The following is a 224646-nucleotide window of genomic DNA, read 5'->3' on the forward strand; positions in this document are numbered from 1 at the left end:
GACTGGAGCGACGCCCCCACCCCCGCCCCTCCCTTTGAAGCTGGCTGGCAGGAGCTTGATGGCGAGGTCCGGCACACGTTCACCCATTTTCATCTGATTCTGCGTGTCATGACTGCTGAACTCCCCGCTGGGTTCAATCAAAACACGGATCAGGAACTGATCACGCGCCACCATTTCCGCCCTTCCAGCCTGCCAACGGTGATGCGCAAAGCCTTCGATCTTTACAAAGGCCGCTAGGTTACCCTGCGCCCCTATTGGGTTTTCAAATGTCTGGGCATAGGGTTGCCCCAAACGCGCGCTGACTGATTTGGGAGACTTGGCATGATTGCCCCCGAAACTCTTTCCCGCTGGCAAAGCGCCCTGCCGTTCTGGATGTCTTTCCTGCTGCTGCCGCTGGTCTGGATCGCGGCGCTGCAGGGCGGCTGGGCGCTACTGCTGCCGCCACTCGTGACCTGGCACCTGTTTGCGGTGCTGGATGGGATGTTCGGGCTCAATCTGGAAAACGCCGACCCGGAAACACCGGACAGCGACCTCAAGTGGTACAAGGCACTGACTGCGGCCTGGGCGCCGCTTCAGTTCCTCACACTGTTCGGCCTGATCTGGTACGTCAGCGGTGCAGAGCATCTGAGCGCGTTCGAAAAATTCGCCGCGTTCTTTGGTGTTGGCGTCGTCACCGGCGCGGTTGGCATCAACTACAGCCACGAGCTGATGCACCAGTCCAGCCGGGTGGAACGCTGGCTGGGGGACATTCTGCTGGCGATGGTGCTGTACTCGCATTTCCGCTCCGAACATCTGCTGGTGCACCACCGCTATGTCGGCACACCGCGCGATCCTGTCACAGCGCGATACAACGAAGGCTTCCACCGCTTCTATCCGCGGGTTCTGCAGCAATGCTGGCATTCCGCCTTCCGCGCCGAGAAAGAAAAGCTTTCCAAGAAAAACCGCCCTTGGACCGACCTTTCCAACCCGTTTTTCCGCTACTGGGCCCTGCAAGCGGCCATGCTTCTGCTGGCTCTGCTACTGGGCGGGCTGACCGGCGTGCTCTTGTTCCTGGTGCAGGCGGGCACCGCCATCTGGCAGCTGGAGGTGGTCAACTATGTCGAGCATTACGGGCTGACCCGCAAACACCTGGGCGACGGCAAATACGAACCGGTCCAGCCGCGGCACTCCTGGAATGCGGCGCACAAGGCGTCGAACTGGCTGCTGATCAATCTGCAGCGCCATTCGGACCACCATTACAAGCCGAACCGCCGCTTTCCGCTGCTTCAGAACTATACAGAGGCCGACGCGCCGCAACTGCCCTACGGCTATCCGGTAATGACCATTGCCGCAATGATTCCGCCCTTGTGGCGGCGGGTGATGAACCCGAGGGTGCGCCGCTGGCGGCAGACCTACTATCCTGAAATCACCGATTGGCACGCATATAACAAGGCGCAGAACCCGATGCCGCGTTAGAGGTCAGGCCCAAACCAAGACCGTCATCGGCTGATCCAGCCCGCGCACTTCCTGATCCGGATGGCGGGCTGCGCCGTCCAGCAGGTCCAACCCGGCTAGTTCAACCTTGACCTGCGCGGCCATCGTTTCGCTGACAACAATACTGGCCTGCAGCCTGCGCGTCAGGTTCTCCAGCCGCGCAGCGATGTTCACCGTCATGCCCAGAACCGCGTATTCCAGCCGGTTGGCACCGATATCGCCCAGCAGCGCCTCGCCATAATGAATACCGATCCCGGCCCGGATCTCAGGCTTCCCCTGTTTGGCGCGGTCCCGGTTCCATCTTGCAAGCGACACCCGCATCGCGTGGGCGCAGGCCAGCGCATTCGTGGCGTCCTGCTTGCCGGCCACCGGCGTGCCAAAGGTCGCCATCAGCCCGTCTCCCAGATACTTGTCCAATGTGCCGTGATGGCGGAACACCTCGCGCTCCATCCGGCCGTGGAATTCACGCAGCAAGTCAATCACCGCCCGCGGGTCCATCCCCGCCGACAACCGGGTAAAGCCGACGATATCGATGAACAGCACCGCCACGTTCTCGCTGCGGACCTGTTTCAGCGGCTCGTCGTTCTGCGACAGCTGCTCCACCACATTGGGCGAGAAGTAGCGCGACAGGTTGGCCCGCTCCCGTGTCAGGCTGGCATTGCTCCGCAGCAGCCCGTTGAACCGGCGCACCGAGAAGCCCAGCGTCACCGCCACCAGCACAAAAACCACCGCCTCCTGCACCCGCAGCCGCACGACAAAACTGTTAGGATCGAAAAACTCCGCCAGCTCCGGGCTAAAGTTCAGGGCCGCGTTCACCGCTTCCGTTAGTCCCGGAACCGGGCGGGAGAACCACCAGACAAGGGCCAGCGCGCTCAGCCACATCATTGCCGTCCAGGTGCCGATGGCAATCACCGTGCGCCAGGAATAGGCCATGGTGCCAGCCGCAAGGATGATAAAGAAATACTGAAAGTTATCGAACCGGTAATACATGGCCGCCGGTATGACACGGCTGTCGAACGGGTTGGGCACGATCAGGCCATAAGTCATGATGAGGAGGTCGAGGAAGATCAGGAACAGCTCCAGACGCGACCTGCCGACCTTGCCCGCCCGGCTGATGAACCAGCCATTGAGACACAAGAGCGCAAGAATGCCGTGGTAATACAGCACGCTCCAGACCGGGTTCAGGAAGGCGATGAAGACCGCGATGATGGGCAGCGCGATCCAGCGCGCCCGCACCGCAAGCTGCAGCCCGCGCCGCTTGTGTTCGTCCAGCGCCGCCTCTGCGAATCGGCTTTCCGCAGGCGAGGCCTGCTGCAAGCTGCCGGTTTCCGCCGCCTTGGCGGCGCTGGTTCCAGACGCAAACGCGGTATCGGTCATTGGCTTTCCCTTCTGCCCGCTGGCTGCTGCGGTGCCGGAACTTCAGATAATTGCCCCGCAATTCACAGGGAATAGCGCATCGGGCCGCACAGAAGCAAAAAACCCCGCCTTCGGCGGGCGGGGCAAGGTGTGCGCCTGCGCAAAAGCACAGGCGCCTGCAATAGACTGTAGTGTTCTGAAATGGCGGTCGTCAGTTCTGCATCTCAGCCCGGATCTGCTGGCGCAGCACGTCGATCGGCACCGTCTTGCCATCGCGCTTGAAGCACCAGTAAGTCCAGCCGTTGCAGGACGGCGCGTTCTCCAGATGCGCGCCCACCTGATGGATCGACCCCTTGACGTTGTCGCCGACCAGCGTGCCGTCAGCCCGCACTTTGGCCTTGTGGCGGCGGTTCATCGAATAAAGCTCCTCGCCCGGGCGCAGCATGCCGCGCTCGACCAGCTGGCCGAAGGGCACCCGCGGCGCCGCGCGCTTGCTGGCGGAAACCTCCAGCGCCTCGCGGTCAAACTTGCGCACCGCCTTGATCCGCTTCTCCGCCACCTTGCGGTAGGCTTCCTCGCGCTCGATGCCGATGAACTCGCGGCCCAGCATCTTTGCCACCGCGCCGGTTGTTCCGGTGCCGAAAAACGGGTCCAGCACCACGTCGCCCGGGTTGGTCGCGCCAACCAGGATCCGGTGCAGCAGCGATTCCGGCTTCTGGGTCGGATGCGCCTTGTCGCCGTTTTCGTCCTTCAGCCGCTCATGGCCGGTGCAGATCGGCAGCACCCAGTCGCTGCGCATCTGAATGCCTTCGTTCAGCGCCTTCAGCGCTTCGTAGTTGAAGGTGTACTTCGCGCCCTCGGACTTGGACGCCCAGATCATGGTCTCATGCGCGTTGGTGAAGCGTTTGCCACGAAAATTCGGCATCGGGTTCGACTTGCGCCAGATGACATCGTTCAGCACCCAGTAGCCTTCGTCCTGCAGCACGGCACCGACGCGGAAGATGTTGTGGTAGGAACCGATCACCCATATCGAGCCGTTCGGCTTCAACACCCGGCGCGCCGCCTTCAGCCAATCGCGGGTGAAGTTGTCATATGCCTGAAAGCTGGAAAATTGATCCCAATGGTCATCAACGGCATCGACTTTGGAGTTGTCCGGGCGGTGCAGCTGGCCTTTCAGCTGAAGGTTATACGGCGGATCCGCAAAGATCAGATCAACCGAATTGGCCGGCAGACTGTTCATCGCTTCGACGCAGTCCCCGCCAATAATCGTGTTTAAAGGGAGCGCTGCCGCGCCCTTTGTCATGGTTTTATTCATTGCTCTGCCTCATAACCGCGGCGCATTTTTGCGCTCATTAGGTTGTCCACAGGATGAGTCATCGCGGATTCGAGGTCAATTTGTTTATTACAACAACGCCTTACGGTTCACTCTTGATACAAGATATTGTGTACCGGCTTAAAGGAGCGCCGATGATGTGGGGTTACGCCCAGCTGAACTAGCGCATCCCGGTGCTGTTTCGAGGGATAGCCTGCGTTTTTCTCCCACCCATAACCGGGGAACTGTTGCGCCAAATCCACCATGATCCGGTCGCGTGCCAGTTTGGCGATGATCGAGGCCGCAGCAATCGACAGGGATTTGGCATCGCCTTTGACAACCGCTTCGTTGGGCAAAACCAGCCCCTTGGGGATCAGGTTGCCGTCAATCAGCAGGTAATCCGGCGCCGGGTCCAGCGCCGCGACCGCGCGCTCCATCGCCAGATGGGAGGCGCGCAAAATATTCAGGGAATCAATCTCTTCCACCGTTGCGTGGGCAATGGCCGCCTGCGCGGAGGACAGGATCTTGCCTTCCAGCGCCTCGCGCTTTTTCAGGCTCAGTTTCTTGGAGTCGTTCAGGCCTTCGGGGATTGCGGCCGCATCCAGGACAACAGCCGCGGCCGTCACCGGCCCGGCCAGCGGCCCGCGGCCCACCTCATCCACTCCGGCAATCCTCAGGTGCCCTTGCGCAAGGGCGGCGGCTTCAAGGCTGTAATCGGGCTGTGTCATCCTTCCGTCAAAGCCAATGCCTGCCGGTTATGCAAGGGCAGCCGCAAAAAAAGGGGGGCCGAAGCCCCGCAGTTTGCTGCTGCTCGAATCTGAATTCAAGCTCAGCGCCGAACCAGCCGGTAGCCGTGGCTGTTGAGGCAGCCCGGCTTGTAGCCGGTGCGATGGCGCTTGCCGTTCCAGAACGTCAACCGGCAGGACTGCGGCAGGGCCTTGGTGTGGCCATAGCTGCGCTCCAGGCAGTCTTTGCCGACCAGCGGGTGGTTGCGGCTGTAGCGCGGGAAATACTTCAGGCAACGGGACGGCAGGTCATAGCGGCGCACCCGCGGCGGCAGCGGTTTCACATACCTGTCATCGCGGCTGTAGCCCCGGTAATTGTGGCCGCCAAGGGAATGGTTGTGCGGCGGCGGCGAGTAGTTATGCGTCACTGCATGGCCATCCTTATCCCTCGAATGCTTGATGGCGGCGCCGAGGATTCCCAGCAGCGCCAGGCCGCCGAGGATTTTTGCGACGTCTTCATCGGCGCGGGCTGGGGCCGCCGAGAAGCCGGTGATGGCGATGGATACAGCTACGATCAAAGCAATGAATTTGCGGTGCGGTTGCGGGCGGGGTGTCCGGGTCATATCAGGACCTTTCTCAGAAATAGATTGTCGCGCAGCCAATGCGCCTTGATGACCCCAGCCTGCTCCCGCCCCTTCCGGACAAGCAATATCGGCGGCTTGTTATCGGATATCAGCCGCTCCAACCCCCTGCTGTTATTGAATTTCAAGCAGACCGGACGCAGGATGCAAACATGAAACAGCCCCTTCTGATCCCCGCCCTTGCGGCCTTCCTTCTGGCGCTTTCCGCGCCGGCCCAGGCCGCTGACTGCTATGCCGACTACAAGGCCAAGCAGGACAACCCGCTGCGCCTGCACTACGGTGTGATTCGGCTGTCCGGCGCCTGCCAGAAGCAAGCCGCCCGCGGTGAAATCCAGGCCCGCATCGCTCCGGCCGGGTGGACGCTATTGAATGTCCTCTCCGTCTTCGGCGCCGAAGGCCTGCAGCAAAGGAAGGCAGATGCCGGACCCTACTATCTCCGTTTTTGAAACCCGCGCTGCCGGCAGCAGGGTCATCGCAATCGGCATCGCCGCCATCGTCGCCCTTCTGGCCATTGCCGGCACGATTCTGCTGCTGGCCCTGCCTGACGCCAATGCCTTCAACGCCCGGGTTGAGCAATTGTTCGTGGAAAACGACCTGACCACCCAGGCTGAAATCAAGCTGCTGGAAATTCTGGCCCAGTCCGGCACCGCTTTTGCCGACACTTTGACCAGCTACCGGATGGTGATCTTTGTGCTGCTGGTCTTTGCCACCGCCATGATGGTCGCAGCGCTGGCGGTGCTGGGCATGCTGGTGATGCTGAACCGCCGCATGGCCCAGATCGAACGCTCCGGCATTCAGGTGAACGAGCTGCTGATCAGCCGCGATGAGAACACCGTCTACCTCAACAGCATGGGGTTCAAGCTGACACCCGCCGCGATGGAAACCCTCTCGGTTCTGGCCGAGGCGCGGCTGGACGACGAGGTCCTGTCCGGTGCCGAGATCGAGGCCGTGATTTCCGGCCGCACGTCCGCAGATTGCGAGGAGGCCGCCGGCGCCACCCGGATCAAGCGCCTGAGGGACACCTTGGGCAATCAGATGGTCAGCGAGCTCTTGGTCAAGAACATCGCCAAACGCGGCTATGTCCTGGCGATCAGCAAGGACGTGATCCGCATGGTCTGACCCACCGCTCCGTTCCGCTCAATATCGTGTGTCCACCACTGGAAAATCTGCACGAAACCCCCAAATAGTCCAGAACCGGCCTGCGCCGGCCGGTCCTGTTTTTGCCGTTTCACCGGCTCAAGGGACAAGGAATCTAGGGATGGATACACAGGTGCAGACCCGCAACCGGGGCTACGGCATTGTTGTCGAACCGCTGCAAGGCGTGGTCGCCGCCCGCCGCGATGGTACTGTTCTGGCGCAAAGCACCCGGGCCAAGGTGATGTACGAAACCCGGCTCCCTCCGGCGGTCTACTTCCCGGCGGAAGATGTGACAGTACCCCTTTCTTCCCGTACTCCCCTGCAAACATTCTGCCCCTTCAAGGGCACCGCCAGTTACCGCGACATCCTGTTCCCCGGCGGCGCTGTGCATAACGGCGTCTGGGCCTATGAGGATGCCATGCCGGAGGCCGCCGCCATTTCCGGCCACATCGGTTTCATGCCCGGAGCAGAAGTCGAATTCGATTTTGGCAGCAACACCGTGGAGATGCCGGATTACGGCAATATCTCAGGTCCGGTGATCGACTGGCTGCTGCGCGATGCCTCAATGGTTCCGACCCCCGAAGCGCTGACCGCCGCTTTGGCGGAAAAATTCGTGGAGCAGGGTATCTACCTGTCCCGCCTCTCGGTCATGGCCTGGTCTCTGCACCCTCTGATCGCCGGCAAGAACTACATCTGGCAAAAAAAGACAGGCGAGGTCACAACCTATGCCCCGTCATACGAAATCCACGACCACCCCGCCTACCGGAACAGCCCGTTGCGGCATGTCTCCAACGGGCTGGGCGGCGTGCGCCACCGGCTGGACAGCTGCTGCACCGACGATGCCTTCCCGATCCTCGAAGACCTCCGCAAGGAAGGCGCCACCGACTATGTCGCGATGCCGCTGCGGTTCTCGGATGGGCGGATCAATGTGCTGACCCTGACCAGCGACCATCCGAACGGCTTCTCCACCGCCAACCTGGGGCTGATCTTCGAATGCTCCGACGTGATCGCCCGATACTACGAAATTTTCATGCAGCGCGAAAACGCCCAGTCGCTGCTGGAAACCTACGTCGGCAAGCGCACCGGCGCCCGGGTGCTCGGCGGAGAGATCCGCCGCGGCGACGGCGACGAGATCAACGCCGCCATCATGTTCTGCGACCTGCGCGGCTCCACCAGGCTGGAGGAAGAGCTGGGCCGCCAGGACTATATCGCGCTTCTGAACCAGTTCTTCGAGACCGCCTCGACCATCGTGCATGACCACGGCGGCGAGGTGCTCAAGTTCATCGGCGACGCTGTGCTGGCGGTGTTCCCGGCGGGCAGCGACCCGGAACGGGCGCGCACTCAGGCGCTGGACAGCGCCTGCGCCATCGTGGCCCGGCTGGAGGAAATCGCGGGCGAAGAGAACGGCCACCGCTGCGAAGCCGCCATCGGCATCGCCTATGGCCGGGTGACCTATGGAAACGTCGGCTCGCGGGAGCGGCTGGACTTCACGGTGATCGGCCAGGCCGCCAATATCGCGGCCCGGCTGGGCGACTATGGCAAGACGGTCGATTATCCGGTCGTCGTCAGCTGCGACATCCTGAAAGATCCCTCGCAGGGCATCCCTCTGGGCGCGGTCAGCCTGCACAATGTCTCCCAGCCGGTGACCTGCTATGCCATCCCAGCGAGAACGGAACCGCAGGCCGCGGCCGAATAACCCCCCATCCGCCTGTTCAACCCCGGGTCAAGGGCGGCGCAGCCGCCGCGCTTTGGCGCGGTTTACCCTTGAGGCGGGGCTGAACATACACACTGGATAAGGGCTTTCAGGGCAAACCCGCCCCTGAAGGCCTTCTCAGCAAATACCCTTCCGCCCTGCCCGCAGGGCAGGGCCACGCCCAAGGCTGCTTTGCTGGCATCTTCGATGCAGGCAACAGGCGCGGGAGCTTTCCGCCACCCTTCACTCAGCCGCTTGCAATTCCGCGCTGCGCCTGATCCCCCATGGAGACCAGCAGCGGATCCTTCGACTGGCGTGTCTTGAAGGCCTCCTTGCCAGTCATCCCCTGCCAGCCGCATTGCACCAGAGATTGCGCCACCGCGCCGCCCAGCGTGGTACCGGGGCCGGTCACGATGAACAGGTCCGGCGCAAACTCGCAGGCCGCATTCTGCACCGCACGGGTGAAGTCATAGGACTCCACCACCTGATGCCCCAAGGTGTAATCCCAAAGAGCCCGAGTGTCCGTCGCACCCGGCCACCAGATATGCCCGCGCCCGTCGATCAGCGGCACCTCCGGCTGGGTGAACATCTCCGCCCCCAGCCGCTTGCGCCCCTCTGCCGCCACCGGCGCCTGCAGCGCGGTATGGAACGCTGCGTGGTTGGCCAGCCGCATCGGAAAACGCTCTTCCACCACCGGCACTGCCGCCTCAAACGCCGTCAGCCCGGCCTCGTTCCCGGCCAGCACCAGCAACCCGCCCAGATCGATCGAGAGCGCCAGATCATGCCCCTCGCGCGCATTGATCTCTGCCGCCAGCGTCAGCAGCTCCGCCTTGCGCGCGGAATCATCCTGCCAATCCGGCCCAGCAAAGGGATAGACCAGCTGGCCGCCGATCAGCTGCTCCTGCATCAGCGTGCCCATGGTGTTCACCACCTTGAACCCGTCCGCCGCACTCAGCGCCCCGGCCGCCGCCAGCGCGATGTACCAGCCCATAGAGTTGCCGGTGACGGCAACCACCTCGATATCCTCTGCCAGCGACTGTGCATCCGCCAGTGCCGAGGCATAGATCAGCGGCGAGGCAATATCCCCCCGGGAATACTTCGACACCGAATACCGGGTGGCGCCATCCAGCGCCGTGACCTCTTCCTGCCCAGCCTCCCGCCGCTGCGCGTCAAAGCCCGCAAACAGGGCCGCCTTGTCCGCGTGGTGGCGGTGCAGATACCCCAGCTCCGCCTTGTTGTAGGTGCCCCTTCCCGGGCAGATCAGAACAGCGGTGCGGGTCATTTCTTGTCTCCTGCCAGCTTCATTGCAGCCTCAAAGATACTGTCCTTCGACGGCAGCGTCGCGCCATAGGCAGGCCCGGTTGCGATAAAGCAATCGCTGGCGGCGATCCGCGCAGTGGGGATATCGCTTTGCTCAGAAAACAGCGCCATCAGCGCCTCCGACTGGCTGCCGGTGACACGGCACTCGTCAACGATCAGCACGTTCTTGCAGCCTTTGACGGCTTCCAGCAGCGCCGCCTCCGGCAAGGGCGCCAGCCAGCGCAGATCCACGACCCGGGCGTTCACACCCTGCGCCGCCAGCTCTGCCTGCGCCTGGGCAGAGAGATACCGCCCGTTGCCATAGGTCACGATCGCCAGATCCGCGCCGTCGCCATGCACGCCAACCTCGCCCAAGCCAATCCGCCGGTCCGGCGACGGGTAGGTCCGCATCCAGCCGCCATCCTTCGCCTCATGCAGGTCCCGCATCGGATACAACGCGATGGGCTCGAGGAAAACCACCACCCGCTGCTCCTCGCGCGCCAGCCGCACTGCTTCGCGCATCATCATCGCCGCCTCGGCCCCGTCCGACGGGCAGGCAATCACGATCCCCGGAATATCCCGCAGCACCGCCAGCGAGTTGTCATTGTGGAAATGGCCGCCAAAGCCCTTCTGGTACCCCAGCCCGGCAATCCGCAGAACCATCGGGTTTGAAAACTGCCCGTTGGAGAAAAACGGCAGCGTCGCCGCCTCGCCGCGCAGCTGGTCCTCGGCGTTGTGCAGATAGGCAAGGAACTGGATTTCCGGGATGGGAAGGAACCCGTTGTGCCCCATGCCGATTGCCAGCCCCAGGATCGACTGCTCATCCAGCAGCGTGTCGATCACACGGTCCGGCCCGAACCGCTGCTGCAGCTTCTGGCTGACGCCATAGACCCCGCCCTTGCGGCCCACATCCTCGCCCATCATGACGATCTCGCCATGCTCCAGCATCAGATCGGTCAGCGCCCAGTTGATCAGCCGCGACATCGGCTGCGGCTCTTCCATCGCCCGCATGTCGCTGCCAAAGGCCGCGGCGCGCGCTTCGGCACTCGGGCCGTTGGTGGGCGCACACGCCCGCTTCGGCGGGATCAGACTGGCCGCGACATCCGCCGCGGTTTTCAAATGCGGCCGTGTTACTGCTTCGGCCCGGATCCGCTCCACCCGCGCGCAGGTGTCCGTGTAGATGTTCAGCGCGTCCTCGGGATGCAGCGCGCCAGCCTCGCTCAGCAACCGCACCGAATGCAGCAGCGGATCATTGGCCTCATCCGCCTCCACCTCGGCCTTGGCCATATAGGTGGTCGGCACATCCGCCCCGGCATGGCCATACAGACGCACGGTGCGCAGATGCAGGAATGCCGGCTTCTTGCGCGTCCGCACATACTCCGCCGCCTCTTGCGCCACCGCATAAGCGTTGTAGATATCCAGCCCGTCCGCCTTGAAATACCGGATGCCCGGCCGCCCAGCCATCGAGGCCTCGATCCACCCTTTCGGCGTCTTTGTCGAAATCCCGATACCGTTGTCCTCGCAGACGAACAGCAAGGGCAGCGGCACCGACTGAACCGAGGTCCAGCCCGCGGTGTTAATCGCCCCTTGTGCCGTCGAGTGGTTGGCAGACGCATCCCCGAAGGAACACATGACGATGGCATCCTCCGGCAGCAGCTGATGCTCCGGCTGGTGCCGCTTGGCAGCACAGATGGAATAGGCTGCGCCCACCGCCTTGGGCAGATGCGAGGCAATGGTCGAGGTCTGCGGCGGGATCATTAACGCCTTGGAGCCCAGCACCTTGTGCCGCCCGCCCGAGGTCGGGTCTTCGCTGGAACAGGCAAAGGACAGCAGCATGTCCCAGGCAATCCGCTGCCCCGGCACCTGATCGGCACGGGCGATCTGGAACGCCGCATCCCGGTAGTGCAGGAACGCCATATCGGCCGGACGCAAGGCGCGCGCCACCGCCGCCATCCCCTCATGCCCGGAAGAGCCGATGGTATAGAATCCCTGCCCCGCTTTCTGCATGTCGCGGCTGGTCAGGTCCAACGCCCGGCTCAGGACCTGCGCGCGGAAGGCCGAAACCGCTTCCGCCGTGGCCAGCGGCCCTGCTGGTGCAGCGCCTGCAGGCAGATTCCCGGCCTTGACCCGGTCCAGGAAATTCTGGTGCACGATCTGAGCGCGGTCCATGAGGCCTCCTTACGCTGACTGACCGCGCCTTTATCCGCGAATCCAGGGCATGACGCCAATGAGTTTGCGTTCTGCAAGCATTCCAAACCGGAATGCCATGCCCGGAAATCAGTCCGGATTGTCACAAGCGCAATGGAGTTGCCGCGCTTGCGGCTGCGGCCCGAAATTCAAGACACCCGCTGCCGGAAGTTTTGGCAGCCATTTCCGTTTGACGGCCCTGGGAAACCATCTTATACGCCGGTCCACGACACCTGCCCAGGTGGCGGAATTGGTAGACGCGCTAGCTTCAGGTGCTAGTGTCCGTATGGACGTGGAGGTTCGAGTCCTCTCCTGGGCACCATTCCCCTTCAGAAACATTTCGTTTCCGGAATCGCGGCAGTGCATTCTGGGACCGTTTTTCTTGTGATTTCATGCCGCTATCCTGACCTGACGTCAGCGCTGCGCCTGGAAAGCCAGGCTTTAAAGAGCCGCAACAATTGATTAAATACTCCTTCAGATTGTGCCGCCGGTGCAGATTTTCCCGCGGCGCCGACACATTTCCGCATACCCCGGCCACCCGGATGATTTGAAAGGACAGATTTCATGACCCTTGTGCAAAATGAATTGCCGGGAAGCTTTTCTTCCAGCGGACAGGAATTTGCCAGCATTTTTGAAACCTCGGACGCCGCAAACGGCACTTCGACACAATACAGCATGTCAGCCGGCGACACGTTCCAGGGCAATCTTTCCAGCAGCGGCGACCGGGACTGGGTCGCCATCAACCTTGAGGCAGGCCAGACTTATGAGATCGATCTGGCTGGCAGCACCAGCGGCGGCGGCACACTGAGCGACCCATACCTGCGGCTCCATGATTCCAGCGGATCGATCATCACTCTGAACGACGACAGTGGCGGAACACTGGATTCTTTTCTTACATTCACCGCCATCACAACTGGCACTTACTACATCAATGCCGGCGCCTTTGCGGACAACAAAACCGGAACCTACACAATTTCGGTTGAGCAGGTTCCCACACCTGAACCAGCCACGCTGGACGAGCTGGCAAACTACCTGACTGACGGCTACTGGGAAGACACGGGCCGCGCGGGCAGAAGCTTTGACACCACCAGCGACAACGTCATAACCGTCAATCTGACCGGCCTAACCGCCGAAGGCCGCCAACTGGCACGCTGGGCCTTGGATGCGTGGGAAACCGTCACGAATCTGGAGTTTGCCGAAACCGTCGGCACCGCCGACATCCTCTTCGACGACGCGGACTCCGGTGCCTATTCCACCTCGGACACATCCGGATCGGTGATCACCTCATCATTTGTCAATGTATCGACAAACTGGCTGAACACATATGGCACCAGCATCGACAGCTACTCTTACCAGACCTATGTTCACGAAATCGGCCACGCGCTGGGACTAGGGCACCAAAGCAACTACAACGGCAGCGCAACTTACGGCGTAGACAATGATTTTGTGAACGACAGCTGGCAGCTGTCCATCATGTCCTACTTCAGCCAGACTGAAAACACGTATGTAAACGCGAGCTATTCCACGCTTTTGACGCCGATGATGGCGGATATTATCGCCATTCAGAATTTGTACGGCGCACCGGGGCAAAGCAGTGCAACCGCGGGCGATACGGTCTGGGGACCTGGCTCCAACTTGGCCGGCGCCTTGGGAGAGTTTTTCAGCGGAGACTTAACCCATTACACAGGCAATAATTTCTCCTTTACCATCTATGACCAGGGCGGCACCGACACGCTGGACGCAAGCCGCTTTGACGCCGGAGACCGCATTGACATGCGTGCATCCCATTTTTCGGATGTCGCAGGCCTGATTGGCAACGTCGGGATTGCCGAGGGGACGATCGTTGAAAATCTGATCACCGGCGACGGGAACGATACTGTAAGGGGAAATCATGTCGCGAATGACATCCGCACAAACGGGGGCCATGACGAGATCCAGGGCGGCGGCGGTTCAGATGTGTTGAACGGAGGCGGGGGCCAGGACACTCTGTTCGGCGGTGGCGGGCACGACCAGCTCCTTGGAGGGCACGGCAGAGACCGGACTTTCGGAGGTGCTGGCAATGACAGGCTGTACGGCAGGCAGGGGAATGACCGCCTGGTCGGCAACGATGGCAACGACCGGCTGTTCGGCGGCGCCGGCAACGACACACTGCTGGGTGGCCGGGGCAACGACCGCCTGACTGGCAATGGGGGAGATGACCTGTTCACCGGTGGTGCTGGCGCCGATGTATTCATCTTCGCCAGCAACCACGGGAACGACCGCATCACTGATTTTTCTACAAGTAGAGCCGGTGAATGCATCAAGCTCTCCGGACTGTCCGCGCTGGAGAACTTCGACGATATTCTAACAGCATCCACCCAGACCGCTGATGGTGTGCTGATCTACACAGGCAACAACAGCTCAATCCTGCTTGAAAATGTGCAGCTAAGCAGCCTTTCTGCAGACGACTTCATCTTCTGACCTGTGTCAAAAGCGCTGCCCCGCGAAGGACTTGTTCGCAGGGCAGCGCTCTTCAGCATTTCTTGGCAGCAAATCCCTTCTTATGGCGCAGTTGAGTTTATGGGCCAAAGTGCCTATTTCGTCTGCAGCACAGCCCGGTGCGGTGAACATCAAAAGGGAATCCCAGTGGCCAATTACCTGTACAAGAACGACCTGCCCGGCGGGCTGGACCTCGGTCCCGTTGTTGCCATCGATTGCGAGACAATGGGGCTGAACCCGCACCGCGACCGGCTTTGCGTGATCCAGATGTCCGGCGGCGACGGCAATGCCCATATTGTGCAGGTGGAAAAAGGCCAGACTGTAGCGCCCAACCTGTGCCGGATGCTGGAAGATCCCAACGTGCTGAAACTCTTCCATTTCGGCCGCTTCGACATCGCCGCGATGTACCACGCTTTCGGCGCTCTGGCAGCACCGGTCTACTGCACCAAGATCGCCAGCCGCCTGGTGCGCACCTACACCGACCGCCACGGCCTCAAGAACCTGACACAGGAGCTGCTGGGGTTCGACATCTCCAAACAGCAGCAGATGAGCGACTGGGGCGCAAAAGAGCTGACCGAGGCACAGCTCGACTATGCGGCTTCTGACGTCTTGCATCTGCACAAGCTGCGCGAAGCGCTGGACAAGCGCCTGGCCCGCGAAGGCCGCACCGAAATGGCTCAGGCCTGTTTCGATTTCCTCCCAACACGCGCCAAGCTGGACCTGGCTGGCTGGCCCGAAATCGACATCTTTGCCCACTCATGACAGATACTGAAAAATTCCTCGTCACCGCCCGGCAGGTGATCACCGATGAGGCAAAGGCGCTGGAAGCTCTGGCCGACGGCCTGGATGAGCGTTTTGCCGAAGCCGTGCAGCTGATCCTGCAGGCCAAGGGCCGCATCATCGTCAGCGGCATAGGCAAGTCCGGCCACATCGGCCACAAGATCGCCGCGACGCTGGCCTCCACCGGCACGCCGGCCTATTTCGTGCACCCAGCTGAGGCCAGCCACGGCGATCTCGGCATGCTGTCCGAAGGCGATGTCGTTCTGGCGATCTCAAACTCCGGCGAGGCGCCGGAACTGGCCAACCTGCTGGCCTTCACCCGCCGCTTCGCCATTCCGCTGATCGGCCTGTCCAGCAAGATGGACAGCACCCTGATGAAACAGGCCGACGTGCACTTGCAAATCCCCTCGCTCGGGGAAGCCTGCGGCTTTGGCATGGTGCCCTCGATCTCCACCACGCTGACCCTGGCGATGGGTGACGCGCTGGCAATCGCACTGATGAAGCACCGCGATTTCCGCCCGGAAAACTTCCGCGACTTCCACCCCGGCGGCAAGCTCGGCGCGCAGCTCAGCAAAGTGCGCGACCTGATGCACGCGGACGGCGCGCTGCCGCTGGTCTCCGAAACCACCCCGATGGCCGACGCGCTGATTGAAATCAGCCAAAAGGGGTTCGGCGTCGCCGGCGTCGCCGCCGCCGATGGCTCGCTGGCCGGCATCATCACCGACGGCGACCTGCGCCGCCATATGGACGGGCTGCTGAACAAGACCGCAGCTGAGGTGATGACGGCAGATCCGGCCACCATTGCTCCCGGCGCCATGGCGCAGGAGGCGGTTGCGGTGATGAACCAGCGCAAAATCACCTGCCTGTTTGTCGTGGACCCGGAGAACGGGAAAAAAGCCGAAGGCCTGCTGCACATCCACGACTGCCTGCGGGCAGGGCTGGGCTGACAGAGGCCGGGAGCGGAGCATGGACAGCCATTCAAGAGCCGTCGCATATCTCAAGGTGCTGCTGCCGATGGCGGCACTGGTTCTGCTGTCGACCTTGTTCCTGATCTCGCGCGGGGTGAATACCGATGCGGTGATCCCTTTTGCCCAAAAAGAAATCGAGGACAGGATGAAGGGCCAGCTTATCACCGCTCCCTTCTTTTCCGGCACTACCGCAAACGGCGACGAGATCCTGGTCACCGCCTCTGCGGCACGCCCAGGGCGTGACGGGGCGCCCGCGATAGCCAGCGATATGTCCGCGGAAATCATTCTGGCCGAGGGCGGCAAGATCACGCTGGCCTCCGAAACCGGAGCCATCAATCCGGCCCGGGACACCGCCCGCTTTACCGGAAATGTGATCATCACCTCGGCCGACGGCCTGGTGGTCGAGACAGAGGAACTGAATTCAATTCTCAGCGGATTGTCGGCCCGCAGCCCGGGTCCGGTCCGCGCAACCGGCGACATCGGCGTGCTGACGGCAGGCAACATGCAGATTGAGGCAAAAACCGACGGCGGGCCGGTCCATATGCTGTTCAAAAACGGGGTGAAGCTGCTATATCAACCCCAGCAACCGGAAAGATAGCCTGTGTCTTATTTGCGCGCATTGATTTTCTGCCTGCCTCTCGCGGTATTTCCCGGCATCGCACAGGCACAAACGGCCTCGGTTGCCTTCGGCGCGGTCAAGGCCGACCCCAGCCTGCCGGTTGAAGTCACCGCCGACAACCTTGCCGTGAACCAGGCCGACGGGTCGGCTGAATTCACCGGCAATGTTCTGATCGTGCAGGGCGTCATGCGGCTGTCCGCCGACACGGTGCTCGTCATCTACAAGACGGCAGAGGAAGGCGGCGGCGAGGCCGGCATCGAACGGCTGGAGGCCACCGGCAACGTGGTGCTGGTCAGCGGCCCCGACGCTGCCGAATCGCAGTACGCAGAGTACACCATCGACCGGGGAACCGTCGTGATGACCGGCAACGTGCTGCTCAATCAGGAAAACGGGACTCTTGCTTCGAACCGGCTGGAGGTGAATCTCACCTCGGGCACCGCGCAGATGGCCGGCCGCGTGAAAACCATCCTCAACCCGAACGGCGGCAGCAACTGATGGCGAAACCGGATCTGAAAGTGACCGAAGGCTCCTCCGGGCTGCGCATCGAACGGCTGCGTAAATCCTACCGCAAGAAGGTGGTGATCCGGGACGTGTCGCTGTCTTTGAACCGGGGCGAGGTGGTGGCCCTGCTTGGCCCCAACGGCTCTGGCAAGACCACCAGCTTCTACACGATTGCCGGTCTGGTGTTTCCCGAAGCGGGCACCGTCACCATTGATGGCCAGAACGTGACCGGCCTGCCGATGTACCGCCGCGCGCGCCTGGGCATCGGCTACCTGCCGCAGGAAATGTCGATCTTCCGCGGGCTGTCGGTGGAGGACAACATCTCCGCCGTTCTGGACATCTCGCAGAAGCACGAGCACAAGCGCCGCGAGCGGCTGGAAGAACTGCTGTCTGACTTCTCGATCGAGCACCTGCGCCGCGCGCCGGCACTGGCGCTTTCGGGCGGTGAGCGCCGCCGGGTCGAGATCGCCCGCTGCCTGGCCGCCAACCCGAAATACCTGCTGCTCGATGAACCTTTTGCAGGCGTCGACCCGATTTCCGTCGGCGATATCCGGCACCTGGTGGCCGACCTCAAGAAACGCGGAATCGGGGTGCTGATCACCGATCACAACGTGCGGGAAACACTGGAGATCGTGGACCGCGCCTATATCCTGCACGACGGTCAGGTGCTGATGTCCGGCAGCCCCGAGGAGGTGGTGGAAAACGAGAATGTCCGCCGTGTCTACCTGGGCGACAACTTCCGCATTTCCTGACCGTTTTCGCAGCTCCGCGGCAGCAAAAAGCCGCCGCCAACCCGGGCTTCTTTTTTCGCGTTATCCATTGACTCTCCCGCTGTCTTGCCGTCGAATTGACCCATGGCATACGCGCAGTCCGATGCAGTCCGAACAACAGCCTTGGCGACAAGGCCCGGACCGATGCAACCGGACGGCTGGCCTGCCCCCCGGTTCCGGACCTGACGTGACACCGCCAAGGATTGCCTTGGCGGCGGGCCCGGCCGCAATAAATTGTGAAGGAGATCACATGCGTTACAAAATCAGCGGCAAACAGATCGACATCGGCGACGCTCTGCAGGTTCATGTGCAGAATGAGCTGGGTTCGGCCGTACAAAAATACGCCGAGCGCCCAACCGACGCGACTGTGGTCTTTTCCCGTTCAGCGCATGAATATGTGTGTGAAGCCACCGTCCACCTGTCGACCGGGCTGAGCGCGCAGGCAAAAGCCCACGAAACCGAAATCTATGCTGCCTTCGACGCCTGCTGCGAAAAAATGGAAAAGCAGCTGCGCCGCTACAAGCGCCGGCTCAAGGATCACCACAAGGACCGCAGCGAGCCGGTTGAACATCTGGGCGCCAACTCGTATATCCTCGCCTCTGAGGAAGCGGATTCCGAACCGGACTCGCTGCAGCCGATCATCGTCGCCGAAATGGAGACCCGCATCCCCTCCCTGTCAGTCGGGGAAGCGGTGATGCAGATGGAGCTGGCAGGCGCCCCGGTGCTGGTCTTCCGCAATGAAGGCAAGGACGGGTTGAATGTGGTCTACCGCCGCGACGACGGCAACATCGGCTGGATCGATCCGTAAACACACCTAAGGCATCGGCGCCCCGAACGGGGCGCCGGAACGGAGCAGACACATGCAGATTTCCAGCATCCTCAAGCCAGAGGCCGTCCGGGTTATCGGTGCGGCCTCCAGCAAGAAGCGCTTGTTCCAGGAAATCGCGGATGTCGCCCAGGCGGCCTACGGGCTGGACGCCCAGTCCACGGTCGAGGCGTTGCTGGACCGCGAAAGCCTCGGCCCCACCGGGGTCGGCCATGGCGTCGCCCTGCCGCATGCCCGTCTTGATACCATCAGCGAGGTCTGCGGCACTTTCCTGATCCTGGAAAAACCGCTGGAGTTCGGCGCGGTGGACCGCCAGCCGGTGGATATCGCCTTTGCCCTGTTCGCGCCCGAAGATGCCGGGGTCGAGCATCTGAAAGCGCTGGCGCTGGTGTCGCGCACCCTGCGCGAGCAGAGCTTCTGCACCAAGCTGCGCGCCAACCACGACCCGGCCACGCTCTATACCATCCTGACCGAAGGCCAGTCCGTCCAGGCTGCCTGAAGCGCCGGGCAGCGGCTGCTGGGCCGCACCGCCCCCCCCGGCGCACCGGATTTCCGCAACAGCGGCAGGGCTCCCGCCCGTCATCGGCTGCCTGCCGGCAGCGCTCTTCCCGTTGGGCCGTGCCCGGACCGCGGCCTGCGGCCCCGGCCGGGCGGCTGCTCTCTCCTGCACATGCCTTGCTGAGAAACGGCACGCGGCGCCCGGCCCAAGCCCGTTCCGGCTGTTCGGCCCGCGGAACATCCGGCGGGCGCGGGGGCACTCCTGTTTGCCGCCGTTGCGCAGGATCAGCCCTGCCGCCAGGGACCGAATCCGAAGGCAAGGTAGTCGCGCTGGTAAACTGAGGCGATCAGCGACTCCAGATCCGCATCATAGATATCCGCCAGCGCAAACGGCGTCTCCGGTTCAGCTAGCGGAACCGCCCCCGGCTCCATCCGGCCCAGCTTGCGGGCCAGCGCAGGCAGATCCTCGCCCATTTCGTCCTCGCGGACCAGCAGATCCGGCGGGCCAAGTTCGGTGAACCCGGACAGTGCCTGGGCTTGTGTCGCCCATTCCGCATCCAGCCGGACCGGGGTCTGCCCGGCCAGGCTGGCGCGCACAAACTCCAGAAACCCGGCGAAGGCGTCGCGGTGCCGGGCACGCGAATATCCGGCGTCCGGCCCTGCCTTCGGAATAGGCAGTTTGAACTGCCGCCGCAGCGTGCTGCGGATTTGCCCGTAGCTGCCCGCGCCGGCGTTCAGGATCCGCCGGCAGAATACCGCATGTGCCCGCGCTGCAGGGTGGCGAAGCACGGTAAAGCTGCGAAACCCCTTGTTAAGGCGTTTCCACTGGCGCAGCTGCTTCTGATTCATGCCCTGGATCAGCCCGTCCGTTGCCCCATGGTCCAGCCCGGCCATCCATTGCACCACCTCTGCCTCCGGCCCGCCCTTCACGGGCAGATACAAAAGCGGCGTCGCAGCCCCCGCCACGTAGCCCGGCACCGCCGGGCCGCGGCGCGGTTCGAAATTCGGGGTCCGTGTCAGGTTGAACCGGTCCATGCCGGCCAGCGCTTCCTGCATTTCTTCAGGATTGGCCACCTTGGCCAGCACCGGCGCCGGGTTCTGCCGCTTGAGACTGCCGTCGAGCGCCTCCAGCTGCTGCGCAACCCCCAGCCAGCGGGCCAGCCCGTTCATCACCTCAACGCTTTGCAGGTCCTCGTAGGCCACATAGAAAGCCGTTTGCCCCAAGGCCTGCAGCCGGTTCAGAAGGCTAACCTGAAATTCCTGCAGCGCCCCCACATGGGCCGTGAACTCCGCCGCATCAAATCGAGCCTTGGCATCCTTGCGACGTTTCACGTCGGTCAGTTTCCACTGGCCGGTTTCCTGGGCAATCTTCCAGGACACGTAGCTGTCGAGCGGGTTGCGGGTCAGGATGATCTTGGCGCAGCGCGGATCCTCCAGCATCAGGTCCAGCACCCGCGGATCGTGATCGTGGAAGTAGCGGAAGCCCCCCAGGCCGCCCGGCTCCGCCTTGATCCGCTGGATCAAGCGCGCCGGATCCGCGTCCCGCATCGCCTGGGTCACGCCCAGGATTTCGGTGCTGTCCGGGTAGCCGATGAAGTGCGGATTGAAGGCCTCTCCGTGGCAGGTCAGCCGGTCAAAGGCATTCAGGTTGGTTTCCAGAAAATTAGAGCCGGTCCGCATTTCGGCAAAGACGGCAAAGTAATCAAAGCAGGAATCAGGCATATTGGATTATCGCACCAGATAAGGTTTGCGCCGCGGCTTGGACGGGCTGGCAGGGCTGTGTTCGACCGGGAAATCCCCCATCAGATAGGGGTGCATGCCCTGGTTCTTCAAATTCTGCAGAAACTGCCCGAAACCTTCAAGATCCACCATTCTCGGGGCTTCGCTCAAATGCCGTGCCGACAGCGGGCCGATCTCGTCAACAATGGTCTGCAAGGGCTCCATCGGCGCCTCGACAAACTCCGCCATGGTCCAGATACGGACCCGCGCCTTGGCCCATTGGGAGCGCAGGATCTGCAACTGCTCCGCCTCTCTCTGCTGCAGCCTGGCCGCCTCCTGGCGCAGCTCCGCGAAACTGCGGCTGGACTTGAACAGCGGAATCGCCCAGGCGCCGCTGATGACTGAGACCTGCGCATTGGTATCCCGCGCCACCAGCCAGTTCACCGCCTGGTTGCTGCGCGGTCCGAACTGAAAACACTGCCGCTCGCCGCGGGTGTTCCAGATCAGGCTGGTCAAAAAGCTTTCCGGGTTATAGTCGCGCAATCCGGCGCTGCCGTTCAGGCAGCCGTTGATCAGGCTCTGCCTCTCACAGAATTCAGCGCCTTCCGGCGCGAAGATATGCCCGTGCACCTTGCTGCCGGTCGTGCGCGCCAGCCAGGCCTCGAAATCCTCGAACAATTCGGAAAACCCCTGAAACACCGAATACGGGCCGGAGGTGACCCCGTTCTCGGAGCCATGACCGGGAAACCGGCTCTGCATGTACAGGCCGGGCCGCCCGCGGGTGCGCCGCTCCACCGCCTTGGCAAAGATCCGGTCGATCTTGCCGGGGTTCGGTTCCGTCCGCCTCATCGCCCCGGCCTGATCGCTCAGGAACGCCTGATAAAGCCGCTCGGCGTGCGGCCAGATCTTGCGCGCAACAAAACAGTCCGAGCGGCGCAAGAGCTGCAGATGGTCGTCGTAGAAAATATGCGGCTTGCCCTGGAAATCGAACTTGCTCAGCGTCAGGGAGCGGCTTTCGATGTTGCTGGAATACTGCCGCGCCAGGGTCTGGAAATAGCTTTCGTCCGGGATCCAGACTTTGCGGAAATAGGCATCATAGACCGGGCGTTCCGGGTCCTGCAGGATCGCCGCCAGGGTCTTGCGGGTCAGGCACCACCATTGGCTGCCCATATGCGGCACCAGCCCTGGCGGGATCCGCCGCCTGATCCGCAGCTTGCGCTGCAGGCTGACATAGCGGTCGAACAGGTAGCGGTGCCTTTTCCAGGAGAACGGGAACCGCAGCGTGAACCGCTCCTGGCTGAGGCCGCCGACGATCCAGGGCACATCCGCGGTGGTGGCGCTTTCGATGAAATCGGTATCCGGGCGTGCAGCCAGGTAATCGGCCAGTTCCTGCACCGGCCTCAGCGGCAGGCAGGAGCCAGAGGCAAGATAGACGTGGCGCACATCCGGAAACTCCGCCAGCATCACCTCCGACGCCGCCTGCGAGGCCGCCACGATGCCCCAAGTGCCCCATTCGCAGCGGTGGCGGGCGGAGAACCGCACCAGCGGGCTGCCCTCCAGCGATTGGCGGAAGCGGTCAAACACCGCACGGCTGACATTGCGGTCCACATGCAGCACCACCGGGCAGCCCGCCGCGGTCCAGTGGCGCACCACCTGCGCCGCCCGGTCCAGCGCCGTGTGCACCAGCATGACCACCCCGACCCTATTCATGCCCAGTTCCCCTTGGACATCAGCCCCAGGATCTCAAGCTGGCGCCAATTGATGTATTTCTCGCTCCATTTGCACCACAGTTCCGGCTGCTCCGCCAGTTTTGCGGCATAGGCCTTGTATTCCGCCGAACCGCCGTAATGCTGGCCGCGCACCAGTTCCTCCTCCGCCTTGGCGGTGAACGTATCCAGGAACTTGGTGTGCAGCAGCATGCCGCTGGCCTTTTCACCGCCATCGGTTTCATAGACCTGGTTCAATCCGCGCGGCAGCAGGGAATGGGTGGAACTGGCATAGGCATAGCGGCGGTGCCATTTGACCAGCGGGATCTTGTTCAGCGCAGGCGCCTTCTTGGGCTCGTCGGCAAAGAACACCCGCGCCCGCGGCCCGCCCTGGATCCACAGGTTGCCGTATTCCGGGTTGCGGCTGATGGTGTAATTGCCGCTGTCAAACCAATGGGCGATCTCCAGCGGGTTCTGTCCGGGCTGATACGGCACCTCACCGATCCGCCCCTTGGGATACACATCCAAGAGCATCGCCGAGAAGCTGCGGATCGCCGAATTGTCCAGCCAGTCGGTCAGCGCCCGGATCGGCCGCGTGTCGCAGAACGGGTAGATGAAAAACTCATCCGGATCGACCACCAGCACCCAATGGCCGTGCGCGTACTTGCGCTTCAGATAATTCATCCAGTCGATGCCGTACCCTGCGCGCTTGTAGCTGGCGGTCGTGCGCCACAGCGAGACATCTTCCATCCCGCGCAGGTAATCGGCGGTACCATCGGCTGAGTCATTGTCCACGAACAGGAAATGATCAATTCCCATGCTGCGGTAGTACTGCAGGAAATAGGGCAGCCGGATCTGCTCGTTGCGCATGGTGCAGACCAGCAGGATATCCCTCGGCCGGATCGCCCCGGTGTGGTCCTGCAGCGCCGTCAGCTCACCGGATTTGCGCACTGCGCGGACCAGCCGCCGTTTGCGCCGCAACCGCATCCGGTAAGAATCCCAAAGCCCCACGTTTACTCCAAACCATTTTCCAAGGAGCGCGCCCGCCCCAGCCTTCTGGCCAGCGGCAAGTTTCCGCGCAATATGTCACGCGCTCAGTGTATTAACAACGGATTTAGAAACGGTTACGCGGGCGCACGGCGCAGTTGCAACAGTCAGGAAATCCCGCCCCTTACGCGTCACCACTCAATCGGCGCCATCAATCCCAGCGCGGCCAGCTGGTCCGGCCCCTGATACTGCACCGCCCCGGCGTGCCACATGTCCGGAGCCTCGGTGATACGGTCATAGTAGCCGTCAAACAGCTGCGGCGTATGGAAATGCTGCTGCCGCTGCTTTTCCGCTGCCGATTTGGAAACAATTTCCGGCAGGAACTTCGTGTGCAGCAGCACCCCGGAGGGCGCCGTGCCGCCCGGCCCGTCATACAGCGCATTCATCTGCGGCGGCAGCATGGAATGGGTGGAGTTGACGTATGCGTAGCGCCGGTTCCAGCGCACCAGCGGCAGCTTGTTTAGCGTGGGCGAGTGTTCCGGCCGGTCCTGGAAAAACACCCTTTCACGCGCACCGCCCTGCACCCACAAATTGCCCTTCGGCTGCTGCCGCACCGCCCGGTAAGGTCCGTCGTCGAACCATTGCAGTACCTCGCAGGGGTCCTGACCCGGCGCATAGGCCTGGCTGTCCAGCGGCCCCATGGGGTACAGGTCCAGCATCAAAGCGCCGAAACCCTCACGGCCGTCCTGCTCCAGCCGCTGCGTCAGGCCACCCAGCCCGTGCGCTTCCATCCCGCAATAGACCAGCAGTTCATCCGCATCCACGGTCAGGCACCAGCGCCGGTGGCCGTGGCGGATCAGCAGCCAGCCCAGCCAGTCAAGGCCAAAGCGCGTGTGCCGGTAGCTGGCCTCTGTTTGCCACAAGGAGACATCCGGCTGCGCGGCAAGCAGTGACGCACTGCCGTCGGTGCTGCCATTGTCCACGACAAGAAAATGCGCGGCGCCCAGCCGCCGGTAGTGCTCCAGGAAATAGGGCAGCCGGGTGATCTCGTTGCGCAGCACGGTAAAGACCAGAACACCGTGTCCGGGGATTTGCCGGGTGCGGTCCGCCACCTTCTGCAGCTGATGGCGCGCGCGCAGGGCCCGCCACAGCAAACGCCGCCGCTTCCACCGCAGCTTGTAGGCCCCGGTGAGGCCCAGCGGCGGCAGATCAGGGGCGGCGGCCTGTGCCATTCTCAGCGCTCGTAGTGGCCCGTCTGGTGCCATTTCCAGGCGTCGGCAATCATCGTTTCCAAGGTAGAGCGGCGCGGCTCCCAACCCAGATCGGTCACCGCCCGGGTGGACCCGGACACCAGCTTGGTGCAGTCGCCCGCCCGGCGCGGTCCGGTTGTGCAGGGCACGGCCTGACCTGTTACCGCTTCGGCCTTGTCCATCACCTCGCGCACCGAAAACCCGCTGCCGGTGCCCAGGTTGAACACCTGGCTGCCCTTGCCGTCCTCCAGCCACTTCAGGCCCAGCACATGCGCGTCCACCAGGTCGCAGACATGCACGTAATCGCGGATGCAGGTGCCGTCCGGGGTATCGTAGTCGGTGCCGAAGATGGTCAGCGCATCGCGCTTGCCCGCAATCGCATCCAGCACCAGCGGCACCAGATGGGTCTCGGGGCGGTGGAATTCGCCCACCTCCGCCGCAGGGTCGGCGCCCGCCACGTTGAAATAGCGGAAGATCACCGACCGCAGCCCATGCGCGGCACCGAAATCCTTCAGGATATCCTCCACCGCGCGCTTGGAGGCGCCATAGGCATTCAGCGGCAGCTGCGGGCTGTTTTCATCCAGCACCACGTTGTCGTGCTCGCCATAGGTGGCACAGGTGGAGGAGAACACGAAGTCCAGGCAGCCCGCCGCCACCGCGGCCTCGATCAGGGTCAGCGACCCGCCGGTGTTGTTGGCCCAGTAACGGCCCGGCTCGCTCATCGCCTCGCCCACCTGGCTCAGCGCCGCGAAATGCATCACCGCGGCCGGCTGGTGCTTGGCAAACACCTCATCCAGCCGGGCGCGGTCGCTCAGGTCGCCCTTCTCGAAGGGGCCGAACCTGACCGCATCCTGCCAGCCGGTCACCAGGTTGTCATAGGTTACTGGAGTATAGCCCGCCGCCTTGAGTGCCTTGCAGGCATGCGAACCGATGTATCCGGCACCGCCGGTCACGAGGATATTGGTCACTGTCTCTGCCCCATGCTGGGCCGCCCCCGGAGGGGCGGCCAGAGTGGTTACTGCGCGGCCTTTCCGACCTGCGCGATTTCGGTGATGTAGTTCATCAGGTCGTCCCGCAGCTCATCGCGCGCCAGCGCAAAGGCCACGGTGGCCTGCAGGAAGCCTGCCTTGGAGCCGCAGTCGAACCGCTGGCCGCGGAAGCGGTAGCCGTAGACCGGCACGTCCTTGGCGATGTCCTCGGCAATGGCATCGGTCAGCTGGATCTCGCCGCCTGCGCCCTGCTTCATCTTATTCAGGTTCTTCAGAACCGACGGCGCCAGGATGTAGCGGCCGATCACCGCCAGGTTCGACGGCGCATCTTCCATCTTGGGCTTCTCGACCATGCCGTTGGCGGCAACCACCTGGCCCATGTCGTCCTTCACGTCGAGCACCCCGTAGGACGAGGTCTTCTCCGGCGGAACTTCCATCGCCGCAACCATGTTGCCGCCGGTTTCCTCATAGGCCTCGACCATCTGCTGCAGGCAGGGTTTCTCCGCCGCGATCACATCATCCGGCAGGATCACCGCAAAGGGCTCATTGGCGATCAGGCGGCGGGCGCACCAGACCGCATGGCCCAGGCCCAGCGCCTTGTGCTGGCGGATATAGGCGATCGCACCGGATTCCATATCGGTGCTCTTGAGGATTTCCAGCAGATCATCCTTGCCCTTCCTGCGCAGCTCCTGTTCCAGAACCGGCGAGTGGTCAAAGTAGTCTTCCAGCGCCCCCTTGCCGCGCGAGGTGACAAAGATGAACTCCTTGATCCCGGCGGCGCGCGCCTCGTCGATGGCGTATTGCACCAGCGGCCGGTCGACCAGGGTCATGATTTCCTTGGGCACGGATTTGGTTGCCGGCAGGAATCTGGTGCCGAGGCCCGCAACCGGAAAAATCGCCTTGGTTACTTTTTTGCGCATGCTGTTCTCTCTGTACTCAAATTCCGGGCTGAACGCTGGCACCTGCACGTGACGCTGCGAAGCAATCACGCATCATACCCGGCTGTCTCCAATAAAATGTAAAGCAACTGCCCGCTGCCCGCTGCTGCCATTCCTTGGCAGCATCCCGTTTGCTCTGTTTCTCATCACTGTACTGCACTCACTCGTGCCCCATCTTATTCATCATGGCTTCCAGCCGCGGCACGTCCTCCGGGTTGTTCAGCTCCCAGAATTCGCGGCCGCGCGCCTCCACCTCAACACACAGCACCTTGCGCCCGTTCTCCAGGAACCGCAGCTGCTCCAGCCCTTCGAGCCGTTCCAGCGGCCCTGTATCCCAGTCAGGATACGCTGCCAATGCATCCGGGCGGTAGGCATAGACGCCGACATGATGAAAGACCGGCGTATTTTCGCCATCACCGTAAGCCTGGCCGCAATAAGGCACCACTTCCTTGGAGAAATAGAGCGCACTATGGTCCGCGGCAAATACTGCGGTGGTGCCGCCGACCCGGCCGGCCTTGCGGTCCGCCAGAAGGCTGTTCAGCGTCTCGCCGTTGCAGCGCAGCACCGGTGTTGCCAGCCCCATGCCGGGCGCAGCCCTCAGCCCGGCCACCAGATCCTCGACGAACCAATGCGGGGTCAGCGGCGCATCCCCCTGCAGGTTCACCACGATCTCGTAACCGCTGCCCAGCGCCGCATGCGCCTCCGCACAGCGCTCGGTGCCATTGGCGCACTCTTCCGAGGTCATCACCACCTCAGCGCCAAAACCCTCCGCGGCCTGTTTGATGCGTTCGTCATCCGTGGCCACGACCACCCGGTCGGCGCCCTGAACCGAGCAGGCCGCCCGCCAGGAGCGCTCCACCAGCGAGCGTTTTTCGCCGCTGGCCCCGGTCAGCGGCACCAGCGGTTTGCCGGGATAGCGGGTAGATGCATAGCGGGCGGGGATGACGATCAGAACGGACATCAGGCTTCCTTCAGTTCCACAGCCGGTGCATAGGCGATGAAGAACGGATTGGCATAGCCCTCCTTACCGTATTTCAGCGGGGAATGATCGTCAAAACGCACCACTTTGCCGCCGGCACCGGCCAGCACCGCATGGCCCGCGGCGGTATCCCACTCCATGGTGCGGCCGACGCGCGGATAGAGATCCGCCTCGCCGGTGGCCACCAGGCAGAACTTCAGCGAAGAACCGGCGCTCTTGCTGTCCTTCACGCTGTATTTGCTGATGTAGTCATCAGTGGCCTGATCGCGGTGCGATTTCGACGCCACAACCATCAGCGCCGAGTTGTCGCTGTCGGCCACCCGGATGGGGCGGGTCTCGCCGATGGTCTCCGGATCGAAGCTGCCGGTCTCCTCGACCGCGCTGCCATCCGCCAGGGTGAAGAACATCCGCTGCCGCGCCGGCGCATACACTACGCCCCGGGTCGGCACGCCCTTTTCCACCAGCGCGATGTTGACGGTGAAATCGCCGCGGCGGTGGATGAATTCCTTGGTGCCGTCCAGCGGATCGACGATCAGGAAGGTATCGCCGCGCTCCTTGTGCGAGGCCGCCTGCTCCTCGGTGACCAGCATCATGTCCGGAAACGCAGCCCGCAGCCCCGCCGAAATCAGCGCATCCGCCGCCTCATCCGCTGCGGTTACCGGGCTGTCATCGGATTTCACCTTCACGTCGAAATCGTCGGAATTGTAGATCTCCATGATCTTCGCGCCGGCCTCGATGGCCAGCTTGCGGATCACGGGCACCAGGTTTTCATAGGTCACGCGGGTCTCCCTGACACGGGTTTAATTGAAAATTTTCCTCTTGCCCCTTATGATCCGCAGACAGCAGAACGGCAAGCAGCCGCATCATATTCGAGCAGAGAACGCAGGTTCATGTTTCAGCAGCGCACACAGCCTTCGTGGATGTCCGGTTTCTTCGCCTTGTGCGAGGTGGTGTTCCATTCCATCGTGCGCAGCGTCCGCTCCAAACACAACAATGCTTTCCTCGCGCTTGGCCTGAACCTGCTGCAGACGATTTTGTTCGTGCTGGCCTTCTATGTCATGTTTGCGGTCCTGGGCCTGCGGGGCGCGGCCATCCGCGGCGACTTCCTGCTCTATGTGATGTCCGGCGTTTACCTGTTCATGGTGCACACCAAGACCGTCAGCGCTGTTGCCGGCGCCGAGGGTCCCAGCAGCCCGATGATGCAGCACGCGCCGATGAACACGATGGTCGCCCTGCTGTCCGCCGCCATCGGCGCGCTCTATATTCAGGTTCTGTCGCTGTTCATCATCCTGTTTGCCTACCACGTCGCCTACACGCCCGTGCACATCGAGGAACCCATTCCAGCATTCGGCATGGTGCTGCTGGCCTGGATCACCGGGTTTGGCGTGGGGCTAGTGTTTCTGGTGCTGAAGCCCTGGGCGCCGAGTTTTGTCAGCATCCTGATGATGATCTATCAGCGGGCCAACATGATTGCCTCGGGCAAGATGTTCCTGGCCAACACCCTGCCCAGCTTCATGCTGGCGATGTTCGACTGGAACCCGCTGTTTCACTGCATTGATCAGGCCCGCGGCTTCGTCTTCATAAACTACAACCCGCATTTCAGTTCCTGGCAGTATGCGGCCTGGGTGGCGCTGGTGCTGATCGTGATCGGCCTGATGGGCGAATTCTACACCCGCCGCCATGTCTCCCTCAGCTGGAACGCCCGGCGGTGAAGGGGCTGCGCGCAGCCGCCGTTCTCTGGCTGGCCGTCCTGGCCCTGCCAGCCGCAGCGCAGGAGTTTCCCGCGCTTCACAGTGTCACCGGTGTTGCATCGGACGATGTGCTGAACATCCGCAGCGCCCCCTCCGCCGGCTCTGAAATCATCGGCACCCTGGCACCGGACCAAACCGGGGTGGAAGTGGTTCTGGCGGATGACAGCGGCAAATGGGGCCTGGTCAACAGCGGCGAGCAATCCGGCTGGGCTGCTCTGCGGTATCTGGACCGGGCTTCTTCCAGCAATTGGCACGAGCAACCGGAACAGGCTCTGGATTGCTTCGGCACCGAGCCCTTCTGGTCTCTGACACTGGATAAAGCTGCCATTTTCAGCACTCCGGACAGTCCGGGCACCCCCGTCACACTGCTGGCACGGGAACCGGCCGCAGGCCGCAGCGGCAAATCCGGCTTCCTCGCTGCACGCCAGAGCAGCAGCGAAACGTCCGCCCCCGAAGCGATCAGCCTGTCCGGCACCCTGACGGCAGAGCATTGCTCCGACGGCATGTCTGACCGGACCTATGGCATTTCGATCGACCTGCTGCGCCTGCGCAGCACAGGCCAGCTGCACGTCCTGACCGACTGCTGCTCGCTGGTGCCCTAGCCGCCGGCCCCAAGACTTTTCAGCAAAAGTCATGGCAAAAGTTTTCCGTAAAACTTTTGCGCCCCGCCGGCGTCATGTCACAACACGCAGGGTCAAGTTGATCCGCCCGCCCTTGGACAGCAGCCGCGAGGATTTGAACCGGATCCGGTCCACCCCGTGATAGGTCAGCCGCGCTTCGCCCCCCATCACAACCACGTCGCCCGAGCTCAGCCAGAGCGATTCCGTCTTGCCGCCGCGGGTCGGGTTTCCGATCCGGAACAGCCCGTCATCTCCCAGCGAAATGGAAACCACCGGATAGGAGAAATCCGCTTCATCCTTGTCCTGATGCAGCCCCATCCGGGCGCCCTCGCCATAGTAGTTCAGCAGGCAGCATTCCGGCTGCCGCTCCAGCCCGGTCAGCTCCGTCCAGATCGCCAGCACCTCTGCCGGGATCGCAGGCCAGACCCGCCCGGAGGGGTGCGCCTCCGCATAGCGGTACCCCTTGGCATCCGAGTACCAGCCGAACTGCCCGGCAGAGGTCATCCGCACCGACATCTGCCCGCCGCCCGGCACCCTGGGCGAGTACAGGGGCGCCGCCTTCAGCACCGGCCGCAGGCTCTCGATCAGCGCGGCCTGTCTGCCCGGGTCCAGATACCCCTTGTGAACATCGAATCCGCGCACCCGCAGCAGGGTCATTGCCGTTCATCCATCCTTAACCATGACCCTTGCAAAAAAGCGCATTGATTCACGCCTCCGGGCGTGCCTGAGCGCTTGCAGGGCCGTTTTCACGTCCCTATATACGCCGGGACGCGGCAAGGTGCAGACCAAACCGCAAATCAATCGGGGCCAGGATGCCGCAACGGGTTCAGGCCTCGGGTAATCGCCTTGAGTAGTAAAAAGGGATCGAAAAATGAGCAAAGTTATCGGCATCGACCTGGGTACCACCAACTCCTGCGTGGCCATCATGGACGGCTCCCAGCCCCGCGTGATCGAAAACGCCGAGGGCGCGCGCACCACCCCGTCGATCGTTGCCTTCACCGACGATGAGCGCCTGGTCGGCCAGCCGGCCAAACGCCAGGCCGTGACCAACCCCGACAACACCATCTTCGGCGTCAAGCGCCTGATCGGCCGCCGGTTCGACGACGCGGCCGTCGCCAAGGACAAGAAAATGGTGCCGTTCTCCATCGTGAACGGCGGCAACGGCGACGCATGGGTCGAAGCCAAGGGCGAGAAATACTCCCCGTCGCAGATCTCCGCCTTCACCCTGGGCAAGATGAAGGAAACCGCGGAATCCTACCTGGGCGAGGAAGTCACCCAGGCGGTGATCACCGTGCCCGCTTACTTCAACGACGCCCAGCGTCAGGCCACCAAGGACGCCGGCAAGATCGCCGGCCTCGAAGTGCTGCGCATCATCAACGAGCCGACCGCGGCTGCGCTGGCCTATGGCCTGGACAAGGAAAACACCCAGACCATCGCCGTCTATGACCTCGGCGGCGGCACCTTCGACGTCACCATTCTGGAAATCGACGACGGCCTGTTCGAAGTGAAGTCGACCAACGGCGACACCTTCCTGGGCGGCGAAGACTTCGACATGCGCATCGTCAACTACCTGGCGGATGAGTTCAAAAAAGAGAACGGCGTCGATCTGTCCAAGGACAAGATGGCCCTGCAGCGCCTGAAAGAAGCCGCTGAAAAAGCCAAGATCGAACTGTCCTCCACCTCGCAGACCGAGATCAACCAGCCGTTCATCTCGATGGATCCGTCCTCGGGCCAGCCGCTGCACCTGGTGATGAAGCTGACCCGTGCCAAGCTGGAAAGCCTGGTCTCCGACCTGATCAAGCGCTCGATGGACCCGTGCAAGGCAGCTCTCAAGGACGCAGGCCTGTCCGCCTCCGACATTGACGAGGTGGTTCTGGTCGGCGGTATGACCCGGATGCCGAAAGTCATCGAAGAGGTGACCAAGTTCTTCGGCAAGGAGCCGCACAAGGGTGTGAACCCGGATGAAGTGGTTGCCATGGGCGCCGCCATCCAGGCCGGCGTTCTGCAGGGCGACGTCAAGGACGTGGTGCTGCTCGACGTGACCCCGCTGTCCCTGGGCATCGAAACCCTGGGCGGTGTCTTCACCCGCCTGATCGACCGCAACACCACCATCCCGACCAAGAAGTCGCAGGTGTTCTCGACCGCGGAAGACAACCAGAACGCCGTGACCATCCGCGTGTTCCAGGGCGAGCGTGAAATGGCTGCCGACAACAAGATGCTCGGCCAGTTCAACCTCGAGGAAATCCCGCCGGCACCGCGCGGCATGCCGCAGATCGAAGTGACCTTCGACATCGACGCCAACGGCATCGTGTCGGTCGGCGCCAAGGACAAGGCGACCGGCAAGGAACAGCAGATCACCATCCAGGCCTCCGGCGGTCTGTCCGACGACGACATCGAAAAGATGGTCAAGGACGCCGAAGCCAACGCCGAGGCGGACAAGGAACGCCGCGAGCTGGTCGAAGCCAAGAACCAGGCCGAATCGCTGATCCACTCGACCGAGAAATCGGTGGAAGAGCATGGCGACAAGGTCGACCCGTCCACCGTCGAGGTGATCGAGCTGGCCGTGGCTGCGCTGAAGGACGATCTGGAAAACGAGAAATCGACCGCCGACAAGATCAAGTCCGGCATCCAGAACGTCACCGAAGCCGCGATGAAACTGGGCGAAGCGATCTACAAGGCGCAGGCCGAAGAAGGCGGCGACGACGAGCCGGCAGCAGCTGACGAAGCCGCAGGCCCCGGTGACGACGACATCGTCGATGCCGAATTCGAAGACCTGGACAACGACAAGCGCTAACGCCTGACCACTCAGGCCAAGGCGGGCCGGTCCGACCCCGGACCGGCCCATTTTCGTTGAGGCAGATGGGGTAACCGATGTCAAAACGTGACTATTACGACGTTCTGGGTGTGGCCAAAGGCGCCTCCGCAGACGAAATCAAAAAAGGCTTCCGCAAGAAAGCCAAGGAACTGCACCCTGACCGGAACAAGGACAATCCGGACGCAGAGGCGCAGTTCAAGGAAGCCAATGAGGCTTATGACGTCCTCAAGGACGCCGAGAAAAAGGCGGCCTACGACCGCTTCGGGCATGCTGCCTTTGAAAACGGCATGGGCGGCGGCCAGCGCGGCGGAGCACAGGGCTTTGGCGGCGGCGATTTCTCTTCCGCATTCTCCGACGTGTTCGACGACCTGTTCGGCGACTTCATGGGCGGCCAGCGCGGCGGTGCCGGCGGACGTCAGCGGGCGTCGCGCGGTGCCGACCTGCGCTACAACCTGCGCGTCTCGCTCGAGGACGCCTTTGGCGGGTTGCACAAGACCATTAAGGTCCCGGCCTCGGTCTCCTGCACCGCGTGTGAAGGCACCGGCGCCGAAGGCGGTGTGGAACCCACCACCTGCCCGACCTGCTCCGGCATGGGCAAGGTCCGCGCGCAGCAGGGCTTCTTCACCGTTGAACGCACCTGCCCGACCTGCTCGGGCCTGGGCCAGATCATCAAGAACCCGTGCAAATCCTGCCACGGCCACGGCCGGGTGGAAAAAGACCGCTCGCTGTCGGTGAACATCCCGGCAGGGGTTGAAACCGGCACCCGCATCCGCCTCGCGGGCGAAGGCGAAGCCGGCCTGCGCGGCGGCCCTCCGGGCGATCTCTACATCTTTGTCGAGGTCTCGCCGCACAAGCTGTTCGAGCGCGACGGCAACAACCTCTACTGCCGGGTGCCAGTCAGCATGGCCAAGGCAGCGCTTGGCGGCTCCATCGAAGTGCCGACCATCGACGGCGGCCGCGGCCGGGTGCAGATCCCCGAGGGCAGCCAGTCCGGCCGCCAGATGCGCCTGCGCGGCAAGGGCATGCCGGCGCTGCGCGGCGGCGCCACCGGCGACATGTTCATCGAACTGGCGGTGGAAACCCCGATGAACCTCACCGCCCGCCAGAAGGAGCTTCTGCGCGAGTTCGAGGACATCTCCGAGGAAAACACCAACCCCGAATCCCGCAGCTTCTTCTCTTCGGTGAAAAGCTTCTGGGACGGGATGAAGGGGTGAGCAAGCTCCCCGGAAACGCTCCGGGGGAGCGTTTCGCTTGCGAACGGGCGGAGCCCAGGCCACTAGCCTAAAACGGCACGTTCAAAAGCGCCCCAGCCCGGGGCGCTTTTCTTTTGTGCATCCTTAACGCAGCCCCAAGCACAAGCGCCCTACACCGCGCTGCGGCGGTGCACAGGGAGTGTACGGAGGGTGCACGCCTGTCACCCCCCATCTGCCTTCCTGCAGCCGCGCCGCTTGGGCGCGCATTAACACTTCCTCAACCATGATGTCGGCACCATGGCGCCATGGCACAGGACCCCGCATTCGAGGACGTCTCCCTGCCGCTGTTTCCCGGCAGCGAGGAGGCCCCTGCGGCCCCGCTTTCCCCCGGCCGCCTGCCCTCCTACATCAAGGACCACCGCGCCCGCCTGCGCGAGCGTTTCATGGCCGGCGGCGCCGCTGCGATGCCCGATTACGAGCTGCTGGAACTGGTCCTGTTCCGCTCCATCCCGCGCCGCGACGTGAAACCCTTGGCGCGGCAACTGCTTGATACCTTTGGGGATTTCAACCGCGTTGTGACAGCCCCGCCGGAACGTCTGGCGCAAGTGAAGGGCATCGGCGACACAGTCATCACCGACCTCAAGGTGCTGGAGGCCGCCGCCCACCGCATGGCCCGCGCCCGGGTGATGCAGCGCCAGGTGATCTCCAGCTGGGACGCGCTCCTGGACTATTGCCACACCACCATGGCCCACCGTGAAACCGAACAGTTCCGCATCCTGTTCCTGGACCGCAAGAACGTCCTGATCGCCGACGAAGAACAGGCCCGCGGCACCGTCGACCACGTCCCCGTCTACCCTCGAGAAGTCGCCAAGCGCGCCCTGGAACTCAACGCCAGCGCCTTGATTCTGGTGCATAATCACCCGTCCGGAGACCCCACGCCCTCGGACAGCGACATCGGTATGACGGATCAGATCCAGGCCGCCCTCAGCGCCTTGGGAATCACCCTGCACGACCATCTGATCATCGGAAAATCCGCCGAACTCAGCTTCCGCGCCCAGAGCTACCTGTAGCGGCTTCGCGTCTCATCATCAGCGGTTTTTTTGGAGGAAGTGGTGAGCCGTGCAGGATTCGAACCTGCGACCCACTGATTAAAAGTCAGTTGCTCTACCAACTGAGCTAACGGCCCACTTCTTCGTCGCGGTCTAAGTGTTTTTCCCAGAAGGTTCAAGCACTTATTTCGCTTTGGTCCGGCGCGGCGGTGTGTGTCACGCTGTCCCGATAGGCGGCGTATCTAGGGCCAGTGCGGCGGGGGGTCAACCCCTTTTTTCAACTTTTCTCACCGAAGGCTGGATTCATCTCCGCGCCGGGTCTATATGCCCGCCATGAGCACCTCGGCAGACATAAAAATCCCCTTCATGAAGATGCACGGGCTGGGCAACGACTTCGTCGTTGTCGACGCGCGCGCGCAGGACATTGCCATCACCCCGGCGATGGCCAAAGGAATCGCCCACCGCCAGTTCGGCGTCGGCTTCGACCAGCTGACGGTGATCTCGAACGGCAAGGGCGACGCGCATCTGACCTTCTACAATGCCGATGGCTCCACCTCTGCAGCTTGCGGCAATGCCACCCGCTGCATTGCCCGCCACCTGATCGTGGAAACCGGAAAATCAGAACTGCACCTGACCACCGACCGCGGCGACCTTTATGCCCGCGACGCCGGCAACGGGCTCACCTCTGTCAACATGGGCGCGCCGCAGCTGGACTGGCAGGACATTCCCCTGGCCGAGGAAGCGGACACGCTGGAACTGCCGATCGAGGGCGGCCCCACTGCCACCGGCATGGGCAATCCCCATTGCACCTTCTTTGTCGAGGACGCCGAGGTCATCCCGCTGGAAGAATTCGGCCAGCGTTATGAGCACCACCCGCTCTACCCGCAGCGCACCAACGTGCAGGTCGCCCAGGTGACCGGGCCCGACCGCATCCGCATGCGCGTGTGGGAGCGCGGTGTGGGTGTGACACTGGCCTCCGGCTCCTCCTCCTGCGCCACAGCCGTTGCAGCCGCCCGGCGCGGGCTGACAGGCCGCAAGGTGCAGATCGACCTGGACGGCGGCACCCTGTGGATCGACTGGGCCGAGGACGGCGTCTGGATGACCGGCCCGACCATGCATGTGTTCGACGGCAACTTCACCCGCGAATTCCTGGAGTCGCTGGCATGAGCGTGCCCAAGTTCACTACCCTGGGCTGCCGCCTCAACGCCTATGAGACAGAGGCGATGAAAGAGCTGAGCCAGCAGGCGGGCCTGGAAAACGCCGTTGTAGTGAACACCTGCGCTGTGACCGCCGAGGCTGTGCGCAAAGCCCGCCAGGAGATCCGCAAGCTGCGCCGGGAAAACCCCGAAGCGCCGATCATCGTGACCGGCTGCGCCGCGCAGACCGAGCCGGAGACCTTTGCCGCAATGGAAGAGGTCACCCGCGTCATTGGCAACACCGAGAAAATGCAGCCGGAAACCTGGCAGCAGATCGCCAAGGGCCCGGATTTCATCGGCACCACCGAGAAGGTCCAGGTCGACGACATCATGTCGGTGACCGAGACCGCAGGCCATCTGATCGACGGTTTCGGCACCCGCAGCCGCGCCTATGTGCAGGTTCAGAACGGCTGCGACCACCGCTGCACCTTCTGCATCATTCCTTACGGCCGCGGCAACTCCCGCTCGGTCCCCGCGGGCGTGGTGATCGACCAGATCAAGCGGCTGGTGGACAGGGGCTACAACGAGGTGGTTCTGACCGGCGTGGACCTCACCTCCTGGGGCGCCGATCTACCCGCACAGCCCCGCCTGGGTGATCTGGTGATGCGGATCCTGAAGCTGGTGCCGGACCTGTCGCGGCTGCGCATCTCCTCCATCGATTCGATCGAGGCGGACGAGAACCTGATGCAGGCGATTGCTACCGAACCGCGGCTGATGCCGCATCTGCATCTGTCGCTGCAGCACGGCGACGATTTGATTCTGAAACGCATGGCCCGCCGCCACCTGCGCGACGACGCCATCGCGTTTTGCGAAGAGGCCCGCCGCCTGCGCCCCGAGATGACCTTTGGCGCCGACATCATCGCGGGCTTCCCGACCGAGACGGACGCCCATTTCGAGAATTCGCTGAAACTGGTCACCGACTGCGACCTGACATGGCTGCACGTCTTCCCCTATTCCAAGCGCGAGGGCACCCCGGCTGCAAAGATCCCGAACCAGGTGAACGGCAACGTGATCAAGGAGCGCGCCGCCCGCCTGCGCGCGGCCGGCGATGCGCAGGTGGAACGCCACCTGGCAGAGCAGGTCGGCAAGACCCACCGCATCCTGATGGAAAACCCGCATATGGGCCGCACCGAGCAGTTCACCGAGGTGGCGTTTGCGGCACCGCAGGAGGAAGGCCGGATCGTCACCGCCGCCATTACCGGCGTGGAGGGCAGCCAGCTGACAGCCTGACCTGCTCCCCAGGCCAGCTAGCAGGTTGAGGCGGCGACCGACGCAGAATCGTAGAATTCATGCAGTTCGCAGATGCGCCCGCCACGGAACCGGCAGACAAGAACAATGGGAGTTTCCACGCGCTTGCCAGTGGCCTTGCAGGTCCAGGCCGTCGTGCCCAGGCCGACGACCCGGTCGCCTTCAGAGACTGTCTCCTCTAGGGTCCAATGCTCCATTTCAAAGGCATTGGTCAATTCGGCCAGGTAGCTGTGCATCTGCTCCCGGCCGTTGCGCGCCGAACTGAAATTGATGCCATGCTGCCCCTCCCCCATGGACCGCAGGCACATATCCTCGCTGGTGTACTCGTCCCACATAGCCAGATCTCCGGCCTTGCAGTCGTTCCAGCGCGCCATCGCTTCGCGCAAGATATCCGCATTCGATTGTCCGGTCATTGCAACTCTCCCCACTCACAAAATACAACTCATAAATGTTGCGATGCTGCTGCCGGGTCCGTCAAGCGTGTCAAAGGCGTGCCGCGCGGGGTACCAAACAGCACACTGAAACGGAGTGGCACAGGCGCCACTGCCTTGCCAGCCCCGGGCTTGAAGGATTTGCGCCCCAGCTCTTGCTGCGTTATGACCATACCAAGGTCCCGGATACCTGCCGCTCGCGGCCGCTGGCCATGGTGAAATCCGGACAAAGTATATCCTGACGCCTGGGTGCACGCCCGGACAGCAATGCGAGCCCTGTCTGCAACGGCATTTGCACCCTTTTCGCGAAAGGTACATCCATGCAGACAAACTCTGTCCTTCCAAGCATGCCGCAGCTCAAGGCCGAAGCGCGGCTGCTGCGCAAGCATTCCAAGGCCCAGCGCCAGCCCATCAGCCACAGCACGGCCCTGGAGCGTGTCGCCCAGTATTACGGTTTCCGCGACTGGAACACGCTTAGCGCCCGCGCCTCCAACGCGCCGGAACTGCAGGTGGGGATGCGGGTCGAGGGGCGCTATCTGGGGCAGCCCTTCACTGGCTATGTGCACGGGCTGGCCGCCTGCGGCGGCAATGGCCACCGGCGGATCACGCTGCAGTTCGATACGCCGGTGGACGTGGTCCAGTTCGACAGCTTCTCGTCCTGGCGCCACCGGGTGTCCGCGGTCATCAATACCGAGGACCGCTCACCGCAGAAGACCTCCAACGGCCTGCCGCATCTGACGGTCAGCCCGCTGGCGTAGGTTGCCGGGCCGCGCCCTCATGCAACGAAAAACCCCCGCAAGAAGCTCTTGCGGGGGTTTCTTGTTTCAGCGCTGTGTCAGCCGCCAGGGATCAGTGCTTGCCCTTATGCGGCGCCCACAGGCGCTTGTTGGTCAGGTACAGCATCACCGACAGCAGGGTCAGGAACAGCACGCCGACAAAACCGGCTTGCTTGCGGGCCATCATCTTGGGTTCGGCGGTCCACATCAGGAAGGCCGCGACGTCCTGCGACATGGCGTCCACGTCGTTGGCGTGGCCGTCAGCGAATTCCACCTGCTCATCCGACAGCGGCGGCGCCATCGAGATCCAGCCGCCCGGGAAGGCAGTGTTTTCATAGAAGGTGGTGCCTGCTTCTTCCTTGGTCTCACCGGTGTAGCCAGCCAGCAGCGAGGCGATGTATTCGGCACCGCCCATGCCTTTGAACAGCTGGTTCAGACCCAGGCCGTAGGGGCCGTGGAAGCCCGCGCGCGCCTTGGCCATCATGCTGAGGTCCGGGGCGCCGGCGTTGTTGTTCTCCGGGAAGTGGTCGACCGGCTTGGCCGGGCGGTCCTCATCCAGTTCCGGATCGTAGACGCTGAAGTTGTCAGCCGCGTAGGCACGCACCTGATCTTCCGGCATCTGCGGGCCGCCCTCGTCGGACAGGGTGCGGATCGGCACCAGCTTCAGCCCGTGGCAGGCTGCGCAGACTTCGGTGTAGATCTGCAGGCCGCGCTGCAGCTGGTTGCGGTCGTAGGTGCCGAAGGGACCCTCAAAGGAGAAGTCGTAATCTTCGACATGGCCCGCCCCGCCTGCTGCGTAGGACGCAGCAGGGATCATGGCCAGAGCGAAGGCGGCACCGGTTGCCAGTTTCTTGAACATTGCTAGGTGTTCCTTCTTCTTACTCGGCAGGAGTGGCGTCTGCGGAAGACTTCTTGCCGTAGTGGGCGTCGAAATCCTCTTCGATGGTGGCAGGCTGAGCCAGCGGCTTCTCGATCACGCCCAGCAGCGGCAGGATCACGAAGAAGTAGCCGAACCAGTAGGCCGATGCGATCAGCGAGAACGATGCATAGGGCTCTTCCGCCGGCATCGCGCCCAGCCACATCAGCGCAAAGAAGTCGACGACCAGCAGCGCGAACCACCATTTGAACATCGGACGGTAGCGGCCCGAACGCACGTTGGAGGTGTCCAGCCAGGGCGCCAGCGCCATGGCCAGGATCGCGCCGAACATGGCGATCACGCCGAAGAACTTCGCATCCACGATGCCGCCGGTCACGAAGGACGCGAACTGCACCACCCAAACTTCGGAGGTGAAGGCGCGCAGGATCGCGTAGAACGGCAGGAAGTACCATTCCGGAACGATGTGCGCGGGCGTCACCAGCGGGTTGGCTTCGATGTAGTTGTCCGGGTGGCCCAGGTAGTTCGGCATGAAGCCGACGATGGCCCAGAAGATCACCAGCACAATGGCCAGGCCCAGGAAGTCCTTGATCACGAAGTACGGCCAGAACGGCAGTGTGTCTTTCTTGGCTTCTTCCTTGGAGCCGCGGCGCACGTCAACACCGGTGGGGTTGTTGTTGCCGGTGGTGTGGAAGGCCCAGATGTGCACGATCACCAGCGCTGCGATCACGAAGGGCAGCAGGTAGTGCAGCGAGAAGAAGCGGTTCAGAGTGGCGTTGTCCACCGCCGGTCCGCCCAGCAGCCAGGTCTGGATCGCTTCGCCGATGAACGGGATTGCGCCGAACAGGCCGGTGATCACGGTTGCACCCCAGAAGGACATCTGGCCCCAGGGCAGCACGTAGCCCATGAAGGCGGTGCCCATCATCAGCAGGTAGATCAGCATGCCGACGATCCAGGTGATCTCGCGGGGCGCCTTGTAGGAGCCGTAGTACAGGCCGCGGAAGATGTGGATGTAGACGGCAACAAAGAACAGCGAGGCGCCGTTCATGTGCAGGTAGCGCAGCATGTGGCCGCCGTTCACGTTGCGCATGATATGCTCAACGGATGCAAAGGCCATGTCGACATGCGGGGTGTAGTGCATCACCAGGACGATGCCGGTGACGATTTGCAGCGCCAGGCAGAAGGCCAGGACGATGCCCCAGATCCACCACCAGTTCAGGTTCTTGGGGGTGGGGATCATGATGGTGTCATAGATCAGGCCGACGATGGGCAGGCGGCTGTGCAGCCACTTCTCTGCGCCTGTCTTCGGCTCGTAATGGTCGTGCGGAATACCGGACATGAGCGCGTTTCCTTATCCCAGCTTGATGGTGTTGGCGTCGGTGAACTCAGCCACCGGCACGTGCAGGTTCTCCGGCGCCGGGCCTTTGCGGATGCGGCCTGCGGTGTCGTAGTGCGAGCCGTGGCAGGGGCAGAACCAGCCGTTGAATTCGCCGGCGCCGTCGCCCAGCGGCACACAGCCCAGGTGGGTGCAGACACCCATCATCACCAGCCATTCGCCGGCGTCGTCCATGGTGCGGTTCACGTCCGCCGCGTCGGTGCCCGGCTTGTTCGGGTTTTCCGACCGCGGGTCGATCAGCTCGGACAGCTCCACGGCACGGGCCTCGTCGATCTCTTCCTGGGTGCGGCGGCGGATGAACACCGGCTTGCCCAGGAACATGACCGAGATCTGCGTGCCAACTTCCACGCCGCTGACATCGACCAGGATCGAGGACAGCGCTTTCACGTCGGCGGAGGGGTTCATCTGGTTGACCAGGGGCCATACGGCGGCACCCGCGGTCACTGCCCCGGCGCCGGCAGTGGCGTAGTAGAGGAAATCTCTCCGGGTTCCTTCGTGGTCTTCTGCGTGGGACACGAGGTTTTCTCCAATTCCAGCGCCCGTTTAGGGCAAACATGCGCATGCACCGCGATTGCTCGCAGTGACTCAGGCGCGTGTCTAGCGGGGAGAAAGCCGTTCGTCCAGCGGTCATGGGCGCGCAGAAAGCCGCAGACGGCAATTCTGTCACGCCTGTGTGACAGTGCCGCACCCATATCGGCGCGGCACATGCAGGTTTCAAGGGGCCGCGCTCAGGCCGCGGGCGGTTTTGTCGCCTGCATCGCGGGGCGCGATTCGAATTCGGCGAACCAGTCTGCCAGTGCCTCGTTACCCTGGCGCCAGTTTGTTTCCGGGTGCCGGAAGTCCACATAGGCCAGCGCACAAGCCACCGCGATCTGGCCGATGTCCAGCGGCCCCTGCAGATGGCTCATCCAGCGGGCATTGAGCGCCGCGCAGCCGCCCAGCACCTTGCTGCGCTGTGCGTCCAGCCAGCTGTCCCACTGTTTTTCCTCGGGACGCAGCCGTTTTTCGTAGGACATCAGCACCGCCGCATCCATGATCCCGTCGGCGGTGGCCTCCAGCACCTTGCTGTCCCAGCCGCCATAGAGCCTGCCGCCCGCGCGCTCATCCAGGTAAGCGCAGATCACCCGGCTGTCATACAGCGCCGGCCCGTCGTTGCGCTCCAGTGCCGGGATCTTGGCCAGCGGGTTGCTGGATTTCACATCCGGGCTGGGGTCGAGCGGGGTGGTGGTCACGTTCTGGATCTCAACATCCTCCAGCTGCCCGGTTTCATGCAGCACGACCACAACCTTGCGGGCAAAGGGGGACGAGGGTGAATAAATGAGCTTCATTGAAAATCCTCCGTTGTTTGGCCGCAGCCTACTGCAAGCTGGGCCAGGGGAAAGGGGCATTTTCCAAACTGTGCTATGCTGGACTGAAGTAACCAGTGTCAGGAGGGACGCCGATGATCATGCGGATATTCCAGGTTACAGTCCGGCCCGGTAAGGAAGCCGAGTTCAGCAGGTTCTTTCATGAAACCGCGATTCCTTTGATGAAGGGCACAGACGGCATCGTTTCGGTGCTGCCCGGCGCGCCGCGCGCCGAAACCCCTCGGGAGTTCAGCTTTGTCATGGTGTGGAAGGATCTGGCCTCGCTGAAGGCGTTTGTAGGCGAGGATTACACCAGCCCGCACATCGACCCGGCCGAGGCCGAACTGGTCGAGTCGCGCACCATCAAGCATTATGATCTGGTCGGGAACTGATCCCGCACCGCATTTCCTGCTTGCAGGAATCTCCGCTGCTTGCCAAAGTCCGGCCGTTCTCAGGGCGGGGCGGAATTCCCCACCGGCGGTAAGCGGGCGCGTCCCGTAAGCCCGCGAGCGGCTTCCAAAGTTTTGGAAGTGTCAGCAGATCTGGTGCGACTCCAGAGCCGACGGTCACAGTCCGGATGGAAGAGAACGTGCGTCAGGACCGTTCCGGGCTGTGCAGCCCTGCGTGCGCCTGCCGTTCGTGATCGCCTTGGGTGACGTGTCAGAGCCACAAGGAGATTACGAGATGACACACACCCGCTATGCCTTCATCAAGGCGCAATGGCATGCTGATATTGTTGACCGGGCGCTGGAAGGCTTCCTGCAGCTGATCCCGGCGGAGCAGATCGACGTGTTCGACGTGCCCGGCGCCTTTGAAATGCCGCTGCTGGCGCAGGAGCTGGCGAAAACAGGGAAATACGCCGCGGTGGCCTGCGCTGCGCTGGTCGTTGATGGCGGCATCTACCGGCATGACTTTGTCGCCCAGGCAGTGGTCGACGGGCTGATGCGCGCCGGCATGGACACCGGGGTGCCGGTGCTGTCGGTCTCGCTGACCCCGCACCATTTCCAGGAGACCGATCACCACAAGGCGATTTATCGCGATCATTTCGTGGAAAAAGGCCGCGAGGCCGCCAATGCAGCGCTGATGATTACGAAAACACGGGAATCGGGGCTGGCCGCGTAAAACTGAGGCCTGCGCCTGCCGGGGGGCAGGCAGGCGCAGGCCGGGCTGCAAGCGACCCGGCCATGGGTCATCCCAAATACGCCTTCAAGGCAGGCGGCGGGTTGTCCAGCAGCTCCGCCGACGGCTCCGGCGGATGCGCCCTGCCCTCCGCCACCAGCACCACCTGGTCCGCGATCCGGCGCGCGTCATTCGGGTCATGGCTGACCATCAGCACCGTGGCGCCGCTTTCGCGGGCCAGCTCCGCCACCAGATCCAGCATTTCTGCCTTCAGCGCCGGGCCAAGCGCTGCAAAGGGTTCATCCAGCAGCAGGATGTCCCGCCCCTGAACCAGCACCCGCGCCAGCGCCACCCGGCTTTGCTGCCCGCCGGACAGCGCCGCAGGCTTGCGCCCGCCCATGCCGCCAAGTCCAACCCGCGCCAATGCCGCGCCGACCCTATCCCACTCCAACTGGTTCAGCCGCAGGTTTGCATGCAGCCCCAAACCAACGTTCTGCGCCACGGTCAGGTGCGGAAACAGGTTACCGTCCTGAAACAGCATCGCCACCGGCCGCTTGCCAGGCGGCTGGCGGGTCAGGTCGGCTCCGTTCCACAAGACTCGCCCGCGGGTGACGGGCAGAAAACCGGCGATCGCCTCCACCAGCGTGGATTTCCCGGCGCCAGACGGGCCGATCACCGCCACGCAGGCACCGGACGCGATCTCCAGGTCCGCCTCCACCGTGTAATCGCCGTTCATGATCCGGCAATTCTCAAGCCTCAGCATGCCAGCGCCCCCCGCGGTCCAAAATCCAAAACGCCCCCATCGACAGCATCAGCAAGAGCAGCGCCGCACCCGCCGCCGCCTCCATCCGGTAGGCCCCCATCAGCCGGTAGATCTGCAAGGGCAGCGTTGCGAAATCCGGATCGGCGAACAGCGCCACCACGCCGAGGTCGCCCATCGACAGGGCGGCCGCCAGCCCTGCGGCAAACCCCGTCTGCGCCCGCATCCGCGGCAGGTAGACCCGGCGCACAAAGGCCCAGCCCTGCATGTCCAGCGACAGCGACAGGCGGCCATAGCGCCCCAGCACCTCCCGCGCCCGCGGCACCAGAATGCGCATGGCAAAAGGCAGCGCCATCACCGCATTGACCAGCGCCGTCACCGGCAGCGCCAGCGCAAAAGGATCTGCGACAGGGTAAATTAGGATAAACAGCCCCGTGCCGATCACCAGCGGCGAGGCCGCAAGCCCCAGGATGCCCGACAGCTCGGTCAAGCCGTTCCGCCCCGCCGCGACGGCGGCGGCCATCGGCAAGGCCAGCGCCAGCAGGATCACGGTGCTGAGCGTCGCCACCAGAATAGAATTCCCCGCGGCCTGCCAGACCGTGCCCTTCAAGCCCATGAGCCCCGGCAGCCCGGCCAGCACGATCGCAGCCAGCGGCAGCAGCAGGAACGCCGCCGACAGCACAATCCAAAAGCCATCCAGGCCGCGCGCCAAGGCGCTTTGCCCGTCCCAGCGCCGCACCACGCGGTCCAGCCCGGCGCCAAAACCCTCTCCCGCCGACACGCGCAGCGCCACCAGTGCGGCGGCGCCTGTCAGCACCAGCTGCATGCCCGACAGCAGCGCCGCCCGGCCCAAGTCAAAATCAAACCGGAACGCCTGATAGATCGCGAGTTCAATTGTGGTGGCCCTGGGGCCGCCGCCCAAAGTCAGCGCCACGGCAAAGCTTGACAGGCAAATGGCAAAGACCACCGTCAGCGCGCCCGGCGCCACCCGCCGCAGCATCGGCCCTTCCAGCAGCCGCCACATCGCCAGCGGCCCGGCATCCAGCTGCGCCGCCAGGCGGAAGCGTTCGGCAGGGATCTCCTGCCAGCCCTGCAGGATCAGCCGGGTCGCCAGCGGCAGGTTGAAAAAGACATGCGCCAGCACCACTCCGTGCAGCCCGTAGATCTGAACAGGCTCCAGCCCGAGGAAAATCAGCCCCTGACTCAACCATCCAGCCCGGCCGAAGACGGCCAGAAGACCCAGAATGGCAACAATGACAGGCAGGATGAAGGGCGCGCCCAAAAGGGCAATCAGCAGGCTCCGCCCCGGAAACCGCCGCCGCGCCAGCGCGCGGGCGACGGGAATGGCAAGCCCAACGCTCAAGAGCGCCGACAGGCTCGCCTGGGTCAGCGTAAACCGCAGCGCAGCCCAGTCGCTGGCGGCAAACCCGGTGCCGGCCTCAGCCCTGTAGGCAACCGCCCCAAGGGTTCCCAATATCAGCGCAGCCACCAGAAGGGCCGCGCTGATACCGGGAAAGGCGCTTACTGGCTGAGCGCGTCCAGCCATTCGCCCAGCGCCGCATCGCGCACCTCTGCCGCTTCCGTCTCGCTCAGCAGCAGCGATTTCTCCGGTGCGATCAGGGTGCCGAACCCTTCCGGCAGGCCCGCCGCCGGGGTCACCGCCGGATACATCCAGTTGGTGGTCGGGATGATCGACTGGAACGCATCCGATACCATGAAGGCCAGGAACTGGTCGGCCAGCTCCGGCTGGTCGGCATTTGCCAGTTTGCCGGCAACCTCCACCTGCATGTAATGCCCCTCGTTAAAGGCCGCCGCCGCCTTGGAGCCGTCTTCCTCGGCAATCAGATGGTAGGCGGGCGAGGTGGTGTAGGAGAGCACCATGTCGGCCTCGCCTTCCAGGAACATGCCGTAAGCCTCGGACCAGCCCTTGGTCACGGTCACCACATTGTCAGAGAGGCCCTTCCAGATTTCCGGCGCCTCATCGCCATAGGCAGCTTTCACCCACAGCAGCAGGCCCAGCCCGGGGGTCGAGGAGCGCGGGTCCTGGATCACGATCTTCTTGTCGCTGGCGGCCAGCGCCTTGAAATCCGCGGGCGCCGCCGCGTCAGCGTTGTGGACAAAGGCAAAGTAGCCCCAGTCATAGGGCACAAAGGTCGCGTCGTTCCACTCCACCGGCAGCGCAAACTCGGCGCTGACCGAATGATCCGCAAACAGGCCGGTCTCCTTGGCCGCCGCGGTCAGGTTGGTGTCGAGGCCCAGAACTACATCGGCATCGGAGCGTTCACCCTCCAGCTTGACCCGCGCCAGCAGCGCTGCGCCGTCGCCTGCGCCGACCAGTTTCAGGTCGCAGCCGCAGACCTCCTCGAACGCCTTTTCCACCGCCGGGCCGGGGCCCCAGTCGGAAACAAAGCTGTCATAGGTGTAAACGGTGAGTTCGGGCGTATCGGCAAAGGCTGCCGAGGCGCCAAGCAGTCCCGCTGCAAATGCAAGATGTTTCATGCCATCCTCCTTTGCGGCTTTGGGCAAGGGTGGAGGCTGTCCAGTACCTTCCCTCCGCCGGTGTGATCCGGTTCAGGTTCAACGGGTGTCATCTCAGCGCTGCCGCGCACCCCGAGGTGGCGCGGACATTAGGCCCGGGGCGCGGCAATGACAAGCCAAAGCCCCGACAGGACCTATGGTTCAGGCAAACTGGACCGCTGCCAGTGCCCATCCCTTGCTCATCCGGCTGAAAACATCCCGGGGGAGCCGCCCCATGCGGCGGGGGCAGCGCTCCCGTGCCCTTTGCCGCAGAGGAATCCGCTTGAGGCACAGGCCCCTGCCCGCTAAGCACAGCGCAAAGGAGACCGCGCATGTCGATGAACAGCTTTGGACACCTCTTCCGCGTCACCACCTGGGGCGAAAGCCACGGGCCTGCACTTGGCGCCACCGTCGACGGCTGCCCGCCGAACGTGCCGCTGGAGCCGGAAATGCTGCAGCAATGGCTCGACAAGCGCCGCCCCGGCCAGAACAAGAACACCACCCAGCGCAACGAGCCGGACGCGGTAAAGATCCTGTCCGGCGTGTTTGACGGCATGTCCACCGGAACCCCGATCCAGCTGATGATCGAAAACACCGATCAGCGGTCCAAGGATTACGGCGAGATTTCCCAGACCTTCCGTCCGGGCCACGCCGACATCACCTATTTCCAGAAATACGGCAACCGCGACTACCGCGGCGGCGGCCGGTCCTCGGCGCGCGAGACCGCGGCGCGGGTTGCCGCCGGCGGTGTTGCACGTGAAGCAATCAAGGCGCTGGCGCCGGGGCTGGAGATCAAGGGCTACATGACCCGAATGGGTGAACTGGAGATCGACCGCAGCCGCTTTGACTGGGACGCGATCGAGCAAAATGATTTCTGGATTCCCGACGCAGGCGCGGTACAGGAGTGGGAAGACTACCTGCAGGGCCTGCGCAAGGCGCATGACTCGGTTGGCGCCGTTGTCGAAGTTGTCGCCCGCAATGTCCCCGCCGGCATCGGCGCGCCGGTCTATGGCAAGCTCGACACCGATCTGGCGGCCGCGATGATGTCGATCAACGCGGTGAAAGGCGTCGAGATTGGTGAGGGCATGAATGCCGCGCGCCTCAAGGGCTCGGAAAACGCCGATGAGATATTCATGGGCGCAAACGGGCCGGAGTATTCCTCCAACCACGCCGGCGGCATCCTGGGCGGCATTTCCACCGGCCAGGACGTGGTGGTGCGCTTTGCAGTGAAGCCGACCTCCTCAATCCTCACCCCGCGCAAGTCGATCCGCAAGGACGGCTCTGCCACCGAGGTGATCACCAAGGGCCGCCACGACCCCTGCGTCGGCATCCGCGCGGTGCCGGTGGCGGAGGCGATGATGGCCTGCGTGATCCTGGACCACCTGCTGCTGCACCGCGGCCAGATCGGCGAAAACCAGGGCCGCATCGGCTGAGAAACAGGCTCTAACAAAGGAGTTTGCCCTGATATGGTTCGGGCAACTCCTCTCAGCCTGCGCCCTCAATCATGTTCGCTTGCGCATTGGCTATGGTCGCCCAGCGCGGTCAGCACCTTGCAGCAGCCGCCGCCACTGCCGCCGTCGCACAGGTGGCTGATCCGCTCCAGCTCCGCGGCCAGGCGCTCCAGCCTGGCAATCCGTGCGCGCACGTTCTGCAACTGGCTGCGGGCGATCCGGTCGGCCTCCGCGCAATCATCGCCCAGCTGCCCGTCCAGCCCCATCAGCGCCTTGATGTCCTCCAGCGAAAAGCCAAGGTCCCGGGCGTGCTTGATAAAGCCCAGCGCCTCCATGCCGTCCTGTCCGTAGCGGCGCTGGTTGCCGGCATTGCGACCCGGTTCCGGCAGCAGGCCGATCTCCTCGTAGTAGCGGATGGTTGGTACCTTCACGCCGGTGGCCTTGGACAGCTGGCCGATGGAAAACATCGCAATGACCTCTTGATGCTCTAGTGACTAGAGGCCCTACATTGATCCCGAATCAGGAATGAGGACAAGAGCAATGGCAGGCTGCTGCAATCACGAGGCCCGGTTTGACGGGGTATCGGCGGACTACAAACGCAGGCTTTGGCTGGTGATCGCCATCAACGCCGGCATGTTCGCGGTGGAAATGGGCGCAGGCCAGCTGTCCGGCAGCCAGGCGCTGAAGGCGGACGCGCTGGACTTTCTGGGGGACGCGCTGACCTATGGCATCTCCTTGGCAGTGATCGGCGCCACCCTGCGCACCCGGGCGCTGGCAGCACTGGGCAAGGGCATCAGCCTGTTGCTCATGGGGCTGTGGGTGTTCGGCTCAACTGTCTATCAGGTGTTCTACGTCGGTGTGCCGCAGGCCCATATCATGGGGGTGATCGGTTTCATGGCGCTGGCGGCCAACCTGATCTCGGTGCTGCTCTTGGCGCGCTACAAGGACGGCGACGCCAATGTCCGCTCGGTCTGGCTGTGCTCGCGCAATGACGCTATCGGCAATGTGGCGGTGATGATCGCGGCGCTTGGCGTCTGGGGCACCGCTACCGGCTGGCCGGACCTCATTGTGGCCGGGATCATGGGCGGGCTGTTCCTGAACTCCGCCTTCCAGATCCTGGTGCAGGCCGTGCGGGAATGGCGCGAGGAAGAGGCGCACGCGGCGGTGCATTGATCCTAATCGCCTGTGCCGCTTACGGCACGGGCTGCGCCCTTTATCTCTTACGAAAACAGCCCTGCGTATTCCTCGCGCAGGGCTTTTTTCTGCACCTTGCCCATCGTGTTGCGCGGCAAGGCCTCCAGCAGGATAATCTCTTTGGGCTGCTTGAACTTGGCCAAATGCCCGGACAACGCCGTCTTGATCGCCTCAGCACTGGTGCCCTCGCCCTCCGGCACCACCACAGCCACCACGCCCTCGCCGAAATCCGGGTGCGGCACGCCGATCACCGCGCTTTCCAGCACGCCGGGCAGGTCGTCGATCAGGCTCTCGACCTCCTTGGGATAGACATTGAATCCGCCGGTGATGATCAGATCCTTCTCGCGCCCGACGATGGTGACATAGCCATCGGCGTCGATCCTGGCCATGTCGCCGGTGATGAACCAGCCGTCCGGCTTCAGTTCCTCCGCCGTCTTCTCCGGCATCTGCCAATAGCCCTGGAACACATTCGGCCCGCGCACCTCCAGCACGCCGATCTCGCCGGCGGGCACCTCAGTCCCGTCCTTGATGACCCGCGCCTCCACACCCGGCAGCGGGAAACCGACGGTGCCGGCCCGGCGCTCTCCGTCATAGGGGTTCGACGTGCTCATATTGGTTTCGGTCATCCCGTAGCGTTCCAGGATGCGGTGGCCAGTGCGGGCTTCCCACTGCTCATGGGTATCGACCAGCAAGGGCGCGGAGCCAGAGATGAAAAGCCGCATATTTGCCGCGCGCTCCCGCGTCAGCCGCGCATCTGCCAGCAGCCGGGTATAGAACGTCGGCACCCCCATCAGCGCGGTCGCCGTTGGCATCGCCTCCAGGATTGCATCCGCATCGAACCCAGGCAGAAACACCACCTGGGCGCCCGCAAACAGCGCCACATTGGTTGCCACAAACAGCCCGTGGGTGTGGAAGATCGGCAGCGCATGGATCAGCACGTCGTCCTTGGTGAACCGCCAGTAGTCCCGCAAGGTCAGCGAGTTGGAAGCCAGGTTGTCATGGCTCAGCATCGCGCCCTTGGAGCGGCCGGTGGTGCCGGAAGTATAAAGGATCGCTGCCAGATCTTCTGCCTGCCGGGCAACGGGCTCAAACTGCGACTGCCCGTCCGCCAGATCCCGCAAGGTCCCCTGCCCGGCAGCATCCAGGGTCAACACCTCTGCCTCCCCGGAAACCGCGCTGATCTCCTCCAGCCGCGCCGGGTCGCAGACCACCACCCGGGGTGTTGCGTCGCCAACGAAATAGGCAACTTCCGGCCCGGTATAGGCAGTGTTCAAGGGCAGGAAAATACCGCCGGCCATCACCGTGCCAAGGTACAGCTCAATCGCCTGGATGGTCTTCTGAACCTGCACCGCCACCCGGTCCCCCGGCTGAACACCCTGGCCCGCCAGCGCCGCCGCCATCCGCTCCGCCCCGGCAAACAGCGCACCAAATGTGACCTTGCCGCCACCGGGAAGCCGGGCAAAAACATCCTCCTCGCGCCCCAGCGAGGACTCACGCAGCTGGCGGATCAGGTGGTTGGCGTCATACATCGGCGGCTCCTTCATCTGGCGGCGCCATTTGCGCGCCTTGACCCGCCGAAATCAAGCCATTGATCTTTGCGGCGCTTGGGCGCAGGGTCGCGCCATGGCAGAATCCTTAACATCGCATCGGCCTGTGCTGGCGGTCCTGCTGAAAGTGACCGCGATTGCGCTGTTCACCGCGCTGTCAGGGATCATCAAGGCCACCTCAGAGACCGTGCCGGCAGGCGAGGCGGTGTTTTTCCGCTCCTTCTTTGCGATTCCGGTGATTGTGGTCTGGCTGGCGGCGCGGGGTCAGCTGCGCCAGGGGCTGATCACCAGGAAACCGATGTTTCACGTGTGGCGCGGGCTGGTCGGCACTTCGGCAATGGGGATGACCTTCATGGGGCTGGCGCTGCTGCCGCTGCCGGAGGTCACCGCCATCGGCTATGCCACCCCGATCTTCACCCTGATCCTGGCGGCGCTGTTCCTGGGCGAGACCATCCGCCTGGTGCGGATCAGTGCGGTGGCCATCGGCCTGTTGGGCGTACTCATCATGATCTGGCCGCGCCTGGGCGGCGACCTGGGCGATGGCGCCCTGCTGGGGGTGCTGCTGGTGGTCGGCGCCACGGTGGCCCGCGGCTTTGTACAGATCCACATCCGCCGCATGGTGCAGTCAGAGCATACCGCGGCCATCGTGTTCTATTTCTCGCTGACTGCCTCGGGCCTCGCACTGCTGACCGCGCCTTTCGGCTGGGTGATGCCGGATGCGCAAACCGCCGCGCTGCTGGTCAGCGCCGGGCTGGTCGGCGGGGTGGCGCAGATCCTGGTCACCTCCTCCTACCGCTTTGCGCCGGCCTCCATGCTGGCGCCTTATGACTATGCCTCGATGATCTTTGCCATCGTCATTGGCTATGTCTGGTTCGACGAATGGCCGACGCTGGTGATGCTGGCAGGTGCTGCGCTGGTGATTGCCGGCAATGTGCTGGTGATCTGGCGCGAGCACCGGCTGGGCCTGCGGCGCGGCAAGGCCAAGCCGCTGATCGACCCGAAGGGCGGGTAACAGGCTCTAATAACGGCAAATAGCAAGAATTGAGCCTGCACCCCGCACCGGCCGGTTCAGATCGCGCGGGTCAGCCCCCCGTCGACACGAATGTTCTGCCCGGTGGTATAACCCGCATCATCCGAGGCCAGATAGGCCACCAGCGCTGAGATCTCGCGCGCTGTGCCATAGCGGCCCATCGGGATCCGCGCCTTGCGGTCTTCGGTTTCCGGCAGGCTGTCGATGAAGCCCGGGAGCACGTTGTTCATCCGCACGCCCTGGGCCGCGAACTTGTCGGCAAACAGTTTGGTGAAGCTTGCAAGCCCGGCCCGGAACACGCCGGAGGTCGGGAACAGCGGATCCGGCTCAAACACCGCAAAGGTGGAGATGTTGATGATCGATCCCTTGCCCTGCGCCGCCATGATCGGCGCCACCAGCCGCGAAGGGCGGATCACGTTCATCAGGTAGTATTCCATCCCCAGATGCCAGTCGTCGTCGCTGATCTCCAGGATATCGCCCTTGGGCCCGTGGCCCGCGGAATTGACCAGGACGTCGATGCGGCCCCAGCGGTCCATCGCCTTGTCCACCAAAGCCTGCAGATCGCTTTGCTCCAGGTTGGAGCCTGTATGCCCCACCCCGCCCAGCTCCTGCGCCAGAGCCTCGCCCCTGCCGGAGGAGGAGAGGATCGCGACCTCATACCCCTGCTCATGAAGGTGACGGGCGGCATCCGCGCCCATGCCGCTGCCCGCGGCGGTGAAGAGAGCAACTTTGGTCATGTCCATACTCCTTTGCTTGCCCCCAAAATGGCGGTGAAGGGCGCGCTTGACCAATCATGTCTCATCGCGCCAGACTGTAGCAAAACTACTGGCTGAGACCTCATGCGCCTTCCCAACCTCAATGCCCTGCGGATGTTTGACGCCGCCGCCCGCCACCTGAACTTCGGCCGCGCGGCGGAGGAGCTGCACCTGACTCAAGGAGCCGTGGCGCAGCAGGTGCGGCGGCTGGAGGCGGATCTGGGGCACAAGCTGTTCCACCGCCACGCCCGCGGGCTGACGCTGACCGACACCGGGCGCAGCTACCACGCGCCGGTGCAACAGGCCCTGGCGCTGATTCGCGAGGCAACCGACAAGCTGGCCCCGGCAGTACAACGGGTGACACTGTCGGTGCCGCCCTCCTTTGCCGCCAAATGGCTGGTGCCCCGGCTGCCGGAGTTCGAGGCGCGGCACCCGGACATCGACCTGCGGGTGGTCGCCGAGGAAAACCTGACGAATTTCAAGCGCGACGGCATCGACATTGCCATCCGCCAGGGCAGCAAACCGCAGGAAAGCAGTTTGAACTCCGCCCTCCTGTCGCTGGTGGATCTGGTGGCCGTGGCCAGGCCGGATTCGGCTCTAATACAGGAAGAATCCTTGGAGTTGGCTGATCTCGCCCAGCACACGCTGATCCAGGACGGGCACCGGCACTGGGACCATCTGCTGCGGCAGGAGGGGCTCACCGCCAAGGGCCGGGTGCTGCAATTCAACCAGACCGCACTGGCGATGGATGCTGCGATGAACGGCCAGGGGATTGCCCTGGTGCCGCGCATTTTCCTCGGCGGCCAGCCGCTGGAGATCCTGTGGCAGGCACCGCGCCTGGGCGATCAGGGGTTCTACGTGCTCTGGCCCAGCGCTCAGGGCCGGGCCAAGACAGTGGTGGACTGGCTCTTGCGCCAATAACGGTCAGGCAGAGGCTGCCTTGGCCTCTTCCGGCGCGCTGAGCGAGATCACCGCAACCACCGCAGCCCCGTTCAGCAAATAGAAGGCCGAATCAAGCCCGGCAAAGCCGAAGAGGAAAGGGGCTGCCAGAAAGGTGATCCCGACAATCAGGTCAACGGTCAGGTGCAGCTTGTAGGGCAGCACCCGGATCAGGCCGAGGTGATGGTCGGTCAGCACCGTCAGCACCAAGGCGGCGATGCCGGTTGCCACCGACAGCCACAGCGCCAGCGGGTTGCTTTCGCCGAGGCCCAGCAGAAACGGCAGCCCCATCAGGGCGGCGGCCACGGGATAGTCAAGATAGGCATGGATGGTACGGGTCACGAAACGCAGGGGCATGGGTCAGGTCCTTGTTACTGAGGTGTCTTGGCCGCTGAAACGGCTCTGACGCCAGATTGGCCCAGTCATCCCGGACGGTGAATTTCAGATCCTCCCGCAAATTGTGCAGATCGTCCAAACTGCTGACGCCTCAGCAAGTCAGGCCGCTGCATGCTGCTGCCGGTAGGCCGCGGGCGACATGCCCACCTGTTTTCGGAACACGCGCGAGAACGCCGCCTCGGAGGCATAGCCGGCAATCTCCGCCGCATCCGCCACATTCAGCCCCTGCTCCGCCAGCCCCTGGCAGGCAATCTGCATCCGCCAGCCGGTCAGGTACTGCATCGGCGTCACTGCCATCTTGGCGGTGAACTCCTGGGCAAAGGCGGTGCGCGACATGCCGGCCTCCCGCGCCAGACCCTCCACACTCCACTCCTGCGCCGGCGCCCGGTGAAACGCCGTCAGCGCCCGCGAAATGCGCGGGTCGGCAAACCCCGCCAGCGCCGAGCCGCTGGGGCTCTGATGCTCCAGATAGGCGCGGATCGCCTGAGCAAACAGCACCTCGGACAGTTTCAGCGCAATCAGGTCGCCGCCGATACGGGCGCCCTGCACCTCGGAGCCGATCATCCGCAGCGTGGCCTCGATCCAGGCGCCGGCTTCCTCACCGTAATTCTCGATCACGATATAGGGCGGCAGCCGGTCGATCAGCATATGGCCGGCGCCGCGCCGCCCCGGCATGGCGGCAAAGGAGAAATGGCCGCAGATCAGCTGGGTGTCCCGGTCCTCTTCGGCGCCGCCGTAGACCAGCACCCCGCCGCCGTCATACCCCGCCTCCTGCAGCACCTGCTCCAGCGGCAGCGCCTCCAGCGGCTGCACCTCGTTGCAGAGCAGCATATGCGCCGCACCATGCGGGATCAGCACCAGGTCGCCCTGCTTCAGCCGCAGGGTCTCTCCGGTGGCGGGCACATGCACCTTCAGTTCGCCGCGCTGCACGAAGTGGAACCGCGCCACATTCTCAAACGGCGGCACCTGGATCCCGAACGGCGGGGTGAATGAGGTGCGGAAATAGAGCGTCCCCTTCAGGGACAGCCGGGTGAGAATATCGCTTAGCAGATCCAACATGCCCTGAATGTTAGGCGGCAGGCATCCCGCGTCCATGGCGCCGGACGATCTGCAAGGAAATGTGAACGCTCAGGCAGCCGGACCCAGAGACCTCAGGACACCCTGACCGGGTGGCGTCACTCGCTGATATCCGGCCGGTCCTTGCTGCCGCGGCTGCTCATCAGGCGGCTCATCGAGAGGATTGCCGCAGCCACCGCGGCCAGCAGTACCGCATGAACATAATAGCCCAGCCCGGACGCCATGCCGACTCCGCCGGCCACCCACAGGCTGGCCGCGGTTGCCATGCCGCCGACCCGCTCGTCGCCCTGAATAATCGCACCGGCGCCCAGAAAACCGATCGCGCCGACAAGCCCCTGCATGATGCGGGTCGGATCGGCCCCCATTTCAAGGCTCAGCGCCTCCATCGACATCTCCATGGTGATGAGCGTAAAGCCCGCCGCCCCAAGCGAGACAATCATGTAGGTCCGCATGCCCACCTTGCGGTGCCGCAGCTCCCGATCCAGACCCAGCAGCGCCCCGGCGGCCACAGCGCAGATCAGCCGCAGACCCAGTTCAAGATAACTAATATAGGCAATGCTCAGGTCCATCGTGTTCCTGCTCCTCCTGGGTGGGCAGCAGCACGCAGCCTGCCCCGGAATGGCTTTTCAGCAATATGCCCGACTATGGCACAGTGCTGAAAAAATTGCAGGAAATCGGCATCGGCGGCCAGATGCTGCCGCATGCAGGCCGCCGATATAACAGCCGCAAAGCAAAACCCCCGCACGATGGCGGGGGTTTTCATCTGTCGTCCGCCGGGCGCTTAAGCGCGGACCAGCTTCTCGTAGTCTTCGGCGATCTCGCGGGTCAGGGCGCCGACTTCGAACTTGTAGGGGCCGATCTCGCCCACCGGGGTGACCTCGGCAGCGGTGCCGGTCAGCCAGCACTGCTCGAAGCCTTCCATCTCTTCCGGCTTGATGTGGCGCTCGTGCACGGTGATGCCCTTGTCCTTCAGCATCTGGATCACGGTCTGCCGGGTCAGCCCGTTGAGGAAGCAGTCCGGCAGCGGCGTGTGCACTTCGCCGTCCTTCACGAAGAAGACGTTGGCGCCGGTCGCCTCGGCCACATAGCCGCGGTAGTCCATGAACAGCGCATCCGAGCAGCCCTTGGCCTCCGCCTTGTGCTTGGAAATGGTGCAGATCATGTAGAGGCCCGCCGCCTTGGCGTGGACCGGAATGGTTTCCGGGCTCGGACGCTTCCATTCGGCGATGTCGAGCTTGGCGCCCTTCATCTTGGCGTCGCCATAATAGGCGCCCCAGCCCCAGACGGCGACAGCCATCCGCACCGGGTTGCGGGCCGAGGCAACGCCCATGTCCTCGCCTGCGCCGCGCCACACCAGCGCCCGCACATAGGCGTCCTGCAGGCCGGAGGCTTTCAGCGCCTCTTCCTTGGCCGCCTCGATCTGGTCGACGGTATAGGGCATCGGCATGTCCAGCGCCTCGGCCGAGGCGATCAGCCGCTCGGAATGCTCCCGGCTCTTGAAGATCTTGCCGTTATAGGCGCGCTCGCCCTCGAACACGGAGGAGGCATAATGCATCGCATGGGTCAGGATATGCACCTTGGCATCCCGCCAGTCGACCAGCTCCCCATCCATCCAGATCACACCGTCGCGGTCGTCGTAACCAGCCATGCCGCACCCTCCTGATTTCTGCGGTGATTTTCATTTGTTGCGCAAGTTGAGGCCGAAGCGGACACAATCTTGCGCCAAAGCTGCGATTCGATACATCTTCACCCTTGGAATGTCAACAACACTGACATAAACTGACCGCAAGACAGACGAGGGGGCACCACATGCCTGAGGGCCGGACAGGGCAGGGATACAGCGGCGAAAGCCTGCTGTTTCTGACAGATGAGCAGCTGCGCCAGGGGATCGAGGCAATGTTCTTTGCCTACCGCGGCTTTACCGCCGATCCGGACCGGATCCTGGCCGAAATGTCCTATGGCCGGGCGCATCACCGCGCCATCCACTTCATCAACCGCTCGCCGGGCACCACGGTGAACAATCTCCTCAGCATCCTCGGCGTCACCAAGCAATCGCTGAACCGGGTGCTGCGCACGCTGATTGGCGACGGGCTGGTGATCTCCAAGGTGGGGGAGCTCGACAAGCGCGAACGCCACCTGTACCTGACCGATCAGGGCGCGGCGCTAGAGGCGACGCTGTCCGACGCCCAGCGCGCCCGGATGCGTGCCGCATATAAGGACGCAGGCCCCGAAGCGGTGCAGGGCTTCAAAAAAGTGCTTGAGGCAATGATGGACGCTGACATGCGCCGCGCCTACGCCAAGCTGCGGGACTGATCGGGCATGAGCACGCACGACGCCCATCTGCTGATCGTCGATGACGACGAACGCATCCGCGGCCTCTTGAAGAAATTCCTGATGCGCTCCGGTTTTCTGGTCACCGCTGCACGTGATGCCGCCCATGCGCGCCGGGTGCTGGCGGGCCTCGATTTCGACCTGATCGTCATGGACGTGATGATGCCGGGCGAGGACGGCGTGTCGCTGACGCGGTCGCTGCGCGAAACCATGACCACCCCGATCCTGCTGCTGACCGCCAAAGGCGAGACCGAGGACCGGATCGCCGGGTTCGAGGCCGGGGCGGATGACTATCTGCCGAAACCCTTCGAGCCCAAGGAACTGCTGCTGCGCGTCAACGCGATCCTGCGGCGGATGCCGGACACGGTGGCGCAGGAGGCCGCGCCCAAGGTGCTGCATCTGGGCACCATCCGCTATGACATCGAGCGCGGCGAGATGTGGCAGGGCGACGAGCTGATCCGCCTCACCGGCACTGAAAGCCAGCTGATGAAAATCTTCTCGGCCCAGCCCGGCGAGCCGGTGTCCCGCACCAAACTGGTCGAGGATCTGGGCCGCGACCGCGGCCAGGCGCAGGAACGCGCGGTGGACGTGCAGATCACCCGGCTGCGCCGCAAGATCGAGCCGAACCCGAAACAGCCGCAATACCTGCAAACCGTGCGCGGCGCGGGCTATATGCTGGCGCCGGACTAAGTTCGTCCCGCTATCTTCCTGCCTGAAGTATCCGCGGCAGTGCCCTCATCTGTTCCGGCCGCGCCGGTGCACAGGGGGTGCACGCATGGCACCCCCGGTTTTCCCTTGCAGCCAGACACCGCCCGCTCCTAGTGTCGCGCCAAGCCCCGCAGCCGGAGGAACGCGCCCATGACCACCGCCCTGATCACCCACGCGGATTGCCTCAATCACGTCACACCTGAGGGCCACCCCGAACGCGTGGCGCGGCTGGAGCACATCCTGCACGCGCTGGAGCCGCTGGACCTGAAACGGGTCACCGCCCCGATGGCCGCCGAGGACGACATCCTGCGCATCCACCCGGCTTCCTATCTCTCGGACCTGCGCAAGGCCTCCCCGGCAGAGGGCTGGGCGCAGATCGACGGCGACACCTTCCTGTCCCCCGGCTCGCTGGATGCCGCCTTCCGCGCGGCCGGCGCAGTGGTGCGCGGCGTCGATATGGTGCTGGGCGGCGAGGTGCAGAACGCCTTTGCCGCGGTGCGCCCGCCGGGGCATCACGCGGAAACAGACACTGCAATGGGTTTCTGCCTGTTCGGCAATGCGGCCCTGGCCGCCAAACACGCGCTGGACCACCACGGGCTCAGCCGCGTCGCGGTGGTGGATTTCGACGTGCACCACGGCAACGGCACCCAGGACCTCTTGTGGGACGAGCCGCGCGCGCTGGTGATCACCAGCCAGCAGATGCCGCTCTGGCCCGGCTCCGGCCGCCCGGACGAGGACGGCGCCCACGGCCAGATCCTCAACATGCCGCTGGCGCCGGGCTCCGGCCGGACAGAGATGCAGGCCGCTTATGAAACTCAGGCCTTCCCCCGCCTGCGCGCCTTCAAGCCGGAACTGATCATCATCTCCGCAGGCTTTGACGCCCATCAGGACGACCCGCTTGCCAATCTGAACTGGGCGACCGCAGATTTTGCCTGGCTCACCGCCGAACTCTGCAAACTTGCCAGTGAGCTTTGCGGGGCCCGTATCGTCTCGACTTTGGAAGGCGGATATGATCTGAACGCGCTCGCAGCCGCAACCCGCGCGCATGTGGAAGAATTGACAAAGGCACCGGCATGACTGAGACCCCCGTAGACCAGATGAGCTTTGAACAGGCGATGCGCGAGCTGGAAGGCGTGGTGGACCAGCTGGAGCGCGGCGACGTGGCGCTGGATGCGTCGATCGCTCTGTACGAACGCGGCGCGGCGCTGAAGAAACGCTGCGAGGATGAGCTGAAACGCGCCGAGGAAAAGGTCGCCGCGATCACCCTGGACGCCAACGGCACCCCCAAGGGCACCCAGCCGCTGGACGCCGGCTGAACCATGACCGCCGCAGACACCCAAACACGCCCCTTCGCGGAGGCGCTGAAAGACGCGCAGGGCCAGATCACCGCGCATATGGAACTGCGGCTGGCGGGCAGTGACGAGCTGCACGCCGCGATGCGCTATGCCATCACCGGCGGCAAGATGCTGCGCGGCTTCCTGGTGCTGGAAAGCGCTCGTCTGCACGGCGTGCCGCAAGCGGCCGCCGTCGAGGCGGCGTTGGCGATTGAATGCATCCACGCCTACTCCCTGGTGCATGACGACCTGCCCTGCATGGACGACGACGACCTGCGCCGCGGCCAGCCCACTGTGCATAAGAAATGGGATGAGGCGATGGCGGTTCTGGCCGGTGACAGCCTGCAGACCTTTGCCTTTGAACTGCTGGCAAGTCCGACCGTTGGCCGCCACGCGCTGGAGCTGATCCGCGGGCTGGCGCAGTCCTCCGGCAAGGACGGCATGGTCTCGGGCCAGATGCTGGACATCGCAGCGGAAAGTGCTGCCGAGCCGCTCAATCTCGAACAAATCACCAAACTGCAAGGCCGCAAGACCGGCTGCCTGATCGAATGGTCCGCCACTGCCGGCGCGGTGCTGGCAGGCGCAAACCCGGACCCGCTGCGGCAATACGCACGCGCCCTGGGCCTTGCTTTCCAGATCGCCGACGACATCCTGGATGTGGAAGGCGATGCCGCCAAGGTCGGCAAGGCCGTGCGCAAGGATGCCGATGCCGGCAAGGCGACCTTTGTCTCGCTGTTGGGACTGGCGGAGGCAAAAGCCCGCGCACAGGCACTTTGCAATGAGGCCTGCGCCGCGCTGTCACCCTATGGTGAAGACGCCGCAACCTTGAAGGAAGCCGCGCGTTTCGTTATTGCGCGCGACAGCTAACCCCGCGCGCCACGCCCCGCACCCTGCCCGGCGCAGCCCAAGGAGACACCATGCCCGACCGGCCCAAGACCCCGCTTCTGGACCAGATCACGCGCCCCGCGGATCTGAAGGGGCTGACGGATGCGCAACTGGTGCAGGTCGCCCACGAGCTGCGGCAGGAAACGATTTCCGCCGTCTCGGTCACCGGCGGCCACCTCGGCGCAGGCCTTGGTGTGGTGGAACTGACCACCGCCCTGCACGCCGTGTTCGACACCCCGCGCGACAAGGTGATCTGGGACGTCTCCCACCAGTGCTACCCGCACAAGATCCTGACCGGGCGCCGCGACCGCATCCGCACCCTGCGGATGAAGGACGGCCTCAGCGGCTTCACCAAACGCTCCGAGTCGCCTTATGACCCGTTCGGCGCCGCCCACAGCTCCACCTCGATCAGCGCAGCCCTTGGCTTTGCCGTGGCCCGCGACCTGGGCGGCGTGATCCCCGAGGGCAACGGCGACGCCATCGCGGTGATCGGCGACGGCTCGATGTCGGCCGGCATGGCCTTTGAGGCGATGAACAACGCGGGCCACCTGGGCAAGCGGCTGTTTGTGATCCTGAACGACAATGAAATGTCGATCGCCCCGCCGGTCGGCGCGCTGTCCTCCTACCTCTCCCGCCTTTATGCAGGTGAGCCGTTCCAGGAATTGAAAGCCGCCGCCAAGGGCGCGGTCTCGCTGCTGCCGGAACCCTTCCGCGAAGGCGCCAAGCGCGCCAAAGATATGATTAAGGGCATGGCCGTCGGCGGCACCCTGTTCGAGGCGCTTGGTTTCTCTTACCTCGGCCCCATCGACGGCCACGACATGGACCAGCTGCTGCCGGTCCTGCGCACGGTCAAGGCCCGCGCCACCGGCCCGATTCTGATCCACGTCCTGACCAAGAAGGGCAAGGGCTACGGCCCCGCCGAGCGCGCCCGCGACAAGGGCCACGCCACCGCCAAGTTCGACATGGTGACCGGCGAGCAGAAGAAAGCGCCCAGCAACGCGCCGTCCTACACTTCGGTCTTCGGCAACGAGTTGGTGAAACTGGCCGCCAAGGACGACAAGATCTGCGCCGTCACCGCCGCGATGCCGGATGGCACCGGCCTCAGCCTGATGGCCGAGCGCTACCCCTCGCGCACCTTCGACGTCGGGATTGCCGAACAGCACGGCGTCACCTTCGCCGCGGCGCTGGCGGCGGGCGGCATGAAGCCCTTCTGCGCGATGTACTCCACCTTCCTGCAGCGCGGCTACGACCAGGTCGTGCATGACGTGGCGATCCAGCGCCTGCCGGTGCGCTTTGCCATCGACCGCGCCGGGCTGGTCGGCGCCGATGGCGCCACCCACGCCGGCTCTTTCGACATCGGCTTCATGTCCAACCTGCCCGGCATGGTGGTGATGGCCGCGGCGGACGAGGCTGAGCTGGTTCACATGGTCGCCACCGCTGCCGCCCATGACGACGGCCCCATCGCCTTCCGCTACCCCCGCGGCGAGGGCGAAGGCGTCGAGATGCCGGAGACCCCGGAGGTGCTGGAAATCGGCAAGGGCCGGATGATCCAACAAGGCAAGCGCGTGGCGCTGCTGTCCTTCGGCACCCGGCTGGGTGAGGTCAAAAAGGCTGCCGAGGCGCTCTCTGCCAAGGGCATCACCCCGACCATCGCCGACGCCCGCTTTGCCAAGCCGCTGGACCGCGACCTGATCCTGCAGCTGGCAGCAGACCACGAGGCGCTGATCACAATCGAGGAAGGCGCGGTGGGCGGTTTCGGCTCCCACGTGGCGCAGCTGCTGGCCGAAGAAGGCGTGTTCGACCGCGGCCTCAAGTACCGCTCGATGGTGCTGCCCGACACGTTCATCGATCAGGCCAGCCCGGCGGATATGTACGAGACCGCAGCCATGAACGCGCCGCAGATCGAGGCCAAGGTGCTGGACGTGCTGGGCGTGGCGACGATTGGCGAGAAGCGTGCGTAAGATTGGCCGGGAGGAGAACCGCGATTATGCGATCACTCTTCCCGCTTCATTCAATCCTGACCGCTCCCGGATCATGTATATTGAAGACAAATCCGAAGGGCTGGATGGGCCCGCCAGGATCGGCCGCGTCTATTTCTCGAAATCGGGCAAATCGCTTTATTACCAAGGCAGAATTTCAAGAGCCTCAAGGGTTCAGGCTTCAAGGCAAACTACTTTGACGTAGGTACCGGGGATCACTTTTGGATTTCAGGTCCTCGCCAAGACCAGAACGACAGGCTGTACGGCGGCTTCCGGGACGTGGTCATTGACGAAGATGTTTAAGACGAATACGCCAAACTAATTCAAGCAAGCTGACAGAACCAAATTGGGGCGTTGCGCTGCAAGAGCTCCTGGCAGCTACACCCCCGGCGGCTCCGCAGGCGGCACAAAGCTCTCCATGTCCTCGGCCTGCAGAACCGCCAGCAGCCCCTCGCGGTAGGTGGGATACAGCAGCTCCACCCCCAGCTCCTCCTTGATGCGGCGGTTGCGGACGCGTTTGTTCTCGCCATAAAAACTGCGCGCCATCGGCGTCATGCCGGCCTCGTCAAAGGGCACCTCGGCCGGCACCGGCAGGCCCAGCAGCTCTGCCGCATGGCCCAGTACATCCTGCGGCGGGGCCGGGTCGTCATCGCAAACGTTGTAGACCGCCCCTGGCCGGGGCTGCGCAATCGAGGCTGCCAGCACCTGGGCGATGTCATCGACGTGAATGCGGGAAAACACCTGGCCCGGCTTCACGATCCGCCGCGCCCGGCCCGCCATCAGCTTGGCAAAGGGACCGCGGCCGGGGCCGTAGATACCGGCCAGGCGGAAGATGTGCAGCGGCAGGCCAGGGATGGCCTGCCATTGCGCCTCGGCCAGGGCGCGCCAGTCGCCGCGCTCGCTGGAAGGGGTGACCGGCGTGTCCTCATCCACCCAGGCGCCGTCGTGGTGGCCGTAGACGGCGGTGGTCGACAGATATCCCACCCATTCCAAGCCTTGGGCCTTGGCGATCCTGCCGCCCATCGCCGCCAGCACAGGGTCGCCCTCTGCATTGGGGCCGATCGAGTTCAGGATATGCGTCACCCCGTCCAGCGGCACCTCCTGCCCGGGCCAGGCGAACATCTCCACACCGTCAGCCTCGACCGGTTCCCGCGAGGTGCCGATGACACGCCAGCCCGCCGCCAGCAGGCGCGGGGCAAGCGCCCGGGCGGTATAGCCAAATCCAAGACAAAGCAGCGTTTTTCTCATGCCTCCTAGATGCGTTGGCGGCGGCCGGGGCGCAAGGGTTGATTCGAATCCCCCGCGCGGCTTTGATGGCCCGATGAAAAAGCAGACACCCGGATTGTCCAATGCCTATGCGCTAAGCACGCCTGAAGATTCGCGGCGGCTTTATGCGGATTGGGCCGGCAGCTACGATCAGGATTTCGCAGCCGGGCAGGACTACTTGCTGCCCGGGTTGACAGCCAAGGCCTTTGCCGCCGCCGGGGGAACGGGCCCGGTGCTGGACGCGGGCGCGGGCACCGGTCTCTGCGGCCAGGCGCTGCGGGCGCTTGGGATTGAGCCAATCGACGCCACCGACATCAGCGCCGCCATGCTGGCCGAGGCGCTGCGCAAAGACGCCTACCGCGACGTGATCGAGGCCGACCTGCTGCAAGGCATCCCGGTGCCGCGCGGCTCTTACCGCGGGGTGGTATCATCCGGCACCTTCACCCACGGCCACCTCGGCCCCGAAGTCCTGCCGGCCCTGCTGCGGGTGGCAGCGCCCGGCGCCTGGTTTGCCCTGTCGGTGAATACAAAGTTCTATGAGAAAGCCGGATTTGCTGACGCCCTTGACCGGCTGCTGCAGGGGCAATGGATCAAGAGCCTGACCCTGCCGGAACTGCGCATTTATGGCCCACGGGCCACCGGCGCGCACAAGGACGACACCGCCCTGATCGCCTTGTTTCAAAAAGTTTAGGGTGCCCCGTCGGCACAGGGTCAAGGGAGGCACAGCCTCCGCGCGGCAGGCGCGGCTTGCCCTTGAGGCGGCGAGCCGGGTCATACACTCGAACTGGCTGCTTGAGAAGCAAACCTGCCCCTCAAGAGCTTCTCAGCGTAAAGAAAACGCCGCGCGAAGCGCGGCGCTTGGCCCAACTGTGCAGGGGCATCTTCAGATGTCCCGCAGCGGGCGGGAGTGGCGCGTTACCGCCCCTTCCAGACCGGATCGCGTTTCTCGGCAAAGGCGCGGGCGCCTTCCAGGTTGTCCTCGGAGCCATAGAGCACATCCACCGTCTTGAGCTGGCGCTGGGTGATGCGGTTCATCGCATCCTGGAACTTGCTGTCCTCGGCGTCGCGCACGATCTCCTTGATCGCCGCATAGACTAGCGGCGGTCCGGAAGCGAGCAGACGCGCCAGCTCCCAGGCCCGGTCCATCAGCTGATCCGCCGCCACGATCTCATTCACCAGGCCCCAGCGGTTGGCCTCTTCGGCATCAAACCAGCGCCCGGTGAGCAACAGCTCCATGGCGATGTGATAGGGGATACGCTTGGGCAGCTTCACGCTGGCCGCGTCCGCCACGGTGCCGGAGCGGATTTCCGGCAGCGCAAAGGTGGCGTGACCGGCGGCGATGATCATGTCCGCCGACAGCGCCAGCTCCAGACCGCCGCCACAGGCAATACCGTTCACGGCAGCAATCACCGGCTTGTTCATGTCGCGCAGCTCCTGCAGCCCGCCAAAGCCGCCGACGCCGTAATCGCCATCCACCGCATCGCCGTCTGCGGCGGCCTTCAGGTCCCAACCCGGGCAAAAGAACTTCTCGCCGCCGCCAGTCAGGATCGCAACCCGCAGTTCCGGATCATCGCGGAAATCACGGAACACTTCGCCCATCACCCGGCTGGTGGCCAGGTCGATGGCGTTGGCCTTGGGCCGGTCCAGCGTCACTTCCAGAATGGCGCCGTCGCGGCGGGTTTTCACAGGGCTGTTCTCTGGGCTTTCACTCATGTCGTCTCCTCCTGGCATGGGTCATGCCGTTCCTTGTCCAGGCCGAAGCCTCAGTATTTCCGGCGCATCAGCGCATCCGCCGCCACCGCATCCGAAGGCGTGCAAAGCAGCGGGTTGATCTCGATCTCTTCCAGGCCGAGCGCGTTTTCCATCACGTAGGCTTCCACCGCGCGGATGGCGCGCAGGATCGCCTCACGGTCCGCAGCCGGGGCGCCGCGGTACCCCTCCAGCAGCTTCGTCATGCGCAGGGATTTCAGAGCATTCTCAATCTCCGCGTCCGAAGCGGGCAGCAGGAAAGAGGCGCTGTCCTGCATCAGCTCGGTCAGGGTGCCGCCCGCTGCCAGGGTCATGACAAAGCCATGCGCCGGATCCTTGACCACGCCGATCAGCAGCTCTGCGACCGCACCGGTGACCATTTCCTCGACCAGAAAATGCGAGGCGGGCATGTTGAAGGCAGCATCGCTCACCTCCTGGCCTGAGTTCAGGTTCAAAGCCACAGCGCCTGCCTCGGTCTTGTGGGCCACACCTTCCCCTTTCAGCACCACAGGGAAGCCGACATCCACCGCCACCGCGCGGGCGTTGGTGGCGGAGGCCGCCCGTTTGGAGCGCGGAACGCGCAGACCGTAGCTTGAAAGCTGCCACTTGGCTTCGGCCTCCGGCACCAGATCGGGCTCCACCGCCGGCGTCGGCAGCAACAGCGGCGCAGGCGCTTCCGGCAGCGGCAGGCTGGCGGCCTCGCAGGCCGTGATGGCTTCGCTCAGGCCGCAGAAAGGAACGACACCGGCCTGCATCAGCCGGGCCGCCACATCCTCCGGCAGCAATTCGGGCAAAGTCGCCACCAGACCGACGTTGGCCCCGGTCCGCTCGTGCGAGCCGATGGCGGCCTGGATCGCGCATTCCCAGTCCGACGCATCGCAGCGGTCACCGCGCGGGAAATCGACGATCAGCATGGTCATCGCCAGCTGCGGGTCCATCATCGCCGCAAACGCCCGGGTCATCGCCTCGGCATCGCGCCAGATGTAAGTGTGGTAGTCGAGCGGGTTGGCCAACGCCACCATCGGGCCCAGCGCCTCCCGCAGATCCGTCTTCTGGCGCGCATTCAAGGGCGGGAACTGCACCCCTCGCGCGTGGCCTGTATCCGCAGCCAGGCTTGCCTCCCCTCCGGAGCAGCTGATGCTTGCGATGCGGTTCGAGGGCAAACGCCCCGTCACATGCAACAGCTTCAGCGTCTCCAGAAAGGAGGGCAGGTCATCAAGACGCGGAATGCCAAGGCGTGAGAGCAAAGCCCCGGCCCCCGCGTCGCCGCCTGCAAGCGAGGCGGTATGAGAAACAGTTGCGGCCTGAGCCTCGGCCGACTTGCCAACCTTCAGCGCAATGATCGGCTTGCCCAACTCACGGGCGCGGGCTGCAAGCGCCTCAAACGCGCGCAGGTCGCCAAAGCCCTCGATATGCAGGCCCAGCGCAGTCACGCGCTCGTCTTCCAGCAGCGCCTCGCCGATCGCGGCAATGCCCGACTGCGCCTGGTTGCCCGCGGTCACCACATAGGCCACCGGCAGGCCGCGTTTCTGCATGGTCAGGTTGATCGCGATGTTGGAGCTTTGGGTGACCAGCGCCACGCCTTTTTCCGCCCGGACCCCGCCATGCTGGTCCGGCCACAGCAGCGCGCCGTCCAGATAGTTGATGAAGCCATAGCAATTGGGGCCGAGGAACGGCATATCGCCTGCCGCCTCCAGCAATTCCGCCTGCAGATCCGCGCCTTCAGCGTCCTCCGCAGCAGCCTCCAGAAAACCGGAGGCAAAGCACACCGCCCCGCCGGCACCACGCGTTGAGAGCGCCCGCACCACCTCGATGGTGGCAAAGCGGTTCACCCCGATGAAGGCCGCATCCGGTGCCTCCGGCAGGCTGTCCGCATCCTTGAAGGCAGGCAGGCCCGCGACCTCTTCGGCCTTGGGATGAACGGGCCAGATGGTGCCCTCAAACCCCATCTTCTGGCATTGCTCGATCACCAGACGGCACCATGCGCCGCCGCCAATCACAGCAATGGTTTTCGGGCGGAAAAGCCTGTTTAGAGACTGCATTTGATCTTATTCACCGGTCTTGCCGCGGTCCAGATGGCCGAGGTCTTGTTCAGGGTTGATCCGGTCGCGCACGCGGGTTTTCAGCTCTTTCACATCAGGAAAGCCGCCGTCCCGTTTGCGTTCCCAGACCAGCTCCTTATCAACATGGATCTCAAAGATCCCGCCCAAATCTCCAGGAACCAGAGTCACCCCGCCCAATTGGTCCTGGAAGGTCTGCAGCAGCTCCTGCGCCATCCAGCCCGCCCGCAGCAGCCAGTTGCAGCCGATGCAGTAGGTAATGGTAACAACGGGTTTCCCGGTCTGGGTCATGGATCAGCCTCCGACGGCACGCAGCATTTCGCGGCTGATGATGTGCCGCTGGATTTCACTGGTGCCCTCCCAGATACGTTCCACCCGCGCGTCGCGCCAGATGCGTTCCAGCGGCAGCTCGTCCATCAGGCCCATGCCGCCGTGAATCTGGATCGCCTCATCGGCGACAAAGGCTAGCATTTCGGTTGCTTTCAGCTTGGCCATCGACATGTCGCTCTCGGTGACGGTGCCCTGGTCGAACTTCCAGCCGGCTTCCCAGGTCAGAAGGTTCGCGGCCTTCAGCTCCAGCGCCATGTCGGCCAGCTTGAAGGAAATGCCCTGAAACTTGCCGATCTGCTGCCCGAACTGCTTGCGCTCAGCCGCGTAACTGATCGAGTGTTCCAGCGCCCGCTCCGCGCGGCCCAGGCAGGTGGCGGCAACCTGCAGGCGGGTGGCGCCCAGCCAGGTGTTGGCAACCTCAAATCCCTTGTCGACCTCACCCAGAATGGCAGAGGACGGCAGGCGGCAGTCGTCGAATTCCAGCACCGCATTGGTGTAGCCGCGATGGCTGACGTTGCCGTAGCCGTCGCGCACCTCGAAACCCGGGGTGCCCTTGTCGACAAAAAAGGCGGTGATCTTCTTTTTCGGCCCGCGCGGGGTGTCTTCAACACCGGTTGCCATGAAGCAGATGGCGAAATCGGCAATGTCCGCGTGGCTGATGAAATGCTTGGTGCCGTTCAGGATCCAGTCATCGCCGTCCTGGCGCGCAGTCGCCTTCATGCCGCGCAGGTCCGATCCCGCATCCGGCTCGGTCATCGCCAGGCAGTCCCATTTCTCCCCCTTCATGCAGGGAAACAGGTATTTCTCTTTCTGCTCCTCAGTGCCCGCCAGCAGGATATTCGAGGGGCGCGCAACACCGGTCCAGTGCAGCGCGTAGTTGGCGCGGCCCAGCTCCTTTTCATACATCAGCCAGGTCAGGGTATCGAGGCCGGCACCGCCCACTTCCTCGGGCATGTTGGCGGCATAAAGCCCTGCTTCCATCGCCTTTTTCTGCACATCCCGGATCACATCCATATCCAGATGGCCGGTGCGCTCGATCTCCGCTTCATGCGGATACAGCTCCTTTTCCACAAAGGCGCGGGTGGTTTCGACAATCATCGACTGTTCTTCGGTCATCCCGAACTGCATGGCGGTCTTCCTCTGCAAATCTGTTGCCAATCAGACTACGCTGCTTGCCCGCGTCCATCATGCAAAGATAGAAAGAATCATGCGAAGTTGGACAAAAGATACCGCTGCAGTGCAGCAATTGGATGTGCTGCTGTTTGATGCGTTTTCCGCCCATTGCCTGGCCAACACGGTGGAGCCGCTGCGCGCCGCCAACACATTCGCCGGGCGCCAGGCCTATGCCTGGCGGTTCCTGACGCTGGATGGCGGGGCGGCGGTGTCGTCGTCAGGCATGGAGGTGCGGGCGCATGGGAAGCTGGGCGACTGCAGCGGCGATCTGCTGATTGCGATGCCGTCATACGACTTCCTGCGCCATGCCACCGTGGCCACCGCCCGGGCGCTGAAGTCCGCCGCCCGCCGTTACAAGACTCTCGCCGGTTTTGACACCGGCGCCTGGCTGCTGGCGCAGGCCGGTCTGCTGGACGGGCGGCGGGCAACGATCCACTGGGAGGAGCTCAGCCGCTTTACCGAGGCTTTCCCCGACGTGCAGGCCGAACGCGCCCGCCAGGTGTGGGACGGAGACCGCATCACCTGCACCGGCGCGCTGGCGGCCTTTGACACCATGATGGAGCTGATCGGTGAGCAGCACGGGGCAGCGCTGCGGCTGGAGGTGGCGACGCTGTTCATGGCGCCGGAAGCAACCGAGACCCAGGACCCGATCCTAGTCCGCGGAAAATCCGTGGCCCGCGCGGTGGCGGTGATGCAGGCCAATCTGGAGGCACCGTTGCCGATCGCTGCCGTGGCCCGAAAGGCGGGCCGCAGTCAGAAAGATCTGGAGGCGCGGATGAAGAACGAGCTCGGCGCGACACCGCAGGCTGTTTACCGGCGGCTGCGGCTGATACAGGCCAGAAAGCTCGTGTTAGAGACTGTTTTAAGCGTCTCTGAAATTGCCCTGCGCTGCGGCTATGACGACCCGAGCGCGCTGACCCGGGCCTTCAAGGCGGAGTTCGGAACCACCCCGCGCAGCTTGCGCAGCGCAGGTTAGCCCTGCTTGGCCGCCATCCACTGGTTCAGCCGCCACAGGCCCCAGGCCAGCGGGATCGCCGCCAGACCGCCGATCACATAGGCCAGCGGCTCATCGGCGAAGGATTCGAACATCTGGGTATAGGCATGGATCGCGGCAAAGGTCAGCGCCGCATTGAACAGCCCGCGCTGGTGCCGCTGCGCCGCCCAGAAGATCACCACCGCCAGCACCGCCGCCCACAGCACCGAATAGACGTTCTCAGAAATGAACAGCGCGCTGTCACGGAAGGCATCGCGCGCGGCAGAGTAGCTCTCCCAGTCCTCGTAGCCATCGCTGTACCGGCCTGGCCCCCAGACGGTTTCGCCCACCACGTCCCCCCACAAGGAGCCGACCAGCGCGCAGAGGTTGGCGACCACGAACCCCAGGATCGCCAGGATGCGCAGGTGCCGGGCGTCGCGATCTGCCAGCCGGGCCGCACCCCAAACGCACAACACGATCAGCAGCACCATCTGCAGAATCGTCAGCGTGGATTCCGGCGAATAGAACACATAGGCAGCGTGGAAATAGCTGGTGCCGGTCTCCAGCATCTGGGCAAAGGGCGCAATCGCCAGCGCGGTGACAAAGCGCACATCCACTTGCCAGCCTGCCAGCGCCAGCGCCGCAGCGTAATAGAGCAGCACCAGATTCCGCAGCGGTGAGCCGATGCCGTATTGCTGCAGCAACAGCTCGATCCCCGCCAGATGCATCGCCAGCCCCATCAGCAGGATCGCGCCCAGCACAAAGCCGGCCGACCAGGCCCCGTGCCGCCAGCGCCAGGTGCAGATCAGCGCCACCAGCGCGCCGGCAGGCAGCATAACCCAGCCGGCGATGTCCTCGTATTTGTCCACCAGCTCAATCCCGGCGCCGCCCATCAGCATGCCCGCGCCGATCAGGGTGGCGGAATTGCCGAACATCCGCAGCGTCTCGCTGCCGCGCGCCAGAACCGCCAGCCCGCCGCCCAGCATCAGGATGCCCGTCACAGCTACCGCAAGCGGATCCGCCAGCCAGAAGATGAATCCGGCGGTGGCGGCGATAATCCCGAAACACAGGATCGCGTTGACCGCCAGCGACACCATCACCTCGCGCGAGCGCGCCTCGATGGTGCAGGCCTGATCCGGGGTCAGCACCCCCTCCTCGACCAGCGCATTTGTGTCGGCAATGGCGTGCATCAGCGGTCCCTCGCAGCATCCAAACAGATCAGCGCAGCATGAACCGGCTGTCGTCAAGGTGAAAGGGGAGGAATTCCCGCAGGTTACCCCTTGGGCCGGCTCGGCACCCAGGCATAGCCGTTTTCGCACAGGATATAGGCTTCGCGCAGGCCGTGCGGCTTGTCCGATGGGGCTTGCAGAACGGTGAAACCCGCCGCCTCCGCCCGCGCCGCGGCCGCATCCGGATCGGTGTCATACAGGCGGATCTCGATCCCGGCACCGCGCGGCGGGTTCTCCGGCAGCAGCCCCAGCAGCGGGTTTTCCGCATAGGTGCCGTCACTGTGCAGCTGAAACACCTGACCGCCATATGTGACAATGGCAAAACCCTTGCTCACCTGATGGCCCTTCATGGCAAAAACAGTCTCTAAAAAGGCGACTTCAGCCGGAACATCCCGCACCAGAAGATTGAGACCGATCCCGCGCAGGGAACGGCCGAAACTATCCGCGTCTGTTGTGTCATAATCCATACCCGCAGTTTTCCCCGGACGCCTCCCCGCGGCAATGCCAAATGCGTCAGCCTTCGGCGCCTTTCCTCCGCTACGGTGAAGCTTTGATGGCAATGCAAGCAATCCGCTTGCCTTCCCGCCCGCAATCGGAACAATTGGATTATGTCAGAAAACACTTTTCCGAGCTGGCCCGACTCCGCCCCGCAATTGATCGACGTAGCCGCAGGCCGCGCGCCGGCCGATACGGTGATCCGGCAGGGCATCTGGGTCAATGTCCACACCCGCGAACAGCTGCCGGGCCATGATATTGCGATCAAGGCGGGCCGCATCGCCTATGTCGGGCCGGATGCCTCATACTGCACCGGGCCGGACACCCAGATCATCGAAGCAAACGGCCGCTACATGATCCCCGGCCTGTGCGACGCGCACATGCATGTCGAAAGCGGCATGCTCACACCCGCGGAATTTGCCCGCGCGGTGATCCCGCATGGCACCACCTCGATGTTCACCGACCCGCATGAGATCGCCAATGTGCTGGGTCTGGACGGCGTGCGCTATATGCATGACGAGGCGCTGATGCAGCCGGTCAACATTTTCACCCAGATGCCCAGCTGCGCGCCCTCGGCGCCGGGGCTGGAGACCACCGGTTATGAAATCTCTGCCGAAGACGTCGCTGAGGCGATGAACTGGCCGGGCATCATCGGCCTGGGGGAGATGATGAACTTCCCCGGCGTCGCCAATGCCGACCCCAAGATGCTGGCCGAAATCGCCGCCACCCAGCGCGCAGGAAAAACCGTGGGCGGCCACTATGCCTCCCCCGACCTCGGCCCGGATTTCGCGGCTTATGTGGCCGGCGGCCCGGCGGATGACCACGAGGGCACCTGCGAGGCTGACGCCATCGCCCGGGTGCGCCAGGGGATGCGGTCGATGATGCGGCTGGGCTCTGCCTGGTATGACGTCGAAAGCCAGATCACCGCGGTGACGGAGAAGGGCCTGGATCCGCGCAACTTCATCCTCTGCACCGATGACTGCCACTCCGGCACGCTGGTCAACGACGGCCACATGAACCGGGTGGTGCGCCATGCGATTGCCTGCGGCTGCGATCCCGTCGTTGCCCTGCAGATGGCGACGATCAACACGGCCACCCATTTCGGGCTGGAGCGGGAGATCGGCTCCATCACCCCGGGCCGCCGCGCCGATGTGATCCTCACTTCCAGCCTGACGGAGCTGCCGATCGAGGTAGTGGTTGCCCGCGGCCGGATCGTCGCGGAATCAGGCTCTATCAAGGTGGACTGCCCGCATTACGACTGGCCCGCCAGCGCCCGCGGCACCGTGCATCTCGGCCATGAGCTGACCGCCAAGGACTTCGAACTCGCCGCCCCCGAAGGCGCCAATGCAGTCACCGCCAATGTGATCGGCGTGGTCGAAAACCAGGCTCCGACCAAGGCGCTGCGGGCGGAGCTGCCAGTGGTCGACGGGCTGGTCGAGGGCAGCGGCGATGTCTGCCAGATCGCCCTGGTCGAGCGCCACCGCGCCACCGGCGGCGTCACCAATGCCTTTGTCTCCGGCTTCGGCTACAGCGGCAAGATGGCGATGGCCTCCACCGTGGCGCATGACAGCCACCACATGATCGTGGTCGGCACCGACCGCGAGCAGATGGCACTGGCAGCCAACCGGCTGGCGCAAGTGGGCGGCGGCATCACCATTTACCGGGACGGGCAGGAGCTGGCGCTGGTCGAGCTGCCGATTGCCGGCCTGATGTCCGACAGCCCCGCCACCGAGGTTGCCGCCAAGGCGCAGGTGATGATGGAGGCGATGCAGGCCTGCGGCTGCGCCCTGAACAACGCCTATATGCAGCACTCGCTGCTGGCGCTGGTGGTGATCCCGGAACTGAGGATCTCCGACCTTGGCCTTGTCGACGTGCGCACATTCCAGAAAATCCCGGTAATCGAGCCTGCCCAATGATAACAACAAAACACCCCGGCCATCCGCCGGACGAAAGCTTCAACGACGCAACCGAGGCCGTGAACCGGCTGGAACTGCTCTACAATCAGGCCACCGGTTTCCTCTGCGACGAGTTCATCCGCGCAATGGCGGACGGCGCACCGGACAACCAGCGCATCCGCGCCTATTACCCGGAGATCCGGTTTTCCACCCTGACCTTTGCCCAGGTGGACAGCCGCCTCAGCTTCGGCCATGTCTCCGCGCCCGGCACCTATGCCACCACGGTGACCCGGCCGGACCTGTTCCGCAACTACCTGATCCAGCAGATTGGCCTGCTGATCCGCAATCACGGCCAGCCGGTGACCATCAGCGTCTCGGACACCCCGATCCCGGTGCATTTCGCGGTTGCCTCGCGCCCGGATCTGACCGTGCCGCAGGACGGCGCCGCGGGCTTTACCCTGCGTGACGTGTTTGACGTGCCGGACCTGTCGACCACCAATGACGACATCGTCAACGGCACCTATCAGCCTGCCAATGGCACCGGCCCGCTGTCGCTGTTCACGGCCCAGCGCATCGACTACTCGCTGGCCCGGCTCAGCCATTACACCGCCACCAGCGCCGAGCACTTCCAGAACCACGTTCTGTTCACCAACTACCAGTTCTACGTGGCGGAGTTCGAAGCCTACGCCCGCGCCCAGCTGGCAGACCCGGACAGCGGCTACACCAGCTTTGTCAGCACCGGCGATCACGAGATCACTGATCCTTCGGCTGACATCCCGGCGATCGCCAAGCTGCCGCAGATGCCCACCTACCACCTGAAGCGCGAGGACGGGAACGGCATCACCCTGGTTAACATCGGCGTCGGCCCGTCAAACGCCAAGACCGCCACCGACCACATCGCGGTGCTGCGCCCGCATGCCTGGCTGATGGTGGGCCACTGCGCGGGGCTGCGGAACACCCAGGCGCTGGGGGATTTTGTGCTGGCGCATGGCTACCTGCGCGAGGACCATGTGCTGGACGACGACCTGCCGATCTGGACCCCGATCCCCGCGCTGGCGGAAATCCAGGTCGCACTGGAGGAGGCGGTCGCCGAGGTCACCGAATACGAAGGCTTCGACCTCAAGCGGATCATGCGCACCGGCACTGTCGCCACCATAGACAACCGCAACTGGGAGCTGCGCGACCAATCCGGCCCGGTGCAGCGCCTCAGTCAGTCCCGCGCCGTTGCGCTGGATATGGAAAGCGCCACCATCGCTGCCAACGGCTACCGCTTCAGGGTGCCCTACGGCACGCTGCTGTGTGTGTCCGACAAGCCGCTGCACGGAGAGCTGAAGCTGCCGGGCATGGCGTCGGACTTTTACCGGACCCAGGTTGCGCGCCATCTGCAAATCGGCATAAGAGCTATGGAACGCCTGCGCGGCATGCCCTTGGAGCGTCTGCACAGCCGGAAATTGCGCTCCTTCGACGAAACAGCCTTCCTCTAAGGCGGTTTTTTGCAGTTTTCCTAGAAAAAATGCCCATTTTGGACTGTGCGGAGCACACAAGAAGTTGTGTTATCGTACAACATAACGATAATGTCACGCGATGAGGCCCCACAGTTCGGGCAGTTTAAGGAGACGAAGAATGTCCAAACCGATGACCAAAACCCAGCTTGTTGCCGCTCTGGCAGAGGAAATGGGCAGCGACAAGAAAGTCGCAGGTTCCGCACTGGAAGCGGTCTGCTCGCTGATCACCCGCGAAGTGTCGGGCGGCGGTGCAGTGACCCTGCCGGGCGTCGGCAAAATCTACTGCCGCGAGCGCCCCGAGCGCGAGGTGCGCAACCCGGCCACCGGTGAGAAGTTCACCAAAGAAGCCGACAAGGTCGTGAAAATGACCATCGCCAAAGCGCTGAAAGACAGCGTGAACGGCTGATACCGGATGTGATCCGAACGGTTTGAGGGCTGCCCCACGCGGGCGGCCCTTTTCATTTGCCGGCGCCGCGCGGGTCAACAGTTCGCCCGCCGCCGCTGCGATGCCGCTTGCCAATGCACCGCATCAGGCGCACCCTGCCTGCAAGCCGGGAGGAGGGCCGCCGCATGAGTGATGTGAACCTGATACTGATCCTGGGGGCTGCGCTGCTGGCCGGCGCCAGCCCCGGCCCTGCCACCCTGACCATCGCCGGCACCGCCATGCAGCGCGGCCGCGCCGCCGGGCTGGCACTGGCGGCCGGTGTCAGCAGCGGCTCGCTGATCTGGTCGGTCTCTGCCGCCTTCGGCCTGGGTGCGGTGATGCTGGCCAATGCCTGGATGTTCGAGGCGGTCCGCTACTTCGGTGCCGCCTACCTGATGTATCTGGCGATCCGCTCCGCCCGCTCTGCCCTGCGCTCCGGCGCGCCGGAACTGCGCCCCTCTTCCGCCCCGTCGCTGCGCGCCGCCTATGCCAAGGGTCTGGCGCTGCACCTGACCAATCCGAAGGCGATCCTGTTCTTCGGCTCGCTCTACGCCATCGGCATCCCGCCCGGCACCGCGCCCTCGGCGCTGCTGGTGGTGATTGCCGCTATCGCGGTGCAAAGCACGCTGATCTTCCACGGCTACGCGATCCTGTTCTCCAGCGCCGCCGCCAGCCGCATCTACATCCGCCTGCACCGCGGGTTCGAGGCGGTGTTTGCCGCCGCCTTTGGCGCCGCCAGCTGGCAGATTTTTGCAGCCCGCCTCAGCTGACAGGGCTTGAACCCGCCGCCCGCTTCCCCGAAGGTCCGCCGCAGCAGAGAGGGTTTGGACAATGGACGCACGCGCAATAGCCATGGGGCTGGCCTTTGCCCTGATGTGGTCCTCGGCCTTCACCTCGGCACGGATCATCGTGCAGGACGCCTCGCCGCTGTTTTCGCTTGCTGTGCGGTTCCTGATCTCCGGCCTGATCGGCGTCGCCATCGCCCGCGCCATGGGTCAGACTTGGCGGCTGACACCCGGCCAGTGGCGCGCCACGGTGATCTTCGGTGTCTGCCAGAACGCGCTCTACCTCGGCCTGAACTTCGTCGCCATGCAATGGATCGAGGCCTCCCTGGCTGCCATCATCGCCTCCACCATGCCGCTCTTGGTGGCACTGGCCGGCTGGATGCTGTTCGGCGAGCGGCTGCGGCCCCTCGGCTACGCCGGACTGCTCGCGGGCATCTTGGGCGTCGCTCTGATCATGGGCACCCGCCTCAGCGCCGGAGTGGATCTGTTCGGCGTGTTCCTTTGCGTGATCGGCGTGCTGGCGCTCACTGCCGCCACCCTCGCCCTGCGCGGCGCCACATCCGGCGGCAATTTCATGATGGTGGTGGGGCTGCAGATGCTGATCGGCTCCGCCATCCTGTTTGCAGCCGCGCCAATCACAGAAGACATCTTTGTGAACCCCACCTGGCGGCTTGCCGCGGCCTTCACCTACACCACCATCGTGCCGGGGCTGATGGCCACCTTCATCTGGGTGCTGCTCCTGAACCGCATCGGCGCAGTCCGCGCGGCAACCTTCCACTTCCTGAACCCGGTGTTCGGCGTCGCCGTTGCCAGCGTGCTGCTGGGCGAGAAACTGGGGCCGCTCGATGTGCTGGGTGTTGCCATCGTCACCGGCGGCATTCTGGCGGTTCAGCTCTCCCGCCAGCCCGCGCATCCGAAACCGGGGCTCTCCCGCGCGGCAAAGCCGGGCTGACACCCGTCCCCGCCCCTTGGGCCCGGCGCCGCGGGCGCGGCGCAGGCCCGTTGCAACTGCTTGCGTTTCCGCCGTAACCTGATCCGCAATGACACAAGCAGGAGGACGCGGCATGAGCGCGCAACTATCCCAGGTGCTGGACGCCATCGACGCCGCCAACGCCAAGGACCCCAACCTGGAGGGCGGCCAGCCTGCCGCGCTGCTCTACGGCCAGCGGATGAGCGCGGAGCAGGAACGCCTGTTCCCGGATGCCGCCGAGGTGCTGCAGATCGCCGCCCGCGGCCAGCATGTGGAGCGCTGGAAACTCGCCCGCGAGTCTTTCCCCGAAGGCCGCGCCGGCTACCTCGCCTGGCGCAAGGCAGAGGCACAGCACCACGCTGAGGTGGTCACCGCCCTGATGCAGGAGGCAGGCTACGGCGCAGAGGATGTGGACGCCGCCGCAAAGATGCTGCGCAAGGAGGGCATCAAGCGCGACGACCAGGTGCAGGCGCTGGAGGACATCATCTGCTTTGTCTTCCTGAAATGGTACTTTGAACCCTTCGCCGCCAAACACCCGGCGGACAAGGTCCAGCGCATCGTCGAGAAAACCGCCCGCAAGATGTCGGCCGAGGCCCGCGCCCGGGTGCTGAGCGAGTTCACCCTGCCGGCGGAGCTGGCCGGGGCCTTCGCCGCCTGAGCCGCCCCGCACACGGCTTTGCGAGCCGCTTGTAACAGGGCTTTGCATTTGCGCCTCCAAACCCCATGTTCTGCAGCAACGCGAACAGGCGGGAGGACACCATGACCAAATACTTCAAGAACCCGGACGCCGTTGCAGCACTGTCGGAGGAAGAGTTCTATGTGACCCAGAATGCGGGCACCGAACGCCCCGGCACCGGCAAGCTGCTTTATAACAAGGAGCCGGGCATCTATGTCGACATCGTCTCGGGCGAGCCGCTGTTTGCCTCCTCCGACAAGTACGAGTCTGGCTGCGGCTGGCCCAGCTTCACCAAGCCCATCGAATCCGCCCATATCCAGGAACTGGAGGACCGCAGCCTCGGCATGATCCGCACCGAGGTCCGCTCCACCCATGGCGACAGCCACCTGGGCCATGTGTTCCCGGACGGGCCGATGGACCGCGGCGGCCTGCGCTATTGCATCAACTCCGCTTCCCTGCGGTTCGTGCATCTGGACGACATGGAGGCCGAGGGCTATGGCGCCTATATCAACCAAGTGGAGGTCGTGAAATGAGCGCCACCGAACGCGCCGTCCTGGCAGGCGGCTGTTTCTGGGGCATGCAGGAACTGATCCGCAAACGCCCGGGCGTTATCAGCACCCGCGTCGGCTATACCGGCGGCGACGTGCCCAATGCCACCTACAGGAACCACGGCACCCATGCCGAAGGGATCGAGATCATTTTCGACCCCGCAGTGACGTCTTACCGCGAGATGCTGGAGTTCTTCTTCCAGATCCACGACCCGACCACTCTGAACCGCCAGGGCAATGACCTGGGGATGAGCTACCGTTCGGCGATCTACTACACGGACGAAACCCAGAAAGCCGTGGCTGAGGACACCATCGCCGATGTCAACGCTTCCGGCCTGTGGCCCGGCAAGGTGGTGACGGAAGTCGAACCCGCGGGCGATTTCTGGGAGGCAGAGCCCGAGCATCAGGACTATTTGCAACGGCTGCCGAACGGCTACACCTGCCATTTCGCCCGCCCCGGCTGGGTGCTGCCGAAACGCGGCGCTGCTGCAGAATAGGCTCTAACACAGCGCTTTCAGCCCCGCCGCACTCCGGCGGGGCTTTTTGCTGCGGTGTCCCTCGCAATGATGCCTAGGCGTGCGCCACCCGCGGCCGCCCGCTGGCTTCCACCGTCAGCGTGCCTTCGACAAACACCTCCCGCGACTCCACCTGCGCAGTGCGGATATCCCGCTCCACATGCACGTGGATGTCCTCGGCGCCGGCCTCTTCCGCCGCGCCGCGGGCCTCACCCGCCAGCGCCGCCTCCAGCGCTGCCAGTGCCTCGTCTGAGGCCTGGTAATCCACCGGCCCGCTCTCCAGATGCACCCGGTATTTGCCTTCGGACGGAGAGGTCACGGTGCCGCTGCGCCGCATGGTGACACGCCCCACCACAGCACCGATGGCGTTGGCCACGCCGGCATGCTCCGGCAGGATCATGTTGCAATGCAGCCGCTCCCCCACCGCGGGGTAATAGCCGGGGGCAGAGGCGCCAAGCCCCACCACATCCACATTCATCGACGCATCCAGCGCCAGCAGCCCGCGGTGTTTCGCCAGCCCCTTTTGCAGCAGCACGTGCCGTGCCAGCTGATCCGCAGGCAGACCGAAATCCTCGGCCTCTTCGGCAAAGGCAGACTCCAGCAACGTCAAAGCGGTCTGTTCGGTCAGCTGGTCAATGATCATCTGCGCCAGTGTCTCCGCATCCTTGGCCACCATGTCGCCGCTGCCCACCCGGCGGCGGGCAAACAGCGTCAGCGCCTTTTCCGCCGCCTCCCGGTCCCAGGCCTCCACCCGGCCCAGCACATGGCTGGCGTCCGAGGGAGTCACGCCGCTGACCTGCACCAGCCCGCGGTCCACCAGCCGGCCCAGCGAGCCATGCTCCATACGGGTGCGCAGGATCTGGCCCAAGGGGTGCACCTGCATCCCGATCCGCGCCAGCAGCCCGGCCTCCCGCTCGCTCAGGCCCGCCACCGGCACCCCCGGCACCGCCCGCACAAAGCGCCCGTCAAACTCGCCCACGGTGGAATTGCGCAGCTGTTCGTCCAGCGCCGTATGCACCACCTCGGGCGCGTCGGTGGCAATCAGCGAGACCGGCACCACCCGCCGCGGACCCAGGGTCAGCCCGCCGGCGAGCCCGCTGGTGTTCAAATGCACCTGGCTGTCGCCACCCAGGCCCGTGGTGCGCATCGCCACGGCTTCGACCATGGTGCGGAACGCCCCGACCCGGGCGCCGGCCGGATCAATCGCCGGCTTGCCGTCCTTGATCAGCGCCACATCTGTCGTGGTGCCGCCAATGTCGCTGACCAGCGCATGCTCCACACCGGTCATCCAGCGCGCCCCGACGATTGAGGCCGCCGGGCCGGACAGGATGGTTTCGATCGGCCGCTCCCGCGCCTGTTCGCCGCTCATCAGCGCGCCGTCGCCGCGCACCACCATCATCGGCGCCTCGATCCCCAGATCGCGCAGCGTGTCCTGCGCCCGGCCTATCAGCCGGTCGATCATGCCGATCAGACGCGCGTTCAGCACCGCCGTCACCGCCCGCTTGGGCCCGTTCAGTTTGGCCGACAGCTGGTGCGAGCAGGTGGCCGGCGCGCCGGTCAGCTCGTGAATGATCCGCGCCGCCTCCATCTCATGCGCCGGGTTGCGGGTGGCAAAGACACTGGCTACGGCAAAACCCGTCACCCCCTGCCCTTCGGTGCGCAGGAACAGCTCCAGCGCCTCCGTGTCCAAGGGCGCCGCCTCGCTGCCGGCGTGGGTATGGCCGCCGGCGATCACCAGCGCCGGATCGCCCTTCAGCGCGTCCCGCAGCCCGTGCCGGTCCAGATCATCCTCCTTAAAGCCGATATAGATCAGCGCCACCCGGCCGCCCTGGCCCTCGACCAGCGCATTGGTCGCCAGCGTGGTGGACAGCGCCGCCAGCGACACGTCCTCCGGCTTCACCCCGGACTGCTCCAGCACCGCCCGGATCGCGCCGCCAACGCCAATCGCCAGATCCTGGCGCGTGGTCAGCGACTTGGCCGAGGCGATCACCTCCTTCTCGTCGCGGATCAGCACCGCATCGGTATAGGTTCCGCCCGTGTCCACTCCCAGCAGCAACGCCATGCCCAGCCCTCTCAAACTCTGTTCGCCGGACCGGGTGTAACGCCTATTTGCGGCCCGTCCATCCTGTTTGCGTCACGAAAGCCGTTGAACCGCCCAACGCGCCGCATCGGCCACCGCCGGATCCGGATCCTCCGCCAGCCCTTGCGCCACTTCCCGCAGGTCCGGCAGGCCGGAATTGCCAATGGCATACAGCACATTGCGCACAAAGCGGTCGCGTCCGATGCGCTTGATCGGCGAGCCGGAGAACTTCTCCCGGAACGCTGCGTCATCCAGCACCGCGAGCTCTGCCAGCCTCGGCGCCTTCAGCTCCTCGCGCGCGGCATAGCGCATGTCGCTGGCCGCCACCGCAAACTTATTCCAGGGGCAGGCCGCCAGGCAATCGTCGCAGCCATAGATCCGGTTGCCCATCTTCTCCCGCAGTTCTTCCTCCACCGGCCCCTTATGCTCGATGGTCAGGTAGGAAATGCAGCGCCGCGCATCGACCTGGTAAGGCGCCGGGAAAGCATCGGTCGGACAGCTGTCCAGACAGGCCCGGCAGGACCCGCAGCGGTCCGGCTCAGCCCTGTCCGCAGGCAGATCCAAAGTGGTGAAAACAGAGCCTAAAAAGGCCCAATTCCCCCAATCGCGGCTCACCAGGTTGCTGTGCTTGCCTTGCCAACCCAGCCCTGCCGCCATGCCCAGCGCCTTTTCCGGCACCGGAGCGGTGTCGACAAAAACCTTCACTTCGCAATCCGCCCCGGCCTCGGCAATCAGCCAGCGCGCCAGCCGCTTCAGCCGCTTCTTGACCAGATCGTGATAGTCTTTGTTGCGGGCATAGACCGAGACCGCGCCGCGGTCCGCCTGCCCCACCACCGCCATCGGGTCCTCCTCGGGCGTATAGCTTTCCGCCAGCATGATCACCGACCGCGCCTCCGGCCACAGCTGCGCGGGGTCGCCGCGCCAATGGCTGCGCTCCTCCATCCACCCCATCTGCCCGTGATAGCCCGCGTCCAGAAACGCCTGCAGCCGCCCCGGCACCTGCGGCACGTCCCAGGGCCGGCAGATCCGGCAGGAGACGAATCCCTCCGCCAGCGCCTGCGCCACCAGTCTGTCCTTGATGCCGGATCCGTCTTTCATCTTTGCCCAAATACTCCGGGGGAGCGGCCCAGCGGGCCGCGGGGGCAGCGCCCCTCACCCCGGTTGATATCAGAAATCCAGGTCGGTGTAATGCGGCGGCGGCCGGAACCCCGGCACCTGGTCCGCCAGGATCGACCGGAACGCGGGCCGCGACTTGATCTTGGCATACCAGTCCTTGACCACCGCCGAGCGGTTCCAGTCCACATCCGAGATGTAATCCAGCGACGACAGATGCGCCGCCGCGGCAAAATCCGCCAGCGTCATCATGTCCCCCGCTAGCCAGCGCCGATGGTCCAAAAGCCACGCCATGTAGTCCAGGTGATACTTGATCGCCTTGGCGCCGGCCTTGACGTTGCGGCTGTCCGGGTAGCCCTGGCCGGTGATCTTCTTGTTCACCCGCTCGTAAAGCAGGTTTGAGGTCACCTCGTGGTGAAACTTGTCGTCAAACCAGTTCACCAGGCGGCGCACCTCATAGCGGCCTTCGGCATCCTTGGGCATCAGCGGCGGCTCGGGCCGGGTTTCCTCCAGGTATTCACAGATCGCCGCGCTTTCGGCCATCATCTGGCCGTCCAGCCGGATCACCGGCACCTTGGCCGCCGGGTTGCGGCGCAGGAAATCGGGGTCCTGCTCCCAGTAGCGCTCCTCGACCAGTTCAACCTCGATCTTCTTCTCCGCCAGCGACAGCCGCACCTTGCGGCAAAAGGGGGACAGGGGAACGTGGTACAGGCGCGCCATGGCTACAGGGGGTCTCCAGAAAACTTACAACGGTTGTCTCAGCAATGCCTTGCGCGGGGGAAAGATTCAATCCTCGAAACAGTCCGCCCGCCCGTCTGCGCGAATGGTGGCCGCCCCATCCTGGATCTGCCGTGCCCGGCGCTGCACAAAGCCTGACGGTTTGCGGGCCGACCGCTCCTTGGGGTTGGGCAGCACGGCAGCAATCAGCGCCGCCTGCCGGGCGCTCAGATCCTCCGGGCCGACCCCGAAATACTTGCGCGCTGCGGCTTCGGCCCCAAACACGCCCTCATCCATTTCGGCCACGTTCAGATAGACTTCCAGGATGCGCCGCTTGCTCCAGACGATCTCCACAACCGGGGTCAGCAGAGTCTCCAGCACCTTGCGCGGCCAGCTGCGGCCCTGCCACAGGAACACGTTCTTCACCACCTGCTGCGAGATGGTGGAGCCGCCGCGGCTGCCGCCCGCCTCGATCGCCGCCTGAATGGCGCGGGCGTCAAACCCCCAGTGGCGGCAGAATTGTGCATCCTCGGCCGCCACCACCGACCGCGCCAGCACCGGGGCCATCTCTTCCAGCGGCACCCACATCCGGTCCACCTCGCCCAGCCGGCGCTGTTCGGCCCAGATGGTATGGGTTATCGGCGGGGTTACCACCGAGTAAAACAGAAAGAGGGCAAGGAACACACCGGCAACCCCCCGGGCCCCCCCCCAAAACCAGCGCCTTTTTATTTTTTGCAACTGCCTTCGCCATGCCCCTCTATAGGCCAGCATGCCCCCGGTAACCAACTGCCAAAAACAAAACCCCGCAAGCATTTGCCTGCGGGGCTCTGAATTTCGTCTCTAACCGGGCTTATTCCGCCGGAACAGCCGCCTGCTCCTGCATCACCGGATGCGGCAGCTTGTCGAGCATCTCCTTCGGGCAGACCTGCAGGAAGTTCGCCTTCTCGATGTCCCAATGCTGCAGGATCTCCGCGGCCTTGCGGCTGCCGGTTTCATCCAGATGGCGGGCAATCAGGCCTTTCAGCTCCGCTTCCCAGTGGGCAACGGTGACCGGGCAGGTGACAAGGGATTCCTTGTTCATCAAGTCCTCCGCCTTGCCTTCGGGATCATAGAGATAGGCCATGCCGCCAGTCATGCCGGCACCAAAGTTGGCGCCGATCGAGCCCAGGATCACCGCAACGCCGCCGGTCATGTATTCACAGCCGTTGGACCCGCAGCCCTCAATCACCACCTTGGCGCCGGAGTTGCGGACCGCAAAGCGCTCGCCCGCGCGGCCGGCCGCAAACAGGTAGCCATCGGTGGCGCCGTACAGCACGGTGTTGCCGATGATGGTGTTTTCAGACGCCACCAGCGGGCTCACCTGCGGCGGGCGCACCACGATGATGCCGCCCGACAGGCCCTTGCCGACATAGTCGTTGGCGTCGCCCGACACTTCCAGCTTCAGCCCCGGTGCCGCAAAGGCGCCCAGCGCCTGGCCGGCGGAACCCTGCAGCTTCACCGTCAGGTGATCCGGCTGGAACGAGTTCCGCATGCCGAAGTTGCGCACGATGTGGCTGGAGGTCCGGGTGCCCACGGTGCGGTGGGTGTTCTGCACCGCATAGGACAGCTGCATCTTCTCGCCGTCCTGCAGGAAGCGGGCGGCATCGCGCACGATCTCCGCGTCCAGCGTGTCCGGCACCGCGTTGCGCTCGCGCTCGCGGTTGTAGACAATGTTGGCAGAGCCATCGACGGTGATCAGCAGCGGGTTCAGGTCCAGGTCGTCCAGATGGGCAGAGCCGCGCGACACCTGCGCCAGCAGGTCGGCCCGGCCGATCACCTCATCCAGCGAACGGGCGCCGATGGAGGCGAGGATCTCCCGCACTTCCTGGGCGTAGAAGGTGATCAGGTTCACCACCTTGTCCGCGTTGCCGGTAAACTTGGCGCGCAGGCTCTCGTCCTGGGTGCAGACGCCGACCGGGCAGGTGTTGGACTGGCACTGGCGCACCATGATGCAGCCCATCGCGATCAGGGCCGCAGTACCGATGCCGTATTCCTCGGCGCCCAGCATTGCCGCCATCACGATATCACGGCCGGTGCGCAGGCCGCCGTCGGTGCGCAGCGTCACCCGGCTGCGCAGGTTGTTCATCGCCAGCACCTGATGCGCCTCGGTCAGGCCCATCTCCCATGGCAGGCCCGCGTATTTGATCGAGGTCGCAGGCGACGCACCGGTGCCGCCGTTGTGGCCCGAAATCAGGATAATGTCGGCCTTCGCCTTGGCCACGCCGGCCGCGATGGTGCCGACGCCGGAGGACGCCACCAGCTTCACCGTCACCTTGCAGCGCGGGTTGATCTGCTTCAGGTCGTAGATCAGCTGCGCCAGATCCTCGATCGAGTAGATGTCGTGGTGCGGCGGCGGCGAAATCAGGGTCACGCCCTTGGTCGAGTGGCGCAGGCGGGCGATCAGGTCGGTGACCTTCATCCCCGGCAGCTGGCCGCCCTCGCCGGGCTTGGCACCCTGGGCCACCTTGATCTCCAGCTCTTCGCACTGGTTCAGGTATTCGGCGGTCACGCCAAAACGGCCCGACGCCACCTGCTTGATCTTCGCAGACGGGTTGTCGCCGTTCGGCTCCGGCACGAAGTGTGCCGGATCCTCGCCGCCCTCGCCGGAGTCGGACTTGGCGCCGATCCGGTTCATCGCCACGTTCAGGGTCTTGTGCGCCTCCGGGCTCAGCGCGCCCAGGGACATGCCCGGGGTCACGAACCGCTTGCGGATCGAGGTGATCGATTCCACTTCCTCAATCGGCACCGCCTTGCCCAGCGGCTTGATCTGCAAGAGGTCGCGCAGGTGGATCGGCGGATTGCTTTGCATCTTCGCCGAATACTGCTTCCACAGCTCATATGAGGCTCTGTTGCAGGCCATCTGCATCATATGCATCGAGGTGGCTTCCCAGGCGTGGGTCTCACCCGACTTGCGCGCCTTGTAGAAACCGCCGATCGGCAGGATGCCTTCGGGCGCCTTCCAGGCCTTGGCGTGGATTTCCTCTGCCTTGGTCTGAATACCGGTTACACCGATGCCGGAGATGCGCGAAGTCATGCCCGGGAAGTACTCGGCGCACATGGCGCGGGACAGACCAACGGCCTCGAAGTTCAGGCCCCCGCGGTAGGAGGACACAACCGAAATCCCCATCTTGGCCATGATCTTCAGAAGGCCCTGGTCGATGGCCTCGCGGTAGCGCGCGACGTTTTCGGTCAGGCTGCCGTCCAGCAACCCGCGCTCGATACGGTCGGCCAGCGAATCCTCGGCCAGATAGGCGTTCACGACGGTGGCGCCGCAGCCGATCAGCACCGCAAAGTAATGCGGGTCGATGCACTCGGCAGAGCGCACGTTCAGCGAGCAGAAGGTCCGCAAGCCCTTGCGGGTCAGATGCGAATGCACGGCAGAGGTTGCCAGGATCATCGGCATCGCCACCTTGCCGGCATCCGAATACTGGTCGGTTAGCACGATGTGGCCCGCACCCGAGCGCACCGCTTCTTCGGCCTCTGCCCGGATCCGCGCCAGCGCCGCATTGAGCGAGCCGCGGCCCGGCGCAAAGCTACAGTCGATCTCCGCCAGCGGCGCGTTGAACTGCTCCACCAGCTTGTCCCACTGGGCGTTGCCGACAAACGGGCTTTCCAGCACGATGATTTCGGTCTGGGAGCTGTCCTCGTCCAGCACGTTCTTCAGGTTGCCGAACCGGGTCTTCAGCGACATCACCCGGAATTCGCGCAAACTGTCGATCGGCGGGTTGGTCACCTGAGAGAAGTTCTGGCGGAAGAAGTGGCTCAGCGGGCGGTACTGCTTCGACAGAACCGCCGATGGGGTGTCATCCCCCATTGAGGCCAGCGCCTCCTTGCCGTCCTCGGCCATCGGCGCCAGGATCTGCTCCAGCTCCTCGATCGAATAGCCGGCCGCAACCTGGCGGCGGCGCAGCTCCTCGCCGCTGAACAGCGGCTGTTCGGTCACCTTGGCCAGGGTCGCGTCCAGATCGTTGATCCGCTTGACCCAGTCGCCGAACGGCAGCGCGCGCGCCAGCTTGTCCTTGATCTCGGTGTCGCGGAACAGCTTGCCCTTCTCCATGTCGACGGCCAGCATCTGGCCCGGGCCCAGCGCGCCCTTCTCGACCACGGTGGCCTCATCGATTGGCACCATGCCCGCCTCGGAGCCTGCAATCACCAGCCCGTCGCCGGTCACCACATAGCGCATCGGGCGCAGCCCGTTGCGGTCCAGGCCCGCGCAGACCCAGCGGCCGTCGGTCATCGCCAGCGCCGCCGGGCCGTCCCACGGCTCCATCACAGAGTTGCAGTAGGAATACATGTCGCGCCAGGCCTGCGGCAGTTCCACCGCCTGCTTGGACCAGCTTTCCGGCACCAGCATGGTCTTTGCCATCGGCGCCGAACGGCCCGCGCGCACCAGAACCTCGAACACCCCGTCCAGCGCGGCGGAGTCGGAGGCGCCGCCCGGCACGATCGGCTTGATGTCCTCGGCATAGTCGCCGAAGGTTGCCGACGCCATGCGGATCTCATGGCTCTTCATCCAGTTCAGGTTGCCCTTCAGCGTGTTGATCTCGCCGTTGTGCGCCAGCATGCGGAACGGCTGCGCCAGCCACCACTGCGGGAAGGTGTTGGTGGAATAACGCTGGTGGTAAATCGCAAAGGCGCTCTCGAACCGCTCATCCATCAGGTCCGGGTAGAACACCGCAACCTGCTCTGCCAGCATCATCCCCTTGTAGATGATCGAGCGGCAGGACAGCGACGCGATATAGAGGCCCGAGATCGCAGCCGCAGTGGCGGCTTTCTCGATCCGGCGGCGGATCACATAGAGCTCGCGCTCAAAGGTTTCCTCATCCACGCCCTTGGCGTTGGAAATCAGGATCTGCTCGATTTCCGGGCGGGTCGCATTGGCCTTTTCACCCAGGCAGGTCACATCCACCGGCACATGGCGCCAGCCGTAGATGGAATAGCCCATGCGCAGAACTTCGGTCTCGACGATGGTCCGGCAGCGCTCCTGGGCGCCGAAATCGGTGCGCGGCAGGAACACCTGGCCCACCGCCATCAGCTCATCCTGGCGCGGCTCGTGGCCGGTGCGGCGGATCTGGTCATAGAAGAACGGAACCGGGATCTGCACATGGATGCCCGCGCCGTCGCCGGTCTTGCCGTCGGCATCCACCGCGCCGCGGTGCCAGATCGCCTTCAGCGCGTCGATGCCGGCCTCAACCACCTTGCGGCTTTTCTTGCCGTCAACCGAAACCACCAGGCCCACGCCGCAGGAGGAATGCTCTTCCTCCTCGGAATAGAGACCGTTTTCGGCCATCCACTTGCGCTTGGCTTCCTCGGCCTTGACCCATGCGGCATCAAATTTGGTCATGACGTTCTCCGATTAACTGATGGCGCAGCGTGCAGCTGCGGCCGGTTGACTGTGCAGATCCAGGGCGCGTTCGCCCCAGGCGCGGGGCACCGCGCGGATCCGTTGCATAAGGGTTTTCACCCGGTCCTGATCGTCCTGCCAGACGGCACCGATCACCGGGTAAAGGACGCCCGCTTCGCGCAGCGGGTCGATGACATCGTGGCTGTCGCGGTCAGCCAGGTAGTGATGGATGCCGGGCCCCTGCGGGAAGGCCTGCCAATGCAGCGCGTCCTCAGGATTGTTGCGGCCGTGCAGCAGGGTGTACTGCACCTGGCCGCCCATCGCCTGCTCCAGCGCAGGGCGGCTGAAATCCGTGATCCGGCTGCGCGCCCCGATCCAGCGGCGGTCGGCCGGGAAAGTCTCCGGGCGCGGGCAGTACTGCGGCGCCAGCGCCAGGGCGCGGCCTGCACCCAGCTCCGCGGCAAAGGACAGCGCCCCGTAGCCGCCCATCGACACCCCGACGGTCATCAGGCGGCGCAGGCCGTGCTGCCGGACATAGCCGGAAACGGTCCGCAGGATTGCAGCCACAACCCCCTCGCCCTGAAACCAGCCCTGGCGGCGGTCGGTGACAAAGATGCAATGGCGCGCGCCACCGTCCGAGGCACTGGCGGCAAACTCCAGCAGCCCGCGCTTGGCGGCGTTGGCGTGATAGCTGGTGAACACGATCATGCCGCCGTCCCCGCGCCCTTCCAGCGCACGGATCTCCAGCGCCGCATCCGCATGGAGGCGGCGGGATCTCAGGCGGAACATCGCCTGACGGAGGGATTTGCGGATCATCAGCGGCATGGCAGTCAGCAGCGGGCCGGGCGGCCTCAGGCTTCTCCTTCAGCGGTTTCCGCGAACATGGCACGGCATTCTTCGCCGGTCATCCGCCGGTGGGCGCCGGCAAAGCCATAGCCCGCAGGCTTTTCATCAGTGAAGAATTCCAGCTTCAGCTGAGCGCCGCCGGCGTTCTCGAACAGGCCAGCCGAAATCTGCGTGTGGCCGTGCATCCTGCCGGGCGCCGTCATCCGGTACCACAGCACCGATCCGCATTCACCGCAGAACGCGCGCTCCGCCCACTGCGAAGACCGGTAGGTCCGCACCGGACCCAGCGCCGCATAGCCCGTGTCAGCCTGAAAGCTCAGGAACGGGCCGCTGGCCCAGCGCTGGCACATGTCGCAATGGCAGGCGGTCAGGGACGCCTGAACCGGCGTTGCGGTGACGCTGACCGCGCCGCACATGCACTGTCCCTGCAATTCGCTCATATCCATTGTCCTTCTGCTGGCTGGGTCAGCAATGCTGACCTTGCTGCGGTTCCTTCGCTGCCCCGCCGGTGCACAGGGGGTGCACAGACGGTGTACAGGGGGTGCCCGGTTATTCTGCCGCCACCGCGGCCTTGCTGTTGAAGTTGTCGAGGATCGCCTCGGCGCAGTCGCGGCCGTCCTTGATCGCCCAGACCACCAGCGAGGCGCCGCGCACGATGTCGCCCACCGCATAGACGCCGTCCAATTCGGTGGCACCGGATTTGAACGCCGCCTTGACGGTGCCCCAGCGGGTCACCGGCAGCTCCGGCTGGTTCCACAGGGTCGGCAGCTCCTCCGGCTCAAAGCCCAAGGCTTTAATGACCAGATCGGCCTCTTCCACGTAGTCCGCGCCTTCGATCACTTCCGGCGCCTGGCGGCCCGACGCATCCGGCTGGCCCAGGCGCATCTTCTGCACCATCACGCCAGCGACCTTGCCGCCCTCGTCGGTGAAGCCCTTGGGCGCCGACAGCCACTCGAAGATCACGCCTTCCTCTTCGGCGTTCTGGGTCTCGCGCTGCGAACCCGGCATGTTGGCCCTATCGCGGCGGTAGAGGCATTTCACGCTGGTCGCGCCCTGGCGGATCGAGGTCCGCACGCAGTCCATCGCGGTATCGCCGCCGCCGATCACCACAACCCTCTTGCCTTTCGCGTTCAGGCTGCCGTTGTCGAACTCCGCAACTTCGTCGCCAAAGCTCTTCTTGTTCGAGGCGCACAGGAAATCGATCGCCTTGACGATGCCTTCAGCGCCGCTGCCCGGCATCGCCAAATCGCGCGATTTATAAACGCCGGTGGCAATGATCACCGCGTCATGCTTGCCGCGGATCTCCTCAAAGGAGATGTCCTCGCCTACGTTGCAATTCAGCACGAAGGTCACGCCGCCGTCGGCCAGCAGCTTGTTGCGGCGCTCAACCACGTCCTTTTCCAGCTTGAAGCTGGGGATGCCGTACATCAGCAGCCCGCCGGCGCGGTCATAGCGGTCATAGACGGTGACCTGGACACCGGCCTTGCGCAGCATGTCCGCCGCCGCCAGGCCGCCGGGGCCGGCGCCGATGATGCCAACGCTCTCGCTGCGCTCGGCCAGTGGTGCCGCCGGTTTGACCCAGCCGTTTTCCCAGGCGGTGTCGGTGATGTACTTCTCCACCGAGCCGATGGTCACGGTGCCATGGCCCGACTGCTCGATCACGCAGTTGCCTTCGCACAGGCGGTCCTGCGGGCAGATGCGGCCGCAGATCTCCGGGAAGGTGTTGGTGGCCTGGCTGGTGACATAAGCCTCTTCCAGGCGGCCGGTTGCGGTCAGGCGCAGCCAGTCGGGGATATTGTTGTGCAGCGGGCAGTGGCTCTGGCAGTACGGCACACCGCACTGGCTGCAGCGGCTGGCCTGCTCCTCTGCCTTGGCAGCAGCGTACTCCGCGTAAATCTCATTGAAGTCTTCCTTGCGTACACTTGCGTCACGCTTTTGAGGCATGTCGCGTTCGATCTGCACAAATTTCAGCATCGGTTGCTTGGCCACGGGCTGGACTCCATCGTTTGTCTGGCTGCGCAGGCACCCTTGCAGGTACTGATACGCTTTTATGTCAACTATGCTGACCTATTTTGCCAGCGCTTTATTCCTGATACCGTGTTTCGGGAAAATGTACAGAATTTTTAGGTCCATATCGGACCTTAATATCCGCTTTCCAAACCAGAGGCGGGATTTATACAGAGTCGCGATAGTTTACGGCCCATCCGCGGCCAGCGAAGGACGATTTCAGAATGCCGCTTTTCCAGCTGATCCTGGTTGCATTGATCCAAGGCATCACCGAATTCCTGCCTGTTTCCTCCTCCGGCCATCTGATTCTGCTGCCCGGCCTCACGGGCCTTGAAGACCAGGGCCAGGTGATCGACGTTGCCGTGCATGTCGGCACCCTGGCCGCGGTGATGATCTATTTCCGGGGCGACGTGCGCGAGGGCCTGGCAGGCCTGCCCCGCGCCCTGACAGGACGTGTGGACACACCCGGCGCACGGCTGGCCATGGGGCTGATCGTTGCCACCATCCCCACCGTCCTGTTCGGCGCAGCACTGCATTTCACCGGCCTCAGCGATGGTCTGCGGTCGATCACCGTGATCGGCTGGACCATGCTGGGCTTTGGTCTGGTGCTGTATTGGGCCGACCAGAAGGGCGCCGCGGTGAAACAGGCCGGCGACTGGGGGCTGCGCGATGCGCTGATCATGGGGCTATGGCAGATGCTGGCGCTGATCCCGGGCACCTCACGCTCCGGCATCACCATCACCGGCGCGCGGCAGTTGGGATATACCCGCGAGGACGGGGCCCGCATTGCCATGCTGATGTCGATCCCGACCATCATCGCCTCGGGCGTGCTGCTGGGAACCGAAGTGGCGCTGGACGCCAACACGGCGCTGATGCGCGATGCCGGCATTGCCGCCGTTCTGGCCTTGGTCTCGGCACTGGCGGCGCTCAGCCTGATGATGCGGCTGCTTCGCTCCGTCAGCTTCACGCCCTATGTGATCTACCGGGTGATCCTGGGCATCGTGCTGCTGACCATCGCCTACAGCAGCTGATCCGCAAACGAAAAGCGCGGGGCAACCCCCGCGCTCCTAAATCCCTAAATCCGGAAAAGTGTTCCGCAGATCAGGTGCCGTTGCGCAGATTGCGGGCAGAGCCGGTCATCTCGTCATACTGGCCGGAGGGGCGGAACTTCCACAGGTAGTCCGGCAGCACCGAGCCGACGGTCACCGGGTCGATGCCCAGCTCCGCAAACCCCTTGGCGCCATCCGCAACCACGTTGTCGGACCGCAGGCTTTTCAGCTGATCGCGGGTCAGCATCTTGTTCTCGATCAGCTGGAAGCTGACGAACTGCAGCATGTCAAAGCCGAAGGCCACCAGTTTCGCCGCAAATCCCGGCAGCGAAAGGATGACACGGCGGCGGTGGATCACCTTCAGCATCTGCTCCATCAGCGCGCGGAAGGTTTTCACCTCCGGGCCGCCCAGCTCATAAACGCCACCTTCAGCCTCGCCCTGCGCGCCCTTGACCGCAGCCTTGGCCACATCATCCACGAACACCGGCTGGAATCTGGTGCCGCCAGCCGCAATCGGCAGGAAGGGCGACAAGCGGGTCATGCCGGCGAAACGGTTGAAGAAGCCGTCTTCAGCCCCGAAGATCACCGAGGGGCGCAGGATCACCGCACCCGGGAAATGCTGCTGCACGGCAGCTTCGCCGGCGGCCTTGGTGCGGGAATATTCGCTGGCGGCATCCGCATCGGCGCCAATGGCCGAGATATGCACAAGATTGGCGACGCCCTGCTGCGACGCGATGCGCGCGATCCGGCCCGCGCCCTCTGCATGGATGGCACCGAAGGTGTTTTTGCCCAGCTCGTTCAGCACGCCGACACAGTTCACCACTGCATCTGCCCCCTGCATCACAGATGCGACCGACATGTCATCACGGACGTTGCAGAACACCGGCTCCACCTGGCCCGGAACGCCGTAAGGCTTCACATGCATGGCTTCATTGGGACGGCGCACGGCGACCCGCACCCGCCAGCCATCCTTGGCCATGCGCCGCGCGATGTAGCGGCCCACGAAACCGGATCCGCCATAGATCGTGACCAGTTTGGACATCATTTGGCTCCTGAACTTAGCTGCATGTATGCTGTAGCGCCGCAAGAGGCGCCGAACAAGGCGCAAATGGCCGCTGTAGCGGCTCAACTGTCCTGCCTGCATCAGATTTTCGCGGCCTGCGTTGGCCGCCCGAAGATCTTGGGCGGTGAATCCTGAAGAATCCGTTTGACGCCCTCCGGCAAGCTGCTTATACGCCGGTTCCACGACACCTGCCCAGGTGGCGGAATTGGTAGACGCGCTAGCTTCAGGTGCTAGTGTCCGTATGGACGTGGAGGTTCGAGTCCTCTCCTGGGCACCATTCTCCAAAAGATAATTGAACACTGCCAGCGAGGGACATCTGTGCTTGCGGGCAGCGTGCCGTTTCAGCCGTTCAAAAAGAAAAACGGCAGGACGCGCCTGCCGTTCTCAATAAGCCTACTGCTGATCTGCAGCCGGTGTCAGTTCACCTCTTTGACCGTGTCCTGCACGTCCCCGCCGGCTTCCTCCGCGGGGTCCACGATTTCCGCGTCCTCCACCGGCTCCGCAGTTTTGTCCTGAAGCGCGCCGGTGATCAGCGGCAGCATGTGGGCCGCTGCATGGCTGGCCACCTCCGGCGTTTCCGGGCGCTTCCAGGACAGGGTGTCGAAGCTGGTGCAATGCTCGCAGACCGGTGCCCATTCCGCGTGGATGTGGTTGCAGCTGTCGCAGACCCACTGGGGTCCGCGCGGCGCGGTCAGCGCCTTGGCCAGCCAGCCCTGCACCACCTTGTCGCTGGCGCCTTCGCCGCGCTCGATAGCGGCCATCAGCGTCAGCGCGCGGGCATCCGGCGCCCGCTTCGCCAGGTCATTCAGCCAGCGGCGGGCCTCGGGGAAGTCCTCGGCCACGATGTTCAGCTCTGCCATCACCAGCCGGGTCTCGTCATTCAGCGGCTTGATGCGCGCCAGCTGATCAAACCGTTTGACGCGTTCGGAGGCGATTTCCTCCGGCTCAATTTCGGCAAAGGTATGGGCCAGATCGGGATGCGGCTGGCTTTCCCAGGCTTTCTTCAGCAGCCGCACAGCCGGGCGTTTCTTGCCCTTGGCGATATAGGCGCGGGCGGCCATGGCAGCTGCCGGGACCAGATCCGGCGACAGGCGGTTGGCTTCAATCGCCTGTTCCTGCTGCTCAACCGTTGCGCCCTTGTCCAGCACCCCCTTAGAGGCCGACAAGGCCAGAACCGCATCGCGGCGTTTGTACACATCGCGCGGCAGGGTGCCGGTCTTGAGCTTGGTCGACAGCGTCTTGCGCGCACCGGCCCAGTCTTCCGCCTGCGCCTGCAGACGCAGCAGCGTGTCCTGCACTTCCTCATGCTTGGGACGCAGCGCCAGAGCCTTTTCGGCCAGCTGGCGGGCGGTATCCGTGTCACCTTCCGAAAGCTTCTGTTTCATGATCCCGCGCACCCCGACAAAGCGCGTCGGCTGGTTGGACAGCAGACGCTTGTAAGCCTCCGCCGCCTTGTGGGTATCGCCGCTCATCTCAGCCGCCTGGGCCACCAGCAGATCGGTCAGTTCCGGCTTCTGCAGATACTTCTCGGCCCGTGCCGCCTTGGCCAGCGCAAGGCGCCCCTCACCGGAGGCCAGAGCCATCAGCCCGTCCGACAGCGCCTGGTAGCCTTTACGCTCGCGCCCCTTGTCCCAATAGCGCGACAGGGCGGTTTCATCACCATTCAGGAAGCGCAGCGTCGCAACCAGCAGCGACAGCAATTTCAGGAACAGCCAGACGCCCAAAACCAGCACGCCCAGCGCAATAACAGACTGCAGCGCGCCAAGGGTATATTCCGTGCCGGCCACGGTGATCTGCACCCCGCCGGCTGTTTCCATCAGCAGACCTGCGCCAAAGGCAAGAAGCGCGACGATCGCGACAAATACGAGGATCTTCAACAACGACCAGAGCATGGCGGCTTCCTTATTTGGCTTGCAGGCTTTGGGCCAGTTCAGCAGCTGCTGAGACAGCAGCCGCCCGCGCATTTGCCGCGGCTTCCCAGTTGGATAGTGCGGCACGGGCCGTTTCGGGCAATGCAGACAATTCGTTCAAAGCGTCCTGCAGCTTGCCTGCAGCCACCGCAGCCTCGGCACGGGACAGGACCGCATCCGGGCCGTTCCCTTCCTGCGGAGTCACGGAGCGGGCACCCAGATGCCGGTTCACGTAGTCCAGCAGGCCGCCGCTTCCCTTGGTTTCTTCGCGGGCTGCGGCCAGCGCCTCCCGCGCCGCCGGGGCAAAGCTGTCGCGCAGGGCAGAGAGGGTTGCGACACCGCTGTCTGCCGGGCCGGACAGGGCCGCGGGCACGTCAACGCCAAGGTTCGAAAGCTCCTGCACATTGGCGGCATAGCTGTTGCCGCTGTCCAGGGCCGACCGCAGCTGCGCCAGCTGGGTCTGGGCGCTGGCCACCCTTGCGGCCTCCGCACTGGCAGCATCCATCGCCTGGGCCTCGGCCAGCATCTGCTCGACTTCCGAGCGCTGCGCGGCAAGACTGTCCTGCAGCTTGGCCAGTTCGGTTTCAAACGCGGCCACAGCCTCGGGCGAGGCGCCTTCCGGCGGCCGGGTTTCCAGCGCGGAGATTCGGGCGGCCAGTGCGTCCAGATCCGCCCGCAAAGCCGCATCCGGAGCAGGTGCGTTCTTCAGCGGCTCGATTTCAGCCGTCAGGGTGTCAATGCGAGAGGCCAGCGGTGCAAGGTCGGGCGCCTGATTGGCCTCAACCTGCTGTTTCAGTTCGGCAAAAGCCGTCTCCAGCTCTGTCTGGCCGGTCTCAAGCGCGGTCAGATCAACGCCGCCGCGCATGGACGCAGGCAGGACACTGTCGAGCCAGCCGCCCTGGCCGGCCACAAAGCCGATCACCGCAGCCACGGCACCGCCCAGAACCGCAGAGCCGAAGCCGCCGCGCTTTTCGACCACGCGTTCAATTTCGCGGGGCGCTTCCGCTGTGGCAAGCGGCTCAACCGACGCCTCTTCCCGCTCCGCAGCGGTGTCCTGGCCGAAGGGCGCAATCCCGGTCTCGGTCTCGGTCTCGGTCTCGGTCTCGGTCTCGGTCTCGGTCTCGGTCTCGGTCTCGGTCTCGGTCTCGGTCTCGGAAACCGGCGACCCTACATCCTCAGAGGAGTCAACAGTCTCGGCGCCGGTTTCATCCGCCGCATCCCGTTCAGAGGTCTGCTCAGCATCCTCAGCCGGCTTGGTTTCACCGGGGCCGGGCTCAATCACGTCTTCCGGATTTTTCTTGTCAGCCACGCCGGCCTCCCCCCTCGATTCCTAAAATACATTCGTGCGAACACGCTGGACCCTACTCTGCGCGCCCCTTGCCCTCAAGCCGGGACAGCTGCGCTGCGGCATCAAGGACAGCCGCTGCCATGGCCGGTGCATCCGGCGCCTTACTTACGCGCAACGCCTTGCAATTCAAGCCTTTCAGCGGTTCAGCAACGGCCTGGCTCAGCGCAATCAGATGCAAATGCGAGGCATCCCCGCACAGATTGGCAAAATGGCGCGCAGTCCTGGGTGAAAAAAGCGGCACGATCACATCAGTTTGCGCAGCAAGCGCGGCCTGCGCCTCAGCTGTCAGCGGCAGAAGCGCCTGATCATACACGATTTGCTCGCCGCAGGGGAGGCCTGCCTCCGTCAGCCGTCGGGCAATGCTTCCACGGGTATGGGCACCGCGCAGATGCAGAAGCGGCGCGGCCGGGCGTTGCTGCAGCAGGGCTGCCGTCAGCTCATCGGCGCATTGCCCCAAGGCCTCCGCCTGCCAGCCCATTTCTGCCGCAGCCTGCGCCGTGCGTTCCCCGACGCAATAGGCAGGCAGCCGCACTAGGGTTTCACGTGAAGCGGCTTCGGCGCCGTTAGCTGAGGTGAAAATCACTCCCTTGACGCCGCGCATTTCAATCTGTGCCTGCAGCTGCTGAATTTCCATCAGCGGGGTATAAATCACCCGAATTCCGGCCAGCGCCGCCGCAGGCAGCCCAGAAACAAAACGCTCTGCCGCTTTCAGCGGTCGTGTGATCAGCAACGGCACCATCACAGGGCTCCCGGGATTGTTTGCAACCCGCTTCGGTGGTAGCCCCGGCGGCAGTTTGATGCAACGGTAAGGCTATGACGAAGACCCTGACAATTCTGGGGCTGGAGAGCAGCTGCGACGACACCGCCGCCGCCGTGGTGCGGCAGGCTGAGGGTGCGCGGCCCGAGGTTCTGTCCTCGGTCGTCTTCGGCCAGACCGAACTGCACAGCGCCTTTGGCGGCGTGGTGCCGGAAATTGCGGCGCGCGCCCATGCCGAAAAGCTGGACATCTGCGTCCGCGATGCGCTGTTGGAGGCCGGGCTGAGCCTGAAGGACATGGATGCTGTGGCCGTAACGGCCGGCCCTGGACTGATCGGCGGCGTGATGTCAGGCGTGATGTGCGCCAAGGGGATTGCTGCTGCGACCGGCCTGCCGCTGATCGGGGTGAACCACCTGGCGGGCCACGCGCTGACGCCGCGGCTGACGGACGGGACCGCCTATCCCTATCTGATGCTGCTGGTTTCCGGCGGCCATTGTCAGTACCTGCTGGTGCGCGGTCCTGAAGATTTCACCCGTTTGGGCGGCACCATCGATGACGCGCCGGGCGAGGCCTTTGACAAGACTGCGCGTTTGCTGGGCCTGCCGCAACCGGGCGGACCGTCGGTGCAAGCTGAAGCAGAACAAGGCGATCCCAAGCGGTTCCGTTTTCCCCGGCCCTTGCTCGACCGGCCGGATTGCAACCTGTCGTTCTCGGGGCTGAAAACCGCGCTGATGCGGATGCGGGATCAGATCGCAGCAGAGAAGGGCGGCCTTACCCGCCAGGACCGCGCTGACCTGTGTGCAGGGTTTCAGGCTGCGGTGGTCGATACATTGGCTGAGAAAACCCGCCGCGCAATCCGTCTGTATCTGGCAGAACAACCTGCGCAGCCGGCCATCGCCGTGGCCGGCGGCGTTGCGGCAAATACAGCCATTAGGGCTGCCTTAGAGACTGTTTGCGCAGAGGCCGGCGCCACCTTTACCGCGCCGCCGCTGCGGCTGTGCACCGACAATGCCGCAATGATCGCCTATGCCGGGCTGGAGCGGTTCAAGGCGGGCGCGCGCGACGGGCTCGACCTGACCGCCCGCCCCCGCTGGCCGCTGGACAAAAGCAGCCCTGCATTGATCGGGTCAGGCCGCAAGGGAGCCAAAGCATGAGCATTTCGGTACTGGGATCGGGCGCCTTTGGCACCGCCCTGGCAATCTCGCTGGCCGGCAACGGCCCTGTGACCCTATGGGCGCGCAACGCGATGAAGGCGCAGGCGATGCAGGACAGCCGCCGCAACGGCACCCGCCTGCCCGGTGTGGCACTGCCTGAAAACCTTTCCGTCACCGCGGATATTGCCAAGGCCTGCGTGTCTGACGTCCTGCTCCTGGCGGTGCCGATGCAGACGCTGCGCGGTGTGCTGGAGGAGTACAAAGATCACCTGGCGGGAAAAACGCTTGTGGCCTGCTGCAAGGGGATTGAGCTGGAGACCGGGCTAGGCCCGGTTGCCGTCATCCAAGAGGTTCTGCCGGATGCGCTGGCCGCACTGCTGACCGGGCCGAGCTTTGCGGCTGACATCGCCCGCGGTCTGCCAACCGCGCTGACGCTGGCGTGCGGGGATGCGGAACTGGGCAAGAACCTGCAGGAACAGCTGACCACGGCAAACCTGCGTCTGTACCGGACAACGGATACCATCGGCGCGGAAATCGGCGGTGCGCTGAAGAATGTGATGGCCATCGCCTGCGGTGCAGTAATCGGCGCGGGCCTCGGCGACAGCGCCCGTGCGGCGCTGATGACCCGGGGGTATGCGGAGATGCAGCGGATGGCGCTGGCAAGCGGCGCCAAGGCGGAAACCCTGGCCGGGCTTTCGGGATTTGGCGACCTGGCGCTGACCTGCACCTCTGATCTCTCCCGCAATTACCGGCTGGGCCTGTCCATCGGCCGGGGCGAGGAATTCGATCCTAGCATCACCGTGGAAGGTGCCGCCACGGCGCGGGCCGTTGCGGAGCAGGCCCAGCAGAGGGGGCTGGATATGCCGGTCACGCTCACGGTAACCAATTTAGTAGATCAGCGCTTGACGATCAGCGAGGCAGCGGCACATTTGCTTAAAAGACCGTTAAAAGAGGAATAAAATGCTCATTGCATTGATCGCCCGCGACAAACCCGGCCATTTGCAGACCCGGCTGGACAACCGTGACGCCCATCTGGCCTATATCAACGACACCGGCGCCGTGGCCCAAGCCGGCCCGCTCTTGGATCAGGATGGCAATATGGCCGGTTCCCTGGTTATTCTGGACGTCGAAGACATGGCAGCAGGCGAGGCATGGGCGGCAAACGATCCCTATAACAAGGCCGGCCTCTTTGAAGCTGTCGAATTGATCACCTGGAAAAAGGTCATCGGCTGATGCGCTACTGGCTGTTCAAATCCGAACCCTCCACCTGGAGCTGGGATGACCAGGTTGCCAAGGGTGATGCGGGCGAGGAATGGGACGGCGTGCGCAACTATCAGGCGCGCAACTTCATGCGCGAGATGAAGATTGGCGACCGCGGCTTTTTTTATCATTCTCAGAAAGAGAAATCCGTGGTCGGCATTGTTGAGATCTGTGCCGAGTCGCACCCCGACAGCACCACCGAGGACGACCGCTGGGAATGCGTCGATATCAAGGCGGTGCGCCCCTTTTCCAAACCTGTAACGCTGGACCAGATCAAAACGGACCCGCGGCTGGAGGAGATGGTGCTCGTCAAGAACTCCCGTCTGTCGGTGCAGCCGGTGAGCGAAGCGGAATGGGCCGCCATCTGCGCGCTGGGGGAGACAGATCCCGGCTGATCTGACACTCTGCTCTCAAGTGACTGAATCCATTGAGGAGAGCATCATGGAATTCCTGAGTGTGGTTGTTGCGGCGGCAGTGGCATTTGTGCTGGGCGCCGTCTACTACGGCGCATTGGCCAAGCCCTGGATCGAAGCCTCCGGTGTGGAATATGACGAGAGCGGCAAGCCGAAAGGCGGGCAAAGCCCGATGATCTTTGCCATGGCTTTTGTTCTGCAAATGATCGTCGTCGGGATGATGCGGCATGTGTTCAGCCTGTCAGGTATCGAAACCCTGGGTGCGGGTCTGGTCGGCGGCGCAGGCATCGGGTTGTTTTTCATCAGCCCCTGGATTGCGCTCAACAACATGTATGGAATGCGGCCAGTGAAACTGACGCTGATTGATGGCGGCTATGCCACGCTGGCCTGCGCGGCGGCCGGTCTGGTGCTGACGCTGCTTTGAGCTGACTCGGTTCTGAAATGAAAAAGGGAAGGACCTGAGGACAATCAGGACCTTCCCTTCCACCCCGCGTGCTCCACTATCCACCACACGCGTATGAAAATCTGGTTCCTGGCCGTCCTGGCCGGTTTCTTAGGTATAGGCCGCCCAGCGCCGATTCCGCAAAACAATAACCCGGACAATGCGAGCTAAATCAGAGTAGACGGGAAACGAGCGGGAAAGTCTCAGCTTCAGGTAAAAGACCGGAACGGCAACCGTGACTCCCTACATGCGCCGCTCGACCACAGCTCCAGCCCCTTCGACTGCGCCTCCCCAGCTGCTATCTGCCGGAACGCATGCCTTTCCGGGGCACAGACCTATATCGAGGTCTGCGTACCAGTGAAAAGGAGGAGTTTATCCCATGCAAAGGTTTCTCATCGAACGGGAAATCCCGAAGGTTGGCAGCATGAGCGGTGAAGAACTTAGCGGTGCGGCACGCACCTCCAATGACGCGCTGGCCAAACTGGCTCCTCGGGTCCAGTGGCAGCACTCCTACGTTGCCGGCGACAAAACTTTCTGCATTTACCTCGCCGACTCCGAAGATGCGATACACGAGCATTCAAAGCTGAGCGGCTTTCCGGCCAGTAAGATCACTAGAATCGAAACTGTTATCGACCCAACCACTGGCAACTGAGCAACCCAGGCAAAGAAAAGCGCCGCCGGATTTCCCCGGCGGCGCTCCTTGGTGTTCTGCTTATTCCGCTTAGTAGCGGTAGTGCTCCGGCTTGAACGGGCCTTCCGGCTTTACGCCGATATAGGCGGCCTGCTCCGGGCTCAGCTGGGTCAGCTTGACGCCGATGCGGCCGAGGTGCAGGCGGGCGACTTTCTCGTCCAGGTGCTTGGGCAGGATGTAGACGTCGTTTTCGTAGTGATCACCGCGGGTCCACAGTTCGATCTGGGCCAGCACCTGGTTGGTGAAGGAAGCCGACATCACAAAGGACGGGTGGCCGGTGGCGTTGCCGAGGTTCAGCAGGCGGCCTTCGGACAGCAGGATGATGCGGTTGCCCGAGGGCATCTCGATCATGTCCACCTGGTCCTTGATGTTGGTCCATTTGTGGTTGCGCAGGCTGGCAACCTGGATCTCGTTGTCGAAGTGGCCAATGTTGCCGACAATCGCCATGTCCTTCATCTCGCGCATGTGCTCGATGCGGATCACGTCCTTGTTGCCGGTGGTGGTGATGAAGATATCGGCGGAGGACACGACGTCCTCCAGCAGAACCACTTCAAAACCGTCCATCGCAGCCTGCAGGGCGCAGATCGGGTCGGCCTCGGTGACTTTCACACGCGCGCCGGCACCGCGCAGCGACGCTGCAGAGCCCTTGCCCACGTCGCCATAACCGCAGACTACGGCGACTTTGCCGGCCATCATGGTGTCGGTGGCGCGGCGGATGCCGTCGACCAGCGATTCCTTGCAGCCGTATTTATTGTCGAATTTCGACTTGGTTACCGAGTCGTTGACGTTGATCGCCGGGAACGGCAGCTGGCCGTTCTTCTGCAGGTCATACAGACGGTGGACGCCGGTGGTGGTTTCCTCGGACACACCCAGGATCGCATCACGGGTCTTGGTGAACCAGCCCGGGGAGGCTTCCATGCGCTTCATGATCTGCGCCTTGATGACCGCTTCCTCTTCGGACTGCGGCACCGGGATGATGTCCTCGCCCGCTTCGGCGCGGGCGCCCAGAAGCACATAAAGGGTGGCGTCGCCGCCATCGTCCAGGATCAGGTTTGCGCCCTCGGGGAACATGAAGGATTTGTCGAGGTAATCCCAGTGCTCTTCCAGGGTCTGGCCCTTGATCGCAAAAACCGGGATCCCGGCTTCGGCAATTGCCGCGGCGGCGTGGTCCTGGGTCGAGAAGATGTTGCAGGAGGCCCAGCGCACATCCGCGCCCAGCGCCACCAGCGTTTCAATCAGAACCGCGGTCTGGATGGTCATGTGCAGCGAGCCGACGATGCGCGCGCCCTTCAGCGGTTTGCTTTCGCCATATTCCTCGCGCAGCGCCATCAGGCCCGGCATTTCGGTTTCGGCGATGTCCAGCTCTTTGCGGCCAAAGCCTGCCAGCGCGATGTCCTTGACGATATAATCCCCGGCCATAGTCTGCTCCATTCCGGTTACGAGTACACTTGGTGCAGGGCCTAGCACTGCATTTGTTGATATTCAACGAAGATACCCGCAACCGGAGCCGGAGGGCTCAGGCTTTTCATCAAGTGTCAGGCTGTAGGGGAAGCCCGTCAGGCAGCCAGTATCAGCTTGGCGTGCCCGGGTCCGGCGCTTTTTCCGCAATGTGGAAGAAAGAGGATCCGGTTGCGACAACGCAGCTGATCCCGTTTGCATGTGTGACCAGAACCGTAAAAGTGCCGGTTTCATCCGACGACCAAACTTCAATCACTGTCGCTTCGGTACGGCTTTTCTGCAATCCGCCGGCGGTCAGCCGCTCGGAATATCCGCTTTCCAGCTTTTGCGTCATCACCTCGCGGTCGCCGCAGCTGGCAGCCAAAGCTGGCGGCGCTGTCGCTGCCATGCCGAACAACAGGGAAAGACCAAGTAGGCGCTTGAACATGACAAACTCCTTTCTGTTGCGTGTCACGTCGCAGAAGGGGTTTGCCGCAGGGAGGGGGCGGTGCCCCTTGTGTACTTATAATATTGGGTCTGAAGGCACCTTTTTCAAACTCACGCCGCATAAACTGCCCGTTTTCATCCGTGTTCGCGCAAACACCCGAAAGACGGCAAGCATTGCCCGCCACAGCACCAGAAGGTAGTCACAAGACTGAGTGCAGCGACAGGACAATCCCATGCCCGCCAAACCCGCCCGCGCCTGGCAGCGAATGCTCTCCGGCCGCCGTCTGGATCTGCTGGATCCTACTCCCGTGGATATCGAGATCGAGGATATTGCCCATGGGCTGGCCTTTGTGGCGCGCTGGAACGGCCAGACAATGGGGGATTTTGCCTATTCGGTGGCAGAGCATTCGCTGCTGGTCGAGGACATCTTTGCCCGGATGCAGCCCAAGGCGCCGGTCAAATGGCGGCTGGCGGCGCTGCTGCACGATGCGCCGGAATACGTGATCGGCGACATGATTTCCCCTGTGAAGGCTGCTGTTGGGCCGGGATACGGGGATCTGGATCAGCGGCTGACTGCTGCCATCCACCTGCGGTTCGGGCTGCCGGCCGCACTGCCCAAAACGGTAAAGGCGCAGATCAAGCGGGCGGACAAGGTCAGCGCCTGGATGGAGGCGGTGCAGATCGCGGGGTTTTCAGAGAAAGAGGCAAGCCGGTTTTTCGGCCGTCCGAAACCGGAAGTCGTCGAGGGACTGAACATCGTGCTGCGTCCCCCGCTGGAAACCCGCATGGCGTTCCTGAACCGCCATGCGGACCTACTGGCCCAGCTCTGAAACTCAGCGCGGGCTGCGCTTAGCCAGGATCCGCTGCAGGGTGCGGCGGTGCATGTTCAGCCGGCGAGCGGTTTCCGAGACATTGCGGTCGCACAGTTCGTAGATCCGCTGGATATGCTCCCAGCGCACCCGGTCGGCACTCATCGGGTTTTCCGGCGGCGGCGGCAGCTCATCACCGGTCGACAGCAGCGCGTTCATGATATCGGTGGCATCTGCTGGCTTGGACAAATAGTCCGTTGCGCCGATCTTGACCGCCGCCACGGCAGTAGCAATCGCGCCATAGCCGGTGAGCACGACAACCCGGCTGTCCGGGCGCTTTTCGCGCAGCACCTCGACCACATCCAGGCCGTTGCCATCCTCCAGCCGCAGATCAACAACGGCATAGGCCGGCGGGCGGGCGGTTGCGATGGCGCTGCCTGCGGCGACAGAGCCCGCGGTCTCCACCTCAAAGCCGCGTTTCTCCATTGCCTTTGCCAGGCGCCGCAGAAAGGGCTCGTCGTCATCGACCAGCAGCAGTGTCTTGTCGGGTCCAATTTCCTGCAGAGCAGTTTCGGCCATGCCCGGTCCTCCGCGCAGTTTTATCTATTGACGCAAGAATATGTCCGGGCAGGGGAAAAGGTCAAACAGCTATCCTGCTTCAGATTTTCCCGACGAAGCAGGCGGTCTTGTCGGCCATCTGCTCTGCGGATTCATCGCGGCGGAAGAACTCCACAAAGCCTTCCTCGGGCAGCACCAGGTAAGAGAAGGTGGAATGGTCGACCAGGTAGTAGTCCTCGTCGCCCTCGTTCTTCTTGAAATAGGTCTTGTAGGCCATGCTGGCGGCCTTCACCTGCTCCAGCGAGCCGGTCAGCCCGATCATCTTCTCATGCAGGTTGGCGGCGAAATCACCAACGGCTTCAGGGGTATCGCGGTCCGGGTCGATGGAAATGAACACAGGCGTCACGCTGATTCCGCGCTCTGCCAGAACGTCGATGGCATCCGCATTGCGGGCTGCATCCATCGGGCAGACATCCGGGCAGAAGGTGTAGCCGAAATAGACAATCGAAGGTTCGGTGATTACGTCATTGTCGGTGACCGTTTCACCCTTGGCATTGACCAGCTCGAACGGCCCGCCGATGGTATCCGCCCCGCCTGCGATCTGGCTGCTCCGGCACTGCGCGAATTTGTCACCCCCGTTGCCCCCGCGGGTCAGGAACCAGGCACCGCCCACCAGGGCGGCGACAAAAGCAGCAGCTAAAAGAGCATAGACGCGGGTCATGGGATCACACTTTTCGTCAAGGAAGGGTTGTTGATCGTTTGCGGCGCCAGACCTATCAAGAATTGCAGCCGATGCAACTGGTGCACGGCGTCACATCTGCGGGAGCACCGGATCCGAATGAGCGATCGCCTTTTCAAGCTGCCGAGCAGCCACGATCACAGCCATTGGGTCCGGTTGCGGACGCTGATCCTGCTGCGCTGGGTCGCCATTGCTGGCCAGATCACGGCCATTGCGGTGGCGCAGCACCGGTTTAACCTGCAGCTGGAACTGGGCCTTTGCTACCTGGCCATCGGTATTTCCGCGGCTGGCAACCTGATTGCCATCTTCGCCTTTCCGGAAAACAAGCGCCTAAGCGAGTTCGAAAACTTCCTGATGGTGCTGTTCGACCTGCTGCAACTGGCCTTTCTGGTCTATCTGACTGGTGGTCTGAACAATCCGTTTGCCCTGCTGGTGCTTGGACCGGTTACGATTTCCGCCGCGGTAATGGGCCTGCGCTCCACCCTGATCATTGGGGCAACTGCCATCATACTGGTCACACTTATGGCCGAATTTCACCTGCCTCTGCGGACTGAGCAAGGGTTCATCCTGCGGATCCCGGATGTGTTCATTTTCGGCAACTGGATCGCGATCGTCATCGCCATCCTTTTTATTGGCGCTTACTCTTTCCGGGTCAGCAGTGAAATGCGGCTGATGTCGGATGCGCTGAGCGCCACGCAGCTGGCCTTGTCGCGCGAGCAGAAACTGACCGACCTGGGCGGCGTGGTGGCTGCGGCTGCGCATGAGCTGGGAACACCTCTGGCTACCATCAAGCTGACCAGCGCCGAGTTGATCGAGGAGTTGGAAGACCGGCCCGACCTGCGCGAAGATGCTGCCTTGATACGTGAACAGGCCGACCGTTGCCGGGATATCCTGCGTAGCATGGGCCGGGCAGGCAAAGACGATCTGCACCTGCGGCAGGCTCCGTTCTCCACGCTGGTCACTGAAGCCGCAGAGCCGCATATGCACCGGGGCAAGGCCGTTCTCTACCACGAGGAGCCGTTGGAAGGCGGCGATTATCAGCAGCCCACAGTGCTGCGCAAGCCGGAGATCATCCACGGGCTGCGCAACCTGGTCCAGAACGCGGTCGATTTTTCCCAAAGCACGGTCTGGATCGATGCCGCCTGGGACAATGAGCGGATCGTCCTGCGGATCAGCGACGACGGGAAGGGATTTCCGCCGCATCTGCTGGGCCGTATCGGCGACCCGTTTGTGCGCCGCCGCCGGGGAGAAAGCGAATTGAAGCAACGTCCGGAATATGAAGGCATGGGGCTGGGCCTGTTCATCGCCAAGACCCTGCTGCAGCGCACCGGTGCGCAGCTGAGGTTTGCCAATGGGTCAGACCCCCACCAGACCCTTCTTCCAGGCATTGAGCGGCAAGGCGCCATCGTCGAGGTCGCCTGGCCGCGCAGGGAAATTGACGCCATAGCCGCGGGAGGCCCTGTTACCGGCAAAAATTTACCTTTAGAAATTTAACTATTCACTTTTGGGAAACCAATTAAACTTCATTTAACCATTTTTAGGGAACCATGAAGGCAAACGAGAGCTGAACTAGGCAGGAAGACATGCAGGATTTCGCTTCGATCGAATGGTTTGTACTGGCCGCACTGTGCGCCGCCACAGCTGCTGCCGCAGTCTGGTGGCTTTCACCCCCCCCGCGCCGCAACGGCATGGAACATGACCTGCTGGCAGGCGACGGTCGAACGGACGCCGTTTTTCTGTTTGATGACAGCAGTCTGATTGGCTGGTCTTCCGGCGCCCGCAAGTTTATCGGCGATCAGGCGGAGAACTTTGACTGGAGCATGCTGCGCGACCAGCTGGCCCGCAGCTACCCCGGACTGCCGCAATCACCCGGGTTTCTCAAAGATGTGGGGCCGCTGGTGCTGTCCGGCACCGCCGCTGCCCAAAACCGTGAGGCGCATTGCGAATGGATCGACGGTGTGACCCGCGTTCAGCTGCGCCGCAGCACCCTGGAAGAACAGAATAAATCCCTGGATCAGGAACTGACCACCCTGCGTGCTGCCGTGCATCAGGCCCCCTACCCGGTCTGGCTGCAGTCGGAAGAGGGAAATGTCACCTGGTCCAACCTCGCTTATGACAATCTGAACCAAAAGATTCGCGGCCGCAGTGCAGACTTTGCCGATCCTTTGTTCACTGATCTCCACGATCCAATGACCAGCGGCAAACCGGAGCGGATCCATATTCCGCTGCCGGACAGCGGCAGGAAGCTTTGGTACAACGTTTCGACAACCGAAACCGAGGCCGGCTGGCTGTGCCATGCCGTCGACGTGAACGCCGTGGTCGACGCCGAGGTTGCCCAGCGCAATTTTGTACAGACACTGGCCAAGACCTTTGCCCAGCTGTCGATCGGCCTGGCGATCTTTGACCGCAACCGCCAGCTGGTGCTGTTCAATCCGGTGCTGATCGACCTGACTGCGCTGCCAGCAAACTTCCTCAGCTCGCGGCCCAACCTCCTGACCTTTTTTGACCGGCTGCGCGACCAGCGGATGATGCCGGAACCCAAGAGCTATTCCAGCTGGCGCCACCAGATGGCCGACCTGCTGGAAGCTGCCGCCGAGGGCCGGTACCAGGAAACCTGGTCGCTGCCTTCGGGCTCAGTCTACAAGGTCTCGGGCCGGCCGCATCCGGATGGCGCCATCGCCTTCCTGTTCGAGGATATTACCGCCGAGGTCACCCTTACCCGCCAGTTCCGCTCAGAACTGGAAATGGGCCAGTCGATCCTGGACCAGATGGACGAGGCCATTGCAGTGTTCGCCAACGACGGTAGCATGAGCTTTTCCAATAGCGCTTACGACAGCCTTTGGCGGGTGGACCCGGACTCCAGCTTTGCCAAAGTGTCGATCATGGATGCCAGCCGGATCTGGCAGGACACTTGTGCTCCGACCCCGGCCTGGGGTGAGATCCGCGACTTCGTGGCAGGCTGCGAAGGACGCGAGGCCTGGTGGTCCAGCGTTAAGCTGCGCGACGGCACAGAAATGATCTGCAAGGTTTCAGCAATCCAGAACGGCGCCACCATGGTCAGCTTCCGGAAACCGGAAACCGCCGACCTGCCGGCAAGCCAGGAACGCTTCGCCGCCAACTCGCAAGGCTGACCCTGGAAACCGGCTTGCAGCGGCACCGCGGCGGCGCCATTGTACCGCCATGACCACGACCTCCGCGGCGTTCACGCTGAATTCACCTGAGGAAACGGCCGAGCTGGCCGCCCGTATCGCCGGAGCCCTGCGCCCCGGCGATTGCCTGTTGCTGGAAGGCGCCATTGGTGCCGGAAAAACCCATTTCGCCCGCCATCTGATCCAATCCTTGATGGATGAGCCCGAAGATGTGCCCTCGCCCACGTTCACATTGGTGCAGACCTATGATGTGCCGGCAGGTGAACTGTGGCACACAGACCTCTACCGCCTGTCCTCCCTGGATGAGCTGGAGGAACTGGGCCTGACAGAGGCCTTTGACAGTGCGATCTGCCTTGTCGAATGGCCTGACCGGCTGCAGGAACTGACACCGGCACATGCCTTGCACCTGGCACTGGCGCTGGACTCCGAACAAGAAGACCGCCGCCATCTGGCGCTCCGCTGGAGCGATCCGAAATGGCAGCCCCTGATGGAGCGCATCTGCGCATGACCGACCGCAAGACCCTTTGCGAAACCTTCCTGTCCGCAACACCTTTTGCCGGCTGGCAGCGCGGCCCGCTGGCCGGGGACGCCTCCAACCGCCGCTATGAGCGGCTGACCGGTGACAGCGGCGAAACCGTGGTGCTGATGGACGCCCCGCCGGAAAAGGGCGAGGACGTCCGTCCGTTCATCCGAGTCGCCGGCTATCTGCGGGACCACGGCCTTAGCGCCCCGGAAATCCTGGCCCACGACGTGGAGCAAGGCTTCCTGCTGCTGGAGGATCTGGGTGACGATCTGTACGCCCGAGTCATCCTGCGCGAACCGGCGCTGGAAAAGGAGCTGTACGAAGCGGCAACCGGTGCGCTGGTCACGTTGCACCAAGCGCCGATGCCGGATCTGGAGCCCTATGGCCCGCGGATGATGGCGGAGATGTCCGGACTGGCGCTGTCAAAGTACCGCGCCGGTATCCTCGGCAGCCAGGATGCGGATCTGCAAGCCCGGTTTGAGGACATGTTCGAGGACATCCTGCGCGAAACCGTCAAGGGAGATCCGGTGCTGGTACAGCGCGACTATCACGCCGAGAACCTGCTGTGGCTGCCGGACCGCGAGGGCGTCGCCCGCGTTGGCCTGCTGGATTTCCAGGATGCCCGCGCCGGTCACCCGGCTTATGACTTGGTATCTCTGCTGCAGGATGCCCGCCGCGACGTGCCCGCCGGCATCGAAATGCAGATGATCGACCGCTACGTCGTAGCGTCTGGCGTTGATGAGTCCGGCTTCCGCACCGCCTATACCGTGCTTGGCGTGCAGCGGAACCTGCGCATTCTCGGCGTCTTTGCCCGGCTCAGCATGGATTACGGCAAACCCCATTACGTGGATCTGATCCCGCGGGTCTGGAATCATTTCATCCGCGGTCTGGAGCACCCGGTTCTGGCCCGGGTGGCAGCTCTGCTGCACGAGAGCCTGCCGGCCCCCACCCCGGAAAACCTGGACAAGCTGAGGCCCTGATGCAGCGCTCCCCTGATGCTGTCATGCTGTTTGCCGCCGGCTTTGGCACCCGGATGCGGGAGCTGACCCGCGACAAGCCGAAACCGATGATCGAGGTGGGAGGCAGGCCGCTGATCTCCCACGCGCTAGAGTTGGCCCAAGCGGTCCAGCCGGCCCGGATCGCCGCCAACCTGCATTACAAGCCGGAACCGCTGAAGGCCCTGTTAGAGCCTGAAAACGTGCTCCTCAGCCTGGAAACACCTGACATCCTCGACACCGGCGGCGGGCTGCGCCAGGCCCTGCCGCTGCTGGGGGACGGCCCGGTCTTCACCGTGAACACAGACGCCATCTGGAGAGGCCCGAACCCGCTGCAGCTGGCGCAGAACGCCTGGGACCCGGAGCGCATGGATGCGCTGCTGGTCTGTGTCCCGCTGGACCGGGCCGTTGGCCGCACCGGCGGCGGAGATTTCTCGATGGACGCCGAAGGGCGCATCAGCCGCGGCGGCGATCTGGTCTATGGCGGGGTGCAGATCCTGAAAACGGAAGGGCTGCACCAGGTTGAAGACAAGGTTTTCTCCCTGAACGTGCTTTGGAACCAGATGGCCGCAGCGGACCGGCTGTTTGCGCTGGAATATCCCGGCCGCTGGTGCGATGTGGGCCATCCCGAGGGGATCACACTGGCCGAGGACCTGATAGCCGCAGATGATGTTTGAACCATCCGCCAAACCGCGCCTGTTTGCCGTGTCCTGCGGCGTCGATTTCCCCCGTGCGCTGGTCGAGGGCCTGCGCAACCGCAGCCTGGGCTTGCCGCCTGAGGCGCTGGCGAGGGCGGAACTGATCGTCAACACCTCCCGCATGGCGCGCCGGGTGCGCGGCCTGTTCGATGCCGGCCCGGCCATGCTGCTGCCACGGATGCTGCTGCTGACCGACCTGGCCCAGCGCGCCACTCTGGACGGCCTGCCGCCCGCCCTGCCCCCGCTGCGGCGTCGGCTGGAGCTATCGCAGCTGATTGCGAAACTGCAGGACGCCCAGCCCGATCTCGCCTCCCGCGCCTCGCTCTATGACCTGTCCGACAGCCTGGCGGCGCTGATCGACGAGATGCAGGGCGAAGGTGTCAGCACCGATACAATCCGCGCGCTTGATGTCTCCGACATGTCCGGCCACTGGGCCCGGGCGCAGGCCTTCATCGGCATCGCCGATGAATTCACTGGCCTGCATGAGGGCGCGATGGATGCCCAGGCGCGGCAGCGGCAGGTGGTGCTGAACCTGATTGACCAATGGCAGGAAAGCCCGCCGCAGCATCCGGTGATCCTGGCCGGCTCCACCGGCTCGCGCGGCACGACGCTGATGCTGATGCAGGCCATCGCGCGGCTACCGCAAGGGGCGGTGGTGCTGCCCGGGTTCGACTTTGACCAGCCGGAGCATGTCTGGTCCGGGCTGGACGATCCGCTGATCTCGGAGGATCACCCGCAGTACCGGTTCTATAAGCTGATGAAGGACCTGGAGCTTGCGCCCAGCGACGTGCAGCCATGGACAGAGACCCCGCCGGTCTCGCCCGAGCGCAACCGGCTGGTCTCGCTGGCCTTGCGCCCTGCCCCGGTCACCGACGCCTGGATGAGCGAGGGCCCGCTGCTGACCGGTTTGGACAAAGCCACTGAAAATGTCACCCTGATCGAGGCCCCCAGCCCCCGCGCCGAGGCACTGGCCATCGCGCTGCGCCTGCGACAGGCGGCGGAAGACGGGCAGACCGCGGCGCTGATCACCCCGGACCGGATGCTGACCCGCCAGGTCTCTGCCGCGCTGGACCGCTGGGACATCCTGCCCGATGACTCGGCCGGCCAGCCGCTGCAGCTGTCGCCCCCGGGCCGCTTTCTGCGCCATGTGGCGGGGCTGTTCTGCAAACCGCTGGCCTGTGACAGTCTGCTGACCCTGCTGAAACATCCGCTCACCCATGACGGCGCGGACCGCGGCAACCACCTGCGCCAGACCCGCGAGCTGGAGCTGTCACTGCGCCGCAACGGACCGCCCTTTCCGGATGCCGCTGCCTTTGCCGGCTTTGAAACCGGCCGCAACCTGATCCCCGGCTGGACCAGCTGGCTGAGCGCCTGTTTCGCGGATCAGGAGATCGCCGGCACTCTGCCCCTGACCGATTGGGTCGAACGGCTGCGCGATCTGGCCGAGCGTATCGCCGTCGGCAGCCAGGCGGACGGCGCCGGCACGCTGTGGGACAAGAAGGCGGGCCTTGCCGCCCTCGCCTGTATCGAAAATCTGGAGACCGAGGCCCCCTATGGCGGTGAGATGACCGCCCGCGATTTCACCGACCTGCTGGGCGCGCTGCTGAGCCAGGGTGAGGTGCGCGACCGCGATGCGCCTTATGGCTCGATCATGATCTGGGGCACGCTGGAGGCGCGTGTGCAAGGCGCCGATCTGGTGATCCTTGGCGGCCTGAACGAAGGCAGCTGGCCCGAGGCCGCCAGCCCCGATCCCTGGCTGAACCGCCAGCTGCGCAACCAGGCGGGGCTCTTGCTGCCTGAACGCCGCATCGGCCTGTCGGCGCATGACTTCCAGCAGGCCATCGCCGCGCCGGAGGTCTGGCTGACCCGTGCCGAACGCTCGGAAGAAGCCGACACCGTGCCCTCGCGCTGGCTGAACCGGCTGACCAATCTGCTGTCCGGCCTGCCGAAACAGGGCGGCCGCGCGGCGCTCGACACCATGCGCGCCAAGGGCCGGCAGTGGCTCGGCTGGGCGGACGTGCTGGAGGAACCCACGCCGATCCCGCAATATCCCCGCCCGTCCCCGTGCCCGCCGGTGGCGGCCCGCCCGCGACGGCTGACGATCACCGAAATTCCACGCCTGATCCGCGACCCCTATGCGATCTACGCCAAACATGTGCTGCGCTTGAGGCCGCTCAACCCGCTGGTGCAGGAGCCCGACGCTCTTCTGCGCGGAATCGTGGTGCATGAGGTGTTCGAGCATTTCATCAAGGAAGCCCAGACGGACCCGAGCCTGCTGAGCGCCAGCCAGCTGATCGGCAAGACACGCGAGCTGCTGGAGACCCACGTGCCCTGGCCTGTTGCCCGCATCCTGTGGCACAGCCGCATCCGCAAGATTGCCGGCGATTTCATCCTGGCCGAGCAGGAGCGCCAAGCCCGCGCCAAGCCGGTTGCTTTTGAGGCAAAGGGCAGCGCCCGGCTGGATCCGCTGGATTTCACCATCGCCTGCCGTGCCGACCGGATCGACATGGACGACCGCGGATTTCTGCATCTCTACGACTACAAAACAGGTACGCCACCCAGCGAGGCGCAGCAGAAGAAATTCGAAAAACAGCTGCTGATCGAGGCTGCAATGGCCGAGGAAGGCGCCTTTGACGATCTCGGCCCGGCAGAAGTGGCGCGGGCAGTGTTCATAGGATTGGGCAGTAAACTGAACGAAGTGCGCGCACCGCTGGAGGATGAGCCTCCCGCCAAGGTCTGGGATGAGCTGCGCACGCTGATCGGGGCCTATTTCGAGCCTGAACAAGGCTATTCAAGCCGGCGTATGGTGCACCGGGACGACATCGCCGGCGATTATGACCACCTCGCGCGCTACGGCGAATGGGACCGCAGCGCCGAACCGCAGCCGGAGGATCTGGCATGACCATCCGCGACGCCGCCTCCGAGGCGCAGTTCCGCGCCGCACGCCCCGATGCCTCCACATGGCTGGCCGCCAACGCGGGCTCCGGTAAGACCAAGGTGCTGACCGACAGGGTGGCACGGCTGCTTCTGAAGGGGGTTCAGCCGCAGCATATCCTGTGCCTCACTTACACCAAGGCGGCCGCCAGCGAGATGCAGAACCGGCTGTTCAAGCGTCTGGGGGAATGGGCGATGCTGGGCGATCCGGCGCTGATCGCAGCCCTGACCGAGCTGGGGGAGGTCAACACCGCAGCCGGCGATCTGGCCAAGGCGCGCACCCTGTTTGCCCGCGCCATTGAGACGCCCGGCGGGTTGAAAATCCAGACCATCCACTCCTTCTGTTCCTCGCTGCTGCGCCGTTTCCCGCTGGAGGCCGGCGTCAGCCCCCAGTTTTCCGAGATGGACGACCGCGCGGGCCAGCTGCTGCGGGCGGAAATCATGGAGGATCTTGCCCAAGGCGCCGAGGCGCCGCTGGTGGATGCCCTGGCGCGCCATGTCAGCGACAGCGATTTTGAGACCCTCACGTCCGCCATCTGCCAGCGCCGCGCCGATTTCGGCGAGCCGCTGGACTGGAACGGGCTGCTGGACCTGTTCGGGCTGCCCGAAGGCTTTGACGAGACCGCGCTGGAGGCACTGGTGTTCCTGGGCGGAGAGGAAGAGCTGCTGCAGCGCACCCGTGACATGCTGGGGCAGGGCGGTACAACCGATCAGAGGGCAGCGGCCAAGCTCGCCGGCATCACCAAGCCCACGCTCGCCGATCTCAGCACGCTCGAAAGCGTGTTTCTGACCGGTGCCGGCGCCAAGGAACCGTTCACCGCCAAAGTGGACAAGTTCCCGACCAAGAAACTGCGCGAATCCCACCTCTCCCTGATGGATCAGCTGGAACCACTGATGCGGCGGGTGGAAGATGCGCGCGCCAAGCGCCTCGCCCTCACCGCCACACGCAAGAGCCACGACCTGCACCGCTTTGCCGCCGCCTTCCTGCCGGAATACGAGCGCCGCAAACAGCTGCGCGGCTGGCTCGACTTCGACGACCTGATCCTCAAGGCCCGCCAGTTGCTGAACGATCCGGGTGTCGCGGCCTGGGTGCTCTACCGGCTGGACGGCGGCATCGACCACATTCTGGTGGACGAGGCGCAGGACACCAGCCCGGTGCAATGGAACGTGATTGAGAAGCTGGCGCAGGAATTCACCGCCGGCGAGGGCGCGCGCTCGGACGTGGAGCGCACCATCTTTGTGGTCGGCGACAAGAAGCAGTCGATTTACTCGTTCCAGGGCGCGGACCCGGACGCTTTTGACCGGATGCAGCAGGAGTTTGGCAACCGGCTGGCGGAAACCGGGGCAGGGCTGCAGGATGCCTCGCTCGATTTCTCCTTCCGGTCCTCCGCCGCAATCCTGAAACTGGTCGATCTGGTGTTCAAGGACAGCCCGCGCGCCGGTTTCCGCAAGGACGCGCTGCATCGTGCCTTCAAGTCCGATCTGCCGGGCAGGGTGGACCTGTGGCCGGTGGTCGAAAAGGTGGAGGATGACGAGGACCCGGACTGGACCAGCCCCGTCGACCGCCCCAGCAGCCGCCATCACACGGTGATTCTGGCCGAAAGGATTGCCGGGTCGATCAAGCAAATGATCGACACTGGCGCCACCATCCCAGAGGACGGCCCGGAACGCGGCACATTCCAGCGCCGTCCGGTGCAGGCCGGCGATTTCCTGATCCTGGTGCAGCGTAGGTCCGATCTGTTCTCGGAGATTATCCGCGCCTGCAAAAAGGCCGAGCTGCCCATCGCCGGCGCCGACCGGCTCAAGGTGGGTGCGGAACTGGCGGTCAAGGACATTGCCGCGCTACTGCGCTTCCTGGCGCTGCCGGAAGACTCGTTATCTCTAGCAGAAGCCCTGAAATCACCGTTCTTTGGCTGGACTGAGCAGGCGCTGTTCGATCTCGCGCACCGGCGGGAGGCGATGTACCTGTGGCCGGCTTTGCGTGACCGGGCAGGGGAGTTCCCGGACACCATGGCGGTGCTGGATGACCTGCGCGCCAATGCCGATTTCCTGCGCCCCTATGACCTGATAGAACGGATTTTGACCCGCCACGGCGGCCGTCAGAAACTGCTGGGCCGGCTGGGACCGGAGGCGGAGGACGGCATCAACGCGCTGCTGTCACAGGCGCTGGCCTATGAACGCACTGATGTGCCCAGCCTCACCGGGTTTCTGGTCTGGATGCAAACAGACGACCTGGAAATCAAGCGCCAGATGGGCGCGGCCGGCAACATGATCCGGGTGATGTCTGTGCATGGATCCAAGGGGCTGGAAGCGCCGATCGTGATCCTGCCGGACACCGCCAAACGGCAAGCGCCGCGGGATGCGGAAATCATGCTGGCCGATGGCACCCCGGTCTGGAAACTGCCCAAGGACCAGATGCCGCCCGCGATGCTGGCGGCCCGTGAAGCCGCGCAGGAGAAACTGCAGAACGAACGGCTGCGGCTGTTGTATGTGGCTCTGACCCGGGCGGAAAAATGGCTGATTGTCGCTGCCGCCGGCGACGCGGGCGAGCAGGGCGACAGCTGGTACCGGCTGGCGGAACAGGCCATGCGCGAGGGCGGTGCAACAGAATTCGTCTGCCCGGGCGGATCAGGTTTGCGCCTGCAGCATGGGGAGTGGGGCGGGCTGCCGCTGGTCGAGCCCCCTGTTTCGCAAATTGAGAAACACTGCCTGCCGGAAGTCTTTGACAGGCCTGCCAGAGCCTATGAGGCACCGGCGCCGGCGCTCAGCCCCTCTGACCTGGGCGGAGCCAAGGCTTTGGCGGGTGATCTGGGCCTGGACGAGGATGCAGCCAAAGCCCGCGGCAGCCGTTTGCATCTGCTGCTGGAGCACCTGCCGGGCCGGCCCGAAGGCATGTGGCCGCAGCTTGCCGGCAACCTGCTGCAGGATGCTGAAGATGCAGCGGAACTGCTTTCCGAGGCTTCTGATGTTCTTAAAACCGCCGGCTTGTCCCACGTTTTCGCCCCGGAAACCCTGGCAGAAATTCCCATAACCGCAGATCTGAACGGTGACCGTCTGCATGGCATCATCGACCGCCTGATTGTCACACCGGACAGGGTGCTGGCGGTCGACTTCAAATCCAATGCCACAGTGCCTGCAACACCTGAACAATGCCCCGAAGGGCTTCTTCGCCAGATGGGGGCCTATGCTCATGCGCTCGCCCAAATTTACCCCGGCCGCACCATCGAAACCGCATTGCTCTGGACCCGCAACGCCACGCTAATGCCGCTGCCGCACGAACTTGTGACAGCGGCGCTGATGCGGCGTCTGGAACCTTGACGATCCGTTAAGCCGTACCTAGGTTCCAACTCCAGTTGCCACACACTCATGGAGACATGCATATGTCCACCGTAGCCGTCACCGACGCCACCTTTGACGCCGAAGTCAAGAACTCCGATATCCCCGTTGTGGTGGATTTCTGGGCAGAGTGGTGCGGTCCCTGTAAACAGATCGGCCCGGCTCTGGAAGAGCTGGCCGCGGAATTCGGCGGTAAGGTGAAAATCGCCAAGGTCGACGTCGACAGCAACCCGAACGCCGCCGCCGCCATGGGCGTGCGCGGCATCCCGGCGCTGTTCATCTTCAAGGACGGCCAAGTGATATCTAACCGCGCCGGCGCTGCTCCCAAGGCCGCGCTGCAAAGCTGGATCGAAGAGTCCATCTGAGCCGGATCCAAGATTGATTTCCAAGGGCTGCCCCCGCCGGGGCGGCCCTTTTTTGTTTTGGGCACTGGCTTATTTGCCGGTAGCAAACTGGCTCTTTTCTTTGCACTGGTGCCCTGCAACGGTCCGCTTTGAAACAGTTAATGGAGGCAAAATGGCCAAGACACGGGTACTGGTGGAATTCGGCATGGGCACGTCGCTGAGGCGCGAAGACTATACTGAAGCCGCCCGCCGCGCGATCAAGGACGCGCTGTGGCACAACTCCGTCAGCATGGCGGAGGTGTTTGATTTCCGGAAGGAAGACATGATCATCGACGCCGAGATTGGTGTGCAGGAACCGGAGGCGGTGGACATAGCGGCGCTGCTGGAAATCTTCCCCTACGGTCGGCCCAGTATCCAGGTTGTGGAAGGCGGACTCAACATTGAAAAACCGCTTGGCGGACGCACGGTTATAGCCAATGCAGCCGTGGTTGTATCCTTCGATATGGAGGCGGCGGAATGAGCGAAAAACGCATTATCCTTGAAATGGGCACCGGCAACGACCTCTATAGTCAGGACTATACCAAGGCCGCCCGCCGTGCGGTGCAGGACGCGCTGCATCATTCATCTATCTCCCTGTTCGCCAAGCTTGGTATCGATCACAGCGAAATGCGCGTTAATGTGACCATCGGGGTGCAGCAGCCAGAGGCAGTCGATTGCGATCTGGTAGCGCAGGACTTGCCGCGGGGCAGGGCTAGCGTGCGTGCCGTCAAGGGCGGGCTGGATGTAGATGATGCAGAATCAGGCAGCCGCCATGTGGTGGCCACTGCGGCGGTCGAGGCCTGGCTGCCGGATCAGGCTGGGAAATACAAAATCGCCACCCCTGAATGAAAAAAGCCGCCCGTTTCTGGGCGGCTCATTCCAATATCTTGACCATTGCAGTTCAGATCTTTGCGATGTCAGCACGGCTCAGGCCGATATCGTCCAGCTGTGCGTCGGTCAGCCGGGACAGAGCCTTGCGGGTCTCGCGGGCTTCATACCACGCAACGATGGAGCTTTTCACGCTGGTCATCGCGTCGACCACGCGGAGAACGGTGACTGCTCCGAGCGGCGCATGAATGTTTGCGGTCGTCATTTGCGCATATCCTTCTAAGAAACAGCCGACCCTGTGCCGGTTGTGAGCCCCATGTAGGATGCGCGGCTGAGTCCCGCAATTGCCGGTTCAACAGCCCCGCCTTGCGCTTTCTGCATAGCAGCAAAAGCCCTGCAGCCGGTGCAGCACGCGGGATCCGGCCCTGTCCCTTGTGCCGGCGTGGGGATGGTTCCATATAGGGGGCAACTTAACGGAGGCATTTATGGCAGACGATCAATTCCCCGGCTGGCACGGCACCACCATCATCGGCGTCAAAAAGGGCGGGCAGGTGGTCATCGCCGGCGACGGCCAGGTGTCGCTGGGGCAGACAGTGATCAAGGGCACCGCCCGCAAGGTGCGGCGCCTGTCGCCCGGCGGGTTTGATGTAGTGGCGGGGTTTGCCGGTTCGACCGCGGATGCGTTCACCCTGCTGGAACGGCTGGAAGCCAAGCTGGAGGCCACCCCGGGCCAGCTGGCCCGCGCCAGTGTCGAACTGGCCAAGGACTGGCGCACCGACAAATACCTGCAGAAGCTTGAGGCAATGCTGATCGTCACCGACGGCACCGACATGTTCGTGATCACCGGCGCGGGCGATGTACTGGAGCCTGAACATGACGTGGCTGCCATCGGCTCCGGCGGCAATTTTGCCCTGGCTGCCGCCCGCGGCATGATGGACAGCGATAGATCCGCCGAGACCGTGGCCCGGGATGCCATGGCCATCGCCGCCGATATCTGCGTCTACACCAACGGAAACCTGACCGTCGAAACCATCGGCGGCTGAGAATTTTCCTCAAAATTCTTAGCAAAACTTTTTGTCAAAAGTTTTGCCCCGGAAAGGACTGACATGACCGATCTGACCCCCCGCGAAATCGTCTCGGAACTGGACCGCTTCATCATCGGCCAGAAGGAAGCCAAGCGCGCCGTCGCGGTGGCGCTCCGCAGCCGCTGGCGGCGCAAGCAGCTGGACGACGATCTGCGCGACGAGGTATACCCCAAGAACATCCTGATGATCGGCCCCACCGGCGTCGGCAAGACCGAGATCTCCCGCCGCCTGGCCAAGCTGGCCCGCGCGCCTTTCATCAAGGTGGAAGCCACCAAGTTCACCGAAGTCGGTTATGTCGGCCGGGACGTAGAGCAAATCATCCGCGATCTGGTGGACAGCGCCATTGCCCAGACCCGCGAGTACATGCGCGAGGACGTGAAGGCCAACGCCCATAAGGCGGCGGAGGACCGGGTTGTGGAAGCCATCGCCGGCAGTGATGCCCGCGAAGCCACCCGCGAGATGTTCCGCAAGAAGCTGAAGGCGGGGGAGCTCGACGAAACGGTGATCGAGCTGGACTTGGCCGACACCTCCAACCCGATGGGCATGTTCGACATTCCCGGCCAGCCCGGCGGCGGCAACGTGGGGATGCTGAACCTTGGCGACCTGTTCGGCAAGGCGATGGGCGGCCGCACCACCCGCAAGAAAATGACCGTTGCCGAAAGCTATGAGGTGCTGATCGGCGAAGAGGCCGACAAGCTGCTGGACGACGAAACCGTCACCCGCACCGCTCTGGAAGCCGTCGAACAGAACGGCATCGTGTTCCTGGACGAGATCGACAAGGTCTGCGCCCGCCAGGAAACCCGCGGCGGTGACGTCAGCCGCGAGGGCGTGCAGCGCGACCTGCTGCCACTGATCGAAGGCACCACTGTCAGCACCAAGCACGGGCCGGTCAAGACCGACCATATCCTGTTCATTGCTTCCGGTGCCTTCCACATCGCCAAACCGTCGGATCTGCTTCCGGAACTGCAGGGTCGCCTGCCGATCCGGGTTAACCTGCGGGCGCTGACCGAAAAGGACTTTGTCCGCATCCTCACCGAGACTGACAACGCGCTGACGCGTCAGTACACTGCGCTGATGGGCACCGAGGAAGTCGAAGTGACTTTCACGGAGGACGGTATCGCTGCACTGGCCAAGATTGCGGCCGAGGTGAACCAGACAGTGGAAAACATCGGCGCACGGCGGCTCTATACCGTGATGGAACGTGTCTTCGAAGAGCTCTCGTTCACGGCGCCTGACCGCTCGGGCGAGGCCGTCACGGTGGACGCCGCTTTTGTAAAAAAGAACCTGGGCGAGCTTGGCCGCTCTGCGGATGTCAGCCGTTACGTGCTGTAAACCGCCATCACCAGGCACAGCTACTGGACAATGGCGGCAGGTCGGATAGCCTGCGGCCATTTGAATTTGAGGGCAAGCAACATGCAGGTTCTGCGCGCGGTTTGTGGTTCTGTGCTTATTGGGCTGGCAGGCTGTGCGGACAGGTCCTTTTCGCCCACAGTCCCCGAAGCCTTGATCGTTGGCAAACCAGCAACTGTTTTCGCCGCCACAAACCGGGAACCGTTGCCCGATGGCACATTCGGGTCAGAGAGAACTGACGGTATAAGCCTGCTGGAACTGACAGTTTCAATTCCGCCGGAACATAAACCCGGTTCGCTGAAGTTCGGTTATGGAAACCCGCACCCCTCGACTGAGTTCACGATGGCGGGACGCAGGAAATTCCAGACTGAGGCGGCTTTTTCATCCAGGCTGAGGCAGGAGCTGGCCAAGTTTCCTGTTAACGAGAGGGACGTGACAGTTTTTGTGCACGGCTTCAATTCCACTCAGGCGGAAACCGCGTTCCGAGCCGCCCAGCTGACACATGATCTCAATGTTCCCGGCGCAACTGTCATCTATTCCTGGCCCAGCAAGGGCAAGGCACTTGGCTATGCCTATGACGGCGACAGCGTTCTGTTTGCCCGTGACGGTCTGGAGACGCTGCTGCGCAAATTGCGCACGTCCGGTGCCGGCCGGGTTGTCGTTGTGGCGCATTCCATGGGCGGGCTGCTGACCATGGAGGCACTGCGGCAGATTGAAATCAAGTCGCCCGGATGGACCGCCCGCAACCTGGGCGGCGTGGTGCTGATGTCACCGGATCTGGACGTGGATGTTTTCAAGTCGCAAATGACCCGCTTTGCCGAAGTCCCGCAGCCGTTTGCAATCTTCGTTTCGCAAAAGGACAATATTCTGACCCTGTCGCAGCGGCTGCGAGGATTGGACGGGCGTGCAAGGCTTGGCAATCTAAACAATGCCGAGGAGATCAGTGATCTGCCGGTGGAGGTTATTGATACGACAGCCTTTGCGGATGAAGCGGAATCACAGCATTTTGTTGCCGCCACCTCACCGGCGCTGCTGGCGCTGCTGAACGGTGCGCGGGAAACAGCGCAGACCTTTGAGCGCGATCAGGACCGTCTGCGAAGGATCTTGCCTGGCCAGATCGTTATCCGGGATAACGCAATTGAAATCGCACTGGAAGGCCCGCCGTCGGACAATAGGTGATGCACCCTTAACGGGTGCGCCTGAGATAGACGTAGTAGGCTCCGTCACCGCCATGGCTAATGTGGGCCGGCGTGACCTGCAAGACCGCCTGTGACAAGGGCGGCAGGGCAAGCCATTGCGGCACCTTGTGACGCAGCACTCCGCGCGGCACGGGCATCGGACCCGGTTCGTCCCTGTCCTTTCCCTTGCCGGTTACCACCAGAACCAGCCGCTTGCCCGACGCCTGAGCCGACAGAATGAAACGCGTCAGCGCAGGATGCGCGGTGTCGATCCGCATGCCATGCAGGTCCAGCTTGCCTTCCGGCCGGATCTTGCCGCGCTTCATTCGGCGAAATGCCTTCTCGTCCATCTGCCGCGGATCACTGGCCAGGCTGCGGGCAATCGATGGTTTCAGGTCGTGTTTCACCGGCTTTGGCTTGGCATGGCTGCCAACCTTGAACGGCGCCAGGCGCGGCTCGGGCTGCTTGACCGGTTTTGGCTTCGGCATAGGCGGAGCAGGCGGCGAGGAATGCGCACCTGGATGCAACCGCTCTGTGTGCTTCACGACCTTTTGCCAGAGGTCGATCTCATCTCCTGTCAGTTTGCGCCGTGTCATTCAAAGATCTTCCGGCAGCATCGCGTAGGCCCGCTGGATTGGCAGCAACACCACCATCCGGCCCGGGTCTTTCATGGTTCCGGCGGTTTCACCCGCGGCATCACCTGTTCCAACAAAGATGTCAGCCCGCTGTGCGCCCTTGATGGCAGAGCCTGTGTCCTGCGCAACCATCAGTCGGCGAAGCGGCATGTGGCCGTCCTTTTCAATCCATACCGGTGCACCCAGCGGCGTGTAGGCAGGATCGGCGGCAATGGTGCGCATTGGTGTGACCGAACGATTCATCGCCCCAAGCGGCCCCTTGGAGGCCGCCACTTTTCGCACCTCGCGGAAGAACACATAGGACGGGTTGTGAAACAGCAGTTCCTTGCCGTCTGCTGGGTTGCGCCGCACCCAGGACTTGATCACCTGTGCGCTGACTTGATGGGCATTGTAGACACCACGTCGCACAAGTTCCTTGCCTATGGATTTGTAGGGATGGCCATTGGCCCCGCCATAGCCGACACGGATAGTAGAGCCGTCCGGCAGCCGGATGCGGCCGGATCCCTGGATCTGCAAAAAGAAAAGCTCCACCGGGTCATCAACCCAAGCGATCTCCAGACCGCGGCCCTCCATCACTTCGCTCGTAAGAATGTCCCTCCGCGGTAGCCAAAGGCCATCGCCCCGTGCCTCAGGCGGCATTTTATAAAGCGGATAGCGGAAACGGCCGGTGGGATAGCGTGAACCGTTAAGTTCCGGTTCAAAATAACCGGTGAATAGGGCGGGATTGCCGTCCTCAATCAGCACCGGACGGAAAAACAGCTCGAAAAACGCGCGCGCGCCATCAGGCGACTGAGAGCGAGCGGCGTTGCACAGAGCAGCCCAATCCGGATCCTTTAGATCCTGGCAGGTTCCCAGAAAAACCTCCAGCGCGGCTGCGTGATCATCATCCGCCCAGCCATCCAGCTGGGCAAACTCCAGAACGCTCGACACGGTTTCGGATTGCGCCCCGGAGGCGGTCATCGCGGCACCTGCAATTGCAGCTGCCCCAAGTGCCCCCCGAAGCGCCGCAATCATGCGTCCGTCGCAACAAGCTGCCAATTGGGATCGTCGCTGCCCATGGTGCGGGCAAAGACCCAAGTGTCTTTCTGGCGCTTAACAGCCTTGGGGTCACCTTCCACAATGTCACCGCCGCGGTCACGCACGACCGAGGTCAGCTCCCCAACGAAGCGCATGGCAATCTCGGCACGGCCCGACTGCGCATCAAATTGCGCGTCAGCCAGAGTGGTCTCGCGGACACCGATGAACTCGGCCTCGATCTTGTAGCCCTGGTCCTCGCGATGCGCGACGGCTTCCACGAAGCTGTCGAACACGTCCTCTGCCAGGAACGGCTGAATTTCGTCCAGGTTTCCATGCTCGAACCCCATAAGGATCATCTCATAGGCGCCGCGGGCGCCTTGGACGAACTCCTGCACCTGGAACGAAGGCTCGACCCGTTTCATCGCAGCCAGGGCCTGAGCCTGCGGACTGTCTTCTCCCACGTAATCAGTGATGTCGCGGTCCGGTCCGCCTTCGATCACTTCCAGATCCGGGCGGCGGCTCTTGGCTTCGGACTTCGGCAGCGGCGGCTTTTCGAAACCTTCGCGTGTTCCCAGAACGCTTTTCAAGCGCAGGATCAGAAACACGGCAATACCGGCCAGAACCAAAAGCTGAATCACAGGCGACTCCATGGATACCTCATGCTAGGCGTTCGTGCTTTGTTTGAAACCAAAGCGGTCACGTCTTATGTAGGTGACGGGCGGGGGCAAGTCTACCGCCCGGACGTATGATCGCAAGGAAACCCTTATGTATCTCTTCCTGGCCTTTCTGATGGTTCCCATCATTGAAATTGCTTTGTTTATTCAAGTCGGCGGCGCCATCGGCCTGTGGCCGACCCTGGCCATCGTGGTCCTGACCGCGGTGCTGGGCACCTGGCTGGTGAGAACCCAGGGGCGCATGGCCATGGGGCAGCTGCGCTCATCCTTCCAGCAATTGTCCGATCCGGCGGAACCTTTGGCCCACGGCGCGATGATCCTCTTTGCGGGCGCGCTGCTGCTGACCCCCGGTTTCTTCACCGATGCGGCCGGCTTTGCCCTTCTGATGCCCCCTGTGCGGCTGGCGGTTTACCGCTATCTGCGCTCCCGTATCACCGTAGCGCAATTCCAGATGGGGCCAGGCAGCATTCAGGGCCGCCATTATCCCGGCGGCGCCGACAAGCCGGATGACATCATCGATGGTGATTACGAAGATGTGACGCCGGGGAAGCAGCCTGGTGGCCCTTCGGGCTGGGTTGACGGCCCCCGTTGAGCTGGCCGGACCAAGCTGCTAAGCACGGTCCAAAGCATATTTTCAGGAGTATCCCGATGGCCGAAAACGGCGAAGCCCAGCAGCAGCCGCAAGTCCAGATGAACATTTTGGCCCAGTTCATCCGCGACATGTCGTTCGAGAACGTTATGGCGCAGAAAGGCACCGGCGGCGAGGTTCAGCCAGACGTCAGCGTACAGGTGAACCTGGATGCGAAAAAGCGCTCGGCTGAGAACCAGTATGAGGTGGTCACCAAGCTGACCGTCGAATCCAAGAACAAGGAAAGCGGCAACGTCCTGTTCGTGCTGGAGCTGGAATATGTCGGCGTCTTCAACATCGTCGGCGTGCCGGAAGACCAGCTGCACCCGTTCCTGCTGATCGAATGCCCGCGCATGACCTTCCCGTTCCTGCGCCGGATCGTGTCGGATGTGACCCGTGACGGCGGCTTCCCGCCGCTGAATCTGGACAACATCGACTTTGTGGCAATCTACCGGAACGAACTGGCCCGCCGCCAGTCCGAAGCGGCAGCTGCTGCGCCCACGCAGTGAATTTTTCAGATATCTAAACTGGAAACGCCGCTGACACTCAGCGGCGTTTTTCGTTTTCCGGCTTCTTCGACATCAGGAAGCCTTCCACAAGGCATTATCCCCCATCTTTTCGATGAAGGCCTCATGCGCTGCCATTTCCTCAGCCGTCACTCGCGGCGGCAGCGGAGTCTGCCGCGGGGCAGGGCGCCAATCATCCTCCACCTGCTCATTGCCGGACGAGGCCTTTTGCGTTGACAAGCCAAAATCCGGCTGCCGCCCGCCAATCAGCTCAAGATACACATCTGCCAGGATTTCGGAGTCGAGCAGCGCCCCGTGCAGGGTCCGGTTGGAGTTGTCGATGCTGAAACGGCGGCACAACGCATCCAGCGTCGCCGGCGAGCCCGGAAACCGCTGGCGGGCCATCGCCAGTGTATCGATCGCTTGATCCATCGGCAGCTTTGGCAGCCCCATCCAGTCCAGTTCCGCGTTCAGGAACTTCATGTCGAAGCTGGCATTGTGAATGACCAGCTTGGAGTCCTGCACAAAGTCCAGGAACTTCTGGCCAACCTTGGCAAATACCGGCTTGTCCCGCAGCGTTACTGCACCTGGTTCCGGTTTCTGCGGCGGTTCCAGCAGGTCCGGGCCGATACCATGGACCGAGAACGCCTCTGCCGGCATCGATCGTTCCGGGTTGATATAAACGTGGAACGTTTCCCCGGTCGGCATGTGGTTATAGAGCTCCACCGCACCGATCTCGACGATCCGGTCGCCGGAGAACGGGTCAAACCCGGTGGTTTCGGTATCAAGAACGATTTCACGCATGGCTCAGTTTGCTCCTGATATCTGCGAGGATCTCTGCCACCTGCACCTCGGCATGTTCGAGCGTGTCAGTCTCGATCACATAGCTGGCACGGGCCATCTTCTCCTCAATCGGCATTTGTTTCTGCAAGATATGCCGGAATTGCTCAACCGTCATCGTGCCGCGGGCAAGAACCCGCTCTTGCTGAGTGGCGGCATCCACGGTCACACAGGCCACCGCGTCCATCTCCGCGTCTCCGCCGGTTTCAAACAGCAGGGGGATGTCGAAAACCAAAATATCGCTCTGCGCAGCAGTCCGGAATGCCGCACGGTCCTGCGCGACAAGTGGATGCACGATGGCTTCGATGCGCTTCAAGGCTTCGGGATTCTTACCGATGATCTCCTTCAACGCAGCCCGGCTGACTTCTCCGTTCTCTATTGCTCCAGGAAAGGCGGCCTCCATGGGCAGGACGGCGGAGCCGCCCTTTCTATAGAGCCGGTGAACCGCCGCATCCGCATCCCAAACTGCGCAGCCCCGGGCTGCGAACAATTGGGCCGTGGTGCTTTTGCCCATACCAATTGAGCCGGTGAGGCCGAGGCAGAAACTCATCCGAGCACCGCCGCACGGGTGGCAGCATCAACTTCAGGCCGGTGACCAAACCAGCGCTCGAAACCAGGTACCGCCTGATGCAGCAGCATGCCCAGGCCATCAACCACGGTGCAGCCCGCCTCCTCAGCCGTTTGCAACAGATCGGTTTTCAACGGCGCATAGATAAGATCGGTGACAACAGCGTTCGGCTGCAACCCGTCCAGCGGCACCCGCAGGCGCGGCTTGCCCACCATGCCAAGCGAGGTCGTGTTCACGATCAGCGCACCGTCCTCAATGGTATTGCCGGCCTGGACCCATTCCACCACTTTAATGCGGCTGCCAAAATCCTTCTGCAACTGGTCCGCCCGCTCGCGGGTGCGGTTGGTCAGCAGAATCTCTGGCACGCCCACCTCCATCAAGGAAGCCACCACCGCTCGGCAGGCCCCGCCAGCACCCAGAACAACGGCAGGCCCGGACTGCGGATCCCAGTCCGGCGCGCCCTGGTGTAAGTTTGTGATGAAGCCGTAGCCGTCGGTGTTGTCGGCCAGGATGGTGCCGTCATCGCGGAAGATCAGCGTGTTTGCGGCACCGATCAACCTAGCCCGGTCCGTCACCTTGTCGGCAATCTCCATCACCGCCTCCTTATGCGGGATGGTCACATTGGCGCCGACGAACCCCATTTTCGGCATCACCCGGATGGTCTCCGCCAGGTCCTCGGGCTCCACATGCATCGGAACATAATGCCCGGCGATGCCATGCGTTTTCAGCCAGTGACGGTGAAGCTGGGGGGATTTGGAATGCGCAACCGGACAGCCGATCACGCCGGCGAGCGGGATTTTTGCTTCTGTCATTGCTCGATTACCCCTTGCAAACCCAGGTAACTGATAAGCTCCATCAGCGGCAATCCCAAGACATTAAAGTAGCTGCCCTCGATGGAGGCGAACAGCCGCACGCCTTCCTCCTCCAGCTTGTACGCCCCCACTGCATGGCGGATGCTGTCCCAATTGCGGCTGACATAGTGTTCCAGATAGGCGTCAGAGCATTTGCGCATCACCAGCCGGACCTGCCCGACATGTCGCCAGATCGGCTCACCGTCACGATAGATCACAGCTGCCGACAACAGCATATGCCGCTTGCCCTGCATCTCCTTCAACTGGGCCAGCGCAACATCTTCACTTGCCGGCTTGGAAAGAATTTGCCCTTCAAACTCAAGAACCTGATCGCAGCCAAGCACCAGCTGTCCCGAATGTTTGCTGCTGATCTTGCGCGCCTTGGCCTCTGCCAGCGCGTCGGCGATGTCCCGCGGCGGCGCTTGCTCTGCCAGCAGCGCGGCCTTGATCGCCTGCTCATCCAGACGCGGCACATCCGTTTCGAATTTGATCCCGGCCTGGCGCAGCAGATGCGCCCGGATTTCGGAACCAGAAGCCAGCACAATGTGGGCAGTCATGTGGAAAACCCCGTGGGAAAGACGCAGACGGTTTCAGGACGTTTTGTATGGTTTTCCGCGCTCAAGTAAAGACTCCAGGGGTTGACGCAAATCTCGGGATTCAGCCCGCTGAGTCGTCCTTTGTGAGTCAGGATAACTTTGAATCCGTGGATATGCCGGCTCCCCCCGGTTCATCCCGCTGTTATCCCCAAGGTCAGAAATATAAACGGGTCCTTAACAAGCCATATTTAATAGGCGTTAAGGGATTTTCCACGACTCCAGTCCCATGCACGCTGGAATCTTATCCCTGCTGGGGATAAGCGGAGGAAGATTCACTTATCCACTGGAATCCACGCACACTACAAAAACATCATCCTTCTAATATTTCTTTTATTATTAGGGTGGTCCGATCTGACCGGGGAGAACAGCCCATGGACTCGAGCGACCTGATGTACACGCTCTACCCATATGCCAAGTCACTGCACATCATGGCCGTGCTCAGCTGGATGGCGGGCCTCTTCTATCTCCCACGTTTGTTCGTGTATCATGTGGAGCAAGCAGAGAAGGTTCAGGAAGCAGTGCCGATCTTCCTGACCATGGAAGAAAAGCTTCTCCGTATCATCATGCGCCCAGCCATGTACGTTTCCTGGGCGGCAGGACTGTTCATTGTGCTGACACCCGGCATTGTCGACTGGAGCTACGTCTGGCCCTGGACCAAAGGCGCATCGGTGATCGGTATGACTTGGTTCCATCACTGGCTGCTGTTTCGCTACCGGGATTTCAAAGAAGGCCGGAATGTACTGACAGGACGGCAGTTCAGGATGATGAATGAGGTGCCAACTGTGCTCATGGTGGTGATTGTGGTCTCGGTAATCTTCAAATTCTAACACAGCGGCGCTGGAATAAGGTTTACAGTGGCGGAACGCTTGCAGCCGGCGTTTGACTCATCTGAAACGAGTCCCTATGTATGGCTCTCAGCGGGCCCGTCCGGGCAGCCGTGTTTTCCAAACCTGTCGTGTGACCGACCCCCGGGTAAGCGGGGAGTAGAGGCCGTATCTATATGACCGTTCAATCCCTGAATCTGTCCGATCTCAAGGCGAAGAGCCCCAAAGCGCTGCTGGCGATGGCCGAGGAGCTGGAGATCGAAAACGCCTCGACCATGCGCAAGGGCGAGATGATGTTCCAGATCCTGCGGGAACGCGCAGATGAAGGCTGGGACATCGGTGGTGATGGTGTGCTGGAGGTGCTGCAAGACGGATTCGGTTTTCTGCGGTCACCAGAAGCGAACTACCTCCCGGGCCCGGATGATATCTATGTCTCCCCCGACATGATCCGTCAGTATTCTCTGCGCACTGGTGATACCGTTGAAGGCCAGATCAAGGCGCCGCTGGAGACTGAGCGCTATTTTGCTCTGACCAATGTCACCAAGATCAATTTCGAGGAGCCGGAAAAGGCCCGTCACAAGATCGCCTTTGACAACCTGACACCGCTCTATCCGGATGAGCGCCTGAAGATGGAAATCGAAGATCCCACCATCAAGGACCGTTCCGCCCGTGTGATCGACCTGGTGGCCCCCATCGGCAAGGGCCAGCGCTCGCTGATCGTGGCGCCGCCGCGAACCGGTAAAACGGTGATCCTGCAGAACATCGCGCATTCGATCGAGAAGAACCATCCTGAGTGCTACCTGATCGTTCTGCTGATTGACGAACGCCCGGAAGAGGTGACCGACATGCAGCGCTCGGTGAAGGGCGAGGTCGTGTCCTCCACCTTCGACGAGCCGGCGACCCGTCACGTTGCAGTGTCCGAAATGGTCATCGAAAAAGCCAAGCGCCTGGTGGAACACAAACGAGATGTTGTGATCCTTCTTGATTCTATCACAAGACTTGGTAGGGCGTTCAATACCGTGGTTCCGTCATCGGGCAAGGTCCTGACTGGCGGCGTCGACGCAAACGCCTTGCAGCGGCCGAAACGCTTCTTTGGTGCGGCCCGGAACATCGAAGAAGGCGGCTCGCTGACCATCATCGCCACCGCGCTGATCGACACCGGAAGTCGGATGGACGAGGTGATCTTTGAAGAATTCAAAGGCACCGGTAACTCGGAAATCGTGCTGGACCGCAAGATCGCCGACAAGCGCGTGTTCCCGGCTATCGACATCCTCAAATCCGGTACCCGGAAAGAAGACCTACTGGTCGACAAGGGCGATCTGGCCAAGACCTTCGTGCTGCGCCGGATCCTGAACCCGATGGGCACCACCGACGCGATCGAGTTCCTGCTGTCCAAGCTGAAGCAGACCAAGTCGAACTCCGAGTTCTTCGACTCGATGAACACCTGATCCGGGCCGGCAGAAGAGAAAGGCCACCCCATGGACACGATCTTTGCGCTGGCCTCCGCCCAAGGGAAGGCCGGGGTCGCGGTGATCCGCGTCTCCGGTCCGCTTGCGCTTGACGCCGGCGTGGCGCTGTGCGGCGGTCAACTGCCGGCGCGGGGTTCCAGTCTGCGGGTTCTGAAAGACGAATCAGGTGAGCGTCTTGATGAAGCCCTGGTTCTGAGTTTTACTGCTCCAAGCAGTTTCACCGGTGAAAATACCGTTGAATTTCAAACACATGGAAGCACGGCAGTTGTTTCAGCGGTTCTTGATTCGCTGGGGCGAATCGACGGTCTGAGAATGGCTGAACCGGGTGAATTCACCCGCCGTGCATTGGAAAACGGTAACTTGGACCTGGCCCAGGTTGAGGGCCTTGCCGATCTGATTGATGCGGAAACCGAGGCACAGCGCAAGCAAGCTCAAGTCATCCTCGCCGGCGGCTTGGGGCAGCTGGCTGAAGCCTGGCGGGCAAATCTGATCCGGGCAGCGTCCTTGATCGAAGTAACCATAGACTTCGCTGATGAGGAAGTACCGGTTGACGTAACACCTGAGGTCACAGCGCTTTTGGCAGAAGTCCAAGCCGGCCTCGAAAGGGAGACCGCCGGCGTCAAAATAGCCGAACGGATACGCAGCGGGTTCGAAGTAGCCATTGTCGGAGCTCCTAATGTTGGAAAATCCACTCTATTGAATGCGCTGGCCGGCCGGCAGGCCGCGATCACATCGGAATACGCCGGCACCACCCGCGACATTATCGAAGTGCGCATGGATTTGGCCGGCTTGCCTGTTACATTGCTGGATACGGCCGGCTTGCGGGACACTGAAGATCATGTTGAGGGGATCGGAATTGCCCTTGCGCGAAAGCGGGCTGAAGACGCTGACTTGCGCGTGTTTCTCGCGGAAGACCATGAAGTCCTGGACGTGGAAATGCGCACGGGCGACATCCGGCTGCGTCCAAAGGCGGATCTGCGTTCCGACCAGGTGAATTCAGTCTCGGGCCGGTCAGGGCAGGGGGTCGACCAATTGGTTAACCATGTTTCCTCAGTTCTCAAGACGCGCTCCGCGCAGGCGGGTATTGCCACGCGCGCCCGTCACCGGGATGCGATGCTGTCTGCTTTGCTCAGTCTGACGGAGGCACAGGACATCCTGCAGCGCGGACCGGAGTTTTATGATATAGCGGCCGAAGAAATGCGATCGGCGATCCGAGCCCTGGAAATGCTGGTTGGCCGGATCGGGGTTGAAAATCTCCTGGATGAGATTTTCTCTAGTTTCTGTCTGGGAAAATAAAGGAGTGTTTCACGTGAAACATTCATCTTATGACGTGATTGTGGTCGGCGGCGGTCACGCCGGTACAGAAGCCGCCCATGCATCAGCAAGAATGGGAGCCGCGACTGCGCTGGTGACCCTGGAACGCAGTGGCATTGGTGTAATGTCCTGCAACCCGGCAATCGGCGGATTGGGCAAAGGCCATTTAGTCCGGGAGATTGATGCGATGGATGGCGTCATGGGCCGGGTTGCTGACCTCGCGGGTATTCAGTTCCGATTGCTGAACCGCCGGAAGGGGCCCGCTGTGCAGGGACCGCGCGCGCAGTCAGACAGAGCTATTTATCGGCAAGAGATGCTTCGCTTGACGGAAAGTCGGCCGAACTTGGATATTGTTGAAGGAGAAGTAACGGATTTCCTTATGAGCGGGGGCACTGTTGCCGGCGTGACATTGGCAGACGGAAGCGAAATTGCGGCCAAATCAGTTGTTCTGACTTCGGGAACCTTTTTGCGCGGTGTCATTCACATTGGTGATGTTTCAAGGCCCGGCGGCCGGATGGGGGACAAGCCTTCTGTTAAACTGGCCGAGCGTCTTGACAGCTTTGAGCTTCCGCTTGGCCGGCTGAAGACCGGCACGCCACCCCGGCTTGACGGGCGCACCATCAACTGGGATGCCCTTGACGCACAGCCGGGTGACGATGATCCTGTCTTCTTTTCGTTCATGACTAAGTCTCTGAGTGCAAGGCAGGTGTCATGCGGCATTACGCATACCAATGCCAAAACCCATGAGATTATCCGGCAGAACCTGGAACGCTCCGCGATGTATGGCGGTCATATCGAAGGCGTGGGGCCTCGGTACTGCCCGTCCATCGAAGATAAGATCGTTCGGTTTGCGGAAAAGGACTCCCACCAGATTTTCCTTGAGCCAGAAGGTGTGTCCGACCACACGGTATACCCCAATGGCATCTCCACCAGCCTGCCAGTGGATGTTCAGGAGGATTATGTCCGTTCGATCCTTGGCCTGGAGAAAGCCGACATACTGCAACCGGGCTACGCGATTGAGTACGACTATGTGGATCCGCGCGCGCTCCAGTTGGATCTGTCTCTGAAGGATGTTCCGGGACTGTATCTTGCAGGGCAAATAAACGGCACAACCGGCTATGAAGAAGCGGCCGCGCAAGGACTCGTCGCCGGCTTGAACGCGGCGCGTCGGGCCAGGGACGCCGGACCGGTGACCTTCAGCCGATCAAACAGCTACATCGGTGTTATGATCGATGATCTGACGACCAACGGTGTCACGGAACCTTACCGGATGTTCACGTCAAGAGCGGAATTCAGACTTTCCTTGCGGGCCGACAATGCAGATCAGCGACTGACACCGATTGCGATTGATCTGGGCTGCGCCGGCGAGGAACGCCGGGCGGCGTTTTTGCAGAAAAGCGAACAGCTGACTTCAGCCCGGCAGACGCTGGAAGCTCAAACTTTCACTCCGAAACAGGTCGCAGAAGCAGGGATCCGCGTCAATCAGGATGGTAACAGGCGGACCGGCCTGGATGTTCTGGCATTTCCGGATGTCGACTTTGAGGATGTGATTGAGCTAATGCCAGAGTTGGATAGCGTGACTCCGGAAATTCGTCGCCAAATGGAGCGCGATGCCTTGTATGCAAATTACATTGCGCGGCAGGAGCGGGAAATTTCCGTGATGAAGCGTGATGAAGGCCATTTGATCCCTAAGGGTTTTGTTTATGGCGAAATTGACGGTCTTTCCAAGGAGCTTCAGCAAAAGCTTTCGAGGGCTTGTCCGGAAACCCTGGCGCAAGCGGCTCGGATCGACGGCATGACGCCGGCAGCGCTTGCGCTGATCCTGGCCCGTCTCCGCAAGGAAAGGACCAGGCAGGAGAAGACTGCATGAGTGGCAAGGCCCTCCTCGATCGGCTCAATGTTTCACGTGAAACAATTCAACGGCTCGAGATCTTTGATAGCGTTATTCGAAAATGGAACCCGAAGATCAACCTGGTGTCCCGGTCCAGCCTTGACCAGCTATGGACTCGCCACATAGCGGATTCCGTACAGGTCTTCCGCTGTGTCGACACGCCGGGGCACTGGGTGGATATCGGAAGCGGCGGGGGATTTCCTGGACTTGTGATCGCGCTACTTGCCGCCGATGAGGCGCCTGAAATGCGGGTAACGCTGATCGAGAGTGATCAGCGTAAATCGGCCTTTCTTCGCACCGCAGCCAGGGAGTGCGGTGCATCAATTACGGTGTTGAGCGAGCGGATTGAAAAGGCTCCATCGCAGCTGGCGGATGTGTTGTCCGCACGGGCACTTGCAGGTTTGGATGATCTTCTCGGTTTTGCAGAGCGCCATCTTGCTGCCGATGGCATTGCTGTTTTCCCGAAAGGGGAGAACTGGAAAAAAGAAGTGGATAACGCGCGGCAGCGATGGCGGTTTGAAGCTGAAACGGCTAAAAGTTTGACTGAGCCAGAAGCAGTAATCCTGAAAATCAGGGGAGTTGAACGTGTCTGATTATTCCCGCCCGGAGGGGCCTCGTATCATCGCGGTCGCAAATCAGAAAGGCGGGGTAGGGAAGACAACAACAGCCATCAACCTTGCCGCGGCACTGGTCGAGTGCGGGTTGCGGGTGCTGGTTGTTGACTTGGATCCGCAGGGCAATGCCTCAACTGGCTTGGGAATTGAACCGTCCGACCGGGATCTTACGACCTACGACCTGCTGGTGGAGGATGCATCTCTGGCAGATGTTATCCGGCAAACGGATATTGAAGATCTTTGCATAATTCCGGCAACTGTTGACCTGAGTTCAGCCGACATCGAGTTGTTCACCAATGAAAAGCGCAGCTTTCTCTTGCATGATGCTCTACGGCAAACTGCAATGGATGAATATGACTGGGACTATGTTCTGATTGATTGTCCGCCGTCCCTGAACCTGCTGACAGTCAATGCAATGGTTGCAGCGCATTCCGTCTTGGTTCCCTTGCAAAGTGAGTTTTTTGCGCTGGAAGGGGTGACACAGCTAATGCTGACAATTCGCGAAGTGCGGCAGTCAGCGAACCCGGATCTGCGGATCGAGGGAATCGTTCTGACCATGTTCGACCGGCGCAATAACCTTTCTCAACAGGTTGAGCAGGACGCTAGGGACAACCTAGGTGATCTTGTCTTCCAAACCAAGATTCCGAGAAATGTGCGTGTCAGTGAGGCACCTTCCTACGCGCAGCCGGTCTTGAACTACGACACAAACTCCCTGGGCGCACAGGCATACCGCGCTTTGGCGGAAGAAATCCTGAATAAACATCACAAAATAGCGGCGTAAATGCAGAACACTGACCGGAGGCAACCATGGCAGACAAGAAAACAAAACCACGAGGGCTTGGCCGGGGATTGTCGGCGTTGATGGCGGATGTGAACCCTGCGCCGGTGAGCACGCAGACTGAGGCGCCGCGCAACGCGGAAGTTTTGGTGCCTATCGAGAATGTCGTTGCCAACCCCAACCAGCCGCGGCGACAGTTTCTGCAGGAAGATCTTGATGACCTAACGGCGTCCATCAAGGAAAAGGGAGTTCTGCAGCCGCTGATCGTGCGGCCCAGATCTGGTGGCAAATTTGAGATTGTTGCCGGCGAACGCCGCTGGCGGGCGTCTCAAGCAGCGCAGCTGCATGAAGTTCCGGTATTGATCCGGGATTATTCCGACTTGGAAATGATGGAAGTAGCCATCATTGAAAACATCCAGCGTTCGGATCTGAACGCCATGGAAGAGGCGCAGAGCTACAAGCAGCTTATGGAGAAGTTTGGCCATACGCAGGAGAAGATGGCGGAGGCGCTCGGCAAGAGCCGCAGCCACATTGCCAACCTGGTCCGGCTTCTCCATCTGCCGGAAGATGTCCAGATCCTGGTGCAGGAGCGGAAGTTGTCGGCAGGCCATGCGCGGGCTCTGATCACGTCCGATAATGCTTCGGAACTTGCAACCAAGATTGTGAAAGGCGGCCTGTCTGTCCGCGCGACTGAAGCATTGGTCAAGAAGGATGCCGCGGGTATCCAGTCAGGCGGCGCAAAGAAAGCGCGCAAGGCGCCGGAAAAGGATGCCGACACCCGGGCGCTGGAAGGCGACCTGTCAGCGATGCTGAAAATGAAAGTCTCAATCGACCATAAACCTGGCGGTGAGGCGGGCGCGGTGACGATCAGCTACGAATCCCTGGATCAGCTGGATGAACTGTGCAATCTTCTCAGCCGTTAGGCCGGGTCCAGATGAAGATAAGCACGGCGGACAGAACCACCGCTTGAATCCCCAGAACGTGACCGGGGGCGCCCAGCAGCAGAGACAGGCCAAAGACGGCGGCAATCGACAGAGTTGCCGCCTTTTTTGCGCCTGGACGGATCGCCCCGTGATCGCGCCAGTCCATAATCATCGGACCAAAGACGTTGTGAGCGACAATCCAGTTGTGCAGGCGCTCAGAAGAGTTGGCAAAGAAGAAGGCAGCGAGAAGTAGGAAGGGAACTGTTGGCAATAGTGGGAGGACAATCCCGATGACGGCCAAGGCTACGCAAAACAGTCCCAAGCCGGCATAGAGGAAACGCATTGCTTCAATCCATCAAGAGTTCACGGAGAACCGCATTCAATACCGCGCGGCCTTGATCCGTCGCACGAAGCCTTTGGTCAGAGATAGTGATCATGCCCATTTGTACAAGATCTTCCAGCCGGTCTTTGGGTAGTTTGTAGCCCGAGAGCTGACTAAATCGCACCATATCCAGACCTTCGGACAGGCGCATACCCATCATAAGGCATTCAGCCGCAGCATCTTCCCAGCTTAGCAGCTCGCGCAGGGTTTCACCGCTGCCTTTGCTCACCGCATTCAGCCAAGCCCCGGGTGCCAGATGGGTTTCGGTGGCGTAACGGCGGCCATTCAAGGTCAGTCTTCCATGTGCTCCGGGGCCGACGCCGGCATAGTCTCCATAGCGCCAGTAGATCAGGTTGTGCCGGGATTCCGCGCCTGGTTTGGCGTGGTTTGAGATTTCATAGCCGGCCATGCCAAAGCCGGCGCAGATCTCCTGGGTGGCGTGGTACATGTCCGCGGCGGTGTCATCTTCTGGAAGGCCGCGCAGTTTCCCGCGGGCATACCGGTCGCCGAAGGCGGTGCCCTCTTCGATGGTAAGCTGATAAAGCGACAGGTGGTCGATCGCCATTGACAGCGCTTCTCGCAGCTCTGCTTGCCAAGCCTTTAATGTCTGTCCCTGGCGCGCGTAGATCAGGTCAAAGCTTACCCGGTCAAAACACTTTCGGGCTATGTCAAAAGCGGCCTTGGCTTCAGTAACGCTGTGAATGCGGCCGAGCCGGCGCAGATCCTCGTCATTCAGAGCCTGGATGCCCATGGAGACCCTGTTGACCCCGGCATCCCGGTAGCCTGCAAAGCGGCCGGCCTCGACGGAACCCGGGTTAGCTTCAAGAGAGATCTCTATGTCGTTGGCAAAAGGCCATGTTTCACGTGCCTTTTCGATGACTGCGGCCACCGTATCAGGCTGCATCAGGGAAGGGGTGCCGCCGCCGAAGAAGATGGAGTTCAAAACCCGGCCTGAGAGCTGTTCCGAGAGTCTGTCAAGTTCGCCGATATAGGCCCTAACCCATAGCTTCTGGTCTATTTTTGCGGAAACATGGCTGTTGAAATCGCAATAGGGGCATTTGGCCTGGCAAAAAGGCCAATGCACATAAAGGCCAAAGCCCCCATTGCGCCAGTCATCCACCGAAACAGCCCTGGACAAACTGAGCGACAGCCTTGCCGCGGTGGCTGATCTTGTTTTTCTCCGCGGGATCCATCTCGGCGCAGGTAATGCCGTAGCCGTCCGGCTGGAACATCGGGTCGTAGCCAAATCCGTGTTCGCCACGGATTGGCCAGACCAGCTGACCCGGCATAACGCCCTCGAACACCTCGTCATGGCCGTCCGGCCAGGCGATGACCAGGGTGCAGCGGAACTGGGCGGTGCGGGGAGAATCTGCGCCTGCTGCGGTCAGCTCGTCATTGGCGCGGGTCATCGCCAGTTTGAAATCGCGGCCACTCGGCGTTTCCGCCCAGTCCGCAGTGTGGACACCGGGGGCGCCGTTCAAAGCGTCGATGGTTATTCCGGAATCATCAGACAGAGCCGGCAGGCCGGTAGCCTTGGCAGCGGCATGAGCCTTGATGCGGGCATTGCCGACAAATGTGTCTTCGGTTTCCTCGGGTTCCGGCAAGTTCATCTCGCCGGCGCCAATGACCTGCACCCCGAAGGGGGCAAGGATCTCGGCGATCTCCTTCAGCTTGCCTTTGTTGTGGGTGGCGACAAGCAGCTTGCCGCCTTCCAGTTTTCGGGTCATTTGCTGGCGGCCTTCTGCATCTCTGCCAGCTCGGAGGTGCCTTTGGCGGCCAGGTCCATCAACTGGTTCATCTGATCGCGGGAGAAAACAGAGCCTTCCGCAGACATCTGCACTTCGATCAGCTTGCCGGATCCGGTCATGATGAAGTTGCCGTCCACGCCGGCTTCGGAATCCTCAGGGTAATCCAAGTCCAGCACCGGCTGGCCGGCATAGATGCCGCAGGACACGGCGGAAACCGGATCCATCAGCGGGTCAATCTGCACGTCGCCGGCCTTCATCAGCTTATTGACCGCCAGACGCAGGGCGACCCAACCGCCGGTGATCGAGGCGCAGCGGGTCCCGCCATCGGCCTGCAGAACGTCGCAGTCGATGGTGATCTGCCGTTCGCCCAGGGCAACACGGTCGACGCCGGCCCGCAGAGCGCGGCCGATCAGACGCTGGATTTCAACGGTGCGGCCGCCTTGTTTGCCAGAGGCAGCCTCGCGGCGCATGCGGGTGTTGGTGGCGCGCGGCAGCATGCCGTATTCGGCGGTCACCCAGCCTAGGCCGGTGCCCTTGATGAAAGGCGGCACGCGGTCTTCGATTGTGGCAGTGCAAAGGACGTGGGTATCGCCGGCCTTGATCAGGCAGGAGCCCTCGGCGTGTTTGGTGAAGCCGGTCTCGATCGAGACAGGGCGCATTTCATTCAGTTCTCGTCCTGAGGGTCGCATGGCACATCCTTTTGCTGTTGGCTTGGGATATCCCCCGGACGCAGGGCTATGCAAGCCCGATTGACCTTTTCCCGAAGTGCTCTTTAATGACATTTTGGCGCTGGGTTCCTATGTTTAGACCGGAAGAAATGCTGGTAGGCTGATGAGCGATCCGAACAACATTCTGAAGGACCTGAATGACCGCTCCCGGGAGGTGTTCCGGGCAGTGGTGGAGAGCTATCTGGAGAGCGGCGATCCGGTTGGCAGCCGCACCCTGACCCGGTCGTTGAGCGAAAAGGTCAGTGCCGCCACCGTGCGCAACGTGATGCAGGACCTGGAATATCTGGGCCTGTTGGACAGCCCGCATGTCAGCGCGGGAAGAGTGCCCACGCAGATGGGCCTGCGGATGTTTGTTGATGGTTTGCTAGAGGTTGGTGACCTTAATGCAAAGGACCGGGAGAAGATTGACGCGACGCTTGGCAGGAATGCAGGCGACGTTGGCGGCATGCTTGACCGCGTTGGTGCGGCGTTGTCGGGCGTGACGCAGGGCGCCTCCCTGGTTCTGACACCCAAGCACGAAGCTGAGATCCGCCACATCGAATTTGTCTCTCTGGCCCATGACCGCGCTCTGGTGGTTCTGGTGTTTTCCGACGGGCATGTGGAGAACCGGCTGTTCACCCCGCCGCCAGGGCAGACACCCAGCTCGATGCGGGAGGCCGCGAATTTCCTGAATGCGCTGATTGAAGGCAAGACACTGAGCGAGGTTCAGCGGCAGATCCAGCGGGAAATTTCAGCGCGTCGGCAAGAAATAGACAGCCTTGCACACGCAATGATTGAAAGCGGGCTGGCGGTCTGGGAAGAAGAAGGCAGCGAACAGGCCCGGCTGATTGTGCGGGGACGGGCGAATCTTCTGGCAGAGTCCGGCGCCGCGGAGGAGCTGGAGCGTATCCGCACGCTGTTTGACGACCTGGAGCGCAAGCGTGACATTGCCGAGTTCCTCGAACTGACCGAAGAAGGCGAGGGCGTGCGCATTTTTATCGGGTCGGAGAACAAACTTTTCTCACTTTCGGGTTCCTCTTTGGTGGTGTCTCCCTATATGAACGCGGATCGAAAGATCATCGGTGCGGTTGGGGTGATTGGCCCGACGCGCCTGAATTACGGACGGATTGTGCCGATCGTGGACTACACGGCACAGCTGGTCGGCAAACTGTTGTCCGACCGGAGTTAGAGGTGAAACATGGCAGAGCTCAAGGACGAAGACTTTCTGGATGACATCGCCGCCGCCGAGGCTGAAGAGCTGGCTGCGCAGACCGAGGAGTTTGATGACGCCTCGCTGGAAATCGATGCGCTCCGGGCGGAACGGGATGAGCTGAAGGACCGCTTCATGCGGGCGCTGGCGGATGCGGAAAACGCCCGCAAGCGGGGCGACAAGGCACGCCGCGAGGCAGAACAGTACGGTGGCTCGAAGCTGGCCCGCGACATGCTGCCGGTCTATGATAACATGAAACGTGCTATCGAAGCGGCAACCGATGAGCAGCGCGAGGTTTCTGCAGCCCTGATCGAGGGCGTGGAACTGACCATGCGCTCGCTGCTGGGGGTGTTCGAGAAGCACGGTATCCGGATCGTGTCTCCGGAGGTGGGGGACAAGTTCGATCCGCAAATGCATGAAGCAATGTTCGAGGCGCCGGTGCCGGGCACCAAGGCGGGCGACATCATTCAGGTATCCGCGGAAGGCTTCATGCTGCATGACCGGCTGCTGCGCGCCGCACAGGTTGGTGTATCATCAACGCCGGCCAGCTGATGCGGACAGGCCCTGACGAGCCTGTGCCTTCTGCGGGGTTTTCTCCGAATGATGAAAGGGCAGGTCCGGTTTGGGCCTGCCTTTTTTTAGCCTGCGGCCTCTTTGAGCTTGTAGAGCACCTCCAGCGCTTCCCGCGGAGAGAGGTCGTCCGGATGGATGCTGGCTAGGAGTTCTTCGGCCGGAGAGAGGCCCGCCGGTGCCTTGGGCTGCGGCGGCGCGGCGGCAAAAAGAGGCAGGTCGTCGATCTGGATCTTGGACCCGCCTTGACGGCTTCCCTGTTCCAGCATGTCGAGCACATCACGCGCACGTGTAACAACCGAGGCTGGCAGGCCGGCAAGCTGCGCCACCTGGACACCATAGGAGCGGTCGGCAGCACCTTTGCGCACCTCGTGCAGGAAGATGACCTCGCCTTCCCACTCCTTGACCGCCACGGTGGCGTTGTCGACGCCGTCCAGCTTGGCAGCAAGCTGTGTCAGCTCGTGGTAATGGGTGGCAAACAGGGCGCGGGAGCGATTCACCTCATGCAGGTGCTCGAGCGTCGCCCAGGCAATGGACAGGCCGTCATATGTTGCTGTGCCACGGCCGATTTCATCAAGGATCACCAGCGCGCGGTCGTCTGCCTGGTTCAGGATCGCGGCGGTTTCGACCATCTCCACCATGAAGGTGGAGCGTCCGCGGGCCAAGTCATCGGAGGCGCCGACGCGGCTGAAAAGCTGGCTCACAACGCCGATGTGCGCGGCCTCAGCCGGGACATAGCTGCCCATCTGGGCGAGCAGGGCAATCAAAGCGTTCTGGCGCAGGAATGTCGACTTACCCGCCATGTTGGGGCCGGTCAGCAACCAGACTGCGGCGCCGTCGCTGGCGCTGAGATCGCAGTCGTTCGCGACAAAGGTCTCGCCGCCATTCTGGCGCAGAGCCTGTTCCACAACCGGGTGGCGGCCGCCTTGCACGTGAAACGCACGGCTGTTGTCGACTTTGGGACGGTTCCAGTTTTCGCCGCGGGCTAGATCAGCAAGCCCCGTCAGCAGATCCAGTTCCGCCAGTCCCCGCGCAGCAGTGTTGAGGCGCGCGGCATTGTCCAGAACGGCACTAGAAAGCTTTGCATAGAGCCGCTTTTCGATCTCCAGCGCTAGGTTGCCTGCATTCAGGATGCGGGTCTCGATCTCGCTCAGCTCCACTGTGGTGAACCGGACTTGGTTGGCTGTAGTCTGGCGGTGGATATAGGTCTCGTTCAGCGGCGGCGACATCATCTTGTCTGCGTGTGTCGCAGTGGTTTCGATGAAGTAGCCCAGCACGTTGTTGTGCTTGATCTTCAGCGAGGCGACGCCGGTGTGCTCCGCGTATTTCTTCTGCATTGAAGCAATGACAGAGCGGCCCTCGTCACGCAGCGTGCGGGCTTCGTCCAATTCGGCATCATAGCCGGTTGCAATGAAACCGCCATCGCGGGCCAGCAGCGGCGGTTCGGCGACAAGGGCTGCGTCCAAAAGAGACAGCAGATCATCGAAATCCTGAAGATCGGACAAGGCGCTGGACATCAGCTCCGGCAGATCTTTTCCGGTGCAGAGGCCGACGATCACTTCTGCCTGCGACAACCCATTGCGGATTGCAGCCAGATCGCGAGGGCCGCCGCGCTCCAGCGAGAGGCGCGAAAGCGCGCGGTCGAGGTCCGGTGTCTTGCGCAGCGCAGCGCGCAGGTCTTCGGATGCTTGCGTGTTGTCGACGGCAAAATCCAGTGCGGCCAGCCGCTGGTGGACGGTGTCCAGATTGCGCGAGGGGCTGGACAGCCGCTGTTCCAGCAAACGGGCGCCGCCCGGGGTGACGGTCCGGTCCACGACGGACAGCAGAGAGCCGGCCCGGCCGCCGGACAGGGACCGCGTCAGTTCCAGATTGCGGCGGGTGGCGGCGTCGATCTGCACCACCCGGTCCTGAGCCTCCTGCTGCGGCTGCAGCAGCAGCGGCAGTTTGCCTTTCTGGGTAATCTCCAGATAGTCGATCAGCGCGCCCATCGCCGAGACTTCGGCGCGGGTGAAGGTTCCAAAGCCGTCCAGCGCGCTGACGTTGAACAGAGTGCAGATGCGTTTTTCGGCAGCGGTGCTGTCAAAGCTTGCTTTTCCCAGGGGGGTCAGCGGGATCTTGTATTCATCGGCCAGCGGGCGGGCGGCGTCATAGGCGGGACCATCGGCAACGATCAGTTCAGATGGCGCCAGGCGGGCCAGTTCGGGTGACAGCCGCACCCGCGCAACTGGCATCACGTGAAATGCGCCTGTGGAGATATCGGCCCAAGCCAGCGCGGCATCGTCCCGGAGTTCCGAATAGGAGACCAGGAAATTGTGGCGGCGCGCTTCCAGCAGGGAATCCTCGGTCAGCGTGCCGGGGGTGACCAATCGCACCACATCGCGTTTCACCACGGATTTTGAGCCGCGCTTCTTAGCTTCGGCTGGGCTTTCCAGCTGTTCACCCACGGCTACGCGGAAACCCTTGCGGATCAGTGTAAGCAGATACCCTTCGGCAGCGTGGACCGGCACACCGCACATCGGGATGTCCTCGCCGTTGTGTTTGCCGCGTTTTGTCAGTGCGATGTCCAGCGCCTCGGCGGCATTGACCGCGTCCTCAAAGAACATCTCATAAAAGTCGCCCATCCGGTAGAAAAGTAGCGCATCGGCGTGCGCTTCTTTGATCTCGAGATACTGCGCCATCATGGGCGTTACTGTCATTGGAGGTCCCCCGGGGTCGTCTTTGCAAGACATCTACAATGGGGGCGGGGCGAGGAAAACCCGGATATGGTTGCCGCCGAGCGGCCCGGCGGCAGCCTGCTGTCAGTAGAGGTTTCGCAAAGTGTCGGGCATCGTGTTGACAATTGAGAGCGACACTGTGCTCAACTGCTGCTGCGCTTGGAGGGCCAGCAGCTTGGTTGCGGCTTCTTCTATATTGGTGTCGATCATGGAGCTGACCCCGCGGGAAAGCGCATCCGATTGTTTGCTGACATAGTCACCTTGGCCAGCAAGCTGATTGGCACTCGACCCCAAAGCCGCCGAACCTTCGATTGCGTAGGCAAGAAAGCCTTCGATTTCACCCAAAGCAGTCAGGGCGCTGGCACCGTCAGTGATTGTGGTCCGGCTGCCGAGATCGAACAGCGGGCTGCCTTCAAAGTCCACACCGTCCACGCTGAGAGTGCTGAGGCTGCCGTCGCTGGAAATCGCTGACGGTACCGTCAGCCCAGTGCCGCCGGCCCCGTCGACATCGGTTTTCAGCAGGTTCACCCCGTTGAACCCAGAAGACGAGATGATCGAATTGATCTGCTCAGTCTTCTTCGACATGGCCTCTTCATATTTGCTGAAATCACCCATGCCGCTGCTTGCCATAATGGCCAGTGACCGCATCTCAGTCAGGGTTTCGGTGATCTGCTCTGCGCCGGCTGAGGCAACCGCCACAGTAGCCTCGCCCAGCGACAAAGAGTCCGAGACTGAGCGCAAACCGGAAATATCGGAATTCATCAGCTCGGAGATCGCCCAGAGGGCTGCGTTATCTTGTGCGGTACTAATATTCTGACCGGTGGAAATGCTGTCCTGCGTTTGGTTGAGCTGAGAATTGACTCCGCCCAATGTCTGCAAGGCCACCATCGCACCGGAATTGTTGTGGAAGCTTATCATTCCTCACTTTTCCTTTGATCCTATGCCCTTGACGGGCGGACAATAGCCGTTCTGACCGTTGCTTGCAGTCCCCTGGCTTCCGGACCTCAGCGCCACCTGGAAGATAGGTGCGCGTTAATACCTATTAAGGAATTGCAGCATTCCGTGGTCTGCTTTGAGGCTAAAACCTGACGGAATCTATCGTCTTTTAGCCGCTTTTTTCTAAATTCTGGCAATACAGATTCTTGAAACCGCGGATTGAGGGGCGCGTTGGGCTGGGCTAAGACGGTCCGCGACGAGGAGAGGACACGAGATTAAATGCCCAAGAACAAGATCACCGACGAAGAAGCCCTGGCGTTCCACCTGGAGCCATCTCCGGGCAAATGGGAGATCAATGCCACGGTCCCGATGACCACACAGCGGGACCTGTCGCTGGCGTATTCTCCGGGCGTTGCGGTGCCTTGCGAGTCCATCGCTGAGAATCCGGAGACCGCCTATGATTACACCAACAAGGGCAACCTCGTTGCGGTGATCTCCAACGGCACGGCTGTATTAGGCCTTGGCAATTTGGGTGCGCTGGGCTCCAAGCCGGTGATGGAAGGCAAATCGGTCCTCTTCAAACGCTTTGCCGATGTGAACTCGATCGACATCGAACTGGATACCGAAGACCCGGACAAGTTCATCGAGGCGGTCAAGCTGATGGGGCCGACCTTTGGCGGCATCAACCTGGAAGATATCAAGGCGCCCGAATGTTTCATCATTGAGCAGAAGCTCAAGGAAGAGATGGACATTCCGGTGTTTCATGATGACCAGCACGGCACTGCGGTGATCTGTGCGGCAGGCCTGATCAACGCGCTGCATCTGTCTGGCAAAAAGATCGAAGATGTGAAGATCGTCCTCAATGGCGCCGGCGCGGCAGGCATCGCCTGTATCGAGCTGCTGAAAGCCATGGGCGCGCGGCATGAAAACTGCATCGCCTGCGATACCAAGGGCGTGATCTACCAGGGCCGCACTGAAGGCATGAACCAGTGGAAATCGGCCCATGCGATCCAGACCGATCTGCGTACCCTCGAAGAAGCAATGCGCGGGGCTGATGTGTTCCTCGGCGTTTCGGTCAAAGGCGCAGTGACTCAGGAGATGGTCGCCTCAATGGCCGACAATCCGGTGATCTTTGCGATGGCCAACCCCGATCCGGAAATCACCCCGGAAGAGGCGCATGAAGTGAGGGTTGACGCCATCGTCGCCACCGGCCGCTCGGATTACCCGAACCAGGTCAACAACGTCCTGGGCTTCCCCTATCTGTTCCGCGGAGCGCTGGACATTCATGCCCGTGCCATCAATGACGAGATGAAGATTGCCTGTGCGCATGCGCTGGCGGCGCTGGCGCGCGAGGATGTGCCGGACGAGGTGGCGCTGGCTTATGGCAAATCGCTGACTTTTGGCCGCGATTACATCATTCCAACCCCGTTTGATCCGCGGCTGATCCACCGGATTCCGCCGGCCGTGGCCAAGGCGGGCATGGATACCGGTGCGGCGCGCCGCCCGATCGTGGACATGGACGCCTATGAGGTGGGTTTGAAGTCGCGCATGGACCCGACGGCCTCGATCCTGCGCGGCCTGAATGCCCGCGCGCGCTCTGCCCAGTCGCGGATGATCTTCGCCGAGGGCGACGACCCGCGGGCGCTGCGTGCCGCAGTGATGTACCAGCGCTCGGGTTTTGGGAAATCGCTGGTCGTGGGACGGCCGGAGGACGTGCGCACCAAGCTGGAGAAAGCCGGTCTGGGGGATGCCGTGCGTGAACTGGAAGTGGTGAATGCGGCCAACACGCCGCATTTCGAGATGTACAAGGAATTCCTGTACAACCGCCTGCAGCGCAAAGGGTTTGACCGTAAGGACATCCATCGCTTGGTGGGCCGCGACCGGCATGTGTTCTCCAGCCTGATGCTGGCGCATGGGCATGGTGACGGCCTGGTGACTGGCGCGACCCGTAAGTCGGCGCATGTGCTGGACCGGATCAACCATGTCTTCGATGCCGACGCGGATCACGGCGTGGCTGGTGTGACCGCGCTGTTGCACAAGGGCCGGATCGTGCTGATCGGCGACACGCTGGTGCACGAATGGCCGGACGAAAACCACCTGGCCAACATCGCGGAACGCGCGGCCGTGGTGGCCCGCCATATGGGGCTTGAACCGCGGGTGGCCTTCGTCAGCTTCTCCACCTTCGGCTATCCGGTGTCAGAACGGGCCGAGAAGATGCATGTCGCTCCCACTGTGCTGGACAAGCGCGGCGTCGACTTCGAGTATGAAGGTGAGATGACCGTCGACGTGGCTCTGAACGAGCGCGCGCAGCGGTATTACCCGTTCCAGCGGTTGACTGGCCCGGCCAACGTCCTGATCGTGCCGGCCCGCCACTCGGCTTCAATTTCGGTCAAGCTGATGCAGGAAATGGGCGGTGCCACGGTGATTGGTCCGATCCTGTCCGGCATCGATAAGCCGATCCAGATCTGTTCGACCACCTCCACCACCAATGACATTCTGAACATGGCGGTGCTGGCAGCCTGCAATATCGGGTGATCTGACATGGCAATCTGGAACCTCGGCTCGATCAATGCGGACATGGTCTATGCCATGCCGCATCTGCCGGCGGCGGGGGAAACCCTTGCTGCCCGCAGCCTTGACCGTTTTCTTGGCGGCAAGGGTGCCAATATGTCCGTTGCTGCGGCCCGTGCCGGCAGCTCTGTGAACCATATAGGTGCTGTGGGTCCTGACGGAGAATGGGCGGTCGAGAGGCTGAAGGCGTATGGGGTTGGCACCGGCCACATTGTCCAAGCAGACACCCCGACCGGCCATGCGATCATCGTGGTCGAGCCTGAGGGCGAAAACCAGATCATTCTGTTCCCCGGCGCCAATCGCGCACTGAGCCAGGATCAGGTGGATCGGGCTCTGTCCCTGGCGAAGTCTGGTGACATCCTGGTCATGCAGAACGAAACCAGCATGCAGGCAGAGGCGGCGCAGTTGGGCCGGCAGAAGGGGCTGCGCGTCTGCTACGCTGCCGCCCCGTTTGATGCAGACGCTGTGCAGGCGGTTCTTCCCTACTTGGACTTTCTGATCCTGAATGAGATCGAGGCACAGCAGCTTGCGCAGGCAACGGGGAAACAACCGGGAGAGCTTGGCATCAAGGATGTGATCATCACCCTGGGCGCCAAGGGCGCACGGCATATTGACGGAGACACGGGCGCTGTCAGTGACGTGCCTGCCTTGCCAGTCACGCCGGTTGATACAACCGGTGCAGGCGATACTTTTACCGGCTACGTATTGTCTGGTTTGGATCTGGGCCTGACAGTTGCGGAGGCGATGGAACAGGCAAGCCGCGCAGGGGCCCTTATGGTCACGCGCCGGGGCACGGCTGACGTCATTCCTGATTTGAAGGAAGTGCAGGCCGCCCGGTTCTGACCTGGGCTCCCCTGCCTCAGTGCCCTTTGGCGAAGGGCGCCGCGTCGCCCCAAAGCTGCGACACCTTCGCATCGCGCCCGCAGGCCTGACGGTAGCGTTTGTAAGCTGCCGCCTGCCGTTTGGGGCCGAACCGGGTGAAAACCAGGCTGTCGCCCTTGTAATAGTCCTGGTGGTAGTCTTCCGCCTCGTAGAAAGTCTTGGATTGCAGGATCGGGGTCACGATTTTCTGCCCCAAGGCCTGCTGGGCTTCTGCCTTTACTTGTTCAGAAAGAGCCCTTTCTTCCTTGTTAGAAACAAAAACTGCGGTGCGATAACTGTTGCCACGGTCGCAGAACTGGCCGCCAGGATCGGTGGGGTCCACTGAGCGGAAGAAAAGCGTGAGAAGATGCTCGCGAGAGACTTTGGCTGGATCAAAGATAATCTGCACCGCCTCATAGTGGCCGGTGCCACCGCGGGTGACGTCTTTGTAAGTGGGGTTCGCCGTGGTGCCACCCGTGTAACCGGATACGGCTTCAACCACACCCGGCACCCCTTCGAAATCGCTTTCCACACACCAGAAACAGCCGCCGGCAACGGTCAGAACTTCGGTCGACTGCGCGCGCAACGGATTGCCGTGTGCCGCAACTCCGAAGGTGATCGCACCGGTCAATACCAGGGGTTTCAATTTTTCCAGAACTCTCATTCCCGACTCCATCCTGTCTTGCTGCCAGACTGCCGGCTGCCGCGCCCCTGCTCAAGCCGGCACGTCAGGATTTCACGGACTGGTGACAGCACGTTATCGTTTGGATTCCGGATCCAGTATTACTAACGTGCCGGCCAAGGAGGATTCCATGACCGACAAGATGAGCACCCACCAGGCCGAAGAAGATCAGCGCAACGAAGCGATCCTGATTTATTTGAATGGTGAAATCGTTCCCAAGGCTGAGGCCAAGGTCAGCGTATATGACAGCGGTTTCATGCTGGGCGACGGCGTTTGGGAGGGGCTGCGGCTGTACAATGGCACTTGGGCCTTCATAGATGAACATCTTGACCGCCTGTTTGAAGCAGCCAAGGCGATTGATCTGGACATCGGCTTGGACCGGGATGGTGTCAAAAGCGCTTTGTTAGAGACACAAAAGGCCAATGGGATGATTTCGGACGCTCATGCCCGCCTGATGGTCACGCGCGGTGTTAAAACCCGCCCGTTCCAGCATCCTTCGCTGTCGCGCCAGGGGCCGACGATGACCATTATCATGGAGCATTCGCGCCCCAACCTGCCGCGGTCGATCAAGCTGGCAACGGTGCCGCATCTCCGCGGGCTGCCGATGACCCAGGATCCCAAGCTCAACTCCCACTCCAAGCTGAACTGCATCCTCGCCTGCATTGCGGCGGAGAAGGCCGGCGCGGATGAGGCGCTGATGCTGGATGTGAATGGCTTTGTGAACACCACCAACGCCTGCAACTTCTTTATCGTCCGAAAAGGGGCAGTTTGGACTTCCACCGGTGACTACTGCATGAACGGTATCACCCGGCAGAAAGTAATTGATCTTTGCCGCGATAACGGCATTCCGGTCTACGAGCGGAACTACTCTCTTGTTGACACCTACGGTGCGGATGAGGCCTTTCTCACCGGGACGTTTGGCGCGCAAACCCCGGTGGGCAGCATTGATGGACGGCAGATCGGCAGCGGTCAGATGGGTCCCGTGACGGAGCGTATCCGCGGTCTCTACAAGGCGCTGATCGAGAAGGAGTGCGCCTGATGCGGATTGCCATGTGGTCCGGGCCAAGGAACCTGTCGACGGCGATGATGTATGCCTTTGGCAACCGCGGCGATTGCGCCGTTGTGGATGAGCCGTTTTATGCGGCCTATCTGGCTATGACAGGCCTCAATCATCCGATGCGTGCGGAAATCCTGGAAAGCCAGCCGCAGGATCCTGTGTCCGTGGCACAGGCTTTGCTGGGACCGGTGCCGGCGGCCAAGCCGTTCTACTACCAGAAACACATGACGCAGCACATGATCCCAGGCGTTCCGCGTGAATGGATGCGGGATGTCACCAATGTCTTTCTGATCCGGCACCCGGCACGGGTGATCGCCTCTTACGCGGCGAAACGGGAGAATCCGGTGCTGGAGGACATAGGATTCCGCCAGCAGGCAGAGCTGTTTGATCTCGTGCGCGGCTGGGGACAGGTGCCGGTTGTGGTGGACAGCCATGACATCCGAGAGAACCCGGCTGTCAAGCTGGAGCAGCTGTGCGAGAGGATTGGCGTGCCGTATTCACCGAAGATGCTGAGCTGGCCCAAGGGCGGGCACAAGGATGACGGCGTCTGGGCCGCCCATTGGTACGGAGCAGTCTGGACTTCAACCGGATTCGCCGGCCCGGAAGGCCGTCTGCCTGAAGTGCCGGAAGAACTGCAGCCGGTATTCCAGGCTGCGATGCCCTATTATGAGCAGATGAAGGCTGCAAAGATCTGACCGGCGGAGGGGCATTACCCTTTGGGCCTGGACACCTGCAGCCGGAGAAAGCGGGTCAGCCGATCAGCTTGCTCAGTTTCATGGCAACGCCCATGTCGCCGGAAATTTTGATCTTGCCCATCATGACGGCTGTCATCGGATTGAGGTTTCCGGTCAGCAGCTTCTTCAGATTTTCAGCCGACAACCTCAGCGTGCAGTCCGTTTCGCGGTCGTCTGTGCTGGCACTTCCGTCCGACAGGACAATCACACCGTCCGTTCCGCAATCGAATTTCAGCGACCCGTCGAAACTCTTCCCGGTCAGTCCGTCCCGGATTCCAGCCGCAATATCGTCCAAAGCCATTTCGTCCTCCCTCGCTTTACCAGAGGGTTAGGCGGAGAGATAATACCGGGCAAGATTGACCGCGGGAGAGGCGGAAGGGTTACGCTGCGGCAAGCGCGGTGTTGGTCAGCGGGCAAGGCTGGCCCCCGTAAAAAGCATCCAGAACCTCTTGGAATTCCGCCGGCGCGCCGGGAACGGCGGCAAACAGCGTCATTGAGGAGCGCAGTTTCTTGGCGTCGATGCCGCCAAGGATTTGCGCGGCATCCGCGCCCTGATGAGACAGCATCAGCCGGCTGACCTCGACCAGACGGGCGTGCAGTATCTGGTGGTTCAAATAGGCTGTGGCCTCGGCCAGGTCTTCGATCCCGTAAAGCTGCGCCATATGGGAGCGGCCAAGCTCAGCCAGTTGGGGAAAGACGAACCACATCCAGTGGCTCGTCTTCTGACCTGCAGAGAGTTCGCTCAGGACAGCCGTCCAGACAGTGTCCTGAGCTTCGACGAACATATCCAGCTCTTCCGCGAAATCGTCCTCGAATTCGCCGTCTATGCCGTCGTGATCACTCACTTCTTGATCCGGCGCTCGCGGGCGGCCAGCAGTTTGAGACGCAGAGCGTTCAGCTGGATGAAGCCTGCGGCGTCCTTCTGGTCGTAGGCGCCGGCGTCTTCCTCGAAGGTCACATGCGCCTCCGAGTAGAGCGAGTTGTCCGACCAGCGGCCAACGGTGTTCACCGAGCCTTTGTAGAGCTTCACGCGCACGGTGCCGGAGACATGTTTCTGGCTGGCGTCGATGGCGGCCTGCAGCATCTCGCGCTCAGGCGAGTACCAGAAGCCGTTATAGATCAGCTCGGCGTACTGCGGCATCAGCTGGTCCTTCAGGTGCATCGCACCGCGGTCCATGGTGATGGATTCGATGCCGCGATGGGCTTCCAGCATGATGGTGCCGCCCGGGGTCTCGTAGATGCCGCGGGATTTCATGCCCACGAAACGTCCCTCGACCAGGTCGAGGCGGCCGATGCCGTGCTTGCGGCCGTATTCGTTCAGTTCGGTCAGGATGGTTGCAGGCGACATTGCTTCGCCGTTGATGGCAACCGGGTCGCCCTTTTCAAAGGTGATCTCGATGAACTCCGGAGTGTCCGGTGCTTCCTCGGGGTGGACGGTGCGCTGGTAGACGTAATCAGGTGCCATTTCCGCCGGGTCTTCCAGCACTTTGCCCTCGGAGGAGGTATGCAGCAAGTTGGCGTCGACAGAGAAGGGCGCCTCACCACGCTTGTCCTTGGCGATCGGGATCTGATGCGCCTCGGCAAACTCCAGCAGCTTGGTGCGCGAGGACAGGTCCCACTCGCGCCAGGGCGCGATCACCTTGATGTCCGGGTTCAGCGCATAGGCTGCCAGTTCGAAACGGACCTGGTCGTTGCCCTTGCCGGTGGCGCCATGTGCAACCGCGTCGGCGCCGGTGGCTTCAGCGATCTCGACCAGACGCTTGGAGATCAGCGGGCGGGCGATGGAGGTGCCGAGCAGGTAGAGCCCCTCGTAAACCGCATTGGCGCGGAACATCGGGAACACGAAGTCGCGGACAAATTCCTCGCGCACATCTTCGATGAAGATGTTTTCCGGCTTGATGCCCAGCATCTCCGCTTTCTTGCGGGCGGGCTCCAGTTCCTCACCCTGGCCGAGATCGGCGGTGAAGGTGACAACTTCGCAGCCGTATTCGGTCTGCAGCCATTTCAGGATGATCGAGGTGTCGAGGCCGCCGGAATAGGCGAGCACAACTTTCTTGGGCGCGGACATGGAATTCCCTCTCAGGTCAGAACGCCTGCGGCGTATCGGGTTTTGGACGCAAGGGCAAGGTTTTCCGGGGTTTCACGCCAAGCCGGCGGCAACTATGGTCCGCGCCTGACAAGATTTTCAAAACTGGAGCGGATTTTCATGAAACCTTGGGCGCTGTTCAGCCATTCGGTCGGAATGCTTGTGCGGAACTTTGGCGATATGCTTCGCGTGTTTCTGGTTCCCACGCTGCTGATAGTTGCACTGTTTGCAACGTTTTTGAGAATGACCGGCCTGTGGGAAATTTTGCAATGGGGTGCAATAACTCAGTTGCCGGAGAACTCAGGCTTAAGCGGCCCGTTGTTTTTAGTTATCGTTCTCTCGCTTTTGGTCGGGGTGTGGAGCGTGGTGGCCTGGCACCGCTTTGTTCTGCTGGAGGAAATGCCGCAGGGCTGGCTGCCGCGCCTGGAAGGTAGCCGGGTGATGGCCTATTTCGGACGTTCTGTGCAGATTGCGCTGGTACTCATCTGTTTGATGATCCCTGTGTTGCTGGTGGTGCTTCTGCTGACGACAATTCTCAGCGGAGCAGGACCGGCTGCCCTGCAGTTGATCAATCTGCCGATTGCGATCTTCATCACCTATCTTGTTCTCAGGCTTTCAGTAATCCTGCCTGCGGCAGCCCTGGGCACGGACATGGGATTGCGCGCAGCTTGGAATTATACCGGAAACGCCTTTGGCGACCTTTTGGGGCTTGCTGCCATAATGGTTGCCGCACAATACGCAGCCCAATTCATTGCCGAATCCCTAGCTGCATCCCCAACTCTTGCTGCCGGTGTTTCAATCCTCGTGTCTGCTGCCCTGGCGTTGCTGAACATCAGCCTTTTGACCACCCTCTACGGTCACTACGTCGAGGGCCGCCCGGTCTGATTGCCGGTATTCTTATGTATGCTTGTCTCCCGCCTCTTGCCTTGGAGGCGGGCTTGCGCCACTGAAGGATACATGAGCGATTTCAAGACCCAGGCCCGCGCCGCCGAGCAGGCGATGCGCGATGTGTTTCCCGCAACGCCGCTGCAGCGCAATGTGCATCTGTCGGAGCGCTTCGGCGCCGACATCTACCTCAAGCGCGAGGACCTGAGCCCGGTCCGCTCCTACAAGATCCGCGGTGCGCTGAACGCGATGCGCAAGCAGCCGGATCAGGAGCTGTTTGTCTGTGCCTCGGCAGGCAATCACGCCCAGGGCGTCGCCTTCATGTGCCGCCACATGGGCAAGCGCGGCGTGATTTTTATGCCAGTCACTACGCCGCAGCAGAAAATCCAGAAGACCCGGATGTTCGGCGGCGACAATATTGAGATCCATTTGGTCGGGGATTACTTCGACGTCTGCCTGGCCGCTGCGCAGGAATGGTGCGCCCAGGAGGGCGGGCACTTCTTGTCGCCCTTTGACGATGCCGATGTGATCGAAGGCCAGGCCTCCATCGCGGTGGAGATTGAGGAACAGCTGGGCAAGGCGCCTGATCACGTGCTGCTGCCGGTTGGCGGCGGTGGCATGTCTGCAGGCGTTTCATCGTGGTTTGGCGATGAGGTGCACAGCCTGTTTGTCGAACCCGACGGCGGCGCCTGCCTGCGTGCGGCGCTGGCGGCGGGCAAGCCGGTGCCGTTGGACACTGTCGATACCTTTGTGGATGGCGCCGCGGTGGGGCGGATAGGCGATTTGCCCTTTGACATCCTGAAAGACGTGCCGCTGCCGGATGTTCTGGCGATTTCCGAAGACCGGATCTGCGCCACCATAATTGAGATGCTGAACGTCGAGGGCATCGTGCTGGAGCCTGCCGGCGCGTTGTCAGTTGAGGCGCTGCAGGATGTGCGCTCATGGATCCGAGGCAAGGCCGTCGTTTGCGTTACCTCCGGCGGGAATTTCGATTTCGAACGGCTGCCCGAGGTCAAGGAACGTGCGCAACGCTACTCGGGGGTAAAGAAGTATTTCATTCTGCGGCTGCCGCAGCGGCCCGGTGCGCTGAAGGAGTTTCTCGGCATCCTCGGTCCCGAGGACGACATCGCCCGCTTTGAATATATGAAGAAGTCAGCCCGCAACTTTGGCTCAGTTCTGATCGGGATCGAAACCAAACGGCCGGAAAACTTCGAGCAGCTGTTTGCGCGTCTGGATGCAGCAGGCATGACCTACACGGATATCACCAGAGACGAGACATTGGCGCAGTTTGTAATCTGATCCAGAATGAGATCAGAACTTTTCCGACAAACCGGTTAGAAAGGCAGATTTGGACGCTTGGAATTTGGCAATAATGGCGGCGACGTCGACACCTTCTGCTTCCCCATTTGCAGACTTGCGCTCGCCATCCATGCACATTGACGAAAACTCTTCAAATCCCAAGTTAAGCGCGCTGCCTTTCAGAAAATGCAGGTCTTGCTCCAACTGGCTGCGGTTGCCGACTTCCAGCTTGCCGATGACTTCTTCGACCTCTTCCAGAAAAATATCCACAACTTCCCCGAAATCCGCGGCGCCTACCTCTTCGCGCAGCTCTGTCACGCGTGGCCAGTCAATCATGTGATACGTCCTTACGATCTTTCGCTGTGCGTACAACATATGTTGTTTGCAGTAAAAATATGGTGAAATAAAGTAGGCAACTCAAATTTTAGGCTTCACTGCCTGTTAAATCTCTGGGCCGATAGTATCACATGATCTTCTGATTTTGCCATTTGTGAGGTGCCTTCGGTGCTGCCAGAAAGTTCGATGAACGACGAGGACCAGACAGTGGCCGGATCAATACGCCGTGTTCTGGTTGTAGACGACAGCCGCCTGCAAAGACGCATTCTTGTGGCGTCGCTCAAGAAGTGGGGATTCGAAGTCGTTGAAGCCGACAGCGGCGAGGCAGCAATGGAAATCTGCAGGCAGGAGACCCCCGATCTGATTCTCAGCGACTGGATGATGCCGGGCATGAACGGATTGGAGTTTTGCCGTGCATTCCGCGCCCGCACCAGCGAGGACTACGCCTACTTCATTCTGCTGACCTCCAAGAGCGAAAAAAATGAAGTTGCTGAAGGGCTTGATGCAGGCGCCGATGATTTTCTGACGAAGCCGGTCAGCTCTGATGAGTTACGGGCACGGATCTCCGCCGGCGAGCGGATCTTGCGGATGCAGCGGGAGCTTTCTGAGAAGAACCGCATCGTGTCTGAAACCCTAGGTGAACTGCAGCGAGTCTATGACGCAATCGACAAAGATCTTATTCAAGCCCGAAAAATCCAGGAATCCCTGGTGCCGGAGCTTTCCAAGGAATTCGGCTCTTCCACGGTCAGCCTGCTGCTTAAACCCTGTGGCCATATCGGCGGGGATCTGGTCGGGATGTTTTCGCCCGGTGTAAACCGAATCGGCTTCTACTCGATCGACGTGTCCGGCCATGGCATCACCTCTGCAATGATGACGGCGCGATTGGGTGGTTACCTTTCGTCCCATTATTTCGACCAGAACGTCGGGATGGAGAAGCGGTTCAACCGGTTCTATGCCCTTCGCCAGCCTGAAGAAGTAGCCAGCCTTCTGAACGCGCGGCTGATTGCTGATACTGGGATAGAAGAATATTTTACGATGGCGTATTGCATCGCTGACCTGCGCAGCGGTGTCGTCAAAATGGTGCAAGCAGGCCATCCGCATCCGCTTTTGATGCGCAAGACAGGCGAGCTGGAATTCATCGGAAAGGGCGGTGTACCTGTCGGGTTAGTGCCGGATATCGGTTACAGCCAGGAAGAGTTCACAATGGAGCGCGGCGACCGGTTGCTGCTGTTCTCGGACGGATTTACCGAAGCGCGGCTGGAAGACGGGTCCATGCTTGAGCCTGAGGGATTGCTGGAACTGGTCCAGAAGTGCGGGCCAGAACAAAATGGCAAGGAGTTCCTCGACGACCTTTACTGGCATTTGACCCAGATGATGAGCAAGGAACATGGGCTGGAGGACGACGTGTCTGCCACCTTGTTTGAATACCAAGGCCCGTAAGAGCAGATTTTCTGCCGTCAGCTGACATCCCGGCCGCGGCTGGGATTTTGTGTTTAAGTCTGCTGCTAGCGCCCTGGCCGCATTCGGGCAGCCAACTTTGCTGCATAGTGCCGGTCGCCGGCATTTCCCAGTTTGGCGACAGCTTCCAGAGGGTCGATCCACAGGGCCTCATGTCCTTCTTCTGACGGCGGGCCGATTCTGCGCAGCGGGCGGGCCACATAGATGTGGCACAGCTTTTCTGCCCAAAGGTCGTATTCCGGCATATAGGCAAACCGCCTGAAGACACCCAGTTTAAGCGGAGATGAGATTTTCCAGCCGGTTTCCTCAAAAACTTCGCGATGTAAAGCTGGTATCGGCGATTCGCCTGGATCGATACCACCGCCCGGAAGCTGCAGATCGGGATGCGGATCATACTGACAGGTAATCAACAGTTTGCCGTCACGTGGCAGCAAAGCATAGGCGCCGGGCCGCATCCGGTAGTTCCGTCCCTTCTGAGGCGTGTCGCCAAAACGTCTGATCACTGGCCGCCCCCTTCACTCTGGTGTCGTTTCTCCTATATAGCCCCGGTATGCCAATCCCCGGCGCGTAAGGAAACCCCATGACTCTTGGTTCGAAAATCGCGTGGGACGATACCGTCCTGCCCTTCCAGCTTGATGCATCCGACATGCGCGGCCGCGTGGCGCGGCTGGACGGTGTGCTGGATGGTATTCTGAAACAGCATGATTACCCGCCGGTTGTCGAGGCACTGGTGGCCGAGATGGCCCTGCTCACAGCACTGATCGGCCAGACGATTTCGCTGCGCTGGAAGCTGTCGCTGCAGGTGCAGTCCAAGGGCGCGGTACGGATGATAGCGACCGACTACTATGCGCCGCAGAAGGAAGGTGAGATCGGCCAAATCCGCGCTTATGCGAGTTTTGACCGCGACAGGCTCACGGACAGCAAACCCTTTGATCAGGTCGGTGAGGGGTATTTCGCCATTATGATTGATCAGGGTAATGGCACTCACCCCTACCAAGGCATTACACCGTTGTCTGGCGGATCGCTGCGCGCCTGTGCAGAGGCCTATTTTGCACAATCCGAGCAGCTGCCAACCATGTTCAAGCTGAGCTTTGGAAAATCCGCCGAACCGGGTGTGGCGGAGCATTGGCGTGCGGGGGGCATTATGCTGCAAAGTATGCCGAAGGCGTCCCCGTTTGCGGCACAAGGCGAAGGATCCGGTGAAGTCCTGCAGGCAAGCGATCTGGTTACCGGAGATGAGGAAGAGAACTGGAACCGGGCCACCACATTGCTTAGCACGGTTGAGGATTTGGAACTGATCGGCCCGTCGGTCACGCCCACGGATCTCTTGATCCGGTTGTTTCACGAGGAACAACCGCGGGTTTATGATACCCAACCGGTGCGCTTTGGCTGCACCTGCTCGGAGGATCGGGTGCGGCAAAGCCTTTCGATCTACTCTGCCAAGGATATTGAGAAGATGACTACAGAAGATGGGCGGGTGACAGCAGACTGCCAGTTCTGCGGTGCGCACTACGATCTAGACCCGGCAAGCGTGGGGTTTGATGCGGAAAACCCACCCAGTGAATGAAGCTGCCGGGGATCTGACGGACCGGATTGCCGCTGCGCTGAATCGCCAAGGCGGCGGCTCTTCCGATTTCGACCTGAATCCTGGCACCGTGCTGCCAGCTGGGCGCAAGCTGCGCCCGGCCGGTGTGCTGGTACCGGTTACGATTGCCTCGGGTGCGCCGCGCCTGATCCTGACCAAGCGCTCCTCGGCGCTGAAGCATCATCCCGGACAGATCGCCTTTCCTGGCGGCAAGGTGGACGCAGGTGACAAGGATGCAAGTGCTGCAGCGTTGCGGGAGGGGTGGGAAGAGATTGGCCTGCCACAGGATCTGCCCCAGATTGTCGGCTGCCTGCCAGAGCATGAAACTGTAACTGGTTTCTCCGTGACGCCAGTTGTTGCGCTGATCCATGACCGTTTCGACGAGCGTCCCGAAAAAGGTGAGGTCGCGGAGGTGTTTTCGGTTCCGCTGGAGCATGTTCTGGAAGCAGAAAACTACATTATCGAGTCCCGCCGCTGGCGCGGGATCCGCCGCCGGTATTATACCGTGCCCTACGGCCCATACTACATATGGGGTGCAACCGCACGAATTCTGCGTGGGCTCGCGGTACGGATGGAGGGGGAATGCGGCTAGATCAGCCATGGCTGAATAACTCGGCAACGCAGGCAGTATGCAGCGCCGTCGCTGCGGATGGCGCGAAAGTGCTGTTCGTTGGGGGCTGCGTACGCAATGCGCTGCTAGGTGAACCGGTTTCCGATATGGACTTGGCTACTGACGCGCGGCCGGAGCAGGTGATGGAGCTGGCCGCCCGCGCTGGGATCAAGGCGGTGCCGACCGGGATCGACCACGGCACCGTGACGCTGGTCAAGAACGGCATCCCGCATGAGATCACCACCTTCCGCAAGGATGTGGCGACCGATGGCCGCCGGGCCGTGGTCGCGTTTTCAACCAATATCGCCGAAGACGCCCGCCGCCGCGATTTCACAATGAATGCGATCTATGCCCGCCCGGATGGCGAAGTCGTCGATCCGCTGGGCGGGCTGGCGGACCTTAACAGGCGCCGGGTGCGCTTTATCGGCACCGCGGAAAACCGGATCCGCGAGGACTACCTGCGCAGCTTGCGATATTTCCGCTTTCATGCCTGGTACGGCGATTACGCAGAGGGTTTCGACGCGGATGCGCTGGCAGCGATTGCAGCCAACCTGGACGGGCTGGCCTCGCTGTCCAAAGAGCGCGTGGGGGCGGAGCTGTTGAAACTGCTCGCAGCACCCGATCCGGCACCCTCGGTTGCAGCAATGCGGCAGGCTGGCGTCCTGGGACAGATTCTGCCTGGGGCCGATGACCGTTCCCTTGCGCCGCTGATTCACCTGGAGACAGGCCGGGTGGCCTCCGGCATCCGCCGTCTTGCCGCGCTGGGCGGGGAGGATCTGCAGAAGGCGCTGCGTCTGAGCAAGGCCCAGGCCTTTCATCTGGAAGCAATCCGGGAAGCGGCCGTTGGTACTGCGGGGGCAGGGGAGCTGGGGTACCGGTTGGGTGCGGAGAAAGCGCTGGATGCGCTTCTGCTGCGCGCTGCCCTGCTGGAACAGCCGCTTTCCCTAAGTTTAGAGACTGATATTGAGCTCGGCGCCAATGCCAAGCTCCCGGTGAAAGCGCGGGATCTTTTGCCGGATTTGAAGGGGCCGGAGCTGGGCGCGGCGTTGAAAAAAATGGAAGCCGACTGGATTGCGTCGGGTTTCAGCCTTAGCCGCGGGGAACTGCTGGACTCCTTGCGCTGACAAGGGATGTCAGCAGCGTCACAACCTTGGGGGGTGACAAAACGGCAAATCTTGCGTACCCGTAGGGCAGCCACCACATGACGGAGGAATGCTGATGTATTACGGGATCTGGTTTCTCTAACGCCTGAGACCTTGCCCCGTTTGACGTGGGAGCCTTGGGCGGCCCGCTGTCTTCATCTGTTTTCCGATTTGCTCGAACTCCTGGAGCACCCGCATGTTTCGCTTTTTTGAAAACCTCATTGATCCATATTGCGCCTACCCGGAAACCAACACGCCGCCGACGCGGCTGTGGCCGGTCCTGCGCGACTATTCCAAACCGTTCAAAAGCGTCTTTATTCTGACTGCGCTGATGTCGGTCGTGGTCGCCGGGATTGAGGTTGGGCTGATTTACTACATGGGCCGCATCGTCGACCTGATGTCGGGCACCCCGTCCGAGGTCTGGGAGGCGCATGGTACCGAACTGATCCTGGTAGCCCTGTTCATCCTGCTGCTGCGTCCGGTGATCCAGCTGCTGGACGTCGCGCTACTGAACAACGCCATCCTGCCGAACTATGGCACCCTGATCCGCTGGCGGGCGCACAAGCACGTGCTGCGCCAGTCGGTGGGCTGGTTCGAGAACGATTTTGCCGGCCGGATTGCCAACCGGATCATGCAGACCCCGCCCGCCGCAGGTGAGGTGGTCTTTCAGGTGTTTGACGCCATCACCTTCTCGCTGGCCTACCTGGTGGGCGCGGCAGTGCTGCTGTGGGTTGCCGATGTGCGGCTGATGCTGCCGCTGGCGGTCTGGTTTGTCCTCTACGCACTCTTGGTGATGTGGACGGTCAAGCGGGTCGGCCCGGCTAGCCAGGCGTCGTCCGACGCGCGCTCTACCGTGACGGGGCGGGTGGTCGACAGTTATTCGAACATCCACTCGGTCAAGATGTTTGCCCATCACGACCGGGAGCTGACCTATGCCCGCGATGCGATCGAGAACACCCGCAAGACGTTCCAGACGGAGATGCGCATCTTCACCATCATGGATGCCACGCTGGTCACGCTGAACGGGCTGCTGATCGTTGGGGTGGTCGGCTGGGCGGTGATGCTGTGGATGCAGGGCACGGCCTCGGTGGGGCTGGTGGCGGCAGCCACGGCGCTGACCCTGCGGCTGAATGCAATGACCGGCTGGATCATGTGGGCGCTGACCTCCTTCTTCCGCCAGCTGGGTGTCGTGGCCGAGGGCATGGAGACCATTGCCCAGCCCATCGACCTGGTGGACGCCGCCAATGCGGAACCGCTGAAGCTGACCAAGGGAGAGATCGAACTGCGCAACCTCTCGCATCATTACGGGCGTGAGGCAGGCGGGCTCGACAAGATCAGCCTGACCATCCAGCCGGGGGAGAAGATCGGTCTGATCGGACGCTCTGGCGCTGGCAAGTCGACCTTGGTGAAGCTGCTCTTGCGATTCTACGACGCCGAGAGCGGCCAGATCCTGATTGACGGCCAGGACATCCGGGCCGTGACACAGGACAGCTTGCGCAGCCGTATCGGCATGGTTCAGCAGGACAGCGCGCTGATGCACCGTTCCGTGCGGGACAACCTGCTGTATGGACGTCCGGATGCCACAGAGGAACAGATGATCGCCGCTGCCAAGCAGGCGCAGGCGCATGAGTTCATTCTGGATCTGGAGGACCCGCAGGGGCGCAAGGGTTATGACGCCCATGTGGGCGAACGCGGTGTGAAGCTGTCCGGCGGCCAGCGCCAGCGGGTGACGCTGGCGCGGGTGATCCTGAAGGACGCGCCGATCCTGGTGCTGGACGAGGCAACCTCGGCGCTGGACTCCGAAGTGGAAGCCGCCATTCAGGAGACGCTTTATGGCATGATGCAGGGCAAGACGGTGATTGCCATTGCACATAGGCTGTCCACCATCGCGCAGATGGACCGTATCCTGGTGATGGATCAGGGCCGTATAGTTGAAGAAGGCTCGCATGAGGCGCTATTGGAGGCGCAGGGGCTTTACGCACAGCTCTGGGCGCGCCAGTCCGGCGGCTTCCTGAACATCGAGGCAGCAGAATGAACATAGGCAACCTGATCGACGCCTTCCGCCCCGCCGAGGGCCCGCCGCCGCAGCGGCTGGGGGCGTTCCTGCGCTGGTGCTTGGCCGGTGCCTGGCCGATGCTGTTCATGGCGGCTGCGTTTTCGGCCCTGGCCGGCGGGATGGAAGCGGGCACCGCCTTTATCCTGGGGATAGTCATCGACACCGCCATCGCCAGCGGGCCGGAGCAGTTCTTCTCGGCCGGCAATGTGGCGGTGATTGCATTGGCGCTGGGTTTCTTCCTCCTTGTGCGCCCCGTACTGTTCGGCTTGTCTGCGGCCTCCAACGCCATCGTGGTGCAGCCGAATGTGAACCCGCTGGTGCTGTCGCGGCTGAACCGCTGGACATTGGGTCAGTCGGTGCGTTTCTTTGACGATGATTTTGCCGGCCGGATCGCTCAGAAACAGATGCAAACGGCAACCGCCGTCACCTCCGTGACCACTGAGATGATCAATGTGGTGGCCTTTGCGCTGGCGTCTCTTGCGGGCTCATTGGCCTTGTTAGGCTCTATTGACTGGCGCATCACCGGCGTGTTTCTGGTCTGGCTGATCGCCTATTTCGCACTGATCCGCTGGTTCCTGCCGCGCATCCGCAAACGCTCCGGGGCGCGGGCCGGGGCCCGGGCGATGGTGACCGGACAGGTGGTCGACTCGATCACCAACATCAAGACGGTGAAGCTGTTTGCACATGCCGATCACGAGGAACGTACCGCTCAGGACGCCATGGTGCGGTTTCGCGACAAGTCGCTTCATTTCGGCTACCTCTCCGCCAGCTTCCGCTTCTCTCTGATGTGCCTGGCGGGCGTACTGCCGGTGCTGCTGATCGGCGCGACGCTGTTTCTGTGGCAGTTGGGCACGGCGACCGAAGGCGACATCGTGGCGGCCGGCGCGGTCTCGATCCGCATCGCCCAGATGACCGGCTGGGTCAGCTTTACGCTGATGGCGATCTATTCCAACGTGGGCGAGATCGAGAACGGCATGAAGACTCTGTCGGTCCGCGACCGGGTTGAGGACAAGCCCGATGCCAAACCGCTGCAGGTCAGCGAAGGCGAGATCGTCTTTGAACAGGTGGAGTTTGCCTATGGCCGTGATGTTGGCGGGGTGCAGGGGATCGACCTGACCATTCATCCAGGCGAGAAGCTGGGCATCGTCGGGGCCTCGGGGGCAGGGAAGTCCACACTCGTGTCGCTGCTGCTCAGGCTTTATGACGGGGAGAATGGCCGGATTCTGATCGATGGTCAGGACATTGCCGAGGTGACTCAGAACTCACTGCGCGGCCAGATCGGCATGGTCACCCAGGAAACCGCCATGTTCAACCGCTCGGCGCGGGAGAACATTTTCTATGGGCGGCCGGATGCCACTGAGGAAGAGCTGATCGCGGCAGCACAGAAGGCTGAGGCGCATGAGTTCATCTCGAAGCTGGAGGACGGGCAGGGCCGCACTGGCTATGATGCATTTCTGGGCGAGCGAGGGGTGAAACTCTCCGGCGGACAGCGGCAGCGGATCGCACTGGCGCGCGCCATTCTCAAGGACGCGCCCATTCTGGTGCTGGACGAGGCCACATCGGCGCTGGATTCCGAGGTTGAGGCCGCGATCCAGGCGGCGCTGCACAGGGTAATGGAAGGCAAGACGGTGCTGGCCATCGCCCACCGTCTGTCGACGCTCAGCGAGATGGACCGGATCATAGTGATGGAGAAAGGCCGCGTGGCCGAAAACGGCAGCCACGACGAACTGCTGGCCAGGGGCGGGCTATACGCCCAGTTCTGGGCGCGACAGTCCGGCGGTTTCATCTGCACAGACGAGGAGCAGGCAGCGGCTGAGTAATCCTGCCGGCGCATTTTGCTTTTGCTGGTCCCTGCGCCGCGCTATTGAGCCGTCATGACTGACGCAGCCAGAACCACAGCAACGATCAACCGGCTTGGCCATCAGGGTGATGGCATGGCCGATGGCCCCTTGTTTGCCCCGCGGACCCTGCCCGGCGAAGTTGTCTGCGGTATTGCCGACGGCAGCCGCTTGACACAGATCCGCATTGAAACACCCTCGGAACACCGGGTGCAACCGGCTTGCCGTCACTACAAGGCCTGCGGCGGATGCCAGCTGCAGCACGCCAGCGATGCTTTTGTGGCCAAGTGGAAAACGGATGTGGTGCGAAATGCGCTGTTGGCGCAGGGGCTTGAGACGGAATTCCGCCCAATCCATACTTCACCGTCACACTCCCGCCGCCGAGCCACCTTGGCCGTACGGCGTACCAAGAAGGGGGCAATGGCCGGGTTTTATGGTCAGGGGTCGGATGTGATAACCGAAATCCCTGACTGCCAGCTGCTGGAGCCGGAATTGCTTGCGGCCGTTCCAGTGGCAGAGGCGCTGGCATTGGCAGGTGCCAGCCGCAAGGCGCCGCTGGCAGTGACACTCACCACGTCTGATGATGGACTCGATATGCTGGTGCGTAACGGCAAGCCTCTTGACGGCCCTTTGCGAATTGAACTTGCAAAGCTAGCCGAGAAATACCGGATCGCTCGCCTGACTTGGGAAGATGAACCTGTGGCGATGGAGCAGCCGCCTATGCAGTCTTTCGGTGCGGCGAAAGTCTGCCCGCCTCCTGGTGCCTTCCTGCAAGCAACCCGAGAAGGCGAGGCGGCGTTACTGGATGCGGTCCGGGAAATTACTACAGGGGCCAAGCGGGTCGTGGACCTGTTTGCAGGTTGCGGCACTTTCTCTTTGCCGCTTGCGCAAGCTGCAGAAGTGCATGCGGTTGAGGGCGAGCGGGTTATGGTGAAGGCTCTGGATACCGGCTGGCGCAAGGCGAAGGGATTGAAAAAAGTCACCACCGAAACCCGCGACCTGTTCCGCAATCCATTGCTGCCTGAAGACCTCAATCCCTTTGGCGCCGCATTTGACGCTGCGGTAATCGACCCGCCAAGGGCCGGAGCAGAGGCGCAAGTGGCGCAATTGGCCAAGGCGCGTACGCCGTTGATCGCCTATGTGTCTTGCAATGCGGTCAGCTTTGCCCGTGATGCTAGGGCGCTGGTTGAGGCAGGCTACGCACTGGACTGGGTTCAGGTTGTTGACCAGTTTCGCTGGTCAGCCCATACCGAGCTGGCCGCAAAATTTACGCTGAAAGACTGAGATGACGGATATTCAAGTGATGACACCGACCCGCCGCCTGGAAGCCATTCTGGATAGCAGCCGTTTTGGCCGCTTCATCACCGCTATTATTCTGATCAATGCTGTTACCTTGGGTCTTGAGACCTCCCCGTCGGTGATGACTAAGTTGGGCGGGCTGATCCACTTGATTGACAAGGTCTGCCTGTCAATCTTTGTTGTCGAGATCCTGGCAAAGCTGCTGGTACGCCGGTTGCGGTTTTTCCTGAGCGGATGGAATGTGTTCGATTTCGTGATCGTCGGCATCGCGCTGGCACCAGGCGCGCAGGGATTGTCAGTGCTGCGGGCACTACGGATTCTGCGTGTGCTGCGGGTGATCTCGGTCGCACCGCGCCTTCGCCGGGTGGTCGAAGGGTTTATCACTGCGTTGCCGGGAATGGGCTCGGTGTTTCTGCTGATGGCGATTATCTTCTACATCGGCTCGGTTATCTCAACAAAACTGTTCGGCCAGGATTTCCCGGAGTGGTTCGGTAACCTCGGCCTCAGTGCCTATTCGCTGTTCCAAATTATGACATTGGAAAGCTGGTCCATGGGCATCGTGCGCCCGGTTATGGAAGTGCACCCGCACGCCTGGGCATTCTTTGTGCCCTTCATCATGGTCACGACCTTTGCCGTGGTGAACCTTTTGGTCGGCTTGATTGTGAATTCGATGCAGGATGCCCACGGCGAAGAAGAGGGCGAGCGCACTGATGCTTACCGGGATGAGGTGCTGAGCCGCCTGGAAGCGATTGAGCAAAAGCTATCCAGTCCGCCGGTTAAGGACAGGAAATTGTGAATTTCCTTAACTGCGCTTTCGCGCTAAAGCCTGAATAGAGGCAAAAGAAAAATACAGGCTGGGACATGAACAGAAGGGCATTTGGCATCGGTGCGGCCGTAAGCCTTGCGCTGGCTGGCTGCAGCTCCACCGGCGCCACCGTGAGCAGGTTCAAGGCGTATGATGGTCCGCAGGTCACGTCGATCGTGATCAATAAAGGTGCACGCAAGCTTTATCTGATGCACAACGATGAAATCCTGCGGGAATACGAGGTCGATTTGGGGTTTGCGCCGCTCGGACCTAAGCGGTTTGAAGGTGATGGCAAGACGCCGGAAGGCACTTATGTGATCAACCGGCGCAATCCGAACAGCCGTTACCACCTGTCAGTTGGCATCTCATACCCCAACAATCAGGATCGCGCTCTTGCGCAGGCCAACGGTAAGCGGCCAGGTGGGGAAATCTTCATCCACGGTCAGCCGAACAATCCTAAGGAACGCAAGCGCGCGGCTCGGGTCGATGATTGGACAGCAGGCTGCATCGCCGTAACCAACGAGGAAATTGAAGAGATTTATGCGATGGTGCAGGACGGCACACCCATCGCATTGCGGCCCTGACAAAGGGGACCAATCCGAAGAAAAGGTCCGCCGCGGTTGCGGCGGACCGTTTTTGTTTGCAGCCGTTTTGATGCGAAGCTCAGCGGCTTAGTTGCCCATCACCAGCGTCCACCAGATCTTGCCGTTCGGCTCCTGGAACCAGGAAAAGCCCATGTTTGTGGCCTTGGGATCAAGGATTACCGCACGAGTGGCCGGTTTTTCCAGCCAAGCGGTCAAAGTTTGCTGCTCATTCTCGTAGGTTTCAGAGATGTTTTCACCCAGCAGCGTGCCAGCGTAGCCCGCGCGGGCGACCCGGTCCAGCGGAGACGATCCGTCAGAACCGAAGTGCCAAGGCCGGTTCTGCACTGACATGTCGCGGGAATGCGTGGCCGCAGCTGCTGTCAGCTCTGCGTTCAACTGCACGGTCTGAGCGCCGGCTGCTTGACGCAGCGCATTGACCGAGTCGAGCATTCGCAGCTGCACCTTGTCCGCATTCCTGATGCGGTAGGATCCGCCGGATTCTGAAGTCGGTGTGCAGGCTGCCGCCAGCGTAAGAATTGCAGCAGCCACCAGCAGAAAAACGCGATTCATAATGCTCTCTCGCTCTATCAGTCGCAGATGCATTTATCCTTCCTGTGGCAACTGTGCAAACGGGCCGGCAAAATTATGCAGACTTGGCCGCCGGATTGATTTGCGACTGCGGCTTTACGGCCATAAAATGCTGCAGTCTTGGATCCCGAACGCGCAAATTGGAAGATGTGATGTCCCGAAAACCATTTGAAATCTTCAGCCGGAGGCAGTTCCTTGCCGGAAGTGCTGCCTTGATATCCTCTTCGGCGCTGGCGCAAGAGGAACCTGATAGTGTTGAGCAAGCTTATGATCCATTGCGCCCGCCGCCAGAGCCGGAACCGCCGGTTCAGCGCAACATTTCTGCTTTCCGGGCAAAATCCTGGCGGCCATATTTCGACAATTTGCGCAACGGAGCGATTCTGGTCGATATCGACAGCCGGGCGCTGCACTATTGGTCCGCAGACGAAAACACCTACAAGTTGTTCCCATCATCGGTACCGCTGTCAGACGATCTGACACGCCGCGGCCGTACCCAGGTCGTGCGCAAGGTGGAAGGGCCAAGCTGGGCGCCAACACCCAATATGCGCGAGCGAAACCCGGAATGGCCTGCCTACATTCCGCCGGGCCCGGATAATCCGCTGGGCACCCACGCGCTGTACTTGGGTTGGAAGTATTACCGGATCCATGGGACCCACGATACACGCAAGATCGGGCGCAAGTCGTCGAACGGATGCATCGGGCTCTACAATGAGCATATCGCCGAGCTGTTCAGCTTGGCAAAAGTCGGCACTCAGGTGTTGCTAATTTGACGACACGCGTCGGGGCGCTAGGCTGTTAACTATAACAAGCAATTGCAATCCCGCGATTTTGCTGGTTAGAAAAAAATACGAGGTAAGTCTTGGGTGCGCGGTTCAGTTGTTTGATCCGCGCAAATTCTGGAGGTTAACATGAAAAAACTCGTTATCGCTGCTGCGCTGACCGCTGCTGCTTCCACCGCCACCGCTGGCAACCTGTCCGAGCCGGTTGTAGAACCGCCGGTCATCGTGGAAGAAGCCCAGGGTTCTTCCAGCGGCATCCTGCTGCCGCTGCTGCTGCTGGTTCTGGTCGGCGCAGCTGTTGCATCGAACTAATTTCGATACACGGTTACAGAAAAGGCGGTGGTTTCCCACCGCCTTTTTTGTTGCCCGAAGCGGATTCTGAGAGTCCTGTCAGGCTGCTTCCACTTCTTGCAGAATGCTATCCAGGGTTTTGACGATCATGCCAGTGTCGTCAGAGTCTATGGTCAGCGGCGGCCGTATTTTCAGGATATTGTCCTTGGGGCCTTCGCTGCCGATCAGGATCCGGTGGTCCCGCATCCGGTTTTTGACATAAGAGCAGATCTCTGTGGCTTCCGAGCCATCCGGGTTGATCAGCTCCATCCCAATGAAAAGCCCCATGCCGCGGATGTCTCCGACACAGGCATATTTCTGTTCCAGAGATTTCAGGCCTTCAATCAGTTGTTTTCCCTGGATACGGGCGTTTTCCTGCAGGCCCTCGTCATCCACGATATCCAGAACCTCCTTTCCAATCCTGCAAGAGAGTGTCGAGCCGCCGAAGGTGGAAAAGAATTCGATCCCGTTGTCGAAGCTTTCGGCGATTGCTTTGGTGGTCACAAGCACACCCAATGGGTGGCCGTTGCCGATTGGCTTACCCAGCACCACAATATCCGGCAGGGCGCCCTGATGTTCGAACCCGAAATAGTAGTCGCCAAGCCGCCCGAGGCCGGTTTGCACTTCATCTGCGATGCAGACACCACCCGCATGGCGGATTTTTTCATAAACTGCAGGCAGATATCCCTTAGGAGGAATGATCTGACCACCAACCGAAGGGAAGGTTTCCGCTACGAAACCGGCCACGCCGTGGCCCTTTTCCTGCAGGCGTTTGATCGCTGGGCTTACAAGACCGGCATACTTCACAGCCCGGTCCGGGTCGTCCCTCCGGAAAGAGCCGCGATAGTCATCGGCAACTTCAACAAGCTCTACCCAATTGGCCTGCCCGATCCCGCCGGGTTTGTTGAACTTATATGCGGAGATGCTAATCGCTCCGGTGGTATTGCCGTGATACCCGTGATCCGGTGTCACCATGCCTTTGGCACCGGTATGGGCGCGGGCCAGCCGCAGGGCGAGCTCGTTTGCCTCAGTCCCCGAATTGACGAAGAAACAGACCTCGAAATTCTCTGGCAGCTTTGACAGCACCTTGTCGGCAAAGGCGGTCTGGGCAGGGTGCAGATAGCGTGTGTTTGAGTTCATCCGCTTCAGCTGGTCCGCAGCGACTGTCTGGATACGCGGGTGGGCGTGGCCCACATGCGGCACATTGTTGTAGGCATCCAGATAAGGCCGTCCCCATTCGTCAAACAAATGGTGCTTCCAGCCGCGCACCAGCATTACGGGATCAGTGTACGTTAGGCTCAGGTTGCCGCCGAAATGCGCCTTGCGCCCGGCCAGGACGTCTTCCTTTCTGGTGGGCTGATAACAAACCTTTTCATCCGGCAGGTTCAGCAGCGCAGCCGGGTTCGGGCAGAGCGCGCGCCACAGGCACATCTCATCCGGATCGCCCACCCCGGGCCAGTCGGCTTCTATCCCTTCAGTGCTCAGAGCCAGCTGGAAATGCACATGCGGTGCCCAGCCGCCGTTTTGACTGGGGTCGCCGAGGCGGCAGAATTCTTCACCCTTTTCGATCGTATCACCAGGTTTAAAACGGTCCAGGAACTCAGGATCCAGATGGCCGTAAAGGGTATAGAAGGGATCGCCTTCGGGTGTTTCATGACGCAGGATGATCACCCCGCCATAGTCCAGATGCCCATTGCGGTACTCGGCGACAAGCACTTCGCCGCGCAATGGTGCGAACATCGCCGTGCCTGCCGGAGCAAAGGCGTCCACTGCCAGATGCACAGTGCGGCGGTTGCTGGCTTTCCACGGGCCCTTGCGGAAGGCCGCATCTGTGTAAATCAGCCTGGGTTCATGGTAGTAGCCAAGCCAGGTTCGACCGTTATCCTCAAATTCCTCACCGACCTTGGCAGCTTCTTCTTCGGGCATGTGAAACGGGTTTTGCGGCCAGGTGGAATGTTCTACCGACAGCGATCCCATGGGCGCATCCGCCAGGTCTTCTCCCATTAGGGGTGCGAAATTACCGCGTTCCTGCTTAAGCCATGCCATGACGCGGTTGGCGCCCTCGACCACCGGCAGGCCGCAGGCCGCGCGCAGCCGGGCATTCAGCAGCCCGCCGTGCAGCGAATTGCCTTCCAGGAACCGCCAGGCCGGCGCCTGGGAGATCGTCACATAGGGGTCATCGGGGTTTTCAACGGCCATTAGGGTGGAGTTCACAACACTTACCGCCAACCGCATCTTCAGCAGCGGCCAGACCATGTCCACTTCTGCGGCGGTCAGTGGGCAGGCTTCGTGATAGCCAGCGACCAGTGACGCAAGAGCTGCTTCGGGCGCCGGGTGGTCGAGAACGATGTAGGCCGCGGCAATTGCCAGATCGCAAACGCGCGGCGCGGCGCACATATCGCCCAGGTCGATCAGGCCGGATACCTGCCGCGGTACGTTCAATTCGCCGGCCACCATGATGTTGTAATCATTTGCGTCGTTGTGGATGGCTAGTTTGGGCAGTTCCGTCAAAGCGGGCACTAGCTCGGCAAAATCCGCAGAAATTTTTTGCAGAAGCGCGTGGCGCGCAGGGTTTTCAATGCAGAATAGCTGGTCCGAGATCCAGCCTGCGCGCATCAGGTCCCATTTGAAATCGCGCTCGAGGCCTTCATGGCTGAAGTCCGCCAGTGCATTGGACACACCGCCCAGAACCCGTCCGATCTCATGGATCAGCGAATCGCTTTTCGGCTCTGACTTGGCATAGCAACGCCCTGGCAACTGGCTCAGCAGCCAGACCAGCCTGTCCTGCCCTTGTTCGTCCTGGAGGGTCAGTAGTGTCTCTCCGGCAAGAGAAGCAATCACTCGCGGGCAGGGCAGGTCTGGCTGGCGCTCTGCGATGTGCCGAAACGCCTTTACCTGCATATCGACCAGCCATACCTCGCAGCCGGGGCGCATGGCCTTGAGGACATAGCCTTGGCCATCAGACCTTTTGGCAAGGAAATTGAGGTCGTATTCACCATCCAGGCGGCTCAATTCTGCTTCAATGCCCCAGTGTTCCTGGAGGGCAGCCGCCCAATGCGTAAGCGTCATCCAATATCTCCCCGTTTTCCGGCCGGTCCGGAAATTGAATATTGGATACTTTCTGGACTGGGGAGGCGTGTTAGTCCAGCCAGCCTTTCAGGTTTTCCTCAATCACGCCTGCCAATGCCGCAACGTGATCGTCATCGTCATTGAGGCATGGGATATAGAGGAAGTCCTCGCCGCCGGCATGCTCAAAGCTTTCGCGGATTTCTTCATTGATTTCTTCCAGCGTCTCAATGCAATCCGCAGAGAAGGCAGGCGCGATCACCGCGATGCATTTCTTGCCTTCTTTGGCGAGCGTGGCGACGTGGTCCACCGTGTAGGGTTTCAGCCATTCCTCTGGTCCGAACACCGACTGGAAAGTACTGGTGATTTGGGTGTCATCCCAGCCAAGCCGCTCTTTCAGCAGCCGCGTCGTTTTCTGGCACTGGCAATGATAGGGATCACCCTGCTTCAGATACCGCTTCGGCATTCCGTGGTAGGAAACCACCAGAATATCCGGGCGCCTTTCTGCCTTGGCATAGGCTTCTTCCACCGACCGCGCCAAGGCATCGACATAGGCTGGCTGGTCGAAATAGGGTGCAATTGTGCGGGCGGCGGGCTGCCATGGCTCTTCCATAAGCGCGCGGAAGAACTGATCATTCGCAGTACCGGAGGTCGCGCCGGCATATTGCGGGTAAAGCGGCACAAACAGGATTTTCTGGCAGCCGGCCTCCACCATCTGGCGCACCTTGGACTTGGTCGAAGGGTTGCCGTAGCGCATGCAGAAATCGACCATCACCTGATCGCCGTACCGAGCTTTCATCACCTCAGCCATCTTGGCGGTCTGGTCCTTGGTGATGGTCATTAGCGGGCTTTCGCCCTTGTCGTGGTTCCAGATCGATTTGTAGGCCGCACCTGAGGAGAACGGGCGTTTGGTCAGAATGATCAACTGCAGCAGAGGCTGCCATTTCCACGACGGGTAGTCGATCACCCGTTTGTCGGACAGGAACTCGTTCAGATACCGGCGCATCGGCCAGTAGGAATAATCGTCCGGCGTGCCAAGGTTGGCCAGCAGGATGCCGACCTTCTCTGCCGGGATCTTGGGATGATCGGCAGGGGCGTGGGCAGGGCATTTGGCGGTCCGGGCGGCGTCCAGCATGGGCAGGTCCTGTGGGGCTGAGAATTCGATGTTTGGCGGGAAACTACTGTCTTTACGCGCAGAAGGCCAATTGGATCACATTGGCGCAGCGATAGCGGAAACTTATCGGGGTTTGAGCTTGGTTTCCGGCACTTTCAGCGCATCGGCCAGGCGCATCTGGGCAGAGCCGGGGCGCAGGGGTTTCTGCTGGCTGTCCGATGGCGACCAGCCGGTGAGGCAGACCAGCTCAAATGTCGCTGGCAGCCGGCCGTCTGCAGTGGCGAAATGCTCTCGGTAGATGTGACCGGCCAGCTGGAACAGGGTGCGCGGGGCCGGGCGCTTCAGGCGCTGGGCGAGGGCGTTGGTTTCTCCCATTCCACGCAAGTCATGGACCAGGTGTGTCAGATCCCGGTACTCGGCAGTGAGTGGAACCAGATCGGCGACTGGCAGGGCAAAACCGGCGCGTTGCAGCAATCCGCCCAGATCGCGAATTTCTCCCATCGGGGCTATCCGTGGGGACAGGCCGCCCAGCACAACGGTTTCCGCCTCGGCCATGGCTGCGCGCAACTCGTGCAGGGTCTGGCCGCCCAGCAGAATGACCAGCAGCAGCCCGTCTTCCTTCAGGGCGCGGCGGCATTGGATCAGCTGTCCGACCGGATCATTGGCCCAATGAAGGCACATGGCGTGGATCACCACATCGTGCGCGCCTTCAGCCAGTTCGAGCACTTCCTCGTCCGCAACGATTTTCGCCTCGGGCTGAAACCCTTCCCAGACCTCTGGGAAAGGGCAGATCACCGCAGGGGTTGTAAAGGTTCTGTTAACCAAGCTTAGGCGATCCTCTGCCTCGTTCCGTGCCATCTGGTGCAGGAACAGGGCATCCGGCCGCCGGCGTGCACGACGGGCTTCCAGGGTGCGGCGGTCGAAAAGCTGCATGGGTGCTTGTGTCATGGGGGCTATTTAGATGCTGACGGCACGGATTCAAACTGCTGTTTCGCTGATCTACCCGTCTCAGTGCGTAGGATGCGGCGGGCTGGTAAGCAGTGACTTTGGCTTGTGCGCTGCCTGCTGGGCAGACGTGCATTTCATCAGCGGCACGGTTTGCGAAGGCTGCGGTGTTCCGCTGCCAGGGCAAACGGACGGGTTTCGCCTGGAGTGCGACAGCTGCCTGCGCCACCCGAGGCCGTGGAGCCAGGGGAGATCTGCACTGCTTTACGAGGGGCAGGGCCGCAAACTGGTGCTGGCCCTGAAACATGGCGACCGCACGGAAATTGCCGATACGGCTGCCGACTGGCTGCACCGCGCCGCTGAGCCTCTGCTTCAAGGTGATCTGCTGATTTGCCCGGTGCCGCTTCATTGGACCCGGCTGCTGAAGCGCAAGTACAATCAATCGTCTTTGCTGGCCGCGGCGTTGGCCCGCAAAAGCGAATTGCACCACTGCCCTGACTTGCTGCGGCGCATCCGGTGGACACCTGCGCTGGAAGGGAAAACCCGCGATCAGCGCTATCGTCTCCTGGGGTCAGCAATAACGGTGCCGCCAAAACGAAAAGGCAGGATCAAGGGGCGGGCGGTACTGATCGTGGATGATGTGATGACGTCGGGCGCTACGCTCAACGCCTGCAGCGATGCCTGCCTGCAGGCCGGCGCGGCCGAGGTGCGGGTGGCGGTGCTGGCCCGAGTCACGCAAACGTGAGGCAGTCCGCCTGCCTCTGGCAATTGTTGCAATGAATCCCCAATTCCTCCACAACCTTCGAAACCAGAATATGGGGTCCTGAATGAAAACGGTTGAAATCTACACCTCGCCTCTGTGCGGCTATTGTCATGCGGCCAAGCGGCTGCTGAACCAGAAGGGTGTGGCCTTTTCGGAAGTCAACGTGCTGGAGGAGCCGGAGCGCAAGGCGGAGATGATCCAGCGCGCCAACGGCGGCCGCACGGTGCCGCAGATTTTCATCGGTGAGACCCATGTCGGCGGCTGTGACGACCTGTTCGCGCTGGAACAGGCGGGCAAGCTCGACCCGCTGCTGGCGGCCTGATCCCGGAGAGATAAGATGCGCGCAGCTCTGCTTCAGATGACATCCACCGATATTCCGGCCGAAAACCTGGAAACGGTGAAAGCAATGATGGCGGAGGCTGTGCGCGGCGGGGCCGGTTTCGTGCTGACACCCGAGGTCACCAATTGCCTCTCTGGCAGCCGGACGCATCAGAATGGTGTCCTGTGCCATGAGGAGGGCGACCCGACCCTGGCTGCCCTCCGCGAAGAGGCGGCCAGGCACGGTGTCTGGCTGCTGCTGGGTTCGCTGGGCATCAAGACCCATGACAATGACGGGCGCTTTGCCAACCGGCAGTTCCTGATCAGCCCGCAGGGTGAAATCACCGCGCGTTATGACAAGATCCACATGTTCGATGTGGAGGTCACGCCGGAGGAAACCTATCGTGAATCCGATGGCTACCGCCCGGGCACCAAAGCCGTCGTGGCGGAAACGCCCTTTGCCAACATTGGCATGACCATCTGCTACGACGTGCGCTTTCCGCGTCTGCACCGGGCACTGGCCAAGGGCGGGGCGCAGATCCTGACTGTGCCTGCGGCGTTCTCCTATGTGACGGGCGCGGCGCATTGGCATTCGCTGTTGCGCGCCCGGGCGATCGAGAGCGGCTGTTTCGTGCTGGCGCCGGCGCAGACCGGCAAGCACCCGGCCTCCCGCGGGCCCAGCCGCAAAACCTATGGCCATTCCCTGGCTGTCGCCCCCTGGGGCGAGGTGCTGGCGGACGCGGGGCAGGAGCCTGGCGTGACTTACGTTGATCTCGACCTCGAAAAAGTGGCAGAAGCACGCAGGCGTGTGCCTTCCCTCACCCACGACCGGGAGTTTGACGGACCCTGATGGACGAGACCCATTCCCTGGCGGTATCGCTGTTCAGCGAGATACTCATGGCTGACCAGCTCGCCCGGTCACGCCTCAGCAAAGTGCTGCCAAAAGGGATGGAGCTGTCGCATTTCTCGGTACTGAACCACCTGGCCCGCGCCGGGCTGGAACGCTCGCCCGCACAGCTGGCCAAGGCGTTCCACGTGACACGCGGGGCGATGACCAACACGCTGAACAAGCTGGAAGTGGCAGGCTATATACATGTCCGCCCCGATTGGGATGACGCCCGGCGCAAGATGGTGGCCATCAGCCCTGCGGGAAAACAAGCCCGTGACGCTGCACTTGCAGGAATTATTCCCGTGATTTCTGAAGTTGTGGGGGAACTGGGAAGTGATCGGGTCCGGGCAACATTGCCAATCTTGCGAGAGCTGCGCGGCAAGCTTGAAGAGAGCGGTTGAAAATTTGTCGCCCTATAAATCATTGATTCAATAGATAAAAAAAGACGCCTGCAAGCAGGCGACTTTTTCCCATCAGTCCCCATCAATCCGTGAGTGGCGGTGCCGGTTACCTTTGGGTGGATCCACCAACGTTAAAGCGGCAAGCAATCACTCGGTTACGGAGCTTGCGCCCCAGCAACGAGACGAAAATATTCCATTTCCGCTATTTGACGATAGCAAGCGTCAGTCAGCGCCTAAAGTGTTCATAAGGATTATCGCCTATCCATTTGGATAGACGCCGCAGGAAAAGGCTGGCGAAGGGGTTGTCAGCCAGGCTTCACGCTGGCGGTCACATAGTTGACGGAGAGATCCCGTTCCGAGATCGACCAGTTCCAAGTGATCGGGTTGAACACGAAACCTTTGCGGTCCACTGGTTTCAGTCCGGCTTGCCGCAGCATTTCGAATAGTTCGTCCGGGGTGATGAATTTTGACCATTCATGGGTACCGCGCGGCAGCCAGCGCATGATTACTTCTGCCCCGACAATTGCCATGGCAAAGCTCTTGGGGTTGCGGTTGATGGTTGAGCAGATTTCCAGGCCCCCGGGTTTCAGTAGCTGCTGGGTTGCCGTCAGGTAGCTGAGCGGATCAGCGACATGCTCCACAACTTCCATATTCAGCGCAACGTCGAACTGCTCGCCTGCGTCGGCCAACGCTTCCGCGGTGGTGTGGCGGTAGTCGATTTCCAGCCCGGATTGTTCGGCATGAATGCGGGCCACCGGCAGGTTGCCTTCAGCAGCATCCGCGCCAACAACTGTCGCTCCTAACCGAGCCATCGGCTCACTCAGCAGCCCGCCGCCGCAGCCGATGTCCAGCAGCCGCAGCCCATCAAACGGGCGTTGCGACCTGAGGTCACGGCCGAACTCGCCGGCTATTTGGCTGGTGATATAGTCGAGCCGGCACGGGTTCAGCATATGCAGGGGCTTGAATTTGCCGTTCGGGTCCCACCATTCCTTAGCCATCGCCTCGAATTTGGCGATTTCCGCAGGGTCGACTGTGGATTGAGGCGCTTGCATTCCTGTCTCCGTGTGCTCTTTTGTAGTCTGACGTTTCACTAAGGTCAGTAATGGATAGATACCCGGACCAAAAGCGCGCTGTGCATTATCTTTACCCGCCGGTTGAGCCATTTGACCAGCGCATGATCGACGCAGGCCAGGGCCACCGCATTTATGCGGAGCAAAGCGGTAATCCAAATGGAATTCCTGTGATCGTCTGCCATGGCGGCCCCGGTGGCGGCAGCAGCCCGGCAATGCGCCGATACTTCGATCCGCATGTCTATCGAATCATCCTGTTTGATCAGCGCGGCTGCGGCCGGTCGCGCCCCTATGCCTCATGCGAGAATAACACCACCTGGAATCTGGTGGCTGATATGGAGTTGATTCGAACACAGCTCTGTATCGACTCCTGGGTGTTGTTCGGTGGCAGTTGGGGTGCGACCCTTGCACTGATCTATGCGCAGGCTCATCCGGAACGTGTACAGCAGATCATCTTGCGCGGTGTCTTCCTGATGACCAAAGCAGAGCTGGATTGGTTCTACGGCGGTGGCGCAGGGAAGTTTTGGCCGGAGACCTGGGCCAAGTTTGTTTCCTTGATTCCGGATGCGGAGCGAAACGATATGATAGCCGCATACAAAAAGCGGCTGTTTTCGGGCAATCTTGAAGAAGAAGTGCGATACGGCCGGGCCTGGTCTGCCTGGGAAAACGCACTGGCGTCGGTTCATTCCAACGGGCAAAGCGGTGAAAGCCCAGGGGATTATGCACGCGCGTTTGCCCGGTTGGAGAATCACTATTTCAGTAATGGCGGCTTCCTTGACTACGATGGTCAGATCCTTGCCAATATGGGCCGCGTCTCCCATATTCCCGGTGTTATCGTGCAGGGCCGCTACGACATGATCTGCCCGCCATCTTCGGCCTGGCGCCTGAGAGAATTGTGGCCGAATGCGGAGTTGAAGATGGTGCGCAATGCCGGGCATGCTTTGTCGGAGCCGGGAATCAGCGCAGAGCTGGTCCGGGCGATGGACCGGATTGCAGGAGAGCTTGTGCCATGACGCGCATCGACCGCCGCGCGCTGTTCACCTCTGGTGCTGCTGCTGCCTTGCTTGCGGCGGCTGGCGGTTCAGTCAATGCATCACCCAAGGCTGGCGGTGTGTTGCGCCTGGCGGTGCCGCGCGAGCACGGGATGCTGGAGCAGGCCGCCCGCGGTGCGGTCTATGACACGCTGACAGAAATCGCTCCTGATGGATTGTTGCGCGGGGAACTAGCTACCAGCTGGCTATCCGCTCCGGACGCACGAGCCTGGACTTTCGATCTGCGGGAAGGCGTTACTTTCCACGATGGCAGACAATTAACGGCGGAAGATGCCGCTGCCTCTCTAAATGTGCTGGGTGCGACCGGCTTAGAAGTGCGAGCGGCCACCGCGTTGGGAAGTCATCAGCTGTTGCTGGAACTGGAGCAGCCCAATCCGCATCTGCCTTATCTGCTGGCCGACGCGGATCATATAATTGCTCCGCGGGGCGCACGGCATGTGCCTCTTGCTGAGGCGGTTGGGACCGGCTGCTACCGGGTCGAACGTGCCCAGGAGGATCGCCACTTCCGAGCTTCCAAGGTGGCAGGGCATTACAAGGCCGGCACCGCGGGCTGGGCAGACACGGTGGAAATCATCGTGATTCCGGATGCCTCGGTCCGGGCTGAGGCACTGCGTGACGGTTATGTCGATGTGGCCGCCCTGCCGGAACCGCGCGGGGTGTTGAAGCGCGGTGAGTTCCTGTATCACCCGTCCTCCAGAGATATGGCATTGGCCGCCCGCCACGATGTCGGCATCCCGCGCAAAGTGGGCCAGCGGGCGCCGCTGGATGATGGCCGTATCGCGGAACGGTGGTGGCGAGTTTAGCACGGCCTCGGATCTCGTGAAAACACAAGCCTTGCAGTTTTCCCCAATCCCCCCTATATGCCTTTGACAACAGCGGCGCGTTGAACCTCTGGCTCAAGGCTCCACCGGGAACATCGACGGGCCGCGCGCCCGTTTTTTTGTGCTTGCAGGAGTGCTCCTGCGACCCCAAGTGGAGGTCAGATGACCAACGACCTTATAGCCAAAGCTGCCATTGATCGGCGCCTGGCCGAGATCGTCTCTCCGGTGATTGAGGATCTGGGTTATGAGTTGGTGCGCATCCGGCTGATGTCCGGAAAGTCGACGACGCTGCAGATCATGGCGGAAAAGCCTGAAGGTGGCATCGAGGTGGACGACTGCGCCCAGATCTCGAACGCAGTCAGCGCTGTGCTGGATGTCGAGGATCCGATCCTCGACGCCTACGCGCTGGAGGTGTCCAGCCCCGGCATCGACCGTCCGCTGACGCGGATGAAGGACTTCGAGATGTTCGAAGGCTACGAAGCCAAGCTGGAAACCGCCGAGCTGGTCGACGGCCGCCGCCGCTTCAAGGGTGAGCTGGCAGGCACCGAAGGGGACGAGGTCCTGATCAACATCGACGATCAGGGCGAGACGGTGACCATCGGTTTGAAGTTTGACTGGCTGAGCGATGCCAAGCTGGTGCTGACCGATGAACTGATCAAGGAAATGCTGCGCCAGCGCAAAGAGGCCGGCACGCTGAACGAAGACGCATTCGACGAAATCGAGACCGAAGAGTCTGACGAGGAGAACAAGTAATGGCTATCACCTCTGCAAACCAGCTGGAGCTGTTGCAAACCGCCGAGGCCGTGGCGCGCGAAAAGATGATCGACCCCGGACTGGTGATCGAGGCGATGGAAGAGAGCCTCGCCCGCGCCGCCAAGAGCCGCTATGGCGCCGAGATGGACATCCGGGTGTCGATCGACCGCAAGACAGGCCGCGCCACATTTACTCGTGTGCGTACAGTTGTGGCGGATGATGAGCTGGAAAACTACCAGGCCGAGATGACCGTCGAGCAGGCGCGCCAGTACATGGCAAATCCCGAAGTAGGCCAGACCTATGTTGAGGAAGTGCCGCCGGTCGAAATGGGCCGTATTGCTGCTCAGTCGGCCAAGCAGGTGATTCTGCAAAAGGTTCGCGAAGCAGAGCGCGACCGTCAGTATGAGGAATTCAAGGATCGCGCCGGCACCATCATCAACGGCTTGGTCAAGCGCGAAGAATACGGCAACGTCATCGTCGATGTGGGTGCCGGTGAGGCGATCCTGCGCCGCAACGAGAAGATCGGCCGCGAAAGCTATCGCCCGAACGACCGTGTGCGCTGCTACATCAAGGATGTGCGCCGCGAGCCGCGCGGCCCGCAAATCTTCCTATCCCGCACCGCGCCGGAATTCATGGCCGAGCTGTTCAAGATGGAAGTGCCGGAAATCTATGACGGCATCATTGAGATCAAGGCCGTTGCCCGTGACCCGGGATCGCGCGCCAAGATCGCTGTTATCTCCTACGACGGCTCGATCGACCCGGTTGGTGCCTGTGTGGGTATGCGCGGCTCCCGCGTGCAGGCCGTGGTGAACGAGCTGCAGGGTGAGAAGATCGACATCATCCCGTGGAACGAGGATCAGCCGACCTTCCTGGTGAACGCGCTGCAGCCCGCCGAGGTGACCAAGGTGGTGCTGGACGAGGAAGCCGGCAAGATCGAAGTCGTGGTGCCGGAGGAACAGCTGAGTCTGGCCATCGGCCGACGCGGCCAGAACGTGCGCCTGGCGTCGCAGCTGACCAACCTCGACATCGACATCATGACCGAGGAAGAAGAATCTGCCCGCCGCCAGAAGGAATTCGAGGCGCGCACCAAGCTGTTCATGGAAACCCTGGACCTCGACGAGTTCTTTGCCCAGCTGCTGGTGTCCGAAGGCTTCACCAACCTGGAAGAAGTCGCCTATGTCGAGCTGGACGAACTGCTGGTCATCGACGGTGTCGACGAAGGCACAGCCGAGGAGCTGCAGGCCCGCGCCCGCGACTTCCTGGAAGCCCAGGCCAAGGCGGCCTTGGATGCGGCTCGCGCACTGGGTGCAGAGGACAGCCTGATCCAGTTCGAAGGCCTGACCCCGCAGATGGTCGAGGCGCTGGCGAAGGATGACGTGAAGTCGCTGGAAGATTTCGCAACCTGCGCAGACTGGGAACTGGCCGGCGGCTGGACCACCGATGGCGGCGAGCGGGTCAAGGATGACGGTATCCTTGAACCTTTCGGCGTGTCGCTGGAAGAAGCACAGGATCTGGTGATGACCGCCCGCATCATGCTGGGCTGGGTCGATCCGGAAGAGCTGGAAGCGGAAACAGCCGAAGGCGAAGAAGCTGGCGATGAGGAAAGCGAGGCCTGATTTTTGGCCTTGCACAGGAGACCTGCATGACACGCGGCGGCGCAACAAAAGACCGGACCGGCGAAAGCGAGCGCAAATGCATCGCGACCGGCGAGTCCCAACCCAAACAGGGCCTCATCCGTTTTGTGATGAGCCCTGACGCGCAGGTCGTGCCCGACGTGATGGGCAAGCTGCCTGGCCGCGGTGTCTATGTGGCCTCCAGCCGGGAGGCTCTGGGTACGGCAGTAAAGAAGAAGCTGTTTGCCCGCGGTTTCAAAGCGCCGGTGCAGGTGCCGGATGAGCTGGAACAGGAAGTTGAGCGCCAGATTGTCCGCCGCCTGATTGAATTGATCAGCCTGGCGCGCAAGTCAGGCGCCGCGGTATCCGGCTTTGAAAGGGTCAAGGACTGGCTGGCCAAGGAAGAGGCGCGGGTGCTGATCCAGGCCTCTGACGGGTCGGGGCGCGGGAAGTCGAAGCTGAGCACGCCTTACAAGGGCAAATTCATCGGCTGCCTCACGGCGGACGAGCTGGGAATGGCATTTGGACGCCAAACTGCAATCCATGCCGCCCTCGCCTCTGGCGGACTCAGCAAACGTGTTGTAGATGAGGCGCAACGACTGCAAGGTTTGCGCGAAATGGTGGGCGGCAACGGCCGCACGGAAGGATAAGTAGCTTTATGAGCGATAGTGACGGCAAAAAGACACTGGGTCTGCGTGGGGGTTCCCGTCCGGGGAACGTGAAACAGAGTTTCAGCCATGGACGGACCAAGAATGTCGTGGTGGAAACCAAGCGCAAGCGCGTTGTGGTTCCCAAGCCGGGTGCGGCCAAGGGGGGCAGCGGTGCTGCACCTTCCACATCCGGATCGCGCCGGCCTGCCGGCATTAGCGACGCAGAAATGGAGCGCCGCCTGAAGGCACTGCAGGCAGCCAAGGCCCGCGAGGCCGAGGAAGCCGCGCAGCGCGAAGCCGAAGAAAAGGCCCGCGCCGAAGAGCGTGAGCGCCGCCGGGCGGAGCAGGAAGCCAAGGAACGCGAGCAGCGCGAGGCGGAAGAGCGTGCGCGTGCTAAAGCTGAAGAAGAAGAGCGTCAGCGTATTGCAGCTGAAGAAGCTGCGAAACGTGCTGCAGCCGCTCCGGCACCGGAGGCTGCGAAAGCTGAGCGTTCTGCGCCGAACAAGCCTGCACCTGCCGCAACACCGCGCAAATCCGAGCGCGAGCGTGAGCAGCGCCCGTCCCGCGGCAAGGGCCGCGACGACAACCGCCGTTCCGGCAAGCTGACCCTGGGCCAGGCAACTGGCGGTGAAGGCAACCGCCAGCGGTCGATGGCTGCTATGAAGCGCAAGCAGGAACGTGCGCGGCAGAAGGCGATGGGCGGCTCTGTCGAGCGTGAAAAGGTTGTGCGCGACGTGCAGTTGCCGGAAACGATTGTGGTGTCCGAGCTGGCCAACCGTATGGCTGAGCGTGTTGCCGATGTGGTGAAGTCGCTCATGCAGATGGGCATGATGGTCACCCAGAACCAGTCGATCGATGCCGATACCGCCGAACTTATCATTGAGGAATTCGGCCACAAGGTGACCCGTGTTTCCGATGCTGACGTCGAGGACGTGATCAAGGAAGTCGAAGACAAAGAAGACGACCTGAAGCCGCGCCCGCCGGTGATCACCATCATGGGCCACGTCGACCACGGTAAAACCTCGATCCTGGACGCGATCCGCAATGCCCGCGTTGTGGCCGGCGAAGCCGGCGGCATCACCCAGCACATTGGTGCGTATCAGGTGAAAACCGAAAGCGGCACCACGCTGAGCTTTCTGGACACCCCTGGCCACGCGGCCTTTACCTCGATGCGCTCGCGCGGTGCTCAGGTAACCGATATCGTGGTTCTGGTTGTTGCAGCGGACGACGCTGTCATGCCGCAGACAATTGAGGCAATCAACCACGCCAAGGCGGCCGAAGTTCCGATGATCGTGGCGATCAACAAATGCGACAAGCCTGCCGCAGACCCGATGAAGGTCCGCACGGATTTGCTGCAACACGAAGTGATTGTGGAACAGATGTCCGGTGAAGTGCAGGACGTCGAAGTTTCGGCCCATACCGGCCAGGGCCTGGACGAACTGCTGGAAGCCATCGCGCTGCAGGCGGAAATCCTGGAACTGAAAGCCAACCCGAACCGTGCCGCCCAAGGCGCCGTAATCGAAGCCCAGCTGGATGTGGGCCGCGGCCCCGTAGCCACCGTTCTGGTTCAGAACGGCACCCTGCGTCAGGGCGACATCTTTGTTGTGGGTGAGCAGTACGGCAAGGTCCGCGCGCTGATCAACGACAAGGGCGAACGCGTGCAGGAAGCCGGCCCCTCGGTGCCGGTCGAGGTTCTGGGTCTCAACGGCACTCCGGAAGCAGGTGACGTTCTGAACGTGACCGAGACCGAAGCGCAGGCGCGCGAAATCGCCGCCTACCGTGAGCAGGCCGCCAAGGACAAGCGCGCTGCTGCCGGTGCAGCAACCACACTGGAACAGCTGATGGCCAAGGCCAAGGAAGACGAAAACGTCTCCGAGCTGCCGATCCTGGTCAAAGCCGACGTGCAGGGTTCCGCCGAAGCCATCGTTCAGGCGATGGAAAAGATCGGCAACGAGGAAGTGCGCGTTCGCGTGCTGCACTCGGGCGTCGGTGCGATTACCGAGACCGACGTGGGCCTTGCCGAAGCTTCCGGTGCGCCGATCATGGGCTTCAACGTCCGTGCCAATGCCTCGGCCCGCAACACCGCCAACCAGAAGGGCGTGGAGATCCGCTACTACTCGGTGATCTATGATCTGGTAGATGACGTGAAGGCGGCGGCCTCCGGCCTGCTGTCGGCGGAGATCCGCGAGAACTTCATCGGCTACGCGCAGATCAAGGAAGTCTTCAAGGTCACCGGCGTTGGCAAGGTTGCCGGCTGTCTGGTTACCGAAGGCGTTGCCCGCCGCTCGGCCGGCGTGCGCCTGCTGCGCGACAACGTGGTGATCCACGAAGGCACGCTGAAGACCCTGAAGCGCTTCAAGGACGAAGTGTCCGAGGTACAGTCTGGTCAGGAATGCGGTATGGCGTTTGAGAACTACGACGATATCCGCCCGAATGACGTGATCGAGATCTTCGAGCGCGAGGAAGTGACCCGCACCCTTGACTAACGTCTGAGGAGTTGCGGAAAGAAAAGGCCCCGGCTCGAAAACCGGGGCCTTTTTCTGTTCCGCGCACTTTTCCAGTAATTTCTGGACTGTGGCAGTTAAGTGACCGAATAAATGCGAACAACCTCCTTGGAAGGGTAGCTGCCCGGCTGTGCCGGGGCCGCAAACGCCTTACAGCCAATCACGCAGGATAGGGATCAGCGGAATATCTGCCGGCGGCATTGGATAGTCGCGCAGGTCTTGCGGCCGGACCCATTTCAACGTTTGCCCTTCTTTGGCCTGCGGGATGCCGTCCCACTTGCGGCAGGCAAAAAGAGGCATCAGCAGGTGGAAGTCCTCGTAGGAATGGCTGGCGAAGGTCAGCGGCGCGAGGCAGGAGGCCCAGGTGTCGATTCCCAGCTCCTCGTGCAGCTCGCGTATCAGGGCTGTCTCAGGCGTTTCGCCCGATTCGATCTTTCCTCCGGGAAATTCCCACAGGCCGGCCATGGACTTGCCTTCAGGCCTTTGGGCCAGCAAAACGCGCCCATCTACATCAATGAGCGCCACCGCCGATACCAGAACTGTTTTCATGACCGGTAATCCGCGTTGATCGAGATGTACTGATGCGTCAGGTCACAAGTCCAGACAGTGGCCGTGCCGTCACCGAGGCCCAGATCCACCTTGATGCAGATCTCCTGCTTTTTCATCTCCGCCGCGCCCAGTTCCTCCTTGTAGTCGGGCGAGACCCACCCTTTCTCTGCGACCAGAACATCGCCAAATGAGATCGACAGCAGGTCACGGTCGGCTGCTGCGCCGGACTTTCCGATTGCCATGACGATGCGGCCCCAGTTCGGATCCTCGCCGGCAATAGCGGTTTTAACCAGAGGAGAGTTGGCAATCGCCATGCCGTGTATCTTGGCTTCTGCATCCGAAGCTGCACCCGTTACCTGGACTTCCACGAACTTAGTGGCGCCTTCACCGTCACGCACTACTTGGTGCGACAGGTCGAGCATTACCCGTTCAAGTCCAGCTGCAAATTCCGCGTTGACCGTCGCATCCACGCCAGAAGCACCGGTGGCGCATAGCATCAGGCTGTCTGAGGTGGAGGTGTCGCTGTCCACGGTAATGCAGTTGAAGCTTCGGTCGCAAATTTCGACCAGCTGGGCTTGCAGAGCTGTCTGTTCCACCTTTGCATCGGTGAAGATGTAAACCAGCATTGTTGCCATATCTGGAGCGATCATGCCGGAGCCCTTGGCAATGCCGGCGATCTTAACCGTCTTGCCGTCAATGCCGACGGTGGCGCAGGAACCCTTGGCAAAGGTGTCCGTGGTCATGATGGCCCTGGCGGCGCCTTCCAGCGCGTTTTCATCTAGTGCGCTGCTCAATTCGCCGATCTTAGCGACAATCCTGTCATGCGGCAGCGGTTCACCGATTACCCCTGTGGAGGCGGTGAAAACGCGTTCCGCCGGAACGCCGGTTTGCGCGGCCACTGCAGCAGTAATCTCCGCAACCGAAGTCTGGCCATAGTGGCCGGTGAAAGCGTTGGAGTTGCCGGAGTTTACCAGGATTGCTGCCCCGGTGTCTGCTGCACCGCCCAGCTTGGCCTGACAATCCAGTACAGGCGCCGAGCGGGTTTTGGAGCGGGTAAAGACACCAGCAATTGCGGTACCCGGGTCCATGACCGCCAGCATCACGTCTGTGCGGCCCTTGTATTTGACCCCAGCGGCGGCGGTTGCAAAGCGCACTCCCTTGATCACCGGGAGGTCGGGGAAGCCAGCAGGTGCCAGCGGTGAAACGGGCATGGATTTGGCCATGATCAGTTCCTTACCAGACTGAGGTCTTTGAGAATGGCCGGATCAAGCTCTTCAATCTCAGGCCGTTCAATTTCCGCGGCGGCTGTCAGCTCGTTCACTCGCTCTTCTACAGCCTTCTGCCGCAGTTCGTCAGCCAGTTCTGCCTGGACTTCTTCGAACTCGGGGGCTTCGGTCTTGCGGCGCTCATTCAGCAGGATGATATGCCAGCCAAACTGCGTTTGGACCGGATCTGAGACCTCACCGGAACCCAGTTTGAGGACTGCCTGCTCGAACTCTGGAACCATCCGGCCTGTGGTGAACCAGCCAAGATCGCCGCCGTTAGGACCGGAGGGGCCAGTAGAACGTTCCTTAGCCAGGGTGGCAAAGTCAGCGCCTGAATCCAGCTCGGCCTTGACGTCCAGTGCGTCTTCTTCGCTTTCGACCAGGATATGGGCGGCGTGAAATTCATCGCCGCCTTCACCGGTAGAATACTTCTCGTCATAGGCTGCGCGCAGCTTCTCCTCGCTGCTGGCCTTCTCCATGACTGTTTCGATTACCTCTGCTGCCAGCAAGGCGCGTTGTTCGTTTTCGACCGAAAGCTCGACATAGTGGGGCACTTGGCCCCGAAGCTGCTGCTTCAATGCTGTCTGCTGGATCAACTGATCCAGGATTGCGTTGTAGAGAACGTCATCGGGCAGCTGCTTGTACTGCGCCGGCAGGTTTTCGCGTGCCATGACCATGTGGCCAATGGTGATCTCCTCGCCATTTACCGAGGCAACCACAGTGTTTGCATGTGGAGCTGCTGCTGCGGCCAGTGGCAGCGCAGCACAGGCGGCAACCGCCATACCGCGCAGAAATGTGAGACCTTTACGCATTGATACCTTCCTATTCCTTGGCCGTTAGGGGCCGTGCCGTTGACACTCTATACCCTGCCGCTTACATCGCCTTGAGGCCATTGGCAGGACCGTCTTTCCAACATTGTTTATGGGTTGCGGTCACGGCGGGCAAGTCTGCCCGATGCATAGGCCGGATATAGGATCGCTGGAGAAGATATGCTGGGTTTCGGAACAATCGCCAAAAAGGTTTTCGGTACACCTAACGACCGTAAAGTCAAGGCGACACGGCCGCTGATTGCGCAGATCAACGGGCTGGAAGATGAGTTCGCGAAGCTCAGCGATGACGGGCTGATTGCCAAGACCGAAGAACTGCGTAAGCGGGCGCTGGATGGCGAAAATCTGGATGCGCTCCTGCCCGAAGCCTTTGCCAACGTGCGTGAGGCCGCCAAGCGGGCCCTGGGCCTGCGTGCTTTTGATACCCAGCTAATGGGCGGTGTCTTCCTGCACCAGGGTAACATCTCAGAGATGAAGACCGGCGAGGGCAAGACCCTGGTGGCGACCTTTCCGGCCTACCTCAATGCGTTGACCGGCAAGGGTGTGCATGTGGTCACGGTAAACGAATACCTGGCCAAGCGTGACAGCGAATGGATGGGTAAGGTGTTTGCTCAGCTCGGTATGACCACCGGCGTGATCTGGTCGGGCCAGCCTGATGCAGAAAAGATGGCTGCCTACCAAAGCGACGTCACCTATGCGACGAACAATGAGCTGGGATTCGACTACCTGCGCGACAATATGAAACCGTCGCTGGACCAGGTGTTCCAGAAGCAGCACAACTTTGCCATCGTCGACGAAGTGGACTCGATCCTGATCGACGAGGCCCGCACCCCGCTGATCATCTCCGGTCCGGCAGAAGACCGCTCTGAGCTCTATTCGACGATTGACAAGGTGATCCCGCTGCTGGCGGAAGACCATTACGAGATCGACGAGAAGACCCGTGGCGTGACCTTCACGGAAGACGGCAATGAATACCTGGAGCAGACTCTGCGTGAGCACGGGCTTCTGGAAGCCGAGACATCGCTTTACGACCCGGAAAGCACCACAGTCGTTCACCACGTGAACCAGGCACTGCGCGCGCATAAACTGTTCCAAAGGGACAAGGACTATATCGTTCGCGACGGCCAAGTGGTTCTGATCGATGAATTTACCGGTCGGATGATGCCGGGCCGTCGCCTGTCCGAAGGCCTGCATCAGGCCATCGAAGCCAAGGAAGAGGTGCAGATCCAGCCGGAGAACACTACTCTGGCTTCCGTGACATTCCAGAACTATTTCCGTCTTTACAACAAGCTTTCCGGCATGACCGGTACTGCCATGACCGAAGCCGAGGAATTTGCAGAAATCTATGGTCTTGGCGTGGTTGAAGTACCGACCAACCGTCCGATCGCGCGGGTTGATGAGGATGATCAGGTTTACCGCACTGCCCGTGAGAAATATGAGGCGATGATAAAGGAAGCCAAGGTGGCGCATGAGAAGGGCCAGCCAGTCCTGTTGGGCACCACCTCGATCGAAAAGTCCGAGCTGCTGAGCCAGATGCTGCAGCAGGAAGGCATCCCGCACAACGTCCTGAACGCCCGCCACCACGAGCAGGAAGCGCAGATCGTTGCTGATGCCGGCCGGTACGGCGCGGTGACCATTGCCACCAACATGGCTGGACGCGGTACCGATATTCAGCTCGGCGGTAACGTCGAAATGAAGGTGCTGGAGGCGTTGGCGGCCAACCCCGAGGCCGACCCGGCAGAGTTGCGCGCCGCCGAAGAAGCCAAGCATGCGGAGGAAAAGCAAAAGGTGCTGGATGCTGGTGGTCTGTTCGTGATGGCATCCGAGCGGCACGAAAGCCGTCGTATCGACAACCAGCTGCGCGGCCGTTCAGGCCGCCAGGGCGACCCCGGACGCACCCGCTTCTACCTCAGCCTCGAAGATGATCTGATGCGGATCTTCGGCTCTGAGCGTCTGGACAAGCTGCTGTCGTCTTTGGGCATGAAGGAAGGCGAAGCGATTATCCATCCTTGGGTGAACAAATCGCTGGAACGAGCCCAGGCAAAAGTCGAAGGCCGCAACTTTGACATGCGCAAAAACGTGCTGAAGTTCGACGACGTGATGAATGACCAGCGCAAGGTTATTTTCAAGCAGCGCCGCGAAATCATGGCTGCTGAAGACCTGTCAGAAATCACCAATGACATGCGCCATGAAGTGATCGACGACCTTCTCGACGTCCATATGCCCCCAAAAACCTACGCTGACCAGTGGGACACGGAGGGATTGCAGGAACAGGTCCGCGAAATGCTGTCCATTGACGCGCCGGTTGCAGACTGGGCAGCTGAAGAAGGTGTTGACGATGAACAAATCCGCGAGCGGCTGGTGGATGCGTCCGATAAGATGATGGCGGAGAAGGCTGAGGCCTTCGGCCCGGAAAACATGCGCAACATCGAAAAGCAGGTGCTGCTGCAGACCATCGACAAGAAATGGCGCGAACATTTGCTGACGCTGGAGCATCTGCGTTCGGTGGTGGGGTTCCGCGGCTATGCGCAGCGTGATCCGCTGAACGAGTATAAAAACGAGAGCTTCCAGCTGTTCGAAAGCATGCTTGACAGCCTGCGTGAGGAAGTCTCCCAGCAGCTCAGCCGGGTGCGTCCGATGACTGAGGAAGAGCAGCAGCAGATGCTGATGGAGATGGCAGCCCGTCAGGCAGCCATGCAGCAGATTGCAGCACAAGCCACTGGCGCGGAAGCGTCGGCAGACGCAACCGCGCCAGGTTTTGTTGAGGACGACCCGTCAACATGGGGTAATCCTTCGCGCAACGACAAGTGCCCATGCGGATCCGGCAAGAAGTTCAAGCATTGCCACGGTAGCTTGGTCTGATTGACCTTTCGTTCCTTTCGGGCTCCGGTTCCGCGGCCCTTGGCGGGCTGCGTGACAGGATACTTGGTAAAGACCGCTCCCGTCAGGAGCTGTGCTGTTTGCAGCGCCGGGCCTAAGGCCGTTGCGCGGCCCCAAAAACCGCAGGCGCGGGAGCGCCTCTGAATTTGTTTCCAGGACCGCAACGAAGGTTGGGAATTCGCCGGATTTTCTCCCGCTTGCAGCCACAAACTGGCCGTCATTGTGGGGCAGGCTGTGAAAAGCAGTCTGTCTCAGGAGGGCTTCATGCTGACCAAACAGGTAATGCTGAAGGGTGCATTGACGCTTGCAGGTGCCTTGGGCATCGGCGTCTATATGCAGGCACCCGAAACGCGTTGGGGGACCAGCGGAACCGGCCAGCCCGCCGCCGCAGATGCTGGGACATTTGTGGAGCCGGAAACGGCAAGCCTTCTGATCGAGAAGATTTCTCTGACCTCTGCGCCTTCCGGTCCGTCTTCTGAATCAATTGGCTTGCCAAGGGCAGAACCGGTAACTGAAGCCTCCTGCCAGACGACGGCTAAAGCCGAAGCAGCTCCTCTGGCGATGGTTAAGCTGTCCGTTGACGCCCCGTGCCGCCGGAACGAGCGTCTTACAGTGCATCACAGCGGAATGAGCTTCACCGTTTCCCTTGATGGCACTGGCAGTTACGAAACTTTTGTGCCGGCCTTGACACGAACTGCTGTATTTATCGCCGAAACTCAAAGCGGTTCCGGTGCCGTAGCGGTGGCCGAAATTGATGGTATCGAAGATTTTGAGCGTGTCGTTGTGCAGTGGAGCGGTAATAGCGGGCTCGAATTGCACGCACGGGAATTCGGTGCCGCTTATGGAGGTGAGGGGCACGTCTGGCACGGTGCAGAGGACCATGCTGGCATGGGCCGGATCGACCGGCTGGGAGAACAAAGCGTTCTGGCCCCGAGGATCGCAGAAATTTACAGCTTGCCCTCAAGCCTGCCGGGTCAATCCGGAACAGTGTCTTTGACAGCAGAAGCCGAAGTGACCGGAGGAAACTGCGGACGGGATATTTTCGCACAAGCGCTGCAATTGACCGGTGGCAGGCTCAGCAGCCGCGATCTGGTGATGGTAATGCCAGATTGCGAAGCTCAGGGAAGCTTTCTGGTGTTGAATAATCTTCTCGAAGACCTGAAGATTGCCGCCAACTGATTTGCGGTAACTTCAGGTATCCACATGACCTTCTTGCGTGCGGCCGTTTGTGCCGCACTTTTTCTGACAGTCCTGGCACGCGGTCTTGCAGCTCAGGATGTCACCCTTTCTTCTCCGGATGGCACAGTTGAGATCACCGGCACGCTGCTGGGGTTTGATGGCGAATTCTACCGGGTCCAGACACAGTTCGGTGAGCTCACCGTGGATGGCTCTGGTGTGGCTTGCGATGGGCCAGGATGCCCCAGTCTGTCTGCCTTTGTTGCAGAGATCACTTTTGCTGGATCTTCCGCCATGTCGGAGGTGCTGTTGCCGGCGCTGATTGAAGGCTTTGCGTTGCGCAATGGCTACCAGACACGCCGGGAGCCGCTGCCTGGGGGCAACTTCAGTCATGTCCTGCTGCGCGGGCAGAAACCTGCCGCACGGTTTACCTTTGCGGTCAGCAATACAGATGCCGGGTTCGCAGCGCTTGTTGCGGATGAGGCGGATGTCGCGATGGCAACGCGTGAGATCCGGCTCCTGGAGAGAAAGGCCGCGCGGGCCGCAGGTTTGGGAGATTTGACCGGGACTGGGCGCAGCCGCATCCTGGCCTTGGATGCCTTGGTTCCGCTTGTGGCGCCGGCCAATCCCGTGCGCGAGATTACCCTGCCGCAACTGGCAGGTATCCTGTCCGGCCGAATCAGCAACTGGCAGGAGCTTGGCGGTCCTGATGCTCCCATTAGTATTCATATGCCGGTGTCCGGTTCGGGCCTCTCGCAGGCAGTCGAGGACAAGCTGATGGAGCCATTCGGCGCTGGCTTTACATCCAGGATCAACCGTCATGACCGCAGCAGCACGTTGGTCCGGCGGATTTTGATCGATCCATTTGCCGTCGGTATTGCCAGCTATGCAGAGAAAGGCGCAGCACGGGTTTTGTCTCTGACAGGATCGTGCGGATTTTCGCTGCATGCCAGCCGACAGGCGGTTAAAACCGAGGATTACCCTCTGACAGTGCCGATGTTCCTTTATTTGCCGGCCCGGCGCCTGCCCAAGGTCGCGCGCGACTTCCTGGCTTATGTGCGCGGACCCGCTGCGCAGGCAGTGATCCGCCGCGCCGGTTTTGTGGATCAGGCTCCGGAACTGATTCCGGTAAGCCGTCAGGGAAACCGCCTGTCCAATGCTATTCTGGCTGCAGAACAGAAGGGTGGTCTGGCGGAATTGCAGCGGCTGGTGACTGCGCTGGGAGGGATGCGGAGAATAACTGTCACGTTCCGGTTTGAGCCGGGATCTTCGCGCCCTGACGCCCAGTCCCGCAGCAATATCGAACAGTTGGCCCGGGCACTCGAAACAGGTGAGTTTGATGCTCAGGAGCTTGTGTTCGCGGGGTTTTCCGACGGAGTTGGACCGGCAGACGGTAACCGGCAGATCGCGCTGAAGCGGGCAGGCGCAGTGCGTGACGCGGTTATCAAATCGGCCGAAACCGCAGACGCCAGCCGCGTGAAGATTCGGACCGAGGGTTTTGGTGAAGTTTTGCCGATGGCCTGCGATGACAGCGGCTGGGGCCGTCAGATCAATCGAAGGGTAGAGGTCTGGATACGGTAAGCACGGCTTAGGTTTCTCAGCCTTACTGCGCGCTATTCATAGGTTCCGGTAAAGGGTTATCCGGTTTCGGCAACCAGATCACTGGCCTTTTCCCCGATCATGATCGCAGGCGCGTTGGTGTTGCCGGAGACTATTTCCGGCATGATAGAGCAATCGGCAACCCTCAGCCCTTCGATGCCATACACGCGCAGCTTTTCATCTACCACTGCGTTCTCCCCCGTTCCCATCTTGCAGGTTCCGGTAGGGTGATAAATTGAAACCGAGTTGCTGCGCGCCCAATCCAGTGTTCCCTTGTAATCTTCCATTGCCAGGTCAGCGCTGGGGCGGAACTCGTCGGCAATCTTGGACGCCAGCGGGTTGTGCCGGGCAATGCGGCGGGCGATATTCACGCCGTCGACGATGGTCCGGCAGTCGGTTTTCGTGGACAGGTAGTTCGGGATGATCTTCGGATAGGTCTTGGGATCCGGCCCGTTCAGCCGGATTTCGCCGCGGCTTTCCGGGCGCAGCTGGCACACCGACATGGTGAAGGCTGAGAACGGATGAACCCCCTCGCCGGGGCTGTCTGCCGACCAGGGCTGCACATGGAACTGGATGTCCGGGGTCGCCAGCTCAGGCCGGGTTTTCATGAATCCGGTGGCAAGGCTTGCTGCCATGGTCATCGGCCCGGCCCGGAACAGTGCGTATTTCAGCGCAATCCGCGCCTGGTTGAACAGGCTGCGCACCTCGTCGTTCAGCGTCGGCTCGTTGCATTTGTAGACCAGCCGCGCCTGCAGGTGGTCCTGCAGTCCCTGGCCGACGCCGGGCAGATCCACCAGCGGCTCGATGCCGTTGGCCTTCAGCTGCGCCGCCGGGCCGATCCCCGAGAGCATCAACGTCTGCGGCGAGTTGATGGCGCCGGCAGACAGGATCACTTCCCTGCGCGCCGTGATGGTCTGGCGCCGGCCGGCCTTGTCCAGGTAGGTCACGCCGGTCACGCGGCGCCCGTCCAGGCCGATCTTTTCCACCATCGCATGGGTGATGATCTGCAGATTGGGCCTGCTCCGCGCCGGTTTCAGGAACGCCACCGCAGCGCTGCAGCGCCGGCCGTTGCGGGTGGTCAGCTGGAAATAGCCGACACCCTCCTGCCCGGCGCCGTTATAGTCGGGATTGAACGGGTATCCTGCCTCCTGCGCCGCGGCCACCCAGGCGTCGCAAATCGGGCGCTGGATGCGCATGTTGGAAACCGCCAGCGGCCCGCCGGTGCCGTGAAACTCATCAGCTCCGCGCTCCTGATCCTCCGAACGCTTGAACAGCGGCAGCACGTCGTCCCAGCCCCAGCCCTGGTTGCCCATCTGGCGCCAGCGGTCGTAATCCTCCTTCTGGCCACGCACATACAAAAGCCCGTTCAGCGAGGACGAGCCGCCCAGAACCTTGCCCCGCGGCCAGTCGATGGAGCGGCCGTTGAGGCCCGGGTCCGGTTCGGTCTTGTAGCACCAGTCAACGGACGGGTTGTGCATGGTTTTGAAGTAGCCGACCGGAATGTGGATCCAGGGGTTTGTGTCGCGCCCGCCGGCCTCCAGCAGCACCACCTTGTTTTGCGGATCCGCACTCAGCCGGTTGGCAACAACACAGCCGGACGACCCTGCGCCTATGACGATGAAATCCGCGTCCAAAACCATCCCTCCCGAACTCTCGATGAAAAAACTTCTATACAGGATGCGCAAATTGGTCTAGCGTTTTTTGATACGAAACGTCTCAATAATTGATCTTAGGGAGGAGAATTATGGGGCTGACCAACAAACTGAGCCGCATTTCGCGGCGGGATCTGTTCCGTGTGGCAGGGACTTACGGGATGAGCTCGACCCTGCTGGCGGCAGGCGGCTTCGGCGGCGCGATGAGCCTGGCGAATCTCGCCTCGGCTGCGGAATCAACCTATGAGAAGCGCTACGCCAAGCCCGCCAAGCACACGCTGAAGTTCGGCGCCTCGGGCTTCAACGCGCGCAACCTGCTGATTGAACGCGCCGGCGCGCTGGAGTTCGCCCGCGACCTCGAGGCACGCACCGACGGCGAGATCCGGATCGAGTTCATCGGCGACAACCAGATCTGCGGCCAGCTGTCCTGCGTCGAGAAAACCCAGCAGGGCATCGTCGACATCTACGCCGCTTCGACCCAGAACTCGGCCGGCGGCGCACCCTACCTGAACGTGCTGGACTATGCCTTCATGTTCCCAGGCCGCGCGTCCCAGTACCACTTCCTCTATCACCCCAAGAGCCAGGAAATCCTGCGCGACCCGCTGGAGAAGCGCCACGGGCTGAAGTTCCTGTTCAGCCATTGCGAGCTGCGCGGCATCCAGCTGGGCCTCAAATACAAGGACCAGCCCGCCATCACCAAGCTGGAACAGCTGTTCGGAACCAAGAATCGCGTCACCGGCACCCAGCTGGGCCGGATCGCCATGAACGCGCTGAACCTGAACCCGGTGCCGGTGGCCTGGGAAGAGACCCTCGACGGCCTGAAACAGGGCCTGATCGACGGCGCCGAAACCTGGGCCTCCGCGGTGGCCTATGCCAATATGGCGCCGGTGGTCTCGCAGTCCGTTGACCTCAAGTTCTTCTGCGGCACCGAGCACACCTCGATGTCGGCCAAGGTCTTTGACGGCCTCGAAGGCTATCTGCAGGACGCGGTGATGGAGAGCGCCTATTGGGCCCAGGCCCATGTGCAGGCGGCAAACGAGGCGGCGCTGGTCAAGACCGTCGGCTTCTCCGACCCGCAGCTTCCGGGCACAGTGTTTGCGGAACACGGCGTGCGCCCGGCCTTCCTGCCGGACAGCGAAATCCGCATGGCCGAGGAAATGTGCTCGCCCGAGTTCCAGCCGCAGCTGTGGGAGCAATGGCGCGACCGCCTGAACAAATGGGCCGGCGGCATCGACACCTATCAGGAAATCTACACCATCGCGCGCGAAGTCGGCAAAGACATGAAGCCCGAAAACGTGGAACCGCGCCGCTGGTGGAAGGGCTGACAAAGCCCTGAACAAAAAGCATGGGGCCGGCGCCAGACTGCGCCGGCCTTGTTTGCCCAGCAGGATCCGGCAGGACCGCAGGGGCAATGAGGGGAGGAACAGATGCAGCTTTGGCCGGATATCAGCGCCATTTTCAGCGCTTTCGCATCCCAGGACAGCTGGGAAATCCGCAATGCTTTGGAGAGCAACGCAGCCTGGGTGCTGGGCACCGCTGCCGCTGCTGCTGGCGGCCTTCTGGTGATGCTGGTCTACCGGCTGGTGCCGCTCTTGGACCGGCACCTGGAGCGCACCATCATGGTGTGGAGCTACCTGGCAATTGCCTTCATCATTTTCTGGGGGGTGATTGACCGCTTCGTGTTCAAAAACCAGCAGCCCTGGTCCACCACCATTCCGCCGCTCCTGTTCATGATCATGGCCTGGTTCGGGGCCGCCTTCAACGTGCGGCTGCGGACCCATCTCAGCTTCTCGGAATTCCGCACCGTGATGCCCCGCTGGGCGCAGATGGGCTGCCTGACGTTGGATGCAGTGCTGTGGTTCGGCCTTGCGGTGATCGTCTTTGTCACCACCACCCGGCTGACCGCGCTGTCGGCCTCCAACTTCCAGATCGTCCTGGGCACCGACAGCGTGCTGCAGTGGTGGTTCCTGATCACCGCGCCGCTGTCCTTTGTCCTGATGATCGCCCGGGTGTTTGAAAACCTCGCCGACGACATCCGCAACTACCGCAGCGGCGCGCCGCTGATCAAACAGGCCGTGATCGGAGGAGACGTGTAATGGATACGGGAACCTGGGTCACGCTGATCTCGCTTGGGGTTACCTTCCTGTTCATGCTGGGCGTGCCGGTGTTGCTGGTCATCGGCTATTGGGTGATCGGCTGCTCCTTCGTGCTGGGGCTGACGCTCGACAACATGGGCGCCGAGCTCCTGAATGTCTTCAACAAGGGCTTTGCCTTGCTGGCGATGCCGCTGTTCATCCTGACCGGCGACCTGATCAACCAGTCCGGCATTGCCCGGCGCCTGTCCGATTTCGCCTATGCCTGCCTGGGCTGGATGCGCGGCGGGCTGGCGATGGCCTCGCTCGGCGCCTGCGGGCTGTTTGCCGCGATTTCAGGCTCCAATTCGGCAACTACCGCCACCATCGGCTCGATGCTGCACCCGGAAATGGTCAAGGGCGGCTATGACGAGCGGTTCTCGGCCGCAACCGCAGCCGCAGGCGGCACCGTCGGCATCATCATTCCGCCGTCGATCATCTTCATCGTCTACGGATTCCTGATGAACCTGCCGATTTCCGACCTGTTCGTCGCGGGCATCCTGCCCGGCGCGATGATGGTCATCGGCATGCAGCTGGCCTGCTGGATCATCTGCCGCCGCAACGGCTGGGGCTTTTTGATCCCGCTGCAGCTGAACCGGGTCCTGAAAACCGCCTTCGGCGCTTGGCTCGGATTCTTTGCCATCGGGCTGGTGCTGTGGGGCATCTATACCGGCAAGTTCTCCCCCACCGAAGCGGCGGGCGTGACCGTCGGCTTCTGCGTCATTGCAGGCGTGCTGTCCTGGGTGGTGACCAGGATCACCGGCGCCAGCAGCGGCAAAACCTGGGAAGAGAAATCCTATGCCGAAATGCTGGTGGTCGAGGGCTTCACCATCCCGCAGATCCCCGGCATCGTGGTGCGCTCGGCGCAGATCACCGGCATCCTGGCACCGCTGATCGCGATTTCCGTGGTGATGCAGCAGATCCTGTCGCTCCTCGGCGCGCAGCAGGCGATCGGCGGGTTTGTCACCTCGATGGGCGGCTACCATGCGGTTCTGTTCACCTCGATGGTGATCGTGTTCTTCTCCGGCATGGTGCTGGAAAGCCTGCCGGTGACCATCATCCTGGCGCCGATCCTGGCGCCCATCGCGGCCTCCGTCGGGGTCGATCCGATCCATTTCTCGGTGATCTTCCTGGTCGGCGCCTCCATCGGCTTCATCACCCCGCCCTACGGGCTGAACCTCTATGTCGCATCGGGTGTGACCGGTGTTCCGTATTTCCGCCTGCTCCGCTATACCGTGCCTTACCTTGCAGCCCTGATCGGGGTCTGGGTGCTGGTCTCGCTGGTTCCCGATTTCGCGCTGGTGCTGCTGCCCAACAAATAGCGATGAGGCGGCGATGGCAGCGGATGCGCCGGACAAGAAAGAGGGGCAGATCCCCACCAACCTGCGCCTGCTGGTGCTGCTGGAGGAGGTCGCCCGCCGCGGCGTCGCGGTGAAGCCGGCCGAGATGATCGAGGCCATGGGCCTGCCCAAGCCCACCGTGCACCGGCTGATGCAAACGGCTGAGGCTGAGGGCTTCCTGCAGCGCGACCTGGACGGGCGGGCCTACGGGCCCGGCCCCCGCCTGCGCATGCTGGCGCAAAACACCATGTCGTCGGAGCATATGCGCACGGCACGCCTCAGCATCCTCAAGAGCGTCGCCGAAGAGCTGGGCGAAACCTGCAACCTCGCCATTCCCGACCGCGAGGGGATGGTCTACCTGGACCGGGTGGAAACCAAATGGCCGCTGCGCATCCAGTTGCCGGTTGGAACTCAGGTGCCGTTTCATTGCACTGCCAGCGGCAAGATGTATCTGTCGACTCTAAAGCTCAGCACGTTGGAGGCGGTGCTTCGTTCACGACCTCTGGAGGCAGTGACCAGCAAGACCTGCACTGATCCGGATAATCTTTGCGCAGAGCTGGCGGCGATTTCCAGCCTCGGTTACTCCACCGATGATGAGGAGTTCATTGCCGGCATGGTTGCTGTCGCTGTCCCTGTAATGGACACGCGCAGCCGCCTGATGGCAACACTCTCGGTCCATGCCCCGGTGCAGCGCCGCAGCCTACGGGGCCTGCTGGAATTCTTGCCTGATCTGCAAAAGGCTGCATCCGAACTAGCCGGTCTTTCCTGAGAACCTTAAGCTAGGCCAGTCAGGCCCGGAAGTTCTCCTTTGTTAATGACGTCAATCCGGTCTGCGCCATTGCAATGCTCAGTTCCTCACTGATGGCCGCCCAGAGTTGCTCGAGGCCATGGCTGCTACCGGCGGCAATTGCAAACTGAAGTATGCGCCCAAGGAAAATGAAATCAGCGCCGGCGGAAAGCGCCTTGAGGACGTCTTCGCCCGACCGAATTCCACTGTCGTAGAACAGAGGATAGTCCGGCCCAAGTGCGGAGCGGATCTTTGCTACCATGTCGATCGGGGCTGGAGCAGCTTCCAACTGGCGTGCGCCGTGGCTTGAGACTTGGATGGCATCTACGCCCGCAGAAACCAGCGCTCGGGCATCTTCAATATCCAACACACCCTTAACAACCAATTTCCCTGGCCAAAGATCGCGCAGCCGGGCCAATGTGTCCCAGGTGGCCCGCGCCCGGCTTTCGGTACGGTCGAAGTCATAGCCCTCCATCTCGAAATTCGCCATCACTGGCTTGCCCTTGAACAGGGCCGCCAGCGACCAGCGCGGATGCAGGGCAAAATCGAGGAACTGCCACGGGCCTATGCGGAACGGCATCTTGAAGCCGTGGCGCAACTCGCGTGGGCGGCGGCCGACCTCGGGCACATCGACAGTGAGCACCAGGGTTTGATAGCCGGCTACTCGGGCGCGCTCGGCCAACTTGAAGGTGCCAGTGCCGTCACCGCTGAAGTAAAGCTGGAACCAAGCATAGCCCTCTGCCGCCTCCAAAATGGATTCCAAAGGGGTTGAGGCGACGGTGGAAACCCCGTGCGGCACCCGGTAGCGCGCTGCCAAACGGGCCAGCATCAGATCGGCGCCGGGGGCCGTCAGGTTGCACATGCCCATGGGGGCAATCCCGAAGGGCCGGTCCGCCTCGGCGTCAAAGATCCGGGTGGCCAGCGAGCGCTGGCTGACATCGCGCAGGATACGGGGCCGCAGGGTGATGGCGTCCAGGGCAGCGCGGTTACGCGCCGCCCCGGTTTCCTGTCCGGCGGCGCCGTCGATATAGTCAAACACCATCCAGGGCAGCCGCCGCCTTGCCAGGCGGCGGGCATCCTCGGCGGAATGAATGGCGCCTGCGGCCATCAGCCGGCCACGGCCTTCATGAAGCGGTCGCGGATCACCACCGGGTCCATCGTGATCACCGGCATCTTGGCGTTGCCGCTGTCGCATTTGACCACCAGCACGGTGGCTTCGCCGCTGGACAGAGCCTCCTCCAGCGCCGGGCTGGTGTCCTTGTCCTGCACCTCCACCACCCGGGTGCAGCCGGCGGCGCGGGCCATGGCGGCTAGGTCGGTGCGCTGGCTGGTATAGGTCGGCTGGTCGCCGGTGGAGCCATAGGAGCCGTTGTCGACGATCATCAGGATGTAGTTGGAGGGCGCGTTGTTGCCGATGGTGGGCAGGGTGCCGAGGTTGGTGAGGATCGAGCCGTCACCGTCGATCACGATCACCGGTTTCGGCTGCGCCAGCGCCAGCCCCAGACCGATGGAGGAGGCTAGCCCCATGGTGCCCAGCATGTAGAAATTGGTTGGTTGGTCGTCGATCGCGTGCAGCTCCTGTGACGGAATGCCGATGTTGCAGACCACCAGCTGGTCCCGCAGGATGGGCGCGATCTCTTTCAGGATTTCAGAACGGATCATTGGTCGCCATAGCCTCCCCAGAAGTTGGCGTCGGTCAGGATGGCAACGGGCTTGTTGCACATGAAGGTGTATTTCAGGATGTTGTCCAGCTCCTCGACATCCTTCTGCCAGTGGAAGTGGTAGGTCGGGATATTGAGCTGGGCCAGCAGCGCCTTGGTATGCACCGCCATTTCCACCTGGCAGGCCACCGGCTCGCGCAGTTCGCCGCGGTAGGAGATCAGCATCGGCAGCGGCAACCGGTAGTACTGGATCAGCGTCGCCAGCGTGTTGATCGTCACTCCGATGGCGGTGTTCTGCATGATGATGGCCGGGCGCTTGCCGCCCATCCAGGCGCCGGCGCAGAGCCCCATGCCCTCGTCCTCCTTGTTGGAGGGGATGTGGAAGATGTCGTCGCGCTGGTCGATCTCCTCGATCACGCCGGCCAGCTGCTTGCAGGGCACGGTCGTGACGAAGGAGACGCCGTTGGCGGCCAGATCGTCAGCGATCCTTTTGTCTATGTTCATGGTCGGTAGCCTTTGCTTCGGGTGTCGTGTTTCGTTGTCATGCGGTCCGGCAGACGTGGACTGCGCAAGGGGCGTGGCGGACCACGCGGGCAGCGGTCGAGCCGAGGAAATAGTCGCTGAGGCCGGGTTTGTGGGAGCCGACGACGATGCAGTCCATGCCGTGATTCTCCGCGTATTCGACAATGGCGCGGTAGGACCGGCCCTTGACGATCTCTGCCGTCACATTGCCGTGGCCTGCGGTCTTCTTGGCGAGCAGCTGGCGGGCCTTGTCGTAGCCTTCGCGCACGGTGTCTTCGTCCAGGTAGGCGGTGACGGAACTGTGCACCGCCTCATAGACATGCAGTGCAGTGATTTGCCCGCCCGGATTGCACAGGGTGGCGGCGGCCTCCAGCGTCGTTTCAGAAACCCCGTGATCCAGGGCCATGGGAACCAGGATTTTGTCATACATGGTTGCTCTCCGTTTGTTTGGCGCGCGGGCTCAGGCCCAGGGGTCGAGGATGATCTTGGGCGCGGCCACCGCACCGGACCGCAGGTCGCGGAAGGCGGCGGCACCGTCCGACAGCGGCCGCTGTTCAGGCCAGTCAAGCGGGCCAAGGCGGCCGTCGAAAATCGCCTGCGCGGTGTCGCGGAAGTCCTGCGCGGTATAGGTGTAGGTGCCGATGAAGGTGATCTCCTGCAGCGTCATGCGGCGGATATCCAAGCCTCCGGTGTCCTCGCCCAGTCCGACATGGGCAATCACCCCGCCGGGCGCAGCAGTTGCTGAGACCGCGGCACGGGTGGCGGCATAGCCCACGGCGTCCACCACCAGCGGCACCATGCCCTGGAACTCCGCCACCGCCTTTTGCCCGCAGCGGTCCGTCAGGAAGGCCCGGCGCGCTTCGTTCGGTTCCTGGATGGTCACCTCCGACTCCCCCATCGCCCTCAGCGCCAATGCCGCAGCCAGGCCGATGGCGCCACCTCCGATCACCAGCGCGCTGCGCTCTGTGCTTGGATGCAGCGCCTCCAGCGCTAGCCGGGCGGCGTGCCAGCTGACTGCCAGCGGTTCGGCCAGTGCGGCCTTCTCCAGAGGCAACTCGTCCGGGACGGTCACTAGGTTGCTTTCCGGCATCGCCACGAACTGGGCAAAAGCGCCTTCGCGCGGCGGCATCGAGATGATCTGGCGGCTGGCGCAGAGGTTCTCGCGCCCAGTGGTGCATGCGGCGCAACTGCCGCAGGTCACCAGGGGGTTGATCGTGACCCGGCGGCCCGCTTGCGGTCCGTCCTCGATCACACCCGCGGCCTCATGGCCCAGGATCAGTGGCGCGGGCCTGCGGTTGTCGTGGCCCAGATAGGCGTGCATGTCCGAGCCGCAGATGCCGGAGGCATGGATACGGATCAGATGCTCGCCAGCTCGACCCGCCGCCATCGGCACATCGCGGAACGCCAGCGTCTCAACCCCTTCATAAACCAAGGCTTTCATTTCGCGGTGAACCCTCCGTCAACCATCAGGATTTGCCCGGTCACATAGGCCGACGCCTCCGAGCAGAGGAAGAGCAGCGGCCCGTCGATATCCTCCAGCCGCCCGTTGCGGCCGATACAGGTCTGCGCCGCGTTGCGGGTGGCGCGGGCCTCATCGCCGAACACCGCCTGGGTCAGCTCGGTCGGGAAGAACCCCGGCCCGATCGCATTGGCGGTGATGCCAAAGGGTGACCAGGCCTCTGCCATGGCACGGGTCAGCTGGCCGATCCCGCCCTTGCTGGCGCCATAGGCGATGCCGCCGGGAAAGGCGCGGGTGGTCTGGAGGGAAGCGAAATTGACGATCCGCCCCCAGCCCCGCTCTTTCATCGCAGGCACCATCGCCTGGCTGAGGAAGAAGGGCGCTGAAAGGTTCAGCGCCAGGGTCTGGTCCCAGCCCTGCGCCGTGACGTCATCCGCGGTCTGCCGCGTGTTGACGCCTGCCGCGTGGATCAGGATGTCCGGCGCCCCGAAGGGGGCGGAGACCGTCTGCCGCAGCGCTTCCAGCCCGCTGCGGTCCGCCACATCCGCTGCCGCATATGCGGCAGCCGGCCCGATCTCGGCGCAGAGGCTTTCCAAGGCCTCCGCCCGGCGGGCCACCGCGACCACCTGCGCCCCGGCAGCGGCCAGCGCGATGGCCGCCCGCCGTCCCAGACCGGAACTGGCGCCGGTGATGCAGGCGGTCCGGCCTGCCAGGTCGAACAGGGCGTGCGGGTCAGCCATTTGCGGTCAGGTCGAAGGTTTCGTCCGGGAAATACTTGGCCAGCCGCACGTCGGCAGCACGGGCGTGGCCCTCCATTCCTTCCAGCCGGGCTATCCGCGCAGTGGCCTCTGCCACCGGTTTGGAGCCCTCGCGGGTGGCGCGCTGCCAGGTGACGATCTTCATATATTTGTGGACAGACAGCCCGCCGGTGTAGCTGGCCGCGCGCGAGGTCGGCAGCACGTGGTTGGTGCCCGCCGCCTTGTCGCCATAGGAGACCGTGGTCTCCTCGCCCAGGAACAGCGAGCCGTAGCAGGTGAGGTTCTCCAGCCACCAGTCCAGATCCTCTGCCTGCACGGTCAAGTGCTCGGGCGCGTATTCGTCGGAACAGGCCGCCATGTCTTCGCGGTCCGCGCACAGGATCACCTCGGCATAGTCGCGCCAGGCCGCAGTGGCGTTCTCGCGGTTCACCTCGGGCAGGTCGTTGATGTAATCCGGCACCCGCCGCATCACTTCCTCGGCCAGGGTGCGGTTATCTGTGACCAGCCAGACCGGCGAGTTGTAGCCATGCTCTGCCTGGCTCACCAGATCGGTGGCGACGATATGCGCATCCGCCGTGCTGTCGGCCAGGATCAGGCTGTCGGTGGGGCCTGCGATCATGTCGATACCGACGCGGCCGAACAGGATGCGCTTGGCTTCGGCAACGAACTGGTTGCCGGGGCCGACCAGGATGTTGGCCCTGGGCAGACCAAAGAGGCCGAAGGTCATTGCCGCAACCCCCTGCACGCCGCCCATCGCCATGATCTTATCCGCACCGCAGATATGGGCGGCATAGACAATGGCGGGGGCAACGCCCACACCCGGGCGCGGCGGGGAGCAGGCGGTGATGTGCTTACAGCCGGCCACCTTAGCGGTGGTCACGGTCATGATGGCGCTGGCGATATGGCTGTAGCGCCCGCCCGGCACATAGCAGCCCGCCGCGTCCACCGGGATCACCTTTTGCCCGGTGAAGAAGCCGGGGGAGATTTCGGTCTCCACATTTTGCATCGTGCCTTTCTGCAGCTCGGCAAAGCGGCGCACATTGTCGTGGGCGAACTGGATATCCGCCTTGAGCTTCTCCGGCACCAGGGCGCAGGCCGCTTCGATCTCCTCCGCCGTCAGCAGCACATTGCCCTCGTAGCGGTCGAACTTGGCGGCATATTCCAGCGCCTTGGCGTCTCCGCCTGCCTCGATGTCGTCCAGGATGCCCTGCACGATCTTGTGGGTCTCGGAGGCATCCGACTTGGGGGTCAGGTCGGCTTTTTTCAGGTATTCTCGGGTCATTTTCTGGGGGTCCTACTTGTAGATATCAGGAAGCAGCGTGGTTGAGATCGCCGGGATGTAAGCGATCAGCAGCACCACGATCAGCATGGTCAGCACGAACGGCACGGCGCGGGCGGCGATCTTGAGGATGGACTCGCCGGTGATGCCGGAGACGACGAACAGGTTCAGCCCCAGCGGTGGGGTGATAAAGCCCACGCCCAAAGCAGTGATCATCATGATGCAGAACTGGATTTCGTTCATGCCGATGTTGTCGGCCAGCGGCTTCAGGATCGGCGCCAGGATCACGATATTGGGGGTGGTCTCCATCACGCAGCCCGCGGCGATTAGGATGCAGATCATCAAAAGGATCAGCATCGCGGGATCATCGGTCAGCACGGTCACTGCAGTCACGAAGCCCTGCGGCACGCCCATGATCGCCAGCGCCTCGGCCAGTGGGGCGGAGAAGGCGATGATCGGCAGGATCACCCCGTTCACCTTGGCAGAGCTGACCAGCATTGCCGGGAAATCGGACAGTTTCAGGGTGCCCAGGATGAAGCCGATCAGGATGGTGACGACAACCGCGGTGGCACCGGCCTCGGTCGGGGTCAAGAGGCCGGAGAAAATGCCGTAGAAGATGATCCCGGGCACGATGAAGGCATACCAGCCGTTCCACAGCGACGCCCCGAGGTTTGCCAGCCACTCACCCAGCCCCATGTTGCCGCCAGTCTCATAAGTATAGAGCCGGTTCATGATGATATTGGTGATCAGGATCGACACCAGGATCGCGAGGCCGGGGATCAGCGCCGCCAGGAACAGGGTGGAGGCGGAGATGCCCAGCACCAGGCCGATGATGATATAGGCGATGGAGGGCGGGATCAGGATGCCGGTGCAGGCGCCCGCAGCCACCAGCGCACAGGCATAGGGGCGGGGATAGCCGCTTTCGACCAGCCGGTTGATGGTCATCCGTCCGACCGCGGCGGCGCCGGCGGCGTCTGAGCCGGAGATCGCTGCGAACATGCCGCAGACCAGCACCGTGGCAGATCCGAAGCCGCCGCGTGTCCAGCAGGTCAGCGCTTCGGCCACATCGAGGAATTTCTTGCTGAGCCCGGTGCGCACCAGCACGTCGCCGGTCAGGATGAACAAGGGCACCGCGGTCAGCGCAAAGGCGTCGATTCCGGTGAACAGGCTCTCGCCGATGACGCTGAGCGGCAGGTCGCCAGACATCACCAGCATGGTGATCGCCGCCGCGCCGATGGCCGCCCAGACCGGTACCGCCAGCGCTATCAGCGCCACGAACATGATCACTGGCAGGTAGAAGTCCCAGCCCAGCTCGACTGTTTGGTTGAGTGAATTCCACAGCATCGCTTAAGGCCCCTCAATCAAACAGCTTGTCGCCTTCAAAGACGGGCGTGCCGTCGCGAAGGCTGCGGTAATCGCGCAGGAAGGATTGCAGCAGGCGCCAGATCATCAGGGCAAAGCCTGCGGGCACCGCCATCAGGAACCACACCATCGAGATGCGCAGCCCGTGGCTGACCGATCCGAATTTAGCGGAGACCAGCACCGTCTCGAACGACCAGTAAAGCGCGACCAGGGCGACGATGAACATCACCAGGTCGCCGAAGATGTAGATCAGCGCCTTGGTGCGGGGCCCCAGATAATGCAGGATCACGTCGATGCGGATATGGGCGCGCTCCTTGACCGCCGCCGCGGCGCCGATCCAGGCCAGGTATATGAAGGAATAGCGGACGATCTCCTCGCCCCAGATCGATGAAAAGGCAAACAGCTCGCGCCGGATGACCTCGATCGCCATGGTGATGACCAGCATCACGTAGAACACCAGGAGCAGCCAGCGCTCCGCGTTCTTGTCTATCGTTCGCAGGATCTTCATCGCTATTCCCGGTATTCAGGCACACCCCCGCAGCCAGCCCGGCGGGCTGCTGCAGAAGCGGCGGTTTCGGTAGCGGGCGGCCGCCGGTATCCGGCGCGCGCCCCTGCAGCGGTCAGGCGTCGTGGACGTAGTATTTGCCTTGGGTGCCTGCGGCCTCTTCCAGCTTGGCGAAACTCTCCATCGACCCGGCCAGCTCGGTCTTGAACGCATCCCATTCGGAGCGCTGGTAGCCACCGGCCTCTTTCCACTCCGCCAGCTGGTCATCGCTCAGCGTATGGAACTGGACGCCGGCCTTGGTCAGCTCCGCCATTGCATAGGCGCGGGCGGAGGGCACCTTGGACAGGTTCTGATGCGCGGTCATTTCGGAGCCCCACATCACGCCGTCCTGCACGTCGGCGGGCAGGGCGTTGAACCACTCCAGGTTGCAGGAATAGACCTGGCTGTCCGGTACCGCCTGGGTGAAGGTCACATGGCTGAGGATGTCCTTGAAACCAAAGACATAAAGTGCCCCGACAGACGGGTCGAGCGCATCCGCCACCCCCTGCTTGATCGCCGAGGGCGTCTCGCCCCAGGCCACCGGCGTCGGGTTGGCGCCGACCATCCGGTAATACTGCTGCAGCATTTTTGAGCCCGGCACGCGGAATTTCACACCCGCCATGTCGCCCGGCGCCATCACCGCGTTGCCGCCCTTGCGCACCGCAACCACGCGGGGGTCGATGTTGACATAAAACAGCGCCTTGAAGCCGTTGGCCTCCACCTTGGGATGCACTTCGGTTTTCCAGAAGTCGGAGTTCACCAGGTTGGTGAAGCGCTGGTTGGAGCCGCAGAGATAGGGCATGTTGATCAGGTCAACGGTGGAGGCGAAGGGCGCGAAGTTCGACAGCGAATGCTGTGCGGCCTGGATTGTGCCGCCTTGAACCTTCTGCACCAGCGCGCCGCCCGCGCCCAGCTGGCCGCCGGGCGCCAGCTTGACGTAGATCTTGCCGTTGGTGGCGTTCTGGATGTTCTCCTTCAGGTCCAGCTGCATGATCGGATAGCTGCGCGACGCGCCCAGCACATAGGCGGTGGCCAAGGTCATGATATGCTCGGCCGCGCGCTCGCGTTCCTTCTCTTCCTTGGCGGTTTGTGCTGCCGCCTCGGACGACCACAGCACACCGCCTGCACCCGCAACCAGCGCCGCGGTGAAGGAGCCGGTCGAAGCCAGTTTCAGAAAATTGCGGCGCTCAGCAGATTTGAGGCCATCCTTACCATTCGTCATCGTCTTCCTCCCTTGGAACTCCGTCAGCTGCCGTTCTTTTTCTTGTGGTCAGCCTCGCGCTTGAGGATCGCGGCCACGAACAGGACCGAGGCCGCGAACAGAACCAGCATCTCCCCGACATCGCTCAGGAAGCCGCCGCCGCCAAATGCGCCCATGGCAACATTGGCAAAGAACACGGCAAAGACGGCAACGGCGGCGAAGATAAACATCGGTAGATCCCGTTTTTTGATCCCAACACTATTTGTAAGCGCTTACATCAATAATGCAAGCGCTTACATGCGTGGATGGCAACGGCTGAATTTTGTGCTAAGACAGGGGGCAATGGAATGGCAGGCGTGACATGGGAAAAACCCGCTCAGCTCCGACACTTAACGATGTTGCACGGGAGGCAGGGGTCTCGACCGCGACGGTATCGCGCTGCCTGAATTCACCTGAACGGGTAATTGAATCGACCCGCCAGCGGGTCCTGCAGGCGGTCGAATCACTGGGCTACACGCCGAATTTCGCCGCCCAAGTTATGGCGGCCAAGCGCAGCTTCACTATCGGCGCGATCATTCCAACCATGGACAATGCGATCTTTGCCCGCGGCCTGCAGGCCTTTCAGGACCAGCTGCGCGAGGCCGGCTATACGCTGCTGGTGTCCAGCTCGGCCTATGATCCCGAGGCTGAACACGAGCAGATCCGCACCCTGGTGGCGCGGGGTGCCGACGGGCTGCTTCTGATTGGCCACGCGCGCAGAACGGATATCTACGATTATCTGGAACGGCATCAGGTTCCATCGTTGGTTGCTTGGTCTTATGAGCCTGAAGCAGTACGGCCATCGGTTGGTTTCAGCAACTCGGGAGCCATGTGTGAACTTGCCCGGCGTGTCCTTGCTGCCGGGCATCGCCGGATCGCCATCATTTCCGGCATCACCAAGGGCAACGACCGAGCGCAAGCCCGCGTGTCAGGGATCCATCAGGCTCTATTGGATGCGGGTCTGGCCGCGGATGAGCTTCCGCTGATCGAGACGCCGTATGAGATCGATAAAGGAGCTGACGCCTTTGCGCGGCTGATGGCTCTGGACCCGCGCCCGACTGCTGTCATGTGCGGCAACGATGTATTGGCAGCAGGTGCGCTGCGAGAAGCTCAGAGATTGGGAATTTCGGTGCCTGAGCAGGTCTCAGTGACCGGGTTTGACGACATCGAAATAGCCGGAATAGTCCATCCGGCGCTTACTACCGTACATGTTCCGCACCGTGAAATGGGCCGCAAGGCCGCCTGCGAACTGATCGCCATGGTCGAAGGCAGGTCGCCAGGAAAATCGGTTTGCATTAACACGCATGTGGTTACTAGGCATTCATTGGCTCCACCCGCTGAGGCTTAAGAGCAGAAAACGATGCCAAAACTGATCAAAGGTAGTCGGTGGGAAGGTCGAGGGAGCGCCGTGTCAGCCAGCCAGCCGCTTTGCCCACAATATCGGCTGATCGAAGTTATACATCACCAGTTGACCTTCCCCATCCACTTCCATGCGGTTGACCAGACCAATCTGTTGCATGAAGTCCCGTTCAATGACCATGGTCTCTTCGTCACATAGCCCGCCGCCTGTCTGAAAAGGCGAAAACATCAGGTTGTCCAAGTCAGGTCCGAATGTCGTTGTGAAGCTTCGGCAGGGGCTGGAGCCGTAGAGCGTTCCACCGTCAAAATCGAACCGCAGATCATCGAACGGTTCCAGGTCGACATTTTTGACTTTTTGCACAATCCAAGCGCCATTCAGAACTGTTGAATTGGTTGCGGGCATTATAACTCCTCCGCCTTGTCCGGTTCCGCTATCATAGGTAAACGACCACACAGCCACCCCGCAGAAAACACTTGTAAACACCCCCCAAAATACCGGCCGGGTTCGGCGCGGCTTCTTAAACTGCTGCTCCCGGAAAGGCCAGATGATCATAACCGTTTCACCTCGATGCTAATGGCCCGTGAGTCTGCCTAGCCTGCTCAGCTTGACAAGAAAAAAATCTTGTCGGAATCCGGCTGACGTGCAACGCTTGGAAATAAAAGACGATAACATACTATTTTTAAATAGTTTTCCAGTTCCAGGAGTTGCCTCATGCCTCTTGACGCCACTGCCGCAAAAGAAATCAAGCAACAGATGACACTCGCGCGCAAACGCGACTTGGCCTTTGGGCTGTGTTTTGGCAAGAAGATCGAGAATTCGGTGTTCCTCACCCACAAGACCAAGGCCGCCAAGGTGCTGGGCAAGCAGGCGAAATCCGATGGCGAAACCCCGCAGTTCACCTTTGGTATGCTTAAGCTGGACGGCAAGGAACTGTCGATGTCGGTCGAGGGCAAGATCGTGCCCGGCATGGCCCGCAAGGCCAAGAAGATGTTCATGGCGGTCGGGCTCAAATACAAGATCCTCATTCTCGACCCATCCGGCAATGTCGTCGAGTCGGAGGCCGATGACGAAGATGAAACGGCAGAGGACGTCCCCCAGGCCGCCCCGGCCGCCAGCGGCGACACCGCCACCGAAGCGCCGGCTGAGGCGCCGGCCGCCCCTTCCGCCGAACCGGATCCGGCAGAGGCCAAGTGGAAAACCACCGCCGCCAAGGTCGAGGCCAACATGGCCAAGCTCCGGGACATCGCCGGCATCGACCTCTCCAAGGCAGAGGCGCTGTGGAAGGCGATCCAGGCCAAGGCCGAGGGCAGCGGCTTTGCCGCCGCGCTGGAGCATGTCGCCAAGCTTTCTGAAGAGATGAAAACCGCCGCCCAGGACGCCGCCGCCCGCGCCAAGCGGCTGAGCCTGCTGGAAGGCAAGTGGCAGCAGGCAGCGGCCAAGCTGGAGCCGCTGATCGACGAGGTGCTGGCACTGAAGACCGCGCAGTCGGAGAAGATCGATACCGTCTGGACCCAGATCAAGGCCCGCGTCGCCACCAGCCCGCCGGATTACGAGGGCGCGCTCAAGGCGGTCGGCCCGCTGGCTCAGGCGATTTCCAAGGCCCGCCAGGCCGCCGCGGACTCCGGCGGCGGCGGGGAGGCCCCGGCAGCCGCCACAGCGGCGGCGGCAGGCGACGGCGACACCGCCACAACCGCCAAGCCAGAGGCCTCGGCCAAGGCGCCGGAACAGGCCGCGCCGCCCTCCGGCGACACCGGCAGCGAGACCGGGGACGCCACCGTCGACGAGCAGATCGCCCGGATCGAGGCCACGCTCAAGGCGCTGAAGGACGGGCCGGTCAAGACCTACAACACCATGGTGCCGGAAGCGGTCAGCCAGACCCCGGACAAGTGGAAGGCCGCGCTCGACAAAGTCGCGGCGCTGGCCGCGCAGGCCAAGGCCAAGCCCGAGGATGCCAGCGGCGCCAAGCTGGATGCCGGCGAAAAGGCGCTGGACGCGCTGGAAAAGGCGGTTGCCGCCGACACCCAGGCCAAGACCGCGTTCCAGAAGGCGCTGGAGATCTTCGATCTGCGGATGGTGCCGCTGACCAGCCACCCCAAGGCCGCGGCACCCGAGATCGCGCCCGAGATCACCCGCATCAAGGGGGTGCGCACCGCCGCGGTGGACAAGGCCAAGGCGCACGACCTGAAAACCGCCACCGCGGACTTGACCGCGGCCGAGACGGAGATTGCCAAGGCCGAAGTCCTGGCCGATGAATTCGCGCATTTCATGGCGCTCGACCCCGACCGCAAGGCGCTGGCCGATGCCGCCCGCGGTGTCAGCGTCGGCGACCCGGCGGTGGACGACGCCGCGCGCGAGATGGAGCGGCTCTACGACGCTGCCCAGCAGGACAAGGCCGCCAAGAAGTTCAAGGACGGCATCCAGAAGCTGGACGCGATCGCCAAGGTCCATGAAAAAACTGCCAAGGTGCGGGCGCGGCGCAAACGCTATGAAACCGAGCGCCCGAATGCCAAGACCTGGGTCGACAGCTGGGCCGGGCTTGCCGCCGCGGTCAAGAACCTGCTCAAGGACAAGCTGGACGAGGCCAACGGCTATTACACCGATTCAGACGTGGCCACGTCCAAGGATTACACCGAGTCGCTGAAGAAGCTGGACAAGTTCTGGAACGTGCGGCCCTTCATCGAAAAGGAAATTCCGGTTGTTCAGCAGTACGGCCCCAAGCTCACCGCTTTCGAGGCCAAGCTGAAGGAGTTCAAGGACCACGACGGCGCCTCCGGCATCCAGGTGATCATCCTCAAGATGGAGGCCGACCTTGCCTCGGCCAAGGCGGAAGCGGTGCTGCACAAATACTCCACCGCCCTGACCCTGCTGGACGCCACCCAGGGCGATTGGCCCGCCGCCACCGCCCAGGCGAACGCCTGCAAGGCCTACAAGGAAAAGCGCGTGTCGGTTCAGGGCAAGATCGACCCGCTGAAGAACGTGCCGCAGGCGGCAACCATGCTGGAAGATGCCAAGTCCCTGATGGCCGAGGCCGCGGCAGCCGCACTAAAACTGGACTTCACCACCGCCAATACCTGTCTGGCGGACGCCGAGAAACGGGTGGACAGCGCCAAGGCCGCGGCGGAGGCCGCGGTGGAGCTCGACGGGATGACCGATACCAAGGCGCTCGACGATCTGAAAAAGAAGTGGGAGCCCGCCTTCAAGGTATTCACCGATATCCGCGACAAGGTGGTCGCGGCCGACACCGGCAATGATTTCACTGCGCTGATCGCCAAGGCGCAGCTGCCGGCGGCAGAGGCCGAAAAAGCCAAGACGGCCAAGAAATACGACGATGCAAGGGCGCATCTGGACAGCGCCATCTCGAACCTGAAGATGGCGATGGTGCTGATCCACCAGCACCGCGCCTACGGCGAGCTGAAGGCCTCGCTGGCGGCGCAGATTGCCGCGCTGGCGCCGCTGAACGATGCCAATTGCCTGCAGCCGCATATCGACGACGCCAACAAGCTGAGCGGCGAAGCCGACGATTTGATCAAGCCGGAAGGCTATGACTACAAGGGCGCCGAGACCAAGCTCGCCGCCGCCCGCAAGATCACGGAACAGGCCCGCGCCGACGGCGAACTGTTCAAGGCCATCAAGGCGGACCGCACCAGGGCCACCGCGATCATCACCAAGATCACCACCGAAGGCGGCGATGTCGAAACCCAGCTGACCCACCGCAAGACCGAAGTCCAGGCGCTGCTGGACGAAAGCACCGCCAAGCAGAACGCCCGCGATTTCAAGGCCGCCGCGGCCAAGGCCAAGGCCGCCGCGGGCTGGGAGAAGGCCACCGATGCGGACATCAAAATGGTCAAGACAGTGCTGGGCTGGGAGGATCCCTTCTTCAACAACCTGCGCCCGCCGCTGGTCGGGGCGGGCAAGGAAGCCGGCCGGCATCTGATCGCCCGGGCGGATGCGGATTTCGCCAAGTACAAGGCGGTTCTGGCCGCCCACACCTATCCACTCGCCCGGCCGATGTTCGAGAAGGCCTATCAGAAATTGCTGGCCTGCCAGCGGCTGCTGGCGGCAGAAGCCCTCTACACCCCGGCGCTGACCGATGCCCAGGCGGCGGTGGACGCGCTGGCGCCGGAAAACAACGATGCCACCAAGGACCGGATCAAGGCGCTGTCCGACCGGCTGGCTGCCGCCAAGCTCGACGCCGCGCGGACCGATCTGGCCGACAACGACTACACCCAGGCGACCAAGCTGCTGAAAAAGATCGCCGAGGACGCCAAGGCGCTGCTGAAATCGGTCAAGGGCTCGTCCGACTACGAGCCCGCCCGCGCCGCTGCCGAGGCCAAGCTGGCCGAGGCCAGGAGCCACAAGCACGCCGATGCGATCCAGGCCCAGCTGACCCGGCTGACCGCGAAATACGACAACCTGGTCAAGCTGGCCCCCAGCGACTACGCCACCGCCAAGACCATGGCCGAGGAGGTCACCAAATCCGCCGAGGAGGCGATCAGCTCCGCCAATACCCACGGCATCCTCGAAGCGGTGAACTCCGCCATCGGCGGCGACGAGGACAGCGCCCCCTGGTGGCCGCAGGTGCAGGCGGCGAAACTGTCGATCAAGGCAGTGGGCAGCCGCGAGAACGCCGACGTCGCCAAGACCCATCTGGACACCGCCAATACCGAGATTGAGAACTGCCAGAAGGACGGGCTGGACGCCAAGACCGCCAAGGGCCATCTCAAGGCAGCGCTGGAGGCCTGCAACACTGCCAATGAGGTGATCTCGCAATATGCCTTCATCGCGCAGGAAATCGCCCGCGCCCGCGCCTCCCTGCCGCCGGTCACCGGCCACGCTGAGGCGGCCTATGTGAAGGATGAGACGGACGCGGCCGCAAAGCTGCTGGACGGAGCCGAAACCGCTGCCAAGGGCGGCCAGAACTACGCCAAGGTCAGCGCCGATATCGAGGCCGCCATCGCCCAGACCAAGACCGCGCTGGAAATGGCGGAGCAGCACAAGCAGTACAAGGAGCTGCGCGCCAAGCCGGAGGTCGAGCCGCGCCTGGCAGTGCTGGAAAAACACGAGCACCGCTACGCCATCAAGCCCAGCATCGACACCATGCGCAAGAAGCTGGCCGATGCCGCAGCCGCCGTGGCCGGCAAGAAGCCGGGCGAGGGCATCAAGCTGCTGGAAGAGGCCCGCGCCATCGGCACCAGCGCCTTTGTGATGGCGGAAATGCGCGCCAACAACCCGCCCAAGGAGGCGGACATCAAGGAAATCCTGTCGCGGCCCAACGGCACCGATGAGCTGGACGCGATGATCGACAACCTGGAGCCGGAGGCGCAGCGCGCCGTGGTCAAGGTTGCGTTCAAGGCGCGTTTCGGCTGCGATATCAAGAACTTCAACAACGAGAACCTGGCGCCCGCCTCGCAGATTGCGGACGCCAACCTGAAGGGGCCGAACATCGTCGCCTTCTACAAGGCGATGCAGGACCTGCCGCTGGACCACACGTTGAACAACGACTCGCTGCAAAAGTTCGCCATCAACGAGGCTGACAAGGGCGGCTCGATGTACCAGGGCAACGAAAAGCGGATCGTGATGCACGAAGGCGACGCCGGGGTCTCCCCGAACTATGCCTTCGGCAGCGACGACGCGGTCGGCAGCCTCGACGATGCCGCCACCCCGGAAGAACGCGCCGAGTTGGAGAAATGCAAACCCGCCAATGAAGAGCCGATCACGTTCTTCAACTGGAACACCCTGCACGAGGTCGGCCATGCGGTCGACGACAAGCACGGTTTCATGGACAGCAACGGCAAGAAGAAAGAATTCGGCGGCTGGACCGAACACGGCATGGAAATTTCCGGCATTGCCGAAAAGATCGCCAAGAAGTTCACCTACGACAAGACTTATGTCATCGAATACATGGCGCATAACACCAGCGCCCATGTGCCGCCCAGGCCGGAAGATGAAACCTGCACCGACGAGGAATGGGAAAGCCGCCGCATCCAGATGGAGGCTTTTGTTGACATGGCTTCGGAACCGGCCCAGCCCTGGTCCAGCATGGCCACCGCCAAGAAGCTGGCGATCGGCGGAGTGGTCTACCAGGAAAGCTACCCGAAGACCTGGTACTCCTACCTGCTCAGCGAGCGCCCCAAGGGGATCACGGGCTACCAGTTCCGGGCGCCCGGCGAATGGTTCTCGGAGCTTTATGCCGCCTACCACTCGGGTAAGCTGAAGCCGAACCACCCGGCCGTTGGCTGGCTGTCGAAACTCTGACCCATTGAAAGGCTGCTGACCGATGTCCCTATTTCACCCCGTCAACCTGGTCTGCCCGCACTGCGAAGCGCCGGTGACCATGATGGCCGTGGGCAGCGTGAACGCCGACCGTCGCCCCGACCTGCGCGAAGACATCCTGAAGGACCGGTTCCAGGACAACGAATGCGGCGCCTGCGGAGAAAGCTTCCGGCTGCAGCCGCAGTTCAACTACCTCGATGCCGGCCGCGGCCAGTGGATCGCGGCGATGCCCGCCAGCCGCCTGCGCGACCACCTGGAGCTGGAGGACGAGTCGCAGGCCCTGTTCGACACCAGCTACGGGGCGCAGGCCCCGGCAGCGGCCCGCGAGGTCGGCAGCGGCCTGGCGGTGCGCCTGACCTTCGGCTGGCCCGCGGTGCGGGAAAAGCTGCTGGTCAGGCAGCTGGGCCTCGATGACGCCATCGTCGAGATGACGAAGCTGCACATCCTGCGCAGCGTGGAATCGGTGCCGATGGCCGAAGGCATCGAACTGCGGCTGGTCGACACGGATGAGGAGGCCGACGGCTATGTTTTTGCCTGGCTGGAGACCGCGTCGGAGAAATACATCGAATACATGACCGTTCCAACGGAGCTGTACCGCGCCATTCAGGGCAACCCGGAGGGCTGGGCGGCGGTCCGCAGCCGCTTGGAGGACGGCTGTTTCGTCGACATGCAGAAGCTCTACATGGGCGAAGGGCGGGAAGCCGGTTGAAGTCTGCCCATTCTGGCCGGGCGAGCAGGCTCCAGGTCATTGATGGGCTTTACTTTATGGATGGGTGCCTCAGTTACTGTTCATGGCAGGGGCGGGGTTGTTTAACCTTCCCCGAGGCTTGCGCATTGGGCAGAACCACGGGGTATGGCGTGATCTAACCCGTTTTGCCATAATGATTAGCGGATGCTTTGGCACCCGCGAAAACAGCGCCATCGCGCAGGGCTTCAACCCTGGCAATTGAGACAGACCCAGGAGCAGACTGATGACCCAGCAAACCGTTCTTGTCACCGGGTCCTCTGGATTCATTGGCTATCACCTGTGTCAGCTGCTGCTTGAAGGCGGCTACTGTGTTGCGGGTATCGATAACCTCTCCGACTACTACAGTGTCCAGCTCAAAAAAGACCGTCAGGTGATGCTTGAACAGCACCCGAATTTCGAGGTGATAAACCGAAGCGTCGAAGAGCCGGGTGTCATGCTGGATCTGTTTGCGGCGCACAAGCCGACCTATGTTGTGCATCTCGCGGCCCAAGCCGGGGTTCGTTATTCTATTGAAAATCCGCGATCCTATTTGGAAAGCAACATAATTGGCACATTCGAAATCCTGGAGGCGGCCCGCGCTTATCCGCCGCGCCACATGCTGCTGGCTTCCACTTCGTCGGCCTTTGGCGCCAATACAGGAATGCCATATAAGGAAACCCAGAAGGCCGATCACCAGATGTCCTTCTATGCCGCTACCAAGAAGGCGACTGAAAACATGGCGCACTCATATGCGCATTTGTTCGGCTTGCCGGTTACTATGTTCCGCTTTTTCACCGTCTATGGTCCATGGGGGCGGCCGGACATGGCCTTATTCAAATTTACCAAGGCGATCCTCGAAGGAGTGCCGATAGATGTTTACAATTATGGCGACATGAAACGTGACTTCACCTATGTCACCGATTTGGTTGAAGCAATCTGCCTGTTGCTGGATGCAGTACCAGTCCGCCCGGTAGACGGTGCTGTGCCGGAAGGTGATAGCCTTTCGCCGGTCGCACCGCACAGGGTAGTCAACATCGGTAATTCCGATTCCGTCCGGCTGACCACATTTATAGAAGCAATTGAAGCAGCTACCGGCTGCAAGGCTCAACAGAATCTGATGCCAATTCAGGCCGGCGATGTGCCTGCCACCTGGGCCGACGCGTCTCTGCTGCACAGTCTCACAGGTTACAAGCCGCAGACCGCTGTGGATGAGGGTGTATCACGTTTTGTGGATTGGTATCAGGAATACTACCGCAAAGCAGTCTTGCCGCACGCCGCTAGATGAGTAACTTGCCCGCATGAAGTGAGAACTGATTGCCGCGGCAGCTGCGGCCGGCGGGGATTTCAGCCTGATCTGACCGGGTCTGCCCGGGCTGCGCCTGCGGCGGCGGGCTGCGTTAAGATCCCTTAAAATTTTCCTAACATGCTGGCTAAAGTATTGATAATGTACTTACTTTTGCCACATCCGCACCCCGGGCCGCCTGCAGGGGGTGTCTATCCAGTCTCCAACGCCCGTTTTTTTGCATTGGAGATCTGACCATGCCGGCCTTTGCCCCCGTGCCCCACGCCCGTTCCGCCTTTCGCCTGGCTGCCCGGGCGGCCGCAGCCTGCGGCCTGGCGCTGATGCTGCTGCAGCCCTCTGCGGCGGCGGCCCAGCAGACCTATGTGGTGGGCAGCGACCGCGGCGGCTATCTGCATGACAGGCTGATCGAGCTGAGCAACCTGCAGAAGCACGGGGTGCGGGTCGAGATCCGCGGCAAGGTCTGCTATTCCACCTGCACACTGTTCCTGGGCCTGCCGGGCGCCTGTGTCGATCCGGCCACCACCTTCGGCTTCCACGGCCCCTCGCGCAGGGGCCGCCGCCTGACGCAGGAGAAGTTCGACTATTTCAGCCGGGTGATGGCGTAGTACTACCCGGCGCCGCTGCAGTCCTGGTTCATGGCGGAGGGGCGCAACCGGATTTCCGGGGTGCACAAGATCAAGGGCAGCGAAATCATCCGCATGGGGGTGCCGGCCTGCAGCAGCGCCTGAACATGACAGTTGCCCCGCCGGCAGGCGGCGGTTTGTCATCGCTGCAGTTCATCGCCCGGCGGGAGAGCGGATCAGAGTGCCGTCATCCTTGTTCCAGAAGTTTACCCGGCGGGAGCCCTTTGCGGCTCCGCAGCCGGACGAGCCGCTGTGCGTGATCGGTGATGTGAATGGCTGTTTCCCCCAGCTGCTGAAGCTGCTGGAACAGCTGCCGCCCGGCCACCGCTGCATTCTGGTCGGCGACTATATCGACAGGGGAGAGCAGTGCGCCGAGGTGCTGCGCCATCTGAGCGGCCGGGAGGATCTGACCTGCCTGATGGGCAATCACGAGGCGATGCTGCTGGGGTTCCTGCAGGAGCGCTTTCAGGGGTCTGGCACTGGCCGAGTTGGAAACGCTGGGTCCGGTGCGGCACGGACACAGATGACGGTCAAGGCCAGCGCCACCAGACGCAGAAATTTCGCAGTTTCTAGGATAATATTGGTGACCAGAAAAGGGAACACAACATAATCTGGTGAGGCTGGAGCAATGAAATTTTTGCTGGCTGCCGACTGCTGACTGCGCCGTATCTACGGGGTACTGAAAGATCCTGTCTTCCGCCACTGCGCAGCCTGATAAAGGCTACGTGTCGAGAGTTGGCAGCGGAAAAGGCAACGCGTGGCGGGGCCGGTTTTTACACCGGTTCAGGCCTGCTTGTGCAAGCAGCGGCCGGTGCGGCCTTGATACTGGCCACGGAAGTTAACCGTTGGAGCCGTACTTGAAAACAGTCGCGATCAGAGCGCGGCGGCAAACAGCAGCCGTGTTTCAAAAGTTCAGAAATTATTACTTAAATTTGTTGCAGATTGGGTGCAATAGATATCTAATGTTTCCCGCATGGCGTGTGAATTTTGGTTGAAGCATATTGCATTCAGGGTGGTTGACCATGCAGGATCTTGTGCAGACCGCGTTTTTTCAGAGGGGCCTGGCGCCCCGCGGGCTTTCTGCAAGACACCGTTCGGCCTCTACTCCAGGTTTGGCAAACGGGCCTTCGATATCGGTTTTGCGCTGCTGCTGCCTGTTCTTGCTCTTGTCATTCTGTTGCTGTGGGGTCTTGCGCACCGCGATGGCGGCCCCGGCTTTTTCGGCCACACCCGGGTCGGCCGGGACGGCAAGCCATTCAAATGCTGAAAGATCCGCAGCATGGTGGCGGATGCCGAAGCCCGGCTGCAGGCGCATCTGGATGCCAGCCCCGAGGCGGCTGCCGAATGGAAACGCGATCACAAGCTGGCCAATGATCCGCGCATCAGCCGGCTGGGCCATGTCCTGCGCGCGACCAGCCTGGATGAGCTGCCGCAGATCTGGAATGTGCTGAAGGGCGAGATGAGCTTTGTCGGCCCGCGCCCCATCGTCACCAAGGAGCTGCCCAAATACGGCAGCAGCGCCGCCGCCTATTTGGCCAGAAACCGGGGATCACCGGGCTGTGGCAGGTCTCGGGGCGCAAGGGCATCAGCTATGAGGAACGGGTGGAGCAGGACGTGGCCTACTTGACCCGCTGCAGCTTCCCCGGGGACCTGCAGGTCATCATCCGCACTGGCTCTGCGGTGCTCGGCAGGACCGGCCGCTGATACCCTGCCCATTAAATGCGGTCGATGTTAGCATGCCAGGGCCCTTCCCGGCAGCACTGTTCCGAACCGACATGGGCAAAATGCAGTCAATAGGGGGTTTACAACCAAAGGACTTATGGCTCTGATTCGTGAGGAAACCGGAACGCAGGGACGCACAAGGAATATACCGATGGGCAAGCTTCTGTTCGGGCTTCCGGAGACACCGGTTGTTCCGGTAGAGGGGGAAGAGATTGGTTACTCTCTAGGGCGGATCTTCTGCGTCGGGCGTAACTATGCGGCGCATGCTGCCGAAATGGGAATTGAAGCGGATCGGGAAGCGCCGTTTTATTTTACCAAGGCAGCTGTGAACGCGGTGCTGACCGGCGCGGTTGTTCCCTATCCGCCCGGTACAGAGAATTTTCACTATGAAATGGAACTGGCTGTGGCGATTGGTGCTCCTGTGTTCCGGGCAACGCGGGAAGCCGCAGCGGCGTCAGTATTCGGATATTGCTGTGCGCTGGACATGACCCGGCGTGATCTGCAGATCAGAGAGCGACAGAAGCAGCGTCCTTGGGATGTGGGCAAGGATCTGGAGAACGGCACGGTGCTGGCGCCGCTGACCAGAGCCACCGAGTGGGGGAGACCCGAGAAGCAGCGAATCTGGCTGGAGGTGAATGGCGAGACTAGGCAGGATGCCTCTGTTGAGGAGATGATCTGGTCCGTGGAGGATATTATCTGCCACCTTTCCGGTTTCTACCACCTGCGACCGGGGGATTTGATACTGACTGGCACGCCTGCCGGCGTGGGAGCTGTGCAGACCGGCGACCGAATACTTGGCGGAATTGACGGCTTGCCGCCGGTGGAGCTGACCTTGGCTGCTGCGGAATGACGCACAGTGGTCCATACCACGATAATTGTTGCCACGCGGCTGCTTTAATATGTATCAAATCGAGTGTAGTTTTTTACGTTTCGTAACGTGTAGGGTGGCGGATCTGCCTGAAGACAATGCATGCGGGCAGATTTCATGAGTAGAAATTGCATAATCTGCTGTTGATAGTTACAAACGCACCTAATAGCAGGGAGGAAGCTGGTTCGTTAAACGAACCCAACGAGGGGCTTTGTCGGCAGAATCGGAAAGAAACTCGGGGGAAGCCGCAGCAATGTTGCGAAGGCGGCAAGTCCGAAAAGTGATATGGTCAAAGGGAGGACACACATGACCACTCGCAGAAAGCTTTTGGGGGCAGCGGGCGCAGCGGCCCTGGCAATGTTCGGCTCGATGCCGGCTTTCGCCCAAGAGGTGACCCTGAAACTGCACCAGTTCCTGCCAGCGCAGGCGAACGTGCCGAAACTTATCCTGGATGTCTGGGCTGACAACGTAGAAGAATCTTCAGGTGGACGGATCAAGATCGACCGCTTCCCTTCAATGCAGCTGGGCGGCAAACCGCCGGAGCTGATGGACCAGGCCATTGACGGCGTGGCGGACATTGTCTGGACCGTGGTGGGCTATACTCCGGGCCGCTATCCCTCGACCGAGGTATTTGAACTTCCGTTCATGATGACCAATGCGCGCGCTGTGTCGCACGCTTATTGGGAAATGTTCGACAAACACATGAAAGATACAGAATTTAAGGATGTGCATATCCTGGGCACCTGGGTGCACGGACCGGGCATGATCCACACGTCTGATCCGGTGGAAACGCCCGAGGACCTGGAGGGTATGAAGATCCGTGGCGGCGGCCGTTCGGTCAACGCGCTTCTGACGGAACTGGGCGCGACCCCGGTGGGCATGCCCGTTCCGGCGATCCCGGAAGGCCTGTCCAAGGGCGTGATCGACGGCACCACCATTCCGTGGGAAGTGACCGCGGCGCTGAAGGTTCCGGAACTGGTGGAAAACCACACCGAGTTCACCGGCAAGGCTCTTTACACCCTGACCTTCGTTCTGGCGATGAACAAAGAAAAGTATGAGAGCCTGCCCGATGACCTGAAGGAGGCGATCGATGACAACTCCGGCCTTGAATTCTCGGTCTTCGCGGGTGGCACCCAGGCGGATTCAGACGGCCCCTCGCGCGAGATGGCACTCGATCTGGGCAACAACGTGATCACTCTGGACGAAGAACAGACCGCCATTTGGCGCGAGCGTGCCCAGCCGATCTATGACCAGTGGGTCGCTGACATGAAAGAAAAAGGCATCGATGGTGCCGCGCTGATCGAGGAGGCCAGCGCACTGATCGAGAAATACACGCCGCAGTACCAGTAAGGCGTTTGGACTAATAATAGTGAAGGGCCGCGCGGCATTGGCACAGCGGCCCTTTGCATACCAGAACAAGGCAACTGAACCATGCACAAGCTCATGATGCGGCTGGCCAAATCAATGGCCTACCTGGGCGGTGCGGTCCTCACTCTTCTGATTATTCTCACATGTGTTTCAATCGCTGGGCGCCTGCTCAACGGTTTCTTCCATGGCGGTTTTATGGAGCGGATTGCGCCGGGGTTTTCGAAATGGATGACGGGCTGGGTCGGGCCTGTGAACGGCGACTTCGAGCTGGTTGAGGCCGGGGTGGCTTTTGCTATCTTTGCCTTTTTGCCGCTTTGCCAGATCACTGCGGGGCATGCTTCGGTCGATGTGGTGGCTAATGCCTTTCCGCGCAGCGTGAAGCGATTTCTGCGGATGGTGACCGAAATTGTCTTCGCCGCGGTACTGGTCCTGATCGCCTGGCGGTTGGCGGAAGGTCTGGCAGGAAAATTTTCCAACGGCGAGACCTCTTTCCTGCTCGAGTTCCCTATCTGGTGGGCTTACGCCATCAGCCTGCTGGCAGCAGTCGTAGCCGCCATTGTGGGCATCTACATGGGTGCGGTTCGCACCATTGAATTCTTTACCGGCCGCATCCTGATCTGGGACGGCGTGGAGGGTGAACAGTGACGGCTCTTGAAATTGGCATTGCTTCCTTCCCGGTTCTGATGCTTCTGATCTTTCTGCGGGTTCCGATTGGGCTTTCGATGTTTCTGGTCGGCCTTGGCGGGCTGATCTGGGTCACGGACGGCACCCAAGTGGCCTTTGGCCGCTTGAAAAGCGAGACCTACACGACGTTTTCTTCCTATTCGCTGACCATTGTGCCGATGTTCCTGCTGATGGGGCATTTCGCAACGCTGGGCGGCATGTCCACAGCGCTATTTAAGGCCGCCGAAGGGTTTCTGGGCCATCGCAAGGGCGGCGTGGCGATGGCCTCGATCGGCGCCTGTGCGGGCTTTGGCGCGATTTGCGGATCGTCGCTGGCCACTGCAGCCACAATGGGCCGCGTGGCCCTGCCGGAGCTGAAGCAATACGGCTATGCCGGGGGCTTCTCCACCGCGACGCTGGCGGCGGGCGGCACGCTGGGCATTCTGATCCCGCCCTCTGTGGTGTTGGTGATCTATGCCATCCTGACCGAGCAGAACATTGCCAAGCTGTTCCTGTCGGCCTTTATCCCCGGCCTGCTGGCGGCGCTGGGGTATGTGATTGCGATCTCGGTCTATGTCCGCCTGTTCCCGGAAAGCGCGGGCACCCGCCCGCCGGTGCCTATGCGTGAACGCTTTGCGGCGCTGTTCCATGTCTGGCCGGTGCTTTTGGTCTTTGGCCTGGTGGTTGGCGGTATTTATCTGGGATGGTTCACCCCGACCGAGGGCGCGGCCGTGGGCGCCTTCGGCACCGGGCTGATTGCCTGGATGAATGGCGGGCTGACCCGCGAAAGCCTGGGCGAGAGCTTTCTGGTGACTGCGCGTTCCACCGCGATGATCTTCTTCATCGTGCTGGGGGCGGGGTTCTACAACGGCTTTCTGGCGCTGACCAAAGTGCCGCAGGAGCTGGCGGATTTTGTGGTCAGTCAGGGTCTTAGCCCCTGGGTGGTGCTGACGCTGATCCTGGCTTTCTATCTGGTGTTCGGCTGCCTGATGGATTCGCTGTCGATGATCCTGCTGACCATCCCGATCTTTTTCCCGGTGATCTCGGCGATGGATTTCGGCCTGTTATCCCTGCCTGCTATGCAGGCGGATGCAGCGATGGAGGTACTGAAGGCAGGCGTGCCCGAGGGCATGGGCGCCGAGATGCTGGCCTCGATCAAAGACGCCATCGCTGCGGGAGCGGAGCTAACGCGTGAGCAGATGAAAGAGCTGGGCATCCGGGTGACCGAAGGCCGGGTGAACCGGATTGAGGCGGAATATGTCGCCATCTGGTTCGGGGTGCTGGTGCTGATCGTGGTGGAGGTTGGCCTGATCACCCCGCCGGTGGGCATGAACCTGTTCATCATCAACGCGATGGACCGCAAGACCAAGATGATCGACACCTACAAGGCGGTCATGTTCTTTGTCGCCTCCGACCTGATCCGGGTGGTCATCCTGGTGGCCTTCCCGATCATCACGCTGCTGCCGCTGATGCTGATGCAGTAACGTTCTGCCCTCTCCCGCCCCGCGCGGGGGAGGGTTTGCCCCAACCGGTGCAGGATACGGAAATATTTTGTGACGTCGGCCCGGATTGACCAGAATCACCTTTCGGGGTTTCGCTGGTCACGTCCAACACGACGCACAAGGGGAGACCCGCCATGCAGATCAACCGCAGCAAAGCCGCCGCAACCAAGGTTAAGGCGCTGGCCAAAGAGGTTTCCGGGCTGCAGGGGCCTTGTGTGGGCTGCAGCAACTGCGTTGGATTGTGCGAGGCGCTGATTGACGCGCTTGTGCTGCCGGACCTGATCCTGTCCCGCAAACGCGGCGGTTCGTGACGCAGCGGCTCTGGCTGCCTTTGCCGTTTGATACCGCTAACCCGCGCCGCTAGAATGCGCCTGCAGAAATATGCGGGGCGGCAGAAAATGGCAGGGAAAGACACATTCGTTCATGAAATCCGCGTGGGCTGGGGCGATTGCGACCCGGCGCGGATTGCCTATACCGGGCGGCTGCCTGCCTTTGCCTTGGAAGCGATCGACGCCTGGTGGGAGCATCACCTGGACGGTGACGGCTGGTACCAGATGGAACTAGACCGCGGCACCGGCACGCCGTTTGTGCATATGAGCATCGATTTCCGGTCTCCTGTCACCCCCCGGCACCGGCTGATGTGCGAGGTTTGGCCTGCTGCCCTGGGTAGTAAGTCGGTGACTTTCCGGGTCAATGCGCGGCAAAACGGGGAACTCTGTTTCGAGGGGAAATTTGTCTGCGTCTTCATTGCACCTGAGACCTTCACCGCCAAACAGGCACCCGAGGACTACCGGGCTGTGATTGAGGCGCAGCTGCGGCCCGAGTAGGCGCTGGTCAGCGCAGCCAGCCATCAGAGAACGCCACCCCGCTAACACCTGCAAACCGCGCCACCCGGTCCAGCTCTGCCTCCAACCGTCTGGTGCGGGCGGCGCCCCATTTCACGCCACTCTCCGGCCAGACGGCTGTTACGCGCAGCAGATCTGCGTCGCGGTCCGCCTTCATGTCGATGCGGCCCGCAAGGCGTTCGCCCTCCAGCAGCGGGAAAACGTAGTAGCCGTAATGCCGTTTGGGGGCGGGGGTGAAGACCTCGATCCGGTAGTGAAAGCCGAACAGCCTTTCGGCCCGCTTTCGGTCGCGCAGGGCCGGGTCGAAGGGAGTCAGCACGCGCATCCGGCCCGGCGCCGGGCCTAGTTCCCCGGCGACTTCGACGGTGCCAGGACGGGCGAACACCTTGCGCAGATTGCCGCCCGCCTGCTCGGCTTCGATCTCCTCAAGCTCGCCCTGGCGCAGCTGTTCCGCACACCAGGCCTTGGCTTCCGCAGAAGAGGCAGTGTCCCAGAAAGCGGCGAGTTCTCGCGACGTGGCAAAGCCCAGCCGGTCGAGGGCGGCAGAACACAGCCAGTTGACGGTCATCGCTTCATCGCAGCCGGCACCGGGGCGCAG

Annotated in this window: 215 protein-coding genes, 3 tRNA genes, 2 pseudogenes and 2 riboswitches (1 of these 222 only partly in view); of the genes and pseudogenes, 124 read left to right on the forward strand and 96 right to left on the reverse strand. The window is 62.2% G+C overall.

Going from position 1 to position 224646, the window contains the following annotated elements; genetic code table 11:
* Together GKC28_RS03220 and GKC28_RS03225 are read left to right on the forward strand one after the other, a co-directional pair.
* Positions 1–237, forward strand: a pseudogene (locus GKC28_RS03220) (NUDIX domain-containing protein); the annotation flags it as partial.
* A gap of 84 nt (positions 238–321) precedes the next feature.
* Positions 322–1455 (forward strand): alkane 1-monooxygenase, encoded by a 1134-nt coding sequence (locus GKC28_RS03225; RefSeq protein WP_174145100.1) that lies wholly within the window; start codon positions 322–324, stop codon positions 1453–1455.
* A gap of 3 nt (positions 1456–1458) precedes the next feature.
* Here the strand turns inward: GKC28_RS03225 and GKC28_RS03230 are convergent, their stop codons facing one another.
* The 4 genes from GKC28_RS03230 to GKC28_RS03245 all read right to left on the reverse strand — a co-directional run bounded on the left by GKC28_RS03230 (position 1459) and on the right by GKC28_RS03245 (position 5489).
* Positions 1459–2850: an adenylate/guanylate cyclase domain-containing protein gene (locus tag GKC28_RS03230; RefSeq protein WP_174145101.1), complete on the reverse strand. Its 1392-nt coding sequence runs from the start codon at positions 2848–2850 to the stop codon at positions 1459–1461.
* Between the two features lie 190 nt (positions 2851–3040).
* A complete protein-coding gene (locus GKC28_RS03235) occupies positions 3041–4144 on the reverse strand; it encodes a site-specific DNA-methyltransferase (RefSeq protein WP_174145102.1) in 1104 nt (367 codons plus the stop codon).
* A gap of 107 nt (positions 4145–4251) precedes the next feature.
* Positions 4252–4869 carry a ribonuclease HII gene (locus GKC28_RS03240; protein ID WP_174145103.1) on the reverse strand — a complete coding sequence of 206 codons (618 nt, stop codon included), beginning with the start codon at positions 4867–4869 and terminating at the stop codon, positions 4252–4254.
* 101 nt (positions 4870–4970) lie between these two features.
* Positions 4971–5489 carry a hypothetical protein gene (locus tag GKC28_RS03245; protein ID WP_174145104.1) on the reverse strand — a complete coding sequence of 173 codons (519 nt, stop codon included), beginning with the start codon at positions 5487–5489 and terminating at the stop codon, positions 4971–4973.
* A gap of 170 nt (positions 5490–5659) precedes the next feature.
* Here GKC28_RS03245 and GKC28_RS03250 point away from each other — a divergent pair, with 170 nt between their 5' ends.
* The 3 genes from GKC28_RS03250 (at position 5660) to GKC28_RS03260 (ending at position 8340) form a co-directional block, all read left to right on the forward strand.
* The gene (locus GKC28_RS03250; protein ID WP_174145105.1) at positions 5660–5953 is read left to right on the forward strand and encodes a hypothetical protein; all 294 of its coding nucleotides are present in this window, start codon (positions 5660–5662) and stop codon (positions 5951–5953) included.
* Positions 5925–6626, forward strand: a complete 702-nt coding sequence (locus GKC28_RS03255; protein WP_174145106.1) for a hypothetical protein — start codon at positions 5925–5927, stop codon at positions 6624–6626. The genes GKC28_RS03250 and GKC28_RS03255 overlap by 29 nt, the downstream gene beginning before the upstream one ends.
* Positions 6627–6765: 139 nt before the next feature.
* Positions 6766–8340 (forward strand): DUF427 domain-containing protein, encoded by a 1575-nt coding sequence (locus GKC28_RS03260; RefSeq protein ID WP_174145107.1) that lies wholly within the window; start codon positions 6766–6768, stop codon positions 8338–8340.
* A gap of 244 nt (positions 8341–8584) precedes the next feature.
* On the opposite strand, the gene GKC28_RS03265 is transcribed toward GKC28_RS03260, so the two are convergent.
* Positions 8585–9619: an ACP S-malonyltransferase gene (locus GKC28_RS03265; protein ID WP_174145108.1), complete on the reverse strand. Its 1035-nt coding sequence runs from the start codon at positions 9617–9619 to the stop codon at positions 8585–8587.
* On the reverse strand, positions 9616–11805 hold the full coding sequence (locus GKC28_RS03270; protein ID WP_174145109.1) for a dehydrogenase E1 component subunit alpha/beta: 2190 nt from the start codon (positions 11803–11805) through the stop codon (positions 9616–9618). The genes GKC28_RS03265 and GKC28_RS03270 overlap by 4 nt, the downstream gene beginning before the upstream one ends.
* Positions 11806–12058: 253 nt before the next feature.
* Here GKC28_RS03270 and GKC28_RS03275 point away from each other — a divergent pair.
* The 9 genes from GKC28_RS03275 to GKC28_RS03315 all read left to right on the forward strand — a co-directional run bounded on the left by GKC28_RS03275 (position 12059) and on the right by GKC28_RS03315 (position 19264).
* Positions 12059–12145, forward strand: a tRNA-Leu gene (locus tag GKC28_RS03275).
* A gap of 242 nt (positions 12146–12387) precedes the next feature.
* Complete coding sequence (locus GKC28_RS03280) at positions 12388–14283, forward strand: M10 family metallopeptidase C-terminal domain-containing protein (protein ID WP_174145110.1); 1896 nt, start codon at positions 12388–12390, stop codon at positions 14281–14283.
* Between the two features lie 165 nt (positions 14284–14448).
* Entirely contained in the window at positions 14449–15063 is a 615-nt protein-coding gene (locus GKC28_RS03285) for a ribonuclease D (RefSeq protein WP_174145111.1), read from the forward strand.
* On the forward strand, positions 15060–16028 hold the full coding sequence (locus GKC28_RS03290) for an SIS domain-containing protein (RefSeq protein WP_174145112.1): 969 nt from the start codon (positions 15060–15062) through the stop codon (positions 16026–16028). The genes GKC28_RS03285 and GKC28_RS03290 overlap by 4 nt, the downstream gene beginning before the upstream one ends.
* Positions 16029–16047: 19 nt before the next feature.
* Positions 16048–16647 carry an LPS export ABC transporter periplasmic protein LptC gene (gene lptC, locus GKC28_RS03295; protein WP_174145113.1) on the forward strand — a complete coding sequence of 200 codons (600 nt, stop codon included), beginning with the start codon at positions 16048–16050 and terminating at the stop codon, positions 16645–16647.
* A gap of 3 nt (positions 16648–16650) precedes the next feature.
* A complete protein-coding gene (locus tag GKC28_RS03300; RefSeq protein ID WP_174145114.1) occupies positions 16651–17163 on the forward strand; it encodes an LptA/OstA family protein in 513 nt (170 codons plus the stop codon).
* Positions 17163–17921 carry an LPS export ABC transporter ATP-binding protein gene (gene lptB, locus GKC28_RS03305; RefSeq protein WP_039184848.1) on the forward strand — a complete coding sequence of 253 codons (759 nt, stop codon included), beginning with the start codon at positions 17163–17165 and terminating at the stop codon, positions 17919–17921. Before GKC28_RS03300 ends, lptB begins: the two co-directional genes overlap by 1 nt.
* A gap of 268 nt (positions 17922–18189) precedes the next feature.
* On the forward strand, positions 18190–18747 hold the full coding sequence (gene raiA / locus GKC28_RS03310) for a ribosome-associated translation inhibitor RaiA (protein ID WP_039184851.1): 558 nt from the start codon (positions 18190–18192) through the stop codon (positions 18745–18747).
* A gap of 52 nt (positions 18748–18799) precedes the next feature.
* On the forward strand, positions 18800–19264 hold the full coding sequence (locus GKC28_RS03315) for a PTS sugar transporter subunit IIA (protein WP_174145115.1): 465 nt from the start codon (positions 18800–18802) through the stop codon (positions 19262–19264).
* A 284-nt stretch (positions 19265–19548) separates the two neighbouring features.
* Here the strand turns inward: GKC28_RS03315 and GKC28_RS03320 are convergent, their stop codons facing one another.
* From GKC28_RS03320 to cysQ, 8 genes are all read right to left on the reverse strand, one after another.
* Positions 19549–20985: a sulfotransferase family 2 domain-containing protein gene (locus GKC28_RS03320; protein ID WP_174145116.1), complete on the reverse strand. Its 1437-nt coding sequence runs from the start codon at positions 20983–20985 to the stop codon at positions 19549–19551.
* A gap of 6 nt (positions 20986–20991) precedes the next feature.
* Positions 20992–22692: a beta-1,6-N-acetylglucosaminyltransferase gene (locus GKC28_RS03325; protein ID WP_174145117.1), complete on the reverse strand. Its 1701-nt coding sequence runs from the start codon at positions 22690–22692 to the stop codon at positions 20992–20994.
* Positions 22689–23675, reverse strand: coding sequence for a glycosyltransferase family 2 protein (locus GKC28_RS03330; RefSeq protein ID WP_174145118.1), 987 nt, complete (start codon positions 23673–23675; stop codon positions 22689–22691). Before GKC28_RS03330 ends, GKC28_RS03325 begins: the two co-directional genes overlap by 4 nt.
* A 191-nt stretch (positions 23676–23866) precedes the next feature.
* Positions 23867–24907 (reverse strand): glycosyltransferase family 2 protein, encoded by a 1041-nt coding sequence (locus GKC28_RS03335; RefSeq protein WP_174145119.1) that lies wholly within the window; start codon positions 24905–24907, stop codon positions 23867–23869.
* Positions 24908–24909: 2 nt separating this feature from the next.
* Positions 24910–25893 carry a UDP-glucose 4-epimerase GalE gene (galE, locus tag GKC28_RS03340; RefSeq protein ID WP_174145120.1) on the reverse strand — a complete coding sequence of 328 codons (984 nt, stop codon included), beginning with the start codon at positions 25891–25893 and terminating at the stop codon, positions 24910–24912.
* Between the two features lie 47 nt (positions 25894–25940).
* Positions 25941–26834 carry a UTP--glucose-1-phosphate uridylyltransferase GalU gene (gene galU, locus GKC28_RS03345; protein ID WP_174145121.1) on the reverse strand — a complete coding sequence of 298 codons (894 nt, stop codon included), beginning with the start codon at positions 26832–26834 and terminating at the stop codon, positions 25941–25943.
* 178 nt (positions 26835–27012) lie between these two features.
* Complete coding sequence (locus GKC28_RS03350) at positions 27013–27813, reverse strand: 3-deoxy-manno-octulosonate cytidylyltransferase (RefSeq protein WP_174145122.1); 801 nt, start codon at positions 27811–27813, stop codon at positions 27013–27015.
* Entirely contained in the window at positions 27813–28610 is a 798-nt protein-coding gene (gene cysQ, locus GKC28_RS03355; RefSeq protein WP_174145123.1) for a 3'(2'),5'-bisphosphate nucleotidase CysQ, read from the reverse strand. Before cysQ ends, GKC28_RS03350 begins: the two co-directional genes overlap by 1 nt.
* A 111-nt stretch (positions 28611–28721) precedes the next feature.
* Here cysQ and GKC28_RS03360 point away from each other — a divergent pair, with 111 nt between their 5' ends.
* Positions 28722–29543 carry an ABC transporter permease gene (locus tag GKC28_RS03360; protein ID WP_174145124.1) on the forward strand — a complete coding sequence of 274 codons (822 nt, stop codon included), beginning with the start codon at positions 28722–28724 and terminating at the stop codon, positions 29541–29543.
* On the forward strand, positions 29540–30184 hold the full coding sequence (locus GKC28_RS03365; protein WP_174145125.1) for an SH3 domain-containing protein: 645 nt from the start codon (positions 29540–29542) through the stop codon (positions 30182–30184). Before GKC28_RS03360 ends, GKC28_RS03365 begins: the two co-directional genes overlap by 4 nt.
* 72 nt (positions 30185–30256) lie before the next feature.
* Here GKC28_RS03365 and GKC28_RS03370 read toward each other — a convergent pair whose 3' ends face one another.
* The gene (locus tag GKC28_RS03370; RefSeq protein ID WP_174145126.1) at positions 30257–30859 is read right to left on the reverse strand and encodes an alpha-ketoglutarate-dependent dioxygenase AlkB; all 603 of its coding nucleotides are present in this window, start codon (positions 30857–30859) and stop codon (positions 30257–30259) included.
* A gap of 214 nt (positions 30860–31073) precedes the next feature.
* Between GKC28_RS03370 and dnaK the strand changes: the two genes are divergently transcribed.
* From dnaK to radC, 3 genes are all read left to right on the forward strand, one after another.
* Positions 31074–32996 carry a molecular chaperone DnaK gene (gene dnaK, locus GKC28_RS03375; RefSeq protein ID WP_174145127.1) on the forward strand — a complete coding sequence of 641 codons (1923 nt, stop codon included), beginning with the start codon at positions 31074–31076 and terminating at the stop codon, positions 32994–32996.
* 77 nt (positions 32997–33073) lie between these two features.
* Entirely contained in the window at positions 33074–34231 is a 1158-nt protein-coding gene (dnaJ, locus tag GKC28_RS03380) for a molecular chaperone DnaJ (protein ID WP_174145128.1), read from the forward strand.
* Between the two features lie 284 nt (positions 34232–34515).
* Positions 34516–35280: a DNA repair protein RadC gene (radC, locus tag GKC28_RS03385; protein WP_174145129.1), complete on the forward strand. Its 765-nt coding sequence runs from the start codon at positions 34516–34518 to the stop codon at positions 35278–35280.
* A 40-nt stretch (positions 35281–35320) separates the two neighbouring features.
* On the opposite strand, the gene GKC28_RS03390 is transcribed toward radC, so the two are convergent.
* A tRNA-Lys gene (locus tag GKC28_RS03390) sits at positions 35321–35396 on the reverse strand.
* A gap of 187 nt (positions 35397–35583) precedes the next feature.
* Here GKC28_RS03390 and dapF point away from each other — a divergent pair.
* Both dapF and mtaB read left to right on the forward strand, forming a co-directional pair.
* The gene (gene dapF, locus GKC28_RS03395; protein ID WP_174145130.1) at positions 35584–36426 is read left to right on the forward strand and encodes a diaminopimelate epimerase; all 843 of its coding nucleotides are present in this window, start codon (positions 35584–35586) and stop codon (positions 36424–36426) included.
* On the forward strand, positions 36423–37685 hold the full coding sequence (gene mtaB, locus GKC28_RS03400; RefSeq protein WP_174145131.1) for a tRNA (N(6)-L-threonylcarbamoyladenosine(37)-C(2))-methylthiotransferase MtaB: 1263 nt from the start codon (positions 36423–36425) through the stop codon (positions 37683–37685). Before dapF ends, mtaB begins: the two co-directional genes overlap by 4 nt.
* A gap of 17 nt (positions 37686–37702) precedes the next feature.
* Here mtaB and GKC28_RS03405 read toward each other — a convergent pair whose 3' ends face one another.
* Positions 37703–38116 (reverse strand): nuclear transport factor 2 family protein, encoded by a 414-nt coding sequence (locus GKC28_RS03405; RefSeq protein WP_174145132.1) that lies wholly within the window; start codon positions 38114–38116, stop codon positions 37703–37705.
* A gap of 338 nt (positions 38117–38454) precedes the next feature.
* Here GKC28_RS03405 and GKC28_RS03410 point away from each other — a divergent pair, with 338 nt between their 5' ends.
* Positions 38455–38892, forward strand: coding sequence for a glyoxalase superfamily protein (locus GKC28_RS03410; protein ID WP_174145133.1), 438 nt, complete (start codon positions 38455–38457; stop codon positions 38890–38892).
* A gap of 91 nt (positions 38893–38983) precedes the next feature.
* On the opposite strand, the gene GKC28_RS03415 is transcribed toward GKC28_RS03410, so the two are convergent.
* The 4 genes from GKC28_RS03415 to GKC28_RS03430 all read right to left on the reverse strand — a co-directional run bounded on the left by GKC28_RS03415 (position 38984) and on the right by GKC28_RS03430 (position 42508).
* Positions 38984–39769, reverse strand: coding sequence for a cytochrome c1 (locus GKC28_RS03415; RefSeq protein WP_174145134.1), 786 nt, complete (start codon positions 39767–39769; stop codon positions 38984–38986).
* A 19-nt stretch (positions 39770–39788) separates the two neighbouring features.
* Complete coding sequence (petB, locus tag GKC28_RS03420) at positions 39789–41123, reverse strand: cytochrome b (RefSeq protein WP_174145135.1); 1335 nt, start codon at positions 41121–41123, stop codon at positions 39789–39791.
* Positions 41124–41135: 12 nt separating this feature from the next.
* Positions 41136–41696: a ubiquinol-cytochrome c reductase iron-sulfur subunit gene (gene petA / locus GKC28_RS03425; RefSeq protein ID WP_174145136.1), complete on the reverse strand. Its 561-nt coding sequence runs from the start codon at positions 41694–41696 to the stop codon at positions 41136–41138.
* 212 nt (positions 41697–41908) lie between these two features.
* A complete protein-coding gene (locus tag GKC28_RS03430; RefSeq protein ID WP_174145137.1) occupies positions 41909–42508 on the reverse strand; it encodes a glutathione S-transferase in 600 nt (199 codons plus the stop codon).
* A 113-nt stretch (positions 42509–42621) separates the two neighbouring features.
* Here GKC28_RS03430 and GKC28_RS03435 point away from each other — a divergent pair, with 113 nt between their 5' ends.
* Both GKC28_RS03435 and GKC28_RS03440 read left to right on the forward strand, forming a co-directional pair.
* Positions 42622–42918 carry an antibiotic biosynthesis monooxygenase gene (locus tag GKC28_RS03435; RefSeq protein ID WP_174145138.1) on the forward strand — a complete coding sequence of 99 codons (297 nt, stop codon included), beginning with the start codon at positions 42622–42624 and terminating at the stop codon, positions 42916–42918.
* 51 nt (positions 42919–42969) lie between these two features.
* A riboswitch (FMN riboswitch) is annotated at positions 42970–43119 on the forward strand.
* A gap of 91 nt (positions 43120–43210) precedes the next feature.
* The gene (locus GKC28_RS03440; protein WP_174145139.1) at positions 43211–43648 is read left to right on the forward strand and encodes a 6,7-dimethyl-8-ribityllumazine synthase; all 438 of its coding nucleotides are present in this window, start codon (positions 43211–43213) and stop codon (positions 43646–43648) included.
* 67 nt (positions 43649–43715) lie between these two features.
* Here GKC28_RS03440 and GKC28_RS03445 read toward each other — a convergent pair whose 3' ends face one another.
* Genes GKC28_RS03445 through thiB form a run of 3 tightly spaced genes read right to left on the reverse strand, consistent with a single transcriptional unit; the run spans position 43716 to position 46904 of the window.
* On the reverse strand, positions 43716–44408 hold the full coding sequence (locus GKC28_RS03445; RefSeq protein WP_174145140.1) for an ATP-binding cassette domain-containing protein: 693 nt from the start codon (positions 44406–44408) through the stop codon (positions 43716–43718).
* Positions 44395–45951: a thiamine/thiamine pyrophosphate ABC transporter permease ThiP gene (locus tag GKC28_RS03450; protein WP_174145141.1), complete on the reverse strand. Its 1557-nt coding sequence runs from the start codon at positions 45949–45951 to the stop codon at positions 44395–44397. Before GKC28_RS03450 ends, GKC28_RS03445 begins: the two co-directional genes overlap by 14 nt.
* Positions 45927–46904: a thiamine ABC transporter substrate binding subunit gene (thiB, locus tag GKC28_RS03455; protein WP_174145142.1), complete on the reverse strand. Its 978-nt coding sequence runs from the start codon at positions 46902–46904 to the stop codon at positions 45927–45929. The genes GKC28_RS03450 and thiB overlap by 25 nt, the downstream gene beginning before the upstream one ends.
* A 32-nt stretch (positions 46905–46936) precedes the next feature.
* A riboswitch (TPP riboswitch) is annotated at positions 46937–47028 on the reverse strand.
* 226 nt (positions 47029–47254) lie between these two features.
* Here thiB and aroC point away from each other — a divergent pair.
* Entirely contained in the window at positions 47255–48355 is a 1101-nt protein-coding gene (gene aroC / locus GKC28_RS03460; protein ID WP_174145143.1) for a chorismate synthase, read from the forward strand.
* 65 nt (positions 48356–48420) lie between these two features.
* Here the strand turns inward: aroC and GKC28_RS03465 are convergent, their stop codons facing one another.
* Complete coding sequence (locus GKC28_RS03465; RefSeq protein WP_174145144.1) at positions 48421–48840, reverse strand: helix-turn-helix domain-containing protein; 420 nt, start codon at positions 48838–48840, stop codon at positions 48421–48423.
* Positions 48841–48913: 73 nt separating this feature from the next.
* Here GKC28_RS03465 and GKC28_RS03470 point away from each other — a divergent pair, with 73 nt between their 5' ends.
* Positions 48914–49546, forward strand: a complete 633-nt coding sequence (locus GKC28_RS03470) for a cation transporter (RefSeq protein ID WP_174145145.1) — start codon at positions 48914–48916, stop codon at positions 49544–49546.
* Positions 49547–49593: 47 nt separating this feature from the next.
* On the opposite strand, the gene GKC28_RS03475 is transcribed toward GKC28_RS03470, so the two are convergent.
* Positions 49594–51096 carry a malonyl-CoA synthase gene (locus GKC28_RS03475; RefSeq protein ID WP_174145146.1) on the reverse strand — a complete coding sequence of 501 codons (1503 nt, stop codon included), beginning with the start codon at positions 51094–51096 and terminating at the stop codon, positions 49594–49596.
* A gap of 94 nt (positions 51097–51190) precedes the next feature.
* Here GKC28_RS03475 and GKC28_RS03480 point away from each other — a divergent pair, with 94 nt between their 5' ends.
* On the forward strand, positions 51191–52126 hold the full coding sequence (locus tag GKC28_RS03480; RefSeq protein WP_174145147.1) for a DMT family transporter: 936 nt from the start codon (positions 51191–51193) through the stop codon (positions 52124–52126).
* A gap of 56 nt (positions 52127–52182) precedes the next feature.
* Here GKC28_RS03480 and GKC28_RS03485 read toward each other — a convergent pair whose 3' ends face one another.
* Complete coding sequence (locus GKC28_RS03485; RefSeq protein WP_174145148.1) at positions 52183–52887, reverse strand: SDR family oxidoreductase; 705 nt, start codon at positions 52885–52887, stop codon at positions 52183–52185.
* A gap of 96 nt (positions 52888–52983) precedes the next feature.
* Here GKC28_RS03485 and GKC28_RS03490 point away from each other — a divergent pair, with 96 nt between their 5' ends.
* Complete coding sequence (locus GKC28_RS03490; RefSeq protein ID WP_174145149.1) at positions 52984–53820, forward strand: LysR substrate-binding domain-containing protein; 837 nt, start codon at positions 52984–52986, stop codon at positions 53818–53820.
* Between the two features lie 3 nt (positions 53821–53823).
* On the opposite strand, the gene GKC28_RS03495 is transcribed toward GKC28_RS03490, so the two are convergent.
* The 4 genes from GKC28_RS03495 to GKC28_RS03510 form a co-directional block, all read right to left on the reverse strand.
* Positions 53824–54195, reverse strand: a complete 372-nt coding sequence (locus GKC28_RS03495; RefSeq protein ID WP_174145150.1) for a hypothetical protein — start codon at positions 54193–54195, stop codon at positions 53824–53826.
* Positions 54196–54333: 138 nt separating this feature from the next.
* The gene (locus tag GKC28_RS03500) at positions 54334–55293 is read right to left on the reverse strand and encodes an AraC family transcriptional regulator (protein WP_174145151.1); all 960 of its coding nucleotides are present in this window, start codon (positions 55291–55293) and stop codon (positions 54334–54336) included.
* Positions 55294–55409: 116 nt separating this feature from the next.
* On the reverse strand, positions 55410–55880 hold the full coding sequence (locus GKC28_RS03505) for an MgtC/SapB family protein (RefSeq protein WP_174145152.1): 471 nt from the start codon (positions 55878–55880) through the stop codon (positions 55410–55412).
* A 212-nt stretch (positions 55881–56092) separates the two neighbouring features.
* Complete coding sequence (locus tag GKC28_RS03510) at positions 56093–56959, reverse strand: branched-chain amino acid aminotransferase (RefSeq protein ID WP_174145153.1); 867 nt, start codon at positions 56957–56959, stop codon at positions 56093–56095.
* Positions 56960–57120: 161 nt separating this feature from the next.
* Between GKC28_RS03510 and GKC28_RS03515 the strand changes: the two genes are divergently transcribed.
* The 6 genes from GKC28_RS03515 (at position 57121) to dxs (ending at position 62530) form a co-directional block, all read left to right on the forward strand.
* Positions 57121–57624: a MarR family winged helix-turn-helix transcriptional regulator gene (locus tag GKC28_RS03515; RefSeq protein WP_039184941.1), complete on the forward strand. Its 504-nt coding sequence runs from the start codon at positions 57121–57123 to the stop codon at positions 57622–57624.
* A 6-nt stretch (positions 57625–57630) separates the two neighbouring features.
* The gene (locus tag GKC28_RS03520) at positions 57631–58332 is read left to right on the forward strand and encodes a response regulator (RefSeq protein WP_174145154.1); all 702 of its coding nucleotides are present in this window, start codon (positions 57631–57633) and stop codon (positions 58330–58332) included.
* Positions 58333–58500: 168 nt separating this feature from the next.
* Positions 58501–59427 (forward strand): histone deacetylase family protein, encoded by a 927-nt coding sequence (locus GKC28_RS03525; RefSeq protein WP_174145155.1) that lies wholly within the window; start codon positions 58501–58503, stop codon positions 59425–59427.
* Positions 59424–59666, forward strand: a complete 243-nt coding sequence (locus tag GKC28_RS03530; RefSeq protein ID WP_019297546.1) for an exodeoxyribonuclease VII small subunit — start codon at positions 59424–59426, stop codon at positions 59664–59666. The genes GKC28_RS03525 and GKC28_RS03530 overlap by 4 nt, the downstream gene beginning before the upstream one ends.
* A gap of 3 nt (positions 59667–59669) precedes the next feature.
* Positions 59670–60551 (forward strand): polyprenyl synthetase family protein, encoded by an 882-nt coding sequence (locus GKC28_RS03535; protein ID WP_174145156.1) that lies wholly within the window; start codon positions 59670–59672, stop codon positions 60549–60551.
* Between the two features lie 50 nt (positions 60552–60601).
* Positions 60602–62530 (forward strand): 1-deoxy-D-xylulose-5-phosphate synthase, encoded by a 1929-nt coding sequence (gene dxs / locus GKC28_RS03540; protein ID WP_174145157.1) that lies wholly within the window; start codon positions 60602–60604, stop codon positions 62528–62530.
* A 396-nt stretch (positions 62531–62926) separates the two neighbouring features.
* Here dxs and GKC28_RS03545 read toward each other — a convergent pair whose 3' ends face one another.
* The gene (locus tag GKC28_RS03545; protein WP_174145158.1) at positions 62927–63796 is read right to left on the reverse strand and encodes an SDR family oxidoreductase; all 870 of its coding nucleotides are present in this window, start codon (positions 63794–63796) and stop codon (positions 62927–62929) included.
* A gap of 73 nt (positions 63797–63869) precedes the next feature.
* Here GKC28_RS03545 and GKC28_RS03550 point away from each other — a divergent pair, with 73 nt between their 5' ends.
* Complete coding sequence (locus GKC28_RS03550) at positions 63870–64505, forward strand: class I SAM-dependent methyltransferase (protein ID WP_174145159.1); 636 nt, start codon at positions 63870–63872, stop codon at positions 64503–64505.
* A gap of 224 nt (positions 64506–64729) precedes the next feature.
* Here GKC28_RS03550 and GKC28_RS03555 read toward each other — a convergent pair whose 3' ends face one another.
* From GKC28_RS03555 to GKC28_RS03570, 4 genes are read right to left on the reverse strand one after another with little or no spacing between them, the layout of a single operon-like run.
* On the reverse strand, positions 64730–65527 hold the full coding sequence (locus GKC28_RS03555; RefSeq protein WP_174145160.1) for a carnitinyl-CoA dehydratase: 798 nt from the start codon (positions 65525–65527) through the stop codon (positions 64730–64732).
* A gap of 50 nt (positions 65528–65577) precedes the next feature.
* On the reverse strand, positions 65578–67605 hold the full coding sequence (locus tag GKC28_RS03560; protein ID WP_174145161.1) for an acetate--CoA ligase family protein: 2028 nt from the start codon (positions 67603–67605) through the stop codon (positions 65578–65580).
* Positions 67606–67611: 6 nt separating this feature from the next.
* Positions 67612–67914, reverse strand: coding sequence for a SelT/SelW/SelH family protein (locus GKC28_RS03565; protein ID WP_039147503.1), 303 nt, complete (start codon positions 67912–67914; stop codon positions 67612–67614).
* A 3-nt stretch (positions 67915–67917) separates the two neighbouring features.
* A complete protein-coding gene (locus tag GKC28_RS03570; protein ID WP_174145162.1) occupies positions 67918–69081 on the reverse strand; it encodes an acyl-CoA dehydrogenase family protein in 1164 nt (387 codons plus the stop codon).
* 79 nt (positions 69082–69160) lie between these two features.
* Here GKC28_RS03570 and GKC28_RS03575 point away from each other — a divergent pair, with 79 nt between their 5' ends.
* Entirely contained in the window at positions 69161–70102 is a 942-nt protein-coding gene (locus tag GKC28_RS03575) for a GlxA family transcriptional regulator (protein ID WP_174145163.1), read from the forward strand.
* On the opposite strand, the gene GKC28_RS03580 is transcribed toward GKC28_RS03575, so the two are convergent.
* Together GKC28_RS03580 and GKC28_RS03585 are read right to left on the reverse strand one after the other, a co-directional pair.
* On the reverse strand, positions 70099–71289 hold the full coding sequence (locus tag GKC28_RS03580) for a hypothetical protein (protein WP_174145164.1): 1191 nt from the start codon (positions 71287–71289) through the stop codon (positions 70099–70101). The two genes, GKC28_RS03575 and GKC28_RS03580, sit on opposite strands and share 4 nt — an antisense overlap.
* 83 nt (positions 71290–71372) lie before the next feature.
* The gene (locus tag GKC28_RS03585; protein ID WP_174145165.1) at positions 71373–71795 is read right to left on the reverse strand and encodes a glyoxalase; all 423 of its coding nucleotides are present in this window, start codon (positions 71793–71795) and stop codon (positions 71373–71375) included.
* 141 nt (positions 71796–71936) lie between these two features.
* On the opposite strand from GKC28_RS03585, the gene ade reads away from it, so the two are divergent.
* The 8 genes from ade to msrA (GKC28_RS03625) all read left to right on the forward strand — a co-directional run bounded on the left by ade (position 71937) and on the right by msrA (GKC28_RS03625) (position 79123).
* A complete protein-coding gene (gene ade, locus GKC28_RS03590; protein ID WP_174145166.1) occupies positions 71937–73739 on the forward strand; it encodes an adenine deaminase in 1803 nt (600 codons plus the stop codon).
* Positions 73736–75202 (forward strand): AMP nucleosidase, encoded by a 1467-nt coding sequence (locus tag GKC28_RS03595; RefSeq protein ID WP_174145167.1) that lies wholly within the window; start codon positions 73736–73738, stop codon positions 75200–75202. The genes ade and GKC28_RS03595 overlap by 4 nt, the downstream gene beginning before the upstream one ends.
* A gap of 139 nt (positions 75203–75341) precedes the next feature.
* Positions 75342–75629 carry an HU family DNA-binding protein gene (locus GKC28_RS03600; protein WP_019297532.1) on the forward strand — a complete coding sequence of 96 codons (288 nt, stop codon included), beginning with the start codon at positions 75342–75344 and terminating at the stop codon, positions 75627–75629.
* A gap of 164 nt (positions 75630–75793) precedes the next feature.
* Positions 75794–76417: a LysE family transporter gene (locus GKC28_RS03605; RefSeq protein WP_174145168.1), complete on the forward strand. Its 624-nt coding sequence runs from the start codon at positions 75794–75796 to the stop codon at positions 76415–76417.
* A 61-nt stretch (positions 76418–76478) separates the two neighbouring features.
* Complete coding sequence (locus GKC28_RS03610) at positions 76479–77384, forward strand: DMT family transporter (protein WP_174145169.1); 906 nt, start codon at positions 76479–76481, stop codon at positions 77382–77384.
* A 112-nt stretch (positions 77385–77496) separates the two neighbouring features.
* Positions 77497–78060, forward strand: a complete 564-nt coding sequence (locus GKC28_RS03615; RefSeq protein ID WP_174145170.1) for a DUF4202 domain-containing protein — start codon at positions 77497–77499, stop codon at positions 78058–78060.
* 101 nt (positions 78061–78161) lie between these two features.
* Positions 78162–78611, forward strand: coding sequence for a peptide-methionine (R)-S-oxide reductase MsrB (msrB, locus tag GKC28_RS03620; protein ID WP_174145171.1), 450 nt, complete (start codon positions 78162–78164; stop codon positions 78609–78611).
* Positions 78608–79123, forward strand: coding sequence for a peptide-methionine (S)-S-oxide reductase MsrA (gene msrA, locus GKC28_RS03625; protein ID WP_174145172.1), 516 nt, complete (start codon positions 78608–78610; stop codon positions 79121–79123). Before msrB ends, msrA (GKC28_RS03625) begins: the two co-directional genes overlap by 4 nt.
* A 73-nt stretch (positions 79124–79196) precedes the next feature.
* On the opposite strand, the gene GKC28_RS03630 is transcribed toward msrA (GKC28_RS03625), so the two are convergent.
* The 8 genes from GKC28_RS03630 to GKC28_RS03665 form a co-directional block, all read right to left on the reverse strand.
* The gene (locus tag GKC28_RS03630; RefSeq protein WP_174145173.1) at positions 79197–81203 is read right to left on the reverse strand and encodes a hydantoinase/oxoprolinase N-terminal domain-containing protein; all 2007 of its coding nucleotides are present in this window, start codon (positions 81201–81203) and stop codon (positions 79197–79199) included.
* Positions 81204–81275: 72 nt separating this feature from the next.
* Positions 81276–82319, reverse strand: a complete 1044-nt coding sequence (gene queG, locus GKC28_RS03635) for a tRNA epoxyqueuosine(34) reductase QueG (protein ID WP_174145174.1) — start codon at positions 82317–82319, stop codon at positions 81276–81278.
* A gap of 69 nt (positions 82320–82388) precedes the next feature.
* Entirely contained in the window at positions 82389–83054 is a 666-nt protein-coding gene (locus tag GKC28_RS03640) for a glutathione S-transferase family protein (RefSeq protein ID WP_174145175.1), read from the reverse strand.
* A 66-nt stretch (positions 83055–83120) separates the two neighbouring features.
* Positions 83121–83822: a monofunctional biosynthetic peptidoglycan transglycosylase gene (gene mtgA / locus GKC28_RS03645; protein WP_174145176.1), complete on the reverse strand. Its 702-nt coding sequence runs from the start codon at positions 83820–83822 to the stop codon at positions 83121–83123.
* 79 nt (positions 83823–83901) lie between these two features.
* A complete protein-coding gene (gene gltB, locus GKC28_RS03650; RefSeq protein WP_174145177.1) occupies positions 83902–88434 on the reverse strand; it encodes a glutamate synthase large subunit in 4533 nt (1510 codons plus the stop codon).
* A 12-nt stretch (positions 88435–88446) separates the two neighbouring features.
* Complete coding sequence (locus GKC28_RS03655) at positions 88447–89259, reverse strand: hypothetical protein (RefSeq protein WP_254604140.1); 813 nt, start codon at positions 89257–89259, stop codon at positions 88447–88449.
* A gap of 26 nt (positions 89260–89285) precedes the next feature.
* Positions 89286–89720 carry a GFA family protein gene (locus GKC28_RS03660; RefSeq protein ID WP_174145178.1) on the reverse strand — a complete coding sequence of 145 codons (435 nt, stop codon included), beginning with the start codon at positions 89718–89720 and terminating at the stop codon, positions 89286–89288.
* 109 nt (positions 89721–89829) lie between these two features.
* Complete coding sequence (locus GKC28_RS03665; protein ID WP_174145179.1) at positions 89830–91269, reverse strand: NAD(P)-dependent oxidoreductase; 1440 nt, start codon at positions 91267–91269, stop codon at positions 89830–89832.
* A gap of 242 nt (positions 91270–91511) precedes the next feature.
* Between GKC28_RS03665 and GKC28_RS03670 the strand changes: the two genes are divergently transcribed.
* Positions 91512–92318, forward strand: a complete 807-nt coding sequence (locus GKC28_RS03670) for an undecaprenyl-diphosphate phosphatase (protein ID WP_174145180.1) — start codon at positions 91512–91514, stop codon at positions 92316–92318.
* A 70-nt stretch (positions 92319–92388) separates the two neighbouring features.
* Here the strand turns inward: GKC28_RS03670 and GKC28_RS03675 are convergent, their stop codons facing one another.
* Entirely contained in the window at positions 92389–93378 is a 990-nt protein-coding gene (locus tag GKC28_RS03675; protein WP_174145181.1) for a complex I NDUFA9 subunit family protein, read from the reverse strand.
* Between the two features lie 211 nt (positions 93379–93589).
* Between GKC28_RS03675 and GKC28_RS03680 the strand changes: the two genes are divergently transcribed.
* A tRNA-Leu gene (locus GKC28_RS03680) sits at positions 93590–93676 on the forward strand.
* A gap of 139 nt (positions 93677–93815) precedes the next feature.
* On the opposite strand, the gene GKC28_RS03685 is transcribed toward GKC28_RS03680, so the two are convergent.
* The 3 genes from GKC28_RS03685 to GKC28_RS03695 are packed head-to-tail and all read right to left on the reverse strand — an operon-like array spanning position 93816 to position 97396.
* The gene (locus GKC28_RS03685; protein WP_174145182.1) at positions 93816–95291 is read right to left on the reverse strand and encodes a heme biosynthesis protein HemY; all 1476 of its coding nucleotides are present in this window, start codon (positions 95289–95291) and stop codon (positions 93816–93818) included.
* 10 nt (positions 95292–95301) lie between these two features.
* Positions 95302–96618 (reverse strand): COG4223 family protein, encoded by a 1317-nt coding sequence (locus GKC28_RS03690; RefSeq protein ID WP_174145183.1) that lies wholly within the window; start codon positions 96616–96618, stop codon positions 95302–95304.
* A gap of 52 nt (positions 96619–96670) precedes the next feature.
* Positions 96671–97396 carry a uroporphyrinogen-III synthase gene (locus tag GKC28_RS03695; RefSeq protein ID WP_174145184.1) on the reverse strand — a complete coding sequence of 242 codons (726 nt, stop codon included), beginning with the start codon at positions 97394–97396 and terminating at the stop codon, positions 96671–96673.
* 74 nt (positions 97397–97470) lie between these two features.
* Between GKC28_RS03695 and tsaD the strand changes: the two genes are divergently transcribed.
* From tsaD to GKC28_RS03725, 6 genes are all read left to right on the forward strand, one after another.
* A complete protein-coding gene (gene tsaD / locus GKC28_RS03700; protein WP_174145185.1) occupies positions 97471–98568 on the forward strand; it encodes a tRNA (adenosine(37)-N6)-threonylcarbamoyltransferase complex transferase subunit TsaD in 1098 nt (365 codons plus the stop codon).
* Positions 98565–99527: an NAD(P)H-dependent glycerol-3-phosphate dehydrogenase gene (locus GKC28_RS03705; RefSeq protein WP_174145186.1), complete on the forward strand. Its 963-nt coding sequence runs from the start codon at positions 98565–98567 to the stop codon at positions 99525–99527. The genes tsaD and GKC28_RS03705 overlap by 4 nt, the downstream gene beginning before the upstream one ends.
* 1 nt (position 99528) lies before the next feature.
* Positions 99529–99801, forward strand: coding sequence for a YciI family protein (locus GKC28_RS03710; protein WP_019295350.1), 273 nt, complete (start codon positions 99529–99531; stop codon positions 99799–99801).
* Entirely contained in the window at positions 99801–100223 is a 423-nt protein-coding gene (locus GKC28_RS03715; protein ID WP_174145187.1) for an EVE domain-containing protein, read from the forward strand. Before GKC28_RS03710 ends, GKC28_RS03715 begins: the two co-directional genes overlap by 1 nt.
* Before the next feature lie 46 nt (positions 100224–100269).
* Positions 100270–100665, forward strand: coding sequence for a DUF1761 domain-containing protein (locus GKC28_RS03720; RefSeq protein ID WP_174145188.1), 396 nt, complete (start codon positions 100270–100272; stop codon positions 100663–100665).
* Between the two features lie 397 nt (positions 100666–101062).
* The gene (locus tag GKC28_RS03725; RefSeq protein WP_174145189.1) at positions 101063–101335 is read left to right on the forward strand and encodes a DUF4242 domain-containing protein; all 273 of its coding nucleotides are present in this window, start codon (positions 101063–101065) and stop codon (positions 101333–101335) included.
* A gap of 69 nt (positions 101336–101404) precedes the next feature.
* On the opposite strand, the gene ahcY is transcribed toward GKC28_RS03725, so the two are convergent.
* Together ahcY and GKC28_RS03735 are read right to left on the reverse strand one after the other, a co-directional pair.
* A complete protein-coding gene (gene ahcY, locus GKC28_RS03730) occupies positions 101405–102793 on the reverse strand; it encodes an adenosylhomocysteinase (protein ID WP_174145190.1) in 1389 nt (462 codons plus the stop codon).
* A gap of 151 nt (positions 102794–102944) precedes the next feature.
* Positions 102945–103259, reverse strand: coding sequence for a hypothetical protein (locus GKC28_RS03735; RefSeq protein WP_174145191.1), 315 nt, complete (start codon positions 103257–103259; stop codon positions 102945–102947).
* A 232-nt stretch (positions 103260–103491) separates the two neighbouring features.
* Here GKC28_RS03735 and GKC28_RS03740 point away from each other — a divergent pair, with 232 nt between their 5' ends.
* Positions 103492–104088, forward strand: coding sequence for an HD domain-containing protein (locus GKC28_RS03740; protein WP_174145192.1), 597 nt, complete (start codon positions 103492–103494; stop codon positions 104086–104088).
* A 3-nt stretch (positions 104089–104091) separates the two neighbouring features.
* Here GKC28_RS03740 and GKC28_RS03745 read toward each other — a convergent pair whose 3' ends face one another.
* Positions 104092–104646 carry an ActR/PrrA/RegA family redox response regulator transcription factor gene (locus GKC28_RS03745; protein WP_039184470.1) on the reverse strand — a complete coding sequence of 185 codons (555 nt, stop codon included), beginning with the start codon at positions 104644–104646 and terminating at the stop codon, positions 104092–104094.
* Positions 104647–104725: 79 nt separating this feature from the next.
* Entirely contained in the window at positions 104726–105346 is a 621-nt protein-coding gene (locus GKC28_RS03750) for an SCO family protein (RefSeq protein ID WP_174145193.1), read from the reverse strand.
* A 117-nt stretch (positions 105347–105463) separates the two neighbouring features.
* Here GKC28_RS03750 and regB point away from each other — a divergent pair, with 117 nt between their 5' ends.
* The 10 genes from regB to GKC28_RS03800 all read left to right on the forward strand — a co-directional run bounded on the left by regB (position 105464) and on the right by GKC28_RS03800 (position 118231).
* A complete protein-coding gene (gene regB, locus GKC28_RS03755; protein WP_174145194.1) occupies positions 105464–106858 on the forward strand; it encodes a sensor histidine kinase RegB in 1395 nt (464 codons plus the stop codon).
* An 89-nt stretch (positions 106859–106947) separates the two neighbouring features.
* The gene (locus tag GKC28_RS03760) at positions 106948–108495 is read left to right on the forward strand and encodes a PAS-domain containing protein (protein ID WP_174145195.1); all 1548 of its coding nucleotides are present in this window, start codon (positions 106948–106950) and stop codon (positions 108493–108495) included.
* 49 nt (positions 108496–108544) lie between these two features.
* Positions 108545–109021, forward strand: coding sequence for a tRNA (adenosine(37)-N6)-threonylcarbamoyltransferase complex ATPase subunit type 1 TsaE (tsaE, locus tag GKC28_RS03765; protein ID WP_174145196.1), 477 nt, complete (start codon positions 108545–108547; stop codon positions 109019–109021).
* Complete coding sequence (locus GKC28_RS03770) at positions 109018–110016, forward strand: aminoglycoside phosphotransferase family protein (protein ID WP_174145376.1); 999 nt, start codon at positions 109018–109020, stop codon at positions 110014–110016. The genes tsaE and GKC28_RS03770 overlap by 4 nt, the downstream gene beginning before the upstream one ends.
* The gene (locus GKC28_RS03775; RefSeq protein WP_174145197.1) at positions 110016–110708 is read left to right on the forward strand and encodes a nucleotidyltransferase family protein; all 693 of its coding nucleotides are present in this window, start codon (positions 110016–110018) and stop codon (positions 110706–110708) included. Before GKC28_RS03770 ends, GKC28_RS03775 begins: the two co-directional genes overlap by 1 nt.
* Complete coding sequence (addB, locus tag GKC28_RS03780; RefSeq protein ID WP_174145198.1) at positions 110698–113631, forward strand: double-strand break repair protein AddB; 2934 nt, start codon at positions 110698–110700, stop codon at positions 113629–113631. The genes GKC28_RS03775 and addB overlap by 11 nt, the downstream gene beginning before the upstream one ends.
* Positions 113628–116981 (forward strand): double-strand break repair helicase AddA, encoded by a 3354-nt coding sequence (gene addA, locus GKC28_RS03785; protein WP_174145199.1) that lies wholly within the window; start codon positions 113628–113630, stop codon positions 116979–116981. Before addB ends, addA begins: the two co-directional genes overlap by 4 nt.
* Before the next feature lie 62 nt (positions 116982–117043).
* Entirely contained in the window at positions 117044–117364 is a 321-nt protein-coding gene (gene trxA / locus GKC28_RS03790; RefSeq protein ID WP_174145200.1) for a thioredoxin, read from the forward strand.
* A gap of 151 nt (positions 117365–117515) precedes the next feature.
* A complete protein-coding gene (locus GKC28_RS03795; protein WP_174145201.1) occupies positions 117516–117863 on the forward strand; it encodes a Lin0512 family protein in 348 nt (115 codons plus the stop codon).
* Positions 117860–118231, forward strand: coding sequence for a Lin0512 family protein (locus GKC28_RS03800; protein ID WP_174145202.1), 372 nt, complete (start codon positions 117860–117862; stop codon positions 118229–118231). The genes GKC28_RS03795 and GKC28_RS03800 overlap by 4 nt, the downstream gene beginning before the upstream one ends.
* Before the next feature lie 52 nt (positions 118232–118283).
* Here GKC28_RS03800 and GKC28_RS03805 read toward each other — a convergent pair whose 3' ends face one another.
* Positions 118284–118475, reverse strand: coding sequence for a DUF1127 domain-containing protein (locus tag GKC28_RS03805; RefSeq protein WP_174145203.1), 192 nt, complete (start codon positions 118473–118475; stop codon positions 118284–118286).
* A 220-nt stretch (positions 118476–118695) separates the two neighbouring features.
* Between GKC28_RS03805 and hslV the strand changes: the two genes are divergently transcribed.
* The 3 genes from hslV (at position 118696) to GKC28_RS03820 (ending at position 121824) form a co-directional block, all read left to right on the forward strand.
* Complete coding sequence (gene hslV, locus GKC28_RS03810; protein ID WP_174145204.1) at positions 118696–119253, forward strand: ATP-dependent protease subunit HslV; 558 nt, start codon at positions 118696–118698, stop codon at positions 119251–119253.
* Between the two features lie 63 nt (positions 119254–119316).
* Positions 119317–120627, forward strand: coding sequence for an ATP-dependent protease ATPase subunit HslU (gene hslU / locus GKC28_RS03815; protein ID WP_174145205.1), 1311 nt, complete (start codon positions 119317–119319; stop codon positions 120625–120627).
* Positions 120628–120987: 360 nt separating this feature from the next.
* Positions 120988–121824: an alpha/beta hydrolase gene (locus tag GKC28_RS03820; protein ID WP_254604141.1), complete on the forward strand. Its 837-nt coding sequence runs from the start codon at positions 120988–120990 to the stop codon at positions 121822–121824.
* Positions 121825–121831: 7 nt separating this feature from the next.
* Here GKC28_RS03820 and GKC28_RS03825 read toward each other — a convergent pair whose 3' ends face one another.
* Genes GKC28_RS03825 through GKC28_RS03835 form a run of 3 tightly spaced genes read right to left on the reverse strand, consistent with a single transcriptional unit; the run spans position 121832 to position 124125 of the window.
* Entirely contained in the window at positions 121832–122419 is a 588-nt protein-coding gene (locus GKC28_RS03825; RefSeq protein ID WP_174145207.1) for a Smr/MutS family protein, read from the reverse strand.
* On the reverse strand, positions 122420–123472 hold the full coding sequence (locus tag GKC28_RS03830; protein ID WP_174145208.1) for a murein transglycosylase A: 1053 nt from the start codon (positions 123470–123472) through the stop codon (positions 122420–122422). It lies immediately after the preceding gene.
* A complete protein-coding gene (locus GKC28_RS03835) occupies positions 123469–124125 on the reverse strand; it encodes a Tim44/TimA family putative adaptor protein (protein ID WP_174145209.1) in 657 nt (218 codons plus the stop codon). The genes GKC28_RS03830 and GKC28_RS03835 overlap by 4 nt, the downstream gene beginning before the upstream one ends.
* Positions 124126–124240: 115 nt before the next feature.
* Between GKC28_RS03835 and GKC28_RS03840 the strand changes: the two genes are divergently transcribed.
* Entirely contained in the window at positions 124241–124741 is a 501-nt protein-coding gene (locus GKC28_RS03840) for an FxsA family protein (protein WP_174145210.1), read from the forward strand.
* Between the two features lie 56 nt (positions 124742–124797).
* Positions 124798–125286: a protein-export chaperone SecB gene (gene secB, locus GKC28_RS03845; RefSeq protein ID WP_174145211.1), complete on the forward strand. Its 489-nt coding sequence runs from the start codon at positions 124798–124800 to the stop codon at positions 125284–125286.
* A gap of 72 nt (positions 125287–125358) precedes the next feature.
* On the opposite strand, the gene dnaQ is transcribed toward secB, so the two are convergent.
* The 4 genes from dnaQ to GKC28_RS03865 are packed head-to-tail and all read right to left on the reverse strand — an operon-like array spanning position 125359 to position 128099.
* Positions 125359–126087: a DNA polymerase III subunit epsilon gene (dnaQ, locus tag GKC28_RS03850; protein WP_174145212.1), complete on the reverse strand. Its 729-nt coding sequence runs from the start codon at positions 126085–126087 to the stop codon at positions 125359–125361.
* Positions 126080–126673 carry a dephospho-CoA kinase gene (gene coaE, locus GKC28_RS03855; protein WP_174145213.1) on the reverse strand — a complete coding sequence of 198 codons (594 nt, stop codon included), beginning with the start codon at positions 126671–126673 and terminating at the stop codon, positions 126080–126082. The genes dnaQ and coaE overlap by 8 nt, the downstream gene beginning before the upstream one ends.
* A complete protein-coding gene (locus tag GKC28_RS03860; protein WP_174145214.1) occupies positions 126670–127503 on the reverse strand; it encodes a shikimate dehydrogenase in 834 nt (277 codons plus the stop codon). The genes coaE and GKC28_RS03860 overlap by 4 nt, the downstream gene beginning before the upstream one ends.
* Complete coding sequence (locus GKC28_RS03865) at positions 127500–128099, reverse strand: nucleoside triphosphate pyrophosphatase (RefSeq protein ID WP_174145215.1); 600 nt, start codon at positions 128097–128099, stop codon at positions 127500–127502. The genes GKC28_RS03860 and GKC28_RS03865 overlap by 4 nt, the downstream gene beginning before the upstream one ends.
* Before the next feature lie 410 nt (positions 128100–128509).
* Between GKC28_RS03865 and GKC28_RS03870 the strand changes: the two genes are divergently transcribed.
* The 7 genes from GKC28_RS03870 to GKC28_RS03900 all read left to right on the forward strand — a co-directional run bounded on the left by GKC28_RS03870 (position 128510) and on the right by GKC28_RS03900 (position 135951).
* Positions 128510–128965, forward strand: coding sequence for a CopD family protein (locus GKC28_RS03870; protein WP_174145216.1), 456 nt, complete (start codon positions 128510–128512; stop codon positions 128963–128965).
* 173 nt (positions 128966–129138) lie between these two features.
* Positions 129139–130410, forward strand: coding sequence for a transcription termination factor Rho (gene rho, locus GKC28_RS03875; protein WP_174145217.1), 1272 nt, complete (start codon positions 129139–129141; stop codon positions 130408–130410).
* A 30-nt stretch (positions 130411–130440) separates the two neighbouring features.
* On the forward strand, positions 130441–131727 hold the full coding sequence (gene mnmE / locus GKC28_RS03880; protein WP_174145218.1) for a tRNA uridine-5-carboxymethylaminomethyl(34) synthesis GTPase MnmE: 1287 nt from the start codon (positions 130441–130443) through the stop codon (positions 131725–131727).
* 13 nt (positions 131728–131740) lie between these two features.
* Positions 131741–133615: a tRNA uridine-5-carboxymethylaminomethyl(34) synthesis enzyme MnmG gene (gene mnmG, locus GKC28_RS03885; RefSeq protein WP_174145220.1), complete on the forward strand. Its 1875-nt coding sequence runs from the start codon at positions 131741–131743 to the stop codon at positions 133613–133615.
* Positions 133612–134229, forward strand: a complete 618-nt coding sequence (gene rsmG / locus GKC28_RS03890) for a 16S rRNA (guanine(527)-N(7))-methyltransferase RsmG (RefSeq protein ID WP_174145222.1) — start codon at positions 133612–133614, stop codon at positions 134227–134229. Before mnmG ends, rsmG begins: the two co-directional genes overlap by 4 nt.
* Positions 134222–135031 (forward strand): AAA family ATPase, encoded by an 810-nt coding sequence (locus GKC28_RS03895; RefSeq protein ID WP_174145224.1) that lies wholly within the window; start codon positions 134222–134224, stop codon positions 135029–135031. Before rsmG ends, GKC28_RS03895 begins: the two co-directional genes overlap by 8 nt.
* A 26-nt stretch (positions 135032–135057) precedes the next feature.
* Positions 135058–135951, forward strand: a complete 894-nt coding sequence (locus GKC28_RS03900; protein WP_174145226.1) for a ParB/RepB/Spo0J family partition protein — start codon at positions 135058–135060, stop codon at positions 135949–135951.
* Here the strand turns inward: GKC28_RS03900 and GKC28_RS03905 are convergent.
* From GKC28_RS03905 to rph, 4 genes are read right to left on the reverse strand one after another with little or no spacing between them, the layout of a single operon-like run.
* Positions 135941–136294 carry a YbaN family protein gene (locus tag GKC28_RS03905; protein ID WP_174145228.1) on the reverse strand — a complete coding sequence of 118 codons (354 nt, stop codon included), beginning with the start codon at positions 136292–136294 and terminating at the stop codon, positions 135941–135943. The genes GKC28_RS03900 and GKC28_RS03905 overlap by 11 nt on opposite strands.
* A gap of 4 nt (positions 136295–136298) precedes the next feature.
* Entirely contained in the window at positions 136299–137453 is a 1155-nt protein-coding gene (hemW, locus tag GKC28_RS03910; RefSeq protein WP_174145230.1) for a radical SAM family heme chaperone HemW, read from the reverse strand.
* On the reverse strand, positions 137446–138060 hold the full coding sequence (gene rdgB, locus GKC28_RS03915) for an RdgB/HAM1 family non-canonical purine NTP pyrophosphatase (protein WP_174145231.1): 615 nt from the start codon (positions 138058–138060) through the stop codon (positions 137446–137448). Before rdgB ends, hemW begins: the two co-directional genes overlap by 8 nt.
* Positions 138057–138770, reverse strand: coding sequence for a ribonuclease PH (gene rph / locus GKC28_RS03920; protein ID WP_174145232.1), 714 nt, complete (start codon positions 138768–138770; stop codon positions 138057–138059). The genes rdgB and rph overlap by 4 nt, the downstream gene beginning before the upstream one ends.
* Before the next feature lie 142 nt (positions 138771–138912).
* Here rph and hrcA point away from each other — a divergent pair, with 142 nt between their 5' ends.
* A complete protein-coding gene (gene hrcA, locus GKC28_RS03925; protein WP_174145233.1) occupies positions 138913–139977 on the forward strand; it encodes a heat-inducible transcriptional repressor HrcA in 1065 nt (354 codons plus the stop codon).
* 9 nt (positions 139978–139986) lie between these two features.
* Complete coding sequence (locus GKC28_RS03930) at positions 139987–140550, forward strand: nucleotide exchange factor GrpE (RefSeq protein ID WP_174145234.1); 564 nt, start codon at positions 139987–139989, stop codon at positions 140548–140550.
* 86 nt (positions 140551–140636) lie between these two features.
* On the opposite strand, the gene mutS is transcribed toward GKC28_RS03930, so the two are convergent.
* Together mutS and GKC28_RS03940 are read right to left on the reverse strand one after the other, a co-directional pair.
* Positions 140637–143264, reverse strand: coding sequence for a DNA mismatch repair protein MutS (gene mutS / locus GKC28_RS03935; RefSeq protein ID WP_174145235.1), 2628 nt, complete (start codon positions 143262–143264; stop codon positions 140637–140639).
* 102 nt (positions 143265–143366) lie between these two features.
* Entirely contained in the window at positions 143367–144200 is an 834-nt protein-coding gene (locus GKC28_RS03940) for a flagellin (RefSeq protein WP_174145236.1), read from the reverse strand.
* Positions 144201–144497: 297 nt separating this feature from the next.
* Here GKC28_RS03940 and GKC28_RS03945 point away from each other — a divergent pair, with 297 nt between their 5' ends.
* Positions 144498–146753, forward strand: coding sequence for an NADP-dependent malic enzyme (locus GKC28_RS03945; protein ID WP_174145237.1), 2256 nt, complete (start codon positions 144498–144500; stop codon positions 146751–146753).
* A gap of 6 nt (positions 146754–146759) precedes the next feature.
* Positions 146760–147632, forward strand: coding sequence for a ribokinase (locus GKC28_RS03950; protein WP_174145239.1), 873 nt, complete (start codon positions 146760–146762; stop codon positions 147630–147632).
* 16 nt (positions 147633–147648) lie between these two features.
* Here the strand turns inward: GKC28_RS03950 and msrA (GKC28_RS03955) are convergent, their stop codons facing one another.
* Positions 147649–148314 (reverse strand): peptide-methionine (S)-S-oxide reductase MsrA, encoded by a 666-nt coding sequence (gene msrA / locus GKC28_RS03955; protein WP_174145241.1) that lies wholly within the window; start codon positions 148312–148314, stop codon positions 147649–147651.
* A 148-nt stretch (positions 148315–148462) separates the two neighbouring features.
* Here msrA (GKC28_RS03955) and GKC28_RS03960 point away from each other — a divergent pair, with 148 nt between their 5' ends.
* On the forward strand, positions 148463–149371 hold the full coding sequence (locus GKC28_RS03960; protein ID WP_174145243.1) for a D-amino acid aminotransferase: 909 nt from the start codon (positions 148463–148465) through the stop codon (positions 149369–149371).
* Entirely contained in the window at positions 149371–150084 is a 714-nt protein-coding gene (locus GKC28_RS03965) for an HAD family hydrolase (RefSeq protein WP_174145245.1), read from the forward strand. Before GKC28_RS03960 ends, GKC28_RS03965 begins: the two co-directional genes overlap by 1 nt.
* Before the next feature lie 55 nt (positions 150085–150139).
* Here GKC28_RS03965 and GKC28_RS03970 read toward each other — a convergent pair whose 3' ends face one another.
* The 3 genes from GKC28_RS03970 to GKC28_RS03980 all read right to left on the reverse strand — a co-directional run bounded on the left by GKC28_RS03970 (position 150140) and on the right by GKC28_RS03980 (position 152191).
* Positions 150140–150424, reverse strand: a complete 285-nt coding sequence (locus tag GKC28_RS03970) for an SCP2 sterol-binding domain-containing protein (RefSeq protein WP_174145247.1) — start codon at positions 150422–150424, stop codon at positions 150140–150142.
* 79 nt (positions 150425–150503) lie between these two features.
* Positions 150504–150968 carry a DUF1810 domain-containing protein gene (locus tag GKC28_RS03975; protein ID WP_174145249.1) on the reverse strand — a complete coding sequence of 155 codons (465 nt, stop codon included), beginning with the start codon at positions 150966–150968 and terminating at the stop codon, positions 150504–150506.
* The gene (locus tag GKC28_RS03980) at positions 150965–152191 is read right to left on the reverse strand and encodes an argininosuccinate synthase (RefSeq protein ID WP_174145251.1); all 1227 of its coding nucleotides are present in this window, start codon (positions 152189–152191) and stop codon (positions 150965–150967) included. The genes GKC28_RS03975 and GKC28_RS03980 overlap by 4 nt, the downstream gene beginning before the upstream one ends.
* A 138-nt stretch (positions 152192–152329) precedes the next feature.
* Between GKC28_RS03980 and GKC28_RS03985 the strand changes: the two genes are divergently transcribed.
* Entirely contained in the window at positions 152330–153094 is a 765-nt protein-coding gene (locus tag GKC28_RS03985) for a hypothetical protein (protein WP_174145253.1), read from the forward strand.
* 72 nt (positions 153095–153166) lie between these two features.
* Positions 153167–154393 (forward strand): threonine ammonia-lyase IlvA, encoded by a 1227-nt coding sequence (gene ilvA / locus GKC28_RS03990; protein WP_174145255.1) that lies wholly within the window; start codon positions 153167–153169, stop codon positions 154391–154393.
* A gap of 12 nt (positions 154394–154405) precedes the next feature.
* On the opposite strand, the gene GKC28_RS03995 is transcribed toward ilvA, so the two are convergent.
* Positions 154406–154729, reverse strand: a complete 324-nt coding sequence (locus GKC28_RS03995) for an Hpt domain-containing protein (protein WP_174145257.1) — start codon at positions 154727–154729, stop codon at positions 154406–154408.
* Between the two features lie 186 nt (positions 154730–154915).
* Here GKC28_RS03995 and GKC28_RS04000 point away from each other — a divergent pair, with 186 nt between their 5' ends.
* Positions 154916–156169 carry a PP2C family protein-serine/threonine phosphatase gene (locus GKC28_RS04000; RefSeq protein ID WP_174145259.1) on the forward strand — a complete coding sequence of 418 codons (1254 nt, stop codon included), beginning with the start codon at positions 154916–154918 and terminating at the stop codon, positions 156167–156169.
* 65 nt (positions 156170–156234) lie between these two features.
* Here the strand turns inward: GKC28_RS04000 and GKC28_RS04005 are convergent, their stop codons facing one another.
* On the reverse strand, positions 156235–156690 hold the full coding sequence (locus GKC28_RS04005) for an NUDIX hydrolase (RefSeq protein ID WP_174145261.1): 456 nt from the start codon (positions 156688–156690) through the stop codon (positions 156235–156237).
* A 77-nt stretch (positions 156691–156767) separates the two neighbouring features.
* Between GKC28_RS04005 and GKC28_RS04010 the strand changes: the two genes are divergently transcribed.
* The 8 genes from GKC28_RS04010 (at position 156768) to GKC28_RS04045 (ending at position 166106) form a co-directional block, all read left to right on the forward strand.
* Positions 156768–157754, forward strand: a complete 987-nt coding sequence (locus GKC28_RS04010) for an Hsp33 family molecular chaperone HslO (protein ID WP_174145263.1) — start codon at positions 156768–156770, stop codon at positions 157752–157754.
* Positions 157729–158364 (forward strand): CoA pyrophosphatase, encoded by a 636-nt coding sequence (locus GKC28_RS04015; RefSeq protein WP_174145265.1) that lies wholly within the window; start codon positions 157729–157731, stop codon positions 158362–158364. Before GKC28_RS04010 ends, GKC28_RS04015 begins: the two co-directional genes overlap by 26 nt.
* A complete protein-coding gene (locus GKC28_RS04020) occupies positions 158355–159506 on the forward strand; it encodes a CCA tRNA nucleotidyltransferase (RefSeq protein ID WP_174145267.1) in 1152 nt (383 codons plus the stop codon). Before GKC28_RS04015 ends, GKC28_RS04020 begins: the two co-directional genes overlap by 10 nt.
* Before the next feature lie 214 nt (positions 159507–159720).
* Positions 159721–161559 carry an ABC transporter ATP-binding protein gene (locus GKC28_RS04025; RefSeq protein WP_174145270.1) on the forward strand — a complete coding sequence of 613 codons (1839 nt, stop codon included), beginning with the start codon at positions 159721–159723 and terminating at the stop codon, positions 161557–161559.
* Entirely contained in the window at positions 161556–163400 is a 1845-nt protein-coding gene (locus GKC28_RS04030) for an ABC transporter ATP-binding protein (RefSeq protein ID WP_174145273.1), read from the forward strand. The genes GKC28_RS04025 and GKC28_RS04030 overlap by 4 nt, the downstream gene beginning before the upstream one ends.
* Before the next feature lie 54 nt (positions 163401–163454).
* Positions 163455–164702: a class I SAM-dependent RNA methyltransferase gene (locus GKC28_RS04035; protein ID WP_174145275.1), complete on the forward strand. Its 1248-nt coding sequence runs from the start codon at positions 163455–163457 to the stop codon at positions 164700–164702.
* A gap of 1 nt (position 164703) precedes the next feature.
* The gene (locus GKC28_RS04040) at positions 164704–165513 is read left to right on the forward strand and encodes an ion transporter (protein WP_174145278.1); all 810 of its coding nucleotides are present in this window, start codon (positions 164704–164706) and stop codon (positions 165511–165513) included.
* A 65-nt stretch (positions 165514–165578) separates the two neighbouring features.
* Positions 165579–166106, forward strand: a complete 528-nt coding sequence (locus GKC28_RS04045; RefSeq protein ID WP_174145280.1) for a murein L,D-transpeptidase family protein — start codon at positions 165579–165581, stop codon at positions 166104–166106.
* Positions 166107–166193: 87 nt separating this feature from the next.
* Here the strand turns inward: GKC28_RS04045 and GKC28_RS04050 are convergent, their stop codons facing one another.
* Positions 166194–166676 (reverse strand): CAP domain-containing protein, encoded by a 483-nt coding sequence (locus tag GKC28_RS04050; protein WP_174145378.1) that lies wholly within the window; start codon positions 166674–166676, stop codon positions 166194–166196.
* A 170-nt stretch (positions 166677–166846) separates the two neighbouring features.
* Between GKC28_RS04050 and GKC28_RS04055 the strand changes: the two genes are divergently transcribed.
* A complete protein-coding gene (locus GKC28_RS04055) occupies positions 166847–167464 on the forward strand; it encodes a L,D-transpeptidase (RefSeq protein WP_174145283.1) in 618 nt (205 codons plus the stop codon).
* Between the two features lie 138 nt (positions 167465–167602).
* Entirely contained in the window at positions 167603–167785 is a 183-nt protein-coding gene (locus tag GKC28_RS04060; RefSeq protein ID WP_024092111.1) for a hypothetical protein, read from the forward strand.
* Between the two features lie 78 nt (positions 167786–167863).
* Here GKC28_RS04060 and GKC28_RS04065 read toward each other — a convergent pair whose 3' ends face one another.
* The 3 genes from GKC28_RS04065 to GKC28_RS04075 form a co-directional block, all read right to left on the reverse strand.
* Positions 167864–170872 (reverse strand): aminotransferase class III-fold pyridoxal phosphate-dependent enzyme, encoded by a 3009-nt coding sequence (locus tag GKC28_RS04065; RefSeq protein ID WP_174145286.1) that lies wholly within the window; start codon positions 170870–170872, stop codon positions 167864–167866.
* A gap of 70 nt (positions 170873–170942) precedes the next feature.
* Entirely contained in the window at positions 170943–172004 is a 1062-nt protein-coding gene (gene hemH / locus GKC28_RS04070; RefSeq protein WP_174145289.1) for a ferrochelatase, read from the reverse strand.
* Positions 172005–172106: 102 nt separating this feature from the next.
* The gene (locus GKC28_RS04075; RefSeq protein WP_174145291.1) at positions 172107–172931 is read right to left on the reverse strand and encodes a methyltransferase domain-containing protein; all 825 of its coding nucleotides are present in this window, start codon (positions 172929–172931) and stop codon (positions 172107–172109) included.
* A gap of 13 nt (positions 172932–172944) precedes the next feature.
* Here GKC28_RS04075 and GKC28_RS04080 point away from each other — a divergent pair, with 13 nt between their 5' ends.
* From GKC28_RS04080 to GKC28_RS04095, 4 genes are all read left to right on the forward strand, one after another.
* Positions 172945–173673 (forward strand): ComF family protein, encoded by a 729-nt coding sequence (locus tag GKC28_RS04080; protein ID WP_174145293.1) that lies wholly within the window; start codon positions 172945–172947, stop codon positions 173671–173673.
* Positions 173674–173755: 82 nt separating this feature from the next.
* Positions 173756–174013, forward strand: coding sequence for a glutaredoxin 3 (gene grxC, locus GKC28_RS04085; RefSeq protein ID WP_174145295.1), 258 nt, complete (start codon positions 173756–173758; stop codon positions 174011–174013).
* A 15-nt stretch (positions 174014–174028) separates the two neighbouring features.
* Positions 174029–174859 (forward strand): carbon-nitrogen hydrolase family protein, encoded by an 831-nt coding sequence (locus GKC28_RS04090; RefSeq protein WP_174145297.1) that lies wholly within the window; start codon positions 174029–174031, stop codon positions 174857–174859.
* Positions 174859–175299 carry a MarR family winged helix-turn-helix transcriptional regulator gene (locus GKC28_RS04095; protein WP_019295272.1) on the forward strand — a complete coding sequence of 147 codons (441 nt, stop codon included), beginning with the start codon at positions 174859–174861 and terminating at the stop codon, positions 175297–175299. Before GKC28_RS04090 ends, GKC28_RS04095 begins: the two co-directional genes overlap by 1 nt.
* A 305-nt stretch (positions 175300–175604) precedes the next feature.
* Here GKC28_RS04095 and ubiG read toward each other — a convergent pair whose 3' ends face one another.
* Positions 175605–176351, reverse strand: a complete 747-nt coding sequence (gene ubiG / locus GKC28_RS04100; RefSeq protein WP_174145299.1) for a bifunctional 2-polyprenyl-6-hydroxyphenol methylase/3-demethylubiquinol 3-O-methyltransferase UbiG — start codon at positions 176349–176351, stop codon at positions 175605–175607.
* Positions 176352–176401: 50 nt separating this feature from the next.
* Between ubiG and pip the strand changes: the two genes are divergently transcribed.
* The 6 genes from pip (at position 176402) to infB (ending at position 183744) form a co-directional block, all read left to right on the forward strand.
* Positions 176402–177382 carry a prolyl aminopeptidase gene (gene pip / locus GKC28_RS04105; RefSeq protein WP_174145301.1) on the forward strand — a complete coding sequence of 327 codons (981 nt, stop codon included), beginning with the start codon at positions 176402–176404 and terminating at the stop codon, positions 177380–177382.
* On the forward strand, positions 177379–178224 hold the full coding sequence (locus tag GKC28_RS04110; RefSeq protein ID WP_174145303.1) for an ABC transporter substrate-binding protein: 846 nt from the start codon (positions 177379–177381) through the stop codon (positions 178222–178224). Before pip ends, GKC28_RS04110 begins: the two co-directional genes overlap by 4 nt.
* A gap of 180 nt (positions 178225–178404) precedes the next feature.
* The gene (rimP, locus tag GKC28_RS04115; protein ID WP_174145305.1) at positions 178405–178995 is read left to right on the forward strand and encodes a ribosome maturation factor RimP; all 591 of its coding nucleotides are present in this window, start codon (positions 178405–178407) and stop codon (positions 178993–178995) included.
* Positions 178995–180611, forward strand: a complete 1617-nt coding sequence (gene nusA, locus GKC28_RS04120) for a transcription termination factor NusA (protein ID WP_174145307.1) — start codon at positions 178995–178997, stop codon at positions 180609–180611. Before rimP ends, nusA begins: the two co-directional genes overlap by 1 nt.
* Positions 180612–180637: 26 nt before the next feature.
* Positions 180638–181258, forward strand: a complete 621-nt coding sequence (locus GKC28_RS04125) for an RNA-binding protein (protein ID WP_174145309.1) — start codon at positions 180638–180640, stop codon at positions 181256–181258.
* A gap of 8 nt (positions 181259–181266) precedes the next feature.
* The gene (gene infB, locus GKC28_RS04130) at positions 181267–183744 is read left to right on the forward strand and encodes a translation initiation factor IF-2 (RefSeq protein ID WP_065268107.1); all 2478 of its coding nucleotides are present in this window, start codon (positions 181267–181269) and stop codon (positions 183742–183744) included.
* Between the two features lie 168 nt (positions 183745–183912).
* On the opposite strand, the gene mutT is transcribed toward infB, so the two are convergent.
* The 3 genes from mutT to GKC28_RS04145 are packed head-to-tail and all read right to left on the reverse strand — an operon-like array spanning position 183913 to position 186388.
* Positions 183913–184311: an 8-oxo-dGTP diphosphatase MutT gene (gene mutT, locus GKC28_RS04135; RefSeq protein ID WP_174145311.1), complete on the reverse strand. Its 399-nt coding sequence runs from the start codon at positions 184309–184311 to the stop codon at positions 183913–183915.
* Positions 184308–185534: a bifunctional glutamate N-acetyltransferase/amino-acid acetyltransferase ArgJ gene (argJ, locus tag GKC28_RS04140; protein WP_174145313.1), complete on the reverse strand. Its 1227-nt coding sequence runs from the start codon at positions 185532–185534 to the stop codon at positions 184308–184310. The genes mutT and argJ overlap by 4 nt, the downstream gene beginning before the upstream one ends.
* A gap of 2 nt (positions 185535–185536) precedes the next feature.
* Positions 185537–186388: a peptidylprolyl isomerase gene (locus GKC28_RS04145; protein WP_174145315.1), complete on the reverse strand. Its 852-nt coding sequence runs from the start codon at positions 186386–186388 to the stop codon at positions 185537–185539.
* 177 nt (positions 186389–186565) lie between these two features.
* Here GKC28_RS04145 and secA point away from each other — a divergent pair, with 177 nt between their 5' ends.
* The 3 genes from secA to GKC28_RS04160 all read left to right on the forward strand — a co-directional run bounded on the left by secA (position 186566) and on the right by GKC28_RS04160 (position 192040).
* Positions 186566–189265: a preprotein translocase subunit SecA gene (secA, locus tag GKC28_RS04150; protein ID WP_174145317.1), complete on the forward strand. Its 2700-nt coding sequence runs from the start codon at positions 186566–186568 to the stop codon at positions 189263–189265.
* 282 nt (positions 189266–189547) lie between these two features.
* Positions 189548–190462: a hypothetical protein gene (locus GKC28_RS04155; protein ID WP_174145319.1), complete on the forward strand. Its 915-nt coding sequence runs from the start codon at positions 189548–189550 to the stop codon at positions 190460–190462.
* 24 nt (positions 190463–190486) lie between these two features.
* On the forward strand, positions 190487–192040 hold the full coding sequence (locus GKC28_RS04160; protein WP_174145321.1) for a phosphate ABC transporter substrate-binding/OmpA family protein: 1554 nt from the start codon (positions 190487–190489) through the stop codon (positions 192038–192040).
* Positions 192041–192096: 56 nt separating this feature from the next.
* On the opposite strand, the gene GKC28_RS04165 is transcribed toward GKC28_RS04160, so the two are convergent.
* Positions 192097–193698 carry a GMC family oxidoreductase gene (locus GKC28_RS04165; RefSeq protein WP_217433967.1) on the reverse strand — a complete coding sequence of 534 codons (1602 nt, stop codon included), beginning with the start codon at positions 193696–193698 and terminating at the stop codon, positions 192097–192099.
* Between the two features lie 104 nt (positions 193699–193802).
* Here GKC28_RS04165 and GKC28_RS04170 point away from each other — a divergent pair, with 104 nt between their 5' ends.
* The 4 genes from GKC28_RS04170 (at position 193803) to GKC28_RS04185 (ending at position 197951) form a co-directional block, all read left to right on the forward strand.
* Positions 193803–195035 carry a TRAP transporter substrate-binding protein gene (locus GKC28_RS04170; RefSeq protein ID WP_174145325.1) on the forward strand — a complete coding sequence of 411 codons (1233 nt, stop codon included), beginning with the start codon at positions 193803–193805 and terminating at the stop codon, positions 195033–195035.
* Between the two features lie 102 nt (positions 195036–195137).
* Positions 195138–195806, forward strand: a complete 669-nt coding sequence (locus GKC28_RS04175; protein ID WP_174145327.1) for a TRAP transporter small permease — start codon at positions 195138–195140, stop codon at positions 195804–195806.
* Entirely contained in the window at positions 195806–197164 is a 1359-nt protein-coding gene (locus tag GKC28_RS04180) for a TRAP transporter large permease (protein ID WP_174145329.1), read from the forward strand. The genes GKC28_RS04175 and GKC28_RS04180 overlap by 1 nt, the downstream gene beginning before the upstream one ends.
* A 13-nt stretch (positions 197165–197177) precedes the next feature.
* On the forward strand, positions 197178–197951 hold the full coding sequence (locus GKC28_RS04185; protein ID WP_174145331.1) for an IclR family transcriptional regulator: 774 nt from the start codon (positions 197178–197180) through the stop codon (positions 197949–197951).
* A gap of 19 nt (positions 197952–197970) precedes the next feature.
* Here GKC28_RS04185 and GKC28_RS04190 read toward each other — a convergent pair whose 3' ends face one another.
* From GKC28_RS04190 to GKC28_RS04240, 11 genes are all read right to left on the reverse strand, one after another.
* Complete coding sequence (locus GKC28_RS04190; protein ID WP_174145333.1) at positions 197971–199077, reverse strand: alpha-hydroxy acid oxidase; 1107 nt, start codon at positions 199075–199077, stop codon at positions 197971–197973.
* Complete coding sequence (comE, locus tag GKC28_RS04195) at positions 199077–199631, reverse strand: sulfopyruvate decarboxylase subunit beta (protein WP_174145334.1); 555 nt, start codon at positions 199629–199631, stop codon at positions 199077–199079. The genes GKC28_RS04190 and comE overlap by 1 nt, the downstream gene beginning before the upstream one ends.
* Positions 199628–200134, reverse strand: a complete 507-nt coding sequence (comD, locus tag GKC28_RS04200) for a sulfopyruvate decarboxylase subunit alpha (protein WP_174145336.1) — start codon at positions 200132–200134, stop codon at positions 199628–199630. The genes comE and comD overlap by 4 nt, the downstream gene beginning before the upstream one ends.
* Before the next feature lie 37 nt (positions 200135–200171).
* On the reverse strand, positions 200172–200582 hold the full coding sequence (locus GKC28_RS04205) for a universal stress protein (protein WP_174145338.1): 411 nt from the start codon (positions 200580–200582) through the stop codon (positions 200172–200174).
* 30 nt (positions 200583–200612) lie between these two features.
* On the reverse strand, positions 200613–201593 hold the full coding sequence (locus GKC28_RS04210; RefSeq protein WP_174145340.1) for an alcohol dehydrogenase catalytic domain-containing protein: 981 nt from the start codon (positions 201591–201593) through the stop codon (positions 200613–200615).
* Positions 201590–202351 carry an SDR family NAD(P)-dependent oxidoreductase gene (locus tag GKC28_RS04215; protein WP_174145342.1) on the reverse strand — a complete coding sequence of 254 codons (762 nt, stop codon included), beginning with the start codon at positions 202349–202351 and terminating at the stop codon, positions 201590–201592. The genes GKC28_RS04210 and GKC28_RS04215 overlap by 4 nt, the downstream gene beginning before the upstream one ends.
* Positions 202344–203651 (reverse strand): histidinol dehydrogenase, encoded by a 1308-nt coding sequence (gene hisD, locus GKC28_RS04220; RefSeq protein ID WP_174145344.1) that lies wholly within the window; start codon positions 203649–203651, stop codon positions 202344–202346. The genes GKC28_RS04215 and hisD overlap by 8 nt, the downstream gene beginning before the upstream one ends.
* A 12-nt stretch (positions 203652–203663) precedes the next feature.
* Positions 203664–204992 carry a TRAP transporter large permease gene (locus GKC28_RS04225; protein WP_174145346.1) on the reverse strand — a complete coding sequence of 443 codons (1329 nt, stop codon included), beginning with the start codon at positions 204990–204992 and terminating at the stop codon, positions 203664–203666.
* Between the two features lie 13 nt (positions 204993–205005).
* Positions 205006–205518 (reverse strand): TRAP transporter small permease, encoded by a 513-nt coding sequence (locus GKC28_RS04230; RefSeq protein WP_174145348.1) that lies wholly within the window; start codon positions 205516–205518, stop codon positions 205006–205008.
* A gap of 112 nt (positions 205519–205630) precedes the next feature.
* Positions 205631–206776, reverse strand: coding sequence for a TRAP transporter substrate-binding protein (locus GKC28_RS04235; RefSeq protein WP_174145350.1), 1146 nt, complete (start codon positions 206774–206776; stop codon positions 205631–205633).
* A gap of 23 nt (positions 206777–206799) precedes the next feature.
* On the reverse strand, positions 206800–206985 hold the full coding sequence (locus GKC28_RS04240) for a hypothetical protein (protein ID WP_174145352.1): 186 nt from the start codon (positions 206983–206985) through the stop codon (positions 206800–206802).
* A 131-nt stretch (positions 206986–207116) separates the two neighbouring features.
* On the opposite strand from GKC28_RS04240, the gene GKC28_RS04245 reads away from it, so the two are divergent.
* Positions 207117–208142: a LacI family DNA-binding transcriptional regulator gene (locus GKC28_RS04245; protein ID WP_174145354.1), complete on the forward strand. Its 1026-nt coding sequence runs from the start codon at positions 207117–207119 to the stop codon at positions 208140–208142.
* A gap of 63 nt (positions 208143–208205) precedes the next feature.
* On the opposite strand, the gene GKC28_RS04250 is transcribed toward GKC28_RS04245, so the two are convergent.
* Positions 208206–208706, reverse strand: coding sequence for an META domain-containing protein (locus tag GKC28_RS04250; RefSeq protein ID WP_174145355.1), 501 nt, complete (start codon positions 208704–208706; stop codon positions 208206–208208).
* Between the two features lie 159 nt (positions 208707–208865).
* Between GKC28_RS04250 and GKC28_RS04255 the strand changes: the two genes are divergently transcribed.
* The 12 genes and pseudogenes from GKC28_RS04255 (at position 208866) to GKC28_RS04310 (ending at position 224030) form a co-directional block, all read left to right on the forward strand.
* The gene (locus GKC28_RS04255; RefSeq protein WP_174145356.1) at positions 208866–214409 is read left to right on the forward strand and encodes a hypothetical protein; all 5544 of its coding nucleotides are present in this window, start codon (positions 208866–208868) and stop codon (positions 214407–214409) included.
* A 22-nt stretch (positions 214410–214431) separates the two neighbouring features.
* Positions 214432–215136: a CpXC domain-containing protein gene (locus tag GKC28_RS04260; RefSeq protein ID WP_174145357.1), complete on the forward strand. Its 705-nt coding sequence runs from the start codon at positions 214432–214434 to the stop codon at positions 215134–215136.
* A gap of 262 nt (positions 215137–215398) precedes the next feature.
* Entirely contained in the window at positions 215399–216439 is a 1041-nt protein-coding gene (locus GKC28_RS04265; protein WP_174145358.1) for an NAD-dependent epimerase/dehydratase family protein, read from the forward strand.
* Positions 216440–216693: 254 nt separating this feature from the next.
* Complete coding sequence (locus tag GKC28_RS04270) at positions 216694–217062, forward strand: hypothetical protein (protein ID WP_254604142.1); 369 nt, start codon at positions 216694–216696, stop codon at positions 217060–217062.
* 199 nt (positions 217063–217261) lie between these two features.
* Entirely contained in the window at positions 217262–217690 is a 429-nt protein-coding gene (locus tag GKC28_RS04275) for a metallophosphoesterase (RefSeq protein WP_368041084.1), read from the forward strand.
* A gap of 363 nt (positions 217691–218053) precedes the next feature.
* Positions 218054–218784, forward strand: a pseudogene (locus tag GKC28_RS04280) (sugar transferase).
* A 169-nt stretch (positions 218785–218953) separates the two neighbouring features.
* Complete coding sequence (locus tag GKC28_RS04285) at positions 218954–219652, forward strand: fumarylacetoacetate hydrolase family protein (RefSeq protein WP_174145359.1); 699 nt, start codon at positions 218954–218956, stop codon at positions 219650–219652.
* A gap of 324 nt (positions 219653–219976) precedes the next feature.
* Positions 219977–221020, forward strand: a complete 1044-nt coding sequence (locus GKC28_RS04290) for a TRAP transporter substrate-binding protein (RefSeq protein ID WP_174145360.1) — start codon at positions 219977–219979, stop codon at positions 221018–221020.
* An 81-nt stretch (positions 221021–221101) separates the two neighbouring features.
* The gene (locus GKC28_RS04295) at positions 221102–221683 is read left to right on the forward strand and encodes a TRAP transporter small permease (RefSeq protein ID WP_174145362.1); all 582 of its coding nucleotides are present in this window, start codon (positions 221102–221104) and stop codon (positions 221681–221683) included.
* Positions 221680–223185, forward strand: a complete 1506-nt coding sequence (locus tag GKC28_RS04300; protein WP_174145364.1) for a TRAP transporter large permease — start codon at positions 221680–221682, stop codon at positions 223183–223185. The genes GKC28_RS04295 and GKC28_RS04300 overlap by 4 nt, the downstream gene beginning before the upstream one ends.
* A 152-nt stretch (positions 223186–223337) precedes the next feature.
* Positions 223338–223514, forward strand: coding sequence for a hypothetical protein (locus GKC28_RS04305; protein WP_174145366.1), 177 nt, complete (start codon positions 223338–223340; stop codon positions 223512–223514).
* A gap of 87 nt (positions 223515–223601) precedes the next feature.
* The gene (locus GKC28_RS04310) at positions 223602–224030 is read left to right on the forward strand and encodes a thioesterase family protein (protein ID WP_174145368.1); all 429 of its coding nucleotides are present in this window, start codon (positions 223602–223604) and stop codon (positions 224028–224030) included.
* A gap of 7 nt (positions 224031–224037) precedes the next feature.
* Here the strand turns inward: GKC28_RS04310 and GKC28_RS04315 are convergent, their stop codons facing one another.
* A protein-coding gene (locus GKC28_RS04315; protein WP_174145370.1) for a winged helix-turn-helix domain-containing protein crosses the window boundary here: on the reverse strand, positions 224038–224646 show its 3' portion. Its footprint extends 594 nt past the window's final position; only the last 609 of its 1203 coding nucleotides appear in the window; its start codon lies off the right edge, out of view; it ends in the stop codon at positions 224038–224040.

The sequence above is a fragment of the Leisingera sp. ANG59 genome (genome assembly GCF_013317235.1).
GTDB lineage: Bacteria > Pseudomonadota > Alphaproteobacteria > Rhodobacterales > Rhodobacteraceae > Leisingera.

Coding starts and splice junctions, on each gene's coding strand:
- GKC28_RS03225 (WP_174145100.1), top strand. CDS start 322: ATGATTGCCCCCGAAACTCTTTCCCGCTGGCAAAGCGCCCTGCCGTTC.
- GKC28_RS03230 (WP_174145101.1), bottom strand. CDS start 2,850: ATGACCGATACCGCGTTTGCGTCTGGAACCAGCGCCGCCAAGGCGGCG.
- GKC28_RS03235 (WP_174145102.1), bottom strand. CDS start 4,144: ATGAATAAAACCATGACAAAGGGCGCGGCAGCGCTCCCTTTAAACACG.
- GKC28_RS03240 (WP_174145103.1), bottom strand. CDS start 4,869: ATGACACAGCCCGATTACAGCCTTGAAGCCGCCGCCCTTGCGCAAGGG.
- GKC28_RS03245 (WP_174145104.1), bottom strand. CDS start 5,489: ATGACCCGGACACCCCGCCCGCAACCGCACCGCAAATTCATTGCTTTG.
- GKC28_RS03250 (WP_174145105.1), top strand. CDS start 5,660: ATGAAACAGCCCCTTCTGATCCCCGCCCTTGCGGCCTTCCTTCTGGCG.
- GKC28_RS03255 (WP_174145106.1), top strand. CDS start 5,925: ATGCCGGACCCTACTATCTCCGTTTTTGAAACCCGCGCTGCCGGCAGC.
- GKC28_RS03260 (WP_174145107.1), top strand. CDS start 6,766: ATGGATACACAGGTGCAGACCCGCAACCGGGGCTACGGCATTGTTGTC.
- GKC28_RS03265 (WP_174145108.1), bottom strand. CDS start 9,619: ATGACCCGCACCGCTGTTCTGATCTGCCCGGGAAGGGGCACCTACAAC.
- GKC28_RS03270 (WP_174145109.1), bottom strand. CDS start 11,805: ATGGACCGCGCTCAGATCGTGCACCAGAATTTCCTGGACCGGGTCAAG.
- GKC28_RS03280 (WP_174145110.1), top strand. CDS start 12,388: ATGACCCTTGTGCAAAATGAATTGCCGGGAAGCTTTTCTTCCAGCGGA.
- GKC28_RS03290 (WP_174145112.1), top strand. CDS start 15,060: ATGACAGATACTGAAAAATTCCTCGTCACCGCCCGGCAGGTGATCACC.
- lptC (WP_174145113.1), top strand. CDS start 16,048: ATGGACAGCCATTCAAGAGCCGTCGCATATCTCAAGGTGCTGCTGCCG.
- lptB (WP_039184848.1), top strand. CDS start 17,163: ATGGCGAAACCGGATCTGAAAGTGACCGAAGGCTCCTCCGGGCTGCGC.
- raiA (WP_039184851.1), top strand. CDS start 18,190: ATGCGTTACAAAATCAGCGGCAAACAGATCGACATCGGCGACGCTCTG.
- GKC28_RS03315 (WP_174145115.1), top strand. CDS start 18,800: ATGCAGATTTCCAGCATCCTCAAGCCAGAGGCCGTCCGGGTTATCGGT.
- GKC28_RS03320 (WP_174145116.1), bottom strand. CDS start 20,985: ATGCCTGATTCCTGCTTTGATTACTTTGCCGTCTTTGCCGAAATGCGG.
- GKC28_RS03325 (WP_174145117.1), bottom strand. CDS start 22,692: ATGAATAGGGTCGGGGTGGTCATGCTGGTGCACACGGCGCTGGACCGG.
- GKC28_RS03330 (WP_174145118.1), bottom strand. CDS start 23,675: ATGCGGTTGCGGCGCAAACGGCGGCTGGTCCGCGCAGTGCGCAAATCC.
- GKC28_RS03335 (WP_174145119.1), bottom strand. CDS start 24,907: ATGGCACAGGCCGCCGCCCCTGATCTGCCGCCGCTGGGCCTCACCGGG.
- galU (WP_174145121.1), bottom strand. CDS start 26,834: ATGCGCAAAAAAGTAACCAAGGCGATTTTTCCGGTTGCGGGCCTCGGC.
- GKC28_RS03350 (WP_174145122.1), bottom strand. CDS start 27,813: ATGTCCGTTCTGATCGTCATCCCCGCCCGCTATGCATCTACCCGCTAT.
- GKC28_RS03360 (WP_174145124.1), top strand. CDS start 28,722: ATGTTTCAGCAGCGCACACAGCCTTCGTGGATGTCCGGTTTCTTCGCC.
- GKC28_RS03370 (WP_174145126.1), bottom strand. CDS start 30,859: ATGACCCTGCTGCGGGTGCGCGGATTCGATGTTCACAAGGGGTATCTG.
- dnaK (WP_174145127.1), top strand. CDS start 31,074: ATGAGCAAAGTTATCGGCATCGACCTGGGTACCACCAACTCCTGCGTG.
- dnaJ (WP_174145128.1), top strand. CDS start 33,074: ATGTCAAAACGTGACTATTACGACGTTCTGGGTGTGGCCAAAGGCGCC.
- radC (WP_174145129.1), top strand. CDS start 34,516: ATGGCACAGGACCCCGCATTCGAGGACGTCTCCCTGCCGCTGTTTCCC.
- dapF (WP_174145130.1), top strand. CDS start 35,584: ATGCCCGCCATGAGCACCTCGGCAGACATAAAAATCCCCTTCATGAAG.
- mtaB (WP_174145131.1), top strand. CDS start 36,423: ATGAGCGTGCCCAAGTTCACTACCCTGGGCTGCCGCCTCAACGCCTAT.
- GKC28_RS03405 (WP_174145132.1), bottom strand. CDS start 38,116: ATGACCGGACAATCGAATGCGGATATCTTGCGCGAAGCGATGGCGCGC.
- GKC28_RS03410 (WP_174145133.1), top strand. CDS start 38,455: ATGCAGACAAACTCTGTCCTTCCAAGCATGCCGCAGCTCAAGGCCGAA.
- GKC28_RS03415 (WP_174145134.1), bottom strand. CDS start 39,769: ATGTTCAAGAAACTGGCAACCGGTGCCGCCTTCGCTCTGGCCATGATC.
- petB (WP_174145135.1), bottom strand. CDS start 41,123: ATGTCCGGTATTCCGCACGACCATTACGAGCCGAAGACAGGCGCAGAG.
- GKC28_RS03430 (WP_174145137.1), bottom strand. CDS start 42,508: ATGAAGCTCATTTATTCACCCTCGTCCCCCTTTGCCCGCAAGGTTGTG.
- GKC28_RS03435 (WP_174145138.1), top strand. CDS start 42,622: ATGATCATGCGGATATTCCAGGTTACAGTCCGGCCCGGTAAGGAAGCC.
- GKC28_RS03440 (WP_174145139.1), top strand. CDS start 43,211: ATGACACACACCCGCTATGCCTTCATCAAGGCGCAATGGCATGCTGAT.
- GKC28_RS03445 (WP_174145140.1), bottom strand. CDS start 44,408: ATGCTGAGGCTTGAGAATTGCCGGATCATGAACGGCGATTACACGGTG.
- GKC28_RS03450 (WP_174145141.1), bottom strand. CDS start 45,951: ATGGCTGGACGCGCTCAGCCAGTAAGCGCCTTTCCCGGTATCAGCGCG.
- thiB (WP_174145142.1), bottom strand. CDS start 46,904: ATGAAACATCTTGCATTTGCAGCGGGACTGCTTGGCGCCTCGGCAGCC.
- aroC (WP_174145143.1), top strand. CDS start 47,255: ATGTCGATGAACAGCTTTGGACACCTCTTCCGCGTCACCACCTGGGGC.
- GKC28_RS03465 (WP_174145144.1), bottom strand. CDS start 48,840: ATGTTTTCCATCGGCCAGCTGTCCAAGGCCACCGGCGTGAAGGTACCA.
- GKC28_RS03470 (WP_174145145.1), top strand. CDS start 48,914: ATGGCAGGCTGCTGCAATCACGAGGCCCGGTTTGACGGGGTATCGGCG.
- GKC28_RS03475 (WP_174145146.1), bottom strand. CDS start 51,096: ATGTATGACGCCAACCACCTGATCCGCCAGCTGCGTGAGTCCTCGCTG.
- GKC28_RS03480 (WP_174145147.1), top strand. CDS start 51,191: ATGGCAGAATCCTTAACATCGCATCGGCCTGTGCTGGCGGTCCTGCTG.
- GKC28_RS03485 (WP_174145148.1), bottom strand. CDS start 52,887: ATGGACATGACCAAAGTTGCTCTCTTCACCGCCGCGGGCAGCGGCATG.
- GKC28_RS03490 (WP_174145149.1), top strand. CDS start 52,984: ATGCGCCTTCCCAACCTCAATGCCCTGCGGATGTTTGACGCCGCCGCC.
- GKC28_RS03495 (WP_174145150.1), bottom strand. CDS start 54,195: ATGCCCCTGCGTTTCGTGACCCGTACCATCCATGCCTATCTTGACTAT.
- GKC28_RS03500 (WP_174145151.1), bottom strand. CDS start 55,293: ATGTTGGATCTGCTAAGCGATATTCTCACCCGGCTGTCCCTGAAGGGG.
- GKC28_RS03505 (WP_174145152.1), bottom strand. CDS start 55,880: ATGGACCTGAGCATTGCCTATATTAGTTATCTTGAACTGGGTCTGCGG.
- GKC28_RS03510 (WP_174145153.1), bottom strand. CDS start 56,959: ATGGCTGGTTACGACGACCGCGACGGTGTGATCTGGATGGATGGGGAG.
- GKC28_RS03515 (WP_039184941.1), top strand. CDS start 57,121: ATGCCTGAGGGCCGGACAGGGCAGGGATACAGCGGCGAAAGCCTGCTG.
- GKC28_RS03520 (WP_174145154.1), top strand. CDS start 57,631: ATGAGCACGCACGACGCCCATCTGCTGATCGTCGATGACGACGAACGC.
- GKC28_RS03525 (WP_174145155.1), top strand. CDS start 58,501: ATGACCACCGCCCTGATCACCCACGCGGATTGCCTCAATCACGTCACA.
- GKC28_RS03530 (WP_019297546.1), top strand. CDS start 59,424: ATGACTGAGACCCCCGTAGACCAGATGAGCTTTGAACAGGCGATGCGC.
- GKC28_RS03535 (WP_174145156.1), top strand. CDS start 59,670: ATGACCGCCGCAGACACCCAAACACGCCCCTTCGCGGAGGCGCTGAAA.
- dxs (WP_174145157.1), top strand. CDS start 60,602: ATGCCCGACCGGCCCAAGACCCCGCTTCTGGACCAGATCACGCGCCCC.
- GKC28_RS03545 (WP_174145158.1), bottom strand. CDS start 63,796: ATGAGAAAAACGCTGCTTTGTCTTGGATTTGGCTATACCGCCCGGGCG.
- GKC28_RS03550 (WP_174145159.1), top strand. CDS start 63,870: ATGAAAAAGCAGACACCCGGATTGTCCAATGCCTATGCGCTAAGCACG.
- GKC28_RS03555 (WP_174145160.1), bottom strand. CDS start 65,527: ATGAGTGAAAGCCCAGAGAACAGCCCTGTGAAAACCCGCCGCGACGGC.
- GKC28_RS03560 (WP_174145161.1), bottom strand. CDS start 67,605: ATGCAGTCTCTAAACAGGCTTTTCCGCCCGAAAACCATTGCTGTGATT.
- GKC28_RS03565 (WP_039147503.1), bottom strand. CDS start 67,914: ATGACCCAGACCGGGAAACCCGTTGTTACCATTACCTACTGCATCGGC.
- GKC28_RS03570 (WP_174145162.1), bottom strand. CDS start 69,081: ATGCAGTTCGGGATGACCGAAGAACAGTCGATGATTGTCGAAACCACC.
- GKC28_RS03575 (WP_174145163.1), top strand. CDS start 69,161: ATGCGAAGTTGGACAAAAGATACCGCTGCAGTGCAGCAATTGGATGTG.
- GKC28_RS03580 (WP_174145164.1), bottom strand. CDS start 71,289: ATGCACGCCATTGCCGACACAAATGCGCTGGTCGAGGAGGGGGTGCTG.
- GKC28_RS03585 (WP_174145165.1), bottom strand. CDS start 71,795: ATGGATTATGACACAACAGACGCGGATAGTTTCGGCCGTTCCCTGCGC.
- ade (WP_174145166.1), top strand. CDS start 71,937: ATGTCAGAAAACACTTTTCCGAGCTGGCCCGACTCCGCCCCGCAATTG.
- GKC28_RS03595 (WP_174145167.1), top strand. CDS start 73,736: ATGATAACAACAAAACACCCCGGCCATCCGCCGGACGAAAGCTTCAAC.
- GKC28_RS03600 (WP_019297532.1), top strand. CDS start 75,342: ATGTCCAAACCGATGACCAAAACCCAGCTTGTTGCCGCTCTGGCAGAG.
- GKC28_RS03605 (WP_174145168.1), top strand. CDS start 75,794: ATGAGTGATGTGAACCTGATACTGATCCTGGGGGCTGCGCTGCTGGCC.
- GKC28_RS03610 (WP_174145169.1), top strand. CDS start 76,479: ATGGACGCACGCGCAATAGCCATGGGGCTGGCCTTTGCCCTGATGTGG.
- GKC28_RS03615 (WP_174145170.1), top strand. CDS start 77,497: ATGAGCGCGCAACTATCCCAGGTGCTGGACGCCATCGACGCCGCCAAC.
- msrB (WP_174145171.1), top strand. CDS start 78,162: ATGACCAAATACTTCAAGAACCCGGACGCCGTTGCAGCACTGTCGGAG.
- msrA (WP_174145172.1), top strand. CDS start 78,608: ATGAGCGCCACCGAACGCGCCGTCCTGGCAGGCGGCTGTTTCTGGGGC.
- GKC28_RS03630 (WP_174145173.1), bottom strand. CDS start 81,203: ATGGCGTTGCTGCTGGGAGTGGACACGGGCGGAACCTATACCGATGCG.
- queG (WP_174145174.1), bottom strand. CDS start 82,319: ATGAAAGACGGATCCGGCATCAAGGACAGACTGGTGGCGCAGGCGCTG.
- GKC28_RS03640 (WP_174145175.1), bottom strand. CDS start 83,054: ATGGCGCGCCTGTACCACGTTCCCCTGTCCCCCTTTTGCCGCAAGGTG.
- mtgA (WP_174145176.1), bottom strand. CDS start 83,822: ATGCTGGCCTATAGAGGGGCATGGCGAAGGCAGTTGCAAAAAATAAAA.
- gltB (WP_174145177.1), bottom strand. CDS start 88,434: ATGACCAAATTTGATGCCGCATGGGTCAAGGCCGAGGAAGCCAAGCGC.
- GKC28_RS03655 (WP_254604140.1), bottom strand. CDS start 89,259: ATGCCGCTGATGATCCGCAAATCCCTCCGTCAGGCGATGTTCCGCCTG.
- GKC28_RS03660 (WP_174145178.1), bottom strand. CDS start 89,720: ATGAGCGAATTGCAGGGACAGTGCATGTGCGGCGCGGTCAGCGTCACC.
- GKC28_RS03670 (WP_174145180.1), top strand. CDS start 91,512: ATGCCGCTTTTCCAGCTGATCCTGGTTGCATTGATCCAAGGCATCACC.
- GKC28_RS03675 (WP_174145181.1), bottom strand. CDS start 93,378: ATGTCCAAACTGGTCACGATCTATGGCGGATCCGGTTTCGTGGGCCGC.
- GKC28_RS03685 (WP_174145182.1), bottom strand. CDS start 95,291: ATGCTCTGGTCGTTGTTGAAGATCCTCGTATTTGTCGCGATCGTCGCG.
- GKC28_RS03695 (WP_174145184.1), bottom strand. CDS start 97,396: ATGGTGCCGTTGCTGATCACACGACCGCTGAAAGCGGCAGAGCGTTTT.
- tsaD (WP_174145185.1), top strand. CDS start 97,471: ATGACGAAGACCCTGACAATTCTGGGGCTGGAGAGCAGCTGCGACGAC.
- GKC28_RS03705 (WP_174145186.1), top strand. CDS start 98,565: ATGAGCATTTCGGTACTGGGATCGGGCGCCTTTGGCACCGCCCTGGCA.
- GKC28_RS03710 (WP_019295350.1), top strand. CDS start 99,529: ATGCTCATTGCATTGATCGCCCGCGACAAACCCGGCCATTTGCAGACC.
- GKC28_RS03715 (WP_174145187.1), top strand. CDS start 99,801: ATGCGCTACTGGCTGTTCAAATCCGAACCCTCCACCTGGAGCTGGGAT.
- GKC28_RS03720 (WP_174145188.1), top strand. CDS start 100,270: ATGGAATTCCTGAGTGTGGTTGTTGCGGCGGCAGTGGCATTTGTGCTG.
- GKC28_RS03725 (WP_174145189.1), top strand. CDS start 101,063: ATGCAAAGGTTTCTCATCGAACGGGAAATCCCGAAGGTTGGCAGCATG.
- ahcY (WP_174145190.1), bottom strand. CDS start 102,793: ATGGCCGGGGATTATATCGTCAAGGACATCGCGCTGGCAGGCTTTGGC.
- GKC28_RS03735 (WP_174145191.1), bottom strand. CDS start 103,259: ATGTTCAAGCGCCTACTTGGTCTTTCCCTGTTGTTCGGCATGGCAGCG.
- GKC28_RS03740 (WP_174145192.1), top strand. CDS start 103,492: ATGCCCGCCAAACCCGCCCGCGCCTGGCAGCGAATGCTCTCCGGCCGC.
- GKC28_RS03745 (WP_039184470.1), bottom strand. CDS start 104,646: ATGGCCGAAACTGCTCTGCAGGAAATTGGACCCGACAAGACACTGCTG.
- GKC28_RS03750 (WP_174145193.1), bottom strand. CDS start 105,346: ATGACCCGCGTCTATGCTCTTTTAGCTGCTGCTTTTGTCGCCGCCCTG.
- regB (WP_174145194.1), top strand. CDS start 105,464: ATGAGCGATCGCCTTTTCAAGCTGCCGAGCAGCCACGATCACAGCCAT.
- GKC28_RS03760 (WP_174145195.1), top strand. CDS start 106,948: ATGCAGGATTTCGCTTCGATCGAATGGTTTGTACTGGCCGCACTGTGC.
- tsaE (WP_174145196.1), top strand. CDS start 108,545: ATGACCACGACCTCCGCGGCGTTCACGCTGAATTCACCTGAGGAAACG.
- GKC28_RS03770 (WP_174145376.1), top strand. CDS start 109,018: ATGACCGACCGCAAGACCCTTTGCGAAACCTTCCTGTCCGCAACACCT.
- GKC28_RS03775 (WP_174145197.1), top strand. CDS start 110,016: ATGCAGCGCTCCCCTGATGCTGTCATGCTGTTTGCCGCCGGCTTTGGC.
- addB (WP_174145198.1), top strand. CDS start 110,698: ATGATGTTTGAACCATCCGCCAAACCGCGCCTGTTTGCCGTGTCCTGC.
- addA (WP_174145199.1), top strand. CDS start 113,628: ATGACCATCCGCGACGCCGCCTCCGAGGCGCAGTTCCGCGCCGCACGC.
- trxA (WP_174145200.1), top strand. CDS start 117,044: ATGTCCACCGTAGCCGTCACCGACGCCACCTTTGACGCCGAAGTCAAG.
- GKC28_RS03795 (WP_174145201.1), top strand. CDS start 117,516: ATGGCCAAGACACGGGTACTGGTGGAATTCGGCATGGGCACGTCGCTG.
- GKC28_RS03800 (WP_174145202.1), top strand. CDS start 117,860: ATGAGCGAAAAACGCATTATCCTTGAAATGGGCACCGGCAACGACCTC.
- GKC28_RS03805 (WP_174145203.1), bottom strand. CDS start 118,475: ATGACGACCGCAAACATTCATGCGCCGCTCGGAGCAGTCACCGTTCTC.
- hslV (WP_174145204.1), top strand. CDS start 118,696: ATGGCAGACGATCAATTCCCCGGCTGGCACGGCACCACCATCATCGGC.
- hslU (WP_174145205.1), top strand. CDS start 119,317: ATGACCGATCTGACCCCCCGCGAAATCGTCTCGGAACTGGACCGCTTC.
- GKC28_RS03820 (WP_254604141.1), top strand. CDS start 120,988: ATGGCGGGACGCAGGAAATTCCAGACTGAGGCGGCTTTTTCATCCAGG.
- GKC28_RS03825 (WP_174145207.1), bottom strand. CDS start 122,419: ATGACACGGCGCAAACTGACAGGAGATGAGATCGACCTCTGGCAAAAG.
- GKC28_RS03830 (WP_174145208.1), bottom strand. CDS start 123,472: ATGATTGCGGCGCTTCGGGGGGCACTTGGGGCAGCTGCAATTGCAGGT.
- GKC28_RS03835 (WP_174145209.1), bottom strand. CDS start 124,125: ATGGAGTCGCCTGTGATTCAGCTTTTGGTTCTGGCCGGTATTGCCGTG.
- GKC28_RS03840 (WP_174145210.1), top strand. CDS start 124,241: ATGTATCTCTTCCTGGCCTTTCTGATGGTTCCCATCATTGAAATTGCT.
- secB (WP_174145211.1), top strand. CDS start 124,798: ATGGCCGAAAACGGCGAAGCCCAGCAGCAGCCGCAAGTCCAGATGAAC.
- dnaQ (WP_174145212.1), bottom strand. CDS start 126,087: ATGCGTGAAATCGTTCTTGATACCGAAACCACCGGGTTTGACCCGTTC.
- coaE (WP_174145213.1), bottom strand. CDS start 126,673: ATGAGTTTCTGCCTCGGCCTCACCGGCTCAATTGGTATGGGCAAAAGC.
- GKC28_RS03860 (WP_174145214.1), bottom strand. CDS start 127,503: ATGACAGAAGCAAAAATCCCGCTCGCCGGCGTGATCGGCTGTCCGGTT.
- GKC28_RS03865 (WP_174145215.1), bottom strand. CDS start 128,099: ATGACTGCCCACATTGTGCTGGCTTCTGGTTCCGAAATCCGGGCGCAT.
- GKC28_RS03870 (WP_174145216.1), top strand. CDS start 128,510: ATGGACTCGAGCGACCTGATGTACACGCTCTACCCATATGCCAAGTCA.
- rho (WP_174145217.1), top strand. CDS start 129,139: ATGACCGTTCAATCCCTGAATCTGTCCGATCTCAAGGCGAAGAGCCCC.
- mnmE (WP_174145218.1), top strand. CDS start 130,441: ATGGACACGATCTTTGCGCTGGCCTCCGCCCAAGGGAAGGCCGGGGTC.
- rsmG (WP_174145222.1), top strand. CDS start 133,612: ATGAGTGGCAAGGCCCTCCTCGATCGGCTCAATGTTTCACGTGAAACA.
- GKC28_RS03900 (WP_174145226.1), top strand. CDS start 135,058: ATGGCAGACAAGAAAACAAAACCACGAGGGCTTGGCCGGGGATTGTCG.
- GKC28_RS03905 (WP_174145228.1), bottom strand. CDS start 136,294: ATGCGTTTCCTCTATGCCGGCTTGGGACTGTTTTGCGTAGCCTTGGCC.
- rdgB (WP_174145231.1), bottom strand. CDS start 138,060: ATGACCCGAAAACTGGAAGGCGGCAAGCTGCTTGTCGCCACCCACAAC.
- rph (WP_174145232.1), bottom strand. CDS start 138,770: ATGCGACCCTCAGGACGAGAACTGAATGAAATGCGCCCTGTCTCGATC.
- hrcA (WP_174145233.1), top strand. CDS start 138,913: ATGAGCGATCCGAACAACATTCTGAAGGACCTGAATGACCGCTCCCGG.
- GKC28_RS03930 (WP_174145234.1), top strand. CDS start 139,987: ATGGCAGAGCTCAAGGACGAAGACTTTCTGGATGACATCGCCGCCGCC.
- mutS (WP_174145235.1), bottom strand. CDS start 143,264: ATGACAGTAACGCCCATGATGGCGCAGTATCTCGAGATCAAAGAAGCG.
- GKC28_RS03940 (WP_174145236.1), bottom strand. CDS start 144,200: ATGATAAGCTTCCACAACAATTCCGGTGCGATGGTGGCCTTGCAGACA.
- GKC28_RS03945 (WP_174145237.1), top strand. CDS start 144,498: ATGCCCAAGAACAAGATCACCGACGAAGAAGCCCTGGCGTTCCACCTG.
- GKC28_RS03950 (WP_174145239.1), top strand. CDS start 146,760: ATGGCAATCTGGAACCTCGGCTCGATCAATGCGGACATGGTCTATGCC.
- msrA (WP_174145241.1), bottom strand. CDS start 148,314: ATGAGAGTTCTGGAAAAATTGAAACCCCTGGTATTGACCGGTGCGATC.
- GKC28_RS03960 (WP_174145243.1), top strand. CDS start 148,463: ATGACCGACAAGATGAGCACCCACCAGGCCGAAGAAGATCAGCGCAAC.
- GKC28_RS03965 (WP_174145245.1), top strand. CDS start 149,371: ATGCGGATTGCCATGTGGTCCGGGCCAAGGAACCTGTCGACGGCGATG.
- GKC28_RS03970 (WP_174145247.1), bottom strand. CDS start 150,424: ATGGCTTTGGACGATATTGCGGCTGGAATCCGGGACGGACTGACCGGG.
- GKC28_RS03980 (WP_174145251.1), bottom strand. CDS start 152,191: ATGTCCGCGCCCAAGAAAGTTGTGCTCGCCTATTCCGGCGGCCTCGAC.
- GKC28_RS03985 (WP_174145253.1), top strand. CDS start 152,330: ATGAAACCTTGGGCGCTGTTCAGCCATTCGGTCGGAATGCTTGTGCGG.
- ilvA (WP_174145255.1), top strand. CDS start 153,167: ATGAGCGATTTCAAGACCCAGGCCCGCGCCGCCGAGCAGGCGATGCGC.
- GKC28_RS03995 (WP_174145257.1), bottom strand. CDS start 154,729: ATGATTGACTGGCCACGCGTGACAGAGCTGCGCGAAGAGGTAGGCGCC.
- GKC28_RS04000 (WP_174145259.1), top strand. CDS start 154,916: ATGAACGACGAGGACCAGACAGTGGCCGGATCAATACGCCGTGTTCTG.
- GKC28_RS04010 (WP_174145263.1), top strand. CDS start 156,768: ATGACTCTTGGTTCGAAAATCGCGTGGGACGATACCGTCCTGCCCTTC.
- GKC28_RS04015 (WP_174145265.1), top strand. CDS start 157,729: ATGCGGAAAACCCACCCAGTGAATGAAGCTGCCGGGGATCTGACGGAC.
- GKC28_RS04020 (WP_174145267.1), top strand. CDS start 158,355: ATGCGGCTAGATCAGCCATGGCTGAATAACTCGGCAACGCAGGCAGTA.
- GKC28_RS04025 (WP_174145270.1), top strand. CDS start 159,721: ATGTTTCGCTTTTTTGAAAACCTCATTGATCCATATTGCGCCTACCCG.
- GKC28_RS04030 (WP_174145273.1), top strand. CDS start 161,556: ATGAACATAGGCAACCTGATCGACGCCTTCCGCCCCGCCGAGGGCCCG.
- GKC28_RS04035 (WP_174145275.1), top strand. CDS start 163,455: ATGACTGACGCAGCCAGAACCACAGCAACGATCAACCGGCTTGGCCAT.
- GKC28_RS04040 (WP_174145278.1), top strand. CDS start 164,704: ATGACGGATATTCAAGTGATGACACCGACCCGCCGCCTGGAAGCCATT.
- GKC28_RS04045 (WP_174145280.1), top strand. CDS start 165,579: ATGAACAGAAGGGCATTTGGCATCGGTGCGGCCGTAAGCCTTGCGCTG.
- GKC28_RS04050 (WP_174145378.1), bottom strand. CDS start 166,676: ATGAATCGCGTTTTTCTGCTGGTGGCTGCTGCAATTCTTACGCTGGCG.
- GKC28_RS04055 (WP_174145283.1), top strand. CDS start 166,847: ATGTCCCGAAAACCATTTGAAATCTTCAGCCGGAGGCAGTTCCTTGCC.
- GKC28_RS04060 (WP_024092111.1), top strand. CDS start 167,603: ATGAAAAAACTCGTTATCGCTGCTGCGCTGACCGCTGCTGCTTCCACC.
- GKC28_RS04065 (WP_174145286.1), bottom strand. CDS start 170,872: ATGACGCTTACGCATTGGGCGGCTGCCCTCCAGGAACACTGGGGCATT.
- hemH (WP_174145289.1), bottom strand. CDS start 172,004: ATGCTGGACGCCGCCCGGACCGCCAAATGCCCTGCCCACGCCCCTGCC.
- GKC28_RS04075 (WP_174145291.1), bottom strand. CDS start 172,931: ATGACACAAGCACCCATGCAGCTTTTCGACCGCCGCACCCTGGAAGCC.
- GKC28_RS04080 (WP_174145293.1), top strand. CDS start 172,945: ATGCTGACGGCACGGATTCAAACTGCTGTTTCGCTGATCTACCCGTCT.
- grxC (WP_174145295.1), top strand. CDS start 173,756: ATGAAAACGGTTGAAATCTACACCTCGCCTCTGTGCGGCTATTGTCAT.
- GKC28_RS04090 (WP_174145297.1), top strand. CDS start 174,029: ATGCGCGCAGCTCTGCTTCAGATGACATCCACCGATATTCCGGCCGAA.
- GKC28_RS04095 (WP_019295272.1), top strand. CDS start 174,859: ATGGACGAGACCCATTCCCTGGCGGTATCGCTGTTCAGCGAGATACTC.
- ubiG (WP_174145299.1), bottom strand. CDS start 176,351: ATGCAAGCGCCTCAATCCACAGTCGACCCTGCGGAAATCGCCAAATTC.
- pip (WP_174145301.1), top strand. CDS start 176,402: ATGGATAGATACCCGGACCAAAAGCGCGCTGTGCATTATCTTTACCCG.
- GKC28_RS04110 (WP_174145303.1), top strand. CDS start 177,379: ATGACGCGCATCGACCGCCGCGCGCTGTTCACCTCTGGTGCTGCTGCT.
- rimP (WP_174145305.1), top strand. CDS start 178,405: ATGACCAACGACCTTATAGCCAAAGCTGCCATTGATCGGCGCCTGGCC.
- nusA (WP_174145307.1), top strand. CDS start 178,995: ATGGCTATCACCTCTGCAAACCAGCTGGAGCTGTTGCAAACCGCCGAG.
- GKC28_RS04125 (WP_174145309.1), top strand. CDS start 180,638: ATGACACGCGGCGGCGCAACAAAAGACCGGACCGGCGAAAGCGAGCGC.
- infB (WP_065268107.1), top strand. CDS start 181,267: ATGAGCGATAGTGACGGCAAAAAGACACTGGGTCTGCGTGGGGGTTCC.
- mutT (WP_174145311.1), bottom strand. CDS start 184,311: ATGAAAACAGTTCTGGTATCGGCGGTGGCGCTCATTGATGTAGATGGG.
- argJ (WP_174145313.1), bottom strand. CDS start 185,534: ATGGCCAAATCCATGCCCGTTTCACCGCTGGCACCTGCTGGCTTCCCC.
- GKC28_RS04145 (WP_174145315.1), bottom strand. CDS start 186,388: ATGCGTAAAGGTCTCACATTTCTGCGCGGTATGGCGGTTGCCGCCTGT.
- secA (WP_174145317.1), top strand. CDS start 186,566: ATGCTGGGTTTCGGAACAATCGCCAAAAAGGTTTTCGGTACACCTAAC.
- GKC28_RS04155 (WP_174145319.1), top strand. CDS start 189,548: ATGCTGACCAAACAGGTAATGCTGAAGGGTGCATTGACGCTTGCAGGT.
- GKC28_RS04160 (WP_174145321.1), top strand. CDS start 190,487: ATGACCTTCTTGCGTGCGGCCGTTTGTGCCGCACTTTTTCTGACAGTC.
- GKC28_RS04165 (WP_217433967.1), bottom strand. CDS start 193,698: ATGGTTTTGGACGCGGATTTCATCGTCATAGGCGCAGGGTCGTCCGGC.
- GKC28_RS04170 (WP_174145325.1), top strand. CDS start 193,803: ATGGGGCTGACCAACAAACTGAGCCGCATTTCGCGGCGGGATCTGTTC.
- GKC28_RS04175 (WP_174145327.1), top strand. CDS start 195,138: ATGCAGCTTTGGCCGGATATCAGCGCCATTTTCAGCGCTTTCGCATCC.
- GKC28_RS04180 (WP_174145329.1), top strand. CDS start 195,806: ATGGATACGGGAACCTGGGTCACGCTGATCTCGCTTGGGGTTACCTTC.
- GKC28_RS04185 (WP_174145331.1), top strand. CDS start 197,178: ATGGCAGCGGATGCGCCGGACAAGAAAGAGGGGCAGATCCCCACCAAC.
- GKC28_RS04190 (WP_174145333.1), bottom strand. CDS start 199,077: ATGGCCGCAGGCGCCATTCATTCCGCCGAGGATGCCCGCCGCCTGGCA.
- comE (WP_174145334.1), bottom strand. CDS start 199,631: ATGATCCGTTCTGAAATCCTGAAAGAGATCGCGCCCATCCTGCGGGAC.
- comD (WP_174145336.1), bottom strand. CDS start 200,134: ATGAACATAGACAAAAGGATCGCTGACGATCTGGCCGCCAACGGCGTC.
- GKC28_RS04205 (WP_174145338.1), bottom strand. CDS start 200,582: ATGTATGACAAAATCCTGGTTCCCATGGCCCTGGATCACGGGGTTTCT.
- GKC28_RS04210 (WP_174145340.1), bottom strand. CDS start 201,593: ATGAAAGCCTTGGTTTATGAAGGGGTTGAGACGCTGGCGTTCCGCGAT.
- GKC28_RS04215 (WP_174145342.1), bottom strand. CDS start 202,351: ATGGCTGACCCGCACGCCCTGTTCGACCTGGCAGGCCGGACCGCCTGC.
- hisD (WP_174145344.1), bottom strand. CDS start 203,651: ATGACCCGAGAATACCTGAAAAAAGCCGACCTGACCCCCAAGTCGGAT.
- GKC28_RS04225 (WP_174145346.1), bottom strand. CDS start 204,992: ATGCTGTGGAATTCACTCAACCAAACAGTCGAGCTGGGCTGGGACTTC.
- GKC28_RS04230 (WP_174145348.1), bottom strand. CDS start 205,518: ATGAAGATCCTGCGAACGATAGACAAGAACGCGGAGCGCTGGCTGCTC.
- GKC28_RS04235 (WP_174145350.1), bottom strand. CDS start 206,776: ATGACGAATGGTAAGGATGGCCTCAAATCTGCTGAGCGCCGCAATTTT.
- GKC28_RS04240 (WP_174145352.1), bottom strand. CDS start 206,985: ATGTTTATCTTCGCCGCCGTTGCCGTCTTTGCCGTGTTCTTTGCCAAT.
- GKC28_RS04245 (WP_174145354.1), top strand. CDS start 207,117: ATGGGAAAAACCCGCTCAGCTCCGACACTTAACGATGTTGCACGGGAG.
- GKC28_RS04250 (WP_174145355.1), bottom strand. CDS start 208,706: ATGATCATCTGGCCTTTCCGGGAGCAGCAGTTTAAGAAGCCGCGCCGA.
- GKC28_RS04255 (WP_174145356.1), top strand. CDS start 208,866: ATGCCTCTTGACGCCACTGCCGCAAAAGAAATCAAGCAACAGATGACA.
- GKC28_RS04260 (WP_174145357.1), top strand. CDS start 214,432: ATGTCCCTATTTCACCCCGTCAACCTGGTCTGCCCGCACTGCGAAGCG.
- GKC28_RS04265 (WP_174145358.1), top strand. CDS start 215,399: ATGACCCAGCAAACCGTTCTTGTCACCGGGTCCTCTGGATTCATTGGC.
- GKC28_RS04270 (WP_254604142.1), top strand. CDS start 216,694: ATGCCGGCCTTTGCCCCCGTGCCCCACGCCCGTTCCGCCTTTCGCCTG.
- GKC28_RS04285 (WP_174145359.1), top strand. CDS start 218,954: ATGGGCAAGCTTCTGTTCGGGCTTCCGGAGACACCGGTTGTTCCGGTA.
- GKC28_RS04290 (WP_174145360.1), top strand. CDS start 219,977: ATGACCACTCGCAGAAAGCTTTTGGGGGCAGCGGGCGCAGCGGCCCTG.
- GKC28_RS04295 (WP_174145362.1), top strand. CDS start 221,102: ATGCACAAGCTCATGATGCGGCTGGCCAAATCAATGGCCTACCTGGGC.
- GKC28_RS04305 (WP_174145366.1), top strand. CDS start 223,338: ATGCAGATCAACCGCAGCAAAGCCGCCGCAACCAAGGTTAAGGCGCTG.
- GKC28_RS04310 (WP_174145368.1), top strand. CDS start 223,602: ATGGCAGGGAAAGACACATTCGTTCATGAAATCCGCGTGGGCTGGGGC.